Origin of the sequence: Paraburkholderia sediminicola (assembly GCF_046026675.1) — a bacterium.
Lineage (GTDB): Bacteria > Pseudomonadota > Gammaproteobacteria > Burkholderiales > Burkholderiaceae > Paraburkholderia > Paraburkholderia sediminicola_F.
This window is the reverse complement of the sequence record NZ_JAQQEY010000001.1, coordinates 3,675,342-3,902,397: the sequence shown is the minus strand read 5'-3', so window position 1 is coordinate 3,902,397 and position 227,056 is coordinate 3,675,342. Positions and strand designations below refer to the sequence as shown.

General features: G+C 62.3%; 213 protein-coding genes, 1 tRNA gene, 1 other RNA gene and 1 riboswitch (2 of these 216 only partly in view). Of the genes, 122 read left to right on the top strand and 93 right to left on the bottom strand.

The features are described from left to right. From PQQ86_RS17030 to pyrF, 7 genes are all read left to right on the top strand, one after another. Positions 1–465, top strand: the 3' end of a protein-coding gene (locus tag PQQ86_RS17030; protein ID WP_408268914.1) for an arabinose ABC transporter substrate-binding protein. It extends 534 nt beyond the left edge of the window; the window shows 465 of its 999 coding nt (coding positions 535–999); the start codon falls outside the window, past its left edge; its stop codon occupies positions 463–465. A 218-nt stretch (positions 466–683) separates the two neighbouring features. Beyond that, positions 684–2,225 carry an L-arabinose ABC transporter ATP-binding protein AraG gene (gene araG / locus PQQ86_RS17025; RefSeq protein WP_408268911.1) on the top strand — a complete coding sequence of 514 codons (1,542 nt, stop codon included), beginning with the start codon at positions 684–686 and terminating at the stop codon, positions 2,223–2,225. A gap of 54 nt (positions 2,226–2,279) precedes the next feature. Continuing rightward, positions 2,280–3,296, top strand: a complete 1,017-nt coding sequence (gene araH / locus PQQ86_RS17020; protein ID WP_054034524.1) for an L-arabinose ABC transporter permease AraH — start codon at positions 2,280–2,282, stop codon at positions 3,294–3,296. A 64-nt stretch (positions 3,297–3,360) separates the two neighbouring features. After that, the gene (locus PQQ86_RS17015) at positions 3,361–4,161 is read left to right on the top strand and encodes an SDR family NAD(P)-dependent oxidoreductase (protein WP_408268908.1); all 801 of its coding nucleotides are present in this window, start codon (positions 3,361–3,363) and stop codon (positions 4,159–4,161) included. Continuing rightward, entirely contained in the window at positions 4,158–5,111 is a 954-nt protein-coding gene (locus PQQ86_RS17010; protein WP_408268906.1) for an SMP-30/gluconolactonase/LRE family protein, read from the top strand. Before PQQ86_RS17015 ends, PQQ86_RS17010 begins: the two co-directional genes overlap by 4 nt. A gap of 216 nt (positions 5,112–5,327) precedes the next feature. Further along, positions 5,328–6,380, top strand: coding sequence for an aldose 1-epimerase (locus PQQ86_RS17005; protein ID WP_408268904.1), 1,053 nt, complete (start codon positions 5,328–5,330; stop codon positions 6,378–6,380). 133 nt (positions 6,381–6,513) lie between these two features. Further along, positions 6,514–7,329 (top strand): orotidine-5'-phosphate decarboxylase, encoded by an 816-nt coding sequence (pyrF, locus tag PQQ86_RS17000; RefSeq protein WP_408268903.1) that lies wholly within the window; start codon positions 6,514–6,516, stop codon positions 7,327–7,329. Positions 7,330–7,345: 16 nt separating this feature from the next. Here the strand turns inward: pyrF and PQQ86_RS16995 are convergent, their stop codons facing one another. The 4 genes from PQQ86_RS16995 to thiL form a co-directional block, all read right to left on the bottom strand. Then, positions 7,346–7,858 carry a cupin domain-containing protein gene (locus tag PQQ86_RS16995; protein WP_408268900.1) on the bottom strand — a complete coding sequence of 171 codons (513 nt, stop codon included), beginning with the start codon at positions 7,856–7,858 and terminating at the stop codon, positions 7,346–7,348. Positions 7,859–7,898: 40 nt separating this feature from the next. After that, entirely contained in the window at positions 7,899–8,399 is a 501-nt protein-coding gene (locus tag PQQ86_RS16990; protein ID WP_054034521.1) for a CinA family protein, read from the bottom strand. A gap of 68 nt (positions 8,400–8,467) precedes the next feature. Continuing rightward, positions 8,468–9,040, bottom strand: a complete 573-nt coding sequence (locus PQQ86_RS16985; protein ID WP_408268896.1) for a phosphatidylglycerophosphatase A family protein — start codon at positions 9,038–9,040, stop codon at positions 8,468–8,470. Then, positions 9,030–10,028, bottom strand: a complete 999-nt coding sequence (gene thiL, locus PQQ86_RS16980) for a thiamine-phosphate kinase (protein ID WP_408268894.1) — start codon at positions 10,026–10,028, stop codon at positions 9,030–9,032. The genes PQQ86_RS16985 and thiL overlap by 11 nt, the downstream gene beginning before the upstream one ends. 207 nt (positions 10,029–10,235) lie before the next feature. Here thiL and PQQ86_RS16975 point away from each other — a divergent pair, with 207 nt between their 5' ends. From PQQ86_RS16975 to PQQ86_RS16965, 3 genes are all read left to right on the top strand, one after another. Continuing rightward, positions 10,236–12,575: an NADP-dependent malic enzyme gene (locus PQQ86_RS16975; protein ID WP_408268891.1), complete on the top strand. Its 2,340-nt coding sequence runs from the start codon at positions 10,236–10,238 to the stop codon at positions 12,573–12,575. Between the two features lie 417 nt (positions 12,576–12,992). Then, on the top strand, positions 12,993–13,409 hold the full coding sequence (locus tag PQQ86_RS16970; protein WP_408268889.1) for a ribonuclease: 417 nt from the start codon (positions 12,993–12,995) through the stop codon (positions 13,407–13,409). 16 nt (positions 13,410–13,425) lie between these two features. After that, on the top strand, positions 13,426–13,986 hold the full coding sequence (locus PQQ86_RS16965) for a barstar family protein (RefSeq protein ID WP_093635748.1): 561 nt from the start codon (positions 13,426–13,428) through the stop codon (positions 13,984–13,986). 105 nt (positions 13,987–14,091) lie between these two features. Here PQQ86_RS16965 and PQQ86_RS16960 read toward each other — a convergent pair whose 3' ends face one another. From PQQ86_RS16960 to speE, 3 genes are all read right to left on the bottom strand, one after another. After that, a complete protein-coding gene (locus tag PQQ86_RS16960) occupies positions 14,092–14,832 on the bottom strand; it encodes a 16S rRNA (uracil(1498)-N(3))-methyltransferase (RefSeq protein WP_408268886.1) in 741 nt (246 codons plus the stop codon). A 19-nt stretch (positions 14,833–14,851) separates the two neighbouring features. After that, positions 14,852–15,265, bottom strand: coding sequence for a VOC family protein (locus tag PQQ86_RS16955; RefSeq protein ID WP_054034519.1), 414 nt, complete (start codon positions 15,263–15,265; stop codon positions 14,852–14,854). 114 nt (positions 15,266–15,379) lie between these two features. Further along, on the bottom strand, positions 15,380–16,252 hold the full coding sequence (gene speE, locus PQQ86_RS16950; protein WP_408268883.1) for a polyamine aminopropyltransferase: 873 nt from the start codon (positions 16,250–16,252) through the stop codon (positions 15,380–15,382). A 357-nt stretch (positions 16,253–16,609) separates the two neighbouring features. Here speE and tkt point away from each other — a divergent pair, with 357 nt between their 5' ends. Both tkt and gap read left to right on the top strand, forming a co-directional pair. After that, positions 16,610–18,631 (top strand): transketolase, encoded by a 2,022-nt coding sequence (gene tkt / locus PQQ86_RS16945; protein ID WP_408268880.1) that lies wholly within the window; start codon positions 16,610–16,612, stop codon positions 18,629–18,631. Between the two features lie 96 nt (positions 18,632–18,727). Next, positions 18,728–19,738: a type I glyceraldehyde-3-phosphate dehydrogenase gene (gene gap, locus PQQ86_RS16940; protein WP_106285226.1), complete on the top strand. Its 1,011-nt coding sequence runs from the start codon at positions 18,728–18,730 to the stop codon at positions 19,736–19,738. Positions 19,739–19,825: 87 nt separating this feature from the next. Here the strand turns inward: gap and PQQ86_RS16935 are convergent, their stop codons facing one another. Next, a complete protein-coding gene (locus PQQ86_RS16935; RefSeq protein WP_408268877.1) occupies positions 19,826–20,518 on the bottom strand; it encodes a FadR/GntR family transcriptional regulator in 693 nt (230 codons plus the stop codon). A 227-nt stretch (positions 20,519–20,745) separates the two neighbouring features. On the opposite strand from PQQ86_RS16935, the gene PQQ86_RS16930 reads away from it, so the two are divergent. The 3 genes from PQQ86_RS16930 (at position 20,746) to PQQ86_RS16920 (ending at position 23,744) form a co-directional block, all read left to right on the top strand. Further along, positions 20,746–22,074, top strand: a complete 1,329-nt coding sequence (locus PQQ86_RS16930; protein ID WP_408270327.1) for a C4-dicarboxylate transporter DctA — start codon at positions 20,746–20,748, stop codon at positions 22,072–22,074. A 133-nt stretch (positions 22,075–22,207) separates the two neighbouring features. Continuing rightward, positions 22,208–23,218 (top strand): allantoicase, encoded by a 1,011-nt coding sequence (gene alc / locus PQQ86_RS16925; protein ID WP_408268874.1) that lies wholly within the window; start codon positions 22,208–22,210, stop codon positions 23,216–23,218. A gap of 13 nt (positions 23,219–23,231) precedes the next feature. Continuing rightward, a complete protein-coding gene (locus tag PQQ86_RS16920) occupies positions 23,232–23,744 on the top strand; it encodes an ureidoglycolate lyase (RefSeq protein WP_408268871.1) in 513 nt (170 codons plus the stop codon). Between the two features lie 199 nt (positions 23,745–23,943). Here the strand turns inward: PQQ86_RS16920 and fur are convergent, their stop codons facing one another. Next, entirely contained in the window at positions 23,944–24,378 is a 435-nt protein-coding gene (gene fur, locus PQQ86_RS16915) for a ferric iron uptake transcriptional regulator (protein WP_408268868.1), read from the bottom strand. Between the two features lie 158 nt (positions 24,379–24,536). Here fur and PQQ86_RS16910 point away from each other — a divergent pair, with 158 nt between their 5' ends. The 9 genes from PQQ86_RS16910 to PQQ86_RS16870 all read left to right on the top strand — a co-directional run bounded on the left by PQQ86_RS16910 (position 24,537) and on the right by PQQ86_RS16870 (position 34,309). Continuing rightward, positions 24,537–25,382 (top strand): outer membrane protein assembly factor BamE, encoded by an 846-nt coding sequence (locus PQQ86_RS16910; RefSeq protein WP_408270324.1) that lies wholly within the window; start codon positions 24,537–24,539, stop codon positions 25,380–25,382. A 181-nt stretch (positions 25,383–25,563) separates the two neighbouring features. Then, positions 25,564–26,361: a 4-hydroxy-tetrahydrodipicolinate reductase gene (dapB, locus tag PQQ86_RS16905; RefSeq protein ID WP_408268865.1), complete on the top strand. Its 798-nt coding sequence runs from the start codon at positions 25,564–25,566 to the stop codon at positions 26,359–26,361. A gap of 65 nt (positions 26,362–26,426) precedes the next feature. Next, the gene (locus tag PQQ86_RS16900; RefSeq protein WP_408268862.1) at positions 26,427–27,143 is read left to right on the top strand and encodes a MotA/TolQ/ExbB proton channel family protein; all 717 of its coding nucleotides are present in this window, start codon (positions 26,427–26,429) and stop codon (positions 27,141–27,143) included. Positions 27,144–27,179: 36 nt separating this feature from the next. After that, positions 27,180–27,617 (top strand): ExbD/TolR family protein, encoded by a 438-nt coding sequence (locus PQQ86_RS16895; RefSeq protein ID WP_408268859.1) that lies wholly within the window; start codon positions 27,180–27,182, stop codon positions 27,615–27,617. A 187-nt stretch (positions 27,618–27,804) separates the two neighbouring features. Then, a complete protein-coding gene (gene leuS / locus PQQ86_RS16890) occupies positions 27,805–30,399 on the top strand; it encodes a leucine--tRNA ligase (protein WP_408268856.1) in 2,595 nt (864 codons plus the stop codon). 91 nt (positions 30,400–30,490) lie between these two features. After that, complete coding sequence (locus PQQ86_RS16885; protein WP_408268854.1) at positions 30,491–31,042, top strand: LPS-assembly lipoprotein LptE; 552 nt, start codon at positions 30,491–30,493, stop codon at positions 31,040–31,042. Positions 31,043–31,116: 74 nt separating this feature from the next. Next, complete coding sequence (gene holA, locus PQQ86_RS16880) at positions 31,117–32,235, top strand: DNA polymerase III subunit delta (protein ID WP_408268851.1); 1,119 nt, start codon at positions 31,117–31,119, stop codon at positions 32,233–32,235. Positions 32,236–32,509: 274 nt separating this feature from the next. Beyond that, a complete protein-coding gene (locus tag PQQ86_RS16875) occupies positions 32,510–33,781 on the top strand; it encodes a glutamate-5-semialdehyde dehydrogenase (RefSeq protein WP_408268848.1) in 1,272 nt (423 codons plus the stop codon). A gap of 111 nt (positions 33,782–33,892) precedes the next feature. Then, positions 33,893–34,309 (top strand): CopD family protein, encoded by a 417-nt coding sequence (locus tag PQQ86_RS16870; RefSeq protein WP_408268845.1) that lies wholly within the window; start codon positions 33,893–33,895, stop codon positions 34,307–34,309. A 116-nt stretch (positions 34,310–34,425) separates the two neighbouring features. On the opposite strand, the gene PQQ86_RS16865 is transcribed toward PQQ86_RS16870, so the two are convergent. After that, positions 34,426–35,271, bottom strand: coding sequence for a MurR/RpiR family transcriptional regulator (locus PQQ86_RS16865; RefSeq protein ID WP_408268843.1), 846 nt, complete (start codon positions 35,269–35,271; stop codon positions 34,426–34,428). A 291-nt stretch (positions 35,272–35,562) separates the two neighbouring features. On the opposite strand from PQQ86_RS16865, the gene edd reads away from it, so the two are divergent. From edd to PQQ86_RS16845, 4 genes are all read left to right on the top strand, one after another. Beyond that, on the top strand, positions 35,563–37,479 hold the full coding sequence (gene edd, locus PQQ86_RS16860; protein ID WP_408268840.1) for a phosphogluconate dehydratase: 1,917 nt from the start codon (positions 35,563–35,565) through the stop codon (positions 37,477–37,479). A 2-nt stretch (positions 37,480–37,481) separates the two neighbouring features. Then, a complete protein-coding gene (eda, locus tag PQQ86_RS16855) occupies positions 37,482–38,123 on the top strand; it encodes a bifunctional 4-hydroxy-2-oxoglutarate aldolase/2-dehydro-3-deoxy-phosphogluconate aldolase (RefSeq protein WP_054034506.1) in 642 nt (213 codons plus the stop codon). A gap of 252 nt (positions 38,124–38,375) precedes the next feature. Then, on the top strand, positions 38,376–39,761 hold the full coding sequence (locus tag PQQ86_RS16850) for a GntP family permease (protein ID WP_408268836.1): 1,386 nt from the start codon (positions 38,376–38,378) through the stop codon (positions 39,759–39,761). A gap of 10 nt (positions 39,762–39,771) precedes the next feature. Further along, entirely contained in the window at positions 39,772–40,275 is a 504-nt protein-coding gene (locus tag PQQ86_RS16845; RefSeq protein WP_408268833.1) for a gluconokinase, read from the top strand. Positions 40,276–40,370: 95 nt separating this feature from the next. On the opposite strand, the gene purB is transcribed toward PQQ86_RS16845, so the two are convergent. Next, positions 40,371–41,759 (bottom strand): adenylosuccinate lyase, encoded by a 1,389-nt coding sequence (gene purB / locus PQQ86_RS16840; protein WP_054034504.1) that lies wholly within the window; start codon positions 41,757–41,759, stop codon positions 40,371–40,373. 131 nt (positions 41,760–41,890) lie between these two features. Here purB and PQQ86_RS16835 point away from each other — a divergent pair, with 131 nt between their 5' ends. The 6 genes from PQQ86_RS16835 to PQQ86_RS16810 all read left to right on the top strand — a co-directional run bounded on the left by PQQ86_RS16835 (position 41,891) and on the right by PQQ86_RS16810 (position 47,686). Continuing rightward, on the top strand, positions 41,891–42,853 hold the full coding sequence (locus PQQ86_RS16835) for a LysR family transcriptional regulator (protein ID WP_408268830.1): 963 nt from the start codon (positions 41,891–41,893) through the stop codon (positions 42,851–42,853). A 138-nt stretch (positions 42,854–42,991) separates the two neighbouring features. Next, positions 42,992–44,305, top strand: coding sequence for a Glu/Leu/Phe/Val family dehydrogenase (locus PQQ86_RS16830; protein WP_408268827.1), 1,314 nt, complete (start codon positions 42,992–42,994; stop codon positions 44,303–44,305). A 265-nt stretch (positions 44,306–44,570) separates the two neighbouring features. Next, positions 44,571–45,464 (top strand): glutamate/aspartate ABC transporter substrate-binding protein, encoded by an 894-nt coding sequence (locus tag PQQ86_RS16825; protein WP_408268824.1) that lies wholly within the window; start codon positions 44,571–44,573, stop codon positions 45,462–45,464. 82 nt (positions 45,465–45,546) lie between these two features. Further along, positions 45,547–46,287, top strand: coding sequence for an amino acid ABC transporter permease (locus PQQ86_RS16820; RefSeq protein WP_408268821.1), 741 nt, complete (start codon positions 45,547–45,549; stop codon positions 46,285–46,287). Then, a complete protein-coding gene (gltK, locus tag PQQ86_RS16815; RefSeq protein WP_054034499.1) occupies positions 46,287–46,964 on the top strand; it encodes a glutamate/aspartate ABC transporter permease GltK in 678 nt (225 codons plus the stop codon). Before PQQ86_RS16820 ends, gltK begins: the two co-directional genes overlap by 1 nt. Continuing rightward, positions 46,961–47,686: an amino acid ABC transporter ATP-binding protein gene (locus PQQ86_RS16810; RefSeq protein ID WP_054034498.1), complete on the top strand. Its 726-nt coding sequence runs from the start codon at positions 46,961–46,963 to the stop codon at positions 47,684–47,686. Before gltK ends, PQQ86_RS16810 begins: the two co-directional genes overlap by 4 nt. A gap of 121 nt (positions 47,687–47,807) precedes the next feature. On the opposite strand, the gene PQQ86_RS16805 is transcribed toward PQQ86_RS16810, so the two are convergent. Then, on the bottom strand, positions 47,808–48,737 hold the full coding sequence (locus PQQ86_RS16805) for a class II glutamine amidotransferase (protein ID WP_408268816.1): 930 nt from the start codon (positions 48,735–48,737) through the stop codon (positions 47,808–47,810). Between the two features lie 190 nt (positions 48,738–48,927). Here PQQ86_RS16805 and pyrC point away from each other — a divergent pair, with 190 nt between their 5' ends. From pyrC to rnpB, 3 genes are all read left to right on the top strand, one after another. Next, positions 48,928–50,016, top strand: a complete 1,089-nt coding sequence (pyrC, locus tag PQQ86_RS16800; RefSeq protein ID WP_408268814.1) for a dihydroorotase — start codon at positions 48,928–48,930, stop codon at positions 50,014–50,016. A gap of 11 nt (positions 50,017–50,027) precedes the next feature. Next, the gene (locus PQQ86_RS16795; RefSeq protein WP_408268811.1) at positions 50,028–50,861 is read left to right on the top strand and encodes a DUF3025 domain-containing protein; all 834 of its coding nucleotides are present in this window, start codon (positions 50,028–50,030) and stop codon (positions 50,859–50,861) included. 40 nt (positions 50,862–50,901) lie between these two features. Next, positions 50,902–51,315: RNase P RNA component class A (gene rnpB / locus PQQ86_RS16790), an RNA gene on the top strand. A gap of 103 nt (positions 51,316–51,418) precedes the next feature. Here rnpB and PQQ86_RS16785 read toward each other — a convergent pair. Then, complete coding sequence (locus PQQ86_RS16785) at positions 51,419–51,841, bottom strand: OsmC family protein (protein WP_408268808.1); 423 nt, start codon at positions 51,839–51,841, stop codon at positions 51,419–51,421. Between the two features lie 683 nt (positions 51,842–52,524). On the opposite strand from PQQ86_RS16785, the gene rplM reads away from it, so the two are divergent. The 3 genes from rplM to erpA all read left to right on the top strand — a co-directional run bounded on the left by rplM (position 52,525) and on the right by erpA (position 53,990). Further along, positions 52,525–52,953, top strand: a complete 429-nt coding sequence (rplM, locus tag PQQ86_RS16780) for a 50S ribosomal protein L13 (protein ID WP_007180422.1) — start codon at positions 52,525–52,527, stop codon at positions 52,951–52,953. A gap of 11 nt (positions 52,954–52,964) precedes the next feature. Next, entirely contained in the window at positions 52,965–53,357 is a 393-nt protein-coding gene (rpsI, locus tag PQQ86_RS16775) for a 30S ribosomal protein S9 (protein WP_007180423.1), read from the top strand. Positions 53,358–53,624: 267 nt separating this feature from the next. Continuing rightward, positions 53,625–53,990 carry an iron-sulfur cluster insertion protein ErpA gene (erpA, locus tag PQQ86_RS16770; protein ID WP_054034493.1) on the top strand — a complete coding sequence of 122 codons (366 nt, stop codon included), beginning with the start codon at positions 53,625–53,627 and terminating at the stop codon, positions 53,988–53,990. 86 nt (positions 53,991–54,076) lie between these two features. On the opposite strand, the gene PQQ86_RS16765 is transcribed toward erpA, so the two are convergent. Continuing rightward, the gene (locus tag PQQ86_RS16765; RefSeq protein WP_408268803.1) at positions 54,077–55,207 is read right to left on the bottom strand and encodes an anhydro-N-acetylmuramic acid kinase; all 1,131 of its coding nucleotides are present in this window, start codon (positions 55,205–55,207) and stop codon (positions 54,077–54,079) included. 206 nt (positions 55,208–55,413) lie between these two features. On the opposite strand from PQQ86_RS16765, the gene tyrS reads away from it, so the two are divergent. From tyrS to PQQ86_RS16750, 3 genes are all read left to right on the top strand, one after another. After that, positions 55,414–56,658 carry a tyrosine--tRNA ligase gene (gene tyrS, locus PQQ86_RS16760; RefSeq protein WP_408268800.1) on the top strand — a complete coding sequence of 415 codons (1,245 nt, stop codon included), beginning with the start codon at positions 55,414–55,416 and terminating at the stop codon, positions 56,656–56,658. A 56-nt stretch (positions 56,659–56,714) separates the two neighbouring features. After that, positions 56,715–57,173: a D-aminoacyl-tRNA deacylase gene (gene dtd, locus PQQ86_RS16755; RefSeq protein WP_408268797.1), complete on the top strand. Its 459-nt coding sequence runs from the start codon at positions 56,715–56,717 to the stop codon at positions 57,171–57,173. A gap of 110 nt (positions 57,174–57,283) precedes the next feature. After that, positions 57,284–57,964 (top strand): histidine phosphatase family protein, encoded by a 681-nt coding sequence (locus PQQ86_RS16750; RefSeq protein WP_408268794.1) that lies wholly within the window; start codon positions 57,284–57,286, stop codon positions 57,962–57,964. 4 nt (positions 57,965–57,968) lie between these two features. On the opposite strand, the gene ruvB is transcribed toward PQQ86_RS16750, so the two are convergent. From ruvB to ruvC, 3 genes are all read right to left on the bottom strand, one after another. Next, on the bottom strand, positions 57,969–59,033 hold the full coding sequence (gene ruvB, locus PQQ86_RS16745) for a Holliday junction branch migration DNA helicase RuvB (RefSeq protein WP_408268791.1): 1,065 nt from the start codon (positions 59,031–59,033) through the stop codon (positions 57,969–57,971). Between the two features lie 120 nt (positions 59,034–59,153). Next, the gene (ruvA, locus tag PQQ86_RS16740) at positions 59,154–59,735 is read right to left on the bottom strand and encodes a Holliday junction branch migration protein RuvA (protein ID WP_093635484.1); all 582 of its coding nucleotides are present in this window, start codon (positions 59,733–59,735) and stop codon (positions 59,154–59,156) included. A gap of 165 nt (positions 59,736–59,900) precedes the next feature. Further along, entirely contained in the window at positions 59,901–60,443 is a 543-nt protein-coding gene (ruvC, locus tag PQQ86_RS16735) for a crossover junction endodeoxyribonuclease RuvC (RefSeq protein ID WP_408192662.1), read from the bottom strand. Between the two features lie 132 nt (positions 60,444–60,575). On the opposite strand from ruvC, the gene PQQ86_RS16730 reads away from it, so the two are divergent. Further along, entirely contained in the window at positions 60,576–60,815 is a 240-nt protein-coding gene (locus tag PQQ86_RS16730; protein WP_408192660.1) for a hypothetical protein, read from the top strand. Positions 60,816–61,040: 225 nt separating this feature from the next. Here PQQ86_RS16730 and purH read toward each other — a convergent pair whose 3' ends face one another. From purH to PQQ86_RS16705, 5 genes are all read right to left on the bottom strand, one after another. Continuing rightward, positions 61,041–62,606 (bottom strand): bifunctional phosphoribosylaminoimidazolecarboxamide formyltransferase/IMP cyclohydrolase, encoded by a 1,566-nt coding sequence (gene purH / locus PQQ86_RS16725; protein ID WP_408268786.1) that lies wholly within the window; start codon positions 62,604–62,606, stop codon positions 61,041–61,043. A 46-nt stretch (positions 62,607–62,652) separates the two neighbouring features. After that, positions 62,653–62,886, bottom strand: coding sequence for a Fis family transcriptional regulator (locus tag PQQ86_RS16720; protein WP_007180440.1), 234 nt, complete (start codon positions 62,884–62,886; stop codon positions 62,653–62,655). Beyond that, complete coding sequence (dusB, locus tag PQQ86_RS16715; RefSeq protein ID WP_097390379.1) at positions 62,883–63,950, bottom strand: tRNA dihydrouridine synthase DusB; 1,068 nt, start codon at positions 63,948–63,950, stop codon at positions 62,883–62,885. Before dusB ends, PQQ86_RS16720 begins: the two co-directional genes overlap by 4 nt. Positions 63,951–64,220: 270 nt before the next feature. After that, positions 64,221–65,456 (bottom strand): UbiH/UbiF/VisC/COQ6 family ubiquinone biosynthesis hydroxylase, encoded by a 1,236-nt coding sequence (locus tag PQQ86_RS16710; protein ID WP_408268783.1) that lies wholly within the window; start codon positions 65,454–65,456, stop codon positions 64,221–64,223. A gap of 31 nt (positions 65,457–65,487) precedes the next feature. Continuing rightward, positions 65,488–66,894 (bottom strand): aminopeptidase P N-terminal domain-containing protein, encoded by a 1,407-nt coding sequence (locus tag PQQ86_RS16705; RefSeq protein ID WP_408268780.1) that lies wholly within the window; start codon positions 66,892–66,894, stop codon positions 65,488–65,490. Between the two features lie 233 nt (positions 66,895–67,127). Here PQQ86_RS16705 and PQQ86_RS16700 point away from each other — a divergent pair, with 233 nt between their 5' ends. Next, the gene (locus PQQ86_RS16700) at positions 67,128–67,742 is read left to right on the top strand and encodes a glutathione S-transferase C-terminal domain-containing protein (RefSeq protein ID WP_408268778.1); all 615 of its coding nucleotides are present in this window, start codon (positions 67,128–67,130) and stop codon (positions 67,740–67,742) included. 294 nt (positions 67,743–68,036) lie between these two features. After that, positions 68,037–68,795 carry a metalloprotease LoiP gene (gene loiP / locus PQQ86_RS16695; RefSeq protein WP_408268775.1) on the top strand — a complete coding sequence of 253 codons (759 nt, stop codon included), beginning with the start codon at positions 68,037–68,039 and terminating at the stop codon, positions 68,793–68,795. Positions 68,796–68,930: 135 nt separating this feature from the next. Here loiP and lnt read toward each other — a convergent pair whose 3' ends face one another. The 7 genes from lnt to PQQ86_RS16660 form a co-directional block, all read right to left on the bottom strand. Continuing rightward, the gene (gene lnt, locus PQQ86_RS16690; RefSeq protein WP_408268773.1) at positions 68,931–70,649 is read right to left on the bottom strand and encodes an apolipoprotein N-acyltransferase; all 1,719 of its coding nucleotides are present in this window, start codon (positions 70,647–70,649) and stop codon (positions 68,931–68,933) included. A 49-nt stretch (positions 70,650–70,698) separates the two neighbouring features. After that, entirely contained in the window at positions 70,699–71,595 is an 897-nt protein-coding gene (locus tag PQQ86_RS16685) for a CorC family transporter (RefSeq protein WP_054034680.1), read from the bottom strand. 231 nt (positions 71,596–71,826) lie between these two features. Beyond that, on the bottom strand, positions 71,827–72,540 hold the full coding sequence (locus tag PQQ86_RS16680; protein ID WP_408268770.1) for a gamma-glutamylcyclotransferase: 714 nt from the start codon (positions 72,538–72,540) through the stop codon (positions 71,827–71,829). 39 nt (positions 72,541–72,579) lie between these two features. Further along, entirely contained in the window at positions 72,580–73,041 is a 462-nt protein-coding gene (gene ybeY, locus PQQ86_RS16675; protein WP_054034485.1) for an rRNA maturation RNase YbeY, read from the bottom strand. Between the two features lie 71 nt (positions 73,042–73,112). Further along, on the bottom strand, positions 73,113–74,186 hold the full coding sequence (locus tag PQQ86_RS16670; protein ID WP_408268767.1) for a PhoH family protein: 1,074 nt from the start codon (positions 74,184–74,186) through the stop codon (positions 73,113–73,115). Between the two features lie 46 nt (positions 74,187–74,232). Continuing rightward, complete coding sequence (gene miaB, locus PQQ86_RS16665; RefSeq protein ID WP_408268765.1) at positions 74,233–75,606, bottom strand: tRNA (N6-isopentenyl adenosine(37)-C2)-methylthiotransferase MiaB; 1,374 nt, start codon at positions 75,604–75,606, stop codon at positions 74,233–74,235. Between the two features lie 131 nt (positions 75,607–75,737). Continuing rightward, entirely contained in the window at positions 75,738–76,721 is a 984-nt protein-coding gene (locus PQQ86_RS16660; protein WP_408268762.1) for a LysR family transcriptional regulator, read from the bottom strand. 116 nt (positions 76,722–76,837) lie between these two features. On the opposite strand from PQQ86_RS16660, the gene PQQ86_RS16655 reads away from it, so the two are divergent. The 4 genes from PQQ86_RS16655 (at position 76,838) to ribB (ending at position 80,540) form a co-directional block, all read left to right on the top strand. Next, positions 76,838–77,239 (top strand): VOC family protein, encoded by a 402-nt coding sequence (locus PQQ86_RS16655; protein WP_408268759.1) that lies wholly within the window; start codon positions 76,838–76,840, stop codon positions 77,237–77,239. Between the two features lie 31 nt (positions 77,240–77,270). Continuing rightward, positions 77,271–78,437, top strand: coding sequence for an MFS transporter (locus tag PQQ86_RS16650; RefSeq protein WP_408268756.1), 1,167 nt, complete (start codon positions 77,271–77,273; stop codon positions 78,435–78,437). Between the two features lie 243 nt (positions 78,438–78,680). Beyond that, the gene (locus tag PQQ86_RS16645; RefSeq protein WP_054034477.1) at positions 78,681–79,370 is read left to right on the top strand and encodes a helix-turn-helix domain-containing protein; all 690 of its coding nucleotides are present in this window, start codon (positions 78,681–78,683) and stop codon (positions 79,368–79,370) included. Between the two features lie 121 nt (positions 79,371–79,491). Then, positions 79,492–79,674, top strand: a riboswitch (FMN riboswitch). Positions 79,675–79,820: 146 nt separating this feature from the next. Then, positions 79,821–80,540 carry a 3,4-dihydroxy-2-butanone-4-phosphate synthase gene (ribB, locus tag PQQ86_RS16640; RefSeq protein ID WP_408268752.1) on the top strand — a complete coding sequence of 240 codons (720 nt, stop codon included), beginning with the start codon at positions 79,821–79,823 and terminating at the stop codon, positions 80,538–80,540. Positions 80,541–80,633: 93 nt separating this feature from the next. Here ribB and PQQ86_RS16635 read toward each other — a convergent pair whose 3' ends face one another. From PQQ86_RS16635 to glpD, 4 genes are all read right to left on the bottom strand, one after another. Then, complete coding sequence (locus PQQ86_RS16635) at positions 80,634–81,320, bottom strand: HAD family hydrolase (RefSeq protein ID WP_154558060.1); 687 nt, start codon at positions 81,318–81,320, stop codon at positions 80,634–80,636. A 185-nt stretch (positions 81,321–81,505) separates the two neighbouring features. After that, complete coding sequence (locus PQQ86_RS16630) at positions 81,506–82,219, bottom strand: MIP/aquaporin family protein (RefSeq protein ID WP_054034471.1); 714 nt, start codon at positions 82,217–82,219, stop codon at positions 81,506–81,508. Positions 82,220–82,312: 93 nt separating this feature from the next. Further along, positions 82,313–83,812 (bottom strand): glycerol kinase GlpK, encoded by a 1,500-nt coding sequence (gene glpK / locus PQQ86_RS16625; RefSeq protein ID WP_408268748.1) that lies wholly within the window; start codon positions 83,810–83,812, stop codon positions 82,313–82,315. A gap of 317 nt (positions 83,813–84,129) precedes the next feature. Beyond that, positions 84,130–85,659, bottom strand: a complete 1,530-nt coding sequence (gene glpD / locus PQQ86_RS16620) for a glycerol-3-phosphate dehydrogenase (protein WP_408268745.1) — start codon at positions 85,657–85,659, stop codon at positions 84,130–84,132. A 203-nt stretch (positions 85,660–85,862) separates the two neighbouring features. Between glpD and PQQ86_RS16615 the strand changes: the two genes are divergently transcribed. After that, positions 85,863–86,237 carry a hypothetical protein gene (locus PQQ86_RS16615; protein ID WP_408268742.1) on the top strand — a complete coding sequence of 125 codons (375 nt, stop codon included), beginning with the start codon at positions 85,863–85,865 and terminating at the stop codon, positions 86,235–86,237. 78 nt (positions 86,238–86,315) lie between these two features. Here the strand turns inward: PQQ86_RS16615 and PQQ86_RS16610 are convergent, their stop codons facing one another. The 3 genes from PQQ86_RS16610 to PQQ86_RS16600 all read right to left on the bottom strand — a co-directional run bounded on the left by PQQ86_RS16610 (position 86,316) and on the right by PQQ86_RS16600 (position 88,329). Continuing rightward, positions 86,316–86,942, bottom strand: coding sequence for a TetR/AcrR family transcriptional regulator (locus PQQ86_RS16610; RefSeq protein WP_408268739.1), 627 nt, complete (start codon positions 86,940–86,942; stop codon positions 86,316–86,318). A gap of 101 nt (positions 86,943–87,043) precedes the next feature. Then, complete coding sequence (locus tag PQQ86_RS16605) at positions 87,044–87,241, bottom strand: hypothetical protein (RefSeq protein WP_054034465.1); 198 nt, start codon at positions 87,239–87,241, stop codon at positions 87,044–87,046. Between the two features lie 308 nt (positions 87,242–87,549). Next, a complete protein-coding gene (locus PQQ86_RS16600) occupies positions 87,550–88,329 on the bottom strand; it encodes a DeoR/GlpR family DNA-binding transcription regulator (protein WP_408268735.1) in 780 nt (259 codons plus the stop codon). A 352-nt stretch (positions 88,330–88,681) separates the two neighbouring features. Here PQQ86_RS16600 and ggt point away from each other — a divergent pair, with 352 nt between their 5' ends. The 4 genes from ggt (at position 88,682) to PQQ86_RS16580 (ending at position 93,516) form a co-directional block, all read left to right on the top strand. Continuing rightward, complete coding sequence (gene ggt / locus PQQ86_RS16595; RefSeq protein WP_408268732.1) at positions 88,682–90,319, top strand: gamma-glutamyltransferase; 1,638 nt, start codon at positions 88,682–88,684, stop codon at positions 90,317–90,319. Continuing rightward, the gene (locus PQQ86_RS16590; protein WP_408268729.1) at positions 90,320–91,684 is read left to right on the top strand and encodes an MFS transporter; all 1,365 of its coding nucleotides are present in this window, start codon (positions 90,320–90,322) and stop codon (positions 91,682–91,684) included. Positions 91,685–92,026: 342 nt separating this feature from the next. Next, positions 92,027–92,854 carry a ferritin-like domain-containing protein gene (locus tag PQQ86_RS16585; RefSeq protein WP_093635532.1) on the top strand — a complete coding sequence of 276 codons (828 nt, stop codon included), beginning with the start codon at positions 92,027–92,029 and terminating at the stop codon, positions 92,852–92,854. Between the two features lie 137 nt (positions 92,855–92,991). Continuing rightward, the gene (locus PQQ86_RS16580) at positions 92,992–93,516 is read left to right on the top strand and encodes a pyridoxamine 5'-phosphate oxidase family protein (protein ID WP_408268725.1); all 525 of its coding nucleotides are present in this window, start codon (positions 92,992–92,994) and stop codon (positions 93,514–93,516) included. Positions 93,517–93,553: 37 nt separating this feature from the next. On the opposite strand, the gene PQQ86_RS16575 is transcribed toward PQQ86_RS16580, so the two are convergent. The 4 genes from PQQ86_RS16575 to PQQ86_RS16560 form a co-directional block, all read right to left on the bottom strand. Then, complete coding sequence (locus PQQ86_RS16575; protein ID WP_408268722.1) at positions 93,554–95,131, bottom strand: DEAD/DEAH box helicase; 1,578 nt, start codon at positions 95,129–95,131, stop codon at positions 93,554–93,556. A 233-nt stretch (positions 95,132–95,364) separates the two neighbouring features. Then, positions 95,365–95,985 (bottom strand): PAQR family membrane homeostasis protein TrhA, encoded by a 621-nt coding sequence (gene trhA / locus PQQ86_RS16570; protein WP_102631849.1) that lies wholly within the window; start codon positions 95,983–95,985, stop codon positions 95,365–95,367. Between the two features lie 157 nt (positions 95,986–96,142). Beyond that, positions 96,143–97,441, bottom strand: coding sequence for a c-type cytochrome (locus PQQ86_RS16565; RefSeq protein ID WP_408268719.1), 1,299 nt, complete (start codon positions 97,439–97,441; stop codon positions 96,143–96,145). Between the two features lie 21 nt (positions 97,442–97,462). Continuing rightward, on the bottom strand, positions 97,463–98,194 hold the full coding sequence (locus PQQ86_RS16560) for a c-type cytochrome (protein ID WP_408268716.1): 732 nt from the start codon (positions 98,192–98,194) through the stop codon (positions 97,463–97,465). A 369-nt stretch (positions 98,195–98,563) separates the two neighbouring features. Between PQQ86_RS16560 and copC the strand changes: the two genes are divergently transcribed. Further along, positions 98,564–98,941 carry a copper homeostasis periplasmic binding protein CopC gene (copC, locus tag PQQ86_RS16555; protein ID WP_408270321.1) on the top strand — a complete coding sequence of 126 codons (378 nt, stop codon included), beginning with the start codon at positions 98,564–98,566 and terminating at the stop codon, positions 98,939–98,941. Beyond that, a complete protein-coding gene (locus tag PQQ86_RS16550) occupies positions 98,938–99,870 on the top strand; it encodes a CopD family protein (protein ID WP_408268713.1) in 933 nt (310 codons plus the stop codon). The genes copC and PQQ86_RS16550 overlap by 4 nt, the downstream gene beginning before the upstream one ends. 85 nt (positions 99,871–99,955) lie before the next feature. On the opposite strand, the gene PQQ86_RS16545 is transcribed toward PQQ86_RS16550, so the two are convergent. The 3 genes from PQQ86_RS16545 to dgoD form a co-directional block, all read right to left on the bottom strand. Continuing rightward, the gene (locus PQQ86_RS16545; RefSeq protein ID WP_408268710.1) at positions 99,956–100,186 is read right to left on the bottom strand and encodes a YodC family protein; all 231 of its coding nucleotides are present in this window, start codon (positions 100,184–100,186) and stop codon (positions 99,956–99,958) included. Between the two features lie 26 nt (positions 100,187–100,212). After that, positions 100,213–100,515: a hypothetical protein gene (locus PQQ86_RS16540; RefSeq protein WP_093635549.1), complete on the bottom strand. Its 303-nt coding sequence runs from the start codon at positions 100,513–100,515 to the stop codon at positions 100,213–100,215. 368 nt (positions 100,516–100,883) lie between these two features. Then, on the bottom strand, positions 100,884–102,032 hold the full coding sequence (gene dgoD, locus PQQ86_RS16535; protein WP_408268706.1) for a galactonate dehydratase: 1,149 nt from the start codon (positions 102,030–102,032) through the stop codon (positions 100,884–100,886). Positions 102,033–102,163: 131 nt separating this feature from the next. On the opposite strand from dgoD, the gene PQQ86_RS16530 reads away from it, so the two are divergent. Continuing rightward, the gene (locus PQQ86_RS16530) at positions 102,164–102,958 is read left to right on the top strand and encodes a FadR/GntR family transcriptional regulator (protein ID WP_408268703.1); all 795 of its coding nucleotides are present in this window, start codon (positions 102,164–102,166) and stop codon (positions 102,956–102,958) included. A 47-nt stretch (positions 102,959–103,005) separates the two neighbouring features. On the opposite strand, the gene PQQ86_RS16525 is transcribed toward PQQ86_RS16530, so the two are convergent. After that, a complete protein-coding gene (locus PQQ86_RS16525; RefSeq protein ID WP_408268701.1) occupies positions 103,006–104,541 on the bottom strand; it encodes a DHA2 family efflux MFS transporter permease subunit in 1,536 nt (511 codons plus the stop codon). Positions 104,542–104,699: 158 nt separating this feature from the next. On the opposite strand from PQQ86_RS16525, the gene PQQ86_RS16520 reads away from it, so the two are divergent. Then, complete coding sequence (locus PQQ86_RS16520; RefSeq protein WP_054034675.1) at positions 104,700–105,143, top strand: MarR family winged helix-turn-helix transcriptional regulator; 444 nt, start codon at positions 104,700–104,702, stop codon at positions 105,141–105,143. Positions 105,144–105,271: 128 nt separating this feature from the next. On the opposite strand, the gene PQQ86_RS16515 is transcribed toward PQQ86_RS16520, so the two are convergent. From PQQ86_RS16515 to PQQ86_RS16495, 5 genes are all read right to left on the bottom strand, one after another. Then, the gene (locus PQQ86_RS16515; RefSeq protein WP_408268698.1) at positions 105,272–105,601 is read right to left on the bottom strand and encodes a hypothetical protein; all 330 of its coding nucleotides are present in this window, start codon (positions 105,599–105,601) and stop codon (positions 105,272–105,274) included. 85 nt (positions 105,602–105,686) lie between these two features. Next, a tRNA-Met gene (locus tag PQQ86_RS16510) sits at positions 105,687–105,763 on the bottom strand. A gap of 86 nt (positions 105,764–105,849) precedes the next feature. After that, the gene (locus PQQ86_RS16505; RefSeq protein ID WP_408268697.1) at positions 105,850–107,508 is read right to left on the bottom strand and encodes an MFS transporter; all 1,659 of its coding nucleotides are present in this window, start codon (positions 107,506–107,508) and stop codon (positions 105,850–105,852) included. Positions 107,509–107,738: 230 nt separating this feature from the next. After that, positions 107,739–109,277 (bottom strand): sensor histidine kinase, encoded by a 1,539-nt coding sequence (locus tag PQQ86_RS16500; RefSeq protein ID WP_408268694.1) that lies wholly within the window; start codon positions 109,275–109,277, stop codon positions 107,739–107,741. Between the two features lie 11 nt (positions 109,278–109,288). Continuing rightward, on the bottom strand, positions 109,289–110,074 hold the full coding sequence (locus PQQ86_RS16495; protein ID WP_408268691.1) for a response regulator: 786 nt from the start codon (positions 110,072–110,074) through the stop codon (positions 109,289–109,291). 234 nt (positions 110,075–110,308) lie between these two features. Between PQQ86_RS16495 and recA the strand changes: the two genes are divergently transcribed. From recA to PQQ86_RS16455, 8 genes are all read left to right on the top strand, one after another. Next, positions 110,309–111,385, top strand: a complete 1,077-nt coding sequence (recA, locus tag PQQ86_RS16490) for a recombinase RecA (protein WP_097390345.1) — start codon at positions 110,309–110,311, stop codon at positions 111,383–111,385. 7 nt (positions 111,386–111,392) lie between these two features. Next, positions 111,393–112,289 carry a recombination regulator RecX gene (gene recX, locus PQQ86_RS16485; RefSeq protein ID WP_408268688.1) on the top strand — a complete coding sequence of 299 codons (897 nt, stop codon included), beginning with the start codon at positions 111,393–111,395 and terminating at the stop codon, positions 112,287–112,289. Between the two features lie 185 nt (positions 112,290–112,474). Beyond that, entirely contained in the window at positions 112,475–113,224 is a 750-nt protein-coding gene (locus PQQ86_RS16480) for a DUF2889 domain-containing protein (protein ID WP_408268685.1), read from the top strand. Beyond that, entirely contained in the window at positions 113,221–114,390 is a 1,170-nt protein-coding gene (gene sucC / locus PQQ86_RS16475) for an ADP-forming succinate--CoA ligase subunit beta (RefSeq protein WP_408192558.1), read from the top strand. The genes PQQ86_RS16480 and sucC overlap by 4 nt, the downstream gene beginning before the upstream one ends. A gap of 103 nt (positions 114,391–114,493) precedes the next feature. Then, positions 114,494–115,375 (top strand): succinate--CoA ligase subunit alpha, encoded by an 882-nt coding sequence (gene sucD, locus PQQ86_RS16470; protein WP_097390342.1) that lies wholly within the window; start codon positions 114,494–114,496, stop codon positions 115,373–115,375. A gap of 145 nt (positions 115,376–115,520) precedes the next feature. Then, positions 115,521–116,225, top strand: coding sequence for a TerC family protein (locus tag PQQ86_RS16465; RefSeq protein ID WP_408268681.1), 705 nt, complete (start codon positions 115,521–115,523; stop codon positions 116,223–116,225). Positions 116,226–116,361: 136 nt separating this feature from the next. After that, on the top strand, positions 116,362–116,997 hold the full coding sequence (locus tag PQQ86_RS16460) for a pilin (protein WP_408268679.1): 636 nt from the start codon (positions 116,362–116,364) through the stop codon (positions 116,995–116,997). Positions 116,998–117,134: 137 nt separating this feature from the next. Beyond that, positions 117,135–118,919 (top strand): PglL family O-oligosaccharyltransferase, encoded by a 1,785-nt coding sequence (locus PQQ86_RS16455; protein WP_408268676.1) that lies wholly within the window; start codon positions 117,135–117,137, stop codon positions 118,917–118,919. 60 nt (positions 118,920–118,979) lie between these two features. On the opposite strand, the gene moaC is transcribed toward PQQ86_RS16455, so the two are convergent. Next, a complete protein-coding gene (gene moaC, locus PQQ86_RS16450; RefSeq protein ID WP_408268674.1) occupies positions 118,980–119,456 on the bottom strand; it encodes a cyclic pyranopterin monophosphate synthase MoaC in 477 nt (158 codons plus the stop codon). A 134-nt stretch (positions 119,457–119,590) separates the two neighbouring features. On the opposite strand from moaC, the gene PQQ86_RS16445 reads away from it, so the two are divergent. After that, the gene (locus tag PQQ86_RS16445) at positions 119,591–121,324 is read left to right on the top strand and encodes a M48 family metalloprotease (protein WP_408268671.1); all 1,734 of its coding nucleotides are present in this window, start codon (positions 119,591–119,593) and stop codon (positions 121,322–121,324) included. 77 nt (positions 121,325–121,401) lie between these two features. Here PQQ86_RS16445 and PQQ86_RS16440 read toward each other — a convergent pair whose 3' ends face one another. From PQQ86_RS16440 to PQQ86_RS16415, 6 genes are all read right to left on the bottom strand, one after another. Further along, entirely contained in the window at positions 121,402–121,974 is a 573-nt protein-coding gene (locus tag PQQ86_RS16440; protein ID WP_408268668.1) for a DUF2946 family protein, read from the bottom strand. After that, positions 121,967–123,046, bottom strand: a complete 1,080-nt coding sequence (locus tag PQQ86_RS16435) for a YheT family hydrolase (protein ID WP_408268666.1) — start codon at positions 123,044–123,046, stop codon at positions 121,967–121,969. The genes PQQ86_RS16440 and PQQ86_RS16435 overlap by 8 nt, the downstream gene beginning before the upstream one ends. 128 nt (positions 123,047–123,174) lie before the next feature. Then, positions 123,175–123,621 carry a nuclear transport factor 2 family protein gene (locus PQQ86_RS16430; protein WP_408192543.1) on the bottom strand — a complete coding sequence of 149 codons (447 nt, stop codon included), beginning with the start codon at positions 123,619–123,621 and terminating at the stop codon, positions 123,175–123,177. 177 nt (positions 123,622–123,798) lie between these two features. Continuing rightward, positions 123,799–124,824, bottom strand: coding sequence for a lipopolysaccharide heptosyltransferase II (gene waaF / locus PQQ86_RS16425; RefSeq protein ID WP_408268663.1), 1,026 nt, complete (start codon positions 124,822–124,824; stop codon positions 123,799–123,801). A gap of 151 nt (positions 124,825–124,975) precedes the next feature. After that, entirely contained in the window at positions 124,976–125,170 is a 195-nt protein-coding gene (locus PQQ86_RS16420; protein WP_054034422.1) for a zinc-finger domain-containing protein, read from the bottom strand. A gap of 78 nt (positions 125,171–125,248) precedes the next feature. Then, entirely contained in the window at positions 125,249–126,172 is a 924-nt protein-coding gene (locus PQQ86_RS16415) for a branched-chain amino acid transaminase (protein WP_097390330.1), read from the bottom strand. A gap of 190 nt (positions 126,173–126,362) precedes the next feature. Between PQQ86_RS16415 and PQQ86_RS16410 the strand changes: the two genes are divergently transcribed. The 9 genes from PQQ86_RS16410 (at position 126,363) to PQQ86_RS16370 (ending at position 136,091) form a co-directional block, all read left to right on the top strand. Next, a complete protein-coding gene (locus PQQ86_RS16410; protein WP_154558674.1) occupies positions 126,363–127,109 on the top strand; it encodes an AzlC family ABC transporter permease in 747 nt (248 codons plus the stop codon). Beyond that, complete coding sequence (locus PQQ86_RS16405; protein WP_408268661.1) at positions 127,106–127,429, top strand: AzlD domain-containing protein; 324 nt, start codon at positions 127,106–127,108, stop codon at positions 127,427–127,429. The genes PQQ86_RS16410 and PQQ86_RS16405 overlap by 4 nt, the downstream gene beginning before the upstream one ends. Positions 127,430–127,700: 271 nt before the next feature. Beyond that, complete coding sequence (locus tag PQQ86_RS16400; protein ID WP_408268658.1) at positions 127,701–128,894, top strand: phosphoglycerate kinase; 1,194 nt, start codon at positions 127,701–127,703, stop codon at positions 128,892–128,894. 439 nt (positions 128,895–129,333) lie between these two features. Beyond that, positions 129,334–130,770 carry a pyruvate kinase gene (pyk, locus tag PQQ86_RS16395; RefSeq protein ID WP_408270318.1) on the top strand — a complete coding sequence of 479 codons (1,437 nt, stop codon included), beginning with the start codon at positions 129,334–129,336 and terminating at the stop codon, positions 130,768–130,770. A 227-nt stretch (positions 130,771–130,997) separates the two neighbouring features. Beyond that, the gene (gene fba, locus PQQ86_RS16390) at positions 130,998–132,062 is read left to right on the top strand and encodes a class II fructose-bisphosphate aldolase (protein ID WP_154558670.1); all 1,065 of its coding nucleotides are present in this window, start codon (positions 130,998–131,000) and stop codon (positions 132,060–132,062) included. 132 nt (positions 132,063–132,194) lie between these two features. Next, positions 132,195–133,085 carry a phosphoribosylaminoimidazolesuccinocarboxamide synthase gene (locus PQQ86_RS16385; RefSeq protein ID WP_028196245.1) on the top strand — a complete coding sequence of 297 codons (891 nt, stop codon included), beginning with the start codon at positions 132,195–132,197 and terminating at the stop codon, positions 133,083–133,085. A gap of 129 nt (positions 133,086–133,214) precedes the next feature. Next, positions 133,215–133,733: a 5-(carboxyamino)imidazole ribonucleotide mutase gene (purE, locus tag PQQ86_RS16380; protein ID WP_029968172.1), complete on the top strand. Its 519-nt coding sequence runs from the start codon at positions 133,215–133,217 to the stop codon at positions 133,731–133,733. 98 nt (positions 133,734–133,831) lie between these two features. Further along, positions 133,832–135,028, top strand: a complete 1,197-nt coding sequence (locus tag PQQ86_RS16375; RefSeq protein WP_408268653.1) for a 5-(carboxyamino)imidazole ribonucleotide synthase — start codon at positions 133,832–133,834, stop codon at positions 135,026–135,028. Positions 135,029–135,038: 10 nt separating this feature from the next. Continuing rightward, positions 135,039–136,091, top strand: a complete 1,053-nt coding sequence (locus PQQ86_RS16370) for an L-threonylcarbamoyladenylate synthase (RefSeq protein WP_408268650.1) — start codon at positions 135,039–135,041, stop codon at positions 136,089–136,091. A gap of 210 nt (positions 136,092–136,301) precedes the next feature. Here the strand turns inward: PQQ86_RS16370 and PQQ86_RS16365 are convergent, their stop codons facing one another. From PQQ86_RS16365 to dacB, 3 genes are all read right to left on the bottom strand, one after another. Beyond that, the gene (locus PQQ86_RS16365) at positions 136,302–137,552 is read right to left on the bottom strand and encodes an SGNH/GDSL hydrolase family protein (RefSeq protein WP_408268647.1); all 1,251 of its coding nucleotides are present in this window, start codon (positions 137,550–137,552) and stop codon (positions 136,302–136,304) included. Positions 137,553–137,646: 94 nt separating this feature from the next. Then, complete coding sequence (locus PQQ86_RS16360) at positions 137,647–138,597, bottom strand: sterol desaturase family protein (RefSeq protein ID WP_408268644.1); 951 nt, start codon at positions 138,595–138,597, stop codon at positions 137,647–137,649. A 195-nt stretch (positions 138,598–138,792) separates the two neighbouring features. Next, positions 138,793–140,457 (bottom strand): D-alanyl-D-alanine carboxypeptidase/D-alanyl-D-alanine endopeptidase, encoded by a 1,665-nt coding sequence (gene dacB / locus PQQ86_RS16355; protein ID WP_459252427.1) that lies wholly within the window; start codon positions 140,455–140,457, stop codon positions 138,793–138,795. Positions 140,458–140,673: 216 nt separating this feature from the next. Here dacB and PQQ86_RS16350 point away from each other — a divergent pair, with 216 nt between their 5' ends. The 6 genes from PQQ86_RS16350 (at position 140,674) to PQQ86_RS16325 (ending at position 146,469) form a co-directional block, all read left to right on the top strand. Continuing rightward, positions 140,674–141,336 (top strand): response regulator, encoded by a 663-nt coding sequence (locus tag PQQ86_RS16350; RefSeq protein WP_054034404.1) that lies wholly within the window; start codon positions 140,674–140,676, stop codon positions 141,334–141,336. Between the two features lie 4 nt (positions 141,337–141,340). Beyond that, on the top strand, positions 141,341–142,642 hold the full coding sequence (locus tag PQQ86_RS16345; RefSeq protein WP_408268638.1) for an ATP-binding protein: 1,302 nt from the start codon (positions 141,341–141,343) through the stop codon (positions 142,640–142,642). 179 nt (positions 142,643–142,821) lie between these two features. Beyond that, positions 142,822–144,348 carry a DegQ family serine endoprotease gene (locus tag PQQ86_RS16340; protein ID WP_408268636.1) on the top strand — a complete coding sequence of 509 codons (1,527 nt, stop codon included), beginning with the start codon at positions 142,822–142,824 and terminating at the stop codon, positions 144,346–144,348. A 258-nt stretch (positions 144,349–144,606) separates the two neighbouring features. Then, a complete protein-coding gene (locus PQQ86_RS16335; protein WP_408268633.1) occupies positions 144,607–145,101 on the top strand; it encodes a carboxypeptidase regulatory-like domain-containing protein in 495 nt (164 codons plus the stop codon). A gap of 175 nt (positions 145,102–145,276) precedes the next feature. After that, positions 145,277–145,675 carry a DUF427 domain-containing protein gene (locus PQQ86_RS16330; protein WP_408268631.1) on the top strand — a complete coding sequence of 133 codons (399 nt, stop codon included), beginning with the start codon at positions 145,277–145,279 and terminating at the stop codon, positions 145,673–145,675. A 32-nt stretch (positions 145,676–145,707) separates the two neighbouring features. Further along, positions 145,708–146,469, top strand: coding sequence for an SRPBCC family protein (locus tag PQQ86_RS16325; RefSeq protein WP_408268628.1), 762 nt, complete (start codon positions 145,708–145,710; stop codon positions 146,467–146,469). Between the two features lie 123 nt (positions 146,470–146,592). Here the strand turns inward: PQQ86_RS16325 and PQQ86_RS16320 are convergent, their stop codons facing one another. Continuing rightward, positions 146,593–147,591, bottom strand: a complete 999-nt coding sequence (locus tag PQQ86_RS16320) for a helix-turn-helix domain-containing protein (RefSeq protein WP_408268626.1) — start codon at positions 147,589–147,591, stop codon at positions 146,593–146,595. Positions 147,592–147,776: 185 nt separating this feature from the next. Between PQQ86_RS16320 and PQQ86_RS16315 the strand changes: the two genes are divergently transcribed. Then, positions 147,777–148,409 carry a cysteine hydrolase family protein gene (locus tag PQQ86_RS16315; protein WP_408268623.1) on the top strand — a complete coding sequence of 211 codons (633 nt, stop codon included), beginning with the start codon at positions 147,777–147,779 and terminating at the stop codon, positions 148,407–148,409. 4 nt (positions 148,410–148,413) lie between these two features. Here the strand turns inward: PQQ86_RS16315 and PQQ86_RS16310 are convergent, their stop codons facing one another. Further along, entirely contained in the window at positions 148,414–149,091 is a 678-nt protein-coding gene (locus PQQ86_RS16310) for a TetR family transcriptional regulator (protein WP_054034385.1), read from the bottom strand. 429 nt (positions 149,092–149,520) lie between these two features. On the opposite strand from PQQ86_RS16310, the gene PQQ86_RS16305 reads away from it, so the two are divergent. From PQQ86_RS16305 to PQQ86_RS16295, 3 genes are read left to right on the top strand one after another with little or no spacing between them, the layout of a single operon-like run. Next, entirely contained in the window at positions 149,521–150,753 is a 1,233-nt protein-coding gene (locus tag PQQ86_RS16305; RefSeq protein ID WP_408268620.1) for an efflux RND transporter periplasmic adaptor subunit, read from the top strand. An 18-nt stretch (positions 150,754–150,771) separates the two neighbouring features. After that, on the top strand, positions 150,772–153,981 hold the full coding sequence (locus PQQ86_RS16300) for an efflux RND transporter permease subunit (RefSeq protein WP_408268618.1): 3,210 nt from the start codon (positions 150,772–150,774) through the stop codon (positions 153,979–153,981). Between the two features lies 1 nt (position 153,982). Further along, entirely contained in the window at positions 153,983–155,500 is a 1,518-nt protein-coding gene (locus PQQ86_RS16295) for an efflux transporter outer membrane subunit (protein WP_408268615.1), read from the top strand. Between the two features lie 220 nt (positions 155,501–155,720). Here the strand turns inward: PQQ86_RS16295 and PQQ86_RS16290 are convergent, their stop codons facing one another. Beyond that, the gene (locus tag PQQ86_RS16290) at positions 155,721–157,130 is read right to left on the bottom strand and encodes a nucleobase:cation symporter-2 family protein (protein ID WP_408268613.1); all 1,410 of its coding nucleotides are present in this window, start codon (positions 157,128–157,130) and stop codon (positions 155,721–155,723) included. 425 nt (positions 157,131–157,555) lie between these two features. Here PQQ86_RS16290 and PQQ86_RS16285 point away from each other — a divergent pair, with 425 nt between their 5' ends. The 3 genes from PQQ86_RS16285 (at position 157,556) to fghA (ending at position 161,263) form a co-directional block, all read left to right on the top strand. Beyond that, positions 157,556–159,049: a xylulokinase gene (locus PQQ86_RS16285; RefSeq protein ID WP_408268611.1), complete on the top strand. Its 1,494-nt coding sequence runs from the start codon at positions 157,556–157,558 to the stop codon at positions 159,047–159,049. A 220-nt stretch (positions 159,050–159,269) separates the two neighbouring features. Beyond that, positions 159,270–160,376, top strand: coding sequence for an S-(hydroxymethyl)glutathione dehydrogenase/class III alcohol dehydrogenase (locus PQQ86_RS16280; RefSeq protein ID WP_074282323.1), 1,107 nt, complete (start codon positions 159,270–159,272; stop codon positions 160,374–160,376). A 35-nt stretch (positions 160,377–160,411) separates the two neighbouring features. Beyond that, positions 160,412–161,263, top strand: coding sequence for an S-formylglutathione hydrolase (gene fghA, locus PQQ86_RS16275; protein WP_408268608.1), 852 nt, complete (start codon positions 160,412–160,414; stop codon positions 161,261–161,263). Between the two features lie 53 nt (positions 161,264–161,316). Here the strand turns inward: fghA and PQQ86_RS16270 are convergent, their stop codons facing one another. The 4 genes from PQQ86_RS16270 to PQQ86_RS16255 form a co-directional block, all read right to left on the bottom strand. Further along, positions 161,317–162,099, bottom strand: coding sequence for a metal ABC transporter permease (locus PQQ86_RS16270; protein ID WP_408268605.1), 783 nt, complete (start codon positions 162,097–162,099; stop codon positions 161,317–161,319). Further along, the gene (locus tag PQQ86_RS16265; protein ID WP_408268604.1) at positions 162,092–163,045 is read right to left on the bottom strand and encodes an ABC transporter ATP-binding protein; all 954 of its coding nucleotides are present in this window, start codon (positions 163,043–163,045) and stop codon (positions 162,092–162,094) included. Before PQQ86_RS16265 ends, PQQ86_RS16270 begins: the two co-directional genes overlap by 8 nt. Next, complete coding sequence (locus tag PQQ86_RS16260) at positions 163,042–164,016, bottom strand: metal ABC transporter solute-binding protein (protein WP_408268601.1); 975 nt, start codon at positions 164,014–164,016, stop codon at positions 163,042–163,044. The genes PQQ86_RS16265 and PQQ86_RS16260 overlap by 4 nt, the downstream gene beginning before the upstream one ends. An 88-nt stretch (positions 164,017–164,104) precedes the next feature. Continuing rightward, the gene (locus PQQ86_RS16255) at positions 164,105–164,584 is read right to left on the bottom strand and encodes a Fur family transcriptional regulator (protein ID WP_408268598.1); all 480 of its coding nucleotides are present in this window, start codon (positions 164,582–164,584) and stop codon (positions 164,105–164,107) included. Positions 164,585–164,894: 310 nt separating this feature from the next. Between PQQ86_RS16255 and PQQ86_RS16250 the strand changes: the two genes are divergently transcribed. The 7 genes from PQQ86_RS16250 to PQQ86_RS16220 all read left to right on the top strand — a co-directional run bounded on the left by PQQ86_RS16250 (position 164,895) and on the right by PQQ86_RS16220 (position 171,341). Next, positions 164,895–165,677, top strand: a complete 783-nt coding sequence (locus PQQ86_RS16250) for an L-iditol 2-dehydrogenase (RefSeq protein WP_408268596.1) — start codon at positions 164,895–164,897, stop codon at positions 165,675–165,677. A 97-nt stretch (positions 165,678–165,774) separates the two neighbouring features. Then, a complete protein-coding gene (locus tag PQQ86_RS16245) occupies positions 165,775–167,097 on the top strand; it encodes an ABC transporter substrate-binding protein (RefSeq protein WP_408268594.1) in 1,323 nt (440 codons plus the stop codon). 189 nt (positions 167,098–167,286) lie between these two features. Next, positions 167,287–168,222: a carbohydrate ABC transporter permease gene (locus tag PQQ86_RS16240; RefSeq protein ID WP_408268591.1), complete on the top strand. Its 936-nt coding sequence runs from the start codon at positions 167,287–167,289 to the stop codon at positions 168,220–168,222. Positions 168,223–168,260: 38 nt separating this feature from the next. Beyond that, complete coding sequence (locus PQQ86_RS16235) at positions 168,261–169,094, top strand: carbohydrate ABC transporter permease (protein ID WP_234475103.1); 834 nt, start codon at positions 168,261–168,263, stop codon at positions 169,092–169,094. Further along, positions 169,091–169,792: an HAD family hydrolase gene (locus PQQ86_RS16230; protein ID WP_408268589.1), complete on the top strand. Its 702-nt coding sequence runs from the start codon at positions 169,091–169,093 to the stop codon at positions 169,790–169,792. Before PQQ86_RS16235 ends, PQQ86_RS16230 begins: the two co-directional genes overlap by 4 nt. A gap of 70 nt (positions 169,793–169,862) precedes the next feature. Further along, positions 169,863–170,972: an ABC transporter ATP-binding protein gene (locus tag PQQ86_RS16225; protein WP_408268587.1), complete on the top strand. Its 1,110-nt coding sequence runs from the start codon at positions 169,863–169,865 to the stop codon at positions 170,970–170,972. 72 nt (positions 170,973–171,044) lie between these two features. Then, entirely contained in the window at positions 171,045–171,341 is a 297-nt protein-coding gene (locus tag PQQ86_RS16220) for a DUF1330 domain-containing protein (protein WP_408268584.1), read from the top strand. Positions 171,342–171,394: 53 nt separating this feature from the next. On the opposite strand, the gene PQQ86_RS16215 is transcribed toward PQQ86_RS16220, so the two are convergent. The 3 genes from PQQ86_RS16215 to dalD form a co-directional block, all read right to left on the bottom strand. Then, positions 171,395–172,348: a sugar-binding transcriptional regulator gene (locus PQQ86_RS16215; protein WP_408268582.1), complete on the bottom strand. Its 954-nt coding sequence runs from the start codon at positions 172,346–172,348 to the stop codon at positions 171,395–171,397. A 78-nt stretch (positions 172,349–172,426) separates the two neighbouring features. Continuing rightward, a complete protein-coding gene (gene xylB / locus PQQ86_RS16210; RefSeq protein WP_408268580.1) occupies positions 172,427–173,908 on the bottom strand; it encodes a xylulokinase in 1,482 nt (493 codons plus the stop codon). 122 nt (positions 173,909–174,030) lie between these two features. Then, a complete protein-coding gene (gene dalD, locus PQQ86_RS16205; RefSeq protein WP_408268577.1) occupies positions 174,031–175,443 on the bottom strand; it encodes a D-arabinitol 4-dehydrogenase in 1,413 nt (470 codons plus the stop codon). Positions 175,444–175,829: 386 nt separating this feature from the next. Here dalD and PQQ86_RS16200 point away from each other — a divergent pair, with 386 nt between their 5' ends. From PQQ86_RS16200 to PQQ86_RS16170, 7 genes are all read left to right on the top strand, one after another. Further along, complete coding sequence (locus tag PQQ86_RS16200) at positions 175,830–176,810, top strand: AraC family transcriptional regulator (protein ID WP_408268575.1); 981 nt, start codon at positions 175,830–175,832, stop codon at positions 176,808–176,810. Positions 176,811–176,934: 124 nt separating this feature from the next. Next, positions 176,935–177,888 carry an ABC transporter substrate-binding protein gene (locus PQQ86_RS16195; RefSeq protein ID WP_408268572.1) on the top strand — a complete coding sequence of 318 codons (954 nt, stop codon included), beginning with the start codon at positions 176,935–176,937 and terminating at the stop codon, positions 177,886–177,888. A 70-nt stretch (positions 177,889–177,958) separates the two neighbouring features. Next, positions 177,959–179,479, top strand: coding sequence for a sugar ABC transporter ATP-binding protein (locus tag PQQ86_RS16190; RefSeq protein ID WP_408268569.1), 1,521 nt, complete (start codon positions 177,959–177,961; stop codon positions 179,477–179,479). After that, positions 179,466–180,473 carry an ABC transporter permease gene (locus PQQ86_RS16185; protein WP_054034672.1) on the top strand — a complete coding sequence of 336 codons (1,008 nt, stop codon included), beginning with the start codon at positions 179,466–179,468 and terminating at the stop codon, positions 180,471–180,473. Before PQQ86_RS16190 ends, PQQ86_RS16185 begins: the two co-directional genes overlap by 14 nt. Positions 180,474–180,507: 34 nt before the next feature. Continuing rightward, complete coding sequence (locus PQQ86_RS16180; protein WP_408268565.1) at positions 180,508–181,602, top strand: alcohol dehydrogenase catalytic domain-containing protein; 1,095 nt, start codon at positions 180,508–180,510, stop codon at positions 181,600–181,602. A gap of 52 nt (positions 181,603–181,654) precedes the next feature. Further along, a complete protein-coding gene (locus tag PQQ86_RS16175; protein WP_408268562.1) occupies positions 181,655–183,199 on the top strand; it encodes an FGGY-family carbohydrate kinase in 1,545 nt (514 codons plus the stop codon). After that, entirely contained in the window at positions 183,196–183,933 is a 738-nt protein-coding gene (locus PQQ86_RS16170) for an SDR family oxidoreductase (RefSeq protein ID WP_408268559.1), read from the top strand. Before PQQ86_RS16175 ends, PQQ86_RS16170 begins: the two co-directional genes overlap by 4 nt. 708 nt (positions 183,934–184,641) lie before the next feature. Here PQQ86_RS16170 and PQQ86_RS16165 read toward each other — a convergent pair. From PQQ86_RS16165 to kynB, 4 genes are all read right to left on the bottom strand, one after another. Beyond that, positions 184,642–185,115 (bottom strand): hypothetical protein, encoded by a 474-nt coding sequence (locus PQQ86_RS16165; protein WP_408268556.1) that lies wholly within the window; start codon positions 185,113–185,115, stop codon positions 184,642–184,644. Between the two features lie 382 nt (positions 185,116–185,497). Beyond that, entirely contained in the window at positions 185,498–186,442 is a 945-nt protein-coding gene (gene kynA, locus PQQ86_RS16160; protein ID WP_408268554.1) for a tryptophan 2,3-dioxygenase, read from the bottom strand. Positions 186,443–186,452: 10 nt separating this feature from the next. Continuing rightward, positions 186,453–187,703: a kynureninase gene (gene kynU / locus PQQ86_RS16155; protein ID WP_408268551.1), complete on the bottom strand. Its 1,251-nt coding sequence runs from the start codon at positions 187,701–187,703 to the stop codon at positions 186,453–186,455. A 76-nt stretch (positions 187,704–187,779) separates the two neighbouring features. Beyond that, entirely contained in the window at positions 187,780–188,418 is a 639-nt protein-coding gene (kynB, locus tag PQQ86_RS16150) for an arylformamidase (protein ID WP_408268548.1), read from the bottom strand. 130 nt (positions 188,419–188,548) lie between these two features. Here kynB and PQQ86_RS16145 point away from each other — a divergent pair, with 130 nt between their 5' ends. After that, on the top strand, positions 188,549–189,058 hold the full coding sequence (locus tag PQQ86_RS16145) for an Lrp/AsnC family transcriptional regulator (protein WP_408192460.1): 510 nt from the start codon (positions 188,549–188,551) through the stop codon (positions 189,056–189,058). An 84-nt stretch (positions 189,059–189,142) separates the two neighbouring features. Here PQQ86_RS16145 and PQQ86_RS16140 read toward each other — a convergent pair whose 3' ends face one another. Next, positions 189,143–189,652 carry a flavin reductase family protein gene (locus tag PQQ86_RS16140; protein ID WP_408268542.1) on the bottom strand — a complete coding sequence of 170 codons (510 nt, stop codon included), beginning with the start codon at positions 189,650–189,652 and terminating at the stop codon, positions 189,143–189,145. Between the two features lie 256 nt (positions 189,653–189,908). Here PQQ86_RS16140 and msrA point away from each other — a divergent pair, with 256 nt between their 5' ends. Continuing rightward, positions 189,909–190,457, top strand: coding sequence for a peptide-methionine (S)-S-oxide reductase MsrA (gene msrA / locus PQQ86_RS16135; RefSeq protein ID WP_408268539.1), 549 nt, complete (start codon positions 189,909–189,911; stop codon positions 190,455–190,457). Between the two features lie 149 nt (positions 190,458–190,606). On the opposite strand, the gene PQQ86_RS16130 is transcribed toward msrA, so the two are convergent. From PQQ86_RS16130 to pdxH, 3 genes are all read right to left on the bottom strand, one after another. After that, positions 190,607–191,956 (bottom strand): DUF72 domain-containing protein, encoded by a 1,350-nt coding sequence (locus PQQ86_RS16130; protein ID WP_408268536.1) that lies wholly within the window; start codon positions 191,954–191,956, stop codon positions 190,607–190,609. A gap of 103 nt (positions 191,957–192,059) precedes the next feature. Continuing rightward, on the bottom strand, positions 192,060–193,274 hold the full coding sequence (locus PQQ86_RS16125) for a class I SAM-dependent methyltransferase (protein ID WP_408268534.1): 1,215 nt from the start codon (positions 193,272–193,274) through the stop codon (positions 192,060–192,062). Between the two features lie 140 nt (positions 193,275–193,414). After that, entirely contained in the window at positions 193,415–194,056 is a 642-nt protein-coding gene (gene pdxH / locus PQQ86_RS16120; RefSeq protein WP_408268531.1) for a pyridoxamine 5'-phosphate oxidase, read from the bottom strand. Positions 194,057–194,301: 245 nt separating this feature from the next. On the opposite strand from pdxH, the gene tcdA reads away from it, so the two are divergent. Beyond that, positions 194,302–195,171 (top strand): tRNA cyclic N6-threonylcarbamoyladenosine(37) synthase TcdA, encoded by an 870-nt coding sequence (tcdA, locus tag PQQ86_RS16115; protein ID WP_408268528.1) that lies wholly within the window; start codon positions 194,302–194,304, stop codon positions 195,169–195,171. 12 nt (positions 195,172–195,183) lie between these two features. On the opposite strand, the gene trxA is transcribed toward tcdA, so the two are convergent. Next, a complete protein-coding gene (trxA, locus tag PQQ86_RS16110; RefSeq protein ID WP_200565133.1) occupies positions 195,184–196,032 on the bottom strand; it encodes a thioredoxin in 849 nt (282 codons plus the stop codon). Positions 196,033–196,188: 156 nt separating this feature from the next. Further along, positions 196,189–197,064, bottom strand: coding sequence for a pirin family protein (locus PQQ86_RS16105; RefSeq protein WP_408268524.1), 876 nt, complete (start codon positions 197,062–197,064; stop codon positions 196,189–196,191). A 178-nt stretch (positions 197,065–197,242) separates the two neighbouring features. Here PQQ86_RS16105 and PQQ86_RS16100 point away from each other — a divergent pair, with 178 nt between their 5' ends. Further along, the gene (locus tag PQQ86_RS16100) at positions 197,243–198,124 is read left to right on the top strand and encodes an EamA family transporter (protein ID WP_408268522.1); all 882 of its coding nucleotides are present in this window, start codon (positions 197,243–197,245) and stop codon (positions 198,122–198,124) included. Positions 198,125–198,222: 98 nt separating this feature from the next. Here PQQ86_RS16100 and PQQ86_RS16095 read toward each other — a convergent pair whose 3' ends face one another. Then, entirely contained in the window at positions 198,223–199,800 is a 1,578-nt protein-coding gene (locus tag PQQ86_RS16095; RefSeq protein ID WP_408268519.1) for an N-acetylmuramoyl-L-alanine amidase, read from the bottom strand. After that, positions 199,782–200,390, bottom strand: a complete 609-nt coding sequence (tsaE, locus tag PQQ86_RS16090) for a tRNA (adenosine(37)-N6)-threonylcarbamoyltransferase complex ATPase subunit type 1 TsaE (protein WP_408268516.1) — start codon at positions 200,388–200,390, stop codon at positions 199,782–199,784. The genes PQQ86_RS16095 and tsaE overlap by 19 nt, the downstream gene beginning before the upstream one ends. A gap of 17 nt (positions 200,391–200,407) precedes the next feature. Between tsaE and queG the strand changes: the two genes are divergently transcribed. From queG to xerD, 3 genes are read left to right on the top strand one after another with little or no spacing between them, the layout of a single operon-like run. Further along, complete coding sequence (queG, locus tag PQQ86_RS16085) at positions 200,408–201,649, top strand: tRNA epoxyqueuosine(34) reductase QueG (RefSeq protein WP_408268514.1); 1,242 nt, start codon at positions 200,408–200,410, stop codon at positions 201,647–201,649. A gap of 28 nt (positions 201,650–201,677) precedes the next feature. Then, complete coding sequence (locus tag PQQ86_RS16080; RefSeq protein ID WP_408268512.1) at positions 201,678–202,148, top strand: methylated-DNA--[protein]-cysteine S-methyltransferase; 471 nt, start codon at positions 201,678–201,680, stop codon at positions 202,146–202,148. After that, positions 202,145–203,080, top strand: coding sequence for a site-specific tyrosine recombinase XerD (xerD, locus tag PQQ86_RS16075; protein ID WP_175050863.1), 936 nt, complete (start codon positions 202,145–202,147; stop codon positions 203,078–203,080). Before PQQ86_RS16080 ends, xerD begins: the two co-directional genes overlap by 4 nt. A gap of 6 nt (positions 203,081–203,086) precedes the next feature. Here xerD and PQQ86_RS16070 read toward each other — a convergent pair whose 3' ends face one another. Next, the gene (locus PQQ86_RS16070) at positions 203,087–204,649 is read right to left on the bottom strand and encodes a class I adenylate-forming enzyme family protein (protein ID WP_408268508.1); all 1,563 of its coding nucleotides are present in this window, start codon (positions 204,647–204,649) and stop codon (positions 203,087–203,089) included. 246 nt (positions 204,650–204,895) lie between these two features. Between PQQ86_RS16070 and ybaK the strand changes: the two genes are divergently transcribed. Further along, on the top strand, positions 204,896–205,387 hold the full coding sequence (gene ybaK, locus PQQ86_RS16065; RefSeq protein ID WP_408268505.1) for a Cys-tRNA(Pro) deacylase: 492 nt from the start codon (positions 204,896–204,898) through the stop codon (positions 205,385–205,387). Between the two features lie 113 nt (positions 205,388–205,500). After that, positions 205,501–206,121, top strand: coding sequence for a glycerol-3-phosphate 1-O-acyltransferase PlsY (gene plsY / locus PQQ86_RS16060; RefSeq protein ID WP_408192434.1), 621 nt, complete (start codon positions 205,501–205,503; stop codon positions 206,119–206,121). Positions 206,122–206,350: 229 nt separating this feature from the next. Here the strand turns inward: plsY and PQQ86_RS16055 are convergent, their stop codons facing one another. Beyond that, complete coding sequence (locus tag PQQ86_RS16055; protein ID WP_054034313.1) at positions 206,351–206,836, bottom strand: YajQ family cyclic di-GMP-binding protein; 486 nt, start codon at positions 206,834–206,836, stop codon at positions 206,351–206,353. A gap of 184 nt (positions 206,837–207,020) precedes the next feature. Between PQQ86_RS16055 and murB the strand changes: the two genes are divergently transcribed. Continuing rightward, entirely contained in the window at positions 207,021–208,064 is a 1,044-nt protein-coding gene (murB, locus tag PQQ86_RS16050) for a UDP-N-acetylmuramate dehydrogenase (RefSeq protein WP_408268501.1), read from the top strand. 80 nt (positions 208,065–208,144) lie between these two features. Here the strand turns inward: murB and PQQ86_RS16045 are convergent, their stop codons facing one another. Then, positions 208,145–209,371 carry an argininosuccinate synthase gene (locus PQQ86_RS16045; RefSeq protein WP_408268499.1) on the bottom strand — a complete coding sequence of 409 codons (1,227 nt, stop codon included), beginning with the start codon at positions 209,369–209,371 and terminating at the stop codon, positions 208,145–208,147. Between the two features lie 245 nt (positions 209,372–209,616). Further along, entirely contained in the window at positions 209,617–210,546 is a 930-nt protein-coding gene (gene argF / locus PQQ86_RS16040; protein WP_054034310.1) for an ornithine carbamoyltransferase, read from the bottom strand. A gap of 437 nt (positions 210,547–210,983) precedes the next feature. Here argF and PQQ86_RS16035 point away from each other — a divergent pair, with 437 nt between their 5' ends. Beyond that, positions 210,984–211,331 (top strand): DUF3579 domain-containing protein, encoded by a 348-nt coding sequence (locus PQQ86_RS16035; protein ID WP_408192430.1) that lies wholly within the window; start codon positions 210,984–210,986, stop codon positions 211,329–211,331. A 230-nt stretch (positions 211,332–211,561) separates the two neighbouring features. On the opposite strand, the gene rpsT is transcribed toward PQQ86_RS16035, so the two are convergent. Beyond that, positions 211,562–211,840: a 30S ribosomal protein S20 gene (rpsT, locus tag PQQ86_RS16030; RefSeq protein WP_054034306.1), complete on the bottom strand. Its 279-nt coding sequence runs from the start codon at positions 211,838–211,840 to the stop codon at positions 211,562–211,564. Positions 211,841–212,404: 564 nt separating this feature from the next. Between rpsT and murJ the strand changes: the two genes are divergently transcribed. Together murJ and PQQ86_RS16020 are read left to right on the top strand one after the other, a co-directional pair. Next, on the top strand, positions 212,405–213,955 hold the full coding sequence (murJ, locus tag PQQ86_RS16025) for a murein biosynthesis integral membrane protein MurJ (protein ID WP_097390261.1): 1,551 nt from the start codon (positions 212,405–212,407) through the stop codon (positions 213,953–213,955). Between the two features lie 5 nt (positions 213,956–213,960). Then, positions 213,961–214,803, top strand: coding sequence for a SirB1 family protein (locus PQQ86_RS16020; protein ID WP_408268495.1), 843 nt, complete (start codon positions 213,961–213,963; stop codon positions 214,801–214,803). Positions 214,804–214,923: 120 nt separating this feature from the next. On the opposite strand, the gene PQQ86_RS16015 is transcribed toward PQQ86_RS16020, so the two are convergent. From PQQ86_RS16015 to lpxK, 5 genes are all read right to left on the bottom strand, one after another. Then, positions 214,924–215,682 (bottom strand): 3-hydroxyacyl-CoA dehydrogenase, encoded by a 759-nt coding sequence (locus PQQ86_RS16015; protein WP_408268493.1) that lies wholly within the window; start codon positions 215,680–215,682, stop codon positions 214,924–214,926. Positions 215,683–215,968: 286 nt separating this feature from the next. After that, positions 215,969–216,634 (bottom strand): adenylate kinase, encoded by a 666-nt coding sequence (gene adk / locus PQQ86_RS16010; protein WP_408268491.1) that lies wholly within the window; start codon positions 216,632–216,634, stop codon positions 215,969–215,971. A 213-nt stretch (positions 216,635–216,847) separates the two neighbouring features. Next, a complete protein-coding gene (kdsB, locus tag PQQ86_RS16005) occupies positions 216,848–217,648 on the bottom strand; it encodes a 3-deoxy-manno-octulosonate cytidylyltransferase (RefSeq protein ID WP_408268489.1) in 801 nt (266 codons plus the stop codon). Between the two features lie 168 nt (positions 217,649–217,816). Further along, positions 217,817–218,020: a Trm112 family protein gene (locus PQQ86_RS16000; RefSeq protein ID WP_006050060.1), complete on the bottom strand. Its 204-nt coding sequence runs from the start codon at positions 218,018–218,020 to the stop codon at positions 217,817–217,819. Beyond that, positions 218,001–219,017, bottom strand: coding sequence for a tetraacyldisaccharide 4'-kinase (gene lpxK / locus PQQ86_RS15995; protein WP_408268486.1), 1,017 nt, complete (start codon positions 219,015–219,017; stop codon positions 218,001–218,003). Before lpxK ends, PQQ86_RS16000 begins: the two co-directional genes overlap by 20 nt. Before the next feature lie 577 nt (positions 219,018–219,594). On the opposite strand from lpxK, the gene xseA reads away from it, so the two are divergent. From xseA to PQQ86_RS15980, 3 genes are all read left to right on the top strand, one after another. After that, positions 219,595–220,974, top strand: a complete 1,380-nt coding sequence (gene xseA, locus PQQ86_RS15990) for an exodeoxyribonuclease VII large subunit (protein ID WP_408268484.1) — start codon at positions 219,595–219,597, stop codon at positions 220,972–220,974. Positions 220,975–221,194: 220 nt separating this feature from the next. Continuing rightward, positions 221,195–221,773, top strand: a complete 579-nt coding sequence (locus tag PQQ86_RS15985; protein ID WP_120289858.1) for a superoxide dismutase — start codon at positions 221,195–221,197, stop codon at positions 221,771–221,773. Between the two features lie 233 nt (positions 221,774–222,006). After that, positions 222,007–222,351 carry a tetratricopeptide repeat protein gene (locus PQQ86_RS15980; RefSeq protein WP_408268482.1) on the top strand — a complete coding sequence of 115 codons (345 nt, stop codon included), beginning with the start codon at positions 222,007–222,009 and terminating at the stop codon, positions 222,349–222,351. 178 nt (positions 222,352–222,529) lie between these two features. Here the strand turns inward: PQQ86_RS15980 and PQQ86_RS15975 are convergent, their stop codons facing one another. Continuing rightward, a complete protein-coding gene (locus PQQ86_RS15975) occupies positions 222,530–222,811 on the bottom strand; it encodes a hypothetical protein (protein ID WP_408268479.1) in 282 nt (93 codons plus the stop codon). A 253-nt stretch (positions 222,812–223,064) separates the two neighbouring features. Between PQQ86_RS15975 and PQQ86_RS15970 the strand changes: the two genes are divergently transcribed. Together PQQ86_RS15970 and PQQ86_RS15965 are read left to right on the top strand one after the other, a co-directional pair. After that, a complete protein-coding gene (locus PQQ86_RS15970) occupies positions 223,065–223,643 on the top strand; it encodes a glycine zipper family protein (protein ID WP_093635762.1) in 579 nt (192 codons plus the stop codon). Positions 223,644–223,940: 297 nt separating this feature from the next. Further along, a complete protein-coding gene (locus PQQ86_RS15965) occupies positions 223,941–225,680 on the top strand; it encodes a PQQ-binding-like beta-propeller repeat protein (RefSeq protein ID WP_408268477.1) in 1,740 nt (579 codons plus the stop codon). A 188-nt stretch (positions 225,681–225,868) separates the two neighbouring features. On the opposite strand, the gene PQQ86_RS15960 is transcribed toward PQQ86_RS15965, so the two are convergent. Further along, positions 225,869–227,056: the 3' portion of an NYN domain-containing protein gene (locus PQQ86_RS15960; RefSeq protein WP_408268474.1), read on the bottom strand. Its footprint extends 249 nt past the window's final position; 1,188 of the gene's 1,437 nt are visible here — the last part of the coding sequence; its start codon lies beyond the right edge, outside the window; its stop codon occupies positions 225,869–225,871.

Genomic DNA, 227,056 nt, shown 5'->3' with positions numbered 1-227,056 from the left:
ACCGGTGCAACCGCTGCGCTCGTCGCCGCCGGTTTCCCGAAGGCCAACGTGATTGAAGCGCCGCAAGCGAAGACCGATACGGAAAACGCCTTCAACGCCGCCAACATCGCGTTCACCAAGAACCCGAACTTCAAGCACTGGGTGGCTTACGCGCTGAACGACGAAGGCGTACTCGGCGCGGTGCGCGCAGCGGAAGGCCGCGGTTTCAAGGCGGACAACATGATCGGTATCGGCATCGGCGGTTCGGACTCGGCATTGAACGAGTTCAAGAAGCCGACCCCGACGGGCTTCTACGGCACGGTCATCATCAGCCCGAAGCGTCACGGCGAAGAAACCTCGACGCTGATGTACGACTGGATCACGCAAGGCAAGGAACCGCCGATGCTCACGCTGACGACCGGCATGCTGGCTACGCGTGACAACGTTGCCGATGTGCGCCAGAAGATGGGCCTCGCGGCAAATTAAGCGGCTGTAGCGTAGTTAAATGAAGTGAACTGCCGGTGCGTCGTTTCTCCAAGGATTGGGCGCGCCGGCAACAGCAACACAAGATCAGCGGTTGAGACAGGCCAAGCTTTGTGCCCATGAGGCATCTGAAGAAGCACGGTTCACACGAAGCAGCAACTAATTTGCATGGGACCGGAGTAAGTGCTGAAGCACTAACACCGGTCGACATAGGAGGCGAAGTGTCAGCGACGCTACGTTTTGACAATATCGGCAAAGTCTTTCCAGGCGTGCGCGCGCTCGACGGTGTGTCCTTCGACGTCAACGTCGGCCAGGTGCACGGCCTGATGGGCGAAAACGGCGCAGGGAAATCGACCCTGCTGAAGATTCTCGGTGGTGAATACCAGCCCGATTCGGGCCGCGTGATGATCGACGGCAATGAGGTGCGCTTCACGAGCGCGGCGTCGTCGATCGCGGCGGGGATCGCGGTGATTCATCAGGAACTGCAATACGTGCCCGATCTGACGGTCGCGGAAAACCTGCTGCTGGGCCAGTTGCCGAACTCGCTCGGCTGGGTCAACAAGCGCGAAGCCAAACGCTTCGTGAGTGAACGCCTCGAAGCGATGGGCGTGGCACTGGATCCGAACGCGAAGCTGCGCAAGCTCTCGATCGCGCAACGGCAGATGGTCGAAATCTGCAAGGCGCTGCTGCGCAACGCACGCGTGATCGCACTGGATGAACCGACCAGCTCGCTATCGCATCGCGAGACCGAAGTGCTCTTCAAGTTGGTGCGCGATCTGCGCGCCGACAATCGCGCGATGATCTACATCTCGCACCGCATGGACGAGATCTACGAGCTGTGCGATGCCTGCACGATTTTCCGCGACGGCCGCAAAATTGCTTCGCATCCGACGCTCGAAGGCGTGAAGCGCGACACCATCGTCAGCGAAATGGTCGGACGTGAAATCGCCGACATTTACAACTACTCGGCGCGGCCGCTCGGCGAAGTGCGCTTCGCGGCGAAAGCGATCGAAGGGCATGCGCTCGCGCAGCCGGCCAGCTTCGAAGTGCGGCGCGGCGAGATCGTCGGTTTCTTCGGTCTGGTGGGTGCCGGGCGCAGCGAACTGATGCATCTGGTGTACGGCGCAGATCACAAGAAGGCCGGCGAAATCGTGCTCGACGGCAAGCCGATCAAGGTGCGCAGCGCGGGTGAGGCGATCAGGCACGGCATCGTGCTGTGTCCGGAAGACCGCAAGGAAGAGGGCATCGTCGCAATGGCGACCGTGTCGGAGAACATCAATATCAGTTGCCGCCGTCACTATCTGCGCGCCGGGATGTTCCTCGATCGGAAGAAAGAAGCGGAAACCGCCGACCGTTTTATCAAGCTGCTGAAGATCAAGACGCCGAGCCGTCGTCAGAAGATTCGTTTCCTTTCTGGCGGCAACCAGCAGAAGGCGATTCTGTCGCGCTGGCTGGCCGAGCCTGATCTGAAGGTCGTGATTCTCGACGAGCCGACGCGCGGAATCGACGTCGGCGCGAAGCATGAGATCTATAACGTGATTTATCAGCTCGCTGAACGCGGCTGCGCGATCGTGATGATTTCGTCGGAACTGCCGGAAGTGCTCGGCGTGTCCGACCGGATCGTCGTGATGCGTCAGGGCCGGATTTCCGGCGAGCTGGCGCGTAAGGACGCGACAGAACAATCCGTGTTGGGCCTCGCCTTGCCGCAAAGCTCGACTGCGCTGCCCGAAACCGGAACCGCAGCCACCGAGCAAGCGGCCTGAACATTATTTGGACGAAAGTCCGGCAACCCGTGGGGAACGGGAGGAGTCTTCAACATGCAAGCCAGAGAAAACCTCGCGCAACAAGCCGCAAAAAGTGCGGCCGAAGCGCTGATTCCGCAAGGCAACGACAAGGCGAAATGGTGGCAGCAGATCACCGAGTACAGCCTGATCCTGATCTTCATCGTGATGTTCATCACGATGTCGCTGACGGTCGACCACTTCTTCTCGATCGAGAACATGCTCGGTCTCGCCCTGTCGATTTCGCAGATCGGCATGGTCGCGTGCACGATGATGTTCTGTCTGGCCTCGCGCGATTTCGACTTGTCGGTGGGGTCGACGGTCGCGTTCGCCGGTGTGTTGTGCGCGATGGTGCTGAACGCGACCGGTAACACGTTCATCGCAATCATTGCGGCGGTGGCGGCGGGTGCGGTGATCGGCTTCGTCAACGGCGCCGTGATCGCCTATCTGCGTATCAACGCGCTGATCACGACGCTAGCAACGATGGAAATCGTCCGTGGTCTCGGCTTTATCGTATCGCACGGGCAAGCCGTGGGCGTGTCGTCGGATACGTTTATCGCGCTGGGCGGTTTGAGCTTCTTCGGCGTGTCGCTGCCGATCTGGGTCACGCTACTGTGCTTCATCGTGTTCGGCGTCATGCTCAATCAGACCGTGTACGGCCGTAATACGCTGGCAATCGGCGGTAATCCGGAAGCCTCGCGTCTTGCCGGTATCAATGTCGAGCGCACGCGCGTTTATATCTTCCTGATTCAGGGCGCCGTCACCGCGCTGGCCGGGGTGATTCTGGCGTCGCGGATTACGTCGGGCCAGCCGAATGCGGCGGAAGGCTTCGAGCTGAACGTGATTTCGGCTTGCGTGTTGGGCGGCGTGTCGCTGCTCGGCGGTCGTGCGACGATCTCCGGTGTCGTGATCGGCGTGCTGATTATGGGGACCGTTGAGAACGTGATGAACCTGATGAACATCGACGCGTTCTATCAGTACCTCGTGCGTGGCGCGATCCTGCTTGCCGCTGTGCTGCTTGATCAGTTGAAGAACCGCGGTTCACGGGATTAAACCCGGGACTAAATCCGCGACTCATCTCGCGGCGCACCCACTTTGCTCTAAAAGGAATCGAACGATGTCGTCTCCGGCCAATGCAAACGACCGCCTCGCGGACAACGCGTTTGCCCGCTATCCGAGTCTCGTCGACCGAACGGTGTTGATCACGGGCGGCGCGACCGGTATCGGCGCATCGTTCGTCGAGCATTTTGCGGCGCAGGGTGCGTGCGTCGCGTTCTTCGATATCGATGCGACCGCGGGTGAAGCGCTCGCCGACGTGCTCGGCGATTCGAAACACAAGCCGCTGTTCCTGCCCTGCGATCTGACCGACGTCGACGCGCTGCAAAAAGCGATCGCCGATGTGAAGGCTGCACTCGGCCCGATTCAAGTGCTGGTGAACAACGCCGCGAACGACAAACGCCACGCGATTGGTGACGTGACGCGCGAGTTTTTCGACGCGGGTATCGCGGTGAACATCCGTCACCAGTTCTTCGCAGCGCAAGCGGTGATGGAGGACATGAAAGCCGCCAACGCGGGTTCGATCATCAACCTGGGCTCGATCAGCTGGATGCTGAAGAACGGTGGCTATCCGGTGTACGTGATGTCGAAGTCGGCGGTGCAGGGTTTGACGCGCGGTCTCGCGCGCGACCTCGGTCACTTCAATATCCGCGTCAATACGCTGGTGCCGGGCTGGGTGATGACGGACAAGCAGAAACGCTTGTGGCTCGACGATGCGGGCCGTCGCTCGATCAAGGAAGGCCAGTGCATCGATGCTGAACTGCAACCGGCCGATCTCGCCCGCATGGCCTTGTTCCTCGCCGCCGATGACAGCAGGATGATCACCGCGCAGGACATTGTCGTTGACGGAGGCTGGGCGTGAGTGCGGGCGTGCCCGCGAGTTCGGGTGCGGGTTTGCCTGCACATAGCGCGGCGCTGCTGCTCGACACGAAATGCACGCTCGGCGAAGGCGCGACGTGGTGCGCGAGGACCGGCCGCTTCTACTGGAACGACATCGAAGGCGCGAGGCTGTGGCGCTATGACCCGCGCGACGGCGGCAGCACGTTCTGGCGCATGCCCGAGCGTCTCGGGAGTTTTGCGTTGTGCGCCGATTCGCGCTACCTGCTGCTCGGATTGGCGACGCATCTCGCGTTCTTCGAACTGACAACGGGCGAGACGCAGCGTATCGTCGACATCGAACCTGGCTTGAACACGCGCGTGAACGACGGTCGCTGCGATCGTCAGGGTCGTTTCGTATTCGGTACGAAAGACGAAGGCTCGCCGCTGCAGGCGATCGGCGGGTTTTATCGTCTGAATCACGATTTGTCGCTGGAGCGTTTGCCGTTGCCCGCACCGGCGATCTCGAACAGCATCGCGTTCAGTCCCGATGGCGCGACGATGTACTACGGCGATTCGCCGACGCGCGAAATTCGCGTCTGCGACTATCGCGCGGACGGTAGCATCGCCAACGACCGCGTCTTTACGACATTAACGGACGCAACCGGCGAGCCCGACGGCTCGACTGTCGACCGCGACGGTGGTGTGTGGAATGCGCAATGGGGCGGCTGGCGAGTAGTGCGGTATGGCCCCGATGGCGTGGAAACCGAGCGTGTCGACGTGCCGACCGCGCAGCCGAGTTGCGTCGCGTTTGGCGGCACGGCAAGAGGACTTCCTTCAGGGCCTGCGCAACTGGACACGCTGTACATCACGAGCGCGCGTATCGATCTCGATGCCGCCGCGCTTGCGGGCGATTCTCATGCGGGCGGCGTGTTCATCGCAACACCCGGACGACAAGGTTTGCCCGAGCCGGTGTTCCAGGGCGCGCCTACATAGCGCAGAATGACGCAGCCTCAGTCGCAAGGCAGAGTGCAGTCGAGCAGTGATTTTGAAACTGAATCAGTCGTTGATGTCGCAAACCAAGTGCCAGCAAATCGGCAGTAGATCGGCAGCATGCAGTTCGGACCCAGAGGCGACTTGTGCAAAAAAAATCGCCCAACAGCATCCGTCAGCAATGACGGCAATGTCCCACGCCTCTCGATGGAGCCAGATATGACTGTTGCGAATCCTGTTTCCGCCTCTTCTCAGAGCCGGCGCGCGCGACTCAACGCGGCGGCCAATCCGGTGCTTCCGGGTCCCAGTACTTCTGCGGTTGCGGTCGGTGAGACGAGCGGCGGCGAACTCGCGTGCATCACGCTCGCGAATGCGCATTTGCGCCTCGACGTCGCGCCGACGCTTGGCGGCGGCATCACCCGTTTCGACTGGCGCAACGACGGCGCGCTCACGCCGATTTTCCGGCGCTGCCGTCACGTCGCTTCGGATACCCAGCCGAATCAGCTGGCCTGCTATCCGTTGCTGCCGTATTCAAATCGCATAGGCGGCGGTCATTTCAATGTGGCGGGGCGGCGTGTCGAGGTGCCGCAAAATCGCGCCGACGAAGCCTTGCCGATTCATGGCGACGGTTGGCTCTCCGTCTGGCAGGTCGCCGAGTCGGATCGCGAAAACGTCCGTCTGACGCTCGATCGCCACGACGGCAAACCGTACGCATTCCGCGCAACGCAAACCTATACGCTGGACGGTCCCACGCTCGTCATCACGCTGGACATCGAGAACGCCGGCCGCGAGGCGCTGCCTTTCGGGCTGGGCGTGCATCCATTTTTTGTACGTGACGCGGATACCGAACTGTCGGCGGCGGCCGGCGGCCTGTGGCTTTCCGGCGACGACTGGCTGCCGGTGCGCCACGTGCCGGCGCCGCCTGCGTGGCAATTCGGCGTGGCGTATCCGCTGCCGGAAACCATCGTCAATCACGCGTTCACGGGCTGGAGCGGGCAGGCGGCGGTGGTGTGGCCAAAGCGGCGGCTGTCGCTGAATATCGCCGCCGACACCGACTACTACGTGCTGTACACGCCGCCGCGCGAAGACTTCTTCTGCTTCGAACCGGTCGACCATCCGATCAACGCGATGAATCTGGCGGGCGGCGCGTGCGAAAACGGGATGACGATGCTCGCCCGCGGCGAACAGCTCACGCGCACGTTCCGCTTTACCGTCGAACGCACGGGTTTGCGCTCGATGCCGGGCGCACGTGGTTCGCGCCGGCGGCAGTAGGGGCGAGCAAGGCAGCGGTACGGCGTACCTGTCACGTCCCAGCCTGAGCCGGTGTGACGCGTGGCCGCGGCTTGCCGCGCAGGACAGGTAAAATACGCGCCTCTTCCGTTATCGGCTCGCCGCGAGACTCACCATGTCCAATTTCATCCAGACACTCAACGACGCCTGGCAGCGCACGAACTCGCTGCTGTGCGTCGGCCTCGATCCGGAGCCCAGCAAATTCCCGGGCGCGCTCGCGGGCCGTCCCGAAGCGATTTTCGACTTCTGCCGCACCATTGTCGATGCGACCGCGCCCTACGCGTCGTCGTTCAAACCGCAGATCGCCTACTTCGCCGCTCATCGCGCGGAAGACCAACTCGAGCAGCTGATCGCGCATATTCATGCGAACCACCCGGGTCTGCCGGTGATTCTGGACGCGAAGCGCGGCGATATCGGCAGCACCGCCGAGCAGTACGCGCGCGAGGCCTTCGAGCGCTATCAGGCGGATGCGGTGACGGTGAATCCGTATATGGGTTTCGATTCGATCGAGCCGTATCTGGAGCACGAGGGCAAGGGCGTGATCGTATTGTGCCGGACCTCGAACGCGGGCGGCTCGGACCTGCAGTTTCTGGAGACGGGCGGACGTCCGCTGTATCAGGTCGTCGCGCAACTGGCGGCGGACAAGTGGAATGCGAGCGGCCAGTTGGCGCTCGTGGTCGGCGCGACTTTCCCGAAAGAAATCGAAGTGGTGCGTGGGATCGTCGGCGATATGCCGCTGCTGATTCCGGGCATCGGCGCGCAAGGCGGCGATGTTCAGGCGACGGTCAATGCCGGCCGGACGGCGAACGGCACGGGCATGCTGATCAACTCATCGCGGGCGATTATCTACGCCGGTAAGGATGACGATTTCGCCGAAACCGCAGCTAAGGCCGCGATGGAAACGCGCGACCGGATCAATGCGTTTCGGTAATTGAGAGTGGGGCCAGTCAGGTAACTGGCCCCAGCCGCTCAATAAACGCCGCATGCTGCGGATGCTGAGCTTTCAGCGCCTCGACGTCCGCCAGCTCAAACTCGCTGAATTCGAACCCCGGCGCGACCGTGCAGCCCACCAGCGCGAACGTCGCCGGGTCCGCGCATTCCGCGGCAAACCACAGACCCGCGGGCACCACTGCCTGAAACACGGCATCCGAATGCGTCAGCGCATTGCCTAACTTGTGCGTAATCAACGTGCCCGCTTCGTCGAGCGCGTGGACCTTCAAAGGCTCGCCGGCATAAAAATGCCAGATCTCATCGGACTTGATCCGATGCCACGCCGAATGCGCGCCGTCGCAGAGCAGGTAGTAAATCGCGGTGGACGCCGAGCGCGTCTGCGTTGAACCGTCATCGCGGCGCACGGACTCCGCGGACCGATATGTCTCGCTGAAAAATCCGCCTTCCGGATGTAGCTTCAGATCGAAGCGGCGGATCAACTCGTCTTTGGCTGCGTGCGAAGTCGACATGTTGGGCATCGTGGCGGCGCCTCAGATTTTGAACCGGACGTTAATGTTCGCGCTCGTCGAGCAGGGCCAGCACACCGCGCAATGCGTGCGCGGCGGCCTGCACGCGGATCTTCTCGCGATCGCCCTTGAAGACTTTGGTTTCCACGGACGTATGCAGCCGATTGCTCCAGCCGAACGACACCATGCCGACGGGCTTGGTTTCCGTACCACCGCCCGGGCCGGCGACGCCGGTAATCGACACCGACACCTGCGCGCGACTGTTGCGCAGTGCGCCCTCGGCCATCGCACGCGCCACCTGTTCGCTGACCGCGCCATGTTTTTCGATCAGGTCGGCCGGCACGCCGATCATCTCGGACTTCGCCTGATTCGAATACGTGACGAAGCCGCGCTCGAACCAGCCGCTGCTGCCGGAAATATCGGTGATCGCGGTCGCTACCATGCCGCCTGTGCAGGATTCGGCGGTGACGAGCATCAGGCGCTCGTCGCGCAGGCGGTTGCTCACGCGGATCGCGAGCTGGTGAACCACGGAATCGGTAGGCATGGCGTCAATCCGGAAAACGGGGAACTGCTGCGGGAGGCAGTCGGCAGCCGGTGGCCGACGGGCAACGGTTAAACCGACATGCGCCAGAGCGCAATTACGAGCAACGTGAAGAACGCGGCGACCAGGTCATCGAACATGATGCCAAAACCACCTTTCAGTCGGCGATCGAAATAACCGATTGGCGGCGGTTTCACCATGTCGAAGAAGCGGAACACGATGAACGCCCAGAGTTGCCCGGTTAGCGTGACCGGCGTGACCATCAGCAGCACCAGCCAGAACGCGATGATTTCGTCCCAGACGACTGGAGACGGATCGTCGGTACCCAGCTTCTTCGCGGTGAAGCCGCAAATCGCAATGCCGCCGAGAAAGCCGGCGACGATCAGCACGCCCCATTCGACCACGGTCAGATACCGGCTCAGGACAGCGAACGAGGCCCATGCGAACAGGGTGCCGATGGTGCCCGGTGCAACCGGCGACAAGCCGCTGCCAAAACCCAGCGACAGAATGTGCAGCGGATGCGACAGCATGAAACGCGCGGTGGCGCGGCGCGGCTGAGGACGGGGCGCGCGCGGGCCGGACGCGTTGGGCTGCGGATGGCCGATCAGATCATCGGCGGGGACCAGAGGGGGATCAGTCTGCATGGAAATGATCGAAGCCTTGCAACGTCAGAGTGAGCGGCGCGCCGGCGGCATTGCGCCAGCCGATCGCCGGGCGGTCGGCCGCCGTTTGAAGAGCGCTTATTGTACCGATGCGGGTGACCGGTACGGCTACCTCGCGGCCGGCTGCTTCGACCTTGGCGCGCGCTACGGCCGGCGCGGTGAAGCACAGTTCGTAATCGTCGCCGCCAGCTAGTGTGCAACGTTGCTGGATCTCGGGCGAAAGCCGGCGTAGCGCGGCCGAACGCGGCACGGCGTCGACGTTGACCGTGGCCTGCACGTTCGAGCGTTCAAGAATGTGCCGCAGGTCGCCCGCGAGTCCGTCCGATAGATCGAGCGCTGCATGCGCGATGCCTCGCAACGCGAGACCGAGGAAGATGCGCGGCTCTGGGCGTTCGAGGGCGCGACGAAACGTCGCAGCGTCGCTGGCATCGGCGGACCACTCGCCACGCTGTACGCCGAGGCCGGCACGTGCGTCGCCGAGCGTGCCGGAGATCCAGACATCGTCGCCCGGCTGCGCGGCGTCGCGGCGCAGCGCAACTTGCGGCGGCACGTTGCCGAACACGGTGATGCATAGGTTCAATGGCCCACCGGTCGTGTCACCGCCAATCAGATCGCAGCCGTAGCGCTCGGCCAACGCGAAGAGGCCGTTGCTGAAGGCGGCAAGCCATGCCTCGTCGGTTTTGGGCAAGGAGAACGCTAGCGTGAACGCCTGCGGCCGCGCGCCCATCGCGGCGAGATCCGACAGGTTCACCGCGAGCGCCTTGTGACCGAGCGCCTCGGGATCGACGTCAGGAAAGAAATGGCGGCCTTCAACCAGCATGTCCGTCGATATCGCCAGCATTTCTCCGGGTCGCGGCGCGAGCAGAGCGCAGTCGTCGCCGATGCCGAGCTCGCCTTCGGCAGCACGGGATGACGCAGCGGCTGCGCGGCGGGCGAAGAAGCGATCGATCAGCGAAAACTCGGAGAGCATGGTGGCAGTGGGTGAACGGATAAGTGCAACGAAAAGCCGCTAACGGCGCGCATTGTACGGAGATGCTCGCGGGTAAACACTCTATTCGCACTCAACTCCGATCCGACGAGTGGTTGGCCCAAAGTGCGCCATGTCTGCCTTTCGCTATATTTCAGTCGCGGCAGTTGTACCCGTATTGAAGGAATTGAGCCGGCAATTGGGGCTACAATGCCGTCGAACATCTATTCTAATCCGCCCTTCGAAGCCCGCCTTATGTCGACTCCCGTCAATAGCAAACTCCGCGAAGCCGCCCTCGATTATCACGAGTTCCCGACCCCCGGGAAGATCGCGATCGCCCCGACCAAGCAGATGATCAACCAGCGCGACCTCGCGCTGGCGTACTCGCCGGGCGTCGCGTTCGCGTGTGAGGAAATCGTCGAAAACCCGCTGAACGCCGCCCGTTTCACCGCGCGCAGCAACCTGGTCGGCGTCGTCACGAACGGCACCGCGGTGCTGGGTCTCGGCAACATCGGGCCGCTCGCCTCGAAGCCGGTCATGGAAGGCAAGGCCGTCCTGTTCAAGAAGTTCGCTGGCATCGACGTGTTCGATATCGAGCTGAACGAGTCCGATCCGCACAAGCTGGTCGACGTCATCTGTGCACTTGAGCCGACCTTCGGCGGCATCAACCTTGAAGACATCAAGGCGCCGGACTGTTTCATCGTCGAGCGCGAATGCCGCAAGCGCATGAAGATTCCGGTCTTCCACGATGACCAGCACGGTACGGCGATCGTCGTCGCGGCAGCCATCACCAACGGCTTGAAGGTGGTCGGCAAGGACATCAAGAAGGTCAAGCTGGTGTCGTCCGGCGCGGGCGCTGCGGCGCTGGCCTGTCTGGATCTGCTGGTCGACATCGGCCTGCCGCTCGAAAACATTACCGTCACCGATCTGGCCGGCGTGGTCTACAAGGGCCGCGTCGAACTGATGGACCCGGACAAGGAACGCTTCGCACGCGAAACCGACGCTCGCACGCTCGCCGAGGCGATCGGCGGCGCGGATATCTTCCTCGGTCTGTCGGCCGGCGGCGTGCTGAAGCAGGACATGGTCAAGCAGATGGCTGACAAGCCGCTGATTCTGGCGCTGGCCAATCCGACACCGGAAATCCTGCCGGAACTGGCGCTCGAAGTGCGTCCGGACGCCGTGCTCTGCACGGGCCGCACGGACTATCCGAACCAGGTGAACAACGTGCTGGTGTTCCCGTTCCTGTTCCGTGGCGCGCTGGATGCGGGCGCGACGACGGTGACGCGTGAAATGGAAATCGCCGCGGTCAACGCGATCGCCGAACTGGCCCGCCAGGAGCAGAGCGATATCGTCGCGACTGCGTACGGCATCCAGGATCTTTCGTTTGGTCCGGAATACCTGATTCCGAAGCCGTTCGACCCGCGCCTGATCGTCAAGGTCGCGCCGGCGGTGGCGAAGGCCGCGATGGATTCGGGCGTCGCCGAGCGTCCGATCGAAGACATGGAAGCGTACGAACAGCATCTGCAGCAGTTCGTGTATCACAGCGGCACGACCATGAAGCCGATTTTCCAGCTGGCGCGTGGCGTCGAGCCGGAGAAGAAGCGCATCGTGTTCGCGGAAGGCGAAGAAGAGCGCGTGCTGCGCGCCATGCAGATCATCGTCGACGAAAAGCTCGCAAAGCCGATCCTGATCGGCCGTCCGGCGGTGATTGAACAACGCATCGCGCGTTACGGCCTGCGTCTGATCGCAGGTCAGGACTACTCGGTCGTGAACACCGACCACGACGAGCGTTACCGCGATTTCTGGCAGGAATATCACAAGATGATGTCCCGCAAGGGCATCACCGAGCAGATGGCGAAGCTCGAAATGCGCCGCCGCACCACGCTGATCGGCGCGATGATGGTGGAGAAGGGTGAGGCGGACGGCATGATCTGCGGCACGGTGTCCACCACGCATCGCCACCTGCACTTCATCGATCAGGTGATCGGCAAGAAGCAAGGCGCGAAGGTCTATGCGGCGATGAATGCGCTGGTGTTGCCGAACCGTCAGATTTTCCTGGTCGACACGCACGTGAATGTCGATCCGACGCCTGAGCAACTGGCTGAGATCACGATCATGGCAGCCGAGGAAGTGCGCCGCTTTGGTATCGAACCGAAGGTCGCCCTGGTGTCGCATTCGAACTTCGGTTCGAGCAATGCGCCGACCGCGCAGAAAATGCGCGACACGCTGGCGATCCTGCGCGAGCGTGCGCCGGAATTGCAAGTGGATGGTGAAATGCACGGCGACCTCGCGCTCGACGCGAATCTGCGCCGCGAAGTGCTGCCGGACTCGACACTCGAAGGCGACGCGAACCTGCTGGTGCTGCCGAACATCGACGCGGCCAACATCTCGTACAACCTGTTGAAGACCGCCGCGGGCAACAACATCGCGATTGGCCCGATGCTGCTCGGCGCGGCCAAGCCGGTGCACGTGCTGACGGCTTCGGCCACGGTTCGCCGCATCGTCAACATGACGGCGCTGCTGGTGGCCGACGTGATCGCGGCCCGCTGATCCTTGATCTGGGCTGACGCGTGGCGCCGCTGGATCGGGCGCCATGCAAAAAAAAGGCGTGCCTGCAATGGGCACGCCTGCGGGTGAACAGGGGATTGCCACCCTAAAAAGGCCGAATGAGACCATTCCGCCTTCGAGAGACTGCGGAAACCGCAAGGCTTTCGTTAGAGGGGAATGGGCTGCGCAATGGGCGCCCCGTGGGCTTGGGCCCGCCTCATTTTGCTTCGTTGGGTTAATTTTAGCCTGCACAAGCTAAATATTCTGTCAAAAGTCGTCAAAGCCCGTTCCGTGGCTCTTTCCCACGCGATTGGAAGCTTTTGCCTGTCCGGCGAACGTTGATTCTGTGGGGTTTTAGCGATACCCTTACGACTTTCATGGTCGTCAAACTCGTGATCTAACAGCGGGGAACCTTGATTCATGGCACGCAAGTGGCGGCGCATTAAAGGCGTGCTGATCGGTGCTTTGACGCTCTGCGCTTTATCAGGCTCCGTGTCTGGCGCGTTTGCGCGCGACTACACGGCATCTGCCGATACACAAGCTCAGGTGCAGGGCACTATCGCGGCGGCACAGTTGCCGCGCGAAGCGGTCAATACATTGAACTTGATTGCCGCGGGCGGGCCTTACCCGTATGAGAAGGACGGCATCGTATTCGGCAATCGCGAACGGTTGCTACCGCCGCATCGGCGCGGTTTTTACCACGAATACACCGTTCCCACGCCTCGTTCACGAAACCGCGGGGCGCGTCGCATCGTCTGCGGAGGTCCGGTACAGCGGATCGACAACTGCTACTACTCGGACGACCACTACACCAGTTTTAATCGTATTGTTGAATGACATCGGGATGAACGGCATGAGCGACAACGTCTACGCGCACGACTCCGGAGTCGCGACGGATCTTTTCGCGGCCGGCGACGGCAATTTGTTCCAGCGCGTCATGCGAATGCGCGCCGGCGACCAGGGCCGGGATAACCAGAGCGAAGCCAGCACTGTGCTTTCATCGAACGAGGAGCCCATGAGTCTTTTCAAGACCGTACGACCGAACATCGTACAGTCGATCCGCGCCTTTCGCGTGCAGGATCTCGCTGACGAGGCCAACCAGCTCGGCCAGCACTTTCTGTACGCGTACTGCGCGAACGCACAGTCCAAACAGGAAGTGCTGGAGACCATTGCTACGTCGTTCCTGTTTCCGAAGCATTTCGGCAAGAATTACGATGCGCTCTACGATTGCCTGACCGATCTGGTCCATAAGGCAGGCGCGCAGCCTGGGTTCGTGATCGTGCTTGAGCAACTTCCGGTCGCGCAAAAGTTCGACAAGGAAGGGCGCGAGACGCTACTGGACGTGTTCCGCGAAGCATCCGAATTCTGGGCCGAGCGCAAGGTTGCGTTCCGCGTGTTTTATTCGTTTGCGTAAGGTGGGCCCGAGCACTTTGCTTGAATGGGGTGCCTGAGTACCGCTTACCGCTGTAAAGAAAGAGAAAGGCCCGCCAATTGGCGGGCCTTTGCTTTTGTTTTTGACTTACCAGGCGCCCCAGCGAGCTGCCAACGCCGAGAGCACGGCAATACCCGCGGTTTCCGTGCGCAACACACGCGGACCGAGGCCGACGGCGGTAAATCCGTGATCAGTCGCAGCGGCTTCTTCCGCCGCCGAAAAACCGCCTTCCGGGCCGACCAGCACGGTCACGCGCCCGAACGGCGGATTAACGGGCAGCGCCGAAAAGCTGATGCTGGCGCGCGGCGACAGCAGAATGCGCATTTCGCCTTCTTCAGGCGTGCGGGGCAGCGCGCCGAGCCACGTGGCGATCTCGCGCACCGGCATCACTTCCGGCAGTCGATTGCGCCCGCACTGTTCGCACGACGCGCGTACGATGCCTTGCCAATGCACATGCCGTCGCTGCGCGCGATCGCCGGAAAGACGCACGACGCTGCGCGTGGTGGTCAGCGGCACGAAACACGCTGACCCGAGCTCGACCGCCTTCTCGATGAGCCAGTCCATCTTGTCGCCACCGGCGATGCCCTGCGCGAGCGTGAGGTGATACGGCGCTTCCACTTCGATATTGCGGAACTCGTGAATTCTCACTTTGGCCGAGCGGCGTTCGACCTCGACGAGTTCGGCGCTGTATTCGCCGCCTTCGCCGTTGAAAAGCACGATCGAATCACCGGGCTGCAAACGCAGCACGAGGATGTGGCGCGTGACGTCATCGGGCAACTGCATGATGTCGTCGGGTTTGAGAGGCGTACCGACGAAGAAGCGAGGCATCAGAAAAATACTCATTGGTTCAGGAAAGGTGGCGAGCGAGCGCCCAACGGTAGCCGTCCAGATCTTCGACCTGGGCAAACCGGTCGCCCCAGAATTGATCCTGTGGCTCGCTCAGCGATTTTGCGCCGGCGGCCAGCGCCCGCGTGTAAACCGCGTCGACATCGTCGACATAGACATAGAACGATTGCGGCGCAATCGCGCCCGCGCTTTTGGGTGTTTTCGCCGCCGAGCCGAACGCGCCTTCCGGCGCGAACATCACGATCAGCTGGCCTTGATAGGTCATCTCGACATGCATGACGACACCGTCGTCCTGGACGCTGTCACGTACCTCGAAGCCGAATGCCGCTTCGAAGAACGCCGTGGCGGCACGTGCGTCGCGCACCGTCAGATAGGGGGTCAACCAGGGCACACCGGCTGGGCGGGAGGCGGTCATGGGGTTCTCCGGATCTATTGGGGTTGCGGGATGCATGCTGCGAGGCCAGGCGGGCGGTTGCGTATCGATTCATAGATAGCGCGCGCCGACCGAACCGTGCATTTTGCCCACGCGTTAGCTTGATGGCTTTAAGAATTGACTTAGTTTATCGCGCACGGACCGGGATGCCGAGAGTAGTCCGGCGTGCAGGGCTGGGTCGTAGTGTTTCAAAGAGTCGATTCGGCGTTCGGCAAGGCGCTCGGAGAGGGCTTCGGCGGTGAGGGCGGCGGGGTCGAGTGTGTCGCTGGCCGTCGCCATCATCCAGAGCGAGCCGTAGAGCGGGATGAAGGTGCTCATTGTGCGCACGACGGAGAAGGCGTCGCGTAAATCGTTGAGCAGGCTGGCGACGCGTTCCGCGTGGAAATAGGGAGAACCGAGGTGCAGCGAGAGCGCGGCGGTTGGGCTCATGACGCGCTTGAGCTGCATGTAGAAATCCGGGGTGTAGAGGCCTGACGCGGGTGAGTCGGGCGGCGTCAGGTCGAAGACGACCAGGTCAAATTGCGTATGGACGACCCTCGCGACGAAATCCGCGGCGTCGCCGATCACCAGCTCGACCCGCGGATCATCGAAAGCGCCGCCGTGCACCTCGGGCAGATACTCGCGGGTCATGCGCACGACCTCGGCATCGAGCTCCGCCACTACGATCCGCTCGATGCCCGGGTGCTTCAGCAATTGCCGCGCGGCGCCGCCATCGCCGCCGCCCAGCACCAGCGCGGCTTTCGGCGATAGATGCGCCAGCGCGGCCGGATGCACCATGCATTCGTGATAGATGAATTCGTCGCCGGTGGAGGTCATCGCGCGGCCGTCGAGCGTAAACAGCCGGCCGAGCTGCGGCGTGTCCCATACCTCGATCCGCTGATAGGGTGAATCGACGCGCGCAAGCCGCCGCGCATTCGGAAATCCGTAGACGGCGTCGGCGGTGGGGTGGAACAGCAGGGGAGCGCTCACGGATGTCGGGCTCCGTCGGGAGAGCGATGGGTTGGTGTCGCTCAATTGTAAAGGCGCAAGCGCGGCGTGGCCCCCATCTGCATGAAGCGCCGGCTCGAAACCGGCACACGGCCAGCCAGGAATCAGCTCGCACCGAACCAAAAACCAGCGCGGAGCCAGGCAGGAACCAGGCAGCGAGGCGGGCTTTGCGCGCGGGTGCCGGGCAACGTTCTGTTAGAATGTCACGCTTTCAGCCTTGTCCGTTTGCTCTGCCCGTTTCGCGTCTCCTGGCGCCGCACCGTGCGCCGAAGTGGACTGGCATTCGAGCATCCGGGCCTCAAGCGCGCACCGCCTTCTGACTCTGTCTCCGGACTCGACATGACGACCCCGTCTCCCGCACCCACCTCCCTGATGGCTAACGCAATCCGCGCGTTGTCCATGGACGCCGTTCAAAAAGCGAACTCCGGCCACCCCGGCATGCCGATGGGCATGGCAGAAATCGGCGTGGCTTTGTGGTCGCGCCATCTGCGTCACAACCCGAAGAACCCGCAATGGGCCGATCGTGACCGCTTCGTGCTGTCGAACGGCCACGGCTCGATGCTGCTGTACTCGCTGCTGCATCTGACCGGCTACGATCTGCCGATGGAAGAGCTGAAGAACTTCCGTCAAATGCATTCGAAGACGCCGGGTCACCCGGAATACGGCATCACGCAGGGCGTCGAGACCACCACCGGCCCGCTCGGCCAGGGTCTGGCCAATGCGGTCGGCATGGCGCTCGCCGAATCGCTGCTTGCCACCGAATTCAACAAGTCTGACGCAAAGATCGTCGACCACCACACGTACGTGTTCGTGGGTGACGGCTGCCTGATGGAAGGCATCTCGCACGAAGCCTGCTCGCTCGCGGGTGTGCTGAAGCTGAACAAGCTGATCGCGTTCTACGACGACAACGGCATCTCGATCGACGGCGAAGTGGTTCACTGGTTCCACGACGACACGCCGAAGCGCTTCGAAGCGTACGGCTGGAACGTGATCCCGAACGTGGTCGGCCATGACGTCGACGCGGTGGACGCGGCAATCAAGCATGCCAAGCAATCGGACAAGCCGACGCTGATCTGCTGCAAGACCGTGATCGGCGAAGGCGCGCCGACCAAGTCGGGCAGCCACGATTCGCACGGCTCGCCGCTCGGCGACAAGGAAATCGCAGCAACGCGCGAAGCGATCGGCTGGAAGTGGGAGCCGTTCGTGATTCCGCAGGAAGTCTATGCGGCATGGGACGCGACGGAAGCCGGCGCACGCAACGAATCCGATTGGGACAAGGTGTTTGCCGCGTACGCAGCCAAATACCCGCAGGAAGCCGCTGAATTCAAGCGCCGCGACGCGAAGCAATTGCCCGCCGACTGGAAGGAAAAGGCCAAGGCCATTATCGCCGGCGCGAACGAACGCAAGGAAACGGTCGCGACGCGTAAGGCATCGCAGCAGGCTATCGAAGGTTTGTCGGCCGTGTTGCCTGAACTGCTCGGCGGTTCCGCCGACCTGACCGGTTCGAACCTGACCAACTGGAAGGCCGCCAAGCCGGTGCGTGTGAACGCTGAAGGCAAGGCTGCCGGCAACTACGTGAACTACGGCGTGCGCGAATTCGGCATGAGCGCAGCGATCAACGGCATCGCGCTGCATGGTGGCTTCAAGGCCTTCGGCGGCACGTTCCTGACGTTCTCGGACTACAGCCGCAACGCGCTGCGCGTCGCCGCGTTGATGAAGTCGCCGTCGATCTTCGTGTTCACGCACGACTCGATCGGTCTGGGCGAAGACGGCCCGACCCACCAGTCGGTCGAACACGTCGCGAGCCTGCGTCTGATTCCGAATCTGCAAGTGTGGCGCCCGGCTGATACGGTCGAAACGGCGGTGGCCTGGACCCACGCGGTCGAGCATCACGGCCCGTCGTGCTTGATCTTCAGCCGTCAGAACCTGCCGTTCTCGGAGCGTACTGACGCGCAGATCGCCAATATCGAGAAGGGTGGTTACGTGCTGCGCGACTGGAACGACGAGATCGTCGCGCGCAAGGTCATCCTGATCGCCACCGGTTCGGAAATCGAACTGGCGTTGAACGCAGTCGAGCCGCTGGCTCGCGAAGGCATCGCGGCACGCGTCGTGTCCATGCCGTCGACCACCGTGTTCGACAGGCAGGACGCCGAGTACCGTGAACGCGTGCTGCCGAAGGGCGTGCGCCGCGTCGCGATCGAAGCGGGCGTTACGGATTTCTGGCGCAAGTACGTGGGTCTGGAAGGCGGCGTGGTCGGCATTGACACGTTCGGCGAATCGGCCCCGGCTGGCGTGCTGTTCAAGCATTTCGGCTTCACCGTCGAGAACGTGGTAGAGACGGCCAAAGCCGCACTCGGCTGACCTTCGGTAAGCGCGGCCGCGCGTACCCCACGCGTGGTTGCGCCGCAAGGGCAGACGAACATGGAAGATTTTTTTTCAGCCATCAGGAGATAGATCATGACGATTCGCGTCGCAATCAACGGCTACGGCCGGATCGGCCGCAACACGCTGCGCGCCTTCTATGAAAACGGCAAGAAGCACGATATCGAAATCGTCGCCATCAACGATCTTGGCGATGCCAAGACCAACGCTCACCTGACGCAATACGACACTGCTCACGGCAAGTTCCCGGGCGAAGTGTCGGTGGACGGCGACTACCTGGTCGTCAACGGCGACAAGATCCGCGTGCTGGCTAACCGCAACCCGGCAGAACTGCCGTGGGGCGAGCTGAACGTCGACGTCGTGATGGAATGCACGGGCTTTTTCACGACCAAGGAAAAGGCCAGCGCGCACATCAAGGGCGGCGCAAAGAAGGTCATCATCTCGGCGCCGGGCGGTAAAGACGTCGACGCAACGATCGTCTACGGCGTGAATCACAACGTGCTGAAGGCATCGGACACGGTGATCTCGAACGCATCGTGCACGACCAACTGCCTGGCACCGCTCGTCAAGCCGCTGAACGACAAGATCGGCCTGGTGAACGGTCTGATGACCACGATCCACGCGTACACGAACGACCAGGTTCTGACGGACGTGTACCACGAAGACCTGCGCCGCGCGCGCTCGGCCACGCACAGCCAGATCCCGACCAAGACCGGTGCTGCATCGGCTGTGGGCCTCGTGCTGCCGGAACTGAACGGCAAGCTGGACGGTTACGCGATTCGCGTCCCGACCATCAACGTGTCGGTCGTCGACCTGTCGTTCATCGCCGCGCGCGACACGACGGTCGAAGAAGTCAACGCGATCATGAAGGAGGCGTCGGAAGGCTCGCTGAAGGGCATTCTCGGTTACAACGAGGCGCCGCTGGTCTCGATCGACTTCAACCACAATCCGGCTTCGTCGACGTTCGACGCAACGCTGACCAAGGTGTCGGGCCGTCTGGTGAAGGTGTCGAGCTGGTACGACAACGAGTGGGGCTTCTCGAACCGCATGCTGGACACGGCTGTGGCGCTGGCCAACGCGAAGTAAGCTTGTTCTAGCTTCGTGTGCCTCTGCTGCCGGCCTTGGGTCGGTGGCGGGGTAACGGAAAAAAGGCCGCTCTTCGGAGCGGCTTTTTTACGCCTGTGGAGTCGGGAAATAAACGCCGGCGCGTTGCGCTGCGTTCGAGATGTGCGTTTCGATGGCTTTGCCGGCCGCCGCTGAATCGCGCGCCTTGAGCGCATCGAGAATTGCCCGATGCTCGGTGTACGTGGACAGCACCAGTTCACGCCGATAAAACGGCATCCGCTGACTTTCCTTCATGATCTCCGCGGCACTGCTCAGGATCGATTCGATCGCCGCGTTGCCGGCAATGCTCACAATGCGCATGTGGAAGTCGTAGTCGAGGCGGGCGGCTTCGTCGAGCTCGTCGCAGGCGAGCGCCGTCTGCATGGCCGCGATGTTGTCTTCGAACCAGGCGAGGTCGGAATCGCTGACGGCCAGCGCCGCCATGCGCGCGATAAAGCCTTCCAGCGCGAAGCGCATCTGGTAGGTATCCGGCAGCGACGACTGCTCCGCGAAGCGCCACGGTTGCGCGGCCGCGGCCTGCGCACTTTTCACATACACACCCTTACCGGGGCGGATCATCAGCAGACCGAGCGCCTCAAGCGTCGAGAGCGCCTCGCGCAGCGAGGCGCGGCTGATCGCCAGTTCCTCCGAGAGCTGACGTTGCGCCGGCAACAAACTGCCCACCGGATAGACGCCCGCTTCGATCCGTTCGCGGATGGTCGCGATGGCGGCATCGGTGACGGTGTGCGGAACGTTTTTCATCGTGGCTCACTTGGGTGCGCGGTCTGACCGGCATTGTAATACGCGTTCTGAACGCTCGTACGGGTAGCAGTCCAGGACGTGCAATCAGGCCAGAAAATGCGCGGCAGACAGCGGGTAAACGCTATTTAATGAATCCTTGACGCCAGTATATCGGCTTCCTACTATTCGCCATAACAGCACTGGTCGGACCAGTCTGAACAGATGTGAATGCTAATCTGGAGGAAGCCGTGTTGAAGTTCTTCAATTCACTGTTTGGCCGGGTCGTCATAGCGCTGGTGGCGGGCATTGTGATCGGTGCCGTGTTCCCGCATTTCGCCCAAACGCTGCGCCCGCTTGGCGACGGCTTTCTCAAGCTGATCAAGATGGTGATCGGCCCGATCGTCTTCTGTGTGGTGGTGAGCGGTATGGCGCATGCCGGCGATCTGCGCAAAGTCGGTCGCGTCGGGTTAAAGGCGGTGATCTACTTCGAGATCATGACGACGATTGCGCTCGTGATCGGCGCGGTGCTGGCCTATGCAACACGGCCTGGCGTCGGCATGAATATCAACCTGCATTCGCTCGACCCCGCTTCGCTGTCGACCTACACCGAGCACGCGAAGAGCCTCAAGGACACGGCTGGCTTTCTGCTGAAGATCATCCCCGACACGGCGATCAACGCATTCGCCACCGGCGATATCCTGCAAATCCTCGTGTTTTCGGTGCTGTTCGGCTCGGCGCTGTCGCTGCTGGGCAATAAGGCGCAGCGCGTCAGCAGCCTGATCGACGAGCTTTCGCAGGTGTTCTTCCGCGTGATGGGTTTCATCATCAAGCTCGCGCCGCTCGGCGTGCTCGGCGCGATTGCGTTCACGACGGGCACCTATGGCGTCGAGTCGCTCAAGCAACTCGGCATGCTAGTGCTGGTGTTCTACGCGAGCTGCTTCGTGTTCGTGGCGGTCGTGCTGGGCGTGGTGATGCGTCTGGCCGGCTTCAGCATCTTCAAGCTGATCCGCTATCTGCGCGAGGAGCTTTCGATCGTGCTGGGTACAGCCTCCTCAGATGCCGTGCTGCCGCAGATCATGCGCAAGCTCGAATGGATGGGCGTCAAGGATTCGACCGTCGGGCTGGTCATTCCGACCGGCTACTCCTTCAATCTGGACGGCTTCTCCATCTATCTGACGCTTGCGGTGATTTTCATCGCGCAGGCCACCAACACGCCGCTGTCGATCCATGACCTGATCGTGGTGGTGCTGGTGTCGCTGGTGACGTCGAAGGGTGCGCACGGCATTCCCGGCTCGGCAATCGTGATCCTGGCTGCGACGCTGTCCGCGATTCCGGCGATCCCCGTGCTCGGCCTCGTGCTGATTTTGCCGGTCGACTGGTTCGTCGGCATTGCCCGTGCGTTGACCAATCTGATCGGCAATTGCGTGGCGACGGTGGTGGTCGCCGTGTGGGAAAACGACATCGACCGTGCGCGCGCCCATCGCGTGCTGAACCGTGACGCAGCGCTGCGCTACGTGCCCGCAGGCGAAGACTCAGCCGTCGAGCCGACCGCTGGCGAACATGTGCCGGCCGTCTGACCGAGCGGGATTGCGCCGCCCTTTGGCCTGATCTATCGCTATTCATCAGCGCGCCAACGCAGCGCGCGTTCTGCCCCGGCGGATACGCTGACTCCGCCGCCTCTTCCTTACTTTTCGTTGCCTGACTGAGACTATGGCTAATCCGATCCTCGACCCCAACGCCCCCGCTTTCACCCGTCGCTACATGAACCTCGCCGACCCGCGTCTGGGCGCGCAGGCACTTCACGCGAGCGACGAATTCTTCGCCCCGAAAGAACGCATGCTCGAGCCGCAACCGGCAGTGTTCATCCCCGGCAAGTACGACGACCACGGCAAATGGATGGACGGCTGGGAAACCCGCCGCAAGCGCACCACCGGTCATGACTATTGCGTGATCCGGCTCGCGCGGCCGGGCGTCGTGTACGGGGTCGATCTGGACACGAGTCACTTCACCGGCAACTTCCCGCCGGCCGCGTCGATCGACGCGTGCTACGTGGACGACGACGTTCCGCCCGACAACGCCGATTGGCAAACGCTCGTGCCGGCCACCACGCTGCAGGGCAACCATCACCACTACGTCGAAGTGAACGACGCGCGCGCCTTCACCCATCTGCGCGTGAATCTGTATCCGGACGGTGGTCTTGCGCGTCTGCGCGTGTATGGCCAGCCGAAGCGCGACTGGGAGCGCGTCGAGCGCGGCACGCTGCTGGATCTGGCCGCGATCGAAAACGGCGCGTACCTTGTCGCTGCGAACAACCAGCATTTCGGGCCGGCCTCGCAGATGCTGATGCCGGGCCGCGGCGTCAACATGGGCGACGGTTGGGAGACGCGACGCCGTCGCGAGCCGGGCAACGACTGGGCGATCGTCGCGCTCGCGCGCCCGGGCGTGATTCGTAAGATCGAAGTCGATACGGCGCACTTCAAGGGCAATTACCCCGATCGCTGTTCGCTGCAGGCGGCCTCGGTCATGGGCGGCACGGATGAATCACTCGTCACGCAGGCGATGTTCTGGCCGGTGCTGCTCGGCGAACAGAAGCTGCAGATGGACCACGTGCATACGTTCGCAGACGACATCGCCGCGCTCGGCCCGGTGACGCATGTGCGTTTCAATATCTTTCCGGACGGCGGCGTATCGCGTCTGCGCTTGTGGGGCGAGATCGCATAACGGAGTCGCGTCGATGAAAACCTTGCATGTGGAACGGCTGACGCGCGCGGCCTTCGCGCCGTTCGGCGACGTGATCGAACTGGATGGCGCGCGCCATTTTCCGATCAACGGCGGCACGACTGAGCGCTATCACGACCTCGCGAACGTCGACGTGACGGAGCACGGCGGCCGGCCGCTGATCAACCTGTTTCGGGCGCAACCGCGCGCGCTGCCGATCGAGATCGCGATGATGGAGCGGCATCCGCTCGGCAGCCAGGCTTTCATTCCCTTAACGGCGCGCCGCTATCTGGTGGTCGTCGCACCGGCGGGTGAGTTCGATCCGGCGCGGATGCGGGCGTTCTGGAGCGATGGCTGGCAGGGCGTGAACTATGCGAAAGGTGTTTGGCACCATCCGCTGCTGGCGCTCGATCAGGTGAGCGATTTCGTGGTAGTGGATCGTGGCGGCGAGCAGCCCAACTGCGATGAATTGTCGTTGGCCGAGCCGTGGCGGCTGTTGTTCGAAGCGAGCGTCGAGCTGGCCGAATAGGCTCGAGTCGGGGGGCGCCAAGTTGCTAGCATAGACCGGAATCGCAACGCGGCGGCAATGCCGAACATGCAACGCGGCGCTAGCGTCCCCGCGCGGCCACAGAGCCACGCGCATAGAAAAACCCGGCCGATTGTCATCGACCGGGTTTTTTCTTTGCCAGCTGAACCACGCACCCCGACGCGGCCGGCAGCGCACTCACTCAGGTTCGGTGCTTGCGATGCGGGCAATTCTCCTTGGTACACGCGCCGTACAGCGCCAGCGCATGTTCCTGCAGCTTGAAGCCGCGTTCCTTCGCGATGGATTGCTGGCGACTTTCGATCTCGGAGTCGAAAAACTCTTCGACGAGCCCGCAATCGAGACAAACGAGGTGGTCGTGATGCGACCCTTCGTTCAATTCGAACACCGCTTTGCCCGATTCGAAATTGCTGCGCGACAGCAGGCCGGCCTGCTCGAACTGCGTCAGCACCCGATACACGGTCGCGAGACCGATATCGAGCTCTTCGTGCAGCAGGTTGCGGTAGACGTCTTCTGCAGTCAGGTGGCGCACTGGGCTATGCTGGAAAATCTCAAGGATTTTGAGGCGCGGAAGGGTCGCCTTGAGCCCGATATTCTTGAGATCGGTTGGATTGGTCATGACAAGGGATCCCTAGAGTACAATGCTGGGCTCTCATAGTAATGTGTTTTTGCCGTTCTGGTCATCTTCGATGGAATGAAACTCGCGCGGCTCGTCAGCGGGCCCGCACGGTGAGTGAAATGATTTCAAAATCTCAATTGATCTACCGGGGGAGCCGCATGCGGGGTACCTTGATCGCTGTTGCGACTGTCGCGGTTCTTGCCGGATGTTCCACCTACGACAGCCTGACGCAGCGCGTTGCCCAAAGCATTACCCCGTACCGTATTACGGTGGTGCAAGGCAATTTCGTCTCGAAAGAAGCGGCTGCTCAGATGCAGGTTGGCATGTCGCGCGCGCAGGTGAAGCAGTTGCTCGGCACACCGCTGTTGACCGACATGTTCCACGCGGACCGCTGGGACTACGTGTTCTATTTCAAGCGCGGCTCGACTAACGTCGTGCAGCAGCGCGACTTCGTGATCTTGTTCGCGGGCGACCGCGTCGCCAGCTGGACGGGCGGTGAAGATCTGCCGTCGAACCTCGAGTTGCTGGCGGAAATCGACGGCGACAAGCTCGGCAAGAAGAAGGCAGCTGTGCCGAACGTGGCAAGCGCAGCCACTGGCGCCAGCGCGCCGGTGGCTGCGGCGCCGGCTGCCGTGGACACCACGCGTTCGCCGTCGGTCGATGGCGCCGCCGCAGTGGTCGTGCCGTCCACGGATGCCAACGCCGAAGCCGCGCAAGCCGCCAATCGCCTGACCAATGCCGTGCAGTCGCCGTCTGGCAAAACGCAGTCGTCGGTGCGCTCTACCGCGCCGACCGCCAATGGTGGCGGTATTCCGTCGCAAGGCCCAACGGCCGCCGGGCAGCCGCAGTTCCAGTTCCACCGTCCACCGCCGCCGCAGGTTCCGGGTACGCAGGAGAATCCGGTGGGACCGACGGGCCCGCAAAGCAATAACGGCGGCCCGACGTTGAACGCGCCGCTTACAGCTTCTCCCGCTTCTTCCGCATCTTCGGGAACGGGCGGCTAAGCACGCTGTCCTTCTCTTGGGACGGTTAAGACGGGCGCTGCGTCGGAATCTACCGTGCGCAGCGCCCGTCAGCCGTTCTGCTGTACCTGTATGTGCGGCGCGCGGGTGTGCTGCCCACCGCCGCGTTTGCTCGTATTTGCCGGGTTTTGTCGCGTTTTACCCCTTTCGAATCCTCGTAGCCATGAAAATTGCCATTGCTGGCGCATCGGGCCGTATGGGCCGGATGCTCATCGAAACCGTCCTCAACGATTCCGACGCCACGCTGTCCGGTGCGCTCGACCGTGCGGGCTCCCCGCAACTCGGTCAGGACGCCGGTGCGTTTCTCGGCAAACAGACGGGCGTGCTGCTGACGGACAACCTCGAACGCGTGTTCGCCGAATCCGACTACCTGATCGACTTCACGCGTCCCGAAGGCACGCTGATGCATCTGGAAGCCGCGCAGCGCCACAACGTCAAAGTGGTGATCGGCACGACCGGTTTCGATAACGAACAGAAAGCGCAACTGCGCGCCGCGGCGGACACGATCGCCGTCATGTTTTCGTCAAACATGAGCGTGGGCGTCAATGTCACACTGAAGCTGCTCGAGTACGCCGCGAAGCATTTCGCGACCGGCTACGACATCGAAATCATCGAGGCGCATCACCGCCACAAGATCGACGCGCCATCCGGCACGGCGCTGACCATGGGCGAAGTGATCGCCCATGCGCTCGGCCGCAATCTCGACGACTGCGCGGTCTACAGCCGCGAAGGCGTGACCGGCGAACGCGATCCGTCCACGATCGGTTTTTCGGCAATTCGCGGCGGCGATATCGTCGGCGACCATACGGTGCTGTTTGCCGGCATCGGCGAGCGCATCGAAATCACGCACAAATCAGCGAGCCGCCTGTCGTATGCGCAAGGCGCGCTTCGTGCTGTACGTTTCCTCGAAGGTCACAAGAACGGCTTCTTCGACATGCAGGACGTGCTCGGCCTGCGCTGAGCATCCACAGGGCCTGTGCAGGCCCAGTTACGCCCCCTGTAATCACTTTCCGATAGCGAGGTCAGATGGCAGGCAGCAGCGGCATCATCCATTACCTGGAAACCAGCGACGCGATCACACATGGCGTCGCGTACGTGTTGCTGGCTATGTCGATTGCGAGCTGGTGCTTTCTGATCGTCAAAAGCTGGGTCCTCACGCGCGCCAAACGTCAGGCCACGCCGGCGATCGCGCAGTTCTGGCAGGCGTCGACGTTGTCGGACGGCGTCACGGCAATGGGGCGAGTGGACCGCGAACGCGTCTTCACGCCGCTCGCCGAGGCTGCGCTGCATGCCGCTGAAGTGGACATTCCTGGTGTGCTGCTTGCCCGCGTCGAACGTGGCGAGCGGGTATTGCGGGCGCTGCGTCAGGCACTCAACGCATCGCAGCGGCGGCTCGAGTTCGGCCAGGTACTGCTGGCCTCGGTGGGCAGCACGGCGCCGTTCGTCGGCCTGCTCGGCACGGTTTGGGGTATCTATCACGCGCTCGGCAGCATCGCGGCGAGCGGTCAGGCGCAGATCGAGAACGTCGCGGGCCCAGTTGGCGAGGCGTTGATCATGACGGCTTTCGGCCTGGTGGTCGCGATCCCGGCAGTACTTGCCTATAACGTGCTCGGACGGATGGTGCGGCAGTTGTCGGAGGAACTCGACGGCTTCGCGCACGACCTGCACGCCTATGTGTGCGCGCCGGCGGATCAGCCTCGGCCCCACCCGCAGCCTCAGCAGGCCCACGCCGGGACGCACTAGGCGCACCGCTGGGACTGGAAGACTCAAGGAGGCGATATGGCATTCGGCGGACTCGAGAAAAAGCAGGCAGCCGCGCCGATGGCCGAGATCAACATGACGCCGTTGATCGACGTGATGCTCGTGCTGCTGGTGATTTTTATCATTACGGCGCCTTTATTCACGCACGCGATCCGGCTTGACCTGCCCAAAGTCGCGGCAGCGCCCGCGCGGCAAACGCCGCAAACCATTTCTCTTTCAATCGATGCCACCGGCAAGCTGTACTGGAACGGCACCGTCATTACGCTGCAGCAGATGCGCGCGCAATTCATGGCAGCAGGCAAAGCGGCGCAGGCCGACCAGCCGGAGATCCACCTGAGCGCCGAGCGCTCGACGCGCTACGAGGTGATCGCGCAGGTGATGGGCGCGGCGCAGCAGGCCGGGCTCGAGCGGATCGGTTTCGTCACGGATCCGTCGCCGCCGGGCGCGAAGCCATAGCGGCGCTAGCGGCCCCGCGCCCGCTCAGGCGCGACCCTGTCGAACCCGCGCGCCACGCCACGCGGCGCACCCGTCCGCGAACGGTATAATCAGCCCTTTCCCTCGCAGAAGGGGAAACGACGCCATTTCATCCAGCAGAGCACCAGGCCCGGTGCGGAAGCACCGAACCCAGCGATTCCATCACACCATGCACGAAAAATACGTTCCCTCCGACGTCGAAGCCGCCGCGCAAGGGCAATGGCGCGCCATCGACGCGTACAAGACGTCGGAAACCACCGACAAACCCAAGTTCTATTGCGTCTCGATGTTGCCGTATCCGTCGGGCAAGCTGCACATGGGCCACGTGCGGAACTACACGATCAACGACGTGATGTACCGCTATCTGCGGATGAACGGCTACAACGTGCTGATGCCGATGGGTTGGGACGCGTTCGGCATGCCGGCGGAAAACGCCGCGATGGCGAACAACGTGCCGCCGGCGAAATGGACCTACGACAACATCGCTTACATGAAGAAGCAGATGCAGTCGATGGGCCTCGCGATCGACTGGTCGCGCGAAGTCGCGACTTGCAGCCCCGATTACTACAAGTGGAATCAGTGGCTGTTCCTGAAGATGCTCGAAAAGGGCATCGCGTACAAGAAAACCGGCACCGTCAACTGGGACCCGGTCGATCAGACCGTGCTCGCCAACGAGCAGGTGATTGACGGCCGCGGTTGGCGTTCGGGCGCGCTGATCGAAAAGCGCGAAATCCCGATGTACTACATGCGCATCACGCAGTACGCGGATGAACTGCTGAACGACCTCGAAGGCCTCGGCTGGCCCGAGCGCGTCAAGATCATGCAGCAGAACTGGATCGGCAAGAGCTTCGGCGTAAACTTCGGTTTCCCGTATGAAATCGACGGTGAACAGAAGCTGCTGCGCGTGTTCACCACGCGTGCCGACACGATCATGGGCGTGACCTTCTGCGCGGTCGCCGCCGAGCATCCGCTGGCCACGCGTCTCGCGCAAGACAAGCCGGAACTGCAGGCCTTCATCGAGGAATGCAAGCGCGGCGGCGTGGCGGAAGCCGACGTCGCGACGATGGAAAAGAAGGGCATGGGCACAGGCTTCTACGTCACGCATCCGCTGACGCAGGAACAGATCGAAGTGTGGATCGGCAACTACGTGCTGATGAGCTACGGCGAAGGCGCCGTGATGGGCGTGCCCGCGCACGACGAGCGCGACTTCGCGTTCGTGAAGAAATACGGTCTGCCGATCAAGCAGGTGGTGGCAATCGAAGGCAAGGAATTCTCGACCGAAGCCTGGCAGGAATGGTATGGCGAGAAGGAAGGCGGCGTCTGCATCAACAGCGGCAAGTACGACGGCCTGAACTATACGCAGGCAGTCGACGCGATCGCCGCCGATCTGAAAGCACTCGGCCTCGGCGACAAGCAGATCACGTGGCGTCTGCGTGACTGGGGCGTGTCGCGCCAGCGTTACTGGGGCACGCCGATCCCGATCATCCATTGCCCGACCTGCGGCGACGTGCCGGTGCCGGAAAAAGATCTGCCGGTGGTGCTGCCGGAAGACCTCGTGCCGGACGGCACGGGCAATCCGCTCGCGAAGTCCGAAGCGTTTGTGAACTGCACCTGCCCGACCTGCGGCGGCGCGGCGAAGCGCGAAACCGACACGATGGACACCTTCGTCGATTCGTCCTGGTACTTCTACCGCTACGCGGCGCCGGACGCGAAGACTATGGTCGACGAGCGTACCGATTACTGGGCGCCGATGGATCAGTACATCGGCGGTATCGAGCACGCGATTCTGCACCTTTTGTACTCGCGTTTCTGGGCGAAGGTGATGCGCGACATGGGCTTGATCGAGTTCGGCGAGCCGGCCAGGAACCTGCTGACGCAGGGCATGGTGCTCAACGAAACTTACTACCGCGAAAACGAAGCGGGTAAGAAGACCTGGTACAACCCGGCCGATGTCACCGTCTCGTTCGACGACAAGGGCCGCCCGGTCGGCGCCGTGCTAAATTCGGACGGCCAGCCGGTGGTGCTCGGCGGCGTCGAGAAGATGTCGAAGTCGAAGAACAACGGGGTTGATCCGCAATTGCTGATCGATCAGCATGGTGCGGACACCGCGCGTCTGTTCGTGATGTTCGCCGCGCCGCCCGAGCAGCAGCTCGAATGGTCGGGTTCGGGTGTGGAAGGCGCAAGCCGTTTCCTGCGCCGCGTGTGGAGCTTTGGTCACGCGAACGAAGCAGCGCTGCGCGCGGGCGGCAAGTTCGACGCCGCGCAACTCGGCGAAGTCGATAAGGTGCTGCGCCGCGAGATCTACAGCGTGCTGAAGCAGGCCGACTTCGACTACCAGCGTTTGCAGTACAACACGGTGGTGTCGGCGGCGATGAAGATGCTCAACGCGCTCGACAGCGCTAAGGGCGCGCAACCGGCAGTGCTGCGCGAGACGTACAGCGTGATGCTGCGCGTGCTGTATCCGGTTGTGCCGCATCAGACGTTCCAGTTGTGGCAGGAACTCGGTTACGCCGACGAATTCGGCTCGCTGCTCGACGCAGCATGGCCGAAGGTCGACGAACAGGCGCTCGAACAGGCTGAAATCGAACTCGTGCTGCAGGTGAACGGCAAGGTGCGCGGCGCGCTTACGGTGTCGAAGGATGCGACACGTGAAGCGATCGAACAGCTTGCCGCCGCGCATGAGGCGGTCGAGAAGTTCAGCGAAGGCAAGGCACCGAAGAAGATCGTCGTGGTGCCGGGCCGTCTCGTGAACGTGGTCGTTTGACAGCCCACCAGAACATGACAGCTGGCAAGACGCCGCCGCTCACGGCGGCGCTTGTCCGCGCCGCGGAATTTACTGCGAACCAGGAGCCAATGTGACTCGCAGATCGTTATTGACGCTGGTGTGCAGCGTGCTGATGTTGTCCGCTTGTGGCTTTCAGCTGCGCGGCCAACAGGACTACGCATTCAAACGACTCTTTATCTCCGGCGGTTCGTCAGCAGCTGGCGCGCGGCTCACGCGTATCGTGCAGGGCGGCAGCGACACGGTGGTGGTCACTTCGGTCGCGAATGCCGACGCAACGCTGCAGATCACGGAAGGCCGTGGCATCAATACGCTGACGCTGAACACGCTCGGTGTCGTCGAAGAGTATGCGATGAATCTCTCGATGAACTACACGCTGGTCGGCAAGGACGGCACGGTGTTGATTCCGCCGAGCGTGATCGCGCTGAACCGCGCGATGACCTATAGCGACCAGTTCTCGCAGGCCAAGGCTGCGGAAGCCGACCTTCTGTTCGCGGACATGGAAAACGACGCGATCGACCAGTTGTCGCGCCGTCTGTCGATGGTGCGCTCGCTGCATCCGGCGCCGGGTGAGCAGGTGCCGGGGGTTGCGCCGCGTGCGCCGTTGCCGCCGCCGCCGCTGTGAGCGTCGCGCTGTGTGTCTTTGTTTAGCTAATTGCACGTGTACATGCGCGTGTTTAACCTCGCCGATCGGTAGCCATGCAACTGCGACTTGACGCGCTCGAAGCGCATCTCGCGAAGGGACTCGCCGGACTGTACGTCGTGTACGGCGACGAGCACCTGCTCGCGCAGGAGGCGTGCGACCGGATTCGCGCGACGGCGCGTGCAGCCGGTTTTACTGACCGCTCGGTGTTCACCGTCGAGCGTGGTTTCGACTGGAGCTCGCTGCTTGGCGCGAGCCAGTCGATGTCGCTGTTCGGAGATCGTCAACTGGTTGAGTTGCGCATTCCGTCGGGCAAGCCTGGCAAGGAAGGCGCGGATGCGCTGAAAGCGCTCGCTGCCGCCGTGAATGACGATGTGCTGACGATGGTCACGCTGCCGCGGCTCGATGCGGCCACGCAAAAGTCCGCTTGGTTTACCGCGCTGTCCGATGCTGGCGTGGCATTGAAGATCGATCCGGTCGAGCGCGCGCAGTTGCCGAATTGGGTCGGCCAGCGGCTCGCGGCTCAGGGCCAGCGGGTTGCCGCTGGTGAAGAAGGGCGGCGCGCGTTGGCCTTCATCGCCGAGCGTGTTGAAGGCAATCTGCTGGCGGCGCATCAGGAAATCCAGAAGCTCGGGCTGCTATATCCGGCTGGTTCGTTGAGCTTCGAGCAGATTCAGGACGCTGTGCTGAACGTCGCCCGTTATGACGTTTTCAAGCTGAACGAGGCGATGCTGGCGGGCGACGTTGGCCGTTTGTCGCGCATGCTTGACGGCCTGCGCGGAGAAGGTGAAGCAGCCGTGCTGGTGCTGTGGGCGGTTGTCGAAGAAGTGCGGACATTGCTGCGGATCAAGCGCGGCGTGGCGGCGGGCAAGCCGCTCGCGATGCTGGTGCGCGAGAACCGCGTCTGGGGGCCGCGAGAGCGGCTGATCGGCCCAGCGCTGTCGCGCGTCACTGAGGGTGCGCTTGAAAAGGCGCTCGCTTTGGCGGCGCGGCTGGATCGGCAGGTGAAGGGATTGTCCGGCGGCACGCCGGGCAATCATCGCAACGATCCGCCGCCCGATCCGTGGGACGGCTTGTTCGAACTGGCAATGACGGTCGCTTCGCCGAAAACGGTACCTGTGCCGCCGCCACGACCTCGCTCTGCGGCAGCTGTACCGGCACGAAGGCCAGTCTGATCCGGACGGTTGACGCAGCTAAAGTGGCTGGGGGGCTGACATGTCGACGCGGGGCCGGTGAGGTTTTCCCAGCGAACAAGGCACCTGGTCATGGTCGCTGCAGATGCCGTATCAGGTCTCGTGCCGTCGACGTTGATGGCGCCAAGGACCTCGCCTTAGCCACTCCGGCCGCCGCGGTGAGCAAAGCGCCGCCGCCCGATTTACAATCGTTTGATGTTTCGCTAATTCTGCCTGTCCGCCGCACGTGAACGTGCGCGGCACCACGAGAATCACCATGGATATCGACCAGTACATGACCGACCTCGGCCGCCGCGCCCGTCACGCTTCGCGTGCGATGGCGCGTGCGTCGACGGCGGCGAAGAATGCCGCGCTTGCCGCCGTCGCGCACGCGATCGAACGCGATGCGGCGCTGCTGAAGGAAGCTAACGCGCGTGACGTGGCGCGTGCGCGCGACAAAGGTCTCGACGCTGCGTTCATCGATCGTCTGACGCTGTCGGACAAAGCGCTGAAGACGATGGTCGAAGGCTTGCGCCAGGTCGCCGCGCTGCCGGATCCGATTGGCGAGATCAGCAATCTTAAGTACCGGCCTAGCGGCATCCAGGTCGGCCAGATGCGCGTGCCGTTGGGTGTGATCGGCATCATCTATGAATCCCGTCCGAACGTGACGATCGACGCCGCCGCGTTGTGCCTGAAGTCGGGCAACGCGACGATTCTGCGTGGTGGCTCAGAAGCGCTCGAATGCAACACCGCATTGGCGAAGATGATCGGCGAAGGGCTTGAGTCTGCCGGTCTGCCGCAGGACGCGGTACAGGTAGTGGCCACGTCAGATCGCGCGGCGGTCGGCGCGCTAATCACGATGACCGAATTTGTTGACGTGATCGTGCCGCGCGGCGGCAAGAGCCTGATCGCACGCTTGATGGAAGAAGCGCGCGTGCCGATGATCAAGCACCTCGACGGCATCTGCCACGTGTACGTCGACGATCGCGCAGATCTGACCAAGGCGCTCACCGTCTGCGACAACGCGAAGACGCACCGCTATGGCACCTGCAACACGATGGAAACGTTGCTGGTAGCGCGCGGTATTGCTGCTGAAGTGCTGCCGCCTTTGGGAAAGTTGTATCGCGGCAAGGAAGTCGAGTTGCGTGTGGATGCGGCCGCGCGCGCTGTGCTGGCTGACGCGGGCGTTGGTCCGCTCGTCGATGCCACTGAAGAAGACTGGCGCACCGAATATCTCGCGCCGGTGCTGGCGATCAAAGTGGTCGACCATCTTGATGCCGCGATCGAACACATCAACACGTATAGCTCGCAGCACACCGATGCGATTGTCACCGAAGACCACGACCGCGCGATGCGTTTCCTGCGCGAAGTCGATTCGGCAAGCGTGATGGTCAACGCGTCGACGCGCTTCGCCGATGGTTTCGAGTTCGGTCTCGGCGCGGAAATCGGCATTTCGAACGACAAGCTGCATGCCCGCGGGCCTGTTGGGCTCGAAGGGCTGACGTCGTTGAAATACGTCGTGCTGGGGCATGGCGAAGGCCGGCAATAACGCCGGGGGCTTTGCACCGCAATCGCTGCACCGGGAAGCGGACACGCTTTCCGTCCAAGGCGCCGGGAAGAGCGTCGATCTCCACACTAACAAGCCGCACAAGGATCGCCGATGCTTTGGGTTAAGACGTTTCACATCGTTCTGATTGCTTCCTGGTTTGCCGGTCTGTTCTATCTACCGCGCATCTTCGTCAATCTGGCGATGGAGACGGAACCCGCCGCCACCGCGCGATTGCTGATCATGGCGCGCAAGCTGTTCCGCTTCATGACATTTATTGCCGTGCCTGCGCTCGCGTGCGGACTGTGGCTGTGGCTGGCGGTGGGCATCGGCCGCGGACAGGGCTGGATTCACGCGAAGGTCGGTGTGGTGGTGTTGCTGATCATTTACCACGCGTACTGCGGGGTGCTGCTGCGGACGTTCGAGCGTGGCGAGAATCGCCGCTCGGATAAGTGGTATCGCATGTTCAATGAGTTGCCGGTGTTGGGGATGCTGGCGGCTGTCGCGTTGGTTGTTATTAAGCCGTTTTAAAGTAGAAATGTTCCTTTTTTGACTTTATCGATTTGATATTCCGGGAAGTCGACTCGGGTGAGGCGCTGGCGGTCGGTGTGGCCGGCGCAACCTACAAGGGCTATTAGGCCTCGCCGCTACGCTCGAGGATCAATCCTTCGGCGGTTGATCACTTCCTTCGCTTGCGCCAGCTTCTCGACCAGTTCCGGTCCCCGGCTCAACGCCACGCCCACCGCAAGAATATCGCCAATCGCCAGATGCGAGACACGCGAGGTCATCGGCGAAAAGATATCCGTGTCTTCATCGACATTGGCGAACAAGCCGACCGTCGCCAGTCGTGCTAACGGCGAATTGCCGTGCGTAATCGCGATCACTTTTGCACCTGCCGCCAGCGCCGACTTCACCGCATCGACGATATCGCGCGTGCGGCCCGTATTTGAAATTGCCACCACCACGTCGCCGGCGCCCAGCAAGGCCGCGGACATCAGAAACGTATGCGGGTCCGAATACGCGACGCTCGGCATGCCGAGGCGAAAGAACTTGTGCTGAACATCGAGCGCGGCAATACCCGAACCGCCTGCGCCGTAGAACTCAATCCGCCGCGCCTGCACGAGTAGCGCAATGGCCGCCGCGACGCTATCGGAAGAAAGATTGTTACGCACCTGGATCAACGCGCCGATGGTCCGGTCGAACACCTTCGCTGCGACGCCCGGCGTCGGCTCGTCCGGCCGCACGTCCCGGTAGACGGCCGGCACTTCCGCGGCGATGCCCTGCGCTAGCCGGATCTTGAACTCGCGAAAACCCGAAAACCCGAGCGCGTGACAAAACCGCGCGATGGTCGGCTGGCTGACACCGGCGCGCGCGGCCACCTCGGTCATCGACAGATCGAGCACCTCGCGCGGCGCTTCGATCACGTAATCGGCCAGCTTGCGCTCGGACGGACGCAACTGGTCGCGCATCTCTTCCACCTGAGACAGCATCATCGGAAAACTCGCACTATGCTGAAGAATGCGTGGACTATATCTGATTGCAGAAAAAGGTACAAAAACTACATATCGAGTGCTAGGTGTATTCCCTGAGTTTTGGCGATTATGTCTCCAAGGCAAAGCCAGTAAGGCAATCAGGTTGTTAAAAAATGTCGCGATGCAACAGGGGTCGTGATTGCGATCGTGTAGTTTTTCTACTAACATTGCGACGTCGACTGTTTCGACATCCCCGCGATACCTGCCTGGCATAGTGCGCCTACGCCTCACGCCAGCGACGAAGGAGCTCCGATGGTTTCCCCGCATTCGCAATTGTTAAAGGTCACGCAACGCGTGGTCGAGCGCAGCAAGCCCACTCGCGAGGCGTATCTGGCCCGTATCGAGCACGCTCAGGGCAAATTCCCGGCACGCGGCGCGCTCTCGTGCGCCAATCTGGCTCACGGGTTTGCCGGTCTTGAAGGCCACGACAAGCTCGTCATCAAGCAGATTCGCCAACCGAACATCGGCATCGTGTCCTCGTACAACGAGATGCTGTCCGCGCACGCGCCGTACAAAAACTACCCGAACATCATCAAGGAAGCCGCGCGTGAAAACGGCGGCGTCGCCCAATTCGCGGGCGGCGTACCGGCCATGTGCGACGGTGTCACGCAAGGCAATGCGGGCATGGAACTGTCGCTGTTCTCGCGTGAAGTGATCGCGATGAGCACGGCGGTCGCCCTCACGCACAACATGTTCGACGCGGCGCTGTGTCTCGGCATTTGCGACAAGATTGTGCCTGGCCTGCTGATCGGCGCGCTGCAATTCGGCCATCTGCCGACGATTTTCGTGCCGGCCGGCCCGATGGGCAGCGGTCTGTCGAATGACGACAAAGCCAAGACACGTCAGCTGTTCGCCACTGGCCAGTGCGGCCGCGACGCGCTGCTCGAAGCGGAAGCCGCCGCATACCACAGCCAAGGCACCTGCACGTTCTACGGCACCGCAAACAGCAACCAGATGCTGATGGAAGTCATGGGGCTGCATCTGCCGAGTTCAGCGTTCGTGCATCCGCATACGCCGTTGCGCGACGCGCTGACCGCGCAGGCCGCACGCCGTGTGCTCGACTTGACGGTGGATCGCGGTAACTACATGCCGATCGGCCACGTGGTCGACGAAAAAACGATCGTTAACGGCATCGTCGCTTTGCTGGCAACAGGCGGTTCGACCAATCACACGCTGCACCTTGTCGCGATCGCGCGCGCGGCCGGCATCGTGATCGACTGGGACGACTTCGACACGCTGTCGCAAGCCGTGCCGCTACTCGCAAAAATCTATCCGAACGGCAAGGCCGACGTGAACCACTTCCACGCTGCAGGTGGTGTCGCGTTCCTTGTCCGCAATCTGCTGGAAGGCGGCTTACTGCATGAAGACGTGAACACTGTCGCCGGCAAGGGTCTCCATCACTACACCGAAGAACCAAAGCTGCTCGACGGCAAGTTGCAATGGGTGGCGGGCACGGAAAAGAGCGAAGACACGGCGGTGCTGCGCGGCATCAAGGAACCATTCCAGCCCGACGGCGGCTTGCGTCTGATGCAAGGCAAACTCGGCCGCGGCGTGATCAAGATTTCGGCAGTCGCAGCGCAGCATCGCAAGGTGAAGGCGCCGGCGATCGTGTTCGATTCGCAGGAAGCCGTGCAGGCCGCATTCGACAACGGCGAGCTCAAGCGTGATTTCATCGCCGTGGTGCGCTTCCAGGGCGCCCGCGCAAATGGCATGCCCGAGTTGCATCGTTTGACGCCGTTGCTCGGTGTGTTGCAGGATCAAGGTTTCCACGTTGCACTGGTGACCGACGGCCGCATGTCCGGCGCGTCGGGCAAAGTGCCGGCGGTGATTCACCTGTCGCCGGAAGCCTTGCTGCAAGGCCCGATTGGCAAGGTTCGCACCGGTGACATGCTGGTGATCGATGCGGACGCAGGCGTGCTCGACATCGAAATCGATGCAGCCGAATGGGCGGCGCGGCCGGAAGCGTTGCCACAGCATCAGGCGGAAAACGAAGTCGGCTTCGGCCGTGAACTGTTCGGCGTGTTTCGTGCGGCGGCAGCGCCGGCGGAGCAGGGCGCCTCGGTGTTCGGTCCGATGGTGGGCGAACGCGGCGCGCAGCACGGCGAACACAAGAAAGCACACACAAGCACCACTCAAGCCAGCCACGAGCTGCAGAAACAAGGAGTCTGACTATGACGGCGAAAACAGTAAGCGATATCGTGCGCCTCGGCCCGGTGATTCCGGTGCTCGCGTTCGACTCGGTCGAACAGGGCGAAAACGTGTCGCGTGCGCTGCATGCGGGCGGCGTGAAGGTGCTCGAAATCACGCTGCGCACGGCTGCGGGACTCGGAGCGATCGAACGCGCGAGCCAGCTGTCCGAGGACATCGTGGTCGGGGTCGGCACGATCACGAAGCCCGAGCATTGTTTTCAGGCGAAGAAAGCGGGGGCGCAATTCGGCGTGTCGCCGGGTCTGACGAAAGACATGCACAAGGCGGCGCAGGATGCGGGTTTGCCGCTGCTGCCGGGTGTCATGACGCCGAGTGACATTATCGCGGCGCTCGAACTCGGCTACGAAATCGTCAAGTTCTTCCCGGCGCAGCAAGCCGGCGGTATCCCGATGCTGCAGGCGTTTTACGGCCCGTTCCCGACGTTGAAATTCTGCCCAACCGGCGGCATCACGGCCGAAAGCGCCATCAATTTTCTCGCGCAACCGAATGTGGTGTGCGTGGGCGGATCGTGGTTGACGCCGAAGGCTGCACTTGCCGCGCAGAATTGGGATGAAGTCACGCGTCTCGCACGTGCCGCCAGCGAGCTGGCCGCACCTGCACATTGAGTTGAAACGGCCCGTACTTTAGTCCAGTAACCAGGTCCTACACAAAGGAGCCTCGTCGAAACAGCCTGTCAGGCTGTCGCGCCGAGGCTCCTTTGCGATATGCGTGCCGGATTCGCGCGCTTTTAAAGACAACAAACAGTAAAATTCAGCGTCCGCGCGGCTTGCCGGGTTTTTAGGCACCGCCTGAGGTCGCCGTGAGACAGGTGCCAGCCGTGTCCGCACCGACAATCAATAACGCAAAGGAGGAGCTTCATGGAAGCTGTCCACGGCAGCACGCTGCTGGTCTTCGCGGTGATCGCCATCGCACTTCTGATCCTGCTGATCACCCGCTACAAGGTTTACCCGTTCCTTGTCCTGATCATCGTTTCGTTGCTGCTGGGTCTCGCATCCGGCATGCCGATCGGCACGATCGTCAAATCGTTCGAAACCGGCAACGGCAATACGCTCGGCCACATTGCGATCGTGGTCGGCCTCGGCACCATGCTCGGCAAAATGATGGCCGAATCGGGCGGTGCGGAGCGCATCGCGACCACGCTGATCGATAAGTTCGGCGAGAAGCATATTCACTGGGCGATGATGGTCGTGGCGATCATCGTCGGCTTGCCGGTGTTTTTCGAAGTCGGCTTCGTGCTGCTGATTCCGATTGCGTTCAACGTCGCCAAACGTACCAACAAGTCGCTGCTGCTGGTCGGCCTGCCGATGGTTGCGGGTCTGTCCGTCGTGCATGGTTTGATTCCGCCGCACCCGGCCGCCATGCTCGCGGTTCAGGCGTATCACGCCGACATCGGCAAGACGATTGCGTACGGGCTGATCGTGGGTGTGCCGACGGCGATCGTCGCCGGTCCGCTGTTCGCGCTGTTGATCAGTCGTTACATCAAGCTGCCGGAGAACAATCCGCTCGCCGCACAGTTTCTCGGCGGCGCTGGCGGCGCGCAAACTGATGCAAAACAGGCGGCACCCAAGCGCGAGTTGCCGAGCTTCGGCATCACGCTGTTCACGATTCTGCTGCCGGTGATTCTGATGCTGGTCGGCAGCTGGGCCGACCTCGTGTTTACGCCGAAGACCCTGGCGAACGACCTGCTGCGTTTCGTCGGCAACTCGGACGTCGCGCTGTTGATCGCCGTGCTGGTCAGCTTCTGGACCTTCGGCGCGAGCCGCGGCTTCAATCGTGAGCAGATCCAGAAGTTCTGCGGCGACTGTCTGGCGCCGATCGCGGGCATCACGCTGATCGTGGGTGCGGGCGGCGGTTTCGGGCGTGTGCTGATGGATAGCGGCATCTCGAAGGAAATCGTCAACGTGGCAACGGCCATGCATCTGTCGCCGCTGCTGTTCGGCTGGCTGGTGGCTGCGTTGATTCGTCTGGCCACGGGTTCGGCGACCGTTGCAATGACGACGGCCTGCGGCATCGTTGCGCCGATCGCATCGGCTAGTGGCGTGCAGGTCACGCCGGAATTGCTGGTGCTCGCCACCGGTTCGGGCTCGCTGATTTTCTCGCATGTGAATGACGGCGGTTTCTGGCTGATCAAGGAATACTTCGGTATGACGGTGGGGCAGACCTTCAAGACATGGTCGCTCCTCGAAACGGTTATTTCCCTGATGGGCTTGGGTTTGACTTTCGCGCTCGCGACGGTCGTGTAAGGAGTTTTTGATGATTCTGATCGCAATGGGCGTGTCGGGCGCCGGCAAGACGAGGATTGGCGAAATGTTGGCGGAACGCCTGCACTGCGCGTTCACCGACGGCGACGCGTTTCACAGCGCCGCCAACAAGGAGAAAATGCACCACGGCATTCCGCTTACCGACGAGGACCGCTGGCCGTGGTTGCAAACCATCCGTGTCGCGATCGAAGAGAAGCAGAGGGCGGGTGACAAAGCGGTGTTCACATGTTCGTCGCTGAAGCGTTCGTACCGCGATGTTCTGCGTGGCGGGAGCAACGGTGATAAGGACGTGTGCTTTGTCTATCTGAAGGGCTCATTCGAGGTGCTGCGCGGGCGGCTGACCACACGCACCGGTCACTTCTTCGATCCGTCGCTGTTGCAAAGCCAGCTCGATACGCTCGAAGAGCCGGGTCCGGACGAAGCGATCACGGTGAGCATCGAGTTGTCGCCGGAAGCGATCGTCGACGAGGTGTTGAAGCAGATGACAGCGCGGTGAGGTTTTAAGCTCACTGGCGTCGCAGGATGAAAAAAAGGCGCTCACGTTTGTGAGCGCCTTTTTTATGGCCGAAGCTGCGAGGCAATGACCTGGTATTAAGCGATTCGCTTCGCCAGTTCGACTGCCTTGCCGATATACGAACCCGGCGTCATGGCGAGCAAACGATCCTTTGCATCTTGCGGAATCGCGAGGCCGGTCACGAACGTTTGCAGCGCTTCACGTGTGATGCCCTTGCCGCGCGTCAATTCCTTCAACTGCTCATACGGGTTCTCGATGCCGTAACGGCGCATCACCGTTTGCACCGGCTCGGCCAGCACTTCCCAGCAGTTGTCGAGATCTTCGTTCAGACGCTGCGCATTCACTTCGAGCTTGTCCAGACCGCGGATCAGCGAGTCGTAGGCGAGCAGCGAGTAGCCGAACGCCACGCCCATATTGCGCAGCACCGTCGAGTCGGTCAGGTCACGCTGCCAGCGCGAAATCGGCAGCTTGTCGGCAAGGTGACGCAGCGTGGCGTTGGCGAGACCCAAGTTGCCTTCCGAGTTTTCGAAGTCGATCGGATTGACCTTGTGCGGCATCGTCGACGAACCAATTTCGCCGGCCTTCGTGCGTTGCTTGAAGTAACCGACCGAGATGTAGCCCCACACGTCGCGGTCCAGATCCAGCAGGATCGTATTGGCGCGCGACACGGCGTCGAACAGTTCGGCCATGTAGTCATGCGGTTCGATCTGGATCGTGTACGGATTGAACGTGAGCTTCAGGCGCTGTTCGACCACTTCGCGCGAGAACGCTTCCCAGTCGAATTCCGGATACGCGGACAGGTGCGCATTGAAGTTGCCGACCGCGCCGTTCATCTTGCCCAGCAGTTCGACCTTCGCGATACGGTCGATCGCGCGTTCCAGACGTGCAGCGACGTTGGCGATTTCCTTGCCGAGCGTGGTCGGGCTGGCCGGCTGGCCGTGCGTGCGCGACAGCATCGGCTGTTCGGCTTGCGCGTGAGCCAGCGCAACGAGGCGCTGATGTACCGAGCGCAGTGCCGGCAGGATCACGTGTTCGCGTGCGCCGGCGAGCATCAGGCCGTGCGACGTGTTGTTGATGTCTTCCGAGGTGCAGGCGAAGTGGATGAACTCGCTCGCGCGTTCCAGTTCTTCCTGACCCTTCACCGATTCCTTCAGCCAGTACTCAACCGCTTTCACGTCGTGATTCGTCACACGCTCGATGTCCTTGATGCGCGCGGCGTCGTGCGCGGTGAAGCGCTCGGCCAGTTGCAGCAGGAATTGTTCGGCGGCTTCGGAAAAGCGCGGTACTTCAGCGAAACCGGCGTGCGAGAGCGCGATCAGCCAGTGAATTTCGACCGTCACGCGATTGCGCATGAAAGCGGCTTCCGAGAGCCAGTCGCGCAGGGCTTCAGTTTTCGAGGCGTAACGGCCGTCGAGCGGGGAGAGCGCGTTCAGCGCGAACAAGGTGTCGGGGCGGGTGTCGGACATGATGGGGGCGTGAGCGCTCAGAAGGCGGATCGGGAACGGAGGGAACCGCGAATTTTACCACTCAACCCGGCGGCGGCACCCCGCGCCGCTAGAATGCTGACTTCCTCCCTCCCGCTGGCAGCAGGCTCCGCATGGAACTGAAATGGCTCGAAGACTTCGTTTCGCTCGCGGAAACGCGTAGTTTCAGCCGCTCGGCTGAATTGCGTCATGTCACGCAACCGGCGTTTTCGCGGCGGATTCAGGCGCTGGAGGCTTGGCTCGGCACCGAACTGATCGATCGTTCGGTTTATCCGACGCGGTTGACCGCGGCCGGCCAGGTGTTCAACGAGCAGGCCCTCGCGATGCTGTCGCAGTTCCACGAGGCACGCGCGCTACTGCGCGGCCACACGGCGACGCCGCAGGCGACCATCGAGTTCGCGGTACCGCACACGCTGTCGCTCACGTATTTCCCGCGTTGGCTGCAGCGCATCGAGGCGCAGATGGGCCCGATTCACACCCGGCTGCGGGCGTTGAACGTGCACGACGCGGCGTTGTCGCTGGTGGAAGGCGGCTGCGATCTGATGATGGGCTATCACCATCCGAGTCATCCGGTCGCGCTCGATCCGGCGCGCTACGACATGCTCACGCTCGGCAACGAGCCGATCAGCCCGTTCTCCGCGCCGGGCCGCGCCGGCCGCGCGCGTCACACGTTGCCGGGCACCTCCGAGGCGCCCACGCCCTATCTGTCCTACACGCCGAACGCGTACCTGGGCCGTATGACCGAGGTGATCCTCGCCAACGCTCCAGAACGCCTGTATCTCGACCGTTTGTACGAAACCGACATGGCCGAGGGGCTCAAGGCAATGGCGCTGGCCGGCCACGGCATCGCCTTCCTGCCGCACAGCGCGGTGGAAGACGCGGTCGCCGACGGCAAGCTGATCCGGCTCGACCGCGCGACCCGTGGCACGCCTGAGGGGCAACTCACGCTGACCATGGAGATCCGGCTCTATCGTGACAAGCTCGTAGCGAAGAGCGACGATGCGCGGCAGATACTCGTGCGGCAACTGTGGGACGTGGTGTCGGAGGAACTCGCCCAACGCGCGGGTGCTGCCTGAGAACCTGCCTCCCCACGACGCGAATTTGCGGCTTTTTGATGGTTATGCAAAAAAAACATAATCGGATAATGAAACGGCATTGGATTTCAAAACGGCGTTTTTCGACAATGCTGTCACTCGATCAACGCCGGAGCGTTCATGTCATCCCAGCAACAAGCAGCACAATCCGCGTCAACGTTGCAGTCTGTTCCTTCCTACCTGAATAAAGACGACCTCGGCCCGTGGGGCAACTACCTGCGTCAGGTCGACCGTGTCGCGCCGTACCTCGGCTCGCTGTCCCGCTGGCTCGAAACCCTGAAGCGCCCGAAGCGCATTCTGATCGTCGATGTGCCTATCGAACTCGATAACGGCACGGTCGCGCACTTCGAAGGCTATCGCGTGCAGCACAACGTGTCGCGCGGTCCGGGTAAGGGTGGCGTGCGTTATCACCAGGACGTGACGCTTTCGGAAGTGATGGCGCTGTCGGCGTGGATGTCGGTGAAGAATGCTGCTGTGAACGTGCCGTACGGCGGTGCGAAGGGTGGTATCCGCGTCGATCCGCGTACGCTGTCGCGTGGCGAGTTGGAGCGCGTGACGCGCCGCTACACGAGCGAAATCGGCATCATCATCGGACCGAATACCGACATCCCCGCGCCTGACGTGAACACGAACGAGCAGATCATGGCGTGGATGATGGACACGTACTCGATGAACCAGGGCCAAACGGCTACGGGCGTCGTGACGGGCAAGCCGATCGCGCTGGGTGGTTCGCTGGGCCGCCGCGAAGCGACGGGCCGTGGCGTGTTCGTGGTGGCTTCTGAAGCCGCACGCCGTATCGGTGTCGAGATCGAAGGCGCACGGATTGCCGTCCAAGGTTTCGGTAACGTCGGCGGCATCGCCGCGCGTCTGTTCCAGGAAGCGGGCTCGAAGCTGGTCGCGGTGCAGGATCACACCGGCTCGCTGTACAAGTCGACCGGTATCGATGCTGTTGCGCTGGCGGATTACGTGGCGAAGAACGGTGGCGTGGGCGGTTTCCCGGAAGCCGACGCAATCGCGAACGAAGATTTCTGGACGGTCGAATCGGACATCCTGATCCCGGCCGCGCTGGAAAACCAGATCACCGAAAAGAACGCTGGCAAGATCAAGACGAAGATCGTGGTGGAAGGCGCCAACGGCCCGACCACCACGGCAGCGGACGACATTCTGCACGACCGCGGCATCCTCGTGATTCCGGACGTCGTGGCCAACGCCGGCGGCGTGACGGTGTCGTACTTCGAGTGGGTGCAGGACTTCTCGAGCTTCTTCTGGACCGAAGACGAGATCAACCAGCGTCTCGAGCGCGTGATGCGCGAAGCATTTGCCGCTGTGTGGCAAGTGTCGAGCGAACAGAAGGTGTCCGTGCGGACTGCGGCGTTTATCGTCGCATGTAAGCGGATCCTCGAAGCGCGTGAATTGCGCGGCCTGTATCCCTGATCGATTGGCTTGAAATGGCGGCCCGCCACCTCGCGGGCCGCTGCGAATCCTTGCTTTAGCGTGGTCCACAAGACCGCGTGCTTCACCCGGCGGGCGGCATCCTATCGATGCCGCCCGCCTTTGCGTATCCGCCGTGTTTGAATTGCCGGGTTAAGCCGCCGTAATCCCGTAGCGGCGCGCGGGCGCAACAAACATGGTTTATAGCAATACTTTCAGAATAATTACTTTGCTAAACTGGCGCCGGTTCTTGCCAAGGAGATCACACATGAAGGTTAAAAAAGCTGCGCTGCTGCTCGCGACTCTCGGACTGTTTACGGTTGGCGCGCATGCGCAAGACGCTGGTACGCTGAAAAAGATCAAGGACACGGGCGTCATTTCGCTGGGTCACCGCGAATCGTCGATCCCGTTTTCGTATTACGACGACAAGCAGAATGTCATCGGCTATTCGCAGGAATTCGCGCTGAAGGTGGTTGAGGCGGTCAAGGCAAAGCTGAATATGCCTAACCTGAAGGTCAAGCTCACGCCCGTTACGTCGCAAAACCGTATTCCGCTGGTGCAGAACGGCACCGTCGACATGGAATGCGGCTCGACCACGAATAACACCGAGCGCCAGCAACAGGCTGCGTTCTCGAATACGATCTTCGTGATCGGCACGCGCCTGATGACCAAGAAAGACTCCGGCATCAAGGACTTCGCGGACCTGAAGGGCAAGACGGTCGTTACGACCGCCGGCACGACCTCCGAGCGCCTGCTTCGCAAGATGAATCAGGACAAGAGCATGGGCATGAACATCATCAGTGCCAAAGACCACGGCGAATCGTTCCTGACGCTCTCCACCGGCCGCGCTGCCGCGTTCATGATGGACGACGCGCTGCTGGCTGGCGAACGCGCCAAGTCGAACAGCCCGGGCGATTTCGTGATTGTCGGCACGCCGCAATCGCATGAAGCGTACGGCTGCATGATTCGCAAGAACGATCCGGAATTCAAGAAGGTCGTCGACGACGCGATCGCGAAGGTCGAAACCTCGGGCGAAGCCGATCAGATCTACAAGAAGTGGTTCGAATCGCCGATTCCGCCGAAGGGCCTGAACCTGGCCTTCCCGGAAAGTGACGACATCAAGGCGCTCTACAAGAGCCCGAATGACAAGGCAATCGATTAAACCTTAGCTGTTTTTTTGAAACGCTGAACGAAACGGAAGGGGCCACGCGCTTCTTCCGTTTCTTTTTGCTGGAGTCTTGGTCATGTCATATCACTGGAACTGGGGCATTCTGCTGAGTCCGGTCTCCACCGGCGAGCCAACCACCTATCTGGGTTGGCTGCTGTCTGGCTTCTGGGTGACGATTACCGTGTCGCTGTCGGCATGGGTGATCGCGCTGATCGTCGGTTCGTTGTTCGGTGTGCTGCGCACGGTGCCGAACAAATGGGCGTCGGGTATCGGCACGCTCTATGTCGCAATCTTCCGCAACATTCCGCTAATCGTGCAGTTCTTCATCTGGTATCTGGTGATACCGGAGCTGCTGCCTGTGTCGATGGGGAACTGGTACAAGCAACTGCCGCCGGGCGCACAGTTTTTCTCGTCGTCTATTTTGTGCCTCGGGCTCTTTACCGCTGCGCGCGTGTGCGAGCAGGTGCGCTCGGGCATCAATGCGTTGCCGCGCGGCCAGCGCGCCGCGGGTCTGGCAATGGGTTTCACGCAATGGCAGACGTATCGCTACGTGCTGCTGCCGGTTGCGTACCGGATCATCGTGCCGCCGCTCACGTCCGAGTTTCTGAACATCTTCAAGAACTCGGCGGTCGCGTCGACCATCGGTCTGCTGGATCTGTCGGCTCAGGCGCGCCAACTGGTCGACTACACGTCGCAGACGTATGAGTCGTTCATCGCGGTCACGCTGGCCTATGTGCTGATCAATCTGGTCGTGATGCAACTGATGCGCTGGGTCGAAGCCAAGACCAGGTTGCCCGGCTATATCGGAGGTAAGTGATGCATCATTTCGACTGGAGCGGTATTCCGGGCGCACTGCCTACGCTGTGGACCGGCGCTATCGTCACCATCAAGATCACGCTGATTGCGATTGTGATCGGCATTGTTTGGGGCACCCTTCTCGCGATTATGCGGCTGTCGCCGATCAAGCCGTTCGAATGGTTCGCCAAGGCCTACGTGACGGTGTTCCGTTCGATCCCGCTGGTGATGGTGCTGCTGTGGTTCTTCCTGATCGTGCCGCAGGTGCTGCAGAACGTGCTGGGTTTGTCGCCGGATATCGACATTCGTCTGGCGTCTGCGATGGTCGCTTTCTCGCTCTTTGAGGCGGCGTACTATTCGGAGATCATCCGCGCAGGCATTCAGGCGGTGCCGCGCGGGCAGGTCAATGCCGCGTTTGCGCTCGGCATGAGCTACCCGCAGGCGATGCGCCTCATTGTGCTGCCGCAGGCGTTCCGCGCGATGGTGCCGCTGCTGCTCACCCAAGGTATCGTGCTGTTTCAGGATACGTCGCTCGTCTACGTGATCAGCCTCGCCGACTTCTTCCGCACCGCCACGAATATTGGCGACCGTGACGGCACGAATGTTGAAATGGTACTGTTCGCGGGCGCGTGTTATTTCGTGATCTGCGTGATCGCGTCGAGCCTCGTCAAAGGTCTTCAGAAAAAGGTCGCAAGATGATCTCTATCAAGAATGTTTCGAAGTGGTACGGTCAGTTTCAAGTGCTGACCGACTGCACGACGGAAGTCAAAAAAGGTGAAGTGGTGGTGGTGTGCGGGCCGTCGGGTTCGGGCAAGTCCACGCTGATCAAAACCGTCAACGGCCTCGAGCCGTTCCAGAAGGGCGAAATCGTCATCAACGGCCAATCGCTGACCGACAAGAAAACCAATCTGTCGAAGCTGCGTGCGAAGGTCGGCATGGTGTTCCAGCACTTCGAGCTGTTCCCGCATCTGTCGATCGTGCAGAACCTGACACTCGCACAGGTCAAGGTGCTCGGCCGCTCGAAGGACGAAGCCACGACCAAGGGCTACAAGCTGCTCGATCGCGTCGGCCTGCGTGCGCATGCGGACAAGTTTCCGGGGCAATTGTCGGGCGGTCAGCAGCAGCGTGTGGCGATTGCGCGCGCGTTGTCGATGGACCCGATCGCCATGTTGTTCGACGAACCAACCTCAGCACTTGATCCGGAAATGATCAACGAAGTGCTCGACGTGATGGTCGAACTCGCGCAGGAAGGCATGACGATGATGTGCGTCACGCACGAAATGGGCTTTGCCAAGAAGGTCGCGCACCGCGTGATCTTCATGGACAAGGGCTTGATCGTGGAAGACGACAAGAAAGAAGATTTCTTCGCGAATCCGAAGTCGGATCGCGCGAAGGATTTTCTGGCGAAGATTTTGCACTGAGGTTATTGCTGGGCCACGCGGGTCAAGTGGCTCGAGCAGGAAAAAAGCCGCTTCGAAAAAAGAAGCGGCTTTTTTGTATCTGATGACGTTTCAGGCTTTCGCGAACGCCGCCCAATCCGTTTCAGGATTCGAAAGCGGCCGTGTCATCCGCGGCTTCGAGGTCGACCTCGGCGGCTGTGGCAACCGCCTCAACCGAAGCCGCAATCGTGGTCGCCGAAGCCGACGCATCCAGCGCCGGATTATGTAGCTTCTCCAGCACCGAAGTCGGCACCGGCACGTTGACGCGACCGATCACTTCGCCGTGCTGGAACATCAGCAGATCGCCCGGTTTGAAGGCGGTCCACACTTCGTTATCGGTGAGCGGCTTGGTCGCAATCACGGCGACACGGTCTTCCGGCGTCGTGTATTTGGCGAAATCGATCGACACGTCGGCATCGACCAGATGCGCGGTCGAGAACGGCCAGCGCCGCACGATGTAATGCAGATGTGTCGAGCAATGCGCGAACAGCGCCTGGCCGTTCGACATCAGGAAATTGAATACGCCAAATTGCGTGATCTCGCGCGTGAGCGTTTCGAGCGCCGCGAACAGTTCTTCCAGCGGCGGCTGGCAGCCCGGGAAAGCCTTGCGCAAACCTTGCAGCAACGCGCAGAAGGCGAGCTCGCTATCGGTTGTGCCGACGGGTTGATAGACGCCGTTGAGCGCTGGCGAATAATCTTTCAGGTCGCCGTTGTGCGCGAAGATCCAGTGCCGCCCCCATAGTTCGCGCATGAACGGATGGCAGTTTTCCAGCAGGATGTGCCCTTGCGTCGCCTTGCGAATATGCGCGATCGTGTTCTTCGATTTGATCGGGTAGCGCTTGACCATCTCGGCGATCGGCGAGGTGGCCGACGATTGATGATCGATGAACAGGCGGCAGGCTTTGTCTTCGAAGAAGGCGATGCCCCAGCCGTCCGCGTGGTGATCGGTGACGCCGCCGCGCGCCGCAAAGCCGGTGAACGAGAACGTGACGTCCGTCGGCGCGGCGCAGTTCATTCCGAGAAGTTGGCACATGTTGCGGGTAAGCCTGTGAACGGGGCGAGCCGTTACAATGATGATTTTCCAAGCATATCACCGAGCCAGAAGCGCCAAATAGCAAAATTGACGTGTGTTTAGGCTCTAGCGCTGCGAATTGCTGTGATTTGTACCGCTTCGAGCGCGCCGATTTGCTTTTTTTGCCGCCGAATCTCGTTCCCCTCTCGCCATGACCGCTTCCAACGCCTCCCTCGATTCGATCGACACCATCGCCGCCATCGACTCTGTTACGCTCGCCCGTCCGGACGACTGGCATCTGCACGTTCGCGACGGCGAGATGCTCGCTGCCGTGTTGCCGGATACCGCGCGCCAGTTCGGCCGCGCGATCATCATGCCTAACCTGAAGCCGCCGGTCACCACGACCGCGATGGCAGAGGCGTACCGCGAACGCATCGTCGCCGCGATCCCGGCCGGCGCGAAATTCGAACCGCTGATGACGCTGTACCTGACCGACAACACGCCGCCCGACGAAATCCGCCGCGCGCGCGAAAGCGGCTTCGTGCATGGCGTGAAGCTGTACCCGGCGGGTGCCACGACCAACTCGGACGCAGGCGTCACCGACATCATGAAGTGCGCGAAAACGCTCGAAGTGATGCAGGAAACCGGCATGCCGCTGCTGGTGCACGGCGAAGTGACGGATTCGTCGATCGACCTGTTCGACCGCGAGAAGGTATTCATCGACCGCGTGATGACGCCGCTGCGCCGCGAATTTCCGGCGCTCAAGGTGGTGTTCGAGCACATCACCACGAAGGACGCAGTCGACTACATCCGCGAAGCCGGCGTAGCGCCGGGGCTGCTGGGCGCGACGATTACCGCGCACCATCTGCTGTACAACCGCAACGCGATCTTCAAGGGTGGCATTCGCCCGCATTACTACTGCCTGCCGGTGTTGAAGCGCGAGACGCATCGCGTGGCGCTGGTTGATGCGGCGACCTCGGGAAATCCACGCTTCTTCCTCGGCACTGATAGTGCGCCGCATCCGAAGGGTTTGAAGGAGCACGCGTGCGGCTGCGCGGGTTGCTATACGGCGCTGCATGCGCTCGAACTCTATACGGAAGCGTTCGACAAGGCCGGCGCACTGGACAAGCTCGAAGGCTTTGCCAGCTTCTTCGGCGCGGATTTCTACGGTCTGCCGCGCAGCGAAGAGAAGGTCACGCTGCGTCGCGAAGAATGGACGCTGCCGGCTGAATTGCCGGTCGGCGACACGCCTGTTGTGCCGCTGCGTGGCGGTGAGTCGATCGGCTGGCGCCTCGTCTGAGATTGCATTAGATGCAGGTGCAAGAGGCGGCACGCGTAGGCTTCGGTTTCGCCGATATCGACTGGTCGAAACCGTGGTTCGCCCAGTTCGCGGCGCGCGGGGAGCGCTGGCAGCAGGGCGCGTTGACGAGCTACGCGGCCTTGCTCGCGGAAATGAATGCCGATGCCGGCGAGATGCGGCAGGTGACAGGGCGCGGCCAGCGTCTCGGGTTCATTGCGCAGGACGATCTGCCGCCGGGCGCGGCTTACGAGGCGCACATCGCGTCGACGGGCTGCGTGCCGACGCGTCACAACCTGCATGACTTCTTCAACGGGTCGATGTGGTTTGCGTTTCCGCGGATCAAGGCGGCGCTGAATGCGCGGCAGTCGGCGGCGATCGACGTGCTAGGCGTCGGTCCGACCCGTGGCGGCGTGCGCGATACGCTGACCTTGTTCGACGAAAACGCGTTGCTGTTCGCCTGCGCCGACCCCGCGTTGATTGCGGCATTGCGCGGGTTCGACTGGCAGACGCTCATGGTTGCTCATCGTGATGCCTGGGGCGCACGCTGCGAAGTGCGCTGCTTCGGTCACGCGCTGCTGGAAAAGCTGATCGCGCCGTTCAAGGCCTGCACGGGCCACGCGTGGATCGTCGACGTGCCGTCCGAGTACTTCGGATGGGACGCCGCGGCACGCGACGCATGGCTCGACGAGTCTGTCAGCACGGCACTTCTGAGCGCCGATGCATTAACGAGCCGCATGTTTGCGCCGCTGCCGGTGCTGGGGATTCCAGGCTGGTGGGCGGAGAACGAATCGCCCATGTTTTACGACGACGCGTCCGTCTTTCGTGCAGGACGACGTTCACGCTAAAGCCGCGCAGATTCGCCGCAGTGTTAAAATGCGGCCCAGCAAAGCAGGCTAGGCAGTCGCGGCCTCTGCGGCTTCGGTCAAAGAGGGCGAGGAAAGTCCGGACTCCATAGGGCAGGGTGATGGCTAACGGCCATCCGTGGTGACACGCGGAACAGGGCAACAGAAAGCAAACCGCCGATGGCCCGGCGCAAGCCGGGATCAGGTAAGGGTGAAACGGTGCGGTAAGAGCGCACCGCGGCTGCTGCAAGGCAGACCGGCACGGTAACCTCCACCCGGAGCAATTCCAAGTAGGCAGGCTAGCATCTTCGAGATGCAGGACGGGGCCCCCGTCACGTCTGCGGGTAGGAAGCTTGAGCGCGTCAGTAATGGCGCGCCTAGAGGAATGACTGCTACGCGCGTCGCGTTTTCGGACGCGGCGCGTGCACAGAATCCGGCTTATCGGCCTGCTTTGCCACCCAACAAAAAATGCCGGCGTCCGTGTGGACGCCGGCATTTTTATTTTGACGCGCTGGTTTGGCTAAATGCGCGGCTATCTGCGCAGAAGCCGAAGCGCATGTTCAGCCTGCGACGATATCGAACGAGTGCGTGAGCTCAGCGGTCTTCGCGATCATGATCGAAGCCGAGCAGTATTTGTCGTGCGACAGATTGATCGCGCGCTCTACGGTAGCCGGGTTCAGATTCTTGCCCTTCACGGTGAAGTGGAAGTGGATCTTCGTGAACACTTTCGGATCTTCGCTGGCGCGCTCCGCCTTCAGCGTCACTGAGCAGCCGGCGATTTCCTGCCGGCTTTTCTTCAGGATCATCACGACGTCGTACGCCGTGCAGCCGCCCGTGCCAAGCAGAACCATTTCCATCGGACGCGGCGCGAGATTGCGGCCGCCGCCTTCCGGCGCGCCATCCATCGTGACCAGATGACCGCTGCCCGTCTCGGCCGCAAATGCCATCCCGTCTTGCCCCATCCAGCTAACTTTGCATTCCATGCTGTGCTCCACCGCGCTGCGCTTATATCGAAAACGCATTGTAGCCCGGTGTTTGCGCGTCCGCCCGAAGGGACTTTCGCTGGAACTTATGCCCGGTGACCGCTTGCGTGTTGCGGTGCGGCATGTTTTGGCGATTCGGGAATGCCCTGACAGAATTAGGGGTTTTACTCTAGGCGATGTCTGTGTATGCAAGCCCTTAAAAGGACTTTTGTGATTGATTTTAAAAGGAATTTAGAATATTTTGGCCGGCTGGCTCGTCTGCCGCATTGTAAAATCACATTTCACAATGCAAATGTTCTTGCGTCGCACAAGGGCGCCTCATATAATCGATCCCATCGGTTGCAGCAGTTCTGCAACCTCCGCTGTCTCCTCCACCTCCTCCTTTGGTGGATTAAACCCGAACCGCTCGTTCGGGTTTTTTTTCGTCCACGGCTTCGATCTCGCGAACGTCGGATTCGGGGCTAGCAGGACGGGCAAATGGCCAAATCTGGCCGCCAGATCGTCCGATTTCTCGCCCAAACCCCCGCAAGCTTTGACTCGGCGTGACAAATTCCTTTATAATTCAGAGCTTTTCCGCATCCGCGCCCGCGGAGGAAGAACCAGGGAGAGCCTGCACGCGCCTCGATGCGCACACTACAAGCAGGAAAAAATACATTGGGCGCAGCAATTTTTTTGGATCGATCATGAAGACGTTTTCCGCAAAAGCCCATGAGGTTACGCGTGAATGGTACGTGATTGACGCGACGGATAAGGTTCTCGGGCGTGTCGCCAGCGAAGTGGCACACCGTCTTCGCGGCAAGCACAAGCCTGAATTCACTCCGCACGTCGACACCGGTGATTTCATCATCGTTATCAACGCCGGTAAGCTGCGTGTCACGGGCAACAAGGCTACTGACAAGAAGTACTACCGTCACTCGGGTTACCCAGGCGGTATTTATGAAACGACGTTCGGCAAGATGCAAGAACGCTTCCCGGGCCGTGCGCTCGAGAAAGCGGTCAAGGGCATGCTGCCGAAGGGCCCGCTCGGCTACGCGATGATCAAGAAGCTGAAGGTCTACGCTGAAGCAACGCATCCGCATTCGGCACAACAGCCGAAAGCGCTCGAGATCTAAGGGGAGCCCACATGATCGGTAACTGGAATTACGGCACGGGCCGCCGCAAGAGCGCCGTCGCACGCGTCTTCATCAAGGCTGGCAAGGGCGAGATCATTGTAAACGGCAAGCCTATCGCCGATTACTTCTCGCGCGAAACGTCGCTGATGATCGTGCGTCAGCCGCTGGAACTTACGAACCATGGCGTCACGTTTGACATCAAAGTCAACGTGAACGGTGGCGGTGAAACGGGTCAAGCCGGCGCGGTTCGCCACGGCATCACCCGCGCGCTGATGGACTACGACGCAACGCTGAAGCCGGAACTTTCGAAGGCTGGCTTCGTGACGCGTGACGCTCGTGAAGTCGAACGTAAGAAGGTCGGCTTCCACAAGGCACGTCGCCGGAAGCAATTCTCGAAGCGTTAATCGCTTCGTGTGCAATCCGGCTTTCGGGCTGGAATGCTGCAAAAGCCGCCAACGCTTTCGCGAAGGCGGCTTTTTTTATTGGTTCGCGGCCAGGCTTCACGGCAACGGTTTGGCTGCCGGTTGGCGATTTGGCCTGTTCAGGCAAGCTGGTGGCGGCATCAGGGCTGACCTTTGAATTTGCTGGAAGAACCCATTGATTTTGTGGGCTTCGGCACGATATCGAGATCAGCCCTACAATAGCGGTTAGAAGCTTTTTGGAGAGTTCGAATGAACGCAGTCACCGATACACCCGTGACCGAGATGCCCGCCCCCTTCGTTTTTACCGACGCAGCGGCTGACAAGGTCAAGCAACTGATCGAAGAAGAAGGCAATGCGGACCTCAAACTGCGCGTTTTCGTGCAGGGCGGCGGCTGCTCGGGCTTTCAGTACGGTTTTACGTTCGACGAAGCCGTCAACGAAGACGACACTGTCATGAACAAGAGCGGCGTCCAGCTGCTGATCGATTCGATGAGCTACCAGTATCTGGTGGGCGCAGAGATCGACTATAAGGACGACATCAACGGCGCGCAGTTCGTCATCAAGAACCCGAATGCTCAAACCACGTGTGGTTGCGGCTCGTCGTTTTCGGTTTGATGGCCGCCAGTTAGGCGACAGGCTGTAAAAGAAAACGGGGCTTCGGCCCCGTTTTTATTGCCTGGGCTAAAACCCAGGCTCTTCGATCACCGCGGATAGATCGCCCCCAGCACGCGCTCGGCGGTGGCGCCAGTGACTGCCGGCAAATTGCCCGGCAGGCGCGCCACGCAGCGCATCGCTAGCCACGCGAAGGCCAGCGGTTCGACCTGGCTCGGCGGGACGCCGAGCGCGTCGGTTGTCATCACGGGCACGCCGCTTACGCCGCTGTCCTCCAGCGCCCGATGCAGCGCTTTCAGGATCTCCGGATTGCGCGCGCCGCCGCCACACACATAGACCGCCTTGGCGTCCGATGCATGCCGTTCGATTTCGCGAGCAACCGTTACGGCGGTCAGCGCGACGAGAGTGGCTTGCACGTCGGCGGGGGCGAGGGCGGCGAACTGTTGGAGCTTGGCATCCAGCCATTGAGGGTTGAACAGGTCGCGGCCGGTGCTTTTCGGTGGTTGTGCCGAGAAAAAGGGCTCGTCGAGAAGCGCATTCAGCAGCGTGCGATCGACCTGTCCGCTTGCGGCGAAATGGCCGTTTTCGTCGAAAGGCTTGCCGAGATGGCGCTGCGCCCATTCGTCGAGCAGCGCGTTCGCCGGCCCGCAATCGAAACCGCGCACGCCGCCGGTCGCGTTCAGGATCGTGATATTGCTGATGCCGCCGAGATTGCAGACCACCCGAGTTTCGTCTTTCGCACCGAACACGGTAGCGTGAAACGCCGGCACGAGCGGCGCGCCCTGGCCGCCGGCCGCGACGTCGCGGCTGCGAAAATCGGCGACGACGTCGATGCGCATCATTTCCGCGAGCAGCGCGGGATTGTTGATCTGCCGCGTGTAACCCTTTTCCGGCCGATGCCGCACCGTCTGGCCGTGCACGCCGATTGCACGGACTTCCGAGGCCGGCACGCGGCTGGCGCCCAGCAGTTCGTGGCAGCACACCGTGTAGCGTGTGGCGAGCGCATTGGCGGCCAGCGCTTCACGCTCGATTTCGTTGTCGCCCGGCTGTTGAAGCGCGAACAGCGCGTCGCGCAAGCCTGCCGCGAAACCGACAAACGCCTCGGCCAGTACCGCTGGCGGCTTTCCTTTCGCGAATCTGACGGCAACACCGTCCACGCCGTCCATACTCGTGCCGGACATCAATCCCAAGTACACGCCGTCTGCGGGGTCTTGCGCCACGTTGCTGCTCCTCTCGATGATTCGTTGCGATCTGTTTTAGCAGATTATCGACGCAAGCGCGGTCGAATATAAAGCGTCACGGTGCCAATGGCGCGTCCCTGCAAACCGAAATCATGCGTCGACGGCGCGCTTGTGGCCGAGTCAGTGGGCGCGGCGGCGCGCATCTATGGGACAATCTCCTTTTTTCGCGACTTCACGTTTCCAGCATGACCACCGAGTCCACCAAGCCCAGCCCCGCCTTCCCGATCACCGACGAAGTCCGTCACGCGCTCGCCGTCACCAAACGCGGCGTCGACGAACTGCTGATCGAAGAAGAATTCGCACAGAAACTCGCGAAGAGCGCGGCCACTGGTGTGCCCCTGCGCATCAAGCTCGGCCTCGATCCGACCGCGCCGGACATCCACATCGGCCACACGGTCGTGCTGAACAAGATGCGCCAGTTGCAGGATCTCGGTCACACGGTGATTTTCCTGATCGGCGACTTCACTTCACTGATCGGCGATCCGTCGGGCCGCAACGCCACGCGCCCCCCGCTCACGCGCGAGCAGATCGAATCGAACGCGAAGACGTATTTCGAGCAGGCAGCGCTCGTGCTCGACCGCGACAAGACCGAAATCCGCTACAACAGCGAATGGTCGATGCCGCTCGGCGCCGACGGCATGATCAAGCTCGCCTCGCGCTACACGGTGGCGCGGATTCTTGAGCGCGAAGATTTCACCAAGCGTTTCCAGGGCGGCGTGCCGATCTCGATCCACGAACTCCTGTACCCGCTGATGCAAGGCTACGACTCGGTCGCGCTGAATGCCGATCTCGAACTCGGCGGCACGGACCAGAAGTTCAATCTGCTGGTGGGCCGTGAACTGCAGAAGCAGTACGGTCAGGAACAGCAGTGCATCTTGACGATGCCCTTGCTCGAAGGCCTGGACGGCGTCGAGAAGATGTCGAAGTCGAAGAACAATTACATCGGTATCAGCGAAAAACCGACGGACATGTTCGGCAAGCTGATGAGCATCTCCGATGTGCTGATGTGGCGTTACTTCGAACTGCTGTCGTTCCGTCCGACGGACGAGATCGCCAGCTTCAAGAAGGAAATCGAGGCGGGCCGTAATCCGCGCGATTTCAAGGTGATGCTCGGTCAGGAAATCGTCGCGCGTTTCCACTCGCAAGCCGATGCCGAACGCGCGCTCGAAGACTTCAATCATCGCGCGAAGGGCGGCCTGCCGGACGATATTCCGGCCGTGACGCTCGCGGGCGCACCGCTCGCCATCGGCCAGTTGCTGAAACAGGCCAACCTCGTGCCGTCGACCAGCGAGGCGCTGCGCAATATCGAGCAGGGTGGCGTGAAGATCGACGGCACGACCGTGTCCGACAAGGGCCTGAAGGTCGAAGCCGGCGAGTACGTCGTGCAGGTCGGCAAGCGCCGTTTTGCGCGCGTCACGTTGACGGCTTGATGGCGCGGCGATAACGCGATGGTGATTCGAGCGTTGTTGCATCCGGAGTCGAGCCGATGATCGCGCTGATCCAGCGCGTGCGGCGCGCAGAAGTACGCGTGGGCGACCACGTGACCGGCGCGATCGAGGCGGGCCTGCTCGCGCTCGTGTGCGCCGAACGTGGTGACACGGAGGCCGCAGCCGACCGGCTGCTCGCCAAGGTGCTCGGCTACCGCGTCTTCAGCGATGCGGCCGGCAAGATGAATCTCTCCGTGCAGAATCTCGACGGCGCCGGGCGCGCAGGCGGTTTGCTGCTCGTTTCGCAGTTCACGCTGGCGGCTGACACCAACAGCGGCCTGCGTCCCAGTTTTACGCCCGCCGCGCCGCCCGACGAGGGCAAGCGGCTATTCGATTACTTCGTCTCGGCAGCCCGCGCCAGGCACTCGATCGTCGAGACAGGCGAGTTCGGCGCCGATATGCAGGTGTCGCTCGTCAATGACGGACCGGTCACGTTCTGGCTGCAGACGAACGCTTGAGATTCAACTGCCGCCGCATGGTGTAAGCGGCGGCACGCATCGATCCTCCAGCCGCTTTTTGCGACAATAGCGGCTCGGCATAACCGGCTACTGGCGCCCACGCTCATCCCATGACCACGCAGATTCTGTTCATCCGCCACGGCGAGACCGACTGGAACCGCATCAAGCGCATTCAAGGTCATATCGACATTCCGCTCGCGACGACGGGCCTCGCGCAGGCGCAACGCCTTGCATGCCGCATCGCAAGTGAGGTGAAAGCGGGTGCACGGCTCGACGCGATCTATTCGAGCGATCTGCAACGTGCCCAGCAAACCGCGCAGCCGATCGCCGACGCGCTCAGCCTGCCGCTTCAACTGCGTGAAGGTTTGCGTGAGCGCTCATATGGTGCGTTCCAGGGGCATGACAGCGACGAAATCGCCGTCCGATTCCCTGATGAGTACGCGCACTGGCAAACCCGCGATCCTGGTTTTGCGCCGCCTGAAGGTGAATCGCAGCGCACGCTTTATCACCGCGTGCTGCATGCAATCGAGCCTCTGGTGGCCGCGCATCCGGGTGGACGGATCGCTGTCATCGCGCATGGCGGTGTGCTCGATTGCGTGCGCCGGTTTGCGTGCAGTTTGTCACTCGATGCGCCGCGTGATTACGCGTTGCTGAACACGAGCGTCAACGTGGTGGACTATGCCGACGACGCCAGCAAGGCGACGATCGTGTCGTGGGCTGACGTGTCGCATCTCGACGCGCCGAGCGATGACGATAACTTCAGGAAGAAGGTGCCGGAACCGGGGCGCTGAGCGCTCAGGATGCGGCGGAATCCCATATGCCGGCTATGGGGCTCGACGCGTCCGGTGCGGCGAGACCGAAATGCCGGTACGTGAGCAGCGTGGCGACACGGCCGCGCGGCGTGCGCTGCAGGAAGCCCTGCTGGATCAGATACGGCTCGAGCACGTCTTCGATCGTGTCGCGCTCCTCGCCGATTGCCGCTGCCAGATTGTCGACGCCGACCGGGCCACCGTCGAATTTGTGCAGAATCGCCTCGAGCAGTTTGCGGTCCATCAGGTCGAAGCCGACCGCGTCCACGTCGAGCATTTTGAGTGCGGCGTCGGCCACTTCCGCGGTGATGTTGCCGTCTGCTTTCACCTCGGCGAAATCGCGCACGCGGCGCAAGAGCCGGTTTGCGATCCGTGGCGTGCCACGCGCACGCTTGGCGATTTCGAAGGCGCCATCGGGATGGATCTGTGCATGCAGTAACGACGCCGAACGCGTGACAATGCGCGCGAGTTCTTCGGCATTGTAAAACTCGAGCCGCGCGACGATCCCGAAGCGATCGCGCAGCGGATTGGTCAGCATGCCCGCGCGAGTGGTCGCGCCGACCAGCGTGAACGGCTGCAGATCCAGCTTCACGCTACGCGCAGCCGGTCCTTCGCCGATCATGATGTCGATCTGATAGTCCTCCAACGCCGGATACAGAATTTCTTCGACGACCGGCGAGAGCCGGTGGATTTCGTCGATGAACAGGACGTCGTTGGCTTCGAGGTTGGTGAGCAGTGCGGCGAGGTCGCCGGCGCGTTCAAGCACCGGGCCTGACGTTTGCCGCAGATTGACACCCATTTCCCGCGCGATGATATGTGCGAGCGTGGTCTTGCCGAGACCCGGCGGCCCGAACAGCAGCACGTGGTCGAGCGATTCAGAACGGCGCCTGGCGGCCTCGATGAAGATTTCCAGCTGACCGCGTATTTTTTCCTGCCCGACATATTCTTCGAGCTGGCGCGGGCGCAACGCGCGCTCGAACGCTTCTTCGTTCGGCGAGACGGGCGTGGCCGCGATGATGCGCTCGGCGGCGAGTTTGTCGGTTTCGATCATGCGGTCATTGTACCGCGCCCCGCCCGTTGCGAAACTCGGCCGAACGGCCAGGGTGCGCGCCGCGCCGCCGTGTGCGAAGCTTTCTTGTCGCACGAGGCGCCACCGTCACGGCATGAGCTTTTAACCCTTGGACAACGCCTTCAATGCGAGCTTGATCCCTTCGGAAACGCCGGTGCCGGCCGGCACATTCTTGACGGCCGCCAACGCTTCTTTTTCGGAGTAACCCAATGCGATCAGTGCGTTGAGGATATCGGAGGCGTGGTCGGATGCTGACGCCGCGCCTGCCAGTGCGCCCAGGTCGGCGCCGATCTTGCCTTTCAATTCGAGGAGCAGCCGCTCCGCTGTTTTCTTGCCGATGCCAGGCACGCGAGTGAGGCGCGCGGCGTCTTGCATGGTGACGGTCTGCGCCAGTTCATGCACGCTCATGCCGGAGAGCACGGCAAGCGCCATACGCGCGCCGATGCCGGTGATCTTTAGCAATTCGCGGAAGGTCGAGCGTTCTTCGGCGGTGCCGAAACCATAGAGGAGATGCGCGTCTTCACGCACGATCATTTGCGTGAGCAGCACGACGCGTTCGCCGGTCGACGGCAGGTTGTAGAACGTGCTCATCGGCACATCGACTTCGTAACCGACGCCGTTGCAGTCGACGAGCAGATGCGGCGGGTTTTTTTCCAGCAGAACGCCGGCAATGCGACCGATCATGGCGGATTCAATCTTGAGAGAAAGGGCGAGTGTAGCGCAGTGGATGCGCTGCGCGCGTAGTGCATGATGCGTAGTCGCGGTTCGCGCTGTTTCCACAATTCGTGCGGCCGGAAGCCGGCTCGGTAGTGTTGCGGATCATGGCGCTGGCAAGCCGGAACTGAGAGCCTAGCCAACCAACCGCCCACGCCGCACACGCAGGCCTTTTTTCGCGAGCGAAGGCGCAATGCCGCCCAGCGTACTAAGCGTCGAGCCGCCGTGCGCGTGGCAGATCGCCATGCCGAGGGCGTCAGCGGCGTCGGTACCCGGTACGCCGGAGAGATTGAGGAGTCGGACCACCATCTGCTGCATCTGCTCCTTGGTTGCGCGGCCGTAACCGACGACGGCCTGCTTCAACTGCAGCGCCGTATATTCGGCAACCGGCACGCCGCCCGCCACCAGTCCACAGATCGCCGCGCCACGTGCCTGGCCGAGCAGCAGGGTGGATTGCGGGTTGACGTTGACGAACACCTTTTCGATCGCCGACTGATCCGGCGAATGCTGGCGGATCAACGTCGAAATGCCTTCGAAAATGGTGCCAAGACGCGACGGCAGATCGGCGTCGGCGGTTTTGATCACGCCGCTTGCGACGTAGCTGAGCTTGTGTCCGGTTTGATCGATTACGCCAAAACCGGTCACGCGCAAGCCGGGGTCGATGCCGAGAATTCTCATGAGGTGCCGCGCATGCGGTGAAAACTATGTGCTTGCGATACTACAACGAACGCGCCGTGTGGCGGTCGGTGTGCAGCGATGTCGGCGGAATAAAAACTGCTGCTGCAGGCGTTGAAAGGAGGGGAGTCGCACATGGAGCACTATCGGAATCTCAGCGGCGACTCAGGCGTCGAGGCATATGAAATCGGCGACGATTTCGTTGCGGTCCGTTTTAAATCGGGCGTCGTGTATTGGTACACGGAGGAGAGTGTCGGCGCGAAGCACGTCGGCATGCTCAAGCGCCTGGCGCAGCGAGGGCAGGGGCTTAGCACCTACATTAGCCAGCACGCAGACGTGAACGGAGGCTACGCGAGAAAAGACCCGGATGCCTAACGGGCGTCGCGGAGAGACGCCGGCATGAGACAGCGGCCTGAAGAGTGCCACTGGTAAGAACGGCCAGGAGGGGCTAAGGAATAGCCAAAGTACGCGGCCGGGCAGGGCACCGTCAAAAATGCACCGCCAAAACAAAACGGCCCGGCGGAAAACTCCACCGGACCGTTTCGCTCAAGCTACGCTGGCGAGCATCGCATCACGAAGACGCCGCCCGCGAAGCCGAATTCAATGCCGGAAGTGACGCACGCCGGTCAACACCATCGCGATGTTGTGCTCGTCTGCCGCGCCGACCACTTCGTCATCACGCATCGAGCCGCCCGGTTGAATCACGCAGGTCGCGCCTGCCGCGACCACCACATCCAGACCATCACGGAACGGGAAGAACGCATCCGACGCCACGGCCGAGCCGGTCAGCGTCAAACCGGCGTTCTGCGCCTTGATGCTCGCAATACGTGCCGAGTCAACGCGGCTCATCTGGCCCGCGCCGACGCCGAGCGTCATGCCGTTGCCGCAGAACACGATCGCGTTCGACTTCACGTACTTCGCGACGCGCCACGCGAACAGCAGGTCATCCATTTCCTTCGGCGTCGGATGACGCTTCGTGACCACGCGCAATTCGTGCGGCTGCACGTTCTTCGAATCGAGCGATTGCACCAGCAGGCCGCCGCCGACGCGCTTCAGATCGAACGCGTTATGGCCTTCACCCAAGGCGATTTCCAGCAGACGCACGTTCTGCTTCGCCGCGAACACCTGGCGAGCCGCCGCGCTGAACGACGGCGCGATCAGCACTTCGACGAATTGCTTGGCCACCGCTTGGGCCGCCGTTTCGTCGACTTCACGGTTGAACGCGATGATGCCGCCGAACGCCGAGGTCGGATCGGTCTGGAACGCTTTCGCATACGCTTCGTTTGCGTCCGCGCCCACTGCCACGCCGCAAGGATTTGCGTGCTTGACGATCACGCAAGCCGGTACGTCGAAGGTCTTCACGCATTCCCACGCTGCATCGGAATCGGCGATGTTGTTATACGACAGCTCCTTGCCTTGCAACTGGTTGTAGTTCGCCAGCGCGCCCGCCGGCACGGAAAGGTCGCGGTAAAACGCAGCGCTTTGATGCGGGTTTTCGCCGTAGCGCAGATCCTGCACCTTGTCGAAAGCCAGGTTGAACGTGGCCGGGTAGGCATTGCGCGACGAGTGTTGCAATTCGTCGGTCAGGCTCGTCAGGTAGTTCGTGATCGCGCCGTCGTACTGCGCGGTGTGCGCGAAAACCTTGGTGGCCAGACCGAAATTCGTCTTGTACGAGACTGCGTTGCTATTTGCACGCATTTCGTCGAGCACGACCGCGTAATCCGCCGGATCAACCACTACCGTCACGTCGCGATGATTCTTCGCGGCCGAGCGCAGCATGGTCGGGCCGCCGATGTCGATATTCTCGATCGCGTCTTCCAGCGAGCACTCTTCCTTCGACACGGTCTGCACGAACGGGTACAGATTCACGACTAGCAGGTCGATCGTCGGGATGTCGTGCTTTTCAAGTGCCGCCATGTGTTCCGGCAGGTCGCGGCGCGCGAGAATGCCGCCGTGCACCTTCGGATGCAGCGTTTTCACGCGCCCGTCCAGCATTTCCGGGAAGCCCGTGTAGTCGGCAACCTCAGTGACGGACAAACCCGCGTCCGCGAGCAGTTTCGCGGTGCCGCCGGTCGACAGGATCTTGACGCCGAGGTCCGACAGCGACTTGGCGAAGTCGACGATGCCGGACTTGTCGGAAACGGAGATGAGCGCTTGCTTGATCATGATGAAGACGAAAAGCCGAAGGGAAACGTGGCAGGGCGCCGAAAAACTACAACAAACCGTGCTGTTGCAGCTTCTTGCGCAGCGTATTGCGGTTGATGCCGAGATACTCGGCGGCCAGCGACTGGTTGCCGCCGGCCTGCTCGAGCACCACTTCGAGCAAGGGTTTTTCCACGCATGAAATCACCATGTCGTAGACGTCATGCGGATTGGAGCCGTCGAGATCCTGGAAATACATCCCCAGGCTGTCGCGGACTGATTGTTCGATATTGTTCTTGCTCATGCTGCTAGTCGGTCGGTATGGTCCGGCTCGCCGTCGTTCTTGCTGAGCGTCTCGTCGACGTAGACGAGGCGGTCGGAGATCGCCTTTTGGGCGTCGAAGAATTCATTGACGGCGAGGAGTTGTTCGCGCGTGGTGTCCAGCGTATTCATGCGGTGCCGGAACACGTTGGCGCCAGAAAGGCCGCGAGTGTACCAGCCGATATGCTTACGCGCAGTGCGCACACCCGTAAATTCGCCGTAGAACGCGTAGTGATCTTCGAGATGCTCGTTCATCACCTGCTGGATTTCGTCGATGCGCGGCGGCGGCAGCAACTCACCAGTTTGCAGGAAATGCTCGATCTCGCGGAACAGCCACGGACGCCCCTGCGCGGCGCGGCCGATCATGATGGCGTCTGCGCCGGTGGCGGCGAGCACCTCGCGGGCTTTTTGCGGCGACGTGATGTCGCCATTGGCAACCACCGGAATGCGCACCGCGGCTTTGACGGCAGCGATGGTCTCGTATTCGGCGTCGCCGTGATACAGGTCGGCGCGCGTGCGGCCGTGCACGGTCAGCATGGAAATGCCGGCGGCCTCGGCCAGACGCGCTACCGTCAAAGCGTTCTTGTTGTCGCGATCCCAGCCGGTGCGGATCTTCAGCGTGACGGGCACGGCATCCGGCCCGACGCCCACTGCGCCCACCACCGCCTCGACGATGCGCTGCACCAGTGGTTCGTTCTGCAGCAAGGCGGATCCCGCGGCCACGTTGCACACCTTCTTGGCCGGGCAGCCCATGTTGATGTCGATGATCTGCGCGCCGTTCGCCACGTTGTAGCGAGCGGCTTCGGCCATCATGACCGGATCGGCGCCGGCGATCTGCACGGCGATCGGTTCGACCTCGCCCGTGTGGTTGGCACGGCGCATGGTTTTTTCGCTTTTCCACAACTGCGCGTTCGAGGCGACCATCTCCGACACCGCGTAGCCCGCGCCTAGCCGTTTGCACAGCTGCCGGAACGGCCGGTCGGTTACGCCAGCCATGGGGGCGACGAACAGGTTGTTACGCAGATTGTGGGAGCCGAGAGTAGGCATGACTTGGACGCGCTTGTGACCAATTGTTAAGTTTCTGTCAATCGGAGCTTGCGCGAAATGCGAAGGAAAACCGCCATTTTAGCGTTAACGGATAGCCGACACCCGACTTGAGCCTGTCGTAACTCATTAAATCTTCTATGAAAGTGGTCCGGTTCATAGAACCGGCACCGTTCGCGCGGCGCTGCTTATGTGCCTGCTTATGTGCCTGGTGCGACGCCTAAAAAAAGGCTGCAGCGGCTGAGGCGCGTCGGGCGCGAACGGGCAACGCGCTCAGCGGCGCTGGCCGAACATCATTTGCCGCGCCAGCGCGGTTTTCACCGGCGGCACGAATTCGAGCGCGGTGAGGGCGAGGCCGCGCAAGGCGGCGAGCGGCGGGAAGTCGACGGTGAAAAGGCGCGCTAGCGTGTCGGTTGCGCCGATCGTCAGGCGGCGGTCGAGCGCGCGGCGTTGCGCGAACGTCGCGAGAGCCATCGGGGTGGGACCTTCCGCCGACAGGGCATCGGCGAGCGCGTGCGCGTCGCGCAGGCCCAGATTCAGACCCTGACCTGCCACCGGATGCAGCGTCTGCGCCGCATTGCCGATTGCGACGACATGGCCGTTCACCAGCGTATCGACCGCGTTCAGTCCCAGCGGGAACGACGCGCGTCCCTTGATTTGCGTAAAACGGCCCATGCGGTTGCCGAATGCGGTACCGAGCTCGCTCAGAAATTCGTCATCCGAGAGTTCTGCGCGTCGTGCGGCTTCGTCGGGTGCGCAGCACCAGACCAGCGCGTAGTTCGCGCCGCGCACGCCGCCCATCGGCAGCAGCGCGATCGGCCCTTGCGACGTGAAGCGCTCCCACGCCACATGCGGTTGCGGTGCCGACACGGTGACCGTGCCGACCAGCGCGGTCTGCCCGTAATCGCGCGTGCCACCGTTGGCGCCGTTACCCGCGCTCCTGGCGGTTTTCTGGTCGCCGAACAGCCCCCCTTCGGCATTCACCAGAATCCGCGTGCGCAGGTTGCGTGTGACACCCGCAGTTTCGATCGGTAGCGTGACGCCGTCGAGGTCCTGAGTCGGCGCCGCGGCGGAGGTGGAGCGGAACCAGTGCACCGAGCTCGCGTGAACCGCTTCGGCGAGACCATGCACGATCGACCCATAACGCAGCACGTAGCCGAGCGCCGGCAGACCGTGCTCGCTGTGGTCGATCAGCGTGCGGCCGAAATGGCCGCGCTGCGACACGTGGATGCGCTGGATCGCGGTGGCGTCGGCGGGCCAGCGCAGCGGTTCGAGAATCATCCGGCTGCCGTGCGAGACGGCGATCGCGCGCGGATCGGCAATCGAATCTTCCGGCTCGCGCGCGTCGATCAGCGCGATCTTCAGCGCCTGTGTCGCGCTGCGGCGCGCCAGCCAGCCGGCGAGTGCCAGCCCGACCGGCCCGGCGCCGACGATCGTCACGTCGAAATCGAAGCCATGGTCGGACGCGGCGGGTTTGAGAATCACCGTCGACTGGGAAACGTCGTTCATTGCGGGTTGCTTCCTTGGGTTACTGCCTGGGTTACTGCTTTGCCGGCTGGGGCGCGCGGGCTTCCTGCATCAGCGCCTCGATCGCGTCCGCCGCCACCGGGACGTCGCGTGTGATCAGCTCGCAGCCCGCCGCGGTGACGATCGCGTCGTCCTCGATGCGGATGCCGATGTTCCAGTAGCGTTCGGGGACGCCTTCGGTCGGACGGATATACAGACCGGGCTCGATGGTCAGCGCCATCCCCACCTGCAGCGTGCGCCACGGCAGCGCGCCCGCTTCGTCGCGCGGCGCGCCGCGTTCGCGGTAGTCGCCGACGTCGTGCACGTCCATGCCGAGCCAGTGGCCGGTGCGGTGCATATAGAACGGCGCATAGGCTCGCTCGGCGATCACCTGGTCGACCGAGGCAAACTTCGTGCGGTCGACGATGCCGGTGTTGAGCAGACCTTGCGACAGCACGCGCACGGCGGCCTGGTGCGGATTGTCGAAGGTCGCGCCGACGCGGGTGGCGTCGACGGCAGCCTGCTGCGCGGCCAGCACGATGTCGTACAACTCGCGCTGCGCCGGCGTGAAGCGGCCGCTCGCCGGGAAGGTGCGGGTGATGTCGGACGAGTAGCCGTCGAGTTCGCAGGCGGCGTCGATCAGGATCAGGTCGCCGTCCTGGGCGATCGCGTTGCCGGCCGGGTAGTGCAGCACGCAGGCATTGGCGCCCGCGGCGACGATCGACGTGTAAGCCGGCGCCTGCGCGCCGAATTTGCGGAATGTGTAAAGCAGCTCGGCTTCGAGTTCGTACTCGCGCACACCGGGGTGGCAGGCGGCCATCGCGCGGCGATGCGCTTGCGCGGAAATCTGTCCGGCGCGGCGCATGATGGCGAGTTCGTGGTGATCCTTGATGAGCCGCATGTCGTCGAGCAACGGGATCAGATCGTGCGCGGCAGTGGGCGTGGCGACGCCGCTGCGGCCCAGCGAGCGCACCGCGTCGAGCCAGCCGCGCACCTGTTCGTCGAATTCCGCCGACGTGCCGAGCGCGTAATGCAGCGATGGCTTGTCGGCGAGAATGCGCGGTAGTTGCGCGTCGACTTCGCTCACGGGGAAGGCTGCGTCGAAGCCGAACGCCTCGCGGGCCCCGTCCGGCCCGAAACGGAACCCTTCCCACGTCTCGCGCTCGACATTCTTCTCGCGGCAGAACAGGATCGAGGCCGGTTCGCCCGATGCGGCGCTTGCGTCCAGCACCAGCCACGCCTCGGGTTCCGTGAAGCCCGTCAGATAGTAGAAGTAGCTATCGTGCCGGTAGGGGTAGTCGGCGTCCCGGTTGCGCAGCTTTTCCGGCGCGGTGGGGACGATGGCGACGCCCCCACCTGTCGCGCGCAGCGCGGCGAGGACGCGCTCGCGGCGCGTGCGGTAGACGTCGATGGCGATGGTGGGTTCGGTCGGCTGGTTCATCGTGAGATTGTAGCGCCCAATGCGGAGACTTATTTTGCGCGGATACTGGCGGGGAGAGGTGGTTGTCCCGGCCACGTTAGCCATTTGGCCGGGTAGACGGCATGCTGGCCTCGCAGCAATGTTGCAATCCATCCACAGCGAGCATCCATGCGGCTTGCGAAGCGACTGCGCTGTGCTCGGGAATGCCGCCGACCACTTATACTTTCGCCGAATTCAAGAAAAGGCAGATGGTAATGATGAAACTCATCGGTTCGCTCGCCAGCCCGTTCGTGCGCAAAGCGCGGATCGTTCTGGCCGACAAGAAAATCGACTACGAACTCGTGCCTGAGAACGTCTGGGCGCCGGATACCACGATTCACACCTTCAATCCGATCGGCAAAGTGCCGTGCCTCGTGATGGAAGACGGCGAAGCGGTGTTCGACTCGCGGGTGATCTGCGAATACGTGGATACGCTGTCCCCGGTCGGCAAGCTGATTCCGCCGTCTGGGCGCGAGCGCGTCGAAGTGCGCTGCTGGGAAGCGCTCGCCGACGGCATGCTGGACGCCGCGGTGCTGATTCGCCTGGAAAGCACCCAGCGCACGCCCGAGCAGCGCGTGGACGCGTGGGTCGCGCGGCAGCAGCGCAAGATCGACGAAGGCCTGATTGCCATGTCACAAGGCTTGGGCACCAAGCCGTGGTGCACGGGCAATCACTACACGCTCGCGGATATCGCAATGGGTTGCGCGCTGGGCTACCTCGATTTCCGCATGCCTCAGTTGAACTGGCGCGAAGGGTATCCGAACCTGGATAAACATTTCCAGAAACTGTCGCAGCGTCAGTCGTTCATTGATACGGTGCCGGCAGATTGAGCAATGCCCTCATGGCCGCTCAGCGGTGCGGTTGTCTGGAATCGCGCCGCCCGCAATTTTCGTTAAATTGCAAAATGATGTCATTCACGCTTTCATAAGCATAAATTTAAGCTTACGTTTGTGGTAAAAATGCGCCTACCCGTTAGGCGCATTTTTTTGTCTGCCGCGTGGCGTAATGGTTTATGCAATCGACATACGTGGAGTTTTTCTCCCGTGATATGCGGCCATTGCGAATGGGCGGTGCATTAAAAAACGCCGTCGATATTAATAACGTCCGCAAAAGAGACTTCCACCATGAAACCGTACCGCTTTGTCATTGCCGCTTCTGCCTGTGCGCTGTTTGCTGCGTGCTCGAACGTCAGCAACGTCAATCCGACTGCGCTGATCCAGTCCGGCCAGCAGGCCGCTCAGGCCGCCACACTCAGCGATGCTGACGTGCGTGCGCTGACCGACAAGTCGTGCGCGCAGTTGGATAGTGAGAATCAGATTGTCGCCGCGAACAGCAAGTATCAGAAACGCCTGAACAAGATTGCCGCGCAACTGGGCAACAACATCAACGGCGTGCCGGTGAACTACAAGGTGTACATCACCAAGGACGTCAATGCATGGGCAATGGCCAATGGCTGCGTGCGCGTCTACAGCGGCCTGATGGACATGATGAACGACAACGAAGTGCGCGGTGTGGTCGGCCACGAGATGGGCCACGTTGCACTCGGCCATACGAAGAAGGCGATGCAGGTCGCGTACGCGACTTCGGCGGCGCGTTCGGTGGCATCGTCGGCGGGCGGCGTGGCAGGAGCGTTGTCCGGCTCGCAGCTTGGCGATTTTTCCGAGAAGCTGATTAATGCGCAGTTCTCGCAAACCCAGGAAAGCGCAGCCGACGATTATTCATTCGACTTGCAGAAAAAGAAGAATCTCGATCCGTCGGGATTGGTGACAGCGTTTAACAAGCTTGCGCAACTGGATGGCGGTAAATCGAGTATGTTGAGTTCGCATCCGGCTTCGCCGGCGCGCGCGCAGCATATTCAGCAGCGGATCGCGTCGAATCAGTAAAGCCTGATTTTTTAAGCGCGCGCTCATGGGGTTCCGGAGCGCGCGTTTTTTTGTTGGAGCGGGTTTTGTGCCGCGATTCATCATGGCGCTTTCACGTATAAACGGCATGCGCGCAGTCATGCCGTTTATCGCGAGTTATTTCTTACCGTTTTGCCGCCGCGCAATCCCCGGGCCGAATGCAAACCCAAACGCCAGCAGCAATAACGAAACTGCCAGCACCGTGTTATTGCCGCTTGTCACATAAGGCGTGTTGCCCGAAGTGCCTTGCACCGTCACATCGAGCGAGCCGATCGTGTAGGGCGTCAAACGTCCGATTACTTTGCCGTTGGCGTCGATCGCGGCGGTCATGCCGGTGTTGGTCGCGCGCAGCATCGGCCGGCCGGTTTCCAGTGAACGCATGCGCGCGATCTGCAGATGCTGATCCAGCGCGATGGTGTTGCCGAACCAGGCGAGGTTGGTTGAGTTGACGAGCACACCCGCTGGCGTGTCACTCTCACGAATGTTCCGCGCGATCTCCTCGCCGAAAATGTCCTCGTAGCAGATATCGACCGAGACCGGCTGGTTATGCACGATAAACGGCTTCTGCACCGGTGCGCCGCGCGCGAAATCGCCGAGCGGAATGCTCATCAGGTTGACGAACCAGCGGAAGCCCCACGGCACGAATTCGCCGAATGGTACGAGATGGTGTTTGTCGTAGCGATACACGTCGCGCGTGCCCGGCGTGACGCCGAACAGGCTGTTCGTATAGTCGACCACCTGGCCTTCCGGCGTGATCGTGCCGCCGATCGCACCGAACACGATCGCGGTGCCGGTCGTGTCTGAAAAGTTACGCACCGCCGACGCGAACTGCGGCGGCAATTGCTGCGCGAGCACCGGAATGGCGGTTTCCGGCGTGACGATCAGGTCGGCCGGCTTCGACGTGATCATCTGCTGATACTGGTCGATCGCGGCGCGCATGCCGGCTTCTTCGAACTTCATTTCCTGTTTGATGTTGCCCTGCAGGAGGCGCACCGTCAGCGGCGCATTGGCGGGCAGGGTCCATTGCGCGAGTGGCAGCAGCAGGCCGGCCGCGATCAGCGCAACCGCGATTGCCCCCGGCACAGCAACGCGTGCGACGCCGCGATTAGCCTCATTGCCGGCATTTCCAGCATTGCCGCCGTCGGCGGTATCGAATTGCCCGCGCGAAGGCAACAGCGGCATCAGCGCCTGCACGATCAACGCTGCGACCAGCGCCAGCATCCAGCCGACACCGTACACGCCCGCCACGGGCGCGAACCCGGCGAACGGGCCGTCTACCTGCGCATAACCGCTCGCGAGCCACGGAAAGCCGGTGAACACCGTGCCGCGCAACCATTCACCGATCGCCCACGCGCTCGCAAACGCCAGCGCGCCGTGCCAGGTCGGCGAGAACGGCTTGTCGGTATCGGACGCGCCGTTGCGCGCGTGCCCTGCGCAGAACGACCAGACGCCGGCAGCCAGCGCCGGATACACCGCCAGATACAGCGAGAACAGCACGACCGCTGCGCCCGCGAGCGGTGCGGCCATACCGCCGTAGTCGTGCATGCTGACGTATAGCCACCATACGCCGGTGACGTAGTTGCCGAAGCCGAATGCGCCGCCCGTCAGCGCGGCGCTTTTCCAGCCGGTCGTGCGCGTGAGCCATGCGAAAAAGAACACGAAAATCACGAGTTCGAGCCAGCCGCCATGAGGCGTTGGCGCGAATGACAGCGTATTGGCCGCACCGGCGGCCAAAGCGACGAGGTAATGCCAGCGGGGCAGTGCACGGCCGCGCGCTTCTCGGGCGACAGGGGCGCTCACGCCGCGGCGCGAACGGGATGTAATCGGGTCGGCCATTGTTGCGCGGTCGGCGTGAGGAGTTGAAGAGGCGAGGAAAAGGAGCGGATCAGGTCTGCACGTGCTGTGCTTCGCGCTCGCGCTGGCCCGCGAGCGGGTCGCGGCGCACCAGCAGCATGTGAATCTGGCGGGCGTCGCCGCGCAGAATCTCGAAGATCAGATCGTCGAGGCGGACTTTTTCGCCGCGATGCGGCACCCGTCCGAAATGATGCGTGACGAGGCCGCCGATCGTATCGACTTCGTCGTCCGGGAAATGCGTGCCGAAGGACTCGTTGAACTGCTCGATCTCGGTGAGCGCGCGCACGCGGAAGCGGCCGTCCGGCGAGGCGATGATGTTGCCGCTTTCCTCGTCGAAATCGTATTCGTCTTCGATATCGCCGACGATCTGTTCCAGCACATCTTCAATCGTGATCAGGCCGGCCACTCCGCCGTATTCGTCGACCACCACCGCGAGGTGATTGCGATTCACGCGGAAATCGTGCAGCAACACGTTCAGGCGCTTGGATTCCGGAATGAAGACGGCGGGGCGCAGCATGCCGCGCACGTCGAATTCATCTTCAGCGTAGTAGCGCAGCAGGTCCTTCGCGAGCAGCACACCAATGATGTTGTCGCGATTGCCTTCGAATACCGGATAGCGCGAGTGCGCTTTTTCCAGCACGTAGGGGATGAATTCGGCGGGATTGTCCGCGATGTTGATCGCGTCCATTTGAGCGCGCGGCACCATGATGTCGCGGGCGCTGAGTTCGGACACCTGGAATACGCCCTCGATCATCGACAGCGAGTCGGCGTCGATCAGGTTGCGCTCGTGCGCGTCCTGCAGGATTTCCAGAAGTTCGGCCCGCGAGTCGGGCTCGGGCGAGATGAAGTCGGTCAGACGCTCGAGGAGTGAGCGTTTTTCCTGTGGTTTGTCGCTAGTTCGGTGTCGACTGGGATACGTGTCGTTCATGGTAGTGCGCCCGGCGAGACTGGGCGCGCTGTTGCAGAGCATTAAGGATACACCAGGCACATGGCAGGACCGTGTCCTGCCGGGCTGGGCGATGAGTGAAGCGGTGATGCAACCGCTCGGCCGCGTGCGGTGGGCATAGGCCAATCCTAACTGATTACGCGAGGAAAAGCGTTTTCGAGCAAAAAAGTACGGAGTGTGCGGTGCGCTGAAGTGCGTTCGGCTGCGTTCGGCTTATTGCGCCGAGCCCTGGCCCGTTTGCCGGCCAGCGTCATGACCGGCCTCGCGACTTTCTTCGCGGCAACGCTCGAGCAGCGCTTCGAGCGCGCGATCGGGCATGCCGCTTTCGCGCAGCGCATGGACGGTGCGGCTGACGTAGTCGAGCGTGGTGCCGTAGCGGCCGCTCGCGCAACCGAACACGGTTTTGACGACCTCGTCGCGCAGTTTGCCTGTGTAGGTCGGCACGTCGCGCCGCATCACGAACGCGAGCGCGTCGACGCGCCGGCCGTCGGCGAGCACGCAGGGCAGCCACGTTGGGCGATACGAGCCCATCGGCATTTCACGACGCCACAGCGCTTCCAGATGCGGCATCGCACCCTCGGCGGCGAGGCGGAAGGCGATGCCGGAGCACGAGCCGCCGCGATCGAGCGCGAGCACGAGGCCCGGCTGTTCGGGCGTGCCGCGATTCACGCGCGACCACAGATACAGTCCGCGGTGATAACCATGCACTTTCGAGCGGGCCGCTTCGACACTAGGCAGACCGGGATTCCAGATCAGCGAACCATAACCGAACAGCCACAGATCGCTCTTGCGGTCCCAGTTGCGTAACGTGCATTCGAGTGACGCGCGCAACTCCTCATCCGACAGCAGCCGCGGTTCGCCGAGCGCGGGCGGGTAGTCCGGGCAGGGCCTGCTTCGCGTATCGGTTTCAGGGGTGGACGTGCTCACGGTGGTTTCTGACGGAGAGGGTAAGGAGGTTGGGAAAGACTATTGGTAAGGATCCGGGAAACCGAGCTTACCGAGAATTTCGGTTTCAATCGCTTCCATCTCCTCGGCTTCTTCCTCGACCTCGTGGTCGTAGCCTTGCGCATGCAAGGTGCCGTGCACCAGCAGATGAGCGTAGTGTGCGATCAGCGGCTTACCTTGTTCGGCGGCTTCTTTTTCGACCACCGGACAGCACAGGATCAGATCGCCCGTCACCGGATCGTCTTCCGATTCGGCGTACGCAAACGTCAGCACGTTAGTCGAGTAATCCTTGCCGCGATAGGTGCGGTTCAGCGTGCGACCTTCTTCGGCATCGACGAACCGCACGGTCAGTTCCCCGTCTGCGAAGAGCGCCGCCTTGATCCAGCCGGCCACGGTGGCACGCGGCAGTAGCGCCTTGTGTTCCGGCCAGGTCTTGGCAGCGGGGAATTGCAGATTCAACGTCAGTTTCGGTGCGCGGCTCATGCTTGATTGATTTGTTGCCTGGTTTGCTGCGGCCTGTCCTGTAGAGTTCGGCGCAAAATTAACGACGCAATCTAGCGCGAATCCGCCGGACTGGCGGTTTTCTGCGAATGCGCATCGTACGCCTCCACAATTCGCGCGACCAGCGGATGCCGCACCACGTCGGCGCTCGTGAAGCGCGTGAGCGCAATGCCGCGCACGTCCGCCAGCACCTGCTGCGCTTCGATCAGCCCGCTCTTGTGACCACGCGGCAAGTCGACCTGGGTCGTGTCGCCAGTGACCACGGCCTTCGAGCCGAAGCCGATCCGCGTGAGGAACATCTTCATCTGTTCGGGCGTGGTGTTCTGCGCCTCGTCGAGGATGATGAACGCGTGGTTCAGCGTGCGGCCGCGCATGTACGCGAGCGGCGCGATTTCGATCATCTGCCGCTCGAACATCTTGGCGGTCTTATCGAAACCGAGCAGGTCGTACAGTGCGTCATACAAAGGGCGCAGATACGGGTCCACTTTCTGCGCCAGATCGCCTGGCAGGAAGCCGAGGCGTTCGCCCGCTTCGACGGCCGGACGCGTCAACACGATGCGTTTGACCTGATCGCGTTCCAGCGCGTCCACCGCGCAAGCCACCGCGAGATAGGTCTTGCCCGTTCCCGCCGGACCAATGCCGAACGTCACGTCGTGCGAAATGATCTGCTTCAGATACTCGCGTTGCATCGGTGTTCGGCCGCGCAGATCGGCGCGGCGTGTGTACAGCTTCGGGCCGAGCTCTTCGAGGTCGTCGTCGTCGCCGTCGGCCGGCTGATCAAACGGGTGATCCGGATTGCCCGGAAAGCGCGGATCCAGCGCCTCCGTGCCATGGCCGTTGCCGTTCGCGCGATGGCGTGCAGGCTGACGCACTTCAACGAGCGCGAGCTGGATGTCGTCGACTGACAGGGGCTTCTGCGAGTTGTCGTAGAACTTTTCGAGCGCGGTAAGCGCGAGTTTCGCGCCGCGCCCGCGAATCGTGATGCGGTGGCCACGGCGTTGCAGCGTCACGTCGAGCGCCTGCTCGATCTGCCGCAGATTCTCGTCGAGCGGTCCGCAGAGGTTGGCGAGCCGCGCGTTGTCGTCGCGCGGAGCGGTGAATTCCAGATGCTGCTGAGTGGTCTTCAAGGCGGAGGATCGATCCTGTCGGGGTTGTGACGCTGGCTGGCGTCGCTCAGTGGGTGGTCGCGGGCGCGTCGTCGTGCACCAGCACGAGCTCGCCGCGTAACGAATGTGGGTACGCATGGACGATTTTCACGTCCACCATCTGGCCGATCAGCCGTGCGTGCGACGCGACCGGCGCCGGGAAATTCACCACGCGGTTGTTCTCGGTGCGGCCCGCGAGTTCGTTCGGGTCCTTGCGCGCCGGGCGCTCGACCAGAATCCGCTCGATCTTGCCGACCATTGAATCGCTGATGCGCTGGACGTTTTCTTCGATGGTAGCCTGCAGATGGTACAGACGCTTGAGCTTCACTTCGTGCGGTGTGTCGTCGTGCAGATTTGCAGCCGGCGTGCCGGGACGCGGGCTATAGATGAACGAGAAGCTGGTGTCGTACTTCATCTCGTGGATCAACGTCATCATCTTGTCGAAGTCTTCTTCCGTCTCGCCGGGGAAGCCGACAATCATGTCCGTCGACAACGACAGGTCAGGGCGGATCGCGCGCAGCTTGCGGATCACCGACTTGTATTCGAGCACGGTGTAGCCACGCTTCATCGCCATCAGGATGCGGTCGGAGCCGTGCTGCACCGGCAGATGCAGGTGGCTGACGAGCTTCGGCACCTTGGCGTAGGTGTCGATCAGGCGCTGCGTGAATTCCTTCGGATGCGACGTGGTGTAGCGAATCCGTTCGATGCCAGGAATGTCCGCGACGTATTCGATCAGCTGGGCGAAGTCGGCGATCTCCGACGAACCGAGCGTGATGCCGGCGCGGTAAGCATTCACGTTCTGGCCGAGCAGCGTCACTTCGCGCACGCCCTGGTCGGCGAGGCCGGCGATTTCGGTCAGCACGTCGTCGAGCGGACGCGACACTTCTTCACCGCGCGTGTACGGCACGACGCAGTAGCTGCAGTACTTGCTGCACCCTTCCATGATCGACACGAACGCGCTCGCGCCATCGACGCGCGCCGGCGGCAGGTGATCGAACTTTTCGATTTCCGGGAACGAGATGTCGACCTGCGCGCGGCCGCTTTCGCGGCGCTTGTCGATCATTTGCGGCAGACGGTGCAGCGTTTGCGGACCGAACACCAGATCGACATACGGCGCGCGTGCAACGATCGCGGCGCCTTCCTGGCTCGCCACGCAACCACCCACGCCGATGATCAGATTCGGGTTCGCTTCTTTCAACTCGCGCACACGGCCGAGTTCGGAGAAGACTTTCTCCTGCGCTTTTTCGCGCACCGAGCAGGTGTTGAAGAGAATGACGTCCGCGTCTTCCGGCGTGTCGGTCTTGACGAGGCCTTCAGCCGCGCCGAGTACGTCGACCATCTTGTCGGAGTCGTACTCGTTCATCTGGCAGCCGTAGGTCTTTACATAAACTTTCTTGGTCATCGATTTTCGCCGGTCGCAGTGGTTAACCTGGGGGCGTCGTTTAAAAGGTGGAGAGAGGCGAAAACGTGCGGACGGCCCGCGGGGCGGCGCTTTCGTCCACTTTCAATGCACGTTTGCAGCGTAGCTCAATATTATAGCCCTTCACCGGATGCGGTTTCCGTGGCCGCCTTGGCTCGCGGCCGCTCCGGCGGCAAGCCCAGCAGGCCTTCCAGTTCGTCCGACACCTGCGCGAAGCGCTCGCTCAGAAAATCGAGCAGCACGCGCACGCGCGGCGCCATGAAGCGGTTGCGGTGGTAGAGCGCGTGCAGCGGCGCGTCCGGGTAGCGCCATTCGGGCAGCAGGATTTTCAGGCAGTCGCCCCGCAAGTCCGCTTCCACGTCCCACATCGACTTGATGACGATCCCGTAGCCGCGCCGCGCCCATTCGCGGGCGACCGCTCCGTCGTTGGTTTCCCGGGACGTTTCGAACGGCACCGTGTAGTGCTGCACTTCGTCGCCGCGCGTGAAACGCCATTCGTTGGCCGGGCCGGATGCGGTGCCGAGCACGATGCAGTCGAAATTCGCCAGATCGTTCGGGTCCTTGGGCTCGCCCTTGCGCGCGATGTAGTCCGGCGACGCACACAGCACACGGCGGTTCGGCGCCAGCTTGCGGGCGATGAGCGAGCTGTCCTGCGGCACGCCGAAGCGGATCGCCAGATCGATGTCTTCCTGCACCAGATTCGATAGCGAGTCCGACAGCGTCAGCGCGAACGTGACTTCCGGGTAAAGCGCGTTGAATTCGTCGAGCCAGTGCATCAGCAGGTTGCGGCCGAAGTCCGAGGTCGCGGAGATCCGCACCTTGCCGCGCACCACGCCTTGGCCGGCTTGCAGCGCGGCTTCGGCGTCGTCGAGCGATTGCAGCGCCTGGCGGCAGCAGTTCAGGTAGAGGCGGCCTTCGTCCGTGAGCCTCAGCTGGCGGGTGGTGCGCTCGAACAGACGCGTTTTCAGCCCGGTTTCGAGTTTGGCCAGCCGCGCGCTGGCGGCGGCCGGCGTCAGGCCCATCTTGCGACCCGCCGCCGACAGGCTGCCCTGCTGCGCCGCTTCGACGAACAGACGGATATCACCGAGGTTATCCATTGCGATCTTTCAAAGTTATTTGAAAATGTTTCAAATGCTACGCCAATTATCAAATCGACGTGTTCCGCTCACAATGCACTCCTCGTAAACCCTTTGTGCTCCGCGCAGCCCACGCCATGCAACTCGATCACGCAACGATCGTCACCGCCGACCTCGAGACCGCCCGACGCTTCTTCGTCGACGTCGCCGGGCTGACGGAGGGCGCGCGTCCGCCGTTTTCGATCGACGGCTACTGGCTGTATGCGAACGGCCGGCCAGTGATTCATCTGATCGATGCGACGGTGCCCGCCGTAGCGGGCAGGGCCACGCCGCGCATCGACCATGTTGCCTTCCGGCTGCAGAGTGCCGACGAATGGGCGGCGCTGTTGCGGCGCGTGCATGCGGCGGACCTCCCTTATCAGCTTGCCGAAGTGCCGCAGATGGGGCCGCAGCAAGCCGAACAGCAGCTGTTCGTCGCGCTCGCGCCGGGTGTGGTCATCGAATTCGTAACGGCGCTGCGCAACGCCCACCGTGGCTAACACGCTCAACTTTAGAACCTGGAGTAGAAAAATGCCCATTCCATTACTGGCGCTCGCGATCAGCGCTTTCGCGATCGGCACGACCGAGTTCGTGATCATGGGCTTGCTGCCCGAGGTCGCGCGCGATCTGGCTGTGTCGATTCCGTCGGCCGGTTTGCTGGTGAGCGGCTATGCGCTCGGCGTCGCCGTCGGTGCGCCGCTGCTCGCGGTGGTGACCAGCAAGATGCCGCGCAAACTCGCGTTGCAGTTGCTGATGGGCGTGTTCATTGTCGGCAATACGCTGTGCGCGATTGCGTCCAGCTATTCGGTGCTGATGATCGCGCGCGTGGTGACGTCGTTTGCGCATGGGTCGTTCTTTGGCATCGGCGCGGTGGTCGCGGCTTCGCTCGTGCCGGCTGAAAAGCGGGCAAGCGCCATCGCGCTGATGTTCACCGGTTTGACGCTCGCGAATGTGCTTGGCGTACCGTTCGGGACTTTCGTCGGCCAGGAGTTCGGCTGGCGTGCGGCGTTCTGGATCGTCAGCGCATTTGGCGTGCTGTCGCTGGCGGGCGTGTCGTTGCTGGTGCCGAATCGCCATGATTCCGGCCCGGTGGGCTTGGGCCACGAAGTGCGCGTGCTGAAGGACCCGCAAGTCTGGACCGCGCTCGCGATGACCGTACTCGGCTTCGGCGGTGTGTTTGTCGTGTTCACCTATATCGCGCCGATTCTCGAACAGGTCAGCGGTTTCTCGCCGCGAGGCGTGACGCTGATTCTGGTGCTGTTCGGCGTCGGTCTCACGATCGGCAACACCGTGGGCGGCAAGCTCGCGGACTGTGCGCTGATGCCTTCGTTGATGGGCATTCTGGTGGCGCTCGCGGTAGTCATGGCGATCTTCGCGCGTACCAGCCACTCACAGGTGGCGGCGGCGATTACCATTTTCGTGTGGGGCATTGCGGCGTTCGCGACGGTGCCGCCGTTGCAGATGCGTGTGGTCGAGAAGGCCGCTGCCGCGCCGAATTTGGCTTCCACGCTGAACATCGGTGCGTTCAACGTGGGCAATGCGGGCGGCGCGTGGCTCGGCGGTCTGGTGATCAATCACGGCCATTCGCTCGATACGCTGCCGTGGGTTGCGGCGGCGGTTAGCGTGGTGGCATTGCTGCTCACGTGGTTCGCGGCGCGGATGGATGCGCCGGCAGCGACCGTGGCGCAAAGCGCCTGAGTCTGCGTGGGGCGCCTGACGTCTACGGATGTGGTTAAGTGCGTCTACGCGCGTGTCGGCGTGTTCGAGCCCCACTGAGCCCAAGTACGCCCATATGAAAAATTCGCACAAGCTTTGCGAGAATCGTCCTCCGCAATGCTGATAACAGTGTGAAGATAACTTCGTTGGGTACGGCGGGGCGCAGTGCTATCTTGCTTCCACTAACCGCTTGCCCGCCGTCCGGCGGCGCTCCTGGAGGCAATCATGCATTCCCCGCTTGCGCTGGTTCGCGATCCCACGGCTGACACCGATGCGTCGCCGCGTGCCGCTGAACCTTTCGATGCTCTTGAACATCTGGTCGGCGTGAATCTCGCCCGTTTGCGCGCCGAGCGCCAGCTTTCGCTCGACGCTCTGGCCCGCGCCTCCGGCGTCTCGCGAGCGATGCTCGCGCAGATCGAGTCGGCGCGTAGCGTGCCGTCGATCAAGGTGCTGTGCAAAGTTGCATCGGCGCTGAAGGTTTCGGTGGCGGCGTTCTTGCGACGTCATGCGACCAATGGCTTCGAGCATTTGCCGGCGGAGCGTTCGTCGCGGCTCGTCAGTTCGAATGGGCGCTACTCAGCCCGGCCGCTTTATCCGGACGCCGAGCCGACCGCCGCCGAATTTCACGAGCTGCGTATCGCGCCCTTGCACACCGAGGCCGGCACGCGCCGCGCGCCGGGCACCACGGTGAATCTGGTGGTCAGCGAAGGCACGCTGGAAGTCAGCGTGCACGACCAGCGCCAATTGCTGGCCACGGGCGACGCGATCGTGTTCGATGCCGACCAGCCGCACAGCCTGCGCAATCCCGGTGACACCGAAGCGCGCGCGTTTCGCGTCACGTTGAAGGCGGAAACGCCGCCGCGCTGGGATGTGCCCGCGCCGCATGATTTGACACGCCAGGCCGCGCCGGTTTGACGGATGAGGTTTTTCAGGCGGATAGGCGGTAAAGCCGAGATGTCCGTCTAATCAGTAGGGGTTGCGCTGCAGGTTTCGCGCGACTGTTGTATTCTTTGCCGGCCGGTCAATCCGGCAATCAGTGCGTCTTCAGGGCGGGGCGAAATTCCCCACCGGCGGTATGCCGGCAGCGCGAAAGCGCGAGCCGGTGAGCCCGCGAGCGCCCGCTTCGTTCAGCTTTCAGCGTATCGAAAGCGCAGTGGGGTCAGCAGATCTGGTGAGAAGCCAGAGCCGACGGTTAGAGTCCGGATGGAAGAAGATGTGCAGATAGTCATGTTCGTTTCCGTGTTGCCGCCAGAGGTTCGGGCGGTGCGCGAGCGCCGCTTTGCGCGGCGTTCAACGGCGCGTCTTGGTCTGTTTGCAATGCCCTGAAACGTTTTTCGCCCAACTTTTGCGATGAGCGTTTCAACTATGTCCTTTGCTACTTTTCCTGCTCCGTCGGTGATTGCGGATAGCGCATCACTTGACCTTCCCCTGCTCGCCACCGAGCCCGTTCCGTCGCGCATCGCCGCCGCCTTGCAAGCCATGCGCGATGGCCGCGCTGTCGTCCTGCAAGACGACCACGACCGCGAGAACGAAGCCGATCTGATCGTTTCCGCCGAGCGTCTTTCTGTCGAAACCATGGCCTTGCTGATCCGCGAATGCAGCGGCATCGTCTGCCTGTGCCTGCCCGACGACAAGATCCGCGCACTCGAACTGCCGCCGATGTCTGTCAACAACGAAAGCCGTCACGGCACCGCGTTCACGGTCTCGATCGAAGCGCGCGATGGCGTGACCACCGGCGTGTCCGCACTCGATCGCGTGACGACAATCCGCGCGGCTATCAGCGATACGGCGAAGCCTGCCGACATCGTGCGTCCGGGTCATGTGTTTCCGTTGCGTGCGCAACCCGGCGGCGTGCTCGCGCGCCGCGGCCACACCGAAGGCACGGTCGATCTGGCGATTCTCGCGGGTCTGAAGCCGGCCGGCGTGCTGTGCGAGCTGATGAACGCGGACGGCACGATGACGCGCGGCGCGGATGTGGAGCGCTTCGCTCAACAACACAATCTGCCGATGCTGACAATCGCCGAGCTGGTGGAATTCCGCCAGGCGCTGGCGACGGCTCGCGAATGCGTCGCGGATGAGGCTTGATGTGTTAGAAAAAACCCCGCGCTCGGAAAAGCGCGGGGTTTCTCAGGAATTTGAAGCCGGCTATTGCAGCCGGCTTTTTTATTCTCGCGCCCGTTAAGACTGCACGTCGCCAAACTCGCCGCGCACACCGGCCTCGACCAGCGCGGGCAGTTCATCCATATGTTTCATGATGCGTGTCATGCCCATCTTGCGCAGCGCATCCGCATAACCGTCGGGGATATGACTTGCACCGACGAAAGCAATCGTCTTCATACCCGCCGCCCGCGCCGCATTCAAACCGGCCACGCTATCTTCCACGACGACGCAGCGCGAAGGCTCCACCCCCAGCGTCTTTGCAGCGAACAGATACACATCCGGATAAGGCTTCGGCCGCGCGACCTGTTCGGCGCTGAAAATCCGCTCGCCAAAAATCTGCTGCAAACCCGCGCGCCGCACCGACGCATTCACGCGCGCCATCCGGCTGTTCGACACGACCGCGGCGGGCAGCGTTACGCGTTGCAAGGCGTCGCGCACACCGTTGATCGGGCTGAGCGATGCCGCGAGTTCAAGCTCGACGTTGTGTTCAATCGTATTGAAGAAATCGGCCGGCAGCGTGATGTCGAACGACTTCTCGATACCTTCGAGAAAGCGCGAGGTCTGCTGGCCGAACGCTGTTTTGACGACGGGTTCGAAGTCGAGGCCGGGGAAGGTGGCGGACAGCGTTTCGAGCATCACGCGGTCAGCGATGATTTCGCTGTCGACGAGCACGCCGTCGCAGTCACAGATGAGGTGGTCGATCATGCTTTAAGACGGAAAGCGAGAGGCACGCGAGCAAGACAGTTGCAAGCTCATGCGCGGAGATTGAAAGCATCATGATACGTGCTTTGGCGCCGCGTGCGCGGCGCCGTCGCTTGCCGTCGGCGCTTATTTGCGCCGTGAGAGCGTGTTTAGTGCGCCCTGTATGCGCCCAAATGTGCGCCGCAGAATCAGTGCGCGTGCAGATACAAATACAGCCCTGTTGCCGCTGCGCCGCCCAGCAGCGGACCGCATACCGGAATCCACGAATAGCGCCAGTCGCTGTCACGTTTGCCCGGAATCGGCAGCAGCGCGTGCATCAGACGTGGCGACAGGTCACGCGCGGGGCTCATCGCGTAGCCGGTCGGGCCACCGAGCGAAATGCCGATGCCGAGCACCAGCAAGCCGACTGGCAGCGCGTCGAGCGCACCGAGGCCAACTTGCGGCGAAGCCAGATACAGCACGCCGAGAATCAGCACGAAAGTCGCGATCATTTCGGTGAGCAGGTTATGTGGCACGCTGCGAATCGCGGGCGACGTGCAGAACACGCCGAGCTTCACGTCGGCATCGCCTTCCTTATTAAAGTGCTGACGATACGCGAGCCACACGAGCAGGGCGCCCGCCATGCCGCCGAGCATCTGCGCCGCGACGTAGCCCGGCACTTTGGCCCACGCAAATTTGCCTGCCAGGGCGAGGCTGATCGTGACCACAGGATTCAGGTGCGCGCCGCTGTACGATGCCGTGACGTACACGGCGATGAACACGGCCATCGCCCAGCCCATCACGATCACGATCAGGTCCGCGCCTTTGCCCTTGGTGCGCGCGAGTAGCACATTGGCAACTGCGCCGTTGCCGAGCAGCACCAGGAGCGCGGTGCCGATGAATTCCGCAATGTAAGGAGACATGATTTGGTATCCGGAATATAGTTGTTAGGGAAGCCGCTGGATAGGCGGCTTCGTTATGTCGAAAGGTGTCTTATGGAACCGATGGACAAGCAATCAGGGCGTGTCGGCCCATGCCTTCGCGGCGCGGATCGCGCGCTTCCAGCCGTCGAGGCACTCCTTGACGTCGGCGTGCGGCAGGGCAGGCGTGAAACGACGATCGAGCGCCCACTGGCTTTTCAGTTCGTTCACGTCTTTCCAGTAACCGACCGCGAGACCGGCCAGATACGCCGCGCCCAATGCGGTCGTCTCCGATACCTTCGGACGCACTGCGTCGACGCCGAGGATGTCCGCCTGGAATTGCATCAGCAGATTGTTCGCGCAAGCGCCGCCGTCCACACGCAATTCGCCGATGCGAATGCCGGAGTCGGCTTCCATTGCTTTCAGCACGTCGAGTGACTGATAGGCGATCGAGTCGAGCGCGGCGCGGGCGATGTGCGCCGAACTCGTGCCGCGCGTCACGCCGAACAGCGTGCCGCGAGCCCGTGCATTCCAGTGCGGCGCACCGAGGCCTGCAAACGCGGGCACCAGATACACGCCATCACTATGCGGTACGCTGCGCGCCATCGTTTCGATCTCAGCTGCGTTCTTGATGATGCCGAGGCCGTCGCGCAGCCATTGCACCACCGCGCCGCCGATGAAGATGCTGCCTTCGAGCGCGTAGTTGATCTGGTCGCCGATCTGCCACGCAATGGTGGTGACGAGATTGTTCTTCGATTCGATCGGCTTGTCGCCGGTGTTCATCACGAGGAAGCAGCCGGTACCGTAGGTGTTTTTCACCATGCCCGACTCCGTGCACATCTGGCCGAACAGGGCCGCGTGCTGGTCGCCGGCGATGCCCGCGAGCGGAATCTTGGAAGCGAATACGGTGGTCTTGGTCGGCCCGTACACTTCCGACGACGCACGCACTTCCGGCAGCATGTTGCGCGGAATGTCGAGCGCTTCGAGCAGTTCGTCATCCCACTTCAGCGTGTGGATGTTGAACAGCATCGTGCGCGACGCGTTGGTCACATCGGTGACGTGCAGACCACCCTTGGTGAAATTCCACACCAGCCAGCTATCTACCGTGCCGAAGGCGAGGCGGCCTTGCTTCGCTTTTTCGCGTGCGCCTTCGACGTTGTCGAGAATCCAGCGGATCTTGGTCGCCGAGAAGTACGAGTCGATCGGCAGACCGGTTTTCGCGCGGACTTTCTCTTCGAGACCTTGCTCTTTGAGCTGATCGCAGAAGTCGGCGGTGCGGCGGTCCTGCCAGACGATCGCGTTATAAATCGGGTGGCCCGTTTCGCGGTCCCACACGATGGTGGTCTCACGCTGATTGGTAATGCCGATCGCGGCGATCGACGTGCCGTTCATGCCGGCACGCGTGACCGCTTCAGCGGCGACGCCGGCCTGTGTCGACCAGATTTCCTGCGGGTCGTGTTCGACCCAACCCGGACGTGGATAGATTTGCTGGAATTCTTTCTGAGCGGTCGACACGATATTGCCGAGCCGGTCGAACAGCATCGCGCGGGAGCTGGTGGTGCCTTGGTCAAGCGCGAGGATGTACTGATCCTGCATTGTCTCTTCTCCATGTGTTTTATGAATCGCCGGATTGCTGACCGGCGACGGGAACGGCTTGTTGTTTTAAGCGGGCTGCAACAGTTTGAGCGTGTGCGTCCCGGCTTTATCAGTAGCCGAGGGGTGAAAATCGATTCGGGTCATGCGGGTTCATCCACGTAGCCAGGGCGTGTTGCGATAGCCTGACCTAGGTGGTCTGGCTATGTGGCTCAGCTAAATAGCCTAACTAAATGGCTTAACTCAGTGACCTGACTAAATGACCCAACTAAGTGGTTCAACCAAGTGGCCTAACTAAACGATCCAACTAACTGGTTTAGCTAGGCACTCTGTCGGAAAGGCTCGCGGGCGAACCATGCGTCAATGTCGCGTGTAATCGAATCGAGCGTGCCCGGTTCGACGTGCAGGCCGAGTTTCGAGCGGCGCCACAATACGTCTTGTGCGCTGCGCGCCCATTCGGTGTCGCGCAGGTAAGTGAGTTCGGCTTCGTAGAGACCCGGCGCGAAAGCGCGGCCGAGGTCGGCCACCGAGCGCGCGTTGCCAATGATGTCTTTCACGCGAGTGCCGTACGCACGCGCGAGCCGGTGAGCCAGATCGGCGGGCAGCCACGCATTCTGTTGCTTGAAGCCGGCGAGGAAGCGCTCGAAGTTGGCCTGCGGAATATCGCCGCCGGGCAACGGGACGCCGGCCGTCCACGAAGGCGTGCCGTTATGCAGCGCGTTCACGAGCTTGTCGACGGCGTCTTCCGCCAGCTTGCGGAAGGTCGTGATCTTGCCGCCGAACACCGAAAGCAACGGTGCTTCGCCCGCAGGCGCATCGAGTTCCAGCGAGTAGTCGCGCGTGACTGCCGAGGGGTTGTCCGCGCCTTCTTCCTCAAGCAGCGGACGCACGCCCGAGTAGGTCCAGCGCACGTCTTGCGGCGAGATCTTTTCTTTGAAGTAACGGTTGATCGAATCGCACAGGTACTGTGTTTCGTCGGCATTGATCGCCACCTGCGACGGGTCGCCGCGATATTCGAGGTCGGTCGTGCCGATCAGCGTGTAATCGTGTTCGTACGGAATCGCGAAGATGATCCGCTTGTCCGGATTCTGGAAGATGTACGCGTGATCGTGTTCGAACAGACGGCGCGTGACGATATGGCTGCCTTTCACGAGGCGCACGCTGTGCGTTGCTTCCCGGCCGAGCGCGCCCTCCAGCAATTCGCCGACCCACGGTCCGGCCGCATTCGCGATCGAAGCGGCGCGCACGTCGAGGATCGTGCCGTCCTCGCGCTTGAGTTGCGCGCGCCATTCGCCGCCGGCGCGCACTGCGCTCAGCAGCTTGGTGCGCGTGAGAATCTTCGCGCCGCGTTCCTTCGCATCCAGCGCGTTCAGCACGACCAGACGCGCGTCATTCACCCAGCCGTCCGAATACACGAAGCCGCGCTTGATCGAATCGACCAGCGGCGCGCCGGCAGGATGGTCGCGCATCACGATGCCGCGCGAGCCGGGCAGCAGTTCGCGTTTAGCGAGGTGATCGTAAAGGAACAGGCCGGCGCGGATCAGCCAGGCCGGGCGCAGATCGGGCATGTGCGGCATCACGAAGCGTAGTGGCCACATGATGTGCGGCGCCGCGCGCAGCAGCGTTTCGCGCTCCTGCAGGGCTTTGCGCACCAGCCCGAACTCGCGGTACTCGAGGTAGCGCAGGCCGCCGTGAATCAGCTTGGTGCTGGCCGACGACGTATGGGCCGCCAGATCGTCCTGTTCGCAGAGCAGCACCGACAGGCCGCGGCCCGCCGCATCGCGTGCGATGCCTGCGCCGTTGATCCCGCCGCCCACGACGAGCAAATCGTATCTCGAGCCTTGCGTCACCTGCTGTGTCCTCTGCGTCGTATTCAGAAACTGGTTTGGAAAAACTATCGAGCTGATAGTGTTCGTTTGCGAACTTTAATGAACATATTCGAAAAAGTAAAGTTCGGTTTTCTTAGGCACCCCTCTAGCCGGTTGGCTAAGGTGGTGGCGTAACGCGCGGCCACGGACGATACTCTCGGCAGCAGCCATTTCGAGGTGAATTCATGCGTGGACTTTGGATAATCGGCGCCGCCGCACTCCTGACGGGATGCATCAGCTCGCCGAGCTTGAACGGGACGATGGGCGCTCCCTCGTTCTCATCGTTACAGCAGATGTGCAGCGCCCTGACGGTCGACTACGGAAACGACGCGCAAGGCGTTTACGCGACGCTGTTCGATGCGTACGTGGCGAACCGGCGCGGCAAGTTGTCGAAGGACGATTACTGCGCGTTTCAGGCGTCGCTGGCACAGCATTACACGAGCCTCGGCGCGAGTACTGACCCGCAAGTACGCAATCAGTGGGTGACTTTCTTCACCGACCAGCGAGCCAAAGCGTTGAGCTGGCGCGCCGCTGCCGATCCGACCTTGCGTGCGGGCTGAGCTTCACACCTGCTTGTTCCTACCCAGAACTTTTCGCGGGCTTATTCGCGTTGCGTGAGTTGATGGGCTAACCTGGGGCTAGCCGCGCTGCGGCTGCGCCCCGCGCCATAACATCCGGCGAATCTGCGCGAAGACGGCCTCGCGCGTCGGCGCATTGCTTCCAACGGCTTGTTGCGCCTGTGGCAAAGGCAACTGATTGGCGAGCGCCAGCATCGTGAAGCCGTGCAGGCTTGCCCAGTAGGCGTAACCGATCAATTGTGGGTCGCCTTCCAGAATGCCCGCGGCAACGAGCTGCTCGAAGTGCGCCCCGAGCCTGCTCCAGGCGCGATGCGATGCGGTCTGGAGTTCCGGATAGGCGCCTTCCGGCTGGCTCAGATCGAACATCAGGCGGTAGGCATGCGGCTCGTCGAGTGCGAACGCCACGTAGGCGTCGCTGACCGCGGAGCGGTCGGTTGCGGGCGCTTCCTTCGCCACGGCTTCGAGCCGTGCCGCGAAACGGTTGAACGCCGCTGCGCGGACCATCGCAAGGATTTCGTCTTTGTCGCGGAAGTAGCGATAGGGCGTCATCGCGCTGCAACCCAGCTCCTTCGCCAGTTCGCGCATCGTCACGCCTTGCGCGCCGCGCGTGGCGAACGCGTTTTCGGCGACGCGCCGCATGGTTTCGCGGAATTGCTGGATGTCGTCGGAAGAGAGCGTTTTTGGCATGCGCGAAGGCAGAAGGTCCGTCGCGTCAATTTACTGTGTAAATGAATTGGGCACAACAAAGCAGCCGCTGATGCGGCCGCCTTGCTTGGTAATCCAGGGTACTAGGAAAAACGCTTGATGGCCCGGAGCGCACTGTCGCCGGTTTCGGTTACGCGCCATTGTTCGTTGCCCGACGCGAGCCGTTCGAGTTGCACAAGCTGGCGTTCCAGCAAGGCGTCGAGTTCTTCTCGCTCCATGTCGACTTGATTGGGAGCGTCCTTGACGAGCAACAACGTGGCGAATTCATGCGGACTCAGCATCGTTCTCTCCATGTCAAGCAAACGCGGACGGCCTTGGAGGCGACTGACACGATGCCAGTAGAGTCCGCTAGAGGATCAGGCGGGAGGTGCGGCTATCACGACAGGTTCACGCTGCCGGCACTCCGCGTAACGCGGAACGGACGCCGGGGAACTGGAGTGTAGTCAACCGCCAGTCAAACACCAAATGGGCCCCAGTAAATTTTCCCTTTGACAATTGGGACCCGCAGAGGCGGTTTGGAGCAGCGGCCAGATCCTTGATTTCACTCGAAGTTTCGCGTGCACTGCAACATAGCGGAAGACGCCTGGGATCACTCGGCGATATACACCTGGCAGTTAGCGGCGGCGAGCGTTTCGTTCATCTCGGCGGGCGGCGCGACGTCGGTGAAAAGCGCGTCGATCTGATCGAGGTGACCCTGGCGAACGAGCGCCGGACGGCCGAATTTGGAGTTGTCGGCGGCGAGAAACACGGTACGTGCATGCTGGATGATCGCCTCGGCCACGCGCACTTCGCGGGTGTCGAAATCGCGCAGCGTGCCATCCGTTTCAATGCTCGACGTACCGATGATCGCGAAGTCCACCTTGAACTGCCGGATGAAGTCGATCGCCAGTTCGCCGACGATGCCCTTATCCCACGGCCGCACGATGCCGCCCGTCACCAGCACTTCGCAATCCGGATAGCCGCTCATCATGCTGGCGACGTTCAGATTGTTGGTGATCACGCGCAGGCCGCGATGCCGGTTGAGCGCGCGTGCGACTTCCTCGGTCGTCGTGCCGAGGTTGATGAAGAGGGACGCCTGATCGGGAATGTGAGTGGCCACTAGCGTCGCAATGCGCCGCTTCTCTTCGTGGAACATCCGCTGACGCGCCGTGTACGAAACATTCTCGGAGCTGGTCGGCAGACTGGCGCCGCCGTGATAGCGGCGCAGCAGGTTCATGTCGGCGAGCCAGTTTACGTCGCGACGGATCGTCTGCGGCGTCACGTCGAAGTGGGCCGCGAGGTCGTCCACGGTCACGAAGCCGTCGCGTTGCACCCACTCCAGCAGTTCCTGTTGCCGGGCATTGAGAGTCAGGCGGGGGTCTCGGGTCATGTGTCTCGGGTGGTGGGTTTTTATCGGCGCTGCCCGCAGCCGGCGCGAAAAGCTGAGCCGGAAGACGGGTAATGCGTGAACGAGGGTGAGCGTATTGTAAGACCATCGCACGTCTTGTCTGCCAACTCATGCGTCATGGTTCGGATCCGGGACAACCGTGCAGCAATTCATTCAGGTAATTTACGCATTTATTCATTTGATAAATGAATTTGTTTTTTGTGCCGGATCGCGCTGCAATCCAAGGCTCCGCGTTTTACCCGCGCGTTACCTGAGTTTTACCCGAGTCTCACCCGTTTCCCATGGTTTCCGGCGTTATAGAACGCGCCGGACCGCGCTTTCGAGAGTGTTCGACATGACTGGCTTCAACTGGCAAAACCCCTATCCGACGCCGCGTCTGCCTGTATTCGCGCGCAACATCGTTTCGACTTCGCATCCGCTTGCCGCGCAAGCCGGTCTGCGGATGCTGTGGAAAGGCGGCAATGCCGTCGACGCGGCGATCGCGGCGGCCGCCGCCATCACGGTGGTCGAGCCGGTGTCCTGCGGCCTCGGCGGCGACGCCTTCGCGCTCGTATGGGACGGCAAGAAGCTGCATGGCCTGAATGCGTCGGGCGTCTCGCCTGCGGCCTGGAACGTCGATTACTTCAAGCGCAAGTACGGCGAGGAAAACGGCCTTGCCAAACAACCCAAGCGCGGCTGGGACGCCGTGACGGTGCCGGGCGTGATCGCAGGCTGGGAAGCGCTGCATCAGAAATTCGGCTCGCTGCCGTTCGCCGATCTGATGGAGCCGGCGATCGAGATCGCCGAGCGCGGTCATGCGGTGGCGAGCATCGTCGCCTACAAATGGGCGGCCGCCGTACCCGAATTGAAGGACCTGCCGGGCTTTGCGCAAACCTTCATGCCGCGCGGCCGCGCGCCGGAAGTCAGCGAACTGGTGCGCTTTCCTGGCCACGCGAAGACGTTGCGCAAGCTCGCCGAACAAGGGCCGCGCGCGTACTACGAAGGCGAGATCGCCGAACAGATCGCGGCGTTTGCGCGTGAAGGCGGCGGCGCGTTGACTCTCGACGATCTGCGCAACTACAAAGCGGATTGGGTCGAGCCGATCGGCAAGGATTATCGCGGCTACACCGTGCATGAGATTCCGCCGAACGGCCAGGGCATCGCGGCACTGATCGCGCTGGGCATCCTCGAAAAATTCGACGTGAAAGAACTCGCCGTCGACAACGTCGAGTCGCAGCACTTGCAGATCGAAGCGATGAAGCTGGCATTTGCCGACGTCTACCGCTATGTCGCCGATCCGCGCTCGATGGACGTCACGCCCGAGCAGATGCTCGACGACGCGTACCTCACGTCGCGCGCGAAGCTGATCGACCACAAGCGTGCCACGCAATTCGACTTCGGCATGCCGAAGGCCGGAGGCACGATCTACATGTCGGTGGCGGACGAGCGCGGCATGATGGTCAGCTTCATCCAGTCGAACTACATGGGCTTTGGCTCGGGCATCGTGGTGCCGGACAGCGGTATCGCCATGCAGAACCGCGGCTGCGGCTTTTCGATGGACCCGAGGTCGCCGAACGTGGTGGAAGGCGGCAAGCGGCCGTTCCATACCATCATCCCGTCGTTCCTGACGCAGCAGGTGGACGGCAAGCAGGAAGCGGTGATGAGCTTCGGTGTGATGGGCGGCGATATGCAGCCGCAAGGCCATTTGCAATCGATCGTGCGGATGCTCGACTACGGTCAGCAACCGCAGGCCGCCTGCGATGCCCCGCGCTGGAAGGTCAACCGCGACTTCACGATCGACATCGAATCGACGCTGGATCCGGCGACCGCCACGGCGCTGCAGAAGCTAGGCCACACGATCAAGTCGGTCGACGATCCGTACATGGACTTCGGCTCCGGCCAGTACATCTGGAAGCTCGACCGCAACGATCCGGACCGCGGCTATGTGGCGGCAAGCGACAGCCGTCGCGACGGATTGGCAGCGGGGTTCTAAATGAACATCCCCGCGTCGCAATCCGCGACTGCATCGCCGCGTTCCATGTCCGCACCGCTCTCCAAAGCAATGGTGCGACGTATCGTATTTTCGTCGTCGGTCGGCAATGCGCTCGAGTGGTTCGACTTTCTGGTCTACGGTTACTTCGCGACCATCATCGCGAAACAGTTCTTCCCGATGCAGGACGAGTGGCTCTCGACGTTGCTCGCCATCGCCACCTTCGGCATCTCGTTCCTGATGCGGCCGCTGGGCGCCGTTGTGCTGGGCGTCTACGGCGACCGCAAGGGCCGCAAGGCGGCGCTCACGCTCGCCATCGCGCTGATGATGGTCGGCACCTTCACGATGGCGGTGATGCCGCCGTATGCGTCGATCGGTCTTGCGGCGCCCGTGTTGATCCTGCTTGCACGGCTTGTGCAAGGCTTCGCGGTGGGCGGTGAGTTCGGCAGCGCGACGGCCTTCATGGTCGAACACAGCGCGTCACGGCGTGGCTACTACGCGAGTTGGCAGTTCGCGAGCCAGGGCCTTGCTGCGATCACCGCGGCGGCCTTTGGTTCGCTCCTGACCGCGTGGATGCCGCCCGAGCAACTCAATAGCTGGGGCTGGCGCCTTCCGTTCATCTTTGGTCTGCTGGTCGGGCCGGTGGGCTATTACATCCGTTCGCATCTCGACGAGACGCCGGAGTTTCTCGCCTTGCGTAAAGCGCGTGAGTCTGCGAGCAAGCATCAGGTGGCGTCTGAAGAGAAGGACGCGTCGTTCAGCAACCAGTGGGTGAATCTGCTGCTGGCCGTGGGCATCGTCGCGCAATCCACGGTCGGCGTGTACGTGCTGCAACTCTACATGCCGATGTACGCGGTGAAGCAGTTGCACATGCCGGCTGCTGCGTCGTTCGGGGTGGTGGTGCTCAACGGCGGCTTGCAGTTCCTGCTGTCGCCCGTGATGGGCGCATTGTCCGACCGCATCGGCCGGATTCGCATCATGCTGACCACGTCGATACTGATGGGCTTGCTGATCTATCCGATGTTCGCTTTGCTGCAGTCGCATCCGACGGTCGGCTGGCTGCTGCTGTTGCAAGGTACAGCCGGAATTTTCAAGGCGGCTTACTCCGGACCGATGCCCGCGCTGATGTCCGAGATCTTTCCAACGCAGGTGCGCTCGACGGGTCTTTCAATCGGTTACAGCATCGGCGTCACGATTTTCGGCGGTTTTGCACCGACGATCGTGGAAACCTTCATTCACTTGACCGGCGACAAGCTGGCGCCAAGTTACTACGTCCTGATTGCGGCGGTGCTGTCCGGGTTGTCGCTTGTCGTGGTCGCGTGGCGTATGCGGCGCGTCCGGCGTCTCGAAGGCGTTCAGCCCGCATGATGGCGTGGCCGGTGGCCGTTGTGCTTCGCAGCGAGCCTTGCCGCGGTTGACGTGCAACCTCCTTTCAAGTCAAAGCCAGCTCTTCGAGCTGGCTTTTTTGTGCCTTGCGAGTGCCGCTTGTAATCAACTGAAGCATTCGACTACCGTGAAATTGGAACTGCGGCGGTCCGGCATGGTCTGTGCTGGGTTATCTGCAGAGTTGTGAAACACCGGCTAAGATGCAAGATACACGGGGTTAACTCTAACCAAGGCGCTGTATCTGACACGGCGGGCTGCCCTTGCGATAGTGGGCGGTTTCGAGCGCGCTCCACGAGTCGATACAGCTTTCGGAGCAAAGACACAATGCACACTGAGCTGAACCATGTGATGCCCTGGCGGATCGAGGATATCGACCTCACCCGCATAGATCGTCAGAAGGCCGTCGCTAATGAAGATCTGCTGCTTCTGCTGTGCGCCGCTTCGTTTATCGAAAGCGGTACCGATCTTTACACTAGTAATCTGAGCACGTTCTTCGACGGCGACCCCGAAGTCTCGGCGTGGCTCAACCAGGAATGGGAGCCGGAAGAGATGCAGCACGGCCGGGCTCTCAAGACGTATATCGCCTACGTGTGGCCGGAGTTCGATTGGGACACCGCATTCCGCAATTTCATGGAGGAGTACTCGCTGACCTGCTCGGTCGAGGACTTCGAAAAGACCCGTGCGCTCGAGATGGTTGCTCGCTGTGTGGTGGAAACGGGCACCGCAACGCTGTATCGCGCGATTGGCGAATGTTCGGACGAACCCGTGCTCAAGCAGATCACGGACAACATTCGCACTGACGAAGTCCGTCACTACAAACACTTTTTCAAGTTCTTCAAGAAGTACAACAAGATCGAAGGCAATGGCCGTCTCGCGGTTCTCGGCGCGTTGATGCGGCGCGTGATGGAGATCAAGAACGAAGACTCGGAGATCGCGTTGCGGCATGTCTTCGCGATTCGTTATCCGGAACGCGTCCACGATTCGGCCTATAACCGCGAACGCGCGGCGCGCATCAATGCGCTGGTGCGGCGCAATCTGTCGGCGGACATGTGCGTGAAGATGCTGCTCAAGCCCCTCGATCTGCCGGCCAAGATTCAGCCGGGCGTGCATTATCCGCTCGCCAAGATCACGCAGCACGTGTTCTTTCGCTGATGTTTTTCTGCTAAGTCCGCCGCATAGAGAGATGAAGATGAATGGCCCGCTTGCGCGGGCCATCTGTTTTTCGAGGCATGATTGATCCTCGGCAGCACTCGCAACCTCGGCAACCCGCTACTGACTGGATCGATACCATGAGCGATTTTCCTTCACCCGAACGTCCGCTCGAACAGAACGTGTTCGACGAATGGCCCGACGCCGTCCGCACGTTGTTCGACGGGTCGTCGCTGGCGAGCAAGACGGGGTTCACCGCGTCGCTGCTCACTGTGGATGCAAACGGCCATGTGCGAACGTCGCTGCTTGGCGTCGGCGAGTTGTACGCGCCGGATTCGCGCTCGCTGTGCATCGCATTGTGGCCGCAGGCTCGGGCGGCACGCGTGATCGCGCAAAACGGCCGGGCCGCGCTGACGTTCGTCTGCGACGAAGCGTTCTATCAGGTGCAGTTGCGTTTGACGCCGCTAGCGGGCGTAACAGGCGACGACTGCGGCCTCGTGTACCTCATCGGCTCGATCGACACAGCGGAGGCGCAGAGCGTGCGCTATGCGCGCCTGACGAGCGGCATTACGTTTGAACTGGAAGGGGAAGGAGAGGCGGTGCTCGATCGATGGGAACGGCAGATCGAGCACCTGAAGCAGGCTGCCGCTGCGGCTAGCCGATAGTCTGCGACTACAGCCAGCGAGCGGCAGTGCTTGAAACTTAACGGCCGCGCTGACCGCTGCGCGTCGGCTGGCCACCACGCGGCGCGTCGTTGCGCGGCTTTGCGCCACCCAGCAAAGCACCCGGATTGCCGCCTTGCGGCTTTGCAGTCTGCGGTTTGCGCGGTGCATGTTGCGCGGCGCTTCCTTCATGTGCTGCCGCACGCGGCTGACCGTCATGACGCTGGCCGTCGCGGCGCGGCTGGCCGCCGTTACCGGCCGGCTTCGCACCTTGCGGCTTCGGCTGCTGCTGACCATTCGCCGGACGCTGACCCGAACGTTGTGCGGGCTTGGCCGACGACGCGCCATCGCGGCGGCCGCCGTCACGCTGGCCACCCTCGCGCTTCGGCGCACCCTGGCTCTGGCGCGGCTGACGATTGCCACCGCCGCCACCACCCTGGCCGCGGCGCAGAATCGGTTCCGGCTTTGCAGTCGGATCCGGCTCAAAACCGGCGATCACTTCCTGCGGTACCTGACGCTTGATCAGCTTCTCGATGTCCTTCAGCAGTTGCAGTTCGTCGACGCACACCAGCGAAATCGCTTCGCCCGATGCGCCTGCACGACCCGTGCGGCCGATGCGGTGCACGTAATCTTCCGGCACGTTCGGCAAATCGTAGTTGACCACGTGCGGCAGCTGATCGATATCGATGCCGCGTGCGGCGATGTCGGTCGCGACCAGCACTTGCAGCGTGGCGTCCTTGAACTCGGCGAGCGCGCGTGTGCGGGCCGACTGGCTCTTGTTGCCGTGAATCGCCAGTGCGCTGATGCCGTCTTTCGTCAGCTGTTCGGCAAGGCGGTTCGCGCCGTGCTTCGTGCGCGTGAACACCAGCACCTGGAACCAGTTGTGTTGCTTGATGAGGTGCGTGAGCAGCTCACGCTTCTTATCGCGGTCGACGGGGTGAATCTTTTGCGCAACGAGTTCAGCCGTCGTGTTGCGACGGGCGACTTCGATCAGCGCCGGCGAGTTGAGCAGATTGTCGGCGAGCGTCTTGATCTCGTCCGAGAAGGTGGCCGAGAAGAGCAGGTTCTGGCGCTTCGGCGGCAACTTCGCGAGCACGCGCTTGATGTCATGGATGAAGCCCATGTCCAGCATGCGGTCGGCTTCGTCGAGCACGAGAATCTCGAGATGCGACAGGTCGATGGTCTTCTGCTGCATGTGGTCAAGCAAACGGCCCGGCGTCGCGACGACGATGTCCACGCCGCTGCGCAGCGCGCCGATTTGCGGATTGATGCCGACGCCGCCGAACATCACGGTCGACTTCAGCTTCAGGTACTTGCCGTAGGCGCGCACGCTTTCTTCGACCTGTGCGGCCAGCTCACGCGTCGGCGTGAGGATCAGCGCGCGTACGGCGCGCTTGCCCGACGCCGTGGTGACGGCGGGCATGGTGTTCAGACGCTGCAGGATCGGCAGCGTGAAGCCGGCGGTCTTGCCGGTGCCGGTCTGCGCGCCGGCCAGCAGGTCGCCGCCGTTGAGCACGGCGGGGATCGCTTGCGTCTGGATCGGAGTCGGGGTGGTGTAGCCGAGTTCGTGTACAGCGCGGACCAGCGGTTCGGACAAGCCGAGGGAATCAAAAGACATAAATGCTCTTTGCAATGCAGTTTCGCGAACGGCACCAGACGGCACCCAATGGACCCAAGCGGGCACCAGCGGGTACAGGCACGGCATGAACACGCCTCTATGGCGCGTTCGAGGCCAAAGCCCAGTTCCGGTCGCAGAGAAATCGGCGGCACGCTCAAATGCGTGCCGAATGCTTCAACGCGCTATGCAGACACGTTGACTGGCCTTAAGTTGCATTTCGCCGCCGTGGGATGTCACGCGACGTAGCGCGCAACACTGACGAATTGACACAGACTGCCCGCCAGTACGAACAGGTGCCAGATACCATGTCCGTGCCGGATGCGCTCGTCGTTGATGAAGAAGTAGATGCCGGCGCTGTAGATGACCCCGCCGGCCACGAGCCAGGCGGTACCCGCTGCCGGTAAAGCTTGAACCAGCGGGCGGACGGCAACGAGCGCGAGCCATCCCATCAAGACATACAGCACCATCGAAACGCTGCGGGTGCGTCGCCCGAGCGTCAGTTCCTGCACGATGCCGAGAGCAGCAAGCCCCCAGCTTACGCCGAATAGCGACCAGCCCCACGGTCCACGCAAAGTGACCAGCGTGAACGGGGTGTAGCTGCCGGCAATCAACAGATAGATCGCCGAATGGTCGCATTTTTGCAGAACCGCTTTGACACGCGGGTTGCGCACGCTGTGGTAAAGCGTCGAGATAGCATACAGCACGAACAGCATCGCACCGTAGACGCTGAAACTCACCACCTTGTACGCGTCGCCGTCGAGCGCGCCCATTGTCACGAGCGTAGCCAGCCCCACAACCGACAGCACGGCGCCGACGAGATGGGTAATGCTGTTGAAACGCTCACCGACATGCACGGCTCTTTCCTCCTGCGCGGTTTCATAAGGGTTTATACCCACATGATACCGGTCCTGCAAAAACGAAGGGGGCCGGCCCCGGGTTTTGCGCCCCCCCCCCCCCCCCCCCCCTCATTACCACCCCCCCCCCCCCAACCCCGCCCCCCCCCCCCGCTGCTTAGTCGAGCGGCGCCGAGCGCAGATCGGACACTTGCTGCGGCGACACAGCCGTACCGTGGTTGCCCCACGACATACGAATGTACGTCACGACAGCGGCCACTTCCGTGTTCGACAGTGCCTGTGCGAACGGCGGCATGCCGTACGGATGCGGGTTGGCTTCCGTGCTCGGCGGATAACCGCCGTTCAGCACCATACGGATCGGATTGACCGCCGACGGCATCTGGATCGACTGGTTGTTCGCCAGCGGCGGGAAGGACGGCGGCATACCAAGACCGTTTTCCGCGTGACACTTCGCGCAGTTGTCAGCGTAGATCTTCTGACCTTGCTTCAACAGTTCGCCACCGAACTTTTCCGAGGTTTCGAGCTGCAGCGGTTCCGGTGCTTCGCTCTTCTGCGGAATCGTCTTCAGGTACGTGGCCATCGCGTTGATGTCTTCGTCCGACATGTACTGCAGGCTGTTGTGAACCACTTCAGCCATCGGACCGAACACCGCGCCGCGGTTCGACACACCGGTCTTCAGCAGATCGGCGATGTCTTTGGTTTCCCAGTCGCCGAGGCCGGCTTCCTTGTTCGACGTCAACGACGGTGCATACCAATTCTGCAGCGGGATCAGGCCGCCGGCGAACGCAGCCGAGCTGACCGGGCCGCCCATGGCGTTGATCGACGTGTGGCACATGCCGCAGTGGCCGAGGCCTTCGATCAGGTACGCGCCGCGATTCCATTCGACCGACTTGGTCGGATCAGCCTTGTACTCGCCTTCGCGGAAGAAAAGCGTGCGCCAGCCGATCAGCATGTTGCGCTGGTTGAACGGGAATTTCAGTTCGTGCGGACGGCTCGGCACATTGACCGGCGTGACCGAGCGCAGGTACGCATAGATTGCGTCCGAGTCGGCGCGCGTGACCTTCGTGTAGCTCGTGAACGGAAAGCCCGGGTACAGCAGGCTGCCGTCTTTCGAACGGCCCGTGTGCATGGCGCGGTAGAAGTCGTCCTGCGTCCACTTGCCAATACCGTACTGGTCGTCAGGCGTGATGTTCGGCGTGAACATCGTGCCGAACGGCGTCAGCATCGGCAGGCCGCCGGCGAACTGCTTGCCGCCGCGCACCGTGTGGCAGGCGATACAGTCGCCGGCGCGGGCGAGGTACTCGCCCTTCTTGATCAGCGCGGCCTGGTCGGCGGGCGTTGCCGCCATGGCCGTTCCGTTATGCAGGTTGTCGCCGCCCGACCACAGGACGGGAACGAGTGCGGCAGCCGCAACGACGACGACTGCCGAGAGGGCGAACAAAGACTTGCGTTTCATTTGAGTGTCTCTCCCGGTGCCTTATTGCGGTTCGCTGCCGCAGGCAAGCGGAGTCTTCAACGAGCGGGCCGGAGCCGGCACGGGGTTTTGTGGAGCCTTTTGCGTGGAAAGCCAGGCTGCAACGGCGTTCACGTCTTCGTCAGTCAGGCGGGTGGCGATGGTGTGCATGCAATCCGGTGCGATGGCATGGCGCGAGCCCGAACGCCATGCGCCCAATTGCGCGCTGATGTAGTCAGCATGCAAGCCGACCAGACCCGGGATAGCGGGCTCCATGCCGGTCAGCGCCTTGCCGTGGCAAGCCGCGCACGCCGGAATCTGTTTGGATGCGTCGCCGTTCAGGACGATCTGCTGGCCGCGCGCAACGATGGTCGCCGACACGGTCGGCTTGGCCGGCGTGGGGTACGGCGGGCGTTGCTGCGAGAAGTACGTGGCGATCTGATGAAGATAGTCGTCAGAAAGATACGTGACGAGGTAGTTCATGGGCGGGTACTTGCGGCGCCCTTCGCGGAAGTTCTGCAACTGGTTGTACAGATAGTCGGCCGGCTTGCCCGCCAGACGCGGGAAGTAGTCGTTGTCGGTACCTTGGCCGTGCGAACCGTGGCAGGCCGTGCAGCCTTGCACGCGCGCTTCCATCGTATCGGGGGCCTTCGGTTGAGTCTGCGCTTTCGCAGCGCTATAGACACCCGCGGAGCCGATCAGCAGAAGGGCAAGCAACGGGCGGAAAATGCGTCTTGAAGACACGCGTAACTCCATCAAAATCGGGGACCTGACCGAACTTCGAGCGGCTCGGTGTGAAGGGCAGCCGGCGCTGCGGCGACGCAGCATTCTATCATCGAAGGGTGATGGTGACTATTTGCCACATTAGAGAAGGTTCCGGGTGTCACGGCGATGCGACAGTTTGACGCGCGTCATTGGCTGGCAAGCGGAGCGGCCGTCTCGATTCTATCCCCGGTATCGCGGGCGCATGTTGCGTTCCTGCCGGCTTGCATGACAAAGCAGGTTGAACCGACGCGCGCGCCGGCCATCGAAGCGTACACTTCCGGGCGCGCCGGCGTCCGTCCGACGCGGACGACCTTCGGCTCACCGTCTACCGTTTTACTTTCCACGAGCTATCTGCCTTACATGAAGCTATTCAATTTTTCCCGTCCGGCGCTACGTGCGTTGACGCTGGGCGCCGCGGCGCTGGTCATGACGTCCACGGTTTTCGCGCATGCGCATCTGGTGTCGAGCGAGCCGGCGGCGAACGCCGAAGTGGCCGCTGCCACTGAAGTGACGATTCATTTCACCGAGCCGCTCGAACCGGCTTTCAGCCGCATCGAACTGAGCGATGCGAGCGGCAAGCCCGCCGCGCCGGCTGCGTCGCAAGTCGATCAAAGTGACGCAAAGGTGATGCACCTGGCGCTGCCGCAGTTGACGGCCGGCCGCTACGCGGTGCACTGGATCGCGGTAGCCACGGACGGCCACCGTACGCAAGGCAACTTCGCGTTCATCGTCAAATGAGCATGGACGGACTGTGGATCGGGCAGGTCGCGATGGCCGCGCTCATGAATGTCGCGTTTGCGTTTGCCGTCGGTTCGGCGTTGCTCAGCGCCTGGCTCGCCAAGGACGCGCAGAGCAAGATCAACCCCGCACGGCCCGCCTGGTTGCGCGCGCAACGGTCGATGCTGACCGCCACCGTCGTGCTGGTGCTCGCGGATCTTGGCTGGCTGCTGTATCAGGCGGCCTCGATGAGCGGAGTCGCGTTGCCGTCCGCGATTGGCGTGGTGCCGACTGTCTTGACGCAAACCCATGTCGGTTACGGCTGGAGCGTGGCGTTCGCCGGCGCGCTGGTGCTGCTGGGCACGGCCATGGCCAGTCATACGGGCATGCTGCGCAATGCGCTGCTGTGGCTCGCGGTGATCGCGATTGCGGCGGGCAAGGCGTCGCTCGGACATGCGGCCGATGCCGGTCCGGCCTCGGCGGCGATCGGCATGCAGACGTTGCATGTGCTGGTGACGAGCGTCTGGGGCGGGCTGGCGATGGCGGCGGGACTCGCGGTATTGCCCGCGCTGGGCACATCGACCGCACGCGGGATGCTGATTCGCACGGCGACGCAGGTGTCGCACGTATCCGTTGTGGCGGTGGGGCTGGTGCTGCTCACCGGTATCTTCAACGCCGTGCGTGGATCGGGCGGCTCGTTCGAAGCCATCCAGATGAGCACGTGGGGCCATGTGCTGACGCTGAAGCTTGCGCTGGTCGCGCTCGCACTGGTGCTCGGCGGACTCAATCGCTTCTCGGCGCTGCCGCGCCTGCGCCGCACGGCCTCGACGATGGACGCGCATACCTTCGTCAACGTGCTGTATCTGGAAGCGCTGGCGATGATCGGCGTGTTCGTCGCAGCGGCCGTGTTGTCGCACAGCGTGCCGGCATTCGCCGCGTTGGGCGGTTAAGGCTAAAAAAAGCGCCGCACAGCAAAGGCGTGCGGCGCAATACACACGGTCGCCCGGCGGTGGCCGGCTGATCCGTTACTGCCCTCTAGGCGGCGAACGCGTTGTGCGCCCGTTCCAGCGTCTCTTCCGGAAACATCTCCTGCTGCAGTTCGCCGTCGTTGCCGAACCACTGGCAGATCAACCAGTTGCCCGGCGCGAACAGCACCGGTCCGCTCCAGGTGACGGTCATCGGGCGTCCACCGGATTTGAGCGTCAGGACGTCGCCGGCCCGGTAGACAGGTTTCGCAGGGCTCGCAGGTTTCTTTCGCAGTCGCATGATGAGCGTCCGTCCGATGAAACTGATCATTCGAGGCCGAGCCGATGTCCGAGAATCGGTGCGCAGAAGAGTGCGATCGCGCAGCCCGCTGCTTTGCCTTCCAGTTCCGCGCCGGCGGCGCGTGAGCCGTACATGTGCGTCAGCAGGTCGAAGAGTTGCGGCAGGCAGTACAGCACCGCGGCAGCGATAAAACATTTTTCGACTACCGAAATGCGCCAGCCGCGTTCATACGCGAGCATCGCGCCGAAGATGCGAAGCACGCCGAACACCACCAGCGCGCCGACGGCGGCCTGTTCGCGGATCAGATAGTCTGGAAGGAATTCGCCCATGATGTTCCCCGATGCATTTGTCGTTTTGAATGCATTTGAGCAAGGAGCGGGCCATGCGTATGTCTGATGCCGAACAAACGGCTTGAAAGCCTTTATGGATAAGGCTTTGCGGGCGGTATGGCCGTGCCGGAAAAGTGCCGTGAGAGGTGTGTTTCAGCCGCTTCGGTCCGCGGTGTTACGTAACTGAGACGGCGCGCGCTACGTCTGCCGTAACGTGCGCGCCGGTGACTTGGGCTACGCCTTCTTCATCACCGAACGGCGCCTACAACCAGGACGTCGGCCTTCAGACGAGTTTTGTTGACGGTGGCCGCGGGCCGTTTAAAACAGAACGCCGCCCGTGGGCGGCGCTGCATCAAGCAGTCACGTGCTTACCATTCCGCGACGCTGCCATCCTCATGGCGCCACACCGGATTGCGCCAGCGGTGGCCGACCTTCGCCATCTCGCGCACCTTCTCTTCGTTCACTTCGATACCGAGCCCCGGGCCTTGCGGAATCGACACGAAGCCGTCTTCGTATTTGAAGACTTCAGGATTCTTGATGTAGTCGAGCAGGTCGTTGCCCTGGTTGTAGTGAATGCCCAGGCTCTGTTCCTGAATGAACGCGTTGTAGCTCACCGCGTCGATCTGCAGGCAGGTGGCCAAAGCAATCGGACCGAGCGGGCAGTGCAGCGCGAGCGCGACGTCGTACGCCTCGGCCATCGAGGCGATCTTGCGGCACTCGGTGATGCCGCCCGCGTGCGACGCGTCCGGCTGGATGATGTCGACGTAGCCGCCAGACAGGATGTGCTTGAAGTCCCAGCGCGAATACAGACGTTCGCCCAAAGCGATCGGCGTGTTGGTCTGGTTGACGATGTCGCGCAAGGCTTCCGCGTTTTCCGACAACACTGGCTCTTCGATGAAGAGCAGCTTGTACGGGTCGAGTTCTTTGGCCAGCACCTTCGCCATCGGCTTATGCACGCGGCCGTGGAAATCCACGCCGATGCCGATGTTCGGCCCAACCGCTTCGCGCACGGCGGCGACGTTGTTAATGACGCCTTGCACCTTGTCGAAGGTGTCGATGATCTGCAACTCTTCGGAGCCGTTCATCTTCACAGCCTTGAAGCCGCGTTCGACCACGGCGCGCGCGTTGTTCGCGACGTCGCTCGGACGGTCGCCGCCGATCCACGAATACACCTTGATCCTGTCGCGCACCTGGCCGCCCAGCAGCGCATGAATCGGCACGCCATGATGCTTGCCCTTGATGTCCCACAGCGCCTGGTCGACGCCGGCGATCGCGCTCATTGTGATCGGGCCGCCGCGGTAGAAGCCTGAGCGATACATCACTTGCCAGTGGTCTTCGATCAGCAGCGGGTCTTTGCCGATCAGATAGTCGGCCAGTTCCTCGACGGCGGCCGCCACGGTATGCGCGCGGCCTTCGACCACCGGCTCGCCCCAGCCGACGATGCCCTCGTCCGTCTCGATCTTCAGGAAGCACCAACGCGGCGGGACGATGAAGGTTTCGAGTTTGGTGATTTTCATGGTGTGCGTCTCCTTGCGGCCTGGGTGCCTGCGTGTGCGGGCAATTTAGAGGATTCACATGCTACAACAAAAGTGCGATTAAGTACTATTAATAGTACTATTGGCCAAATAGTGGCCGGCTGTTGGTGAAGATGCTGGCTGGGACGGCGCCGAAGCCAGAGGTTGGCGGGTTGAGATACCGGATAATCGCTGTCGTTCCGGGCTCAGGTCCGATATCAATAGTGCCGAGAGGCCGCTGGGAGAAAGCTATTCAGCACGATCTGCATGGGCGCGTCGCCCATCTGCTGGCGACCGCGATTCTGCGCGGCGACTACGCGCCCGATTCGATCCTGCCGCGTGAGGCGGAGTTGATGGACACCTTCGGCGTGAGCCGGACGGTGTTGCGCGAGGCGCTGCGTACGCTGACGTCGAAAGGGCTGATCGAATCGCGGCCACGGGTGGGCACGCGGGTGCGGCCGAAACACGCGTGGAATCTGCTCGATGTCGACGTGCTCGACTGGTATTCGCGCGTCGCCGAACCGATGACCTTCGCGCTCAAGCTGCAGGAAATGCGCGAGATGATCGAGCCGTACGCAGCCGGTCTGGCGGCGGCCTCGCATACGGACGACACCTTCAATGCGCTCGCGGCAGCGCATGCGTCGATGGTCGGGGCGCGTAACGTCGATGAATGGGTGCGCGCCGATCTGCAATTTCATCTAAGCGTGCTGACGGCCTGCAGCAACGAATTGCTGATTCCGCTCGGCACGCTGATCGAGCGAACGCTCGAAGCGCAGCTACGCCTGAACGCGAAACGCGCAGACGTGTTCAACGCGTCGCTGGCCGAACACACGGCGGTGTTCGAAGCGATCCGCGATCGTGATGCAACTGCGGCGCGAGAGGCAATGGCGGGATTGCTGGGCGTGACGCGCGGAAGAATCGAAGCGTGAGCGTGACGCGAAAGCTCTGCCGCGCCCGCTTGACGCCACCATCGTGCTCAATCCATCGCCGCGTGCGCCACTGAGGCATCCGGCGCGTGGCGCGCTGGGCGGATCAACAGCAGCAGCGGAATGACCAGTAGCGTCGCCACGAACATCAGCTTGAAGTCGTTCAGATAGGCGATCATCGACGCCTGCTGCGTAATCGACGCATTCAGCGCCGCCAGGTCGTAATTCGAGCCGCTATTGAGCATCGGTTGGATTGCCGGATTGAACGGCGTGACATTCGCAGCGAGGTCGGCATGCGAGACCTGTGTGTTGCGGGTCATCAGCGTCTGCACGATCGAAATGCCGATACTGCTGCCGATGTTGCGCATCAGGCTATACGTCGCAGTACCGTCCGCGCGCAGTTCGGGCGTGAGCGTGGAGAAGGTCAGCGCGCTCAATGGCACGAACACGAGGCCGAGACCAAAGCCCTGAACCACGCCAGGCCAGACGATGTCCGACTCCGACAGCACGATCGTGTAATGCATCATCTGCCACAGTGCGAACGCGGAGATCAGGAAGCCGGCGAGCAGGAGAAGCCGCGCGTCGACCCGCTTCAATAACCGCCCGGCGAACAGCATCGCGACCATGGTTCCCGCGCCGCTCGGCGCCGTGACGAGGCCCGTGGTCGCGACAGGATAGTTCATCAGGTTTTGCAGCATCGGCGGCAGCAATGCGCGCGTCGCGTACATCACCGCGCCGATTACGAAGATGAAGAACGTGCCGGTGGCGAAGTTCGGGTCCTTCAATAACTCGTATTTGAAGAACGATTTCTTGCCGACCGTGGCCGTATGCACGAGGAAGAACGCGAAGCTGATCGCCGCGACCAGCGCCTCGATGACGATCTCATTCGAACCGAACCAGTCGAGTTGCTCGCCGCGGTCGAGCATCGCCTGCAGCGCGCCAATCGCGAGACCCAGGGTGGCAAAGCCGAACGCGTCGAACTTCGCGTCGTGCTTCGGTTCACGCGCGGGCAGGAAGCTCGCCACGCCGAACAACGCGAACGCGCCGATCGGCACGTTGATGAAAAACACCCAGCGCCAGTTGTAGCTATCGGTGAGCCAGCCGCCGAGCGTCGGCCCGAGAATCGGCCCGACCATTACGCCCATGCCCCACACCGCCATCGCCTGGCCCTGCTTTTCGCGTGGATTGATGTCGAGCAGGATCGACTGCGAAAGCGGCACCAGCGAGGCCCCGAAAATCCCCTGCAGCAAACGCGACGCGACGATCTGCGTCAGCGTTTCCGACAAGCCGCATAGCGCCGAGGCCACCGTGAAGCCGCCGATCGAAAAGATCAGCAGCCGCTTGACGCTCAGCCGATCGGACAGCCAGCCGGTCAGCGGCGTGGCGATCGCGGCCGCGACGATATACGAGGTCAGCACCCACGTGATCTCATCCTGCGACGCCGACAGCGTGCCTTGCATGTGCGGCAGTGCGACGTTGGCGATGGTGCTGTCGAGCGTCTGGATCAGCGTCGCGAGCATGATCGAGACGGTGATCATCGGCCGATTGAGCGGGGCGGCGCTCGTCGACGCGGAGTCGGTGGACATGGGGGAGTGGGACCTTCGATATAGTAAGCATGCTTATTATATTGGCTGCAAGTGCATCCGCCCACCAGGATTTATGCGGAGCCTGAATTGCAGCCCGCTGCGCCGGTTTTGCACCCATTCCGACGATGACAAACGAAACCCTTTCGTATAATCCGCGCATGACTACCCAACTCGAAGAGCGCTTCGGCTTTCTGATTTCCGACGTCGGCCGCCTGACAGGCAAGCGTTTCGACGATCTCGCGAAGTCGTCGGTCGATCTGACGCGCGCACAGTGCCGCGTGCTGGCCAATCTCGCCCACTACGGCGACGTCAATCAGGCGCGGCTCGCGGACCTGCTCGAAGTCGCGCCGATTTCGGCGGGGCGTCTGCTGGACCGGATGGAAGAGGGCGGATGGATCGAGCGCACGGCCAATCCGGAGGATCGCCGCGAACGCCAGGTGCGCATGACACCGAAGGCCGAGCGAACGCTCGGCAAGGCCCGCAAAGTGGGCGATGAAGTTGCGCTCGAAGCGCTGAACGGTTTTACCGACGAAGAAGCGAAGCAGCTCATCGCGCTGCTGCAACGGGTGCGCGGGAATCTCAGCCGACTGGTGGATCGGTGAGCGTGGGGCTTGCCCGTTTTTGTTAGAGCAGGACCGGGCTAAGACATTGCAAAGGAGCTAGCGCAAGCCAGCTCCTTTATTAGTTGCGAGCGTTAAAGCCGACGACTCGATTGTGCTAAGTCATCCGCCTATTTGGATTCGGGGGCGGCACCCGACGGCTGAACCAGTTCGAAGCACGCAGCCTTGGATTTTGCATCGGGCGACGACGGGTCGACACATTTGAAGGCGCTCTGATCGCGCTGAACGAAGATCGTATCGGTTGGGCCGGCGTTGCCGCTCGCGCTGTTCACTACGGCGACGATTTTGTAGCCGTCCTGCAGCAAGGTCGGGAGCGTGAGCGAGCTGGCGCGCCACTGACTGTCGGGCGGTGTTTGGGCGTTGGCGGAGAGCGGCGATGCGGCGGCGAGAAGCGTGCTGGATGCGGTGGCCACGGCAAGCGCGGCAGTGCGGAACGTCATCAAGAAACCTCCTTGAAGTTGCTGTTTGGGAGAGCCAAAACAAAAAAGCCGCTGACCTTGTGGATCAGCGGCTTCTTCTTGCAACTGGTGGCGAATCAGGGACTCGAACCCCGGACCTGCGGATTATGATTCCGTCGCTCTAACCAACTGAGCTAATTCGCCGAAAGAAGCGAGATTATGAGGATAGGGCCGGAGGCTGTCAACCCCTGGCCCGCAACTTTTTTAAGTTGCCCGAGCTGTCAGGCGTTTCAGTCCTTCGCGTAGATATCCGAGTCCTTGGTTTCCTTGACGAACAGCATGCCGATCACGAGCGTGATGAGCGCGACCACAATCGGATACCACAGCCCCGAGTAGATGTTGCCCTTGGCCGCCACGATCGCGAAGGCGGTCGCCGGCAGGAAGCCGCCGAACCAGCCATTGCCAATGTGATACGGCAGTGACATCGAGGTATAGCGGATACGCGTCGGGAACATCTCCACCAGCATCGCCGCAATCGGCCCGTAGACCATCGTCACGTAGATCATCATGATCGTCAGGATCACCACGCTCATCGGCCAGTTGATCTGCGACGGATCGGCCTTCGGCGGATAGCCGGCGGTCTTCAGCGTCGTCGCCAGGGTCTTGTCGAACGCCTTGCCCTGGTCCTTGGCGTCGGCGGCCTTGCCGTCATACGTGTTGATCACCGTATCGCCGACCTTGATCTCCGCCAGCGAACCCGCCGGCGCGGCGACGTTCTCGTAGTTCAAACCGGCTTTCGAGAGCGCGCTCTTGGCGATATCGCAGGAGCTCGTGAACTTCGCCGTGCCGACCGGATTGAACTGGAACGAGCACTCGTCCGGGTTCGCGATCACGACGATCGGTGCCTTTGCTGTAGCCGCCTCAAGCGCCGGGTTCGTGTAGTGAGTCAGCGCCTTGAACAGCGGGAAGTACGTGCAGGCAGCAATCAGCAGGCCGGCCATGATGATCGGCTTGCGGCCGATACGGTCCGACAGCGAGCCGAAGAACAGGAAGAACGGCGTGCCGATCAGGAGCGCGATCGCGATCAGGATGTTGGCCGTCGCGCCGTCGACCTTCAGCGTCTGCGTCAGGAAGAACAGCGTGTAGAACTGGCCCGTGTACCAGACCACGGCCTGGCCGGCGGTCAGGCCGATCAGCGCGAGGATCACGATCTTCAGATTCTTCCATTGACCGAATGCTTCGGTCAGCGGCGCCTTCGAGGTCTTGCCTTCGGCCTTGATGCGCTCGAACACCGGCGATTCATGCAGTTGCAGGCGAATCCACACCGACACGCCGAGCAGGATGATCGACGCGATGAACGGAATGCGCCAGCCCCAGGCGCCGAACGCGTCTTCGCCCATCGCCGTGCGCACGCCGAGAATCACCAGCAGCGACAGGAACAGGCCAAGCGTGGCGGTGGTCTGGATCCACGCGGTGTAGAAACCGCGGCGTCCCGGCGGCGCATGTTCTGCGACGTAGGTGGCCGCACCGCCGTATTCGCCGCCGAGTGCAAGTCCCTGCAGCATCCGCATCGCGATGAAGATCACCGGCGACACAATGCCGATCGACGCATAGCCGGGCAGGAAGCCGACGAGGAACGTCGACAGACCCATGATCACGATCGTGATGAGGAACGTGTATTTGCGCCCGACCATATCGCCGAGTCGTCCGAATACGATCGCGCCGAACGGCCGCACCGCGAAGCCCGCGGCGAAACTCAGGAGCGTAAAGATGAAAGCGGCAGTCGGATTGACGCCGGAGAAGAAGCTCTTGCTGATGAAGATGGCGAGTGAGCCGGCCAGATAGAAGTCGTACCACTCGAAAACCGTACCTAGCGACGATGCGAAGATCACCCGCTTCTCATCGTGCGTCATCGGCACGTGCGAGATTTGCCCGCCAACGGTAGCCATATGTCGTCTCCAATATTGATATGTGCACGCGGTCCGCCGGCAAAGGCGTTCCCGTGAAACCGATTATTGGAGTGGAAACTTACGGCGTACTGACGTGGAGGGATGGAATGGCAGTTTCAGATGTGTGAAGGGAAATTCCATCAAAACACGACAATTGACCACTAAGTCCTTTTAATTTTTGATAAACGTATCTCAATTTGGCGCCGGCTCAAGCGTGGATTTTTGCGCTCTTAGGGTAAGTCCCGTACCCGTTCAAGCACGTGCAAGCTGACACGCACGAGCGTTCCGGCAAGTCGTGGGGAAATTTGGTAGACGTTATCGTCGATGGCCATCTCCCCGCCGTGCATCGTCGTGATCTCGCGGACGATCGCGAGCCCAAGGCCGCTGCCGTCGCCTTCGCGGCCGAGAATCCGGTAAAAACGCTCGACCACCCGCGAGCGCTCGGCCACCGGAATGCCGAGCCCGGTGTCTTCCACTTCCAGATGCACGAGCCGCGCGGTCACGTCGTGCCGCACCCGCACGGTGATCCGCCCGCCAGCCGGCGTATAGCGGATCGCGTTGTCGATCAGATTCGACAGCATTTCCCGCAGCATGACCGGATTGCCATCGACTTCGACCGGCTCTTCGGGGGCTTCGTAGCCGAGGTCCATCTGCTTGGCGAGCGCAGCTTGCACCCAATCGCGCACAGCGCTGCGCGCCACCTCGGTCACCTCGACCGGCGTGAAAATCTGGCCCGACATCCGGTTCTCCGCGCGCGCCAGCGCCAGCAACTGGGTGACGAGGCGGGCCGCGTGCTCCGAACTGGTAGCGATCTGTTCGAGCGAGCGGTGGACTTCCGCGGAGGCGTCCTGGCGCAGCGCGAGTTCAGCCTGGGTGCGCAGACCGGCAAGCGGCGTTTTCATCTGATGCGCGGCGTCGGCGATAAAACGCTTCTGCAACTCCATGTTCTGTTCGAGGCGAGTCAGCAGATCGTTGAACGACGTCACCAGCGGCTCGATTTCCGGCGGCGCGCGGCGGGCTTCGAGCGGCGACAGATCGTCCGGGCGGCGCGCGCGAATATGCGCCTGCAGGGCGTGCAGCGGCGCGAGTCCACGCGACAGGCCGAACCACACCAGCAGGATCGCCAGCGGCAGGATTACGAACTGCGGCAGGATCACGCCTTTGATGATGTCGTTGGCAAGCTGGCTGCGTTTGTCGAGCGTCTCGCCGACCTGCACCAGCACCGGCTGGGCGCCGGGCGTTTGCGGAAATTCGACGGTCGTATAGGCGACGCGGATATCGTTGCCGCGCAGCACGTCGTCGCGGAATTCGACGAGACCCGGCGGCGGCCGGTCTTCCTCGTGCGGCAGCGGCATGTCGCGCTCGCCGCCCACCAGTTCGCCGCGCGTGCCGAGCACCTGATAGAACACACTGTCGACATTGTCGGCGCGCAGAAAGTCGCGGGTGGAGTCGGGCAGCGACAGCTCCGCCACGCCGTTGATCGGATGGATCTGGCGGGCGAGCACGTAGGCGTCGGTTTCGAGCGCGCGGTCGAACGGGCCGTTGGCGATCGACTTGGCGACCAGGTAGGTGACCGCGAGGCTCATCGGCCAAAGCAGCAGGAGCGGCGCCAGCATCCAGTCCAGAATCTCGCCGAACAGCGAGCGCGGGCGTGCTTCGGCGGCGGCTTCGGTCTCATCGGGCGGGGCGAACGGATTGGCGTAGCGCTCGTCGCGCACCTCGTCGAGGTCCGCCGCGTGCGCCGTGGCGCGATCTGCGCGTGCGGACATGGGGACCCTCTCTATTTGAAGTGATGGCTCGCGGGCATCGCGGCCGACGGGGGCGAGGAGGGCGGCTCGGATTCGGCGGGCGGGTTGGCGCTTGGGTTCACGTTCGCGTTCATGTTCACGTTTGGCGGCAGGGCGGCTTTCTCGAGGCAGTACCCGAGGCCCCGCACAGTAATGATGCGTACGCCGCTCGGCTCGATCTTCTTGCGCAGTCGGTGCACGTAGACTTCGATCGCGTTGTTGCTGACTTCTTCGCCCCATTCGCACAGATGGTCGACGAGCTGTTCCTTCGACACCAGCCGGCCGATCCGCTGCAGCAGCACTTCGAGCAAACCGAGTTCGCGCGCCGACAGATCGATCACCTGCTCGTTGACATAGGCAATCCGGCCAACCTGGTCGAACGACAGCGAACCGTGCCGCACCACTGTCGGGCCGCCGCCGGCGCCACGCCGGGTCAGGGCGCGCACGCGCGCCTCGAGTTCGTTCAGCGCAAAGGGCTTGGCCATGTAGTCGTCGGCGCCGAGATCGAGGCCTTTGACGCGTTCGTCGACGCTGTCTGCCGCCGTGAGAATCAGCACCGGCACGTTCGAGTTGCGGGCGCGCAGGCGGCGCAGCACCTCGAGCCCGGACATGCGCGGCAGGCCCAGATCGAGAATCAGCAGGTCGAAAGTTTGCATCGACAGGGCGGTGTCGGCCTCGACGCCGTTCTTCACATGATCGACGGCATAGGCCGATTGGCGGAGTGATCGAACCAGACCGTCCGCGAGTATGCTGTCGTCTTCGGCAATCAGAATTCGCATGGTGCGCAAGCTTGGCCTTGCCGGCACCGTAGGGTATCCCCCCCGGCGCACAGCGGTCTCCGAAAATTATTGTGGGTAGTTGGGCAGTGCGACGGTAAAAATGCGCGTTCGCATGAGAATCGCGCTTGCCAAAACTACTGTTTTTTTATACAGTGTCTGAGTTTCGTGTGCTGTCCTTCTAGAACGGGCCGCACATCTGCCTCAGACGCCGTTCATCATAGCAAAGGACGATTCATGGAAGAAAGCAAGAAAGGCTCGGCTGGACTGACTGCTGAAAAGGGCAAGGCACTCGCTGCCGCGCTCGCGCAGATCGAAAAGCAGTTCGGCAAAGGGTCGGTCATGCGGCTCGGCGCAGGTGAGGCGGTCGAAGACATCCAGGTGGTCTCAACCGGATCGCTCGGCCTTGACATCGCGCTGGGCGTCGGCGGTTTGCCGCGTGGCCGGGTGGTCGAAATTTATGGTCCGGAGTCGTCCGGTAAAACCACGCTGACGCTGCAGGTCGTCGCCGAAATGCAGAAGCTCGGCGGCACGGCAGCGTTTATCGACGCGGAACACGCGCTGGACATCCAGTACGCGCGCAAGCTCGGCGTGAACGTCAACGACCTGCTGGTTTCGCAGCCGGACACCGGCGAGCAGGCGCTCGAAATTGCCGATGCACTGGTGCGCTCGGGTTCGATCGACATGATCGTGATCGACTCGGTCGCGGCACTCGTGCCGAAGGCTGAAATCGAAGGCGAAATGGGCGACTCGCTGCCGGGTCTGCAAGCGCGTCTGATGTCGCAAGCGCTGCGCAAGCTCACCGGCACGATCAAGCGCACCAACTGCCTCGTGATCTTCATCAACCAGATCCGTATGAAGATCGGTGTGATGTTCGGCAACCCGGAAACCACCACGGGCGGTAACGCGCTGAAGTTCTATGCGTCGGTGCGTCTGGATATTCGCCGGATCGGCTCGATCAAGAAGAACGACGAAGTGATCGGTAACGAAACGCGCGTGAAGGTGGTGAAGAACAAGGTTGCGCCGCCGTTCCGCGAAGCGATTTTCGACATTCTGTATGGCGAGGGCATCTCCCGTCAGGGCGAAGTCATCGACCTCGGCGTGCAGGCCAAGATCGTCGACAAGGCCGGCGCCTGGTACAGCTACAACGGCGAACGTATTGGTCAGGGTAAGGACAACGCGCGCGAATTCCTGCGCGAAAATCCGGACATTGCCCGTGAGATCGAAAACCGTATCCGCGAATCGCTGGGCGTGAATGCCATGGCGGAAGTGGCGACCGGTGCGGCCGCTGAAGTCGCGGGCGAAGAAGAGTAACCAGCACGTGATACGCAAGGGCCGGCCGCCGTCCAACGCTGGACACAACGCGGACGGCCCGCGTGACGGTGGCGACGATTCGTTCGAGTCGTCGTCATCGTCCTCTTCGTCGACTTCCCGGTCCACCCGGTCGTTTGGGCGGTCGTCGGGAAAGTCGTCCAGCAGTTCGTTCAGTCGTTCATCCGGTTCATCGTTCGGCAAATCTTCTGGAAGCTCTTTCGGGCGTTCCACTTCACGTTCGCCGCGCGATCCTGCCGGCAACGCTGCCCCTGGGCGCTCATACGCATCAGATCCCGATTCCTTCGAATCATTCGACGCGCACGATCGCGCCGCAGGTCGTCAGCCGCCGTCTGATCCATCCGCGCAGGCTGCAGCGGACCCGTCCGAAACTACCTATACCCGCTCGCGTCGCACGCCTGACGAGGCGAAGCCGGAACAGAACGATGCAAAAAAATCCCAACGCCCGGCCCGTTCGCTAAAAGGACGTGCGCTCGGCTATTTGTCCCGGCGTGAATACAGCCGCTCCGAACTGGCGCGCAAGCTGAAGCCGTTCGTCGAGGAAACCGATTCGCTCGATACGTTGCTCGATTCGCTGGAAGCCGAAAACTGGCTGTCTGACTCGCGTTTTGCCGAAAGCCTGATCCATCGGCGCTCGTCGCGGTTGGGCGCGAGCCGGATCGTCGGCGAATTGAAGCAGCATGCGGTCGACCAAACGCTGGTCGAAGAAGCCAGTGCGCAACTGCGCGAAACCGAACTGGCGCGCGCTCAGGCCGTTTGGCGGAAGAAATTCGACCGACTTCCCGAAACTGCCGCCGAGCGGGCCAAGCAGGCGCGCTTTCTGGCATCGCGCGGTTTCTCGGGCGCTACGATCGGCAAAATTCTCAAAGGGTTCGACGAGGAATGAAGCGGCGGCTAGCTGCGCTATCCCGTTTGGCGCACCGCTTGTGCTGGATACCTGTGCGCTTCCCACTTTGAGATAGCGTCTGCCGCGCTCTCCGGCCTGCTGGGCGGCCCTGCGCATTCCGGCCTGTCTCAAATACCCAGTATGCTAAAATTCGTGGGTTTTCCAATCCGGCCTTTCCTTCCCGCATGCCGCTCTCCCCGCCAGTATCCCGTCAGTTGCGCCACCGTCGCGCAATCAGAGCGGAAGCCTATGAGCGAGCCGATGGCCTGTGGGATGTGGAAGCGTGCTTGACCGACGAAAAACCGCGCGATGTGGTGCTTGCGTCGGGCGTCCGGCCCAATGGTCAGCCGATCCATGAACTCTGGCTTCGCATCACCATCGATCGCAAGCTCAACGTCGTCGACGCCGAAGCGTCGTCCGACTGGGTGCCCTATCCAGGGTTGTGCCAGGCCAGCAATCCCGCCTACCGTGCCCTCATCGGGCTCAATCTGTTCAACAACTTCCGTCGCGATGCTGCCCGTTTGCTGGCCGGCACGGCTGGCTGCACGCATCTCACCGAGTTGTGCGCGCTCCTGCCGACCGCCGCAATCCAGGCGTTCGCCGGCGACGTGTGGAACACCAATGAAGACACGCCGGGCGCAGCGGCGAGTTCCGGGACCGAGCAGTCCAGAAGCAAAGACAGCACAGACGAGCATTCCAACAACAAACCGCCATTCCAGTTGGGACGCTGCCACGCGCTGCGTTTCGACGGCGAGGCGGTGCAACAGTTTTATCCGCGCTGGTATGGCCGCGCTCCGTATACAGCGGATCGCGCGGCATCGTCAGGCGACGGGGCAGCCCGCCAGACAGGTGAGGGCGGCAACGCGTCCGGCATGAACGACGGCAGCGGAAACGAAGTTCAATCCAACTCTCAGACTGAAGGGAATCACGCATGAAGATTCACGAGTACCAGGGTAAGGAAATCCTGCGGAAATTCGGCGTCGCGGTACCGCGCGGCAAGCCGGTCTTCTCGGTGGATGATGCGGTCAAGGCCGCGGAAGAGCTCGGCGGCCCGGTATGGGTCGTGAAGGCTCAGATCCACGCGGGTGGCCGTGGCAAGGGCGGTGGCGTGAAAGTCGCCAAGTCGCTGGAACAGGTTCGTGAATTCTCGAACCAGATCCTCGGCATGCAGCTCGTCACGCACCAGACCGGTCCGGAAGGCCAGAAGGTGAATCGTCTGCTGATCGAAGAAGGCGCTGACATCAAGAAGGAACTGTATGTCGGCCTGGTGATCGATCGCGTTTCGCAGAAGATCGTCGTGATGGCATCGAGCGAAGGCGGCATGGACGTCGAAGAAGTCGCGGAAAAGACGCCTGAGCTGATTCACAAGATCGCCGTCGACCCGTCGACCGGTCTGAAAGACGCTGAAGCCGACGAGCTCGCCACGAAGATCGGCGTGCCCGCCGCTTCGCTGCCGCAAGCACGCTCGATCCTGCAAGGCCTGTACAAGGCATTCTGGGAAACCGACGCATCGCTGGCCGAAATCAACCCGCTGATCCTGACCGGCGACGGCAAGGTCATCGCGTTGGACGCGAAATTCAACTTCGATTCGAACGCACTGTTCCGTCATCCGGAAATCGTCGCGTATCGCGATCTGGACGAAGAAGATCCGGCTGAAGTCGAAGCGTCGAAGTTCGACCTCGCCTACATCTCGCTCGACGGCAACATCGGCTGCCTCGTGAACGGCGCTGGCCTCGCAATGGCAACGATGGACACCATCAAGCTGTTCGGCGGCGAACCGGCGAACTTCCTGGACGTGGGCGGTGGCGCCACGACCGAGAAGGTCACGGAAGCGTTCAAGATCATGCTGAAGAACCCGAACCTGACCGCGATTCTGGTCAACATTTTCGGCGGCATCATGCGCTGCGACGTGATCGCGGAAGGCGTGATCGCTGCGTCGAAGGCCGTGTCGCTGAAGGTGCCGCTCGTGGTTCGCATGAAGGGCACGAACGAAGACCTGGGCAAGAAGATGCTCGCTGAATCCGGCCTGCCGATCATTGCGGCAGACAGCATGGAAGAAGCGGCTCAGAAGGTCGTCGCGGCCGCTTCGGGCAAGGCGTAAGCCTGCCGGGACGTTTACCAGGATTACGAATGGCGGCGCGTGGGCGGCGCGGGTGGAGAACATCCTGCCTAGCTCGCGGCGCCAGACGAACAGAGGTCAATACATGTCGATTCTGATTAATAAAGACACCAAGGTCATCACGCAGGGCATCACCGGCAAGACCGGTCAGTTCCATACGCGTGCTTGCCGTGAATACGCTAACGGCCGCGAAGCGTTCGTTGCGGGCGTGAACCCGAAGAAGGCCGGCGAAGATTTCGAGGGCATTCCTATCTACGCGAGCGTCGCTGAAGCCAAGGCTGAAACGGGCGCGACCGTGTCGGTGATTTACGTTCCGCCGGCAGGCGCTGCTGCTGCGATCTGGGAAGCGGTCGAAGCCGATCTGGATCTGGCGATCTGTATCACGGAAGGCATTCCCGTGCGCGACATGATCGAGCTCAAGGCTCGCATGCGTGCCGAGAACCGCAAGACGCTGCTGCTCGGACCGAACTGCCCGGGCACGATCACGCCGGACGAACTGAAGATCGGCATCATGCCGGGTCACATCCACCGCAAGGGCCGCATCGGCGTCGTGTCGCGTTCGGGCACGCTGACGTATGAAGCAGTCGGTCAATTGACGGCGATCGGCCTCGGCCAATCGTCGGCAGTCGGTATCGGCGGTGACCCGATCAACGGTCTGAAGCACATCGACGTGATGAAGATGTTCAACGACGATCCGGAAACGGACGCCGTCATCATGATCGGCGAGATCGGTGGTCCGGACGAAGCGAATGCTGCTGAGTGGATCAAGGACAACATGAAGAAGCCGGTGGTTGGCTTTATCGCCGGTGTCACGGCGCCTCCGGGCAAGCGCATGGGCCATGCCGGCGCGCTGATCTCGGGCGGTGCGGATACGGCTGAAGCCAAGCTGGAAATCATGGAAGCCTGCGGCATCACCGTGACGAAGAACCCGTCGGAAATGGCGCGTCTTCTGAAGGCGATGCTGTAAAAACAAAATTCGCGCACAGTCACGGCGCGTTTTTGATACGCTTACGAAACCCTTTCGTGAGCGGGCAGTCCTAAAAAGCGGGGGAGTCTAGACTCCTCCGCTTTTTTATTGCCTGCGCGTCCGATTCCTTCTTATTCTTTTACTCATGCTCGAGTTCTTCGCCACGCTCCATTGGGGCGCAGTCATTCAGATCATCGTCATCGACATCCTGCTAGGTGGTGACAATGCCGTCGTGATCGCGCTTGCCTGCCGCAACCTGCCGCCTGCGCAGCGTACGAAAGGCGTGCTGTGGGGCACCGCCGGCGCCATCGTGCTGCGCGTCGCGCTGATTGCGTTCGCCGTGGCGCTGCTCGACGTGCCGCTGCTGAAATTCGCGGGCGGCCTGTTGCTGCTGTGGATCGGTGTGCGTCTGATGGCGCCCGCGCATGATGCCCACGAGAGCGTCAAGCCGGCCGACAAGCTGATGTCGGCGATCAAGACCATCATCATCGCGGATGCCGTGATGAGTCTCGACAATGTGATCGCGATTGCCGGCGCGGCCGAGGCGGCCGACCCCGAACATCGCCTTGCGCTGGTGATTTTCGGGCTGGTGGTGAGTATTCCGCTGATCGTGTGGGGCAGTCAGCTGGTGCTGAAGCTGCTCGATCGCTTTCCAATCGTCATCACGCTCGGCGCCGCGCTTCTCGGCTGGATTGCGGGCGGCCTGATCATCAACGATCCCGCCGGCGACCGTTGGCCGATCCTCGATACGCCACTGGCCGAGTACGGCATGAGCATCGCCGGTGCGCTGTTTGTTGTGATCCTCGGTTATCTGCTCAAGCGCCGCAACGCGAATCGCGCGGCGGCTTGACGCTGCTGGGCGAGCTGACCTGAACATCGCAGCGTTAGCCATTCGGCTGACTGTGTCGAACGCCCGCTGCTGGCTACGATTGAAACGCCTGTCCCCGATTCGAGGGGCAGGCGTTTTTCGTTTCAGGAGCCTGCCGATGACCGTTACTTTGCCGTATTCCCCTTTTTCACAGTCCACGCTTTCGCCACGGAACGCGCTCGAACGAGTGCGTTGGACGGTGCCACTTGCACGTGCCTGCCGTCGTTTCGGTTCCAATTTCGGCTTCGGCTTTACGCTGATCGAGTTGATGATCGTGCTGGCAATTGTCGGCGTGATCGCCGCCTATGCGATTCCGGCGTATCAGGACTATCTGGCCCGCAGCCGCGTCGGTGAGGGGCTCTCGCTGGCTGCCTCTGCGCGGCTTGCGGTGTCCGAAAACGCCGCGAGCGGCAATGCGTTCGGCGGCGGGTATGCGTCACCGCCTGCCACCCGCAACGTCGAGTCCGTTCACGTCGACGACGATACCGGGCAGATCACCGTCGCCTTCACGACGCGCGTCGCGCCTGCCGGATCGAACACGCTGACCTTGGTGCCCTCGGTGCCGGACAATGCCGACGCACCCACTGCACGAATCGCCTTGAGCAAGGGCGCAGTGCAGTCCGGGGCGGTCACCTGGGAATGTTTCGTCAGCGGCAAAACAGCCTCTTCGTTGCCTGCGCCAGGCGCCGGGCCCGCACCAGCCGACACACCTTCCTTGCCGTCGAATCTTGCCCCGCCGGAGTGCCGCGCGTAAGCAATGGGGAGAAAGATCGGGTGAGTTGTTATCCGAACGTAAAACGCTGATTTTCGGGATATTTCAGCCCAGCCGGCGCACAGCAGGAGGATTTTTTTGTATAGTGCGCCGGTTGCTGACGCCCTCCCGGTTACTCGATGCCCACCCCATTTGCGCGCTACCTGTCTCTCATTCTGTTGGCTCTCGCGTTGGTGCTGCCTTATGCGGTCGCCAACCACACGTATCCGATTCCGACTTTCTACGCCGAATTCACGGCGCTCGCGCTGTATCTGCTGACGGGCGCGGGGGTCGTGCTGCTGGTGTGGACGGCGCGGCCGCGCGTGACGTTTGCGTCGCCGGTGGTCGCGCTGGTGCCGTTGTTGTTCGGACTGGTGCTGGTTGCACAGTCGGTGTTGCTGCCGGTTTCGCAGCCGTCGATGAACTGGCTCGGCGGCGGTTACCTGCTCGCCGCATTCATGGCGACGCATGCCGGCTACGGTTTCACACGCGCCAAACTGAATGAGACGGCACTGCGCTGGGCAGCCGGGGCACTCATCGTCGGTGGCCTGTTTGCGGTGTTTTGCCAGGTGATCCAACTGTTTCACCTTGAGGTGCGCGTGTCGCCGCTGGTCGTCGCCTACAACGTGACCGTCGAGCGCCGGCCGTTCGGCAATATGGCGCAGGCGAACCACCTTGCCACCTATATCGCATTCGCGATGGCAGGTGCACTGTTCCTCGTGCAGACGCGCCGCGTCGCCGTCAGCATCTGGCTGCTCGTGTCGACGATTTTTGCCATTGGACTCGCGCTGACCGTGTCGCGCGGCCCCTGGCTGCAGATGGGCGTGATCGTGGTGGCGGGTTTCTGGATGGCCTTTGCGCAGACGCGTAGCCAGCCGCTGCTCCGCCGCGGCAATCGCGAATGGCTGATCCCGATCGGGTTGGCGGTGCTGTTCTTCGTCATCAATGCCTTGATCCGCTGGGCCAATGTGCACTATCACCTCGAGCTTGGGCAGTCGGCGGCCGAGCGTTTCAAGGACGCCGGCCAGATCGCGCCGCGCCTGGCGCTGTGGAAGTACGGCTGGACGATGTTCAAGGCGCATCCGCTGCTGGGTGTCGGCTGGGGCGAGTTTCCGAGCTACCAGTTCGAGTATGTGAAGTCGCTGGGCGGCGTCGAGATCGCCAATAACTCGCACGACATTTTCATCGACCTGCTCGCGAAGACGGGTTTGATCGGCGTTGCGATCGTGCTGTTCGGCCTGATTACGTGGCTGGTGCGTGTGGTCCGCGCGCCGCAGAGCGCCGCGCGCGTGTTCGGCGTCGCGCTGATCGGCGTGCTGGTCATGCACGCGCTGGTCGAGTATCCGCAGCAGTACATGTTCTTCCTGCTGCCGGCTATGTTCGTATTCGGTTTGCTCGAGACGCGGTCGCTGCGGCTCGTGCCTGGCCGCCTGTCGTTCGGTGCGTTTGCTGTGGTTGTGTTCGGCGGCATTGCCGCGCTGTATCCGGTGTATCGCGACTACGCGCGCGCCGAGGTGCTGTATTACGGTTCGCGGCCTGCCGAGCAGTATCGTGCGGATCCGTCGTTCCTGTTCCAGGCGTGGGGAGAGTACGGTCTTGCGACGTTGGAACCGATGAATTCGATGAACCTGCAACACAAGCTCGCGATGCATAAGCAGGCGATTGCGCTGCTGCCGGGCGAAACCGTGCTGCGCCGGTATGCGGTGCTGCAGGCACTGAGCGGCGATACGGCGGGGGCGTTCGATACCGTCGAGCGTCTGAAGATCTTTGCTCAGGAGTTGAAGGACTGGCCGTCGCAGTTGGCATACGTGTATGAGCTGTGCGACGAGCAGAAGACGCTAACCGGCTTCAAGGCGGAATTGGTCAAGCGCTATGGCATGCCGCCGGGCGATGTCAATCAGGACGACGACAGCGACGACGATTGAGCCGCGCTGTCGTTCTGTAGCTTTAGTATCAGTAGAGCGGGGCGATGACGTTGGCCGTCATTAACCCGCTACCCAATCCCCTGATTTCCCGCCGTGCTTCTCCAGCACTTTCACATCGGTGATTGTCATCCCGCGATCCACCGCCTTGCACATGTCGTACACGGTCAGCAGCCCGATCTGCACGGCGGTTAGCGCTTCCATCTCCACGCCCGTGCGTCCCAGCGTTTCCACTTGCACCGTGCAATGCACGGCGGGCAACGTTTCATCGAGCTCGAAGTCCACTTTCACGCGGGTCAGCGCGAGCGGGTGACATAGCGGGATCAGATCGGCGGTGCGCTTCGAGCCTTGAATCGCGGCAATGCGCGCGATTCCGATCACGTCGCCTTTTTTGGCGTTGCCGTCGCGGATCAGCGCGAACGTCTCCGGCAGCATGCGAATCGAGCCGCGCGCGACCGCGATGCGCTTGGTCTCCTGCTTGCTGCCGACGTCCACCATATGCGCCTGGCCGGCAGCGTCGAAATGAGTGAGTTCAGGCATGGTTGGGCTCCTTCAGAGGGCGCCTATCATAGCAGCGTGATTGGACGGGTCGAGATGATTACAATCACCGTATGCCCGCTATCTTAGTCCGAGCGGCGGGCGCCGCTTTTCGACTTCGTCATATCGACCTCGCGATGCGCTCGAAACGGTTTCTTGCTGCGTTGTTGTCTGTCGCGCTCGCCGCGCCGCCGGGCGTGTACGCGCAATCGCGCGGCGCATCGAATGCGAACTCCAACACGGGCACGACCCTCGCGCTCAACATGCAGTCCGCGGAACCGCCGTTGGAAAGCGGCCCGGTCGAAACTTTCGCCGACCCTATCGTGCCGCCCGACATCGCCCAAGGCGTGTTCGGCGTCTATGGCGGCGCGCAAAGCCGCTTCTCCGGCAACGCTGGCGCGACCACCAACTGGCGTACCCCGATCGTCACCCAGCAATTGCCCGACCTCGGCAACGGCGGCTCCGGCTCGCTCACGCCGCAAGCCGAGCGCAAGCTCGGCGAACGCGTGATGCGCGAGTTGCGTCGCGACCCCGACTATCTCGACGACTGGCTCGTGCGCGACTATCTGAACTCGGTCGCCGCGAAACTCTCCGCGGCGGCGAGCGCGCTTTACATCGGCGGCTATCGTCCGGACTTCGAGCTGTTCGCGGTCCGCGACACGCAAATTAACGCCTTTTCGCTGCCGGGAGGGTTTATCGGCGTGAACACCGGTTTGATCGTGACGACGCAAACCGAGTCCGAACTCGCCTCCGTGCTCGGCCACGAGATGGGGCACGTTTTGCAGCGGCACATTTCGCGGATGATCACCACCGGCGAGCGCAGCGGCTATGCCGCGCTCGCCGGTCTGTTGTTCGGCATTCTGGCGGGCGTGCTCGCACACAGCGGCGACCTCGGCAGCGCGATTGCGATCGGCGGCCAGGCCTATGCGGTCGACAACCAGTTGCGTTTCTCGCGCTCCGCCGAGCATGAAGCGGACCGTGTCGGCTTTCTGCTGCTGGCCGGCGCCGGCTACGACCCCTACGCGATGACGACTTTTTTCGGCCGCCTGGATCGCGCGGCGATGAGCGACACCGGCATACCGGCTTACGCGCGTACCCACCCGCTGACTGGCGAACGGATCGCCGACATGGAGGACCGTGCGCGCCGCGCGCCGTACCGGCAACCGCATCAAACGTCCGAATACGGCTTCGTGCGGGCTCGGGCGCGCTTGCTGCAGGACCGCTCGCGTAGTGAATACGCGGATGGGATTTCGCGCCTGCGCTCCGAAATCGAGGACCGTACCGCGGTGAACGTCGCAGCGAACTGGTATGGGATCGCGTTTGGGCAGATGCTGCTCGAGCGTTACGACGATGCGGTGGCGTCGCTGGCTTCGTCGCGTGCAGCATTTGCCGCGGGCGAGCGTGGTGAGGGCGAGCCCATGCGCAGTTCGCCGAGCCTCGACGTGCTGGCGGCCGACATCGCGCGCCGAGCCGGGCGTGATGACGAGGCGGCACGTCTCGCCGAGTTTGCGCAGAAGCGCTGGCCGCAGTCGAACGCCGCGATCGATATGCATATCCAGACCCTGCTGACTTTGAAGCGATTCGCCGAGGCGCAGGCTTTGGCTCTGAAGGAAACGCGTGCCCAGCCCGGTCAGCCTGCCTGGTGGATGTATCTCGCGCAGGCAAGCGCCGGCAGTGGCGATGCGTTGACGCAGCATCGGGCGCTCGCGGAAAAATTCGCGCTCGAGGGGGCATGGCCGTCGGCCATCCGGCAACTGAAGGAAGCGCGGGATCTGAAGGCGATTGGCTACTACGATCTCGCGACGGTCGACGCCCGCTTACATGAAATGGAGAGCCGCTATAAAGAGGAGCGGCTTGACGAGAAGAGTTAGGGGTTGCCGGCTTGCGCTATCTGACCGGAACGCGAGGTCTGCAAAAGAACGATGCGATAAATAAGCAGGCAAACGACCTAGACGTTTGCCGCCGGACTATCGACAAACCCAAACCGCGCGGCAACCTCACTTCGCTGCACGCCCTGCAAGGGCAACACAACCCCGTTGTTCCAGCGAAACGCGCCGCTCATCGAGTCATCGCCCAACGCTGCGTGGTCGGAAAAAACCTCGAGGTCGTGATCGTGCAAAACCGCGACTCTCGGCGGGGCCGAGCCGTCGACAAACAGAATCCCACCTTCATCGTCGACAAACACGGCCGTTGGCTCGAAAGCCCCGCCGGCCTGGTCCGTCAAGGAAAGCACGCCGCCGGCATCGGCTGACAATCTCACCACCCACGGCGTATAGCCCAACTCGATATACACCCGCTGCGGGCCGTTCTGGAAAAACCACCGTCCGCGTTCGTCGGCGTCGTAATTCCGGTTGATAAACCCGAGCAACGCCTCATGCCGTATCGGCGTGCCAGGCGTACCGCTGGCCTGAGCGGCTTCATCCCGCATGCGCCAGTTGCCGCGCCGGTCCAACATCAACCATCCCGTGCAACTCGGCACGTTCGGCCATTTGGCCAAGGCCTGCTTGACGATGTCATCCATGATCGACGTGCTGCTCCAGATAGCCGAGCACGCGCCTCGACAACCAGTCGATGCGGCCCGGAAACGGCCCGGTCATAAAACCCGCGTGGCCGCCGTGTTCGGGTTGATCGAGTTCCACCGACGCCGATACCTCGTGCCGCGCCGGTAACGCTTCGGCCGGCAGGAACGGGTCGTTGCGCGCATTCAGCACCAGAGTCGGCACGGCGATACCGGACAGCAACGGCCGCGTGGTCGCGCGGCTCCAGTAGTCGTTAGTATCGCGAAAGCCGTGCAGCGGCGCTGTCACCACGTTGTCGAAGTCGTACATTGTGCGGCTCGCCAGCATGGCGTCGCGGTCGAACAGCCCCGGGAACTGCGTCAGCTTCTGCTCGGCCTTCTGCTTCAGCGTCTTCAGGAAACTGCGCGTGTAGATCATGCCGAAGCCCTGTGACAACGCGCGGCCGCCGGCGTGCACGTCGATCGGCGTCGAAATCGCCGCGGCGGCCGAGAGCACCGGCGACGCATCTTCGCGCCGCTCGCCGAGCCAGCGCAGCAGCACATTGCCGCCGAGCGACACGCCCGCAGCCACGATCGGCCCGCGATGCGTGGCGCGCAAGCGGCGCAGGATCCAGTCGACTTCGTTGCTGTCGGCGAGATGATAGAAACGCGGCAATCGATTCAGTGGCCCGCTGCAGCTGCGAAAGTGCGGCACCACGCCGTGCCAGCCGTACTCGCGCGCGGCCGCCATCAACGTGGCGGCGTAGTGCGACGTGGAACTGCCTTCGAGGCCGTGAAACAGCACGAACAGCGGCGCGTCGTCTGCGGGAATTCTGGCGGGCGTGGCAGGGGCGAGCACTGAGGCAGGCTTGCCGTCATGCACCACCCAATCGAGATCGATGAAATCGCCATCCGGCGTATCCCAGCGTTCGCGCCGGAACGCGATAGCCGGGCGGCGTGCAAACAGCGCCGGGACGATGGTTTGTACATGCCGGTTCGGCAGCCAGAGCGGCGCGCGGTAGAGCAGCTCGACGGTGGCCTCGACAGCCGCCGCGGCGCGGACTGCGCCGGTAGAGGTGGATTGATCGTGCGTCATCTCCCAATCCCCTATGGGGGATTCGTTCGGGACGGGTGACTTCCTGCGGGGCGTGCTCATGCCAGGGTCAAAGCAAAAAGATAGAACCGGTGAAACAGGCCGAACAAGCGAAATGCGCCCGTCAGGCGTCAGTGCAGCGACCCTTGGCCATGCCGCATCTTGGTCGCGAACTGACTGGCGGCCTCGTTTGGCATCGGACTCGCGTGAATATGCGCAATTCGCCATTCGCCGCGTTCGTGGACCATCACGTAAGTGGTGAACACCATCGCGGGCGTCGCCTTCGGATCGGCCGGGCGGTGCGCTTCGGCGATGGCGTAGACGACGGTGCCGAGGCTGTCGTAGACGCGAATATCGAGCGGTTCAATCGAAACGGGCGCGGTTTCGAGCTGGATTTGCAAGCCGGCGCGAATGCTGTCGAGACCGTGCAGATGGGAGCCGTCGGCGCAGATGCAACTGACGAATTCCTCATCGATCCACAGGCCCATCAAGCTGTCGATATTCACTTCGGCGATGGCCTGGTAATAGGCATTCAGCGTATCGGCGGCGGCTTCGAAGATATGGGCAAAACGTGGCATGGCTCGTCAGTCTCTTGTGCGCGGCGCGCGGTTGCGGGGCAGCGGTCAGCGGGACAGTCCGGAGCACCGGACAATCGCACCTAAGCGCGAGGATGCCCGCGCCGCAAGGCGCGAACATGACGCGACGCGCTCAGGGCGTGCGGTGTTGCGTGCAAGTATCAGCCGAATCAGTCTGGTTCAACGTTGCGCAAGCAACATGCCGCGCAAATCGCCGAACACCTGCTCGGCACTCAACTGCTTCAGGCAGTTCAGATGCCCGAGCGGACACTCGCGCTGAAAACAGGGGCTGCATTCGAGATGAAGCCATTGTACCTTCGCGAGCTCGGACAAGGGCGGCGTGTGGCGCGGATCGGTCGAACCGTATACGGCCACCAGCGGCCGGCGCAGCGCGGCGGCCACGTGCATCAGGCCGGAATCGTTGGTGACGACCGCGTTGGCCCGCGAGATCAGCGCGCAAGCCTCGCTCAGCGCGGTCTGGCCGCACAGGTTGCGCACGTTCGGCGCCTTCTCGGCAATGGCCTGGGCCAGCGGTGCGTCTTTCGGCGAGCCGAGTGCGACGATCTGCGTGTAGGGGAACGACTGGCCGACGATCTGTGCGAGCGCCGCGAAATGCTCGGGCGGCCAGCGCTTGGCCGGGCCGTACTCGGCACCCGGGCAAAACACCAGCAGCGGCACACGCGTATCCAGATTGAAACGCGCCGAGACTCGCGACGCTTCGTTCAGATCCGCGTCGAGCCGCGGCATCGGCAGGTCCTCGGGGACCTTGGCGCCTTGCGCGTAGGCGAGGGCGGCGTAATGACCGACCATCGGCGGGCGCTCGTCTTTGCGCGGATTCGCGTGACGTACGTTCAGCAGGCCGTAGCGGCTCTCGCCGGTGTAGCCGATGCGCAGCGGAATGCCCGCCATCCACGGAATCAGCGCCGACTTGAGCGAATTCGGCAGGACATAGGCCGCGTCGTAGCCGACATCGCGCAAGTCGCTCGCTAGTTGCCAGCGGCGCAGCATCTGCAGCTTGCCGTGCGCGAGGTCCGTTGCGTAGACGTCACGGATCTCGGGCATGCGTTCGAGCACGGGCGCGACCCACGAGGGCGCGACCGCGTCGATCACGATGCGCGGATGCAATTTCACGAGGCGCGCAAACAGCGGCTGCGCCATCAATGCGTCACCGATCCAGTTCGGTGCGATAACCAACGCGCGACGCATCAGAGTGAGTGTCCGGTGTCTAAACGAAGCGCCGCGCGAACCATGCGCGTGGCGTTCGATTGGGTAAAGGGGAAAAGCCGCGAGCCTTGCGGCGCGGATCCGGCATGACCGGTCCCGCCGCGGCTGCGGCGTTGCTGCGAAGCGCTTGCGATCAGTGACCCTTGACCACTTCGCCGTCACGCAGCTTGTAACGCGTGCTGCAGTACGGGCATTTCGCTTCGCCGTGCGTGACGTCGATAAAGACGCGCGGATGCGCGCTCCAGCGCGGCATGGCCGGATTCGGGCAGTACGCCGGCAGATCTTTTGCCGTCAATTCGACCAGCGGCATTTCCTTAATTTCGCTCATGGGGACTTTCTCGTTGTATGCAGGGTGCGTGCGTCGCGCCGGCAAAAGGCCGAGGGCCTTGGGCCGGCGCAGCGCGCGTTAGATCTTGGTGAGCCAGTGCGCGTACTTGTCGCTCTTGCCGTTCACGATATCGAAGAAACCGGATTGCAGCTTCTCGGTGATCGGACCGCGTGCGCCGGAGCCGATTGTACGGTTGTCGAGTTCGCGGATCGGCGTGACTTCCGCGGCCGTGCCGGTGAAGAACGCTTCGTCGCAGGTATAGACCTCGTCGCGCGTGATGCGCTTTTCGATCACCTGGATGCCCGCGTCGCGCGCCAGCGTGATGACCGTGTCGCGCGTGATGCCGTCGAGGCACGACGCCAGGTCCGGCGTGTACAACTTGCCGTTGTTCACGAGGAAGAAGTTTTCGCCCGAGCCTTCCGACACGTAGCCGTCCACGTCCAGCAGCAGCGCTTCGTCGTAACCGTCGGCGATCGCTTCCTGGTTGGCGAGGATCGAGTTCACGTACCAGCCCGACGCCTTGGCGCGGACCATCGAAACGTTCACGTGATGGCGCGTGAACGACGAGGTCTTTACGCGGATGCCCTTGGCGATACCGTCTTCGCCGAGGTAAGCGCCCCACGGCCAGGCGGCGATCGCCACGTGGATCGTGTTGCCCTTGGCCGACACGCCGAGCTTTTCCGAGCCGACCCAGATGATCGGGCGCAGGTAGCAGGATTCCAGCTTGTTTTCGCGGACCACTTCGCACTGTGCCGCGGCCAGCGTTTCGTGGTCGAACGGCACGTCCATCTGGAAGATCTTGGCCGAATTCAAGAGACGCTTGGTATGTTCCTGGAGGCGGAAAATCGCCGTGCCGCCGTCAGCCGTCTTGTAGGCGCGTACGCCTTCGAAAACGCCCATGCCGTAATGCAACGTGTGGGTCAGCACGTGGATCTTGGCGTCGCGCCAGTCGATGAGCTTGCCATCCATCCAGATCTTGCCGTCGCGATCGGCCATTGACATGCGATTCTCCAGCGGTGCGGTGAAAGAGCGTTATTTTAGCGTCTTTTGCACAAGGAACGGGCATTTGGCCGCATGCCGGGCGCTATAATTCGGCGCACGCATAATTCATCCGGATGCGCCAGCGGGTGCTTGACGACCTGGCGCCGACCTCCCTTCGTTGCGCCGCCGCTTGGCGCCCGCGTTTCGCCTCATGCTCGCTCGCTTGTCAGATACCGATCGCCGTTCCTTTCGTGAGGGCGCGCGTGACTATTCGCCCACGCTGATGGCGATCTTCTCCTGGGGCCTCGTCACCGGCATCGCCATGAGCAAGTCCGTGCTCACGCTGCCGCAGGCGCTCACCATGTCGCTGCTCTGCTACGCCGGATCGTCGCAACTGGCGGTGCTGCCGTTGCTGGCCGCCAAGCTGCCGATCTGGACCGTGCTGCTCACCGCCGCGATGGTCAATACGCGTTTCGTTATCTTCAGCGCTGGTCTCGCGCCGCATTTTTCCTATCTGCCGATGTGGCGGCGCATTGTCCTCGGCTACTTCAACGGCGACGTGATCTATCTGTTGTTCCAGAAGAAGAGCTTCCAGACCGGTTACGTGCCGGGCAAAGAGGCGTACTTCTGGGGCATGGCGGTGTGCAGCTGGTTGTCGTGGCAGGTCTCGTCGATCGTCGGCATTCTGCTGGCGAGCCTGATTCCGGACAACTGGGGCCTCGCGCTGGCAGGTACGCTGGCGCTGCTGCCCATCATGGTGTCGGCGATCGCCACGCGCTCCACGCTGGTCGCGGTCAGCATCGCAGGCCTGGTGTCGCTGCTCGCTTTCGATCTGCCGTACCGGCTCGCGCTGCCGCTCGCGGTGATTGCGGCAATTGTCGCGGGCAGCGCTGCCGACCTGATGGTCGAGCGCGCCGACTTGCGCCGCATCCGCAACAGCGCCGGAGATTCCCAATGACATCCACACAGATCTGGCTGGCCATTATCGGCATGACCTTCGTCACCGCGGTGACACGCGCGATGTTCCTAATCGGCGGCGAGCGCACGGTTTTGCCGGCGCGCGTGCAGCGGATGCTGCGCTATGCGCCGGCCGCGGCGCTTGCCGCCGTCGTGCTGCCCGATGTGCTGGCGACGCCGGAGGGGCTCTCGTTCGCGCCCTCGAACCACGAGTTTTACGCGACGCTATCCGGTCTGGCGTGGTTTATGTGGCGGCGCACCATGCTTGGCACGATTGTGGTGGGAATGGCCGTGTTCACGCTCTTGCGCCTCTTCATGTAATTGATTTACTCGAAAATGCTGCGCCGCGACATGCGGGGTGCATTCTTCAAATACGGGACATTCGCCTGGTTGCGGGTCAGAAGGCTGTGTGGATCAGTTAAAATGGCTGTTTCCGGGATAAGCGCGCCGCTGCATGGCGCGACAGCCGCGGCTTTGCCGCCGGCGCCCGACTCAGTGGAGCCGCTGCCGTGCTGAAGCGCTGGAGTTTGCCGCGCTTGAGGCCCAGCGTGTCGTCCGCCACCGCCTTCCATCAACTCGCACATACACGCCCATGAACAAGGTATTGCGTCTCTCCGATCTGATCGCCGAAGGCAAGCTGTCCGGCAAACGCGTGTTCATCCGCGCCGATCTGAACGTGCCGCAGGACGATCAAGGCACCATCACCGAAGACACCCGCATCCGTGCCTCCGTGCCGGCCATCAAGGCCGCACTGGACGCAGGCGCCGCCGTGATGGTCACGTCGCACCTGGGACGCCCGACCGAAGGCGAGTTCAAGCCGGAAGATTCGCTCGCGCCGGTCGCGAAACGCCTGGCCGAACTGCTTGGCCGTGACGTGCCGCTGGTCGCCAACTGGGTCGAAAACGGCGTGAACGTCGCGCCGGGCCAGGTCGTGCTGCTGGAAAACTGCCGCGTCAACAAGGGTGAAAAGAAGGATTCCGACGAGCTCGCGCAGAAAATGGCGAAGCTCTGCGACATCTACGTGAACGACGCATTCGGCACCGCGCACCGCGCGGAAGCCACTACGCACGGCATCGCCAAATACGCGCCGATCGCTTGCGCCGGCCCGCTGCTGGCCGCAGAGCTCGAAGCGCTCGGTAAGGCGCTGGGCGCGCCGAAGCGTCCGTTGGTGGCGATCGTCGCCGGCTCGAAGGTGTCCACCAAGCTGACCATTCTGAAGTCGCTGGCCGACAAGGTCGATCAGCTGATCGTCGGCGGCGGCATCGCCAATACGTTCATGCTGGCGGCCGGCCTGAAGATCGGCAAGTCGCTCGCCGAAGCCGATCTGGTCGCCGAAGCCAAGGTCATCATCGACGCAGCGAAAGCCCGCGGCGCCTCGGTGCCGATCCCGACCGACGTGGTGACGGCGAAAGAGTTTTCGCCGACCGCCAAGGCTGAAGTGAAAGCTGTCGCCGATGTAGAAGACGACGACATGATCCTCGACATCGGACCGGAAACCGCCAAGGTGCTCGCCGCACAACTGGAAAAAGCCGGCACGATCGTGTGGAACGGTCCGGTCGGCGTGTTCGAATTCGACCAGTTCGGCAACGGTACGAAGACGCTGGCTGACGCGATCGCCAAATCGCCGGCGTTCTCGATTGCAGGCGGCGGCGATACGCTCGCGGCGATTGCCAAGTACGGCATCCACGACAAGGTCAGCTACATCTCGACGGGCGGCGGCGCCTTCCTCGAATTCCTTGAGGGCAAGACACTACCCGCTGTCGCAGTTCTGGAATCGCGGGCTTAACGTGGTGACGCGCTCCCCCTCAGCGAAGTCTGCAAAAGCGCGCGGCAGCCAGCCTACCGGCAAGCCGCGCAACACCGCAGCAGCAACGGCAGGGGAGCGCGAAGCGCGCTCCGCCGCCACAACGGCCGTGGCTGAAGCCGCGGCCCCGCAGCAGCAGGAATCCGAGTCGTCCCTCGCGCTCGCGGAGTTGACCACTGGCAGCGAGGCAGCGGAATTGTCCACCGGACAAGCCGCCCACTCGCCGGCAGAACTCCCGCACGGCGAGGTTGCGCTCGCACCCCCAACGGCACTCCCCGTGCCGGTGTCGAACACCGCTTCACCCCATAAAGCGACGCTGGTTTCAACCGGCGCGCAGCCCCCAGCAGCACCCTTCGGTGCGCAGCCTCCGCATCCGACTCGCAGCGCTCATTCCAGCGATCCCACCCAGACGAGGAGACTCATGCATCGCGCCACCAAGATTGTCGCTACCATCGGACCGGCTTCCAGTACGCCGGAAATCCTGCTGCAAATGATTCAGGCAGGAGCCGACGTGGTGCGGCTCAATTTCTCGCACGGCACCGCCGACGACCACCGCCAGCGCGCCGAATTCGTGCGCGAGGCGGCCCGTCAGGCCGGCCGTGAAGTTGCCATCATGGCTGACCTGCAAGGTCCGAAGATTCGGGTCGGCAAATTCGAAAACGGCAAGACCACGCTCGTTCCCGGCAACGCCTTCATCCTCGACGCCGAGTGCGAACTCGGCAACGACGATCGCGTCGGGCTCGACTACAAGGACCTGCCGCGCGACCTGAAACCGGGCGACGTGCTGTTGCTCAACGACGGCCTGATCGTGCTGGACGTTGTGCGCGTGCTCGGCAGCGAGATCCACACCACCGTGAAGATCGGCGGCGATCTGTCGAACAACAAGGGCATCAATCGTCAGGGCGGCGGCCTGACGGCGCCGGCCCTGACGGCCAAAGATATGGAAGACATCCGCACGGCGATGTCGCTCGGTGTGGATTTCGTCGCGGTATCGTTCCCCAAGAACGCCACTGACATGGAAATGGCCCGCCAGCTCGCGAACATCGCGGGTGCGCCGTACGGCATCAAGCCGAAGATGATCGCGAAGATCGAGCGGGCGGAAGCGATTCCGGCCCTGCAAGGCATCCTCGACGCATCGGACGGCATCATGGTCGCGCGGGGCGATTTGGCCGTGGAAGTGGGCAATGCCGCAGTTCCTGCGCTGCAAAAGCGCATGATTCGTATGGCCCGCGAATCGAACAAGTTCGTGATCACCGCGACCCAGATGATGGAATCGATGATCTATGCGCCGGTGCCGACCCGCGCCGAAGTGTCGGACGTCGCCAACGCGGTGCTGGACGGTACGGACGCGGTGATGCTGTCGGCCGAATCCGCAGCGGGCAAGTACCCGGTGCAGACCATCGAGACGATGGCGGCGATCTGCCTCGAAGCCGAGAAGTCGGAGCAGTCGGAGCTGGACAAGGATTTCCTCGACCGCACGTTTACGCGAATCGACCAGTCCATCGCCATGGGCGCGCTGTTCACGGCGTTCCACCTGGGCGCGAAGGCGATCGTTGCGTTGACCGAATCGGGTTCGACCGCGCTCTGGATGTCGCGTCACTGGACGCACGTGCCGATTTTCGCTCTTACGCCGCGCGTCGGCAGCGAACGGGCAATGGCGATCTACCGCAACGTCACGTCGCTGCATCTGGACACCAGCACCGACCGCGACACCGCGTTGCAGCAGGCGCTGGAAACCGTGGTCGGGAAGGGCTACGCATCCCGCGGCGACATGGTGGTGCTGACCGTCGGCGAGCCGATGGGCCAGGCAGGCGGTACGAATACGCTGAAGATCGTACGCGTCGGTGAGCCGTATTGATTTGGTGTAGACCGAAGACTGCTCGATCGGCACGCAGGCTTGATTGAGCGAAGCAGGCTGTCATGCCCCGCGAGAGGCGGCGCACAGACTCCAATCGCGCGTGCGGTAAAGGTCCGCAGGTGACGCGCTTTAGGGAATGGGTGAACGGGTATGCAGCTTGCTTCGCGATAAAATCGCCCCAAAAGATGCCGACGGCACAGAATTCGTTTCAATCTAAGGAGTTAAGCATGCCTCTCGTATCAATGCGTCAACTGCTGGACCATGCCGCCGAAAACGGTTATGGCATTCCGGCATTCAACGTGAACAACCTGGAGCAGGTGCAGGCGATCATGGCCGCGGCCGACAAGGTCAACGCCCCGGTCATCATGCAGGCGTCGGCCGGCGCGCGTAAGTACGCGGGCGAGCCGTTCCTGCGCCACCTGATCGAAGCCGCGGTCGAGTCGTACCCGCATATTCCGGTTGTGATGCACCAGGATCACGGCCAGTCGCCGGCGGTCTGTATGGCGGCGATCCGCAGCGGTTTCACTAGCGTGATGATGGACGGTTCGCTCGAAGCCGACGGCAAGACGGTCGCTTCGTACGAATACAATGTCGAAGTCTCGCGCAAGGTGGTTGAAGCGGCGCACTCGATCGGCATCACGGTGGAAGCGGAGCTGGGCGTGCTCGGTTCGCTGGAAACCATGAAGGGCGACAAGGAAGACGGCCACGGCGCGGAAGGCACGATGACCCGCGAGCAACTGCTGACCGACCCGGAGCAGGCTGCCGACTTCGTCAAGCTGACGCAATGCGACGCGCTGGCGATCGCAATCGGTACGTCGCACGGCGCGTACAAGTTCAGCAAGAAGCCCACGGGCGACATCCTGTCGATCCAGCGCATCAAGGAAATTCACCAGCGCATTCCGAATACGCACCTGGTGATGCACGGTTCGTCGTCGGTGCCGCAGGAACTGCTCGCGGAAATCCGCGAATTCGGCGGCGACATGAAGGAAACCTACGGCGTGCCGGTTTCAGAGATTCAGGAAGGTATCAGGAACGGCGTGCGCAAGGTCAATATCGACACCGACCTGCGTCTGGCGATCACCGGTGCGATCCGCCGCTACATGGCGACCAATCCGGGCAAGTTCGATCCGCGCGACTACCTGAAGCCGGCGCGCGAAGCCGCGATGAAGATCTGTCTCGAGCGCTTCACGCAATTCGGCTGCGAAGGCCAGGCCGGCAAGATCAAGCCGGTTTCGCTTGATAAAATCGCGGAGAAGTACAAATCGGGCGAGCTCGCGCAAGTCGTCCGCTAAGCTATAACCAAGCTCTACACCTGGCCGAAAGGCCAGGTTGTCGTTCGATCGCCGTTCCCGCATCATCCGGGGAACGGCGTTTCCCTTTTGTTCCGGTCACACTTTTTGCCCCACTTTTAGCGAACCACGACGATGTCTACCCTTTACGAATCCACGCTCCACTCGCTGCCGCTGCTCGGCCGCGGTAAAGTCCGCGACAACTATGCGGTGGGCAACGACCAGTTGCTGATTGTCACGACCGACCGTCTGTCGGCGTTCGACGTCATCATGGGCGAGCCGATTCCGAATAAGGGCCGCGTGCTCAACGAAATGGCGAACTTCTGGTTCGAGAAACTGAAGCACGTGGTGCCGAATCACCTCACGGGCGTGGCGCCCGAGTCCGTGGTGGCGGCTGACGAAGTCGAGCAGGTCAAGGGCCGTGCAGTGGTAGTGAAACGCCTCGAGCCGATCCTCGTCGAAGCGGTGGTGCGTGGCTATCTGGCCGGCAGCGGCTGGAAAGACTATCAGGCAACCGGTTCGGTGTGCGGCGTAGAACTGCCGCCGGGCCTGCAAAACGCACAAAAACTGCCTGAGCCGATTTTCACGCCGGCAGCCAAGGCCGAAATGGGCCATCACGACGAGAACATCACCTACAACGAGATGGAACGCCGCATCGGCACCGAACTGTCGGCCACGATCCGCGACATCTCGATCAAGCTGTACAAGGAAGCCGCTGACTATGCTGCAACGCGCGGCATCATCATCGCGGATACGAAGTTCGAATTCGGTCTGGACAACCATGGCCAGCTGTATCTGATGGATGAGGCGCTGACCGCCGATTCGTCGCGTTTCTGGCCGGCTGACCAGTACCAGGTTGGCACCAACCCGCCGTCGTTCGACAAGCAGTTCGTGCGCGACTGGCTCGAAACCCAACCGTGGAAGAAAGAGCCGCCCGCACCGAAGCTGCCGGACGACGTGGTCACGAAGACGGGCGAGAAGTACCAGGAAGCGCTCGAACGCCTGACCGGACACAAGCTCGCTTAAGTACGCTTACCTGGTTACATCTGCACCGCGTGAGAAAACGCCGGGCCGCCCCAAGTTTCTCACCCCCTCGGGGGGCCTGGCGCGAAGCGACAGGTAGGGGGCGCTCTCAAGAAACAAGGAAGCCGTAACATGAGTGAAGCTCAAACCGCCCATACGCATGGCGCGCCGGTCGTCGGTGTGCTGATGGGTTCCAGTTCCGACTGGGAAGTGATGAAGAACGCCGTCGCGATTCTGCAAGAATTCGGCGTGCCGTATGAGGCCAAAGTCGTGTCCGCGCACCGGATGCCCGACGAGATGTTTGCGTATGCCGAGAGCGCGCGCGAGCGCGGCATACGCGCGATCATCGCGGGTGCAGGCGGCGCGGCGCATCTGCCGGGCATGCTGGCCGCCAAGACCACCGTGCCGGTGCTTGGCGTGCCGGTGGCGAGCAAGTATCTGAAGGGCGTCGATTCGTTGCATTCGATCGTGCAGATGCCCAAAGGCGTGCCGGTCGCCACGTTTGCAATCGGCGAAGCGGGCGCGGCGAATGCGGCGTTGTTCGCGGTGTCGATTCTGAGCGGCACGAGCGCCGAGTATGCGGAAAAGCTGGCTGCGTTCCGTGTGCGCCAGAACGAAGCGGCCCATGCAATGGTGCTGCCGGCGCTGTAAACGCCAAGGCTGATTGCTTTTAGACGTCTCCCTGTCAGACCCCCGGCCGCGTGCTGCTATTGAATGAATGCAGCGCTCGGCCGCGACCGACCACTAAGATGAACCCAGACAACACACCGGTTTCACCGATTCTGCCCGGCGCATGGCTTGGCATGGTCGGTGGCGGCCAGCTCGGCCGCATGTTCTGTTTTGCCGCTCAGGCAATGGGCTATCGCGTTGCCGTGCTCGACCCGGACGAAACCAGTCCTGCGGGCGCGGTTGCCGACCGCCACATCCGCGCGGCTTACGACGACGAAGCGTCGCTTACCGAACTCGCGCGGTTGTGCGCGGCGGTGTCGACCGAATTCGAGAACGTGCCGGCGGCGAGCCTCGATTTCATGGCGAAAACCACCTTCGTGAGCCCGGCCGGCCGCTGCGTCGCTGTGGCTCAGGACCGGATTGCCGAGAAGCGTTTTATCGCGTCGTCAGGCGTGACCGTGGCGCCGCACGTGGTGATCGAATCGTCGGACGCGCTGGCCGCGCTCGACGACGCGAAGCTCGAAGCCGTGCTGCCTGGCATTCTGAAGACTGCACGCATGGGCTACGACGGCAAAGGTCAAATCCGCGTGCGCAACGCCGAGGAAGTCCGCGAGGCGCATGCGTCGCTCGCGGGCGTCCCGTGCGTGCTGGAAAAGCGCTTGCCGCTGAAGTTCGAAGTGTCCGCGCTGATCGCGCGCGCGGCGAGTGGCGCGTCGGTGGTGTATCCGCTGGCGCAGAATACGCATCGCGACGGCGTGCTGTCGCACACCATCGTGCCCGCGCCGGATGCAAGTCCGACGCTGGTCCAGCAAGCACAGCAGGCCGCGCTGCAAATCGCGGACAAGCTCGGCTATGTCGGCGTGTTGTGCGTCGAGTTCTTCATTCTCGAAGACGGGTCGCTGGTCGCCAACGAAATGGCGCCGCGTCCGCATAACTCCGGCCATTACACCGTCGACGCCTGCGCGACCAGTCAGTTCGAACAGCAGGTCCGCGCCATGACCGGCATGCCGCTCGGCGATACGCGTCAGCATTCGCCGGCGGTGATGCTGAACATCCTCGGCGACGTCTGGTTCCCAAGCGGCCCGAAGGGCGCGGCGGTCACGCCGCCGTGGCACGAAGTCGCTGCCATGCCGGCGGCGCGTTTGCACCTGTACGGCAAGGAAGAAGCACGTTGCGGCCGCAAGATGGGTCACGTGAACTTCACGGCCGCGACACTCGAAGAAGCCCGCACGTCGGCGCGCGATTGCGCGCGGCTCCTGCATATCATGACGAGCTGACGCGAGCACCATGCCGGATCAAAGCAAACCTGCCGAAGGGGGCGCCGCAAGCGCCTTGCCTGTGAGCGCCGAGCAGATCGAACACGCTGCCGCGCTGCTCGACGCGGGCGGCCTCGTCGCGTTCCCCACGGAGACGGTCTACGGACTCGGCGGCGACGCCGAAAGTCCGGACGCGGTCGCGCGTATTTATGCGGCGAAGGGCAGGCCGGCGAATCATCCGGTGATCGTGCATCTGGCGCCGCAGGGCGATCCGAACTACTGGGTCGAGCATTTGCCGGCGGAAGCGCAGCGTTTGATCGATGCGTTCTGGCCGGGGCCGCTCACGTTGATCCTGAAGCGTGCCGAGCGGATCAACGCAGCCGTGAGCGGTGGCCAGGATTCAGTCGGTTTGCGCTGCCCGTCACATCCCGTTGCTCAGGCTTTGCTCGAAGCGTTCAGTGCATTGCGCGGCGGACATGGCGGCGTGGCTGCGCCGTCGGCGAATCGTTTTGGTCATGTGAGCCCAACGACAGCGCAACATGTTCGCGACGAGTTTGGCAGCGCGATTCACGTGCTGGACGGCGGCGCATCTGACGTTGGGATCGAATCGACGATTCTGGATTTGTCGCGCGGATTTCCGGCGCTGCTAAGGCCAGGGCGCGTAACGCCGCAGGATATCGCCGACGTGCTCGGCGAGGCGCCACGCCTGCCCGACGGTTCGGATGCAACGGCACCGCGCGCTTCGGGGACGTTGAAGGCGCACTATGCACCGCGCACGCCGTTGATGTTGCTACCTTTTGATGCGTTGCAGATTTTGCTCGCGGCGCGCCAGGGCGATGAACGCGTGGCCTTGGTGGCGCGTGCTTCCCGCGCAGGGGAGTGGGCTCATGCCGAGGGCGTGCATTTCATTGCCGCGCCTGAAGATCCGCACGTTTATGCGCGCGAGTTGTATGGTCTGCTAAGGGCACTCGATCGCGCGGATGTGAGCCGGATTCTCATCGAAAAGTTGCCGGACACGATCGAGTGGATCGCTGTGAACGATCGGCTGGGCAGGGCCGCTGCGGCTTTTGAAGCGCAAGGTTGAGGTTTGATCTTCTTGCCTGCGTGGGCTAAGGTTGCACGCAGCAGGCGAATAGATATCGAGCGCCGCGTAGGCAAGCAAATCACATCGCGCTAACGCCGCAGGCACCTGATCCGACGCGCCGCGCAGACGATAAAAAAACGCCCGGCTTGACCAGCAAGCCGGGCGTTCACAGAACTCGCATCCTGCTGCCGCTACGCGGCAATCCTCAACTTATTTCCCCAAGCCGGTGGCCGCGATCTGCTGCTGAACGTACTGCGCGAACAAGGCGTGCAAGTGCGTGCTCGGATGGACCAGATCCGCGAACATATAGGTCTGGTCAGCGCCGGCCACCGTGTAAGTCTGCGGTGAGCAGAACAACGACGAGCCGAACTGGGCGCCGTACTGGGCCGGGGTCAGCCCGTTCGTTGCGCTCGGATTGGCGGTGGCGTACGCGGTTGCGTTGGTCACCATCGACGTCAGGTTACACGCCGTACCGGTGTTGGAAACCGTGAAGCCCAGCGCCTGGTAGTTCGGCAACTGCTGATCAATCCACGTGAACGCATCGGCTACGATGACCTTGCCCGTGCCCAGCAGGCCGAGGGCCGTCAGGCTCTGGACCAGGATGCCGTTATACGCCGCGGTAATCCCCGACAGGAGTGCAGCCGTGCCAGGCGCGGCTGCGTTGGCCTGAACGCCTTGCGGCGTATTGCCGATGTCCGGCACCGTCGACACCACCACGTGGGTCGCACCTGAGTTGACGATGGTCTGGATTTGCGCGGCGAGCTGCGTGGCGGCCGTCGCGATCTGGGGGGTGGCCAGCTGCTGCAGGTAGCCGGCGATGAACTGTACCTGGCCCGCCTGCGAGTTCGGCAGTTTGCCGGCCTGCACGAGCAGCGGGTATTGCGTCTGCAGCGCGGTGGCGAGCGCCGTCAGATTGGCGGTGGTCGAGAACTGGAAGATGTCGTTCGCGCCGCCGTTCACCAGCACGAGCTGGTTCGAGTTGAAGCTCGTATGCGCGCCCAGGTAGTTCGCCACCTGGGTCACCACCGGCACGGTCGTTGCCGCCGCGTTGTTCGGTGCCCAACCTTCGCCTTGGGCGTTGACGACGTCCGAGCCGCCTTGCGCGTAGCCGAACCCGCCCGTCGCAACCAGCGGTTGACCGAAGCCGCCCACATACGCGGCGGTCAACGTGCCGCCGTAGTACTCCGCGACCTTCTGGGTCCAGACTTCACCTGGGTTCGTCGTGAAGCGGCCGCCGCCGAAACTCGACTGAATCACCGGCGCGTACGTGCCGACATCCGACAAGCTGTCGCCAAACGAAACGACCTGCAGTTTCACGCCGCCTGCCGGCGTGCTGCTGCCTGAGCTGTTGTTGTTATCGCTGCCGCCGCCGCAAGCCGCGAGCAGTGCAAACGCCGCACTGGCAATGGCGATCTGCGTGACGCGGACGAAATTGCGTTTCTTCGATGCTGTTTGTTTCATGTTGACTACATCTCCTCGTATGTGTGGCCCTTATGCCATGTATTGCAGGCAGCGCCCACCGCGTCGGCGGCATGACGACAGCTTACAGAATCTTCTACGGCCTGCGCGGTGTTTGAAACGCGGCCGTATGGTTATCTTCAATGCTCGTAGCGCCGCTGGAAGCCGTGGCGGCGGCACCTGCACCGGCGGCGCGGCGCGCATGATATTCCGCGGCCCATGCGGGCGGTGCGAACAGCGCGCGCAACTTGTTGCGCCAGCCTTGCACGCTCACGAAATCGGCGGCCATCGACGCCCATTCATGAAACGTCGCCCTCAACGGGTTATAGGTGTGAAGCGGTTCGACGATGCCGTACACCGGCGCATCGTGCGGGTATTCCTCGACGTAGCTGCCGAACAGGCGATCCCAGATCACCAGCACGCCGGCATAGTTGCGGTCGATATAGCGGTCGTTGCGTGCGTGATGCACGCGGTGAATCGACGGCGTGTTGAGCACGTATTCGAGCCAGCCGAGTTTGCCGATCGCCTGCGTGTGCACAAAAAACTGGAAGCCGAGATTGATCAGCACGATCGCGACGATCTGCTTCGGCGGAAAGCCGAACACGGCGAGCGGAATCCAGAACAGCCACATGCCGGCAATCGGATACATCAGGCTCTGGCGGAATGCGGTCGAGAAATTCATCCGCTCCGACGAGTGATGCACGACATGCGCGGCCCACAGCCAGCGCACGCGGTGGCTGCACCGGTGAAACCAGTAATAGAGCAGATCCTGAGCGACGAACAGCACGACGAACGACACCCAGCTCGCCTGCCACGTATAGACGCGATAGTGATCGTAGAAAAATGCATAGACGGGGATGATCACGAGCCACGCGAGCTTGTCGGCGGCTTGCTGCATCAGCGCGAGCGCGGCGTTGCAGAACGTGTCGCGCCAGCTATAGAGCTGCGCGCCGGGGCGCGTACGCCGCAGGTGCCACGCCTCCCAGCCAATGCATGCGAGAAAGACTGGCGCCATGGCGAGCAGCAGCAATTCGGCATCGAATTGCATCGTGTCTTCCTCCGTGGTCCCTTGCCGCTGCGCTTGCCGCAGCGGACGTTGTCGTTATCGTTTGATTGGGCCACGCTTTCGTAACGGCTGCGTGGCTCGTGCGCTACGCATAACGTTTTACGCGCGCCTCAAACACTGCCCGACAGCGTACACGCTTGGGCGCATTGCGGCGCGTGGGTTCTATAGAAGGAATCCTCAATGGGTGCCGCGCTTGTGCGGGTTTTTCCTGGGCTTGCTGCCGCGCGGTTCGGCGACGGGGTCGGAGACCTTCGTGAATCCCTGGGAGGGTCCCTGATACACCCATTCGAGCAAGGCGTCGTGCGCGGCGCGCGCGGCCTCAGAATGCGGGTCGTTGATCAGGCTCACCACCACGTAGCTGTTGCCGTCCGCTGAGGCTACGTAACCGGCGATCGCCCGCACGTCTCGCAGGGTGCCGGTCTTGATGTGCGCGTTGCCGCCCGCGCCCTGGTTGGTCAAGCGGTTGCGCATCGTGCCGTCGACGCCCGCAATCGGCAGCGACTCCACGAACACCTGAGCGACCGGGCTCGCATTGGCCCGCTGCAGCAGATCGGCGAGCGAGAGCGCGGTAACGTGCTCGTCGCGCGACAGGCCCGAGCCGTTGTCGAGCGTCAGGTATTGCATGTCGACGCTGTCGCGGCGCAGAAAGTCCTCGATGGCGCGCGCCGATTTCGCGGGCGTGGCGGGCGCTTTTTCTTCCGTTGCGCCGATTGTCAGGAACAGGTTGCGCGCCATGGTGTTGTTACTGAACTTGTTGATGTCGCGCACGATGTCGGACAGCATCGGCCCCTGGTGAGTGGCGACGAGGCGCGCGCCGACCGGCACCGGGCCTTCGCGGGTCGCGCCGCTGAACGTGCCGCCAGTTTGCTGCCACAGGGCCAGGAACCCGCCCGCGAAGAACGCGGAGTGATCGAGCACCGCGACGTTGATCGTGCGCGGACCGCAGCGCACCGAGTAATCGCCGTCGAACGACGCCACCACGGTGCCGTTCGGCTGCGGCGTGACGGTGGGCGAGACGGCGGCGGCGTCGCCGCGGCACGGGCCGTTGACGGCGTGCATCTGATTGTCGATCTGTAGCTGCGAGAGCGCGGGCAGCACGTCGATGGTGACGCTGCCGTCGGGCGAAGGCGTCAGCGTGAACGACAGCGATTTGAAGGCGTACAGCAGCGGATCGGGGCCGACGTTGTACGGCGCAGTGGTGTCGTCGTCGAACGGCGGCAGGTCGCGCGTGGAGGCGTCGAAATAGCGCTTGTCGAGCACCAGCGCGCCGTCGATGCCGGTGATACCCGCCTTGTGGATCTTTTGCACGAGGTCGATCAGTTCTTCGGGAACGAGTTTCGGATCGCCCGTGCCCTGAATGTACAGATTGCCGTGCAGCACGCCGTTGGCATCGAGCGTGCCGTCCGCGTAGGCGCTCGTTCGCCAGCGATACTCCGGGCCGAGGATCGACAGGCCGGAGTAGGTGGTGACGAGTTTCATCGTCGAGGCGGGCATCATCGGCTTGCCGGCGTTCAAGGCGAGGATCGGCGTGCGGTCGCCCACTTTCTCGACCACCACGCTGATCGACGACAAGGGCACGTGCGCGCGCTGCAGGCCGAGCATCACCGGCTGCGGCAACACCGTCGTAACGTTAACGCTTGGATGCGTGGCCTTGACGCGCGCCTGCGCGGTAAGCGGCAACGCCGCGCCGCCGCAGCCGAGCGCGGCGCAGGTAAGCAGCAAGGCCGCCGAGCGCGGTGCGAACCGGCGAGGCATACAGTCAGCAACAGGAGAAGACAGCGGACGCAGCGCTACACGGCGTGCGAGTGAGTGCAAAAAAGCGGGCAAAAAAGCGTGCGTCATGGACAGGCGAAGAAGCAAGATTTCGGGGCGCGGTGGCGCGCGGCAATCCAGAGAGTGTCGAAGCGTCGCGTAACGCGCGAAAAACCGCGGCGCGACGCAAAGCGCCCATTGTAGAGACATGCCGCCACGCTGCGGTGAAAAAGCATCGCGTGGCGCGCACGTGAGGGCTGGGCGCTAGAATGCGGCATCATCAAATGTTTCGGGACCGTACCAACCATGCGCATATTGCTTGTCGAAGACGACCGGATGATCGCCGAAGGTGTACGCAAGGCGCTACGCGGTGAAGGCTTCGCGGTCGACTGGGTGGAAGACGGCGAAGCGGCGCTCAGCGCGGCGGCCAGCCAACCTTACGATCTGGTGCTGCTCGATCTCGGCCTGCCCAAACGCGACGGGCTCGACGTGCTGCGCACGTTGCGCGCCAAAGGCCAGGCCATTCCGGTGCTGATCGTCACCGCGCGCGACGCGGTTGCCGATCGCGTCAAAGGTCTCGACGCCGGCGCGGACGACTACCTCGTCAAACCTTTCGATCTCGACGAACTCGGCGCCCGCATGCGCGCGCTGATCCGCCGCCAATCGGGCCGCAGCGATTCGACGATTCGCCACGGCAATCTGACACTCGATCCGGCCTCGCATCAGGTCACGCTCGACGGCGCGCCGGTCGCGTTGTCGGCACGTGAATTCGCTCTGCTCGAAGCGTTGATCGCGCGGCCTGGCGCGGTGCTTTCAAAGAGCCAGCTCGAAGAAAAAATGTACGGCTGGGGCGAGGAAATAGGCAGCAACACGGTCGAGGTCTACATCCACGCCCTGCGCAAGAAGCTAGGCGCGGACCTGATCCGCAACGTGCGCGGTCTTGGCTACATGATCGCCAAGGACGCCTGAGCCGATGCGTTCGATTCGCCGTCAATTGTTGTTCTGGCTGCTGGCGCTCGTGTTGCTTGGCGTCGGCATTGCGGGTTGGCTGATTTACCGGCAAGCGCTTGCTGAAGCCAACGAACTGTTCGATTACCAGTTGGAGCAGATCGCCGCGGCGCTGCCGTCGGAACCGTTCTCCCAGGTGCTCGGTTCGCGCGACACCGGCGACGAAGGCATCGTGCTGCAAATCTGGAATCGCAACGGCGTGTTGATGTACTACTCGCGCCCGCGTGCGCCGCTCGCGCCGCGCGCCGAACTCGGTTTTTCGACCGAGCACACGGAACGCGGCGATTGGCGTGTGTACGGTGCGATCGTCGGCGATAACGTCGTGCAACTGGCGCAACCGGTTTCGGTGCGTAACCGGCTGGCGGCGAATGTGGCGTTGCGGACTTTGTGGCCGTTGATCGTGCTGCTGCCGCTATTGGGCGTGGCGGTGTGGGTCGTCGTCGGACGCGGGCTGCGGCCGTTGCGGCGCGTGACCAGCGCGCTCGACGCGCGTCACCCCGAGGCGCTCGATCCCTTGCCCGATCAGCGTCTGCCGCTCGAAGTGCAGCCGCTCGTGCGCGCGTTGAACGGCCTGCTCGAACGGCTCGCCACTGCGCTCGATATTCAGAAAGCATTCGTTGCCGATGCCGCGCACGAATTGCGCACACCGCTTGCCGCCGTCCAGATCCAGTCGCAACTGGTGGCCCGCGCAAAAGACGATGCCGCGCGCAGCGAAGCGCTGACCGATCTGCAGGCGGGCGTCACGCGCGCCACGCGTCTTGCCGAGCAATTGCTGGCGCTCGCGCGTTCGGAGCCGGACGGCGTCGCCGCGACGAACGCGATCGATTTGCGCGCGCTGCTGCAGGACTGTGTGGTTGCGTACGCGCCGCTTGCACAGAATCGCGGCGTCGATCTCGGCATCGAGGCGAGCGAACCCGCCACGGTGACCGGCGACGCCGATGCGCTGCGGGTCATGTTCAACAACCTCGTTGATAACGCAACCAAATACACGCCGCAAGGCGGCCGTGTCGACGTCAGTCTGCATGTGGAGGAGGGGCATCCGGTGGTGCGGATTGCCGATAGCGGGCCGGGCATCGAGCCGGCCGAACGCGAGCGCGTGTTCGATCGCTTCTACCGGGCCGGCGCCAGTGCGAACCGTGTGCGCACCGATGTGGCGGGCAGCGGCCTCGGCCTCGCGATCGTGCGCCGCATCGCCACGCAACACCATGCGGCGGTGAAGCTCGACGAATCGGAGGCGGGTGGTTTGCAGGTCGATGTGCGCTTCTGAGGGTGAGACTTTCTGTTCGTAAAGTGACTCGAACGTGGTTTGAACGTGGCTTAAGCGAGGCTTAAACAAGCCTCGGCAATGGGCTTGAAGCGATCTGGCGCTGCTTAAGACTCTTTTAAGCGATGCCACGTACGCTTCATCTCATTCCAAAGCCTCTTTCTCCCAGTCAGGAGTACACGATGAACGCGAAAACCTTGTCCCGCAGCGCTGTTGCAGTGGCTGTCGCCGTGGCGCTCTCCGCCGGCTATGTGGCGGGGCATCGCGACGTGCCCGCGCCGCAGGTGATCACGCCGGCGCAGGCCGCGATGATGCCTGCTGAAGCCGCGGCAAAAACCGGCATCCCCGATTTCTCGGGTCTGGTCGAAACCTACGGCCCGGCGGTGGTCAACATCAGCGCGAAGCACGTGGTCAAGCAGACGGCATTGCGCGGTAACGGCGGTAATGGCGGTAATGGCGCCAACGGCGGCAACCAGTTGCCGATCGATCCGAGCGATCCCTTCTACCAGTTCTACAAGCACTTCTTCGGCGGCATGCCGGGCATGCAAGGCGGCGACGGCGGCGATGCGCCCGATCAGCCGAGCGCGAGCCTCGGCTCGGGATTCATCGTCAGCAGTGACGGCTACATCCTGACCAACGCCCACGTGGTGGACGGCGCGAACGTCGTCACCGTGAAGCTTACCGACAAGCGTGAATTCAGGGCAAAAGTGGTCGGCGCCGACAAGCAGTCCGACGTCGCCGTGCTGAAGATCGACGCGAGCAGTCTGCCGACCGTGAAGATCGGCGATCCGCGTCAGAGCAAGGTCGGCCAGTGGGTGGTCGCGATCGGCTCGCCTTACGGTTTCGACAACACGGTGACCTCGGGCATCATCAGCGCGAAGTCGCGCTCGCTGCCGAACGAGAACTACACGCCGTTTATCCAGACCGACGTGCCGGTGAACCCGGGTAACTCGGGCGGCCCGCTGTTCAATCTGCAAGGCGAAGTGATCGGCATCAACTCGATGATCTATTCGCAGACGGGCGGATTCCAGGGCCTTTCGTTCGCGATCCCAATCAATGAGGCGATCAAGGTCAAGGACGACATCGTCAAGACCGGCCATGTGAGTCGCGGACGTCTCGGCGTTGCGGTGCAGGGCATGAACCAGACGCTGGCCGATTCGTTCGGCATGCAGAAGCCGCAAGGTGCGCTCGTCAGTTCGGTCGATCCGGGCGGCCCGGCCGCCAAGGGTGGTCTGCAACCGGGCGACGTGATTCTGTCCGTGAATGGCGAGCCGGTCAGCGACTCGTCGGATCTGCCGTCGCAGGTCGCGGGTCTGGCGCCGGGCAGTTCGGCTACGGTGCAGGTGTGGCGCGACAAGGCCACCAAGGACCTGAAGGTGACGATCGGTTCACTGTCGGATGCCAAGGTGGCCTCGGACAAGGCCGATCAGCCGACCCAGTTGCAAGGCCGTCTCGGCGTGGCGGTGCGGCCGCTGACGCCGGAAGAGAAGAGCGGCGCGTCGGTGTCGCACGGTTTGCTGGTGCAGCAATCGGGCGGCGCGGCTGAAAACGCCGGCATCCAGCCGGGCGACGTGATTCTGGCGGTCAATGGCCGGCCAGTCACGAGCGTCGATCAGTTGAAGCAGATGATCGCTGGCGCGGGCAACAGCATCGCGTTGCTGATCCAGCGGGATAATGCGCAAATCTTCGTGCCGGTCGATCTCGGCTAACCAGAAATTGAACGCATTGAAGTAACGCTTGCCGGTCCTTGCACTTACTGCGTACGGACCGGCATTTTTTCACCTGTTTCAAAGCTTGACTCAAAGCTGCATCAAAGCTGTAAAGCAGGGCGCTCTGCGCCGCATGGCGTGGCGCAGCAGCGGTTTCCATACGACGCGAACTGATGGCGGGCACGCAGGTTGCGTCTGCCTTGATCTGGACCCTCCGAGGGATTCCGGATGACAAGGACCTTAAGAAGGAGCGAACCGATGAAAACCCAACGCAATCAGCGAAGGATCGTAGCCGCCGCCGTCTGCGCAGCGCTCACGCTCGGTCTGGCGGGCGGCGCTTATGCGCAGGCGAGTGACGTAACGGGCGGTACGACCACCGACGAAAGCAGCGCGGGCAACGCCAACGGTGGTGGCCTGCCGCAAATCCAGCAGCAGGGCGACGTCTCGTTCGTGTCGGGCGGCGTCGGTCTCGACGAATCGAAAGCACTGCAGCACGCGCAAAGCGAGTGGCCGCTGTCGATGCGCTTCACCGGCCCCGGCTCTGATTTTCTCGCCGACATCCACGTGCGAATCGTCGATGCGCACGATGGCAACGTGCTGACCGCTACCTCGCGTGGGCCGTACATGCTGGTCAGGCTGCGCCCGGGCCGCTACACCGTGCACGCGCAATACAAGGATAACGATCAGACCAAGGCGGTGACGATTCCCGCCAAGGGCACTGCCAAGGCGGCGTTCTACTGGAATACCCAATAAGCGGCTTGCTTCTCTGAGCGGCGCCGGACAACACGCCCCGGCAGCATTCAGGAAGGCCGCGCAATCGGCTGAAGTTTGGCCGATAATGAAGCCACGGGCGCACCCCGTGGCTTTTTTGTTGCAGGACCGCATACCGAGTTGCATCCCGGGTTACATCCCATCACGGAGCCGAGACATGAGCGATGCCTTGACGCCTCACGGAAGCCCCGTCCCCGGCGCGAGCACGGGCGGGCACACCATCGCCATCAGCGGCAACAACCATCGGGTGCGTGTGATTCACGGCGGCGTGACGATGGCCGATACCCAGGCCGGCCTGACACTCGCCGAAACCGGCCTGCCGGACGTGTTTTATTTTCCGCGCGGCGACGTCAATATGGCGCGCCTCGAACGCTCCGCTCATACATCGCACTGCCCGTTCAAGGGCGATGCTTCGTACTATCATCTGCGCACCGAAGACGGTCTGATCGAAAACGCCATCTGGAGCTATGAGACGCCGCTTGAACCGGCGCTACAGATAAAAGGGTATCTCGCGTTTTACGCATCGCGCGTCGACCGCATCGATCAGACGTCCTGACCGGCTGTCGCGCGTTCATCGGGGAGGCTGCCATGGAACTGAACGACGCGTTACGGATTCCGCTTGCGCCGTCCGACGTTTGGGACGCGTTGCAGGACCTCGCCCTGTTGCGTGCCAGCCTCGACAACTGCGAGTCGTTCACGCGGCTCGGCCACGGCGAATATGCACTCACCATGACCGTGCCGCTCGGGCCGTTGCGCGCGCGTTACGAAGCGCGCGCCCACGTAGCCGGCCAGGATTCCGGACCGGCGGACGCGCAACGCCGCACCATCAACTTCAAGGCGCGAGCCGAGGGCATCGGCTCGTTGCGCGGACAGATCGAAGTGAGATTGCGCGCGGACGATGGCTCGCATGGCGTCGGCAGGGAGCGCGGAACGCGGATCGACTACACGATCTGGGCGACCTCGTCCGGGCCGCTCGCCGAACTGCCCACGCGCCAACTCGAAAACGCGTTGCACCAACTGGCCGACGATTTTTTCGACGAGTTCGGCGCGGTCGTTCGCGCCAAACATGGGCAAGGGCCGAACCGTGCGCGCGGTTCGGCGGCGCGTCGGCAGCACGTGTTTCTGCGGCCGATCACGCTCGGCGGGATTGCCCGGCGCACGCGCGTGGATCACGGCAATGCGCTGACCGGACGGGCAGCGAGCGCGTCGCATGGGGCGGCCCACGGTGTGTCGCATGGAGTTTCGCATCGCGAGCACAATCCGCACGTGGTGCCTAACTGGGCGTGGGCGGTGATGATTTTCCTGGTGGCGTTGCTGTTGTATGTGGCGCGCTGGATTAGCGAACAGTGACGGCCTGGCTTGGCACATCGCTGTCGTGTCAGCGCGACTACGAAACCCTGGTGGGTTACTACGAAACGCCGTTGACCGCGCGGCGTTTGTGACACCTGAATGCTCTGCTGGTTTCACCCGCGCTCACACGCCACGGAACTCCCGCCTCCACGCGGATGGCGAGGTGCGGAACGCCTCCGCGAAATGTTGCCGTAGCGAGGCGGTCGAGCCGAATCCCGCGATCCCTGCGATCGCTTCCACGGACTCATCCGTGCTTTCCAGTAATTGTTGAGCGCGGCCGAGCCGCTGTGCCAGCAGCCATGCACCGACGGTCGTGCCGGTGGCGAGCCGGAAGCGCCGCGTAAACGTGCGGCGGCTCATCAACGCGCGTTCGGCGAGCGTGTCGAGCGTATGCGGCGCATCCAGATTCCCGCTTACCCAATCGAGCAGACAGGACAGGCGGTCGCCGCGTACGTTCGGCGCCACCGGTTGCTGGATGAATTGTGCCTGGCCACCCTGCCGATGCGGCGGCACCACCAGCCTTCGCGCGACATAGTTCGCCGCCTGCGCGCCGCACATCTTGCGTAGGACATGTAGGCAGCAGTCGAGGCCGGCAGCGGTGCCGGCCGAGGTCAGCACGTTGCCGTCGTCGACATAGAGCACGTCGGGGTCGAGCCGCACGCGCGGAAAGCGGCGCGCGAAGTCGTCCGCCCATGCCCAGTGGGTCGACGCCGGCCGGTCGTCGAGAATGCCGGCGGCGGCCAGCACGAACGCGCCCAGGCACAGGCCGACCAGCTGGGCGCCGCGTGCATGGGCGGCGCGCAGCGCGTCGAGCAGGGCGGCGGGCGGCGTCTCGTCCGGATCGCGCCAGCTTGGCACGATGATCGTATCTGCGTCGGCGAGCGCTTCGAGCCCGTGCGTGATGGCGATCGAGAAACCGGCGGTGGTGGTCAGCGCGCCGGGTTCGGTAGCGCAGACGCGAAAGTCGAAATCGGGCAAGCCGCCGTTGCTGCGGTCCTCGCCGAATACCACGCACGGTACCGAAAGATGGAAGGGGCTGATGCCGTCGAACGCGACGACCGCGACGACGTGGCGGGGTGCGTCGTCGCGCCCGGCAGTAGAGGAGGTGGATGTAGCCGTCATTCGCAATCGCCCCGTGATATTCAACGATGATCCAACGATGGCCCGATTCTAGCGAAGATTGTCATTCGGGTCGCTATCGGGGAAGTGGCGGCTGACGAACAATGCTTCATCGCCGCTGCCTGCAGAACGCCCATCCCGGGCCGTGCAGCGCGAGCCCTAACTGCTCAACCGACAGGAGTCTTGCCATGACTGCACCCCGCCGCGCGCTGATCGTCATCGATGTGCAGAACGAATACGTTACCGGCGATCTGCCGATCGAATACCCGGACGTGCAAACCTCGCTCGCCAACATCGGCCGGGCGATGGACGCGGCCCGTGCCGCCGGCGTGCCAGTGGTGGTGGTGCAACATCTCTCGTCGGCCAGCTCGCCGGTGTTCGCGCGCGGCAGCGACGGCGCCGAACTGCATCCGGTGGTGGGCGCGCGGGCGCACGACCACTATATTGAGAAGTCGCGGGCGAGCGCTTTTACCGATACCGATCTCGCCGACTGGCTGGCCGCGCAGCAGGTCGACACGCTGACGGTCGTCGGTTACATGACGCACAACTGCGATGCGTCGACGATTAACCACGCATACCACGCGGGGTTTGCCGTCGAATTTCTGCACGACGCAACCGGCTCGCTGCCCTATGAGAACAGCGCGGGCTTTGCGAGCGCGGAGGAGATTCACCGGGTCTTCAGCGTGGTCCTGCAGTCGAACTTCGCGGCGGTAGCGAGTACGGCGCAGTGGATTGCCACAGTGCAGGGTGGGGCGCCGCTCGAACTCGGCAATATCTACACGTCGAATCAGACGGCGCGGGCGCGCCGGGTCGCGGCGTAAGTATCTAGCTAGTCTGACCGGGTAACCGGGCGGCCGGCGCCGTCCGATTCCCGGTGCGCAGCGCCGGACTCAGCAGCAGCGCATCGAACATCCCGGCGACCATTTGCTCCCCGTGCTTGCCGAAATCGGTCGCATCCGGCAGGAACAGCATGTCGCGCAGCGAGCCACTGACGAACGCGTGGACCATCGCCGCTGCCGTCTTCGTGTCTAGATCGGCGGGCAGTTGGCCTTTGGAGATCGCGTTGCGCAGACCGCCTTCGATCTTCTTCAGCCCTTCGCGCATATTGGTCTGATAGCGGATCATCACTGGTCCCATCTCTTCGACCAGCTCGCACTTCAGAAACAGGATGTCGAACACGCGCCGGCGACGCGGGTCGTTGGCGGTGTCGCGCAGGCAGACCGTGCAGATTTCCATCAGGCGCCCGAGCGGGTCAGGCTCATTGGGGTCTTGCGAGGCGGCCTTGAGTTCGTCCAGCGGCAGCAGCACGCGGTCGAACATTTCGGTAAACAGATCGCTTTTGTGCGCGAAATGCCAATAGATCGCGCCGCGCGTGACGCCGGCGGCCTGCGCGATGTCGGCGAGCGACGTGCGCGATACACCCTTCTCGAAGAAAACCCGTTCGGCCGCGTCGAGAATGCTGTTGCGCGTCTCCTGCGCCTCTTCTTTGGTTCTTCTGACCATATTGTGGTGACCTGCCCTGATTGTGGGGTTTCCCCGGGCGCTTTTAAGTACGCTCGATGACAATCTGTCTGCTGTTAAGCAATTTACGAAGCGATCTTGCAGGTCCCCCGCCTGCAAAGAAGTAAACGCACTTTTACATGCATTCGTGGATGTATATATAATAGCATCCCACGATCGGATAGCCCAAGCCGTGACGACCGGTTAATATCCGTCACTGTTGCCTTTCAAAACGCTCTTGCGCCGTGCCCCGACGGGCGGCGCCGTGCGGCATTTCCCCGGTATGGCGCATTTTGCTCAGGATGCCCCTGCAGGTGCGGTTTGCATCCACGGGCTTCCGGTCACGCGTCGCAAGACGCATGTGTGCGCTGTCGTCCCCGGGGTAGGGATGCGCGCACTTTTTCATTCTCAGTCTTTGACAGAGGTCGCTCCATGCGCGTCGAACGGGTTCCATTCCGCTTAATCAGTGCCGCGACGGCTGCCGTATTGCTGGCAGCGTGCGGACCAAAACAATCTGCCCCGCCGCAACAAACGCCCGAAGTGGGTGTCGTCACCGTCCAGCCGACGGCTGTGCCCGTCGTCACCGAATTGCCTGGCCGCACCAGTGCCTTCCTCGTCGCGCAAGTGCGTGCACGGGTCGACGGCATCGTGCTGCGCCGCGAATTCACGGAAGGCGGTGAGGTCAAGGCCGGTCAGCGTCTGTACAAGATCGATCCGGCGCCCTATATCGCGACGTTGAACAACGCGAAGGCAACGCTGGCGAAGGCCCAGGCCAATCTCGTGTCGACCACCGCGCAAGCCAACCGCTTCAAGGTCCTGGTGGCCGCCAATGCCGTCAGCAAGCAGGACTACGACAACGCGGTGGCCTCTGCAGGCCAGGCGGCGGCTGACGTGGCCGCCGGTAAGGCCGCGGTCGACACGGCGCAGATCAACCTCGGCTACACCGACGTGACCTCGCCGGTGACCGGCCAGATCGGCGTGTCGCAAGTCACGCCGGGCGCGTATGTGCAAGCGAGTGCCGCCACGCTGCTGGCAACGGTTCAGCAACTCGACCCGGTCTACGTGGATCTGACGCAATCCAGCCTCGACGGTCTGAAGCTGCGCCGCGAAGTGCAGGAAGGGCGCCTGAAGACGAGCGGTCCGGATGCCGCCAAGGTCTCGCTGATTCTCGAAGACGGCCGCACCTATTCGGAAAAGGGCAAGCTGCAGTTCACCGACGTGACGGTCGATCAGACCACCGGCTCGGTGACGGTGCGCGCGATCTTCAAGAACGCGGACAAGGTGCTGCTGCCGGGTATGTTCGTGCGCGCGAGGATCGAGGAAGGCATCAACGACAACGCGCTTGTCGTGCCGCAAGTCGGTATCACGCATGACCAGAAGGGCCAGCCGACCGCGCTCGTCGTCAATGCCGCGAACAAGGTCGAATTGCGCCAGCTCGTTACTGCGGGCACGTACGGTTCGAACTGGGTGGTGGAAAGCGGCCTGAAGGCCGGCGACCGCGTGATTGTCCAGGGCACCGACAAGGCGCATCCGGGGCAGGACGTCAAGGCCGTTGCCGCGCAACTTCCCGCCACACCCGCTTCCGGCGCAGCCGCTCAGGGTGCGCCGGCCGCCAGCGGTGCTACGCAGACGGCTCAACCCGCTTCTGCTGCATCGGGCGCGTAATAACAGGGAGCCCGCCACATGGCAAAGTTCTTTATTGATCGCCCGATTTTTGCATGGGTGATCGCCATTATTCTGATGCTCGCGGGTATCGCGTCGGTCTTTACGTTGCCGATCGCGCAATACCCGACCATCGCGCCGCCGGCCGTGCAGATCAGCGCAACGTATCCGGGCGCATCGGCGAAGACGGTGGAAAACACTGTCACGCAGGTGATCGAGCAGCAGATGAGTGGTCTCGACCACTTGCTGTATCTGTCGTCCACGTCGGACGACTCGGGTACGGCAACCATCACGCTGACGTTCGCAGCCGGCACCAATCCTGACATCGCGCAGGTGCAGGTGCAGAACAAGCTGCAGCTCGCCACGCCGCTGTTGCCGCAAGCCGTGCAGCAGTTGGGTACCAAGGTCACGAAGTCGAGCAGCAGCTTCTTGCTGGTGATGGCGTTCGTGTCCGAAGACGGCAGCATGAACAAGTACGACCTGGCGAACTACGTCGCGTCGAACGTCGAAGACCCGGTCAGCCGGATCGACGGTGTGGGTACGGTGACGCTGTTCGGCTCGCAGTATGCGATGCGGATTTGGCTGGACGCGAACAAGCTGACCAACTTCGGCTTAACGCCGGTGGACGTGCAGACGGCGTTGACGGCGCAGAACGTGCAGGTCGCGGGCGGTTCGCTCGGCGGCACGCCGTCGGTGCCGGGTCAGGTGCTGCAGGCAACCATCACGGAAGCCACGCTGCTCAATACGCCTGAACAGTTCGGCAACGTGCTGCTGAAGGTGAATACAGACGGTTCGCAAGTCCGTATCAAGGACGTGGCGCGTATCGAACTCGGTGGCGAAAACTACAACTTCGACACCAAGTACAATGGTCAGCCGACGGCAGGCTTCGGTATTCAGCTCGCCACCGGTGCGAATGCGCTGGCTACGGCCAAGGCAGTCCGCGCGAAGGTCGCCGAACTGTCGAAGTACTTCCCGCACGGCCTCGTCGTGCAGTATCCGTACGACACCACGCCGTTCGTGCGCCTGTCGATCGAAGAAGTGGTCAAGACGCTGCTCGAAGGTATCGTGCTGGTGTTCCTGGTCATGTACCTGTTCCTGCAGAACCTGCGCGCCACGCTGATCCCGACGATCGCCGTGCCGGTGGTGCTGTTGGGCACGTTCGCGGTCATGGGTCTGGTGGGTTTCTCGATCAACACGCTGTCCATGTTCGGGCTCGTGCTGGCGATCGGCTTGCTGGTGGACGATGCGATCGTGGTGGTGGAAAACGTCGAGCGGGTGATGCAGGAGGAGGGCTTGTCGCCTCGAGATGCTACCCGCAAGGCGATGGACCAGATTACCGGCGCGCTGGTCGGCGTGGCGCTCGTGCTGTCGGCGGTGTTCGTGCCGGTGGCGTTCTCGGGCGGTTCGGTCGGGGCTATTTACCGGCAGTTCTCGCTGACGATCGTGGCGGCGATGGTGCTGTCCGTGCTGGTCGCGTTGATTCTGACGCCGGCGCTGTGCGCGACGATCCTCAAGCCGATCGAAAAGGGTCATCAGGAAAGAACCACCGGTTTCTTCGGCTGGTTCAACCGCACGTTCAACAAGAGCCGCGACAAGTATCACTCGGGCGTTCACCACGTGATCAAACGCTCGGGCCGTTGGCTGATCATCTACATGGTGGTGATCTTCGCGGTCGGCCTGCTGTTCGTGAAGTTGCCGAAGTCGTTCCTGCCTGATGAAGACCAGGGCACGATGTTCGTGCTGGTGCAAACACCGTCCGGCTCGACGCAGGAAACCACGGCTCAGGCACTGAAGGACGTGTCCGACTACTTGCTCAACGGCGAGAAGAGCATTGTCGAATCGACCTTCACCGTGAACGGCTTCAGCTTCGCCGGCCGCGGTCAGAACGCGGGTCTCGTGTTCGTGCGGATGAAGGACTACGCGGTGCGTCAGCACTCGGATCAGAAGGTGCAGGCGCTGGTTGGCCGACTCTTCATGCACTTCTCGAGCTACAAGAACGCGCTGGTGTATCCGGTGAATCCGCCGTCGATTCCTGAACTCGGCACGGCTGCCGGCTTCGACTTCGAGTTGCAGGATCGCGCCGGTATCGGCCACGAGAAGCTGATGCAGGCTCGCAACATGCTGTTGGGCATGGCTGCGAAAGATCCGACGCTGGCTCAGGTGCGTCCGAACGGCCTGAACGATACGCCGCAGTTCACCGTGAACATCGACCACGAGAAGGCTTCCGCGCTCGGCGTGTCGCTGTCGGTGATCGACCAGACGTTCTCGATCGCATGGGCGTCGCAGTACGTGAACAACTTCCTCGATACCGATGGCCGGATCAAGAAGGTGTATCTGCAAGGCGACGCGCCGTTCCGGATGAAACCGGAAGACCTGAACGCCTGGTACGTGCGCAATACGGCCGGCAGCATGGTGCCGTTCTCGTCGTTCGCCAGCGGTACGTGGTCCTACGGTTCGCCGAAGCTCGAGCGCTACAACGGTATCTCGGCGGTGGAAATCCAGGGCGCGGCTGCACCGGGCAAATCGACCGGTCAGGCCATGACGGCCATGGAAGCACTCGTGGCGAAGCTGCCGGCGGGTATCGGCTACGAATGGACGGGCCTGTCGTTGCAGGAACGCCAGTCCGGTTCGCAGGCGCCGATTCTGTACGGCATCTCGATCCTGGTTGTGTTCCTGTGTCTCGCGGCGCTGTATGAAAGCTGGTCGATCCCGTTCTCGGTGATCATGGTGGTGCCGCTCGGCGTGATCGGCGCACTGCTGGCCGCTACGCTGCGCGGGCTCGAGAACGACGTGTTCTTCCAGGTGGGTCTGTTGACCACGGTGGGGCTGTCGGCGAAGAACGCGATTCTGATCGTGGAATTTGCCCGCGAGTTGCAGCAGGGTGAAGGAATGGGGCCGATCGAGGCGGCGCTGGAAGCAGCGCGTCTGCGGTTGCGTCCGATTCTGATGACCTCGCTCGCGTTCATTCTCGGCGTGATGCCGCTCGCGATCAGTAACGGCGCGGGCTCGGCCAGTCAGCACGCAATCGGTACTGGCGTGATCGGCGGGATGTTGACGGCGACCTTCCTCGCGATTTTCATGATCCCGATGTTCTTCGTCGTGATCCGCGCGAAGTTCGGCGGCGAGAAGGAAGACCCGGATGAGGCGCTCGCACACTACAACCAGCACCATCCGCATGACGGCCAAGGTGGCGGGTCGACTGATGCAGGCTCGGGCAAGGACGGACATTGAGATGCAAAAACACTCTTTGATTGCAGTGGCGGTTGCGCTGTTCGCCGCGGGTTGCACGATGGCGCCGAAGTACCATCGCCCGGATGAGCCCGTGACGGCGACCTTCCCGACCGGCGGCGTGTACGACACGCAGCCGGGCGCGGCGGGTGCCTCGCGGACCGCGAACGGCCAGGCGGCCGCCGATATCGGCTGGCGTAATTTCTTCGCTGATGCGCGTTTGCAGCGGCTGATCGAAATCGCGCTGAAGAACAACCGCGATCTGCGCGTGTCGGTGCTGAATATCCAGGCGTCGCAGGCGCAGTACCAGATCGCTCGCGCGGCGCTGTTCCCGACGTTGGACGCTGCGGCTTCGCAAAGCAAACAGCGCACGCCGAAAGATCTGACATCCACTGGGCTGACGATCAGCAACACGTACTCGGTGGGTCTGAACGCGTCCTGGGAAATCGACTTCTTCGGGCGGATTCAAAGCCTGAAGGATCAGGCGTTGGCTCAGTACCTGGCTACCGCTCAGGCGCGCAAGGCCGCGGAAATCGCGCTGGTCTCGCAGGTGGCGAATCAGTACATGACGGTGCTCGAGGTGGACGATCTGCTAAAGGTCACGCAGAACACGCTGAAGACCGCGCAGGAGTCGTACCGCATCACCAAGCTGCAGTTCGACAACGGCACGGGTTCGGAACTGGATCTGCGGCAGGCGCAGACGGTGGTCGAGCAGGCGAACGCCAACCTGCAGTCGGAGGCACGTCTGCGGGCTCAGGCCGATAACGCGCTCGTGCTGCTGCTCGGCGAGCCGTTGCCGGACGATCTGCCGCCAGGCATGTCGCTGGACAGTCAGAACCTCCTGACGGACATTCCGGCGGGCCTGCCGTCCGATCTGCTGACACGTCGTCCGGACATCATGGAGGCCGAGGAGAATCTGCTTGCGGCCAACGCGAACATCGGCGCGGCGCGTGCAGCGTTCTTCCCGAAGGTCTCGCTGACCGGCAGCTTCGGCACGCTGAGCCCGACGCTCGGCGGTCTGTTCAAGCCGGGTTCGGCGGCATGGAGCTTCGCGCCGTCGATCACGTTGCCGATCTTCGAAGGCGGTCAGAACAAGGCCAATCTCGATCTCGCCACCGTGCAGAAGAACATCCAGATCGCAACGTATGAGAAGGCGATCCAGACGGCCTTCCGCGAAGTGGCGGACGGACTGGCGGCACGCGGCACGTACGATCAGCAGATCCAGGCGCTGGAGCGCAATACCTTTGCCGAACAGCGCCGGCTGGATCTGTCGGACCTGCGTTATAAGAACGGTGTCGACAGCTATCTGTCGGTGCTGACCGCGCAGAACGATCTGTATGCGTCGCAGCAGTTGCTGGTTGCCGCGCGCATGCAACGTCTGCAGAACCTGGTCACGCTGTACCAGGCACTCGGCGGCGGGTGGATCGAACGGGCCGGCGAACAGCCGCGTCCGGCGGATGCACCGGTCGATTACGGTGCGGCGAGTGCGCCGGTGGCGGCTTCGGCGGCGACTGCGGGTTGAGTCTTGCAGTAGCAGGCGCGTAGGGCGGGTTTCGGTTTTAGGGAAGCTGTCCTGCGTAACTGGCAATAAAAAAACGCCACGGCATGCCGTGGCGTTTTTGTTTGTGCTCAGATCAATTCAACTCAACTCAGATCACAACCTAGCTCAAATCAACCCAGCTCAACCCAGCACTCACGCTAAACGCGATCTCTATCGCGCTGCGTTGCCCGCATCCCGATGCTTAGTGCGCATCCACCGCACGCAGCATCTCGTCGCGTGGCGACTCATTACCGCCGCGTCCGTCGAAGTCATGTCCGGCCTTGCGAATTTCGCACTGCGCTTTCTTCTCGCTCTTCACACCGTTGAAGATCAGGTTCAGCACGACCGCCGACACCGACGCCAGCAAGATCCCGCTATGCAACAGCGGCGACAGCGCCGGCGGCAGCTTCGAGAAAAATTGCGGCGACACCACCGGCACCAGACCCATGCCGATGCTCACCGCGACGATGAACAGGTTGTGATGGTTCTTCACGAAGTCGACCTTAGCCAGCACCTTGATGCCGTTCGCCGCGACCATGCCGAACATCACGATGCCCGCACCGCCGAGCACGAATGCCGGCACAGAAGCCACCACTTGTGCCATCTTCGGGAACAGGCCCAGCAGCACCAGGATCACGCCGCCCATCGCGCAGACAAATCGGCTCTTCACGCCCGTCACGCCGATCAGGCCGACGTTCTGCGAGAACGAGGTATGCGGGAACGAGTTGAAGATGCCGCCGATCAGCGTGCCCAGACCGTCGACACGCAGACCGCGCACCAGCGTCTTCTGATCCACCGGACGATCGACCATGTCGCCGACCGCGAGGAACATGCCGGTCGATTCGATGAAAGTGACGAACATCACGGTGACCATCGTCGCGATCGCGAGCGGATCGAAATGCGGCAGGCCGAAGTGGAACGGCATCACAATGCCGACCCACGGTGCGTGCGTGACGCCATCCATATTGACGCGGCCGAGCACCAGTGCGATCACGAAACCCGCGACGATGCCTAGCAGCACCGAGATATTGGCGAGGAAGCCCTTGGCAAACTTGTTGATCAACAGAATCAGCATCAGCACCATCAGCGACAGACCCAGATAGACCGGGTTGCCGTAATCAGGATTGCCCACGCCGCCGGCTGCCCAGTTGATGCCCACTTCCATCAACGAGAGGCCGATCACCGAAATCACCACGCCGATCACCACCGGTGGGAAAAAGCGCAGCAGCTTGCCGACCGCCGGCGCGAGAAGGATGCCGATGACACCGGCCGCGATCGTCGAGCCGAAGATGTCGAGAATACCGAGCGAAGGGTTGGTGCCGATCGCGACCATCGGGCCGACAGCCGCGAACGTGCAGCCCATGATGACCGGCAGACGGATGCCGAAGATCCACAGACCTAGGGTCTGAATCAGCGTGGCGATGCCGCAGGAAAACAGGTCGGCGCTAATCAGGAACGCGATCTGGTCTTTCGGCAATTTCAGCGCCGCACCGATGATCAGCGGCACCGCAACTGCGCCTGCGTACATCACCAAAACGTGCTGAATGCCGAGCGTCAGCAACTGGCCCGCGGGCAGTCGCTCGTCGCACGGGTGAACCGTGTTCGATTGCATTTTGTCTCTCTCCACCATCTCGTTTTGGGATGGCTCCAAGGTATGCGGAACGAAAAGCTGCAACAAGACCACTGGGGCCTATTCCGGCATTCCCGGTGACGATATGGATGAGGCCTGTTTGAAAGCTAAAAGAAATGCGTGCGCCGCACAAATCGGCCGTCAGCCCCACGCAGCGGCGATGGGCGCTCGCGCGTCGCGCGTGCCCGTGCTTACGGGATATGTGTGAGAATCAATGAGGTGTATCTCGCTTGACGCATAGTGCTATTTTTGTGCGGCTTACGGCGTAGCGGGGTTAACCCGCGATTCCGGGTTTTCGGCGCGCTTTCGGGCGCGCTTCCGAAACCGTGCAGCGATGACAGAAAATACGCCGTTCCAGGCACCCTTCGCGTGCTTGTCCCTAAGCTCAAATTGACGTCCTATCGCCCATGAGTTTTCTTGGCATCGACCTCGGCACCGGCTCTCTCAAAGTCGCAATCGTCGACGAAAACGGCCGCGAGCAGGCAGCGGCGAGTGTCGCGTATGCACTCGAGACATCGCATCCCGGCTGGGCCGAAATCTCCGTGCAAACCTGGTGGCGCGCGCTATGCGAAGCGGCGGGGCGTTTACCTGCTGGGTTGCGTCGTGACGTGCAAGCAATCGGTTTCTCCGGACAGATGCATGGTGTCGTGTTGATCGACGCCGATGGCGAAGCCGTGCGCCCGGCGATGCTCTGGCCCGACACACGCGCGTTGAGTCTGCTCGATCAGTGGCCCGAGCCGCAGCCGAATCCGGTTGCGCCAGGCATGGCCGGTCCATTGCTGCGCTGGATCGTGCAGAACGAACCGCAGTCCGCGCGTAAGACGCGATGGGCGCTGCAACCGAAGGATTGGCTGCGCGTCGCATTGGGCGGCGTGGTCGCAACCGATCCATCCGACGCCTGCGCGACTGCGCTTGCCGATCCCGCAGGCGTGTGGGATCAGGCGCTGCTCGAGCGGCTCGAATTGCCGCATGAATGGTTTGCGCCGCTTGCGCCTTCCTACGCGGCGGGCGGCATTCTGTCGCAGGAAGCTGCGCAGGAACTGGGTCTGCGCGCAGGCATCGTGCTCGCGATCGGTGCCGCCGATACGCCATGCGCGGCGCTTGGCAGTGGTCTCGCGAGCGACGGCGACGCGTTGCTCACCACCGGCACCGGAGGACAAATCGTCGTGCTCGCCGAGCAGGCGCCGCAAGCCGTGAAAGGACTGCATCGCTATCGGGCCGCGAGCGATCACTGGTATCGGATGGCGGCGATGCAAAACGTCGGCGTCGCGCTCGAACGCGTGCGGGGCTGGTTGTCGTATGAATGGGTTGATGCTTATCTTGAAGCGTTCGGCGATGCATCCGGCAGTCTCTCCGGCAACGCATCGGATGGTGCCTTTGGCGAAACATCGGCCGTTATCTCCAGCGCAGCAGCGGGCCTGACTTTTCTGCCCTACCTCACCGGCGAACGCACCCCGTGGCTCAACCCCGCCGCGCGTGGCGGCTGGCTCGGCCTCGCGCTCGACCACACGCGCGGCACGATGATGCGCGCCGCATTCGAAGGCGTCGCGTTCTCGTTGCGCGCCGGCCTCGACGCGATCCGCGCGAGCGGCGCGACAGTGACGACTTTGAAGCTCGCGGGCGGCGGTTCAGTCGATGCGCGCTGGCGGCAGTTGCTCGCCGACGCGTTAAACGTCGAACTCCATGCCGTCGACTGTCCCAACGCGGCGCCGCGTGGTGCGGCTATCCTCGGTGGATTGACGAGCGGGCATTGGCACGCGAGCGACCTCGCCGCGCTTGCGCCGGGCGCGACGCGTGTTGCCGGACCGCAAGGCGATGCGGCGCTCGCCGAACGATATGCGCGCTTTCTCGATCTGTATGGCCGCGTCGAATCATGGTTCGGCGAAACTCCGCTTCGCTGAACAACGCGATGTCAGCTACAGACAATGCCGCGGCGTACTTTGCAATACCATGACGGCTTTCGCACGCTAAGGTATAGGCCGGCGCTTGATGCCGGGCGGCAACGACACTGTCCGTCCCCCGTCCGGCACACGAATTAACTGCGGAATCCCGACACCGGCACGCCGCGCGATATCTCACTGCGACGCGCCAGCCATTCACCGACTCACAGGAGCATTCACGATGAAAACCAAAGCAGCAATCGCATGGAAAGCCGGCGCCCCGTTGACGATCGAAGAAGTGGATCTGGAAGGTCCGCGCGCCGGTGAAGTCCTGATTGAAGTGAAAGCGACAGGTATCTGCCACACCGACTACTACACGCTCTCGGGCGCCGATCCGGAAGGCATCTTCCCGGCGATTCTCGGCCACGAAGGCGCGGGTGTGATCGTCGATGTGGGTCCGGGTGTCGGCACGTTGAAGAAGGGCGACCACGTCATTCCGCTTTACACGCCGGAATGCCGTCAGTGCAAATTCTGTCTGTCGCGCAAGACCAATCTTTGCCAGGCGATCCGTTCGACGCAAGGCAAAGGTCTGATGCCCGATGCCACGTCGCGCTTCTCGCTCGACGGCAAGCCGCTGTTTCACTACATGGGCACATCGACGTTTTCGAACTACATCGTCGTGCCGGAAATCGCGGTCGCGAAAGTGCGTGAAGACGCGCCGTTCGACAAGATCTGCTACATCGGCTGCGGCGTGACGACGGGCGTCGGCGCTGTCGTGTATTCGGCGAAGGTCGAAGCGGGTGCGAACGTGGTGGTGTTTGGTCTCGGCGGCATTGGTCTGAACGTAATCCAGGGCGCGAAAATGGTCGGCGCGGACAAGATCATCGGCGTCGATATCAACCCTGGCCGCGTGGAGTTGGCGAAGAAATTCGGCATGACCCACTTCATCAACCCGAACGAAGTCGAGAACGTGGTCGACCATATCGTGCAACTCACCGACGGCGGCGCGGACTATTCGTTCGAATGCATCGGCAACACCAAGGTAATGCGTCAGGCGCTGGAATGCACGCACAAGGGCTGGGGTCAGTCGTTCATCATCGGCGTCGCGGCGGCGGGCGAAGAGATCAGCACGCGTCCGTTCCAGTTGGTGACGGGCCGCGAGTGGAAGGGCTCGGCATTCGGCGGCGCACGTGGCCGCACGGACGTACCGAAGATCGTCGACTGGTACATGGAAGGCAAGATCAATATCGACGACCTGATCACGCATCGTCTGCCGCTCGAGCGCATCAACGAAGGCTTCGACCTGATGAAGAAGGGCGAGTCGATCCGCTCGGTCGTGCTGTACTAAAACTTCACCGACCCGGCACAGAAAGGAGCATGTCGATGCTTGAATTATTGTCGTCGCATGCCTGCCATGGCGGCGAGCAGCGGATCTACCGGCACGACTCGCAGACCGTCGGTCTGCCGATGCGCTTCTCGGTGTATCTGCCGCCGCAGGCTTTGCAGGCCAACGCGAACGTGCCCGCGCTGTTCTATCTCGCCGGGCTGACTTGCACGGAAGAAACCTTTCCGGTCAAGGCGGGCGCGCAGCGCTTCGCGGCGCAGCACGGCATCGCGCTGATCGCGCCGGACACCAGCCCGCGCGGTGCGGGCGTGCCTGGCGAAAGCGCGGCGTGGGACTTCGGCGTGGGCGCGGGCTTTTACGTCAACGCGACGCAGCAGCCGTGGGCGAAGCACTACCGGATGTACTCGTATGTGCGCGATGAACTGCGCGAAACCGTGCTCGCGAATCTGCCGGTGGATGGTGGACGTCTGGGCATCTTCGGGCATTCGATGGGTGGCCATGGCGCGTTGATGCTGGCGCTGCGCAACCCGGAGATCTATCGGTCGGTGTCGGCCTTTGCGCCGATCGCCGCGCCTTCACAGTGCCCGTGGGGCGTGAAGGCGTTCAGCGGATATCTGGGCGAAGACCGTGAAGCGTGGAGGCAGTATGACTCGAGCGAGCTGGTCGCCCACGCAAAGCGCAAGTTCGCTGAGGGGATTCTGATCGATCAGGGGCTGGCGGATCAGTTCCTCGCCGAGCAGCTGAACCCGGATGTGTTCGAAGCTGCCTGCAAGGCCGCGGGACAGCCGCTGACCTTGCGTCGTCATGCAGGCTACGACCACGGGTATTACTTCATTACGACGTTCATCGAGGATCATCTCGCGCATCACGCGAAGGTGCTGCTCGGTTGAAATTCCGCAGGGCGATGGCGGCGGCACGCAGTGTGTCGCCGCCAGGCGCCGCTTCAACGCCGCCTCAGCAAACTCCCGCCATACACCACCGCCGACAGCACGGTGATCCAGAAGCTCGTCGGCCAGTCGGTATAGAACGCCAGCGTGAGACCGAGCCAGGCTTGCACCAGCGCGAACACGGCGGCAAGCACGAGACCGGTCGAGAGCCGCGTCGTCACGTTTTGCGCGGCGGCGGCCGGCCCGACCATCAGCGTGAACACCAGCAGCACGCCGACAATCTGCGTGCACGCCGCCACGGCGAGCGCGGCAATCGACAGAAACAGCACCGACACCCTGCGCAACGACACGCCCTTGGCTTCCGCCAATTCCGGCTGCAACGAAGCAAACAGCAACGGGCGCATGATCGCAGCGAGCGCCAGCAAACTGATGACACCCAACGCCGCCAGTACGCCGAGTGTCGACGCATTCACGCCGAGCACGTTGCCGAACAGCAGCGCGGTGACCTGGGTCGCGTACGCGGTGAAGAAGTGCAGGAACAGCAAGCCGAAGCCGAGCGACAGCGACAGGATCATGCCGATCGCCACATCGCGTCCTGCCAGTTTCTCGCCGAGCGCGCCCATACCGACGCCTGCCGCCAGCGTGAAGCCGATCATCCCCCAGATCGGCGAGATGCCGATCAGCACAGCGCCGGTCGCGCCGGTAAAGCCGACGTGCGAAAGCGCGTGACCGGCGAAGGTCTGTCCACGCATCACCAGAAAATAGCCCACCACGCCTGCCAGCACCGCGACGATCCCCGACGCCGCGAACGCGTTCACCATGAAATCGTATTCAAACATCGTGCTTATGTCCGTCGCGTGAGTCGTGCTGGTGTGAGTGGCCGTGCGCGCCACCGTGATCGTGCGAATGTGAGTGGCTATGGCCGCCGTTCTCGTCGTGTTCGTGCTCGTGATCGTGTTTTTCGACTTCCACGTCGCCCGACATCACGAAGATGCGGCCATTCACGCGCATCACGTCGATCGGCGAGCCATAGAGACGCGACAGCACCGGCCGCGTAATGACTTCATCGACGGTGCCGAGCGCGGCGACGCCGCTGCCGAGGTACAGCACGCGGTCGAGCGCGTGCAGAAGCGGATTCAGTTCATGCGCCGAGAACAGCACGGCAATGCCGAGCTCCTGTTGCACGCGCCGTACCAGTTCCACCACGCTCTTCTGATGATGCGGATCGAGGCTGATCAGCGGTTCGTCGAGTAGCAGCAGCTTGGGGTCGCCGAGCAGGCATTGCGCGAGAAGCAGACGCTGACGTTCGCCGCCCGACAGTTCCGATAACGGCCGCTCGGCCAGCTGACGGCCGCCTACCAGATCGAGCACCCGCTCGACATCCGCGCGGGTTTTGCTGTCCGCGTGGGGCAGGCCCCAGCGGTGTCCATCGGCGGCCATGGCGACGAAGTCGCGGCCGCGCACGCGGCGCCCGGCCAGCGCACTGCGCGTCTGCGGCATGTAACCGATCGACGAGTTACCACGTTCCACCGGCTGTCCTAACACGCGGATCGCGCCGCTCGCAGCCGGCACGAGACCGAGCACGGCGCGCATCAGCGTGGTCTTGCCCGCGCCGTTCGGCCCGAGCACGCCGATGAATTCGCCCTGGTTCACCACGAAGCCGGCGTCGCGCAGAATCGTGCGGCCGCCGAGTTCGAGCGTCACGCGCTCGAGTTCAAGCACGGGCGCGTTGCTGCGTGCGCCCGTCGATGCATTAGCTGGCGTGCTGCGGCCAGTTTCATTCATTGGGATTTTCCTTTGGCGCTGGCCGCCGCCGCATTCGCTCCGCCCGCATCGCCCGCAGCCAGCGCCGCACCCAGCACGTCAAGCTGCGTCAGCATCCACGTCTGATAGGTCTTACCGGCCGGTTCGGTTTCGGTGACGCTCATGGTCGGCACCTTCGATTGCTGCGCGAGCTTCAACATGCGTTTGGTCAGGGCCTCGGTTGCCTGGCTGTTATAGATCAGAACGCGTACGCGCTTTTCGCGCAGATCGCGTTCGAACGCGGCGATATCGGCCGCGCTTGCTTCAGTGTCGTTCATCGTCGCCAACTGGAAGCGCAGATTGCGCATCGAGAGGCCGACTGCGTCCGACATATAGCCGAACACCGGCTCCGTTGCCGTCACCGGCACACCGGCGTAGCGGCCGTGCAGATCAGCGACTTTGGCGTCGATGGGTTTCAGCGAATCGAGAAACTTCGCGAGGTTCGCATCGTACGCCGACTTGTGCGCCGGGTCAGCCGCGACCAGCGCCGCGCTCACCGCGCGCGCCACTTTCGGCATGGTGGCCGGGTCGTACCAGAGGTGAGGATTATCGCCGCCCTTCTTGCCTGTCAGTTCGGCGGCAACGATCGTCGTGCGATTCGAGCCTTTGGACGCGGCCAGCAGTTTCGCCATCCACGGATCGTAGTCGGCGCCGTTGTAGACCACAAGGCTCGCATGCTGCAAGGCTCGCGCCGTCTTCGGGCTGGCTTCGAACAGGTGCGGGTCCTGGTCCGGATTGCTGAGGATGCTGGTCACGTCGACGCGATCGCCACCCAGTTGCTGCACGACGTCACCGTAAAAGTTTTCCGCTGCCACCACCGGGATTTTCGCATCTGCGGCAAATGCGCCGTGGCTGAACATGAAAGCAGCGGCGGTCGCTGCGCCCATGGCCAAGGTCTTCGACAGCTTCAGCGCATGGCGCGCCCCGTTCAACATCGAGCCGAATTTCTTCATCGTTGTTTCCTGCTGCGTGAGAGTTGAATGAACTACAAACCTTGGGAGCGGCGCGCTTCGGCGTTCGTGCCAGCGTTCAGGCCGGCTTTCATAGGGGCGTACCGGCGGGCCGCGTCGCGCGGGCGCAGCGCGCGCACAGACCGCTTAGCTCGACCACCTGGCGATGCACCTCGAAACCGTGCGCCGGCGCGCTATGCGACAGCTGTTGGGCAAGATCGCCGCCGGGAATCTCGACAGTCGCGCCGCATCCGTCGCACATCAGAAACTGGCTGCGATGCGGCACGCCGACCTCGCAGCAGGCAAAAAACGCGTTCTTCGATTCGATCCGATGGACGAAGCCATGCGCGAGCAGAAAGTCCAGCGCCCGGTAGATCGTGGTGGGTGGCACGCGCCCGCGTTGCGGCTCGAGCGCGTCCAGCAACTCGTAAGCGCCGATCGGCCGGTCACTGGCGACGATCGCCGCATACACCTGACGCCGCAGCGGCGTGAGCGCGAGCCCATGCAGGGCGGCGTGCGCCTCGGCATGGGCGAGCCGTACGGCATGGTGTTCTGCAATCGATGTAGCCATCGGCGGACTCCCTGACGAACCTGCAAAGCTTCGGAGCGAAGCGAGGCCGCAATGATATAACGTATCTCGAATTTTTGTCAGCGGCTTGCGCAGAAAGCAGCTTGGCGGTCTTCGATTTCTCGTATTTGTATCGATCGAAGCTGGAAGAGGGTGCGCGATGGTCCTGCCGCGCTGCACCATCGAAATCTGGTCGAGCGCCTTGACATGACCCGGTCCGTATCCGATCATTCGATCACTAACAGAGCAATTGTTCGCGCAACGAGCGTTCGCTCACCGCGCCTCAAGAAGCGAAACGAACCGGAGACAGGCAGTGTCGGCACGATTGCAAGACAAGGTGGCCATTCTGACGGGCGCGGCAAGCGGAATCGGTGAAGCCGTGGCCCGGCGCTATCTGGACGAAGGCGCACGCTGCGTGCTGGTCGACGTGAAGCCAGCGGACAGTTTCGGCGACGCGTTGCGCGCCGCTTACGGCGACCGTGTGCTGAGCGTCAGCGCCGATGTCACGCGCCGCGAGGATATCGAACGCATTCTCGCGAGTACGCTGGAGCGCTTCGGCCAGGTCGACATCCTGTTCAACAACGCCGCGCTCTTCGATATGCGCCCGATCCTCGATGAATCCTGGGACGTGTTCGACCGCCTCTTCGCGGTCAACGTGAAGGGCATGTTCTTCCTGATGCAAACCGTCGCCCGGAAAATGGTCGAGCAGGGCCACGGCGGCAAGATCATCAATATGTCGTCGCAAGCCGGGCGCCGCGGCGAGGCGCTGGTGTCGCACTACTGCGCAACCAAAGCCGCCGTCCTCAGCTACACACAATCCGCAGCGCTCGCCCTCGCGCCGCATAAGATCAATGTGAACGGCATCGCGCCGGGCGTCGTCGATACGCCGATGTGGAAAGAGGTCGACGCGCTCTTCGCCCGCTATGAAAACCGGCCGCTCGGCGAGAAGAAGCGCCTCGTCGGTGAAGCGGTGCCGCTCGGCCGTATGGGTGTGCCGGACGATCTGACCGGCGCCGCCCTGTTTCTCGCGTCGGCGGATGCCGACTACATCACCGCGCAAACCCTGAACGTCGACGGTGGCAATTGGATGAGCTGAGCGAATCGCAGAGTGGATGAGTCGAACCTGTTTCACCCTTCGTCATTTTCGTAGAACAAACGCAGCATCACATAACGTACGAGAAAGGAGACAACACATGAAACCAGCTACAAAATCCGCGCTGAAGGCGGTCAGTGCCGGCGCCGTCGCATGCTTTGCGTTGCACGCTCAGGCGGCCACGGTGACCATCGCCACGTTGAACAATCCGGACATGATCGAGCTGAAGAAGCTCTCGCCCGCTTTCGAGCAGGCGAATCCGGATATCAAGCTCAACTGGGTGATTCTCGAAGAAAACGTGCTGCGTCAACGTGCCACCACCGACATCACGACCGGCAGCGGCCAGTTCGACGTGATGACGATCGGCGCGTACGAAACGCCGCAATGGGGCAAGCGCGGCTGGCTCACGCCGCTCACCAATCTGCCCGCTGATTACGATCTGAACGACGTCGTGAAGACGGCCCGCGACGGCCTCTCGAGTGGCGGCCAGTTGTACGCGCTGCCGTTCTACGTCGAAAGCTCGATGACGTATTACCGCAAGGATCTGTTCGCCGCGAAGGGCCTGAAAATGCCCGACCAGCCGACCTACGACCAGATCGCGCAATTCGCCGACAAGCTCACGGACAAAGCCAACGGCATGTACGGCATTTGCCTGCGCGGCAAGGCCGGCTGGGGCGAGAACATGGCGTATGGCACGACGGTGGTGAACACCTTCGGCGGCCGCTGGTTTGACGAGAAGTGGCAGGCGCAGTTGACGTCGCCGGAATGGAAGAAGGCGATGACGTTCTACGTCGATCTGCTGAAGAAAGACGGCCCTCCGGGAGCCAGCTCGAACGGCTTCAACGAAAACCTTACGCTGATGTCCTCGGGCAAGTGCGCGATGTGGATCGACGCAACGGTGGCCGCCGGCATGCTCTACAACAAGCAGCAGTCGCAGATCGCCGACAAGGTGGGCTTTGCAGCGGCGCCGATCGCCGTTACGCCGAAGGGTTCGCATTGGCTGTGGGCGTGGGCGTTGGCCATTCCGAAGTCGTCGAAGCAGGCTGACTCGGCGAAGAAGTTCATCGCGTGGGCCACGTCGAAGCAGTACATCGAACTGGTCGCGAAGGATGAGGGCTGGGCCTCGGTGCCTCCGGGAACGCGCCACTCCACCTACGCACGTCCTGAATACAAACAGGCTGCACCGTTCGGCGACTTCGTGCTGAAGGCAATCGAAACGGCTGACCCGGATCATCCGACCTTGAAGCCGGTGCCGTACACCGGTGTGCAGTTCGTCGGCATTCCTGAGTTCCAGTCGTTCGGCACCGTAGTTGGTCAGAGCATCTCCGGCGCGATTGCCGGCCAGATGACGATCGATCAGGCGCTGGCAGCCGGCCAGGCAACGGCGAATCGCGCCGTGCAACAGGCTGGGTATCAGAAGTAAAGCGGAAGCCCGCCACATGAGTCACGTGGCACGCGCCGGCTGACGCCCGTCAGCCGGCCCACGCAGCACAGCGGGCCGTCCCCGCCGCGTGGGCACCGAGACATCGCATTGCGTCGCGGTAGCCAGGCGGTTAAAGCGATCACGGCGGATAAAGCGCCGGCCCGCGCATTACCGAACAGGTGGTCAATCATGCGTCCTTTACGCCTGCCTCTTATGCACGCCCATCCCCAAACAGAGAAAGAACGCGAAACCCGCAAAGCCAATTCCGCCCGCTGGCTCGTGACGCCCTCAGTCGCAGTGCTCGTACTGTGGATGGCGATTCCGCTGGCGATGACGATCTGGTTTTCGTTCTCGCGCTATAACCTGCTGAATCCGGATCTGAAAGGCTTCGCCGGTTTCGACAACTACAAATATCTCGCCAGCGATCCGTCGTTCGGACCGTCGATCGGGCACACGCTCGAGTTGATCATCTCGGTGCTGGTGATCACGGTGGTCGGCGGCGTGTTGATGGCGATTTTGTTCGACCGTAAGTTCTACGGCCAGGGCATTGCGCGGCTACTGGCGATCGCACCCTTCTTCGTGATGCCGACGGTCAGCGCGCTGATCTGGAAGAACATGATCCTGCATCCGGTGTATGGCCTGATCGCACAGGGCATGCGCGCAATCGGCATGCAGCCGATCGACTGGTTCGCCGAGTACCCGCTTACCGCCGTGATCATGATCGTCGCGTGGCAATGGTTGCCGTTCGCGTTCCTGATTCTGTTCACCGCGATCCAGTCGCTCGATCAGGAACAGAAGGAAGCGGCGAAGATCGACGGTGCGGGTCCGTTCTCGATGTTCTTCTACATCACGCTGCCTCACCTGAAACGGGCAATCGCGGTGGTGGTGATGATGGAGACGATTTTCCTGCTGTCGATCTTCGCCGAAATCTATACGACCACGGGCGGCGGCCCGGGCACCGCGACCACCAATCTGTCGTACCTGATCTATTCGCTGGGCCTGCAACAGTTCGACGTCGGTCTCGCTTCGGCGGGCGGCATTCTGGCTGTCGTGCTGGCTAACATCGTGTCGTTCTTCCTTGTGCGGATGCTCGCGAAGAACCTGAAAGGGGAGTACGAAAAATGAGCCACGTTGCCTCTACCTCTGCGTCGGGCACGGCGCCGATGACCGTGCCGGCCAAGTCGCCGTTCGCCGCAATTCGCCGTGGCATCCCCGGCGTGATCGCCTGGCTCGTCGCGTTGCTGCTGTTCTTCCCGATCTTCTGGATGACGATTACCGCGTTCAAGACGGAGCAGCAGGCCTATTCGTCGTCGCTGTTTTTCATCCCGACGCTCGATAGCTTCCGCGAGGTGTTCGCGCGCAGCAACTACTTTTCGTTCGCGTGGAATTCGATCCTGATCTCGGCGGGCGTCACGGTGCTGTGCCTGATTCTCGCCGTGCCGGCCGCGTACGCGATGGCCTTCTTTCCGACGCGCCGCACGCAGAAAGTGCTGTTGTGGATGCTGTCGACAAAGATGATGCCGTCGGTGGGCGTGCTGGTGCCGATCTATCTGTTGTGGAAGAACAGTGGTCTGCTCGATTCGGTGTCTGGTCTGGTGATTGTCTACACGCTGATCAATCTGCCTATTGCGGTGTGGATGTCGTTCACGTACTTCGCGGAAATTCCGCGCGACATTCTCGAAGCAGGCCGGATCGACGGCGCGGCGACGTGGCAGGAAATCGTCTATCTGCTGATGCCGATGTCGCTGCCGGGGCTTGCCTCCACTGCACTGCTGTTGGTAATCCTGTCGTGGAACGAAGCGTTCTGGAGCATCAACCTGTCGAGTTCGAACGCCGCGCCGCTGACTGTGTTCATTGCGTCGTATTCGAGTCCTGAAGGCTTGTTCTGGGCCAAGCTCTCGGCTGCTTCACTGCTTGCGGTCGCGCCGATCCTGATCGTCGGCTGGCTGTCGCAGAAGCAACTGGTGCGCGGTCTTACCTTTGGGGCGGTCAAATGACCGCAGGCACGACGGTAGGTCATTTCGCGCTGATCTGCGATTGCGACGGCGTGCTGATCGACAGCGAAGCCGTGGCGGCGCACATGCTGGTGCACGAACTCGAGGCGCGCTGGCCCGATGCCGATGTCAAGCCGGTGGTGCTGCCGCTGCTCGGCTTGCGCATTGAAACGGTGTTGCAAGGCACGGCGGCGCAACTGGGCAAGAGCCTCAGCGTCGAGGATATCGAGGCGATCCGCCAGGCGGTGGAAGCGGCGGCGATGCAGGCACCGACAGTCGTTGGCATTGAGGCCGCGCTCGCGCAGGTGCCGCTCACCAAGGCATGCGCGAGCAACAGTTTCCGGCCGTATGTGGAGAACGTGCTGGCGCGCACGGGCCTCGTGAAGTTCTTCGGCGACCGGCTCTTTTGCGCCGATGCGGTGCCGAATCCGAAGCCCGCGCCCGATGTCTATCTCGCTGCAGCGCTTGGTCTCGGCCTTGCGCCGTCTGCCTGCCTCGTGGTGGAAGACAGTGTGACGGGCGTGACGGCGGCAACCGCGGCGGGTATGACGGTGCTGGGCTTTATCGGCGGCGGTCATGCGAGTGACGCGCAGATCGACGCGTTGCATGCGGCGGGCGCGCGCACGGTGTTCGACGACATGCTGCAGTTGCCGGACCTGGTCGCGCAATGGACGCTGAGCGCGACGGCGGCGACGCCGTAAGGCCGGCCGCGTTGGCACGGTACCTGGATAAGTGAATTAACGTAGCAAGAGCAATACACGGAGACACATCATGGCAAGCGTAACTCTGCGCAATATCCGAAAAGCCTACGACGACAACGAAGTGATGCGCGACATCAACCTCGACATCCTGGACGGCGAATTCGTCGTGTTCGTGGGTCCGAGCGGTTGCGGTAAATCGACGCTGATGCGGATGATCGCCGGCCTCGAAGATATCAGCGGCGGCGATCTGACCATCGACGGCACGCGCGTGAACGACGTACCGCCCGCCAAGCGCGGTATCGCGATGGTGTTCCAGTCGTACGCGCTGTATCCGCACATGACGCTGTACGACAACATGGCGTTCGGTCTGAAGCTCGCCGGCACCAAGAAACCGGAAATTGACGCCGCCGTGCGTAATGCGGCGAAGATACTGCACATCGACCATCTGCTCGACCGCAAGCCGAAGCAGCTTTCAGGCGGTCAGCGCCAGCGTGTTGCAATCGGCCGCGCGATTACGCGCAAGCCGAAGGTGTTCCTGTTCGACGAACCGTTGTCGAATCTCGACGCCGCGCTGCGCGTGAAGATGCGCCTCGAATTCGCCCGTTTGCACGACGAGCTGAAGACCACGATGATCTACGTGACGCACGATCAGGTCGAGGCCATGACGCTGGCCGACAAGATCGTCGTGCTGTCGGCGGGCAATGTGGAGCAGGTCGGCAGCCCGACCATGCTGTATCACGCGCCGGCCAATCGCTTCGTCGCCGGCTTCATCGGTTCGCCGAAGATGAACTTTATGGAAGGCGTCGTGCAGTCGGTCACGCACGACGGCGTCACCGTGCGCTACGAATCCGGCGAAACGCAGCGTGTCGCGGTAGAGCCAGGCGCGGTGAAACAGGGCGACAAGGTAACAGTCGGCATTCGCCCGGAGCATCTGCATGTGGGAATGACCGACGACGGCGTGTCGGCGAAAACCATGGCGGTCGAATCGCTCGGCGATGCAGCGTATCTGTATGCGGAATCGAGCGTCGCGCCGGACGGCATCATCGCGCGCATTCCGCCGCTCGAGCGGCACAGCAAGGGCGAAACGCAAAAGCTCGGCGCCACGCCTGAGCACTGCCATTTGTTCGACAGCGAAGGGAAAGCCTTCCAGCGTAAGATCGTAGAAGTGCTGGCCGCGTGAGTATGTGATTGGGAAAGCGGCGGGCGCGCCGCTTTCCGTTCGGTCACGTTTATTCACGCTCAGGAATCGTTCATGCCCGCCTACGTCGTCATCACGCGCGAGAAAACGCTCGACCCCGCCAAACTGGAAGAATACAAACAGGACGCGCCCGCAGTCTTCGAGAAGCATGCGGTCATGGTGCTCGCGAGCCACGGGCAAAAAGAAGTGGTGGAGGGGCCGCCGATCGACGAAATCCTGATTCTCGAGTTTCCCAGTTACGACGAAGCAATCGCGTGGTATCGCAGCCCAGCGTATCAGGCGGTCAGCGAGACGCGCCTGCAGGGCGGCGAGTACCGCATCATCATCACGGAAGGGCTGCCGGTGTTGTAGAGCGGCGGTGGGCCGTTTCTAAGCCGGGCCTCTAAGCCTTGCCTGTAAGCCTTTTAAGCCGCCGCTTCGAGCGCCGCGCGCGCACACAGCTCGTCGGTCACCAGCCCTGACAGCCAGCCGCCTTTAAGCACCGCGATCAGCGCCTCGCGCTTGCGCTCGCCGCCGGCAAAGCCGATGGTAGGACGCCGCGGCGGCGAATCGAGCGCGATGCTGGTAACGCGCCGGCCGGTCGGCGATTCGACGTGCGCGCCGGCGGCATCGATCGGCAGGCCGAGCATTTCGGCCACTGCACGGTTCTGCATCAACTCCTTCACCTCCGCGGAGGTGATGAAGCCGTCTTCGTGCAACGGACATTTCGGCCCAATATTGCCGACGCCGACGAACGCAACATCCGCCTCGGCCAATAGTGATTCGACGATCCGGTAGAGCCGGTGATTGCACCACTGCGCGCGTTCGGCCTCGCTATCGGCGAGCAACGGCGCGGGCAGCAGAAAATGCTTGCCGCCGGTCTTCTCCGAAATGTGCAGCGCGACGTCGTAGCGGTTCGAGGAGCCGTCCTGGGCGATCGCCCCGACCATTGATACCAACCGGTGCTGCGGACGCTCCAGCTGCGCGATCTGATCGACCGCGGCCTTCAGCGTACGGCCGCTGCCCACGGCGACCACCATCGGTTTTTCTTCGACGAGATAGCGTTCCATGACCTGCGCGCCGGCTACTGCCAGCTTGCGGTCGACTTCTTCCGAGGTATCGCTGTCGATCGGTACGACTTCGCACATGCTCAGGCCGTAGCGCTTCGAGAGTTGATCGGCGAGCGTGAGGCAATCGGCCAGTTTGTGATCGACGCGTACGCGAATCAGGTTCTTTTCGACCGCGAAGGCGACCAGCCGCTGCGCGACCGGGCGCGACACCTGCAGCTTCTCGGCGATCTCGTTCTGGGTATTGCCTGCGACGTAGTAAAGCCACGCGGCGCGGGTAGCAAGGTCTAATTTTTCTGTGGACTTGGGCACGGTGACGGTTCGCTTGAAGTGCGCCGATGATAGCAGCCGGTTCCCGCGTCTCAACGGGAACCGGCTGTGCTTTGCCGGTTAGGCGAGCGGTTGCCGCGCGGGGTCGAACAGCGGTCGCACGTGGCGGTAGAGCGCGCGATATGCTTCGAGCCGGTTGCGCAGTTCGGCGTGCCGTCGCGGGTTCGGCGTGAACTCCTTTTCGATCGGTGGCTTGGTCAGCACCTTGGCCGGGTCGCCGCCCGCCGCCAGCCAGCCAAGGCGGGCCGCGCCGAGCGCCGCACCGGTTTCGCCGCCGCCGTGCTTGCGGGTGGCGGTGTCGAGCGCGTCGGCGAGCAGTTGTGCCCAGTAGTCGCTGCGTGCGCCGCCGCCGAGCAGGGATAGCGCCTTCGCTTCGGTGCCGGCCGCGCGCAACGCGTCGAGGCCGTCGGTGAGCGCGAGCGTCACGCCTTCGAGCACCGCGTAGCCGAGCGAGGCGCGATCAGTCGCGTGATTCATGCCGAAGAACACGCCTTGCGCATACGGGTCATTGTGCGGCGTGCGTTCACCGGACAGATAGGGCAGAAAGAGCGGGGCAGTAGTCAACGCTTCCGCTGGAAGCGCCTCGATTTCGGCGAGCAGCGTCGGCTCGTCGGTGGACGTGAGCTTGCAGACCCAGCGCAAGCAGCTTGCCGCCGACAGCACCACGCTCATCTGATGCCAGCGATCCGGAATCGCGTGACAGAACGCGTGCACCGCGGAGGCGGGATTCGGCCGGAAACTGTCGCCGACCACGCACAACACACCCGAGGTGCCGAGCGAGACGAAGCCGTCCCCCGGTTGCGTCGCGCCGATGCCGATCGCGCTCGTGGCGTTATCGCCACCGCCGGCCGCGACGATCACGCCGTCGCTCAAACCGAACTCGCGCGCCAGCGCGGGAAGCAGGGTGCCCGACGGCTCGCTGCCTTCGCACAAGGCCGGCATCTGGGCGCGCGTCATGTTGCAGGCGGCGAGCAGCGAATCGGACCAGTCGCGTTTGGCGACGTCGAGCCACAGCGTGCCCGCTGCATCCGATGGATCGGACACCTTGCCGCCGGTCAGTTGCAGACGCAGGTAGTCCTTCGGCAGCAGCACGCAGGCGGTTTGCGCGAAGATTTCCGGTTCGTGGTGCGCCACCCATAGCAGCTTCGGCGCGGTGAATCCGGGCATCGCGAGATTGCCGGCGACGGTGTGCAACTCCGGCGCGCGCTCGGTGAGCTCGGCGCACTCCTTGTCGCTGCGCATGTCGTTCCACAGGATCGCGGGCCGCAATACGCGGTCTTGCGCATCCAGCAGTACGGCCCCGTGCATCTGCCCCGAGAGGCCGATGCCGCGAATCTGCGCGAACTCGTCCGGATGTTTGGCGCGCAACGCGGCCAACGCCGTGCGCGTGCCGGCCCACCAGTCTTCGGGATTCTGTTCGGCCCAGCGCTGATGCGGACGCGAAACGGTAAAAGGTGAGCCTGCGGTGCCGATCACGCGTCCATCGGAGGCGAGCAGCAGGACTTTCACTTCGGACGTGCCGAGGTCGATGCCGAGATACATGGGCGCGAAACCTTCGTCGTTAGGGATGCGCTACTTTAGCCGCACATGGCGCGCGGTGCCATGCGCATTAAGCCTGGCACCGGGGTGTTTCGCGTGGTTCACGTGGTTCGCTATAGCGCGGGTCAGGCGGCGCCGCGTTTGGCCAGCCACACGTCGACACGCGCCAGCGCGCCCGCCAACGCCGATTCCAATTCCGGTGTCTGCGCCATGCCGCCCCAAAGCAGGCGGTCAGCTGCGAATGCCTGCAACGGATCGGGCGCGGCAAAGAAACCGCGCGCAACTTTTTCGTCCATCACGCCATCCTGATACGCATACGGCAACGTGCCGGCGTTCCAGCGCTCGAGGAAGCGGAAGAACAACGCCGGTAACATCGCCGTCGCCGAAGGCGTGACGCCACGTTCGAAGCATTCGGCGAGCGTCGGCGCGATAAAGCCGGGCAGCTTCGAAAAGCCATCGGCCGCGACGCGCTGGTTGGTGTCCTGGATGTAGGGATTGCCGAAGCGTTCGAGCACCACGTCGCGATAGCGTTCGAGATCGAGCGGGCTCGGCGTGAGGCACGGAATCACGTCTTCGGTCACGTAGTCGAAGGCGAATTTGTTGATGTCCGGATCGAGCGTGCCTTCGTGGATGTAGGTCAGCCCGACCAGCGTGCCTGCCCACGCAATACAGCTATGCGTGGCGTTGAGAATGCGGATCTTTGCTTCCTCGTACGGCAGCACCGAGTCGACCAGTTCCGCGCCGACCTTTTCCCACGCGGGGCGTCCGGCCATGAAGCGGTCTTCGATCACCCATTGGATGAAGGATTCGCCCATCACCGGGCAGGCATCGTCGACGCCAGTAGCGGCTTTGACGCGTTCGCGTACGTCGGGCGTCGGACGCGGCGTAATGCGGTCGACCATCGAACTCGGGCACGCGGTGTTGTCGTCGAACCATTGCGCCAGGTCGTCCGCGCCGCGCCGTTCGAGAAACTCGCTCATGCCCGCATGAAAACGCTCGCCGTTGCTGCGCAGGTTATCGCAGGTCTGCAGCGTGACCGGGCCGGCGCCACGCTTCATGCGTGCGTCGAGAATCGCCGCGATCGCGCCGTAAATCGTGGTGTGGCCGCCTTTCAGGTCAGCCGCGAGATCGCCATTGGCCGTGTCGAGTTCGTCCTGTTCGTCGAGGTAATAGCCGCCTTCGGTGACGGTAAACGCAATGATCTTGCAGGCCGGATCGGCGCCCGCTTCGATCAGCGCATCGAGACTCTCGGTCCACGGCACCACGCGCTCGATCGAGCGAATCGTCTCGTACGCGCGCTCACCCTGTGGCGTAACGGTCTCGAGCGTATAGACGCCGTTTTGCGCGGCGAGTGCTTCGAGCACCGCGTTCATGTCGCTGCGGATATTGCCCACCGTCAGCGACCAGTGCGGCTCGCCCGCCACCTTCGCCTCGTTCAACCAATGGAGATACCACGCCTGATGCGCGCGATGAAACGATCCCGCGCCGATGTGCAGGATCACGTGTGCGGCCGCGCCGCTGCCTTGCCCGCTGTTCATGTGCGTCTCCTGAATGTCCTTGATCGCACGGCTCGGCGCGTGCGTTTTTCTTGAGGTGGAGCATTTGCTCTGTCTGTGAGCGAATGATCGTACCCGGCGGAACGAATGTCAAGGCGACGTAGAGGGCTTTTCGTGGCGCAGCGCGGCGTGGCGGGACTTCCGGCGCGACTCACGCGACGCCCGGACGTTATGGGGCGTGTCTCGCGGTGCGTATTGCATTGCACCAAATTTGACTTTCGCCGCGCCAGGACTAACCCGAATGCAAAAAAGTATCGGTCTGCGGTTTGATTTTTAGTGGTGGATCAGGCTCTAGAGGGCTACTTTTCGCTATACAAGACGAAGTTCAGCGGCATCCGCAGCACGCCGCTTCATGGAGGAAGACGCGAATGCAACCCGATCTGGAAGTCGTCGCCGTACGGCGCGACGAATCCTTCAAAGTGTGGTCGCACGGCTATCCGTATCGCACGGTGCGCTGGCACTTTCATCCGGAATACGAAATCCATCTGATCGTGGCGACGACCGGCAAGATGTTCGTCGGCGATCACATCAGCAGCTTTACGCCTGGCAACCTCGTGTTGATGGGGCCGAACCTGCCGCACAACTGGGTCAGCGACGTGCCGGAAGGCGAGACGATTGCGCAGCGCAATCTGGTCGTTCAGTTCGGGCAGGAGTTCGTGTCGGGTTGCATCGGAAGTTTTCCGGAGTGGCGCCAGGTCGAAGCATTGCTCGCCGATTCGCGCCGCGGGGTGTCGTTCGGTGCAGAAACGAGTGCGGCGATCCAGCCGTTGTTCCTCGAATTGCTGGCCGCGCGCGGACTGCGCCGTCTCGTGCTGTTCATGTCGATGCTTGAAATCCTGATGAACGCCGAAGACCGCGAGACGCTCGCGAGTCCCGCCTATCAGGCCGACCCGACCGGCTTCGCGTCGACGCGCATCAACCACGCGCTCTCGTATATCGGCAAGAACCTGTCCAACGATCTTCGCGAATCGGATCTCGCGCAACTCGCCGGGCAAAGCGTCAGTGCGTTTTCGCGTTACTTCCGCCGTCATACCGGGCTGCCGTTCGTGCAGTACGTGAACCGCATGCGTATCAATCTCGCGTGTCAACTGCTCACGGACGAAGAACTGAGCGTCACCGATATCTGCTTCAAGGCGGGCTTTAACAACCTGTCGAATTTCAACCGGCAGTTCCTCGCGGTCAAAGGCATGGCGCCTTCGAAATTCCGCCGCTATCAGCAACTGAACGATGCGAGCCGCGACGCTTCCGAAGAAGCTGCCGCGCGCGGCGCCGGCATCGACAATGCACCCGCAATCGTGCTTGCGCCAGGTTTGCCACGCAGCGCCGCGGCTGCCTATCCACCGACGTAGTTCTCCACCGGGCTTCAGGCCAAAGCGTTTTACTTCACCCGCGTTTTATCACCTATCGCGCTGTCCATAGACAGCGTGAGGGACGAGCTCATCTCATCGAACAGTTTTAATAACGGAGACAACCATGACGCAATCCATTTCGAAGCAGACATCGTTGAAGACCTTCGCGCGCAGCACGGCTGCGTTGGCGACGCTCGCATTCGGTCTGTCGTTTATCGCCGCGCCGGCTGCACTTGCCGCGCCGCTGAAGATCGGCATGACGTTTCAGGAGCTGAACAACCCGTACTTCGTGACGATGCAAAAAGCGCTGAACGATGCGGCTGCGTCGATTGGCGCGACGGTGGTCGTGACCGACGCGCATCATGACGTCAGCAAGCAGGTCAGCGACGTCGAAGACATGCTGCAAAAGAAGATCGACATCCTGCTGGTGAATCCGACCGATTCGACCGGCATTCAATCGGCGGTGACGTCGGCGAAGAAGGCGGGTGTTGTGGTTGTCGCCGTCGATGCGAACGCGAACGGTCCGGTCGATTCATTCGTCGGCTCCAAGAATTTCGACGCGGGCGAGATGGCCTGTGAGTATCTGGCGAAGTCGATCGGCGGCAGCGGCGAAGTGGCGATTCTCGACGGCATTCCGGTGGTGCCGATTCTCGAACGCGTGCGCGGCTGCAAGGCGGCGCTTGCAAAGGTGCCGGGCATCAAACTCGTGGATACGCAGAACGGTAAGCAGGAACGCGCGACTGCGTTGTCCGTCACCGAGAACATGATTCAAGCGCATCCGAATCTGAAAGGCGTGTTCAGCGTGAACGACGGTGGCTCGATGGGCGCGCTCTCGGCGATCGAATCGTCAGGCAAGGATATCAAGCTGACCAGCGTCGACGGTGCGCCGGAAGCGATTGCCGCGATCCAGAAGCCGAATTCGAAGTTCATCGAAACGTCCGCGCAATTTCCGGCCGACCAGGTGCGTATCGCGCTCGGCATTGCACTCGCGAAGAAGTGGGGCGCCAATGTGCCGAAAGCCATTCCGGTCGACGTGAAGATGATCGACAAGAGCAATGCCAAGGGCTTCAGCTGGTAAGCCGAATGCTCGTTGCCATGTGCATGTGCGTCTTCGATGAACATGGCGACGAGCAGCAGAGGAGGACCCGATGGATACGATACTCAAGCTCGATAGCATCACAAAAAGTTTTCCGGGTGTGAAGGCGCTGCAAGGCATTCATCTGGAAATCGCGCGCGGTGAGATTCATGCGTTGCTCGGCGAAAACGGCGCGGGCAAATCGACGTTGATGAAGATTCTGTGCGGCATCTATCAACCGGACGAAGGCACGATCACGATCGCGGGCGAAGTGCGGCACTTCACGAACTACCACGACGCGGTTGCCGCGGGCGTGGGTATCGTGTTTCAGGAGTTCAGCCTGATTCCGTATCTGAACGCGATGGAGAACATGTTTCTCGGCCGTGAATTGAAGAACGGTTTGGGTTTGCTCGAACGCGGCAAGATGCGGCGCGCGGCCGCCGCGATTTTTCAGCGTCTGGGCGTGGCGATCGATTTGTCGGTGCCGATTCGTGAGCTGTCGGTTGCGCAGCAGCAGTTTGTCGAAATCGGCAAGGCGTTGTCTTTGGAGGCGCGCATTCTGATTCTGGATGAACCGACCGCGACGCTCACACCCGCTGAAGCAGAACACCTGTTCGCGATCATGCGTGACCTGAAGACCCAGGGCGTCGCGATGATCTTCATCTCGCATCACCTGGAGGAAATCTTTGAGGTGTGCGATCGCATTACGGTGCTGCGCGACGGTCAGTATGTCGGCATGACGGAGGTTGCGCAATCTGATGTGAGCCGCCTGGTGGAAATGATGGTAGGGCGTCGCATCGAGAACAGCTTTCCGCCGAAGCCACCGCTGCGTACCGATGCGAAGATCGTGCTCGACGTTGAAAAGTTGCAGTTGCTGAAGGACAGCCCGGTGTTGAGCTTCAATTTGCGTGAAGGCGAGATTCTCGGCTTTGCGGGACTGGTCGGCTCGGGCCGAACGGAAACCGCTCTGGCAGTGATCGGCGCGGACCCGGCTTATGTGAAAGAAATCCGCATTAACGGCACAGCCGAAAAACTATCCGATCCCGCCGATGCCCTGCGCGCCGGCGTCGGCATCTTGCCGGAGAGCCGCAAGACCGAAGGTCTGATCACCGATTTCTCGATCAAACAGAACATTTCGATCAACAACCTCGGCAAGTACCGCTCGCTGCGTTTCTTCATCGATCAGCGCAGCGAAGCGCGCGCGACTGCCGACATCATGAAGCGCGTCGGCGTCAAAGCCCCGACGATGCACACCGAAGTCGCGACCCTTTCAGGCGGCAATCAGCAAAAAGTGGTGATCGCCCGCTGGCTGAATCACCACACCAACATTCTCATCTTCGACGAACCGACGCGCGGCATCGACGTCGGCGCCAAAGCCGAAATCTATCTGCTGATGCGCGAACTCACCGCGCGCGGCTACTCGATCATCATGATCTCGTCCGAATTGCCTGAGATTGTCGGCATGTGCGACCGCGTCGCCGTGTTCCGGCAGGGCCGCATCGAAGCGATGCTCGAAGGCGGCGAGATCGACTCGAACGCCGTGATGACCTATGCAACAGCCGGCACCCGTGGAGCAGCTCATGAACACGCCTAATCCTTCTTCATCGCCGAAAACGTCGACTGTCAGTAGTGACACGCCGGGCGCACCGGTGCGCTTTACGTGGGCCGCGTTGAAACGCTCGACGCTGTTCTATCCGTTCATCGGCCTGCTGGTGGTGTGCATCGTAATGGTATTCGCGAGCGACAGTTTTCTCTCCGCCGCGAATCTGGAGAACGTGCTGCGCCAGGTATCGATCAACGCGATCATTGCTGTCGGGATGACGTGCGTGATTCTGACCGGTGGTATCGATCTGTCGGTTGGCTCCGTGATGGCTTTGGCGGGCACGCTCGCCGCGGGCTTGATGGTGGCTGGGATGAACGCAGTCGCTGCTTTGGCTGTGGGCATTGCGGTCGGTTTGGGATTTGGTGCTGCGAACGGATTCTTCGTCGCGTTCGCCGGTATGCCGCCGATCATCGTCACGCTCGCGACGATGGGGATCGCCCGTGGTCTCGCGCTGATCTACACGGGTGGTTATCCAATCGACGGCCTGCCTGAATGGGTCAGTTTCTTCGGCAGCGGCAAGATCCTCGGTATTCAGGCGCCGGTTGTGATCATGGTGGTGATCTACGCGATCGCATGGGTGTTGCTCGAACGCATGCCGTTCGGCCGTTACGTGTATGCGATTGGCGGCAACGAACAGGCGACGCGTCTGTCCGGTGTGCGCGTGGCTCGCGTGAAGCTGATCGTTTACTCGATTGCCGGTTTGACGTCCTCTTTTGCCGCCATCGTGTTGACCGCTCGTTTGATGAGTGGCCAGCCGAACGCAGGCGTCGGTTTCGAACTCGATGCCATTGCCGCCGTGGTGATGGGTGGTACCTCGATTTCCGGTGGACGCGGCTCGATCATCGGCACTCTGATCGGCGCGTTGCTACTGGGTGTGTTGAACAACGGCCTGAACATGGTCGGCGTGAATCCTTATGTGCAGAACGTGATCAAGGGCGGAATTATTTTGCTGGCGATCTACATCAGCCGCGACCGTAGAAAGTAACTCTCAAACGACCTCTTTTTAGCAGGACCATGCAATGACTCAATCCACGCAATCCGATAAGCAGGAAATGACGGCGATCGTCTGCCACGCACCGAAAGACTATCGCGTCGAACAGGTGTCCAAGCCAAAGGCCCGCGCGCATGAGCTGGTGATCCGCATCGCCGCGTGCGGCATCTGCGCGAGCGACTGTAAGTGTCATTCGGGAGCGAAGATGTTTTGGGGCGGCCCGAGCCCGTGGGTCAAAGCGCCGGTGATTCCGGGCCACGAGTTCTTCGGTTTCGTCGAGGAAATCGGCGAGGGCGCGGCCGATCACTTCGGCGTGAAGATGGGTGACCGCGTGATCGCCGAACAGATCGTGCCGTGTGGCAAGTGCCGTTATTGCAAATCCGGCCAGTACTGGATGTGTGAGGTGCACAACATCTTCGGCTTCCAGCGTGAAGTCGCGGACGGCGGCATGGCCGAATACATGCGCATTCCGCCGACGGCGATCGTCCACAAGATTCCCGACGGTATCTCGCTCGAAGACGCGGCGATCATCGAACCACTGGCATGCGCGATCCACACGGTGAACCGCGGTGATCTGCAACTCGACGATGTGGTGGTGATTGCCGGTGCCGGTCCGCTCGGCTTGATGATGACGCAAGTCGCGCATCTGAAGACGCCGAAGAAGCTCGTCGTGATCGATCTGGTTGAGGAGCGTCTGGCACTTGCGCGTGAATACGGCGCGGACGTGACGATCAATCCGAAACAGGAAGACGCACTGGCGATCATTCATTCGCTGACCGATGGCTATGGCTGCGACGTCTACATCGAAACGACCGGCGCGCCGATCGGCGTCAATCAGGGCATGGAGATGATTCGCAAGCTTGGACGCTTCGTCGAGTTTTCCGTGTTCGGTGCGGATACGACACTGGACTGGTCGGTGATCGGCGACCGCAAGGAGCTCGATGTGCGCGGCGCGCATCTGGGTCCATACTGTTATCCGATTGCAATCGATTTGCTGGCGCGCGGGCTTGTGACGTCGAAGGGTATCGTCACGCACGGGTTCTCGCTTGAAGAATGGGACGAAGCGATCAAGGTTGCTAACTCGCTCGATTCGATTAAGGTGTTGATGAAGCCGCGTGCCTGAGCGTTTAACGGGGGCGCGGGGCAAGGACGAGCGGCACATAAACGGAGACTGTATGGACTACGTCATCGGCGTCGATATCGGCACGCAGAGCACCAAGGCGCTGCTGGTCGATCAGCACGGCACGATCGTCGCGCAGCATGCGTCGAGCTATCAGCCGGATACGCCCAAGCCGCTATGGGCTGAGCAATGGCCGGCGGTGTGGTTGAAGGCGGTGGTGGAGTGTATTGCGGCGTGCGTGCGTAAGGCGAAGGAGGCGGGCGTTGCGGCGAAGTCGATCAAAGCGGTGTGCGTGAGCAGTCTGTATGGCGGCTCGGGGATTCCCGTCGATAGCGATATGCGGCCGCTTTATCCGTGTCTGATCTGGATGGACCGGCGTGCGACTGATCAGGTCGGGTGGGTGCGTGCAAACATTGACCTCGAGCGACTGTATGCAATTACGGGCAACGGCGTAGACAGCTACTACGGTTACACGAAGATGTTGTGGTTGCGCGATCACGAGCCGGAAGTTTGGGCGCATACGCGTTACTTCCTGCCGCCGAATGCCTATGTGATTTATATGCTTTCCGGTGAAGTCGCCGTCGATCATAGTTCGGCGGGCAATATTGGCGGCATCTACGATATTGCGAAACGCGACTGGTCGGATGAAGCGCTCGACATGCTCGGCATTCCCGCGACGATGATGCCGGAGCGGTTGGTGGAATCGTCGGACGTGGTGGGCGGGTTGTTGTCGCAGTGGACCGAGCAGCTTGGATTGGAGGCAGGCACGGCGATCGTTGCGGGCGGCGTGGATGCTGCGGTGGCGACGTTTGCCGCGGGCGTGACGCGCGCGGGGCAGCACGTTGCGATGATCGGTACGAGCATGTGCTGGGGGTATATCAATCAGACCGTCGATGCGCGGCATGGGTTGATCAGCATGCCGCATGTGTTCAACGGTCAACGCGATATTTATGTGTTTGGCGGTGCGATTACGGCGGGTGCTTCGGTGACGTGGTACCGGGAGCAGTTTTGTCATGCGGAGACTGAGGCGGCGCGCGCGATGCCGAATGGGGATCCGCATCGGTTGCTTGAAGAGAGCGCTTCTCAGATTCCGGCAGGCGCTGATGGTGTGATGTTCTTGCCGTATTTGATGGGGGAACGAAGCCCCGTTTGGGATGCGAAGGCGAGTGGGGCGTTTGTTGGCCTGAGCCTGTTTCACACGCGGGCGCATCTATATCGTGCGGTGTTGGAGGGCGTGTCGTTCGCGTTGAAGCACAACATCGAAGCGGGACGTAAAGGTGCGCAGTCGTTGGATGACAAGTTGATCGTCGTGGGCGGCGCGGCGCATTCGGATTTGTGGATGCAGATTATTGCCGACATTACCGGCTATCCGGTCTATACGATCGAGCAGGATGTAGAGGCAGCGATGGGCGCGGCGTTGCTGGCGGGTGTCGGTGTCGGCCTGGTATCGCGTGAAGAAGCACAGAACGGATGGGTCACGCTGGTTGAACGTGCAGAACCGAACGCGCAACGGATGGCGTTGTACGAGCAGCGGTTCGGCGTTTATACGGATTTGTATCCGGCGTTGAAGCCGGTCATGCATCGGTTGCAGACATCATGAATGCTACTTTTGATTTTTCGGGTCGCTCGATTCTTGTGACGGGTGCGTCGAGTGGAATTGGGCGAGCGACGGTGGAAGCGTTGTGCGCTTCTGGCGCGAGTGTGGTCGCGGCGGCGCGGAATGTGAATGAGCTTGCGCGGTTGGCCGAGGAAACCGGCTGCGAGCCGTTGATGCTCGATGTGGGCGATGAAGCCGCGATTGATGAAGCGTTGGGTTCACTCGACGCCTTCGACGGGCTCGTGAATTGTGCGGGGATCGCGCTGCTCGAGCGTGCGGTGGATACGACCGGCGCGAGTTTCGATCGCGTAATGGGGGTGAACGCGCGAGGGGCGGTGTTGGTTGCGAAGCATGTGGCTCGCGGGATGATCGATGCCAAGCGCGCTGGCAGCATCGTGAATGTTTCCAGTCAAGCTGCGCTGGTGGCGCTGGATGATCATTTGAGTTACTCGGCTTCGAAGGCGGCGCTCGATGCTGTTACGCGGGCTTTGTGTATCGAGTTGGGGTCATACGGTATCCGGGTGAATAGCGTTAATCCGACGGTGACGCTGACGCCGATGGCGGTGCAGGCGTGGAGTGATCCTGCGAAACGCGATCCTGCTTTGAAGGCGATTCCCTTGCGACGCTTCGCGGAGTCTGCTGAGGTTGCTGCGCCGATTATGTTCTTGTTGAGCGACGCGGCTTCGATGATTAGTGGGGTTTGTTTGCCGATTGATGGGGGGTATACCGCGAGGTGACTGGTTTGTCTGCGCTGGGCTAGCGGGTTGCGCGTATGCGGCGTTGGCGCGCACTGCGTCCCGCACCATCGGAGCAGACCGCGAGTTCACGTCCCGTTTTTTAGACAACATCCACGCTTGATGTCTCAAGGCGCAACAGCTTGATGGCATCAAACGTTTCTGACGCTAGGGCGTTAAGACCCTACGTAACTTCAGAATCATCGCATGCATTTTTCAAGTGTGACTGATTTCTCCCGCCGCCAAAAAGCGCGAGTCTCTATGGATAAGTTTGTTCAACTCTGTAGGAGACGGGTTCGTGGAAAATATCTCAACCAGTAGAACAGCCGATCTGTTCGCAACCATCTGTTCATTGCTCGGACGAGGCGTACAGATTACGACTGCAATGCGTGCCAACAATGAATAAAGAAATTGCTACCGAACTTAACAGGTTGCTGCTAGAGGCATTTCGATCGGTTGATGATGCAACGAGGCTGGTTCAGGAGCGGTGCCCCACGCGAGAGTTTAAGTTCTTTCGCACTGAGGCCGGAAAGGTGGCGGGAGGTTTGACTCTGCTCCTCTTTCCGCTTTGGGAAGACTATCCAGACCTTGCTCCAGAAGGAGTGATGGTGAAGCGACCTAAGAGGAGAAAGCGCAGGAGGTGACACATAAAAAAGGCGCGAACAATTCGCGCCTTTTTCTTTGCGACGGCATCGTGGCCGCCACTTCACCCTAGTGCTTCACTGCCGTCTGCTGTGCATCAGCCCGCGCGCACACAGCAGTCTTTACGCGCTCCCGCTTACGCGTCGCCGCTTTGTCTGACGCAGCTTCAGCTTCCCCTGTCTCTCGTCCCGCCTCCGCAGCATCCGAGAGAAGCTTCGCTGCAAGTTTGGCCGTGATGCGACTGTGAGCAACTCCCTTCGCATCGAGCGCGATCACCTGGTACAGGTCACGGTCGCATTCAACTTCCTGCTGGTATTGCTCGACGGTATAGAGCAGGTGTTCCAGCAGATTGCGCTCACGGCGTCTTTCTTCAACCGTCGTCGCTGGGCATCGCGTGATGCTTGCCGCGAGATCAATCAGTGTTCGAAGCTGTCGGATTTGTCGGTCGCATGCTCCAAAAGCCGACAGCGCAAGTTTTTCGTACTGGAGCGCATCAACGGGCGGTCGTGATGCCGTTTGAGTCTTTTTGGTGGTTTTGGTCATGGTGCGATTTCCGATGTGTTCCTGAAACGCCCGACACTCGCTAGCAAGTAGGGTGAGCGGGCACGTAGCGAGTTTGAGAGACCGGCGGTAGTTCAAACCGGCGGGCCTTTCGGCCCCCTCACTACGACCCGCCCGTTGAATGGACGTGTGGAAGCAAGCGCACGACCCACGAATGTGGGTTGTGCGAACTACCGTTCGGGCTCTCATACCCTGCCGTTTTGTCTGACGGCACATAGAAATCTAACCTAACCGTTTTTTAAGACGATCAACCAGACAGGCTAAACACACGAATTATGACCAATCTTTACACTTCGACCTGTACGTCTGCGCTGCACAACGCATTGCGCGAACGCCGCTCAATGCATCAACGATGTGAAGACGCTTAAAGCATCGTCCTCACATGCCAAAGCTCAGGAAACAAAACCACATCCAGCATCTTCCGCAGATAAGGTGCGCCACTCGTGCCGCCCGTACCTTGCTTGAATCCGATAATCCGTTCAACCGTCGTCACATGCCGGAATCGCCACTGTCGAAACGCATCCTCGAGATCGACAAGCTCCTCCGCCATTTCATACAACTCCCAATGCTGCGAAGGATTCCGATAAACCTCCAACCACGCCGCCTCAACGGAAGCATCATGAGTAGTCGGCTGCGTCCAATCCCGCTCCAGCCTGGAAGGTGAAATCGCAAACCCACGCCGCGCCAGCAGTCGAACAACTTCGTCGTAGAACGAAGGCGCTTCCAGCGAAGCCGTCACCTCGGCAAGAACATCCGCCCGATGCGCATGCGGCTTCAGCATCTGCTCATTCTTATTGCCGAGCAAAAACTCGATCTGCCGATACTGATAAGACTGAAATCCGGAAGAACTACCCAGATAAGGCCGCATCGCCGTGTACTCGGACGGCGTCATTGTCGCGAGAACGCTCCATGCCTGCACGAGCTGCTCCATGATCCGCGACACGCGAGCGAGCATCTTGAACGCCGGCGGCAACTCGTCGCTATGTACCGCCTTCAACGCCGCGCGCAATTCATACAGCGCGAGCTTCATCCACAACTCACTCGTCTGATGCTGGATGATGAACAGCATCTCGTTGTGATCCGGCGACAACGGATGCTGCGCATCCAGCACCGTCCCCAGCGAGAGATAGTCGCCGTAACTCATCGACTCCGAAAAATCGAGCTGTGCGTCATGCCAGCCGTCGCCGGAATCGGCGGCAGCAGCAGCCGTAGCAGGGGCCGAAGAGGCAACCCCACTGCCATGCCCAAACGGACACCCTTGCGCCGGCTTTTCTTCCGGTAATCCCGGCGTTTGCATATGATCGGTCATCGCGCGCTCCTTAGGTCACAGCGCCGCGTGCGGCAAATTCAGGTGCCCGCCAGGTCTCTTGCGCAAGCACCTCGCGCAGCGTCTCGACCGCATCCCATACATCGACAAAGCGCGTGTACAGCGGCGTAAAGCCAAATCGCAACACATGCGGCTCGCGATAGTCGCCGATCACGCCACGTGCGATCAACGCCTGCATCACTTCATAGCCATGCGGATGCTCGAAGCTCGCATGCGAACCGCGCTGTGCATGTTCACGCGGCGTTACAAGCTTCAAAGGAAATTCGCCGCAACGCGCTTCGACCAGTTCGATAAACAGATCGGTCAACGCGAGCGACTTCGCACGGATCGTCTGCATATCCGTTTGGAGGAACACATCGAGACCACATTCGACGAGCGACATCGACACCATCGGCTGCGTGCCGCACAGGAAGCGGCCGATACCATCGTCGGGTTGATACGCCGGGTCCATCTTGAACGGCGCGCGATGCCCCCACCAACCGGACAGAGGTTGCGCGAAATCGTTTTGATGGCGCTTCGGCACCCACACGAATGCCGGCGAACCCGGACCGCCATTCAGATATTTATACGTGCAGCCTACCGCGTAGTCCGCTCCAACGCCATTCAAGTCGACCGGCACCGCGCCCGCCGAATGCGCGAGGTCCCACAGCGCGAGCGCACCCTTGTCGTGGATGAGCTTCGTCAACGCGGCCATGTCGTGCATATAGCCGGTGCGGTAATTCACATGAGTGATCATCGCGATCGCAGTGTCGTCGCCGATCGCTGCAGGAAGTTCAGACGGATCGTCGACGAGGCGCAACTCATAACCGCGATCGAGCTGTTCGATCAGCCCTTGTGCGATGTACAGATCGGTCGGGAAATTCGAGCGCTCGGAGACGATCACGCGACGCTTCGGATCGCGCGCATTCGCCACCCGCACCGCGGCCGAAAGCAGCTTGAACAGGTTGATGGAAATCGTATCGGTGACAACCACTTCGTTGTCGGCCGCGCCGATCAGCGGCGCAAGCTTGTTGCCAAGGCGGCGCGGCAATTCGAACCAGCCGGCGGTGTTCCAGCTGCGGATGAGGCCTTCGCCCCATTCGGCGCCGATCACGGTCTGCGCGCGTTGCGCGGCGGCGGCCGGCGGCACGCCGAGCGAGTTGCCGTCAAGATAGATTGTTGTCGGCGACAGCGCAAACTGGTCGCGCAGCGTTGCGAGCGGGTCGGCGCTATCCAGCGCCAATGCTTCTTCACGAGTGTTCATGATGGTCCAGTCAGTCAGATCAGGGAATTCGGTGGATGCGATGAGTGCGGCGATTCAGTTTGCAGAGCGTCGACGATCAGCGAGATTCGGGCAGCGCGCGCAACACGGCGCGCACGGGGCTCGCATCGAGCGTGGTCAGCTTGAGCGGCAACGCGATCAATTCGTAGTCACCGGGCGCGACGGCGTCCAGCACGATGCCTTCGAGAATCGCCATGCGGTGCGCGCGAATCCGATGGTGTGCGTCCATCGTCTTCGATTCCTGCGGATCGAGCGACGGCGTATCGATGCCGATCAGCTTCACGCCTTTCTCTGCCAGCAGATCGATGGTCTCCGGCGCAACCGCGCAGAACGCGCTATCCCAAACCGCAGTCGGCGCGTTTTTGTAAGTGCGTAGTAAGACTCGCGGCGGCAGGTCGTCGAGCGAGCCGCTCAGGTGTTGTGGCGTCACAACAGGCGAAGCGCCGATGCAATGAATCACGCGGCAGTGTCCAAGGTACGCATCGAGCGCAACGTGGCCGATCGCCGCGCCTTCTGCGTCGTAGTGAAGCGGAGCGTCGGTGTGGGCGCCGGTATGCGGCGACAAGGTCAGCCGCCCGACGTTGACGGGCGAGCCCGCCTCCATGCGCCACACGCGTTCGATGCCGACCGGCGTATCGCCCGGCCAGACGGGCGTCGCGGTATCGACGGCGGGGGTGATGTCCCAGAGTGTGTCCATGTCTCCATCTGCGGATTGTGTCTATCCGGGAATGATAGGTGGCTTGGCGCGAAATGTGATTGCGAAAAAATCTCCTTCTGAGCCGTGTCTTGGAACATAATTTGAGTCAAATGGGAAAGGGAGACCGAATATGAACGCGATCTCGCTCGACGCCACCGATTGCCGTATCTTGACGGTGCTTCAGCAAGAAGGACGGATCAGCAATCTCGATTTGGCGGAGCGCATTTCGCTTTCGCCATCGGCCTGTCTACGACGCCTGCGCCTCCTGGAAGAGCAGGGCGTCATCGAACATTACCGCGCGTGTCTGAATCGCGAGGTGCTGGGTTTCGAACTGGAAGCGTTTGTGCAGGTGTCAATGCGCAACGACCAGGAGAACTGGCACGAGCGTTTTGCGGACGCGGTGCGGGATTGGCCGGAAGTGGTCGGCGCGTTTGTCGTGACCGGCGAGACCCACTATCTGCTGCGGGTGCTCGCCCACAATCTCAAACACTATTCGGATTTCGTGCTGCAACGCCTCTATAAGGCGCCGGGCGTGATGGATATTCGTTCGAATATCGTGTTGCAGACGTTGAAAGAAGATTCGGGCGTGCCAGTGTCGCTGGTGCCGAAAACCAGCGGACATAGCGCGCCGCATAGCTGAGTGCAAGTGACGGTTCAGCTCGCGTCGGCGTGTGCCCGCTTTTGCCTGCTTGCGGGCCGCTGTTAAAACACAGCGGCGCCGCGTTCAGAGCGGCTTGAGTCCGTGGAATTGACCGCTGTGGAAGACCAGCGGCGCAATCTCCGCGGCACTCTCCTGGACGCCGCAGCGCTCCACTTCGCCGACGAAAATCACGTGGTCGCCTTCTTCGTAGCGGCTGCGGTTATGGCATTCGAACCAGGCGAGCGCGCCGTCGAGCACCGGCATGCCGGTGTCGCCTTCGGCATGCGAAACACCTTCGAAACGATCACCCTTCACCGTGGCGAAGCGTTTGCACAGATCGAGCTGCGACGCAGCCAGCACATTGACCACGTAGTGACTGTTCGCCCGGAACACCGACATCGACGCCGAGCGCGTGGCGAGGCTCCACAGCACCAACGGCGGATTGAGCGAAACCGAATTGAACGAGCTGGCCGTGATGCCGATCAATTGGCCGGACGCCGCACGCGTGGTGATGACGGTGACGCCGGTGGCGAATTGGCTGAGCGCCTGTTTAAAGGCGGGCTGGTCGAAGTTGGGCGGGTTGGCGCGCTTCATCGGGCGGAAGCCTTCGGCGCAAACCGGGTGAACCCCGGAGTGAACCCATCGCGCGTGCGGCCGGAAACAAATGATTCAAAAGTCATAGTGAAAATCGTCGATTTGCCCCAATTTTAACTGCAATCGCGGTGGACTGGCCGCGACACCTGCCGGTTAATGGAAAAACCGCTAAGCTGGAAAGTCTTGGTGGTGGCATGAGCGTTGCGGTTAACTGGGACCGGCATCGGCCGACTATGAGTATCAAGGAGCAAGCAGCATGAGTCAGACAGGCGAAGTCGCCACCCTCGGTGGCGGGTGTTTCTGGTGCCTCGAGGCGGTGTATCTGGGCGTCGAAGGCGTGAACTCGGTGGAGTCGGGCTATGCGGGCGGCCAGACCCAACGGCCGACCTATGAACAGGTGTGCGACGGCGTGACGGGCCACGCGGAAGTCGTGAACGTCGACTTCGATCCGGCGAAGATCAGCTATCGCGAGATTCTCGATATTTTCTTCGCCATCCACGATCCGACCCAGTTGAACCGGCAGGGCAACGATGTCGGTACGCAGTACCGCTCGGTGATCTTTACCCACTCCGACGCGCAGCGAGAAACGGCGCTGCAGGCGATTCGCGAGATCGGCGAACAGCAGATCTACGACGGCCAGATCGTCACTCAGGTGCTACCGCTCGACGGCAACTACTGGCAGGCCGAGGCGTATCACCAGAACTACTTCGCGCAGCATCCGAATCAGGGGTACTGCTCGTTCGTGGTGGCGCCGAAGGTCGCGAAATTTCGTCAGAAATTCGCCCATCGGATCAAGGCGAGTTAAGTCGGCGCGGTGGTGGAGGTTTGATGGCGGATTGATTGGCGGCACGGGCGGCGGTTCAGGTTTCGACCTGGGCCGCTGCCGCTTGAGTGGCAGTTCTGCAAGCCACGTGACCTCAGACGGCTCGCCACGCGTGGGCGTTGCGGCGCCGCTCAGCCTTCTTCGTCGCCTTCGCGCTGCCCATTCTCGTTCGAATCCGACTCCGGGCGCGTTTGCACATGGTCGTGTTCGTGTTCGTGCTCATGAGCAAGCCGTGCATACGCTTCAATAATCTCCCGCGCCAGTTCCACGCAACTCAACGGCGCCGACCCTTCCGCCTTATTGTTGATTGCGATCACCACCGGCTGGCCGGCCAGCGCATAGCGCGCGGCCAGCTCGGCGAGCGCGGCGCGGGTCGACGGGTCCTGATCGACCAACTGGTTAAACGGTTCGTACTTGGCCTTCGCCTGTTCGTATTTGAAGCCGCCGTGCAAACTCCAGCGCACGATCAGCGGGCCGGCCGGCTCGCCGTCCAGCAGCGCGAGCGCTGCCGCCTGGCGCAGCGGATCCGGCATCCGCGCATGAATCCCCACGCAATACCGCACGCCCGCCGCCTTTAGCGTGCGGATAAAGCGCGGTGTGAGCAAACTCCCGTCGCGGATTTCGATCGCGTAGCACGTACCTTCAGGCAGCTTCGGCAATGCCGTCAGGAATTCGGCGAGTCGCTCGATAAACACCGCCGGTTGCGCGAGCATCTGGTCGGGCAGCGGCGAGAGCTGGAACACCAGCGCACCGGCTTTCGTGCCGAGGCCTTCGAGACATGGCGTGACGAATTCGTCGATTGCCATTTGCGCGTTCAGGAAGCACGGGTTCAACGAAACCGGCTCGCCGCGTTCGGCGCGTACGGTCGCGTCGGTGATCGTCATCGGTGCTTTGACGATGAAGCGGAAGTGCTCCGGCACCTGCTGTGCGTAGCGTAGGTATTCGGTGACGGTGAGTGCCTGGTAAAACGACCGGTCGATGCTGACCGTTCTTAGCAGCGGATGCGCGCCGTAGGCCGTCAGACCTTCGCGTGAGAGTTTGCTATTGCTGTACTCGTCGCCGTAGACGATGCCGTTCCAGCCCGGAAACGACCACGTCGACGTACCGAGATGGATCTGCGCCGGCAATTCGGCGGCGAGCGCCAGGAGTTCAGGGGAGGGTGGAGCAGCGAGCACGTCGCGGGTACGGCGTTTCTTCGGCGTATCCGGGGAAGACAGTGCTGAACTGGCGTCGGCGATGGGCGCCGGTGGCGCGTCATCTTCCTGCCAGAGGGTGGTGGCGCTCGTCTTCGCGCGCGGCTGACGCCGCCGCTCGAGCTGTGCCGTTTCGTCGGCCGTTGCCGGTGTGGCAGCGGCAGGCGCCGCCGATGCCGGCTCGTGCTCGACCGGCATCCCGAACAGATCGAACTGCGGTGCGTCGGCCTGTGCGTCCTGCTCGCCGCTCACCGGCTGTTCAACTTCACTTGTCCCGCTCTGGTCCATCGATGTTCGACCTGCTGTTTAAGGTTTGCGCCGCGTCGGGCCGCCCACGCAATGCACGTAGACTCGGCACGCAGCCACGGCACATCGCCGCGGCGCAACCGTATCACAGTGATTTGTCGTACATATAGCGTCGCGACCACGGCAAGGTTGTCGCACTGCGGCCGGCTTTGCGGCACACCACCTGGTAGATCGAGACGTCGTCGGTTTCGAATGCGTACGCGCAACCGGCGAGGTACACGCGCCAGATGCGGAATTTTTCGTCGTCGACCAGCGTGCGGGCTTCGTCCGCATGCGCTTCGAAGTTTTCCGCCCAGATGTCCAGCGTGTGCGCATAGTGACGGCGCAGGCTTTCGACGTCAACTGCTTCGAGCCCACCGCGCTGCATCGCTTCGAGCGCAAGGCCGATATGCGGCAGTTCGCCGTCCGGGAACACATAACGGTCGATGAATTCGCCGCCGCCGAGCGCGGTTTCGCCGCTGTCCGAATCGCTCGACGTGATGCCGTGATTCATGGCGACGCCGTCATCGACGAGCAGATCGTGGATCTTCTGGAAGTAGCCCGGCAGATTCTTGCGGCCCACGTGCTCGAACATGCCGACGCTGGTGATGCGATCGAACTGCCCTTCGACGTCGCGGTAATCCTGCAGACGAATCTCGATCTGGTTTTCCAGGCCCGCGGCCTTCACGCGTGCGGTAGCGAGATCGAACTGGTTCTGCGACAGCGTCACACCCACGCACTTCGCGCCGAACTTCTGCGCCGCGCGCAGCACGAGCGCACCCCAGCCGCAGCCGATGTCGAGCAGGCGCTGCCCCGGTTGCAACTGGATCTTGGTGAGGATGTGGTCGATCTTCTTGATCTGCGCGGTGGCGAGATCTTCGTCGCCATTCTCGAAGTACGCACACGAGTACACCATGTTCTCGTCGAGCCACAGCTTGTAGAACTCGTTCGAGACGTCGTAGTGATACTGAATGGCCTTCTTGTCCGACGACTTCGAGTGCTGGAAGTAGCGCCGGACGCGCGCCAGCTTGCTCGCGCTGCTGACGGTGTTACGCGCCAGCTGGTAGCTGATGTTGATGATGTCCGACAGCTTGCCTTCGATGTCGATCTTGCCCTTCACGTACGCCTCGCCGAGATTGTCGAGGCTCGGTTCGAGCAGATAAGGCAGCGCCGTGGCGCTTTTGACATGTAGCGTAACCTGAGGCGCGGCGAACTGCCCGAAGTCATGTTGCTGACCGTCCCACAGCACAAGGCGTGCTGGCAGGTTAGCCTTGGTTTTTACATCTTCCACCCACTGCGCCAGCTTTTTCTCCCAGAACATGTGATTTCTCCGTGTCCGTTGAATTAAAGCAAAGCCTGTGTGGATCGCTGCTCACTGCGACGCAACTCCCATGCCGCGAGGCGCAATCCGGCCGTCGCGCGCTGCTGCGTTGGCAACGCGCGTACGTGTTGTATTCCGATTCAAGGCGATAGGCGGGAGATTTGCCAGTCGCTACTTTCGCTTGAACGCGTGAAGAGCAGACGGTCGTGCAGACGCGACGGTCGGCCCTGCCAGAATTCGATTGCTTCGGGTACCAAACGATAACCGCCCCAGTGCGGTGGGCGCGGTGGCTGGTCGCCGTATTGCAGGCTGATTTCGCGTTCGCGTGTTTCGAGCTGCGAACGGCTTTCAATTACCTGACTTTGATTGGATGCCCACGCGCCGATGCGTGAACCGAGCGGACGCGACGCGAAATACGTATCGCTTTCTTCCGGGCTGGTTTTGACGATGTGGCCTTCAACGCGCACCTGGCGTTCGAGTTCGATCCAGTAGAACAGCAGGCTCGCATAGGGATTGGCGGCCAGTTCGCGGCCTTTGCGGCTTTCGTAGTTGGTGAAGAACACAAAGCCGCGTTCGTCGACCCCTTTGATCAGCACGATGCGCGCCGACGGCCGGCCACGCGAGTCGACGGTGGCCAGCGTCATCGTATTCGGTTCGGGCAGTTGGGCGTCTACCGCTTGCTGAAACCACGTGTCGAATTGACGAAACGGGTTGCGGTTGATATCGGCAACGTCCAGGGAACCCAGCGAATAGTTTTTTCGAAGTTCGGCGAGTGAGGTCATGTTCTTATGCGAACGCTTCAGTCCACCCAGTATAGCCAGGGCTTGAATTTTTTGCGCGCGACCAGGTCAAGCCCCGCCGGGCTGTGTGGACATCCACGCCACGATGTTTCGCGGGCATTTGTGCCTGAGTGGGTGCGGCCATGTGGATCGTCGGGATCAGGCAAAATACGGGCTGCGAACGCTTGGGCATGCCTGAGCGTTTTTTGCCACTTTGTGTTTTGCCTGCTTTGAACGAGCCTTCCACTATGTCCAGCCCCACCGCGCATTCCGATCTTACTACCAGCCTCGACGGGAGTGAAACCGCTGATCGCGCACGGCGCTTCGGCGGCATTGCCCGCCTGTACGGCGCGCCGGCGCTCGCTGCGTTCGAAGGGGCCCACGTCGCTGTGATCGGCATTGGCGGGGTCGGCTCATGGGTGGCCGAGGCGTTGGCGCGCAGCGCGGTCGGCACGCTGACCTTGATCGATCTCGACAATGTTGCCGAGAGCAACACTAACCGCCAGATCCATGCGCTAGACGGTAACTATGGAAAACCGAAGGTCGAGGCGATGGCCGAGCGCATTGCGGCAATCAATCCGTTCTGCGACGTGCGGCTGATTGAAGACTTCGTCGAGCCGGACAATTTTGCGGCGACGCTCGGCGGTGGTTTTGATTACGTAATCGATGCGATCGACAGCGTGCGCACCAAGACCGCGTTGATCGCGTGGTGCGTCGAGAAGAAGCAGCCGCTGATTACGGTGGGCGGCGCGGGTGGCCAACGGGACCCGACGCGGATTCGGATCGACGATCTCGCGTTGACTATCCAGGACCCGTTGCTGTCGAAAGTGCGCGGGCAGTTGCGCAAACTACACGGCTTTCCGCGTGGTCCCAAGGCGAAGTTCAAGGTGAGCGCCGTGTATTCCGACGAGCCGCTGATCTACCCGGAAGTCGCTGTCTGCGATATCGACGAGGAAGCGGAGCACGTCACGACGTCGCCGGGTCATACGGGACCGGTGGGTTTGAATTGTGCGGGATTTGGATCGAGCGTGTGCGTGACTGCGAGCTTCGGTTTTGCTGCGGCCGCGCATGTGTTGCGGGCGTTGGCGGAGCAGGCGCGGCTCGTTCGCCGCACCTGAACACGCGCCCGATTAATACAACAACGCGCTCAGCTTGCGCCGCCATTGCGACACCAGCTCCGGCTGATGCGCGGCGAGATCGAACACCGACAGCATCGTCTTACGGCCGATGTCGTCGCGGAACGTGCGGTCGCGCTGCACGATGGCTAGCAGATGCTCGAGCGCCCCTTCGTATTTGCGGCGGGCGATGAGCGCGCTAGCCAGATCGAAGCGTGCTTCGAGATCGTCCGGGTTCGCTGCGACTTTGGCTTCGAGTGCATCCGTGGGCGGAAGGTCGGCCGCCGCGTCTACAGCATCGAGCCGCGTCTTGATCGCGTTGAAGCGGGCGTCGATCCCTTGCGTGGTTTTCGGCGACAGCAGGTCGACTTCATTGCGTGCTTCGTCGATGCGGTTATCTTCGAGCAGCATTTCGATGCGATCCATGCGCGCTTCGTCGAAGCCTGGGTCGTAGGCAAGGGCAGCTTGCAGCGCGTCATACGCATCCTCACGACGCCCTTCGGCCAACGCGGCTTGCGCTTCAAGACGTGCCGCGTCCGCGCCTTGCGGCACGAGGCGCTCGATAAACTCGCGTAACTGGCCTTCCGGCAGCACGCCGACGAATTGATCGACCGGCTGGCCGTCGGCAAACGCCATGACGTGCGGAATGCTGCGCACCTGGAAGTGCGCGGCCAGTTCCTGGTTCTCGTCGACGTTCACCTTCACCAGCTTCCATTTGCCGGCGGCTTCGGCTTCGAGCTTCTCGAGCATCGGGCCAAGCGTCTTGCAGGGGCCGCACCACGGCGCCCAGAAATCGACCAGCACAGGGGCCAGTGTCGACGCCGTGATGACGTCCTGTTCGAAAGTGGCCAGAGTGGTGTCCATTGCATCCTCTTCGATAAAGCGGTTTGTTGGCTAGATGGGGCCGTATGCCGCGAATTCAACGGTTCAACGCGGCGGATGCAGGCCACCGCGGCCTGCACATGCTCGCACAGACGGCGAGCTTGCCGGTGGCAACCGCATGGGCGCCGCCTCGCTCGCTCATTTTCTGGTCGGTAGCGGAATCCATTCGGTTTCGCCCGGCACCTTGCCCATCTCTTGATTGGACCACGCCAGCTTTGCGGCTTCGATCTTCTCGCGCGAACTGGCGACGAAGTTCCATTCAATAAAGCGCTCGCCATCCAGCTTCTCGCCGCCGAGCAGCATCACGCGCGCGCCGTGGGTGCTGGCCAGCGTGACGGTTTCGTCGAGTGCGAGCACGGCCATCTGGCCCACTTCGAGCGGCGTGCCGTCGATCTCCAGATCGCCGTCCACCAGATAGACGCCGCGTTCCTCGTGTTCCGGTTCGAGCGCGAAGGCGCCGCCTGGGGCGAACTCGGCAGCCACATAGAGCGTGCCGGAAAAGGTCGCGACCGGCGAGGTTTCGCCGAACGCCGTGCCTGCGATCACGCGCAGCGTGACGCCGTTGCGTTCGACCACCGGCAGTGTATTGGCCGCGTGATGCGAGAAGGACGGTTCGATGTCTTCGTCGTCGAGCGGCAGCGCGACCCAGGTCTGGATGCCGTGCATGGCGAGACCGCTTGCGCGGTCTTCGGCCGGCGTGCGCTCGGAGTGGACGATGCCGCGCCCCGCCGTCATCCAGTTAACGTCACCCGGGACGATCTTCTGCTCGGAGCCGAGGCTGTCGCGATGCATGATCGCGCCTTCGAACAGATACGTGACGGTGGCAAGGCCGATATGCGGGTGCGGACGCACGTCGAGTCCGACGCCGGGTTCGAGCGTGGCGGGGCCCATGTGATCGAAAAAGATGAACGGACCGATCAGGCGCGCCGCCATGGCCGGTAGCACACGCCGCACGGTGAGGCTGCCGACGTCGCGCAGATGCGGTTTGAGAACTGCTTTGATCGAGGAAGACATGGGCAGGCTCGGCTGGAAGGGTGAGTCGGATTTTGTTTAATAGATGATTCTACTGCGGGGGGGCAGAATGCTGACGGTTTGCGCCGCTTTACCGCTCCGGGATTCCGTAACGCGCGCCATCCCCTGATGCTGCTGGCTCCGCTACACTGCCGGATCCAACAACGAAATGGAGACCGGGATGTCGCCCAGGGATTTACTGCTCGCGCTGGTCGTCGTGATTGCGTGGGGCGTCAATTTCGTCGTGATCAAGGTGGGTCTGCACGGTGTGCCGCCGATGCTGCTTGGCGCGTTACGTTTCGCGCTCGCCGCCGTGCCGGCGGTGTTTTTCGTCAAGCGGCCGCAGATGCCGTGGCGCTGGCTGCTCGCTTACGGCGCGACGATTTCGTTCGGGCAATTCGCTTTCCTGTTCTCGGCGATGTACGTCGGCATGCCGGCGGGGCTCGCGTCGCTCGTCTTGCAGGCGCAGGCATTCTTCACGCTGATCTTCGCTGCGTTGTTTCTGCATGAGCGTTTTCGCGTGCCAAACATCGTCGGTTTGCTGATCGCGGCGGGCGGCCTCGCGGTCATCGGCTTGCAAGGCGGTCACGCCATGACGCTCGCGGGTTTCGTCCTCACGCTGTGCGCCGCGTGTTCATGGGCGCTAGGCAACATCGTCACGAAGAAGGCCGGCAAGGTCGATCTGGTGGGGCTAGTGGTGTGGGGCAGCCTGATTCCGCCATTACCGTTTTTCGCGCTGTCGTACGCATTCGAAGGGCCGCAGCGGATCGTCGCGGCGCTGTCCGGGATCAGTGCGATGTCGATTTTCGCCATCGTGTATCTCGCGTTTATCGCGACGCTGATCGGCTACGGGTTGTGGAGCCGGCTTCTGTCGCGCTATCCGGCGAGCCAGGTGGCGCCGTTCTCGCTGCTGGTGCCGATTGTCGGGCTGGCGTCGGCGTCCCTGTTTCTCGACGAGCAGTTGTCCGCAGCGCAGATCGTGGGCGCGTTGCTCGTGATGGCGGGGTTGGCGGTGAATGTGTTTGGTGGTTGGGTCGTGCAGCGGCTTTCACCGGCACGTTGACGGCCTCTTAAGCGTAAAGCAGAAAAAACGGCCGCATCGAGCGGCCGTTTTTTATCGCCTGCATGACGCGACATGACGTGGTGTCACGCCGGCTAGCGTCAGGTCATGCGGTTTTTCGCCAACGGCGGATTCGCCGCGAAATAGCGCTTGATGCCGGTCATGATCGCGTCCGCCATTTTCTCCCGATACGCGTCGTCGTTCAGGCGGCGCTCTTCATCCGGGTTGCTGATGAATGCGGTCTCCACCAGGATCGACGGAATATCCGGCGCTTTCAGCACCGCAAACCCGGCCTGTTCGACCGAGCCTTTGTGCAGCTTGTTGATACCGCCGATCTCCTTCAGCACGAAGTTGCCGTAGCGCATCGAATCGCGAATCTGCGCGGTGGTCGACATATCGAACAGCGCGCGATTGACGGTCGCGTCGGCGGACTTGATGTTGATCCCGCCGATCTGATCCGACGAGTTCTCCTTGTTCGCCATCCAGCGCGCAGCAGCGCTCGACGCGCCGTGCTCTGACAAAGCGAACACCGACGAGCCCTTCGCGTCGGGCGTGGTGAACGCGTCCGCGTGGATCGACACGAACAGGTCCGCGCCGACGCGCCGCGCCTTCTGCACGCGCACGTTCAGCGGCACGAAGAAATCGGCGTCGCGCGTCATCATGGCGCGCATGTTCGGCTGTGCGTCGATCTTCGCGCGTAACTTCTTCGCGATGTCGAGTGCGACGTGTTTCTCGTACGTGCCCGAGCCGCCGATCGCGCCTGGGTCCTCGCCGCCGTGACCCGGATCGACCGCGACGGTGAGCAGTCGCACCGTGTTGCTCTTGCCGGTTTTCGGATTGGTGAAGGCGTAGTTATCGTCGCCGTCGTTGTCGTCGCCACCGAGGTTGCTGCCGCCCGTGCCTCCCTTGTTGCGGGCGATCGCTGTGGGCGGTGCGACCGGCGCCGTCGGGGTAGAAGGCTTGCCGAGGATGGGCGGAGCCGGTGTCGGCACAACGTGCACCGGTGGACGCGGTACGCTCGGTGCCGTGCCGCCACTGCCGTTCTGCGCATAACGCTCGAAAAAGGCTTCGCTGTTGTCGGCGGTGGGCGGCGTGGTGCCGGGGCCGCTCAGCGTGGCGGGCGGCGCGTTGTTTTCGTCCAGTGTTTGCTGCTTGCGCTCGGTCTGCGCGAGCAGATCCATCAGCGGATCGGGCGCGACAGCGGGGTACAGGTCGAACACAAGCCGGTATTTGTACGCGCCGACCGGCGGCAGCGTGAACACCTGCGGCTTCACCGAGCCCTTCAGATCGAACACCATACGCACGACGTGCGGCTGATATTGCCCGACACGCACCGACTGGATCTGCGGATCGTTCGGCGTGATCTTCGATACCAGATCCTTCAGCGCCTGATCCAGATCGAGGCCGCTCAGATCGACCACCAGCCGGTCAGGACCCTGCAGCAATTGCTGCGCGTTCTGCAACGGCTGGTCCGATTCGATCGTTACGCGCGTGTAATCGCGCGCCGGCCAGACCCGCACGCCCAACACGGAACTCGCCCACGCGAGGCGTGGGGCAACAAGGCCGAGCACCAGCGTGGACGCACCCGCGCGCAGAATCTGCCGACGCCGCCAGTTATGTGTTGCGGTAGCCGCCGATTCGATCGAGCGGAACGGTTTGATCAACATCTTTCGAGACATGCCTTTCCTGATTCGCTGTATGCCCGTGCGACGAGTACCCGGCCGTCGCCCTCGCGGTCCAGGTCGAGCGCGAAGACGAGATCCGGCACGCCAAGGAGACGCCCGGCACGCTGCGGCCATTCGACGAGGCAGATCGCGCCGCTGTCGAAGTACTCGCGAAAGCCCGCGTCGGCCCATTCGGCCGGGTCGGTGAATCTATACAGATCGAAGTGATTGAGCGCGAGTTCCCCAGCGGGCCGCTCGAGCACGTAGGGTTCGACGAGTGTGTAGGTGGGACTGCGCACGCGGCCGGTGTGGCCGAGGCCGCGCAGGGTCGCGCGCACGAGCGTGGTTTTGCCGGCGCCGAGGTCGCCGACGAGCTGCACTTGCAGTCCGTGGAATGCCTGACGACCCGCGGCACCTGGCGCGTGTTGTTGCGCTGCTTGCTGCGCTTTTGACAGCGGGTTTTGCTGCACCTCGCGCACGCTTTCGATCGCCTGCGCGAAGCGTTTGCCGAACGCGTTAGTGGCGGCCTCATCCGCGAGCGCGAAGGAGCGTTCGAGCAGGACATCGGCGGGCGGTTGGATCGCGAGATCGGGATTGACGGGCATTCTCGTAAAATGGCGTGATGAACCGAAGTCCGGAGTCCCCTGTTTCCCGCACGCCTGCGTCTAACGACGATGTGCGTGCCGAGCGTCATTTCGATGAAGCGGCGCTGAATGCGCTCGCGCTCAACATCAAAACGTGGGGCCATGAACTGGGTTTCGGGGCGATCGGAATCAGCGACACCGATCTCTCCGCTGCCGAAGCGCCGCTTGCAGCATGGCTGGATGCGGGGAGCCACGGCGAGATGGATTATATGGCGAAACACGGCATGAAACGCGCGCGCCCCGCCGAGCTTGTGGCCGGCACGCGACGGGTGATTACCGCGCGCATCGCCTATTTACCCGCAGAGACATTGAGTGGAAAGGCGCACGAAAGCGCTTTGCAGGACGCGCCGCCGGCACCGCCAGACTGGCGCGCAGCCGAGCATGCGCGGCTCGCGGACCCATCGGCTGCGGTGGTGTCGATCTATGCGCGGGGCCGCGATTATCACAAGGTAATGCGTAACCGTTTGCAACATCTGGCCGAGAAAATTGAGGCGGAGATCGGCGCGTTCGGCTACCGCGTATTTACCGATTCGGCGCCGGTGCTCGAAGTAGAACTTGCCCAGAAGGCTGGAATCGGCTGGCGCGGCAAACACACGCTGCTGCTGCAGCGCGACGCTGGTTCGCTGTTTTTCCTCGGCGAAATCTACGTCGACGTGCCGTTGCCGACCGATGCCGAGACCTCGCCCGACGATGCGCCCGAAACGCCGGGCTCGCATTGCGGCAGTTGCGCGCGCTGCATCGACGCATGTCCGACGGGTGCGATCGTGGCGCCCTATAAGGTCGATGCACGCCTCTGTATTTCGTATTTGACGATCGAATTGAAGGGCAATATTCCCCTGGAAATGCGGCCGCTGATCGGTAATCGTGTGTATGGCTGCGACGATTGCCAACTCGTCTGTCCTTGGAACAAGTTTGCGCAGGCCGCGCCGGTCGCCGATTTCGATGTGCGGCATGGACTCGATCGCGCGACGCTGGTCGAACTGTTTGCATGGTCCGCCGAGGAGTTCGATACGCGCATGCAGGGGAGTGCGATTCGTCGCATCGGCTATGAAAGCTGGCTGCGCAATCTGGCGGTGGGGATGGGCAATGCGCTGCGGGCTTCGTCGGAGAGTTTGAGTGGGGATGCGCGCGAGGCGATTGTTCACGCGTTGAAGTTACGCGTCGAAGACCCCTCCGCCGTCGTACGCGAGCATGTGGAATGGGCGTTGGAAGCAGCGTAAAGTAGCGCCAATCACGGAGCAGGCAACCATGTTCAATGCAGTGATCGATGCACCGTTCGGCAAGGTCGGCGTCCGCCTCGAAGGCGATGCTGTGCGCGAGATCGTCTATCTGCCGGAGTCGGTGCAGAGCGTGGCGCCAGACGCGCCTCTCGCAAAGCAGGCCGTCGAGCAGATCGAGCGATATTTCGAGCGGGCATCCGCGAAGTTCGAATTACCGCTGGCAGCGGTCGGCACCCCGTTTCAGCGGCGCGTGTGGCAAGCAATCAGCGACATCCCGCCGGGCGTTGTGCTGACCTATGGGCAACTGGCAAGGCAGCTAGGCAGTATTCCGCGCGCGGTCGGCCAGGCGTGCGGTTCCAATTACTTTCCGATCGTGATTCCGTGTCATCGGGTGGTCAGTGCGAGCGGCATCGGCGGATTCGCGCATCACGCTGGAGATGGCTTCTTTCGCAACGTCAAGCGCTGGCTTCTGGCGCATGAAGGCATTCCGTACGCATGAGCGACACCGTGACTGAAGACGCGCCGAGCGCGTCACCGCTGTTTTTATCGAGCTCAGCCTCGATCGATGCCTTCTGCGACGCGTTGTGGCTCGAGCACGGCTTGTCGCGCAACACGCTCGATGCGTACCGGCGCGATCTGCGCCTATTCTGCGAATGGCTCGCACAAACCCGCAACACGTCGCTCGACACGGCCAGCGAGGCCGATCTCAACGCCTACAGCGCGGCCCGTCAGAAAGACAAATCCACCTCGGCGAACCGGCGGCTCTCGGTGTTTCGCCGCTATTACGGCTGGGCCGTGCGCGAGCATCGCGCAAAGGCCGATCCGACGGTGCGTATCCGTTCGGCCAAGCAACCGCCGCGTTTTCCGTCGACGCTCACCGAAGCGCAGGTCGAAGCGCTGCTCGGTGCGCCGGATATCGACACGCCCTTGGGTCTGCGCGACCGCACCATGCTGGAATTGATGTACGCGAGCGGTTTGCGTGTCACCGAACTCGTCACGCTGAAGACGGTGGAAGTCGGCCTGAACGAAGGCGTAGTGCGCGTGATGGGCAAGGGTTCGAAAGAGCGCCTGATTCCGTTCGGCGAAGAGGCGCACGGCTGGATCGAACGCTATCTGCGCGAAGCGCGTCCGGCTTTGCTCGGCGCGCGCGCGACGGATGCGCTGTTCGTCACGAGCCGCGCGGAGGGTATGACCCGCCAGCAGTTCTGGAACATCATCAAGCGTCACGCGGCGGCCGCCGACGTGCACGCGCCGCTCTCGCCGCATACGTTGCGGCACGCGTTCGCGACGCACCTGCTAAACCATGGCGCTGATTTGCGCGTCGTGCAATTGCTGCTCGGCCATACGGATATCTCGACCACGCAAATCTATACGCACGTGGCCCGCGAACGGTTGAAGTCGCTGCATGCGCAGCATCATCCGCGCGGGTGATGCGCGTTAGACGAATTCGCGAAGCCGGTGCTTGAGAATCTTGCCCGTCGACGCGGCCGGCAGCGCGGCGAGCACCTTCACTTCGGCTGGACGCTTGTACGGCGCGAGACGCTCGCCGCACCACGCGATCAGCTCAGCCGGCGTCACCTTCGCGCCCGCGATTAGTTCGACGAACGCGACCACTTCCTCGTTACCCTCCACGGCGCGCCCGATCACCGCCGACTGCACCACCTGCGGGTGTGCGTTCAACACATGCTCGACTTCCGTCGGATGCACGTTGAAGCCCGAGCGGATGATCAACTCCTTGCTGCGCCCGACGATATGCAATGTACCGTCCGCGTCCTGCCGCGCGAGATCGCCGGTTTTGAGCCAGCCGTCTTCGGTAACGACGGCGCGGGTCTGCTCCGGGCTGCGGTAGTAACCCAGCATCACGTTCGGGCCACGCACCCACAGTTCACCGATTTCTCCCGGCGCGGCATCGACGCCGTCGAGTCCGACGAACCGCACGTCGACGCCAGGAATGACCTCGCCGACCGAGCAATCGCTGCGCGGCGCATCGAGCATGGTGTGGGAGACGGTCGGACTGCTCTCGGTCATACCATAGCCGTTGTGCAGCGGAAGGCCGTAGACGCTTTCGACGTGCGCCTTAAGCGCGGCGTCGAGCGGCGAGCCGCCCGAATAGGCAAAGCGCAGATGCGGCGCGAACCACGCATGGCCGTGCGTCTGCAAATGTTCGAGCAGTTTGGCGTGCATGGCCGGAACGCCCTGGAAGATCGATACGCGCTCTTCGGCGAGAGCGCGCCGCACCGCTTCCGGCGCGAAGCGCGGCGCGAGACGCAAGGTCGCGCCGGCGTACAGGCTGCCTAGACAGACCGAGGCAAAGCCGTACACGTGCGAGATCGGCAGAACGGCGTACACGACATCGCCCGGCCCGACTTTGCGCAAGCGGCTCGACACGGTTGCGATGAAGAGCAGATTGCGGTGGGACAGCATCACGCCTTTCGGCGCGCCCGTGGTTCCCGTGGTGTAGATCAGCGCGGCACATTGACGGTCATTCGCGGCTTCGACCGGCTCGGCTTTCGCGTCGGCCTCGATCGTGTACGACCAGGCGCCGATATCCGGCGTGATGGCAGGCGCTGTGGCGGCTTGAAGCCGCTGCGCATGCTGTTGGGCATCCACGGAGCTTTCGACCGCATACGCGACCACGCGGGGCTGCGCGTGCGCCCGTATCGCGTCGAGTTCGGCGGCGGACAGACGGGCATTCGACACCAGCGCCCACGCGTCGAGCTGCGCGGTGGCGAACAGCAGCACGATCTGCACGATGCTGTTCTCGGCCACGATCATCACGCGATCGCCGCCACGCACGCCCCATTCGCGCAGCCGCGCGGCGGTGGCATCGACGGCTTCCAGAAGCTGCGCGTTGGTGAGGCGACGCGCATCCTCGATCAAGGCGACATGTTGCGGATCGCGCGCGGCTGCGAGCGCCGGAATGTCGGCAATGCGCGCGGGCAGGGCGGCTAGGAGCGCGGGAATGTCGATCGTGGAACGGGTGGATGAATCGAGGCTCAATGCCGTCTCCTTTGTCGACCAGAGTTCGCGCTTTAGCGCGTTACTCGGGTCCCATGCAAAGCGGTCGACCAGAGTTCGCGCTTTAGCGCGTTACTCGGGTCCCATGCAACGTAGTTGCAAAACTATTCAGTGCCCGGCGTACTGTGCGCCGGAAGATTTGCGAACGATCGTGCCACAATCCCCGATCCCGCACAATTGGCCGTTCGGCAAATAGCCGTTGCGCAAACTCGCCATTACAATGCGCCGATGAGCAAATCCAGACACGTCTCCGAAACGCCCGCGACGCAGTTTCTGCGCCGTCACGGCGTTACTTTCGGCGAACATCCTTATGATTACGTGGAGCACGGCGGCACCGAGGAGTCTGCGCGCCAGCTCGGCGTGGACGAACATCATGTCGTGAAGACGTTGGTGATGGAAGACGAGCACGCCAAGCCGTTGATCGTGCTGATGCACGGCGACCGCACTGTCAGCACCAAGAATCTGGCGCGACAGATCGGCGTGAAACGCGTCGAGCCTTGCAAGCCCGAGGTGGCGAACCGGCATTCGGGCTATCTGATCGGCGGCACATCGCCGTTCGGTACGAAGAAGCAGATCCCGGTGTACGTCGAGTCGAGCATCCTCGAGATGGACAAGATCTGGCTGAACGGCGGCCGGCGCGGTTTTCTGGTCAGCATCGAGCCCACGGTTTTGACCAGCTTGCTGGCAGCGAAGCCGGTTCAGTGCGCGAGCGTCGATTGACGTTTGTCTCAATGTTTTCCGGGCGGGTGGGTTCGGTAGAATGTCCGCCGCCTTGTTCCCTGTTGCGGTTGGGGTGTCGAGTTTCAGACCGCCGATCCTTATAAGAGTCCCAGATGCAAAACCTGATCGTTGCTGTCGTTGCCTACCTGATCGGCTCGGTGTCGTTTGCCGTAATCGTGAGCGCCGCCATGGGGCTGGACGACCCGCGCTCATACGGCTCGGGCAACCCGGGCGCCACCAACGTGCTGCGTAGCGGCAGCAAGAAGGCCGCGATTCTCACTCTGATCGGCGACGCCTTTAAAGGATGGCTGCCGGTGTGGTTCGTGGTGCACTTCGGCGCGCGTTACGGCCTCGACGATACGTCGGTCGCGATTGCGTCCGTTGCTGTGTTTCTCGGCCACCTGTATCCGATCTTCTTCCGCTTCAAGGGCGGCAAGGGCGTGGCGACCGCGGCGGGCGTGCTGCTCGCGATCAACCCGATCCTTGGCGTGGCCACCTTGCTTACGTGGCTGATCGTGGCGTTCTTCACGCGCTATTCTTCGCTCGCGGCACTGGCCGCGGCGGTGTTCGCACCGATCTTCGACGGCTTTCTGTTCGGGCCGCATATCATCGCGCTGGCGATTGTCGTGATGAGTTCGCTGCTGGTCTGGCGCCACCGCGGCAACATCGCCAAATTGATGCGCGGGCAGGAAAGCCGCATCGGCGCCAAGAAGAAACCCGACGCAGCGGCCTAGCGCGGCGGGTGGTAACGAACTTTGAACCTGGGCAGGGTACGGCCGGGTGTTAGCCGGCGTGCCTGAGTGCCTTCACGAAGTACGCACTGAAGGCGCAAGGGCTATGTGCTGAGCGCATGCGACCCGTGCGGGTGCTGAGTCTCTACGCCGCCCGTTGCCGAGCCCTCAACGCATGCCCATTGCCGAGGGGCAACACGCGCTCGCGCTCGGCCTTGAGCGTGACGCGCGTTCAGTCGCGGAAGTTATTGAAGTCGAGCGGAGTATCAGTCACGTCCTTGCGCAGCATCGCGATCACGCTTTGCAGATCGTCGCGCTTGCCACCAGTGATACGCACCGCGTCGCCCTGAATGCTCGCCTGGACCTTGATCTTGCTGTCTTTCACGAGGCGCACGATTTTCTTCGACAGATCGCCGGACACACCTTTCTTGATCTTGATGATCTGCTTGACCTTGTCGCCGCCGATCTTCTCGATCTTGCCGTAGTCGAGAAAGCGCACGTCCACATTGCGCTTGGCCATTTTCGACAGCAGGACGTCTTTCACCTGGCCGAGCTTGAAGTCGTCGTCGGCGTAGGCGGTGATTTCGCTTTCCTTGTGCTCGACGCGCGCGTCCGACCCTTTGAAGTCGAAGCGGGTTGAAATTTCCTTGTTGGACTGCTCGATCGCGTTCTTGACTTCGATCATGTCTGCTTCGCAGACGACGTCAAACGATGGCATTGTTTTCTCCCAATAGTGCTGCGGTGCGTGGCGCGGCCGGTCGGCTGCTCACGGGGCACTCGCTATAATCACGAACCGGACGTCATTTTACCGACGCCACTCCCTTTTGCCTAAGGCCGCCGCGCATTGTCGTGCGGCCGGGGCCAGATGTCGTTTAGCTGGCCGTTCCATTCTTCTCATTCCGATGTCCCGATCCGACTCCGCCGCGTTCATTGCCGGCTATCCGCTGAAGGCGCATAACACCTTCGGTTTCGATGTTCGCGCGCAGTTTGCGTGCCGGATCGAACACGAAGCGCAACTGATGGTTGCCGTGCGCGATCCGCGTACTGCCGGCTTGCCGCGGCTGGTGCTGGGCGGCGGCAGCAATGTCGTGCTGACGGGCGACTTCGCCGGACTGGTGCTGCTGGTGGTGCTGCAAGGCCGCCGCGTTGTGCGCGAGGACGATGATGCATGGTACGTCGAGGCGGCCGCCGGCGAGCCGTGGCATGACTTTGTCGCGTGGACTTTGGCGCAAGGGCTGCCTGGGCTGGAGAACCTTGCGCTGATTCCGGGCACGGTGGGGGCGGCGCCAATTCAGAACATCGGCGCATATGGGCTGGAGATGTGTGAGCGATTTGCGTCGCTGCGGGCGGTTGAGCTGGAAACGGGCGCCGTCGTCGAGCTCGATGCCGACGCGTGCCGATTCGGTTACCGCGACAGTTTTTTCAAGCGGGAAGGGCGCGATCGGTTTGTCATCACGTCGGTCACTTTCCGTTTGCCGAAGGTTTGGCAGCCGCGCGCCGGCTATGCGGATATCGCGCGTGAACTGGCTGCTGGTGGTCATGCCGATGCCGCCGCGCCGAGTGCGCAGGCGATTTTCGACGCGGTAGTCGCGGTGCGGCGCGCCAAGCTGCCCGATCCGCTTCAGTTGGGCAACGCCGGGAGTTTCTTCAAGAATCCGGTCGTCGAGGCAACGCAGTTCGAAGCGCTGAAGGTCAAGGAGCCCGAGGTCGTGTCTTACCCGCAACCGGACGGCCGGGTGAAGCTCGCGGCGGGTTGGTTGATCGATCGATGCGGCTGGAAAGGCCGCGCGATGGGTGCAGCGGCCGTGCATGAACGGCAGGCGCTGGTGCTGGTCAATCGCGGTGGGGCGAGCGGCGCCGAGGTGTTGGCGCTTGCAAAGGCGGTTCAGCGCGATGTGCTGGCGCGATTTGGGGTTGAGCTGGAAGCGGAGCCGGTTTGTTTGTGATTGCGTGAGCGGCATGCGGCAATGAAAAAAGGCGCCGGGAATTTCCTCCCGGCGCCTTTTTTTGCATCTGAGCTTCAGTCTCAGTCGCGTTGACGACGCGCGTTCTCCGCAATCCGCATACGCAGCGCGTTCAGCTTGATGAACCCGCCAGCGTCGGCTTGGTTGTACGCACCGCCGTCATCGTCGAACGTAGCGATCGTCTTGTCGAACAGCGTTTCCTTCGAATCGCGCGCGACAACCGAGACGCTGCCCTTGTACAGCTTCACACGCACCCAGCCGTTGACCTTCTCTTGCGTATGGTCGATCAGCACCTGAATTGCGCGGCGCTCCGGGCTCCACCAGTAGCCGTTATAAATCAGCGACGCGTAACGCGCCATCAGGTCGTCTTTCAGGTGGGCCACTTCGCGGTCGAGCGTGATCGACTCGATGCCGCGGTGCGCCTTCAGCATGATCGTGCCGCCCGGCGTTTCATAGCAGCCGCGCGACTTCATGCCGACGTAACGGTTTTCGACCAGGTCCAGACGGCCGATGCCGTGCTTGCCGCCCAAACGGTTCAACTCGGTCAGCATTTCAGCCGGCGACAGACGCTTGCCGTTGATCGCGACCGGGTCGCCGTGCTCGTACTCGATATCGAGGAATTCGGCCTGGTCGGGCGCCTGTTCCGGCGACACCGTCCAACGCCACATATCGGCTTCGGCTTCGGCCTTCGGGTCTTCCAGGTGACGGCCTTCGAACGAGATGTGCAGCAGGTTCGCGTCCATCGAATACGGCGCGCCACCTTGCTTGTGCTTCATTTCGATTGGAATGCCGGCCTTTTCAGCGTAGGCGAGCAGCTTTTCGCGCGACAGCAGATCCCATTCGCGCCACGGTGCGATCACCTTGATGCCCGGTTCCAGCGCGTAGTAACCGAGTTCGAAGCGAACCTGGTCGTTACCTTTGCCGGTTGCGCCGTGCGAGACCGCTTGTGCACCGCTGGCACGGGCGATTTCAATCTGACGCTTGGCGATCAGCGGACGCGCGATCGATGTGCCCAGCAGGTATTCGCCTTCATAAATCGTGTTGGCGCGGAACATCGGGAACACGTAGTCACGCACGAATTCTTCGCGCAGGTCTTCGATGAAGATGTTGTCCTGCTTGATGCCGAGTTGCAGGGCTTTCTTGCGCGCCGGTTCCAGCTCTTCGCCCTGGCCGATGTCGGCCGTAAACGTGACGACTTCGGCGTCGTAATTGTCCTGCAACCACTTCAGGATGACGGAGGTGTCGAGGCCGCCCGAATAGGCGAGCACGACTTTCTTGATATCGCTCATGGTGAACTCGTAGCTGGAGAAAGCTGGAAAACAAGGCGCGCCGGCGGTTCCGGAGCGCGGAAAACCACTATTTTGACACTAAACCGCCGCTTGCCCGCGTTTTTGGAGCGGTGCGGTGGGTGAGCCGGTTCCGTTGCATTCGCGGAGGCCGGCTCGATGCGTGGCGTTAAACGTGGATGCCTTGCCTCGTATTCAAGGCCCCGTCACGCTTCACGCAGATGCTGCAGAGGGTGAAAAAGGCTCGCTTAGTGATTCAGCTTGCCGAGCAGCAGATATTCCATCAACGCCTTTTGCACGTGCAGACGATTTTCCGCTTCGTCCCACACGACGCTTTGCGGGCCGTCGATCACTTCCGCGCTGACTTCCTCGCCGCGGTGGGCGGGCAGGCAGTGCATGAACAATGCGTCAGAATTGGCGCGCGCCATCATCTCGGCGTCGACGCACCAGTCTGCAAAGGCTTTCTTGCGGGCTTCGTTTTCTGCTTCGAAGCCCATGCTGGTCCACACGTCCGTGGTGACGAGATCGGCGCCCGTGCAGGCCTCGTTCGGGTCGTCGAATTCCTGATAGAACGGCGCGCTTTCAGCCGCGACCATGGCGTGGTCGAGCTTGTAGCCCGGCGGCGTGGACAGGCGCAGCTTGAAGCCGAGAATCTGGGCGGCTTCGATCCACGTGTACAGCATGTTGTTCGCATCGCCAACCCACGCGACCGTCTTGTCGCGAATCGGACCGCGATGTTCGAAATACGTGAAGATGTCCGCCAGCACCTGGCACGGGTGATATTCGTTGGTCAGCCCATTGATCACCGGCACGCGCGAATTCTCGGCAAAGCGCGTGAGAATGTCCTGGCCGAACGTGCGGATCATGATGATGTCGACCATGCGCGAGATCACTTGCGCGGCGTCTTCGATCGGCTCGCCGCGCCCGAGCTGCGTGTCGCGCGTGCTCATGAAGACGGCGTGGCCGCCCAGCTGGAAGATGCCGGCTTCAAACGACAGGCGCGTGCGCGTCGAGTTTTTCTCGAAGATCATCGCCAGCGTGCGGTCGTGCAGCGGGTGATAAGTCTCGTAGTTCTTGAATTTGCGTTTCAGAATGCGCGCGCGTTCCAGCACGTACTCGTAGTCTTCCAGCGAGAAATCCTTGAACTGCAGGTAGTGGCGAATTTTCTTGGCGGTCATGAAACAAATACGGCGGTCTCACCCGGCAGGATTGCCGGACGGCGCCGCCGTCGTTTGTGGTAACTCAATGCAGCATAAAGGATTTCGCCCCGTTTGACGAGTCGGCCAAAAGGCCAGGCAAGCTCTCTGAAAGCCTTTCGCAATCCTCAAACGAAGCTTGTGTGCGCTGCGGAAAAAGGTCCGCTGCGCTATAATCTACCGGTTATCCCTAAGCCCAGCAGGCCGGTATTGAGCTTGCGGGACACGGCTCGCGCACTCCGGAAAGTTTCCTCGCGGTGCGCCGTCAAGATGAGCGCCGAGGCGGCTTATCTGGCCCTTCGTGGTTTCTGGCGGCGCAGCTCGCCATTCAGGCGTGGCCAACGTGTTCAGGCATCCCAAAGCCGCTTTGCAGTCAGCTTTGCCGTCATCCCGCTGGGCAGTCACACAGGTATTCCTACATGGCCGAAGCAGCTCCAACCGAATATTTCATTCAGGGCATCACGTCGAACGGAAAAAAGTTTCGGCCGAGTGACTGGTCGGAGCGGCTCGCAGGCGTCATGGCGTGCTTCGGTCCCAGCCCGCGCGGCAAGGGGCCGAATGCTTACCTGCAATATTCGTTGTATGTCCGGCCAACCATGATCGGTGATCTCAAATGCGTGATACTGGATTCGCGCTTGCGCGACATTGAGCCCATGGCTTTCGATTTCGTCCTCAACTTCGCGAAAGATAATGACCTTCTCGTGACCGAGGCGTGCGAGTTACAACTTGAGCACGCTACGCCGCAAGAGAAAAGGCACGTGATCTAGCGCGAGCTTGCCGGGCCGGATCGGCAAAAGAAAAACCCGCCTGTAGCGGGTTTTTTTGCGCCTGAAGCAGTGGCTTCAGGCGGGGGGGCTTCGATGTGCGGCCAGCTGACTCATGAACAGGCGTGAGTCAGTATCCGGTTCCGTCGGCGCCAAGCAAAAAAGCCCGCCGAAGCGAGCCTTTCTGTTGCAGCGGAAACAGGAGGTAGCCCACCGAAGCGGGCTGACCGAATTTACTGCGCTGCGGGTGCTTGCAGACCCTTGAGGGCCGCAGCCAGACGGCTCTTGTTGCGAGCTGCCTTGTTCTTGTGAACGATTTTCTTGTCGGCGATGATGTCGATGGTCTTCGACGATGCCTGGAAGATCTCGACGGCCTTAGCCTTGTCGCCGGCTTCGATTGCCTTGCGGACAGCCTTGATAGCCGTGCGGAACTTCGAGCGCAGTGCCGAGTTGTGCGAGTTTGCCTTGGCGGCCTGGCGGGCGCGCTTGCGTGCTTGTGCGGAGTTAGCCATGACGGTTCCTTATCCTGTTCCTGTTTCCAGTACCTGACCTTCAAGTGGTGAGGTGCTGCTTTTAGATCGAACTCTTGGAAGCGATTGCCCAAGAGCGCAAAAGTGTCGAAATAATTCGAAAAATCGATCGGACTACGCGAAGGCGGGCCCGTGTTCCGGTGTATTTCGAGGCTGGTTGGCGCCTCAATACGGCTTGTGCGCTGCTGGAGCGGCGCCTGCCTACTGCGTGCCTGAACCCCGTCCGAAAATTGAGCGAGCTTCGAAACCGGCGATTATAGCAACAAAATCAGGCACGTGGCAACGAGGAATCGCCAATCCTGATATGCCGGGTCGCCGTACATCGCCGGGGATTCTGTTAGTTTTGGCGAGTTTCGACGGTTCGTGGACGTCCCGGCGCCGTCGCAACGGGTAGGTGGGCGGCGAGGGTGTGGTTCGCGGAACCCGCGGCAAGCAACAAAAAACAACCCGATCCGCTCATCCGACCGAACGTCTGCGGCGCAAATCGGTCCGATTCGCGTTCCGGCTCGTCGTCCGCACCTGCGGCACCCGTATAATAAGCGCCCCATGAATCTATTCCGAGCCCTGCTGACGGTCAGCGGCTTCACGCTGCTGTCGCGCGTGACCGGACTGGCCCGCGAAACGCTGATCGCCCGCGCGTTCGGTGCCAGTCAATATACTGACGCGTTTTACGTCGCCTTCCGTATTCCGAACCTGCTGCGCCGCATTTCCGCCGAGGGTGCGTTCTCACAGGCCTTCGTGCCGATTCTGGCCGAATTCAAGAACCAGCAAGGACACGACGCCACCAAGGCGCTTGTCGACGCGACCTCGACCGTGCTGGCCTGGGCGCTCGCGATTCTCTCGCTGATCGGCGTGGTGGGGGCGTCGGGCGTGGTGTTCATCGTCGCGTCAGGACTCGCGCATGAAGGCCAGGCCTATGCGCTCGCGGTCACGATGACGCGCATCATGTTCCCGTACATCATTTTCATCTCGCTGACGTCGCTGGCGTCCGGCGTGCTGAATACGTACAAGAACTTTTCGCTGCCCGCGTTTGCTCCGGTCCTGCTGAACGTTGCCTTCATCGTCGCGGCGGTGTTTGTCGCGCCGCGCCTGCAGACGCCGGTCTACGCGCTTGCGTGGGCGGTGATCGCAGGCGGCGTGCTGCAATTCATCGTGCAATTGCCCGGTCTGAAAAAGATCGACATGCTGCCGCGCATCGGTCTGAATCCGCTCAAGGCGCTCGCGCACCGCGGCGTGAAGCGGGTGCTGTCGAAGATGGTGCCGGCCATGTTCGCCGTGTCGGTCGCGCAGATCAGCCTGATCATCAACACCAATATTGCGTCGCGCATCGGTCCGGGCGCCGTCTCCTGGATCAATTACGCCGACCGGCTGATGGAGTTTCCGACCGCGCTGCTCGGCGTCGCGCTCGGCACGATCCTGCTGCCGAGCCTGTCGAAGGCGCACGTGGACGCCGATCCGCACGAGTATTCGTCACTGCTCGACTGGGGGCTGCGCGTTACCTTCCTGCTGGCCGCTCCGAGCGCCGTCGCGCTGTTCTTCTTCGCCCAGCCGCTCACCGCCACGCTGTTTCACTACGGCAAGTTCGACGGCAACTCGGTGGTCATGGTTGGCCGTGCGCTGTCGGCCTACGGCATCGGCCTGATCGGCCTGATCCTCATCAAGATCCTCGCGCCCGGTTTTTACGCGAAACAGGACATCAAGACGCCGGTGAAGATCGGCATCGGCGTGCTGATCGTTACGCAACTGAGCAACTATCTGTTCGTACCGATCTTCGCGCATGCGGGTCTCACGCTGAGTGTCGGGCTCGGCGCTTGCGTCAACGCGCTGTTCCTGTTTCTCGGCTTGCGCAAGCGCGGCATCTACATGCCGTCGAACGGCTGGTTGAAGTTCTTCGTGCAGTTGTTCGGCGCCTGTCTGGTGCTGGCCGGCACGATGCATTGGCTCGCGATCAGCTTCGACTGGATCGGCATGCATAACCGGCCGGTCGACCGTATCGTGTTGCTGGGGGCGTGCCTGGTTCTGTTCGCCGCGCTATATTTCGGTATGCTTTGGCTGATGGGCTTCAAGTACGCGTATTTCAAAAGGCGAGTGAAGTGATCACGATGACGCGAGTTCTCGACTATTTCAGTACGCTGGTTGCCGAAGATGACAGCCTGCCGCTGACCGAGGCGGCGCTCTCGCTCGCGCAGGACGCTTATCCCGATCTCGATTTGCAAGGCACGCTAGCCGAGGTCGACGAGCTGGTTTTGCGTTTGCAGCGCCGCATGCCGGACGATGCCGACATCAGGCAGAGGGTCGGCATTCTCAACCGGTTTTTCTTCCGCGAGCTGGGTTTCGCCAGCAACCTCAACGATTATTACGATCCCGACAACAGCCATCTGAATGTGGTGCTCAAGCGGCGCCGCGGCATTCCGATTTCGCTGGCGGTGCTGTATCTGGAGATGGCCGAGCAGATCGGCATTCCGGCGCGCGGCGTGTCGTTTCCAGGTCACTTCCTGTTGCGCGTCACGACGCCGGACGGCGACGTGATGCTCGATCCGACCAGCGGGCATTCGCTGTCCGAATCGCAGATGGTGGATATGCTGGAGCCGTATGTGGCGTCGGCGGGTGAGTCGGTGAGCAGGGCGCTGCGCATGTTGCTGCAACCGGCCACGCGCCGCGAGATCATCGCTCGCATGCTGCGTAATCTGAAGTCCACTTATCTTCAGACGGAACGCTGGCAGCGTCTGCTAGCTGTACAGCAGCGCCTGGTGATCCTGCTGCCGGACAGTATCGAAGAAGTGCGCGATCGCGGTTTCGCCTATGCACGGCTTGATTATCTGCGCCCGGCGCTCGAGGATCTCGAACGCTATCTCGGCGACCGGCCGGATGCGGAGGACGCGACGGTGGTGGAGTCTCAGTTGCATGAACTGCGTCAACGCACCCAGTACGACGATCGCGACTAAGAGCCGCTTTCCGGCCTGCCGATCAAAACAAAACAAAACAAAACAAAACGCCTGCACATGCCTCACGTGCAGGCGCTTTTCATTGGCGCCGCCGCGTAAAGCGGCGCGCTGGGCACATCATTACTTCGGCTGCATCCGGATCGCGCCGTCCAAACGGATCACTTCGCCGTTGAGCATCGGGTTGTCGAAGATCTGCTTGGCCAGCATCGCGTATTCAGCCGGTTTGCCGAGACGCGGCGGGAACGGCACCATTGCGCCGAGCGCGTCCTGCACTTCCTGCGGCATGCCGAGCAGCATCGGCGTTTCGAAGATGCCCGGTGCAATCGTCATCACGCGGATCGCGTTGCGCGACAGGTCGCGTGCGATCGGCAGCGTCATGCCAACCACGCCGCTTTTGGATGCTGCATAGGCGGCCTGGCCGATCTGGCCGTCATACGCGGCCACCGATGCCGTGTTGATGATCACACCACGCTCGCCGTTCGCGTTCGGTTCGTTCTTCGACATAGCCGCGGCGGCGAGCCGGATCATGTTAAAGGTGCCGATCAGATTGATGGAGATGGTGCGAGCGAACGACTCGAGCGGATGCGGGCCGTCTTTGCCGACCGTCTTGATGGCGGGTGCAACGCCTGCGCAATTCACGAGGCCGCGCAGCGTGCCGAGCTTCGTAGCGGCTTCGACCGCTTGCGTGGCGTCGTCTTCGCGGCTTACGTCGCACTTGACGAACACGCCGCCGAGTTCCTTCGCGAGCGCCTCACCGGCATCCTGATTCAGATCGGCCAGCACCACCTTGCCGCCGTGCTCGACGAAAAGGCGCGCCGTGGCCGCGCCGAGGCCCGATGCACCGCCGGTGATCAGGAATACGTTGTCACGAATCTCCATGTCTTCTCCTTTGCTTCAGTTCAGTAATGTCTCGATCGAATATCTTTTCGATGATCGATTGTAACGGCTATGCTGCAATGCGGAAAGCGAAGCGGCGGGGGGTGCCGGCCGGGTGGGCCTCCTGTCGAAGTCCCATGGTGCCGCTGAACTGCTACGGATGGCTAATCAATGTGGGGCATGGCGGATGACGGAGACTGGACAAGCGCAAACGCCACGACACGTCGCGTGCAACAAAAAAACCCGCCGGAATGGGCGGGTTTTTCGACCAACAACCGCAGATGTGCGATTACTTCAACGCATCGAACGCGCGGTTGCGAATTTCGTCGACCGAGCCGAGGCCCGAAATGCGGCGATATTGCGGTGCCGTCAGCGGGGTCGCCGGGTCGCCGTTTTGCGCCCAGTTGTTGTAGTACTCGATCAGCGGCTTGGTTTGCGCAACGTACACGTCGAGGCGCTTCTTGACCGTTTCTTCCTTGTCGTCGTCGCGCTGGATCAGCGGTTCGCCCGTCACGTCGTCCACACCTTCAACCTTCGGCGGGTTGAACTTGACGTGGTAGGTACGGCCCGACGCGGCGTGCGAGCGGCGGCCGCTCATACGCAGGATGATCTCTTCGAACGGCACGTCGATTTCCAGCACGTAGTCGATCGCGACGCCTGCCTGCTTCATGGCTTCCGCTTGCGGAATGGTGCGCGGGAAACCGTCGAACAGATAACCGTTTGCGCAATCCGGCTGCTGCAGGCGTTCCTTCACCAGGTTGATGATCAACTCGTCCGTGACCAGTTCGCCGGCATCCATGAAACGCTTGGCTTCAAGGCCGAGCGGCGTGCCTGCCTTGACGGCGGCGCGCAGCATGTCGCCGGTGGAAATTTGCGGAATGCCGAATTTTTCCTTGATGAAGTTTGCCTGAGTGCCCTTGCCCGCGCCGGGCGCACCCAAAAGGATCAAACGCATGTGATATCTCCAGATCTATGTGAATTCTTTGGTGACGCTGCAGCCATCCCGCGATTCGTCGAGGGACCCGCATCGGCTTCCGTTTCGCGTCTCGCGCTGCACGTCGAACACGACGGCGCTGCAAGACCACAACGGTGCGACCGGGCAAACCCTGACTCTCGCGTTTAACGGGAGGCGCGCACAACCGTCCGATTATGCCATGGGTTTTTCCGCTCAAGCCCCGAATAAAGCCTGTACGCGCGCGAGATCGGCGGGCGTGTCGACGCCGGGCAGCGGCGCATTCTGCGTGACGAGCACGGCGATTCGCTCACCATGCCACATCGCGCGCAGTTGTTCGAGTGCTTCGACCTGCTCGATCGGCGAGATCGCGAGGCCCGGATACGAGCGCAGGAATCCGGCGCGATACGCGTACAGGCCGATATGCCGGTGGACGACTGCGGGCGCTGGCGGTGTGGGCATCGATGCCACGTCGGGCCAATGCGGCTGATACGCGTCGCGTGCCCACGGAATCGGCGCGCGCGAGAAATACAGCGCGACGCCGCGCGCGTCGAGCACGACCTTGACGACGTTCGGATTGAAAATTTCCGCGGGGTCGGTGATCGGATGCGCGGCAGTGGCGATCGCGCATCCGTGGCTCGAAGCCAGGTGCGACGCCACGCCGCACACGAGCGCCGGGTCGATCAGCGGCTCGTCGCCCTGTACGTTCACCACGATGGTCTCATCGTTCCAGCCGAACTGCGCCGCCACTTCCGCGAGACGGTCGGTGCCCGACGGATGATCGGCGCGCGTCAGCACAGCTTCGAAGCCGTGCTTGCGGGCTACATCCAGCACCGCTTGCGCGTCGGAGGCGATCAGCACCTGCTGCGCGCCTGACTCGCGTGCGCGCTCGGCGACCCGCACCACCATCGGCTTGCCGCCGATATCGGCGAGCGGCTTGTTGGGCAGACGCGTCGAAGCGAGCCGGGCCGGCACGACGGCGATGAACGGGGGAGTGGTGGCGTTAGCGTTGGTCATCGGAAGGACAAGCGGCGATGAAACCGGAAGAAAGCGCTCGCAAGTGCAGGGCGGGCGCTGATGGGAAAACGGCAAATAAGGCAGCAAATGCGGTAATTACAGATCAGACACGCGCGGCGCGTTGAATGGTCTCGCGCCGCACCCGCCCCGCGTCGGGCAAAAGCTGACTCAGGCCACAGAGCCCGGATTCAGATCGACCGGTGTGCCTTCCACGGTTTGCCGCGCTTCGTCGACCAGCATCACGGGAATGCCGTCGCGGATCGGATAGGCAAGTTTGTCCGCGTTGCAGATCAGTTCCTGCGCAGAACGGTCGTAGCTGAGCGGGCCCTTGCAGATCGGGCAGACGAGAATTTCAAGCAGGCGAGCGTCCACGGACTTTCTCCACAACTAATGCAATGAGGCGATGATCGAGCGCGGCTTCGACAGGGACAACCCAGATGCGCGCGTCGTGCCAGGACCCTAATTTTACCGCATCCTTTTCAGTTATCAGGATGGCGTCCGCATCGACGTCTGCAAAAGGATTGCGCTCAAACGCGTAGTGATCCGGCAAGGCGCGGGTGGCGGGCGTGAGGCCGGCCGCGCGCAGCGTCGCGAAAAAACGCTCCGGCGCGCCGATGCCGGCCGCGGCCAGCACGCGTTCACCGCTGAATTGCGCGAGCGGGCGGCGCAGAGCGGGATTGTCGAGATGCCAGGCGTCGGCGGGCGCGAGTTGCAGCGCGAACGTATTCGGCCATGAGGGCAGCGTGCGGGCATACGGGTCGTTGATCAGCGTCGCATCGCGGTGGCGCGACAGCGGCTCGCGCAGCGGACCGGCCGGCAGCAGAAAACCATTGCCGCCGAGCCGGTGATCGAAGACCACCAATTCGGCGTCGCGCTTGAGGCGGTAATGCTGCAAACCGTCGTCGCTGACGATCACGTCGACTTCGCGATGCGCGGCGCACAGCGCCTGCGCGGCCGCGACGCGATCCGGGCAGACCCACACCGGCGCGCCGGTGCGGCGCGCGATCAGCAGCGGCTCGTCACCGCCGGCGCCTGCTGCCGACGTGGAGAAAACCGGCGTCGGTCCTTTGACGCGCGCGCCATAGCCACGCGACACCACGCCGGGCTTAAAGCCGGCGGCACGCAAGGCTTCGACCAGGGCAATGACGGTCGGCGTCTTGCCGGTGCCGCCGACGGTGACGTTGCCGACCACCACCACCGGCACGCCGATGCGCACGGATTTCAGCCAGCCGAACGAGAAAGCGGCGCGGCGCGCGGCGGCAATCGCGCCGAACACGCACGCGAAGGGCGTCAGCGCCCACGCCAGCGGTCCACGCTGCTGCCACTCGCGCGCGAGGCGTGCTTCGAGACGGTCGTTCAGTCCGCTCATCGGCAAGCCGCAAGGACGGGCGAAAGGGGCCGGGACTGCGGCATGGAAGCGCCAGGCGCAATACGCGGTGCAAGCATCAACGCGGTTCTCCGGACAATCGAAAAGTGAAGCGAAAAGGTCAGGCAGCGGTTGCATCCAATGCGCTCGCGCGGTGTGCCCCGCAGTGTGCAGTCTATGGGGCGTAATGGCGAGCGCGGCGGACTTTCAACATGCTGTCGAACCCGCCACTCTAGCGCGCGCACGTCCCGCCCGGCAAGTCACGCGCCTCGCGCCGCGCGGCAGGTCACGGTTCCGGACGATGCCCACAGCCTGTGGATAACTTTGTGGAGAACCTGCCCGTCAGCGGGCTGAGAAGGCCGTGCCGAGCGCTCCGTATCGGCAATCGTTCTCTTTAACGAGATGCAAACTCCATATAAATCAAGGACATGCTTCCAATTCGCACGGTCTGGCGGGCGATCTGGCGATATTCGTCTAACGGCTCCCGACATGTGGACACTTTTAACAATTCATCCGCCACGCTGGACGCCGATGGCCACTCGGTCTATCGTCTGTCCGGCCAGTCACCGATATTCTTCGCATGAATCCCGAAAGCCCCTTTTCCTCGTCGGCTACGCCCGGCGGTGAAGTTGTCGTCCCCGTTTCCGCGCTCAACCGTGCCATTGGCACGATGCTCGAACGCTCATTTCCGCTCGTCTGGGTGTCCGGGGAAGTGTCGAACTTCACGCGTGCCGCGAGTGGCCATTGGTATTTCTCGATCAAGGACGCGCAGGCACAGATGCGCTGCGTGATGTTCCGTGGTCGTGCGCAATACGCCGAGTTCACGCCGCGCGAAGGCGATCGCATCGAAGTGCGCGCGCTGGTGACGATGTACGAGCCGCGCGGCGAGCTGCAACTGAATGTGGAAGCGGTGCGCCGCACGGGGCAGGGGCGTCTTTACGAAGCCTTTCTCAGGTTGAAGGCGCAACTCGAAGCCGAGGGTCTCTTTGCTGCCGAACGCAAACGCGCTTTGCCGGGCCATCCGCGTGCGATCGGTGTCGTGACGTCGTTACAGGCCGCCGCATTGCGCGATGTCCTGACCACGCTGTCGCGCCGTGCCCCGCATATTCCAGTGATCGTCTATCCGGCACCGGTGCAGGGCGTGGGCGCCAGCGCCAAAGTAGCCGCCATGGTCGATGCCGCCAACGCGCGGCGCGAAGTCGATGTGCTGATCGTGTGCCGCGGCGGCGGCTCGATTGAAGACCTATGGGCGTTCAACGAAGAAGTGCTGGCGCGCGCGATCGCCGAAAGCGCGATACCGGTGGTGAGCGGCGTGGGTCACGAAACCGATTTCACGATCGCCGACTTCGCCGCCGACGTGCGCGCACCGACGCCCACCGGCGCCGCCGAACTCGTCAGCCCGCAGCGCGTGCTGTTGCTGCGCGAGCTCGATCATCGGCATGCGACGCTCGCTCGTGGCTTTGGCCGCATGATGGAGCGGCGCGCCCAACAGCTCGACTGGCTCGCACGCCGGCTCGTGTCGCCGGCCGAGCGGCTCGCGCGGCAGCGCACGCATTTGCAGCAATTGAGCGTGCGGCTGGCATCGGCGGGCGCGCGTCCCGTGCGTGACGCCCGAGCGCGGTTTTCTCTGCTGCAGATGCGCTGGCAGCGCTGGCGCCCGGATCTCGCCGCGCATCAGGCAAAGCTCGACATGCTCTCGCAGCGTCTGGACGCTGCATTGTTACGCCAGCATGAACGTCAGTCCGCGCGTATCGGCACACTGGCTGCCCGGCTCGAAGTACTGAGCCCGCAGCGCACGCTGGAGCGTGGTTATGCTGCCGTGCTCGACGCGCAGAGCGGTCGCGCGGTGCGCGCGCCGTCGTCGCTGAAGCCGGGACGGCGCCTCACGGTGCATCTCGCGGAAGGGGCGGCGGACATTGCCCTCGCCGACGTGCAGCCGCGCCTGACCGATGGTTTCTGACACTTCGCCGATGGCGCTGCAAAAGCGCATTTTTGACCGTCGCCAAGGCCGGGCACACCCCGTGCGAATGCACTAATTACGCTATGTGTGCGGCATGTTCGCCGATGCCGGGCATAAAGTCCGTTGGTTTGCGGGGTTATTCCAACTCGCCTACAATCGAGTGCTCTAAAGCCTTATCCGCAGACTCCCCCACAACAGATACAGACACAAGGAAAGCACCATGGAACATACGCTCCCGCCGCTGCCGTTTGCAAAAAACGCACTCGTTCCGAACATGTCGGAAGAGACGCTTGAGTATCACTACGGCAAGCACCACCAGACCTATGTGACCAACCTGAACAATCTGATCAAGGGCACGGAGTTCGAGAACCTGTCGCTCGAAGAAATCGTCAAGAAGGCATCGGGCGGCATCTTTAACAACGCTGCTCAGGTGTGGAACCACACGTTCTTCTGGAACAGCCTGTCGCCGCAAGGTGGCGGTGCACCGACCGGCGCACTGGCTGACGCGATCAACGCCAAGTGGGGTTCGTTCGACAAGTTCAAGGAAGAATTCGCCAAGACCGCAGTCGGCACGTTCGGCTCGGGTTGGGCATGGCTGGTGAAGAAGGCTGACGGTTCGCTCGACCTGGTGTCGACGAGCAACGCGGCTACGCCGCTGACCACGGACGCGAAGGCACTGCTGACGATCGACGTGTGGGAACACGCGTACTACATCGACTACCGCAATGCGCGTCCGAAGTTCGTTGAAGCGTACTGGAACATCGTCAACTGGGCATTCGCGTCGAAGAACTTCGCGTGAGTTTGCCGGTTGCAGTGTGACAAGATAGTTCGGATGTCCAACAAAATTGGGGATCCGAACGCATCGCTGCAATGAAGTCTGGAAACGGTAATAAAGCAGAAAGCCCTCCTTCGTGAGGGCTTTCTGCTTTTTGGTTCTCCAGGTTTGGCGACGCCAAGGCGGCGCGTACGACGCTGCACTTGCGTGGCTCGATGCGGCGCTAACTCGCGCGCCTGAAAACGCGCGATATCACTTTGTTCGAGGGCAAGTGTTTTCCGCCGCCGAACGATTTACCGACGCGATCGACGCCTATCTGCAAGCACTGTCATTCGAAGCCGGTGCTGTTCGCACTGGCCGCGGCGCTGCAAGCGGTCGGCGAATATGCTGCTGCGATAGAAACCTATAGGTCGCTGCTGGCGTTTGAGCCGGGGCACGTCGACGCGCTCAACAACGCGGCGACCCTGATGCGTACGCTCGGTCGCATCGCCGGGGCGGAATCTCATTTGCGTGAGGCGCTCACCCTCGAGCCGCATCACTGCATCACGCACAACAATCTCGGCAGACAAGCGCTACCGCGGGGGAATGACGATGCCAGGTGAAGCCCTCGGAGGGCGGGTTACGCGTGTTTTTCCGGCGGTTACGCGGTAACGGGGAGAAATAGTTGTCGGGTCGGCGCTTGCCGGGCCCGTCGGGACTGCAAGCTTTGTCACAGATGGTAACTGCGGCGAGGTCAGCGGACCTCTGTTCGGCGCCGATTCAGACCTTCTGCGCGCTCGATCAAGGCTGTGTCGACGCGGCCCCGGTCGTATCCGAATCCGTCGACATCTGCCGATGCCGATGGCCGCGCCCGCCGCCGCCGCTGGGCGACACCGAACTCGCAGGCGCGGGAGGCGGAGGCGGGTGATTGATGTACTGAAAATTCTGCGCGATCGAGGCGCTGGGAAAGGTCGTTGTAGACGGTTCGATCGCGCTGCTCGGGAATGTCGTGTTCGACTGCGCGAAAACGGGCGATATGCAGGCGGCAGAAGCCGCCGCCACCAGGAAAACAAGCCGGTTCATCGAGTCATCCTCTGATTCATTGCCCACTATTGGCGCAAGCCAGTTTAGGCCGCACGATGCGAAAACAGGTTGCGGCTTCGCTTACAAGCGTTACCCGATATGACGTGGCGGCGCGCGCCGTTCAGGCCGCGAAACCGTGCCGCGCGAACGCGCGCGAGAATGTAAGCGAAAAACTTTCTGTAACGATCTCGTAACCAAGCGCGATACCGATTGGCATAACGTTTGAATTCCAATGTCATCGAAGCGCACGAACATGATCTCCAGCACCAAGTCGATAAGCCTCGCCATACCTGCCGCCGTCGTTGCGCTCGCGCTCGGCGGTTGCGCGGTCATGCCGCCGAGCGGCCCAAGCGTGGTCGCGCTGCCGCGCAGCGGCGAGCCGCTCGGGCAGTTCCAGCAGGACGACTACGCATGCCGCGACTACGCGAACCGCTCGACGGACCCGAACGCGGCTGCCCAGGCGGCGACCACCAACAGCGTGAACAGCGCGGCGCTGGGCACGCTTGGCGGTGCGGCTGTCGGCGCCCTGATCGGTGCGGCGGCGGGCAATGCGGGCGCGGGCGCGGCGATCGGCGCGGGCAGCGGCTTGCTGATCGGCGGCGCGAACGGCGCGAATGGCGCGCAGTATTCCGCGGCGGGCCTGCAAGCGCGCTACGACGCCTCCTACGCGCAGTGCATGACCTCGAAGGGCAACACCATCTCGCAGCCGCCACAACCGGCCTACTATGCGCCGCAGCCGGCCTATTACGCACCTCAGCCGTACTACTACGCTCCGCCGCCGAGGTATGTCGCGCCGCCTCCGGTGATGTACGCGCCTTACCCGTATTACTGAGACTGAGGTCGATCGGAAACCTCGCTGCGCCGAAACAAACCGTTTGCGCCAGGGGGCAGGCAAGCTTGTTGCTGTAAAGCTTTTGTCATGTCTGGCGGAAAGACACGAAACGATGGCGGCAGACCGCCCGGCAAAGGGCGTACGTTTGGATGGAGGGCCAGGAACGCCAGTTGTCTGACGGTTCCGCACAGCCCGCAAACTCCACTCCATCCCTGCCGGCATCCGCCGTTTCTGACTCCGCCGTTCGACGCAGCCCGACGCACGGAGTGAGCCGGACATCGTGCAAACGAGGCGACCATGCAGCGACCGCAAACCGGCACGTTCAATCCGAGTGTCTGGTCCCGCGTGTGCGAGTGGCTGGCGATTGCATTTGTCACCGGCTGCTTCCTTTCTTGCGGCGGCGGCTCGGGTGGCTCATCGGGTTCGGGTTCGGGTTCGGCCGCCGGCAGCGGCACCACTGGTAGCGGTTCGACGACCGGCAGTGGTGGCACCGGCTCAACCAGTCCGGGTGGCACGTCGATGGGCACGGCGGCCTTCGCCACCGACGTGCTGACGCATCACAACGATCTCGCCCGCACGGGCCAGATGCTCGCCGAGACCACGCTGACGCTCGCGAACGTGAATTCGGCGAGCTTCGGCAAAGTCGCGTTTCTCGCCGCGGACGGTAAGGTCGATGCAGAGCCGCTGTTCGTCACGAGTCTGTCGATTGGCGGCACTGCTCACGACGTGGTTTACGTCGCCACCGAACACGATAGCGTGTACGCGTATGACGCCACTACCTTCGCGCAATTGTGGAAGGTCTCGTTGGTCGGCAGCGGCGAGACACCCAGCGACGACCACGGTTGCCAGGACATCACGCCGGAAATCGGCATTACGTCGACGCCGGTAATCGATCGCAATCGCGGCGCGAATGGCGTGCTGTATGCCGTGGCGATGACCAAGGACGGTAACGGTGGGTACCATCATCGGCTGCATGGGCTCGATCTGGCCACGGGGGCAGAGATGCTCGGCGGGCCGACGGAGATTGCGGCGAGCTTCCCTGGCAGCGGCGCGGGGAGCGTCAACGGCACCATCACCTTCAATCCGTCGCTGCATACGGTCCGCGCGGCGCTCACGCTGGTCGGCGGCAACGTCTATATGGGCTGGACCGCGCACTGCATGTCGGGCGCTTACACTGGCTGGTTGATGGCCTATAGCGCCGACACGTTGCAGCAGGCCAGCGTGTTCGACGTCGCGCCGAACGGCAGCCAGGGATCGATCTGGATGGCCGGCTCAGGCATGGCGTCGGACGGCACCTCGATTTACGTCGTCGACGGCAACGGCACGTTCGGCACCACACTGAATGCGCAGGGCTTCCCGGTTGACGGCGACTTCGGCAACTCGTTGATGAAGCTGTCGTTAGGAAACCTGCAAGTCACCGATTACTTTGCCATGGATAACGTCGTGGCCGAGGCAAATGCCGACAACGATTTCGGTTCGGGCGGCGTGATGCTGTTGCCGGATCAGACGACCGCGGGCGGCGTCGTCAAACACCTGGCGGTGGCGGCGGGCAAGGACAATCTGATCTATGTGGTCGATCGCGACTCGATGGGTAAATTCAGTCCCACGGCGAACAATAACTGGCAGGTGTTGACCGGCACGCTCGCGGGCGGCATCTGGGGGTCGCCGGCTTATTACAACGGTGTGGTCTATTACGGCGGCTGGAACGATAACCTGAAGGCGCTGCCGATCTCCGGTGCGTTTCTCGCGACCACCGCATCGTCAAAGAGTCCAACCACGTTTGCCTATCCCGGCGCGACACCAGCCGTGTCGGCCAATGGCTCGAGCAACGGCATCGTCTGGGTGGCGGAAAACGGCACGACGGGTGCCTTGCATGCGTACGACGCAAGCAACCTCGCGAGCGAGCTGTACAACAGCAATCAGTCCGGCGCGCGCGATCAATGGGGCGCGGGCAACAAGTTCATCACGCCGATGATCGCGCGCGGCAAAGTGTATGTCGGTGCGACGAATGGGGTGGCGGTGTTTGGCTTGATGTAGGCGGTGCTGTCGCGGTTTAAGTTTGAGCTTCGCCCTCAGCTTGATCGAAGCGTTGCGAACCGGAAATGGGAAAGCCCCTGTTCATTGCGAGCAGGGGCTTTTTGTTTGCAGCGGAGTGTGCGCGGCGGCACTCACATTGCTATCGGTGTACCGGAAGAAATCGGTGCACGTCACGCAAAGTGAGACGCTTATTCCGCCTCGCTCGTTGCCGCTGCCTTACGCGGACGGCGACTGCGCGGGGCGGTTTTGCGCGCCGCCTTTTTGGCGGCCACGGGCGCTTTTTCTTCGGTGACCGACGCCACCGGTGCTTCAGCAGGCGCCGCGATCTCCGGTACCTCGTCGATCTTTCGCGGTGTTGCCTTCTTCGCCTTCTTCGCGGCTGTCTTGCGTGGTGCGCGTTCCTTGCGGCGCTTAGCTTGGGTGCCGCTCGTTTCCTGCGCTTCTTCTTCGGCTACCGCGGCCGGTTCAGCCGTAAAGGACTCCGGTTCTGCCCAGACGGCTTCCGACTGTTCGAAAACGGACTCACTGGCCGACGGCGCGTGAGTGTGCACCGTGTCAGTTTGAGGCTGTGCATGACCATGACGGCTGTGGTCAACCGCCGCACGCTCTTCCTGTGCGCCTTCCTGCTGACCGCGGCCGGGCTTGCGGTTGCCGCGGCCCCGCCGGCGCGCCTCGTGCTTGCCGCCCGACTCGGCGACGACGGTTTCGGCAACCTGTGCCTCAACGATCTGTTCTGCCGACTCGCTCGCCTCGGCCGGTTCGTTCACGTTTTCGGCGCCCGCATTCCCAGCCGTGCCCCGATAAACGTACGCGCCTGACTTCTCGTCGCGGCCGAATTCGAGCAGCCCGCGCGCATGCGCCTCTTCCAGCAGATTGCCGAATGCGCGAAAACCGTAGTACGTCTCGTTGAAATCCGGCTTGCGGCGCTTGATCGCGTTTTTCAGCACCGATGCCCAGATCTTGCCGCTGTCGCCACGTTCGGAGGCGAGCGCGTCGAACGTCTGCACGGCGATCTCGACCGCTTTGGTGCGGCGTTTTTCGAGGTCTTCCTTGCTGCGTGACTTTTCTTCGTCGGGCGTACGTTTGGCTGTCTGCTGCGCGGTCTGTTGTGGGCGCGACGACTCGCGCTTGGTGACCGTGCGCTGACTTTCGCGCACGAGGTCGTCGTAAAAGAAGAATTCGTCGCAGTTCGCGATCAGCAGATCGGAGGTGGATTGCTGCACGCCGACGCCGATCACCTGCTTGTTGTTCTCGCGCAGCTTCGACACCAACGGCGAAAAGTCCGAGTCGCCACTGATGATGACGAAGGTATTGACGTGCGATTTCGTGTAGCAGAGGTCGAGTGCGTCGACCACGAGCCGGATGTCGGCGGAATT

Bases quoted from the DNA above. Each gene is read 5' to 3' on its own strand.
- araH (WP_054034524.1), top strand. From the start codon at position 2,280: ATGCAAGCCAGAGAAAACCTCGCGCAACAAGCCGCAAAAAGTGCGGCC.
- PQQ86_RS17015 (WP_408268908.1), top strand. From the start codon at position 3,361: ATGTCGTCTCCGGCCAATGCAAACGACCGCCTCGCGGACAACGCGTTT.
- PQQ86_RS17005 (WP_408268904.1), top strand. From the start codon at position 5,328: ATGACTGTTGCGAATCCTGTTTCCGCCTCTTCTCAGAGCCGGCGCGCG.
- pyrF (WP_408268903.1), top strand. From the start codon at position 6,514: ATGTCCAATTTCATCCAGACACTCAACGACGCCTGGCAGCGCACGAAC.
- PQQ86_RS16995 (WP_408268900.1), bottom strand. From the start codon at position 7,858: ATGTCGACTTCGCACGCAGCCAAAGACGAGTTGATCCGCCGCTTCGAT.
- PQQ86_RS16990 (WP_054034521.1), bottom strand. From the start codon at position 8,399: ATGCCTACCGATTCCGTGGTTCACCAGCTCGCGATCCGCGTGAGCAAC.
- PQQ86_RS16985 (WP_408268896.1), bottom strand. From the start codon at position 9,040: ATGCAGACTGATCCCCCTCTGGTCCCCGCCGATGATCTGATCGGCCAT.
- thiL (WP_408268894.1), bottom strand. From the start codon at position 10,028: ATGCTCTCCGAGTTTTCGCTGATCGATCGCTTCTTCGCCCGCCGCGCA.
- PQQ86_RS16975 (WP_408268891.1), top strand. From the start codon at position 10,236: ATGCCGTCGAACATCTATTCTAATCCGCCCTTCGAAGCCCGCCTTATG.
- PQQ86_RS16970 (WP_408268889.1), top strand. From the start codon at position 12,993: ATGGCACGCAAGTGGCGGCGCATTAAAGGCGTGCTGATCGGTGCTTTG.
- PQQ86_RS16965 (WP_093635748.1), top strand. From the start codon at position 13,426: ATGAGCGACAACGTCTACGCGCACGACTCCGGAGTCGCGACGGATCTT.
- PQQ86_RS16960 (WP_408268886.1), bottom strand. From the start codon at position 14,832: ATGCCTCGCTTCTTCGTCGGTACGCCTCTCAAACCCGACGACATCATG.
- PQQ86_RS16955 (WP_054034519.1), bottom strand. From the start codon at position 15,265: ATGACCGCCTCCCGCCCAGCCGGTGTGCCCTGGTTGACCCCCTATCTG.
- tkt (WP_408268880.1), top strand. From the start codon at position 16,610: ATGACGACCCCGTCTCCCGCACCCACCTCCCTGATGGCTAACGCAATC.
- gap (WP_106285226.1), top strand. From the start codon at position 18,728: ATGACGATTCGCGTCGCAATCAACGGCTACGGCCGGATCGGCCGCAAC.
- PQQ86_RS16935 (WP_408268877.1), bottom strand. From the start codon at position 20,518: ATGAAAAACGTTCCGCACACCGTCACCGATGCCGCCATCGCGACCATC.
- alc (WP_408268874.1), top strand. From the start codon at position 22,208: ATGGCTAATCCGATCCTCGACCCCAACGCCCCCGCTTTCACCCGTCGC.
- PQQ86_RS16920 (WP_408268871.1), top strand. From the start codon at position 23,232: ATGAAAACCTTGCATGTGGAACGGCTGACGCGCGCGGCCTTCGCGCCG.
- fur (WP_408268868.1), bottom strand. From the start codon at position 24,378: ATGACCAATCCAACCGATCTCAAGAATATCGGGCTCAAGGCGACCCTT.
- PQQ86_RS16910 (WP_408270324.1), top strand. From the start codon at position 24,537: ATGCGGGGTACCTTGATCGCTGTTGCGACTGTCGCGGTTCTTGCCGGA.
- dapB (WP_408268865.1), top strand. From the start codon at position 25,564: ATGAAAATTGCCATTGCTGGCGCATCGGGCCGTATGGGCCGGATGCTC.
- PQQ86_RS16900 (WP_408268862.1), top strand. From the start codon at position 26,427: ATGGCAGGCAGCAGCGGCATCATCCATTACCTGGAAACCAGCGACGCG.
- PQQ86_RS16895 (WP_408268859.1), top strand. From the start codon at position 27,180: ATGGCATTCGGCGGACTCGAGAAAAAGCAGGCAGCCGCGCCGATGGCC.
- leuS (WP_408268856.1), top strand. From the start codon at position 27,805: ATGCACGAAAAATACGTTCCCTCCGACGTCGAAGCCGCCGCGCAAGGG.
- holA (WP_408268851.1), top strand. From the start codon at position 31,117: ATGCAACTGCGACTTGACGCGCTCGAAGCGCATCTCGCGAAGGGACTC.
- PQQ86_RS16875 (WP_408268848.1), top strand. From the start codon at position 32,510: ATGGATATCGACCAGTACATGACCGACCTCGGCCGCCGCGCCCGTCAC.
- PQQ86_RS16870 (WP_408268845.1), top strand. From the start codon at position 33,893: ATGCTTTGGGTTAAGACGTTTCACATCGTTCTGATTGCTTCCTGGTTT.
- PQQ86_RS16865 (WP_408268843.1), bottom strand. From the start codon at position 35,271: ATGATGCTGTCTCAGGTGGAAGAGATGCGCGACCAGTTGCGTCCGTCC.
- edd (WP_408268840.1), top strand. From the start codon at position 35,563: ATGGTTTCCCCGCATTCGCAATTGTTAAAGGTCACGCAACGCGTGGTC.
- eda (WP_054034506.1), top strand. From the start codon at position 37,482: ATGACGGCGAAAACAGTAAGCGATATCGTGCGCCTCGGCCCGGTGATT.
- PQQ86_RS16850 (WP_408268836.1), top strand. From the start codon at position 38,376: ATGGAAGCTGTCCACGGCAGCACGCTGCTGGTCTTCGCGGTGATCGCC.
- PQQ86_RS16845 (WP_408268833.1), top strand. From the start codon at position 39,772: ATGATTCTGATCGCAATGGGCGTGTCGGGCGCCGGCAAGACGAGGATT.
- purB (WP_054034504.1), bottom strand. From the start codon at position 41,759: ATGTCCGACACCCGCCCCGACACCTTGTTCGCGCTGAACGCGCTCTCC.
- PQQ86_RS16835 (WP_408268830.1), top strand. From the start codon at position 41,891: ATGGAACTGAAATGGCTCGAAGACTTCGTTTCGCTCGCGGAAACGCGT.
- PQQ86_RS16830 (WP_408268827.1), top strand. From the start codon at position 42,992: ATGTCATCCCAGCAACAAGCAGCACAATCCGCGTCAACGTTGCAGTCT.
- PQQ86_RS16825 (WP_408268824.1), top strand. From the start codon at position 44,571: ATGAAGGTTAAAAAAGCTGCGCTGCTGCTCGCGACTCTCGGACTGTTT.
- PQQ86_RS16820 (WP_408268821.1), top strand. From the start codon at position 45,547: ATGTCATATCACTGGAACTGGGGCATTCTGCTGAGTCCGGTCTCCACC.
- gltK (WP_054034499.1), top strand. From the start codon at position 46,287: ATGCATCATTTCGACTGGAGCGGTATTCCGGGCGCACTGCCTACGCTG.
- PQQ86_RS16810 (WP_054034498.1), top strand. From the start codon at position 46,961: ATGATCTCTATCAAGAATGTTTCGAAGTGGTACGGTCAGTTTCAAGTG.
- PQQ86_RS16805 (WP_408268816.1), bottom strand. From the start codon at position 48,737: ATGTGCCAACTTCTCGGAATGAACTGCGCCGCGCCGACGGACGTCACG.
- pyrC (WP_408268814.1), top strand. From the start codon at position 48,928: ATGACCGCTTCCAACGCCTCCCTCGATTCGATCGACACCATCGCCGCC.
- PQQ86_RS16795 (WP_408268811.1), top strand. From the start codon at position 50,028: ATGCAGGTGCAAGAGGCGGCACGCGTAGGCTTCGGTTTCGCCGATATC.
- PQQ86_RS16785 (WP_408268808.1), bottom strand. From the start codon at position 51,841: ATGGAATGCAAAGTTAGCTGGATGGGGCAAGACGGGATGGCATTTGCG.
- rplM (WP_007180422.1), top strand. From the start codon at position 52,525: ATGAAGACGTTTTCCGCAAAAGCCCATGAGGTTACGCGTGAATGGTAC.
- rpsI (WP_007180423.1), top strand. From the start codon at position 52,965: ATGATCGGTAACTGGAATTACGGCACGGGCCGCCGCAAGAGCGCCGTC.
- erpA (WP_054034493.1), top strand. From the start codon at position 53,625: ATGAACGCAGTCACCGATACACCCGTGACCGAGATGCCCGCCCCCTTC.
- tyrS (WP_408268800.1), top strand. From the start codon at position 55,414: ATGACCACCGAGTCCACCAAGCCCAGCCCCGCCTTCCCGATCACCGAC.
- dtd (WP_408268797.1), top strand. From the start codon at position 56,715: ATGATCGCGCTGATCCAGCGCGTGCGGCGCGCAGAAGTACGCGTGGGC.
- PQQ86_RS16750 (WP_408268794.1), top strand. From the start codon at position 57,284: ATGACCACGCAGATTCTGTTCATCCGCCACGGCGAGACCGACTGGAAC.
- ruvB (WP_408268791.1), bottom strand. From the start codon at position 59,033: ATGATCGAAACCGACAAACTCGCCGCCGAGCGCATCATCGCGGCCACG.
- ruvA (WP_093635484.1), bottom strand. From the start codon at position 59,735: ATGATCGGTCGCATTGCCGGCGTTCTGCTGGAAAAAAACCCGCCGCAT.
- ruvC (WP_408192662.1), bottom strand. From the start codon at position 60,443: ATGAGAATTCTCGGCATCGACCCCGGCTTGCGCGTGACCGGTTTTGGC.
- PQQ86_RS16730 (WP_408192660.1), top strand. From the start codon at position 60,576: ATGGAGCACTATCGGAATCTCAGCGGCGACTCAGGCGTCGAGGCATAT.
- purH (WP_408268786.1), bottom strand. From the start codon at position 62,606: ATGATCAAGCAAGCGCTCATCTCCGTTTCCGACAAGTCCGGCATCGTC.
- PQQ86_RS16720 (WP_007180440.1), bottom strand. From the start codon at position 62,886: ATGAGCAAGAACAATATCGAACAATCAGTCCGCGACAGCCTGGGGATG.
- dusB (WP_097390379.1), bottom strand. From the start codon at position 63,950: ATGCCTACTCTCGGCTCCCACAATCTGCGTAACAACCTGTTCGTCGCC.
- PQQ86_RS16710 (WP_408268783.1), bottom strand. From the start codon at position 65,456: ATGAACGACGTTTCCCAGTCGACGGTGATTCTCAAACCCGCCGCGTCC.
- PQQ86_RS16705 (WP_408268780.1), bottom strand. From the start codon at position 66,894: ATGAACCAGCCGACCGAACCCACCATCGCCATCGACGTCTACCGCACG.
- PQQ86_RS16700 (WP_408268778.1), top strand. From the start codon at position 67,128: ATGATGAAACTCATCGGTTCGCTCGCCAGCCCGTTCGTGCGCAAAGCG.
- loiP (WP_408268775.1), top strand. From the start codon at position 68,037: ATGAAACCGTACCGCTTTGTCATTGCCGCTTCTGCCTGTGCGCTGTTT.
- lnt (WP_408268773.1), bottom strand. From the start codon at position 70,649: ATGGCCGACCCGATTACATCCCGTTCGCGCCGCGGCGTGAGCGCCCCT.
- PQQ86_RS16685 (WP_054034680.1), bottom strand. From the start codon at position 71,595: ATGAACGACACGTATCCCAGTCGACACCGAACTAGCGACAAACCACAG.
- ybeY (WP_054034485.1), bottom strand. From the start codon at position 73,041: ATGAGCCGCGCACCGAAACTGACGTTGAATCTGCAATTCCCCGCTGCC.
- miaB (WP_408268765.1), bottom strand. From the start codon at position 75,606: ATGACCAAGAAAGTTTATGTAAAGACCTACGGCTGCCAGATGAACGAG.
- PQQ86_RS16660 (WP_408268762.1), bottom strand. From the start codon at position 76,721: ATGGATAACCTCGGTGATATCCGTCTGTTCGTCGAAGCGGCGCAGCAG.
- PQQ86_RS16655 (WP_408268759.1), top strand. From the start codon at position 76,838: ATGCAACTCGATCACGCAACGATCGTCACCGCCGACCTCGAGACCGCC.
- PQQ86_RS16650 (WP_408268756.1), top strand. From the start codon at position 77,271: ATGCCCATTCCATTACTGGCGCTCGCGATCAGCGCTTTCGCGATCGGC.
- PQQ86_RS16645 (WP_054034477.1), top strand. From the start codon at position 78,681: ATGCATTCCCCGCTTGCGCTGGTTCGCGATCCCACGGCTGACACCGAT.
- ribB (WP_408268752.1), top strand. From the start codon at position 79,821: ATGTCCTTTGCTACTTTTCCTGCTCCGTCGGTGATTGCGGATAGCGCA.
- PQQ86_RS16635 (WP_154558060.1), bottom strand. From the start codon at position 81,320: ATGATCGACCACCTCATCTGTGACTGCGACGGCGTGCTCGTCGACAGC.
- PQQ86_RS16630 (WP_054034471.1), bottom strand. From the start codon at position 82,219: ATGTCTCCTTACATTGCGGAATTCATCGGCACCGCGCTCCTGGTGCTG.
- glpK (WP_408268748.1), bottom strand. From the start codon at position 83,812: ATGCAGGATCAGTACATCCTCGCGCTTGACCAAGGCACCACCAGCTCC.
- PQQ86_RS16615 (WP_408268742.1), top strand. From the start codon at position 85,863: ATGCGTGGACTTTGGATAATCGGCGCCGCCGCACTCCTGACGGGATGC.
- PQQ86_RS16610 (WP_408268739.1), bottom strand. From the start codon at position 86,942: ATGCCAAAAACGCTCTCTTCCGACGACATCCAGCAATTCCGCGAAACC.
- PQQ86_RS16605 (WP_054034465.1), bottom strand. From the start codon at position 87,241: ATGCTGAGTCCGCATGAATTCGCCACGTTGTTGCTCGTCAAGGACGCT.
- PQQ86_RS16600 (WP_408268735.1), bottom strand. From the start codon at position 88,329: ATGACCCGAGACCCCCGCCTGACTCTCAATGCCCGGCAACAGGAACTG.
- ggt (WP_408268732.1), top strand. From the start codon at position 88,682: ATGACTGGCTTCAACTGGCAAAACCCCTATCCGACGCCGCGTCTGCCT.
- PQQ86_RS16590 (WP_408268729.1), top strand. From the start codon at position 90,320: ATGAACATCCCCGCGTCGCAATCCGCGACTGCATCGCCGCGTTCCATG.
- PQQ86_RS16585 (WP_093635532.1), top strand. From the start codon at position 92,027: ATGCACACTGAGCTGAACCATGTGATGCCCTGGCGGATCGAGGATATC.
- PQQ86_RS16580 (WP_408268725.1), top strand. From the start codon at position 92,992: ATGAGCGATTTTCCTTCACCCGAACGTCCGCTCGAACAGAACGTGTTC.
- PQQ86_RS16575 (WP_408268722.1), bottom strand. From the start codon at position 95,131: ATGTCTTTTGATTCCCTCGGCTTGTCCGAACCGCTGGTCCGCGCTGTA.
- PQQ86_RS16565 (WP_408268719.1), bottom strand. From the start codon at position 97,441: ATGAAACGCAAGTCTTTGTTCGCCCTCTCGGCAGTCGTCGTCGTTGCG.
- PQQ86_RS16560 (WP_408268716.1), bottom strand. From the start codon at position 98,194: ATGGAGTTACGCGTGTCTTCAAGACGCATTTTCCGCCCGTTGCTTGCC.
- copC (WP_408270321.1), top strand. From the start codon at position 98,564: ATGAAGCTATTCAATTTTTCCCGTCCGGCGCTACGTGCGTTGACGCTG.
- PQQ86_RS16550 (WP_408268713.1), top strand. From the start codon at position 98,938: ATGAGCATGGACGGACTGTGGATCGGGCAGGTCGCGATGGCCGCGCTC.
- PQQ86_RS16545 (WP_408268710.1), bottom strand. From the start codon at position 100,186: ATGCGACTGCGAAAGAAACCTGCGAGCCCTGCGAAACCTGTCTACCGG.
- PQQ86_RS16540 (WP_093635549.1), bottom strand. From the start codon at position 100,515: ATGGGCGAATTCCTTCCAGACTATCTGATCCGCGAACAGGCCGCCGTC.
- dgoD (WP_408268706.1), bottom strand. From the start codon at position 102,032: ATGAAAATCACCAAACTCGAAACCTTCATCGTCCCGCCGCGTTGGTGC.
- PQQ86_RS16530 (WP_408268703.1), top strand. From the start codon at position 102,164: ATGCTGGCTGGGACGGCGCCGAAGCCAGAGGTTGGCGGGTTGAGATAC.
- PQQ86_RS16525 (WP_408268701.1), bottom strand. From the start codon at position 104,541: ATGTCCACCGACTCCGCGTCGACGAGCGCCGCCCCGCTCAATCGGCCG.
- PQQ86_RS16520 (WP_054034675.1), top strand. From the start codon at position 104,700: ATGACTACCCAACTCGAAGAGCGCTTCGGCTTTCTGATTTCCGACGTC.
- PQQ86_RS16515 (WP_408268698.1), bottom strand. From the start codon at position 105,601: ATGACGTTCCGCACTGCCGCGCTTGCCGTGGCCACCGCATCCAGCACG.
- PQQ86_RS16505 (WP_408268697.1), bottom strand. From the start codon at position 107,508: ATGGCTACCGTTGGCGGGCAAATCTCGCACGTGCCGATGACGCACGAT.
- PQQ86_RS16500 (WP_408268694.1), bottom strand. From the start codon at position 109,277: ATGTCCGCACGCGCAGATCGCGCCACGGCGCACGCGGCGGACCTCGAC.
- PQQ86_RS16495 (WP_408268691.1), bottom strand. From the start codon at position 110,074: ATGCGAATTCTGATTGCCGAAGACGACAGCATACTCGCGGACGGTCTG.
- recA (WP_097390345.1), top strand. From the start codon at position 110,309: ATGGAAGAAAGCAAGAAAGGCTCGGCTGGACTGACTGCTGAAAAGGGC.
- PQQ86_RS16480 (WP_408268685.1), top strand. From the start codon at position 112,475: ATGCCGCTCTCCCCGCCAGTATCCCGTCAGTTGCGCCACCGTCGCGCA.
- sucC (WP_408192558.1), top strand. From the start codon at position 113,221: ATGAAGATTCACGAGTACCAGGGTAAGGAAATCCTGCGGAAATTCGGC.
- sucD (WP_097390342.1), top strand. From the start codon at position 114,494: ATGTCGATTCTGATTAATAAAGACACCAAGGTCATCACGCAGGGCATC.
- PQQ86_RS16465 (WP_408268681.1), top strand. From the start codon at position 115,521: ATGCTCGAGTTCTTCGCCACGCTCCATTGGGGCGCAGTCATTCAGATC.
- PQQ86_RS16460 (WP_408268679.1), top strand. From the start codon at position 116,362: ATGACCGTTACTTTGCCGTATTCCCCTTTTTCACAGTCCACGCTTTCG.
- PQQ86_RS16455 (WP_408268676.1), top strand. From the start codon at position 117,135: ATGCCCACCCCATTTGCGCGCTACCTGTCTCTCATTCTGTTGGCTCTC.
- moaC (WP_408268674.1), bottom strand. From the start codon at position 119,456: ATGCCTGAACTCACTCATTTCGACGCTGCCGGCCAGGCGCATATGGTG.
- PQQ86_RS16445 (WP_408268671.1), top strand. From the start codon at position 119,591: ATGCGCTCGAAACGGTTTCTTGCTGCGTTGTTGTCTGTCGCGCTCGCC.
- PQQ86_RS16440 (WP_408268668.1), bottom strand. From the start codon at position 121,974: ATGGATGACATCGTCAAGCAGGCCTTGGCCAAATGGCCGAACGTGCCG.
- PQQ86_RS16435 (WP_408268666.1), bottom strand. From the start codon at position 123,046: ATGACGCACGATCAATCCACCTCTACCGGCGCAGTCCGCGCCGCGGCG.
- PQQ86_RS16430 (WP_408192543.1), bottom strand. From the start codon at position 123,621: ATGCCACGTTTTGCCCATATCTTCGAAGCCGCCGCCGATACGCTGAAT.
- waaF (WP_408268663.1), bottom strand. From the start codon at position 124,824: ATGCGTCGCGCGTTGGTTATCGCACCGAACTGGATCGGTGACGCATTG.
- PQQ86_RS16420 (WP_054034422.1), bottom strand. From the start codon at position 125,170: ATGAGCGAAATTAAGGAAATGCCGCTGGTCGAATTGACGGCAAAAGAT.
- PQQ86_RS16415 (WP_097390330.1), bottom strand. From the start codon at position 126,172: ATGTCAATGGCCGATCGCGACGGCAAGATCTGGATGGATGGCAAGCTC.
- PQQ86_RS16410 (WP_154558674.1), top strand. From the start codon at position 126,363: ATGCTCGCTCGCTTGTCAGATACCGATCGCCGTTCCTTTCGTGAGGGC.
- PQQ86_RS16405 (WP_408268661.1), top strand. From the start codon at position 127,106: ATGACATCCACACAGATCTGGCTGGCCATTATCGGCATGACCTTCGTC.
- PQQ86_RS16400 (WP_408268658.1), top strand. From the start codon at position 127,701: ATGAACAAGGTATTGCGTCTCTCCGATCTGATCGCCGAAGGCAAGCTG.
- pyk (WP_408270318.1), top strand. From the start codon at position 129,334: ATGCATCGCGCCACCAAGATTGTCGCTACCATCGGACCGGCTTCCAGT.
- fba (WP_154558670.1), top strand. From the start codon at position 130,998: ATGCCTCTCGTATCAATGCGTCAACTGCTGGACCATGCCGCCGAAAAC.
- PQQ86_RS16385 (WP_028196245.1), top strand. From the start codon at position 132,195: ATGTCTACCCTTTACGAATCCACGCTCCACTCGCTGCCGCTGCTCGGC.
- purE (WP_029968172.1), top strand. From the start codon at position 133,215: ATGAGTGAAGCTCAAACCGCCCATACGCATGGCGCGCCGGTCGTCGGT.
- PQQ86_RS16375 (WP_408268653.1), top strand. From the start codon at position 133,832: ATGAACCCAGACAACACACCGGTTTCACCGATTCTGCCCGGCGCATGG.
- PQQ86_RS16370 (WP_408268650.1), top strand. From the start codon at position 135,039: ATGCCGGATCAAAGCAAACCTGCCGAAGGGGGCGCCGCAAGCGCCTTG.
- PQQ86_RS16365 (WP_408268647.1), bottom strand. From the start codon at position 137,552: ATGAAACAAACAGCATCGAAGAAACGCAATTTCGTCCGCGTCACGCAG.
- PQQ86_RS16360 (WP_408268644.1), bottom strand. From the start codon at position 138,597: ATGCAATTCGATGCCGAATTGCTGCTGCTCGCCATGGCGCCAGTCTTT.
- dacB (WP_459252427.1), bottom strand. From the start codon at position 140,457: ATGACGCACGCTTTTTTGCCCGCTTTTTTGCACTCACTCGCACGCCGT.
- PQQ86_RS16350 (WP_054034404.1), top strand. From the start codon at position 140,674: ATGCGCATATTGCTTGTCGAAGACGACCGGATGATCGCCGAAGGTGTA.
- PQQ86_RS16345 (WP_408268638.1), top strand. From the start codon at position 141,341: ATGCGTTCGATTCGCCGTCAATTGTTGTTCTGGCTGCTGGCGCTCGTG.
- PQQ86_RS16340 (WP_408268636.1), top strand. From the start codon at position 142,822: ATGAACGCGAAAACCTTGTCCCGCAGCGCTGTTGCAGTGGCTGTCGCC.
- PQQ86_RS16335 (WP_408268633.1), top strand. From the start codon at position 144,607: ATGAAAACCCAACGCAATCAGCGAAGGATCGTAGCCGCCGCCGTCTGC.
- PQQ86_RS16330 (WP_408268631.1), top strand. From the start codon at position 145,277: ATGAGCGATGCCTTGACGCCTCACGGAAGCCCCGTCCCCGGCGCGAGC.
- PQQ86_RS16325 (WP_408268628.1), top strand. From the start codon at position 145,708: ATGGAACTGAACGACGCGTTACGGATTCCGCTTGCGCCGTCCGACGTT.
- PQQ86_RS16320 (WP_408268626.1), bottom strand. From the start codon at position 147,591: ATGACGGCTACATCCACCTCCTCTACTGCCGGGCGCGACGACGCACCC.
- PQQ86_RS16315 (WP_408268623.1), top strand. From the start codon at position 147,777: ATGACTGCACCCCGCCGCGCGCTGATCGTCATCGATGTGCAGAACGAA.
- PQQ86_RS16310 (WP_054034385.1), bottom strand. From the start codon at position 149,091: ATGGTCAGAAGAACCAAAGAAGAGGCGCAGGAGACGCGCAACAGCATT.
- PQQ86_RS16305 (WP_408268620.1), top strand. From the start codon at position 149,521: ATGCGCGTCGAACGGGTTCCATTCCGCTTAATCAGTGCCGCGACGGCT.
- PQQ86_RS16300 (WP_408268618.1), top strand. From the start codon at position 150,772: ATGGCAAAGTTCTTTATTGATCGCCCGATTTTTGCATGGGTGATCGCC.
- PQQ86_RS16295 (WP_408268615.1), top strand. From the start codon at position 153,983: ATGCAAAAACACTCTTTGATTGCAGTGGCGGTTGCGCTGTTCGCCGCG.
- PQQ86_RS16290 (WP_408268613.1), bottom strand. From the start codon at position 157,130: ATGCAATCGAACACGGTTCACCCGTGCGACGAGCGACTGCCCGCGGGC.
- PQQ86_RS16285 (WP_408268611.1), top strand. From the start codon at position 157,556: ATGAGTTTTCTTGGCATCGACCTCGGCACCGGCTCTCTCAAAGTCGCA.
- PQQ86_RS16280 (WP_074282323.1), top strand. From the start codon at position 159,270: ATGAAAACCAAAGCAGCAATCGCATGGAAAGCCGGCGCCCCGTTGACG.
- fghA (WP_408268608.1), top strand. From the start codon at position 160,412: ATGCTTGAATTATTGTCGTCGCATGCCTGCCATGGCGGCGAGCAGCGG.
- PQQ86_RS16270 (WP_408268605.1), bottom strand. From the start codon at position 162,099: ATGTTTGAATACGATTTCATGGTGAACGCGTTCGCGGCGTCGGGGATC.
- PQQ86_RS16265 (WP_408268604.1), bottom strand. From the start codon at position 163,045: ATGAATGAAACTGGCCGCAGCACGCCAGCTAATGCATCGACGGGCGCA.
- PQQ86_RS16260 (WP_408268601.1), bottom strand. From the start codon at position 164,016: ATGAAGAAATTCGGCTCGATGTTGAACGGGGCGCGCCATGCGCTGAAG.
- PQQ86_RS16255 (WP_408268598.1), bottom strand. From the start codon at position 164,584: ATGGCTACATCGATTGCAGAACACCATGCCGTACGGCTCGCCCATGCC.
- PQQ86_RS16245 (WP_408268594.1), top strand. From the start codon at position 165,775: ATGAAACCAGCTACAAAATCCGCGCTGAAGGCGGTCAGTGCCGGCGCC.
- PQQ86_RS16240 (WP_408268591.1), top strand. From the start codon at position 167,287: ATGCGTCCTTTACGCCTGCCTCTTATGCACGCCCATCCCCAAACAGAG.
- PQQ86_RS16235 (WP_234475103.1), top strand. From the start codon at position 168,261: ATGACCGTGCCGGCCAAGTCGCCGTTCGCCGCAATTCGCCGTGGCATC.
- PQQ86_RS16230 (WP_408268589.1), top strand. From the start codon at position 169,091: ATGACCGCAGGCACGACGGTAGGTCATTTCGCGCTGATCTGCGATTGC.
- PQQ86_RS16225 (WP_408268587.1), top strand. From the start codon at position 169,863: ATGGCAAGCGTAACTCTGCGCAATATCCGAAAAGCCTACGACGACAAC.
- PQQ86_RS16220 (WP_408268584.1), top strand. From the start codon at position 171,045: ATGCCCGCCTACGTCGTCATCACGCGCGAGAAAACGCTCGACCCCGCC.
- xylB (WP_408268580.1), bottom strand. From the start codon at position 173,908: ATGTATCTCGGCATCGACCTCGGCACGTCCGAAGTGAAAGTCCTGCTG.
- dalD (WP_408268577.1), bottom strand. From the start codon at position 175,443: ATGAACAGCGGGCAAGGCAGCGGCGCGGCCGCACACGTGATCCTGCAC.
- PQQ86_RS16200 (WP_408268575.1), top strand. From the start codon at position 175,830: ATGCAACCCGATCTGGAAGTCGTCGCCGTACGGCGCGACGAATCCTTC.
- PQQ86_RS16195 (WP_408268572.1), top strand. From the start codon at position 176,935: ATGACGCAATCCATTTCGAAGCAGACATCGTTGAAGACCTTCGCGCGC.
- PQQ86_RS16190 (WP_408268569.1), top strand. From the start codon at position 177,959: ATGGATACGATACTCAAGCTCGATAGCATCACAAAAAGTTTTCCGGGT.
- PQQ86_RS16185 (WP_054034672.1), top strand. From the start codon at position 179,466: ATGAACACGCCTAATCCTTCTTCATCGCCGAAAACGTCGACTGTCAGT.
- PQQ86_RS16180 (WP_408268565.1), top strand. From the start codon at position 180,508: ATGACTCAATCCACGCAATCCGATAAGCAGGAAATGACGGCGATCGTC.
- PQQ86_RS16175 (WP_408268562.1), top strand. From the start codon at position 181,655: ATGGACTACGTCATCGGCGTCGATATCGGCACGCAGAGCACCAAGGCG.
- PQQ86_RS16170 (WP_408268559.1), top strand. From the start codon at position 183,196: ATGAATGCTACTTTTGATTTTTCGGGTCGCTCGATTCTTGTGACGGGT.
- PQQ86_RS16165 (WP_408268556.1), bottom strand. From the start codon at position 185,115: ATGACCAAAACCACCAAAAAGACTCAAACGGCATCACGACCGCCCGTT.
- kynA (WP_408268554.1), bottom strand. From the start codon at position 186,442: ATGACCGATCATATGCAAACGCCGGGATTACCGGAAGAAAAGCCGGCG.
- kynU (WP_408268551.1), bottom strand. From the start codon at position 187,703: ATGAACACTCGTGAAGAAGCATTGGCGCTGGATAGCGCCGACCCGCTC.
- kynB (WP_408268548.1), bottom strand. From the start codon at position 188,418: ATGGACACACTCTGGGACATCACCCCCGCCGTCGATACCGCGACGCCC.
- PQQ86_RS16145 (WP_408192460.1), top strand. From the start codon at position 188,549: ATGAACGCGATCTCGCTCGACGCCACCGATTGCCGTATCTTGACGGTG.
- PQQ86_RS16140 (WP_408268542.1), bottom strand. From the start codon at position 189,652: ATGAAGCGCGCCAACCCGCCCAACTTCGACCAGCCCGCCTTTAAACAG.
- msrA (WP_408268539.1), top strand. From the start codon at position 189,909: ATGAGTCAGACAGGCGAAGTCGCCACCCTCGGTGGCGGGTGTTTCTGG.
- PQQ86_RS16130 (WP_408268536.1), bottom strand. From the start codon at position 191,956: ATGGACCAGAGCGGGACAAGTGAAGTTGAACAGCCGGTGAGCGGCGAG.
- PQQ86_RS16125 (WP_408268534.1), bottom strand. From the start codon at position 193,274: ATGTTCTGGGAGAAAAAGCTGGCGCAGTGGGTGGAAGATGTAAAAACC.
- pdxH (WP_408268531.1), bottom strand. From the start codon at position 194,056: ATGACCTCACTCGCCGAACTTCGAAAAAACTATTCGCTGGGTTCCCTG.
- tcdA (WP_408268528.1), top strand. From the start codon at position 194,302: ATGTCCAGCCCCACCGCGCATTCCGATCTTACTACCAGCCTCGACGGG.
- trxA (WP_200565133.1), bottom strand. From the start codon at position 196,032: ATGGACACCACTCTGGCCACTTTCGAACAGGACGTCATCACGGCGTCG.
- PQQ86_RS16105 (WP_408268524.1), bottom strand. From the start codon at position 197,064: ATGTCTTCCTCGATCAAAGCAGTTCTCAAACCGCATCTGCGCGACGTC.
- PQQ86_RS16100 (WP_408268522.1), top strand. From the start codon at position 197,243: ATGTCGCCCAGGGATTTACTGCTCGCGCTGGTCGTCGTGATTGCGTGG.
- PQQ86_RS16095 (WP_408268519.1), bottom strand. From the start codon at position 199,800: ATGTCTCGAAAGATGTTGATCAAACCGTTCCGCTCGATCGAATCGGCG.
- tsaE (WP_408268516.1), bottom strand. From the start codon at position 200,390: ATGCCCGTCAATCCCGATCTCGCGATCCAACCGCCCGCCGATGTCCTG.
- queG (WP_408268514.1), top strand. From the start codon at position 200,408: ATGAACCGAAGTCCGGAGTCCCCTGTTTCCCGCACGCCTGCGTCTAAC.
- PQQ86_RS16080 (WP_408268512.1), top strand. From the start codon at position 201,678: ATGTTCAATGCAGTGATCGATGCACCGTTCGGCAAGGTCGGCGTCCGC.
- xerD (WP_175050863.1), top strand. From the start codon at position 202,145: ATGAGCGACACCGTGACTGAAGACGCGCCGAGCGCGTCACCGCTGTTT.
- ybaK (WP_408268505.1), top strand. From the start codon at position 204,896: ATGAGCAAATCCAGACACGTCTCCGAAACGCCCGCGACGCAGTTTCTG.
- plsY (WP_408192434.1), top strand. From the start codon at position 205,501: ATGCAAAACCTGATCGTTGCTGTCGTTGCCTACCTGATCGGCTCGGTG.
- PQQ86_RS16055 (WP_054034313.1), bottom strand. From the start codon at position 206,836: ATGCCATCGTTTGACGTCGTCTGCGAAGCAGACATGATCGAAGTCAAG.
- murB (WP_408268501.1), top strand. From the start codon at position 207,021: ATGTCCCGATCCGACTCCGCCGCGTTCATTGCCGGCTATCCGCTGAAG.
- PQQ86_RS16045 (WP_408268499.1), bottom strand. From the start codon at position 209,371: ATGAGCGATATCAAGAAAGTCGTGCTCGCCTATTCGGGCGGCCTCGAC.
- argF (WP_054034310.1), bottom strand. From the start codon at position 210,546: ATGACCGCCAAGAAAATTCGCCACTACCTGCAGTTCAAGGATTTCTCG.
- PQQ86_RS16035 (WP_408192430.1), top strand. From the start codon at position 210,984: ATGGCCGAAGCAGCTCCAACCGAATATTTCATTCAGGGCATCACGTCG.
- rpsT (WP_054034306.1), bottom strand. From the start codon at position 211,840: ATGGCTAACTCCGCACAAGCACGCAAGCGCGCCCGCCAGGCCGCCAAG.
- murJ (WP_097390261.1), top strand. From the start codon at position 212,405: ATGAATCTATTCCGAGCCCTGCTGACGGTCAGCGGCTTCACGCTGCTG.
- PQQ86_RS16020 (WP_408268495.1), top strand. From the start codon at position 213,961: ATGACGCGAGTTCTCGACTATTTCAGTACGCTGGTTGCCGAAGATGAC.
- PQQ86_RS16015 (WP_408268493.1), bottom strand. From the start codon at position 215,682: ATGGAGATTCGTGACAACGTATTCCTGATCACCGGCGGTGCATCGGGC.
- adk (WP_408268491.1), bottom strand. From the start codon at position 216,634: ATGCGTTTGATCCTTTTGGGTGCGCCCGGCGCGGGCAAGGGCACTCAG.
- kdsB (WP_408268489.1), bottom strand. From the start codon at position 217,648: ATGACCAACGCTAACGCCACCACTCCCCCGTTCATCGCCGTCGTGCCG.
- lpxK (WP_408268486.1), bottom strand. From the start codon at position 219,017: ATGAGCGGACTGAACGACCGTCTCGAAGCACGCCTCGCGCGCGAGTGG.
- xseA (WP_408268484.1), top strand. From the start codon at position 219,595: ATGAATCCCGAAAGCCCCTTTTCCTCGTCGGCTACGCCCGGCGGTGAA.
- PQQ86_RS15985 (WP_120289858.1), top strand. From the start codon at position 221,195: ATGGAACATACGCTCCCGCCGCTGCCGTTTGCAAAAAACGCACTCGTT.
- PQQ86_RS15975 (WP_408268479.1), bottom strand. From the start codon at position 222,811: ATGAACCGGCTTGTTTTCCTGGTGGCGGCGGCTTCTGCCGCCTGCATA.
- PQQ86_RS15970 (WP_093635762.1), top strand. From the start codon at position 223,065: ATGATCTCCAGCACCAAGTCGATAAGCCTCGCCATACCTGCCGCCGTC.
- PQQ86_RS15965 (WP_408268477.1), top strand. From the start codon at position 223,941: ATGCAGCGACCGCAAACCGGCACGTTCAATCCGAGTGTCTGGTCCCGC.